Here is a 230,686-nt window from a genome sequence, read left to right as displayed (position 1 = left end):
AGTGAGGTACAAGAACCCCACCCCCAACCCCCTCCCCGCTCTTCGAGAGGGGGCTATGACGTACCTCATGTGATTAGGAAACGCTATATTCCATATCGTGATAGACAACTGATTTTCATGTGTCATCTGCAACTATACACAGCAGAAATAAATGTGGTAGTCTGAACTACTAAACAACGGTAAAGAGATAGAAATACCGTAGTTTAGTTTATGTCTCGTAGAAAAAGGCACAGGAAAAAAACTTATGCCACTTCAGTTTGGAATTTGGTCGCCGGTCTGTGGTGGATGGTTGCGGGTTGTCAACCATGAGGCTAATTTATCCACTCAAGATTTGGTAAAGCTGGCAGTTCAGGCAGACGAGTTAGATTATGACTTCTATTACATTCCTGAACATTACTTGAATGCAGTTCATGGGCCTAACTATAATGTCGCTGACGCTTGGATTACAGCAGCTTTAGCAAGTTTGAATACCAAGAATATCAAGATTGTTGCGGCTGTACAACCTGGTTTTAAACTACCTGCGGTCGTTGCCAAACTGAGTGCAAACATTCAAAATCAACTCAGTAACGGCAGATTTGCTCTGAGTGGTATTGCAGGTTGGTGGAAATTAGAAGTAGAAAGCTATGGAGATATCTGGCTACCCCACAGTGAGCGATACGCGCGATTAGAAGAGTATATTGATGTAATTAAGGGACTGTGGACAGTTGAAGACTTTAATTATGTTGGCAAATACTACAACATTACGGGTGGTATTCTCACAGATAAGCCTACACCAACACCACCTATTTTCATTGCTGGTGAATCAGACCGGGCGATTGACTTAGCGGCTCGTCAGGGAGATTATCTATTTATCAATGCTGATGATCCTGAAAAAACGGCAGTATTGGTGCAGAAAGTCAAAAGATTGGCTAGCGATCGCTACCAGCGTCAGATTAAAGTAGCAATGAGTGCGTTTGCGATCGTTCGTGAACATACCGCCCAAGCCGAAGCCAGATTAGAAGCGATTTATCGTTCTGCCGATGAGCAGCAAATCAAATACTTTCAAGAGCAAATCGATCCTAACGTAGTTGCCCACAACAAACTAGATATCAGTCAAACCATTGAAGCTAATCTCGGTTTGTCTGCTCAACTCGTTGGCGATCGCTATACTATCATTCAACGCCTGAAAGAATACGAAGCCGTTGGCGTTGACTTAATAGTACTCAAATTTGAATCTATGTTGGAAGACACTATTCGCTTCCACAAACTAGTTATTTCCGAATATACACAGCAGAATAGCTTAATTCCGTTGTAATTAAAAATTTCGCCTTACCTAGCATGAATAAGATTAAACTCGAAGATATTACCCTAAATCACATCAAAATTTTAAAAGCAGTAGATGACTGTGGTAGCTTCTCTAAAGCAGCCCAAAAACTAGGGTACAGTCAAGCATTAATTAGTAAAAAAGTCAAACAAATAGAGGATTATTTCGGAGTAATTCTCCTAAATCGCTCTCCTGGCTGTATATCCTTGACTAATAAAGGCAAGAAATTGATTTCCCAGACATTTAATGTAGTAGAAACTGTAGAAAATCTGCAAGAAGAATTTCAGGCAACATTTAGCGCTGAGGGCGAAGATTTAATATTGGGGGCTACTAATTTAATCTTAGAAGTGTGGCTCAAACAATATTTGCAGCGATTTCAGCTTTGTTTTCCAGGTAGAAATCTCAAAGAGATTGCAGTTAAAAATAGCAGATTTTTTTCAAATTCTCAACTCATAGAAATGGATATCCTGCTCAACAGTTGCGCTGGATATAAGGAAGAACACCACTGCACTAGATTAAAAACTCATAAAATGCTGTTGGTATCCTTTGGGGCAAGTAAATATCTCAATGAGCATAGCTTAATTAAAATAAATGATATTGATCTGGCTGACGTTGTGCTTTTAGATGAGGTTCATCAAGAACTATCCAAAAATGGATTTTTGATGAAGAAATTAAGTGGCGTACAGGTGCTACACAGTTATCAAGATGTACTCAACTATGCTTCAAAAAATCAAAAGCTAACGATTTTACCTGACTTTTGTCAAGCTGATCTAATATCTCAATATCAAGTCCTAACTTTGACTATTCAAGATGTTAATGAATATGGGATTTATCTTCATGTTCCTCGCTTTAGTGAGTTATTAATATCCGCAGAGGGTTTGGTGAGAAGTTTTAGACTCGATCAGGATAACTTGGAAAGTTTCCCTAATGTGAATCTGATTTTAGGTAGCTGTTCTCCCAAAGAGGAAAATGTTCTGAGGATAGGTATTCAGAGGGATTCCATAGGACAGTTTATTGCTGGGTATGGGACTAAGTATATTTCTGATTTACAGAGAGCATCCTCATCACTTGAACAACCTATTTTCAAAAACATTGAAATTAATCGAGATTTTGAGTTACAAATTATGCCGTTTGACTCTGGGGAACAAATGAATCGACAGATGAAACGGGGAGAGCTAGATATTTGTATTTTAGATGATATTTCTCTATTGAATAATGGTAGCCAATTCTTTGATGATTTAAGTTTTGGTTCTAAATTAATTGGGATTGCTTCGTATAATCTTTTGGGTCAAGATATAAATATTGTTCTGCATAAAGATTCTTCTATAAACACTGTCCAGGATCTGAAAGGTAAACGAATTTCCACCTTATTTGGTTCAAATGCTCATAGGTTCATCATTACTCTTTTTGACCTCTATGATATGGATGTCAGTAAAGATTGCAGATTAGTGAATGAAGATCCTCGTAAAGCAAGTAAGAGTTTGGCAAATAAAACTATAGATGCTTACGTGTGTTGTCACACTTTTACCTCAATATTAGAAGGATATACTTTTATCAGAAAGCTGCCTTTATCTCAAACAACTAGTTTAAGAATTCCATCAATCAGAGGAATTGTTTGTCGCTCACAGTTCATTAAAGAAAACCCTAAAATTGTAGTTGCTTATTTACATGATTTAGTAGTTGCTAACTATTGGTTTAATTCATCTCCAATCAAGGCAGCAGATTTACTAAATAAAGTGATTGATGTGAGAAAAACTCAAGTAAATCAGTTTTTTAATCCTGTATTTGGTAATCGCATCGATCCGACCCTCAAGCCTCAATGGTCTTGGTTACTGAAAACTTTAAATCGCAGGTTGGAAGGAAAATATGGTATTTCACTATTTGATGTAGATTTCTGGATAGATGATTATTTCTTAAGACTTGTCTACAATTTACTGAATCTAGATTATCACTTTCATCAGGTTTCTTTTGCAAGTGAATTTTCCGGCAGCTATTTTGTCGAGGAACAGTTTAGCAGACATATGAAAGTTCTCTATGATAAAGATAATCTACCGCTACAAGATGAGGATAGCAGTCACACAGCAATATCCAGTGTAGGATAAAAATCGCGCAGAAACTATCTAATTTTGAATTAAAAGAAAAATCTAAAATCGAATGACTCCTAATATTATGTCCGCTAAATCACCCATAATAAAAGAACTCCACAAGGGCCGAGAAGCGCTATATAACTTCTTAATCATAATTGAGGGGCAATCTCCCCATGCTTGCTTTCACGAATCAAAAGCAGTCACAAGGCTATTGCCCCTAAATATTTTGAGCGTTGTTCGCTCTTTCCCCAGAAACACCTATGAATTATCCTTCATCAGGCTGTCTGGACTTATGACTCCACACACCATACTCCGCAATCTCAACACAGTTACTCAGCGGTGACGAGTTCAGTACTACCGCGTGTACGACGCCGTGTGAGACTGTTGTAAAGCATTACACCGATTGCCTTGATCAAATTGCCTTCCAATTCTTGGAACATCTTCATGTTCGTGCCAAAGGCGGCGTTAGCTTCATTAACGATGCGATCGGTTGTAGCATCATCAAGGGGTAATTCATCCAAAGTTTGACGGTATTTCGCTTTGAATGCCTTCTCGTCAGGAATCTCTGGAAACTCATAAAAGGCTGTTCCTTGCCCATCAGACAAATTCATCGCTGTTACAGCAATATTTTTGAGAATTTGTCCCCCGGATAAGTCGCCCAGGTAACGAGTATAGGAATGAGCGATTAACAGTTCCGGTTCTGTTGCAGATATTTCTCGGATGCGCTTTACATAAGCTTCACCTGCGGGAGATAGTTTGATTTGCTCTCTCCAGTTAGCACCAAAGTAATAACCCAGGTCTTGCTCTAAGGTATACTTGCGGTTTAGCTGGGGAAAGTTAATTTTAGAAAGAATTGGGTGCTGACTATGCTTTTCCATTTCTTCTTCCATCGCTGAGTAGACGAAGTAGAAGTTAGCAACTAGTTTCCGGTAAGAGTTTTTCTCGACTACTCCTCTTAAAAAGCACTTGACAAAACCTACATTTTCTGCCATTGTGTGGGCTTTCTTAGTGCCTACACGTAATTTGGTTGCTAAATTGCTGCTCATGCTAAAATTCTCAACTTTAAAAAGTTAACTGCCGGAGTTTTAATTTCCGAACGGCTAAAAAAGCCATTAAAACGTTACCTTAAAACTATTTGATGAGAATTTATATTAAAATTTTTTAAGCCGCCATAGTTTTGTAGTTTTTTACACAGTAACCAGGCTAAGGGGATATAATTTTACATTCCGGTGTTTTGATTTTTTTGTTGTTATTAGCTAAGTTTCGCTTTCATTCTCAGCTTTCTTGAAAAACACTTGTGATGAAATAAAAGTAATATTTGTTACATATCTTTTTTCTTAGTAGCATTGCAAAGTGTAAACTAATACAGATAATCAAGACTAAAATTGATGGCATAAAAGGAATAATTAGCTAAAATGTGGAGACTTTACTGGTAATGTAAAACCAATATTGACTTTATGAAAGATTCACATTTAAAGAAGCATAGCTTAAGTATTATTACGTAAAGCTATCCTGACCTAAAATGAATTTCTAAAGAGAAAAAGCATGTCGAAATTGCTGAATAAAGTCTTAAGTGCTATTTTTCAGTGTGATTGTGTGGAGTGTTTAAACATATGGTTTCATCTATAACTCGGACACCGGGCATTCCTGGGGGTTCTGCTTCCGAAGCTGAGGGATTGGGCAAAGGGATTGAGAGCAGTTTTGGGCTGAATTTAATCCCACTACCAGCAAATCCCTTATTTGGCACAGATGGGATTCGCGGACGAGTGGGAGAATTGCTGAGTGCGCCGCTAGCATTACAAGTTGGTTTTTGGACAGGGATTGTTTTACGTAACCATGCCAATCAAATAGGGCCAGTCATTCTCGGACAGGACTCTAGAAACTCCAGCGATATGCTGGCAATGGCTTTGAGTGCAGGGTTAACAGCAGCAGGATTAGAAGTCTGGTATTTGGGATTATGTCCCACTCCTTGCGTTGCCTATCTCACCAGCATCAGTGATGCCATCGGCGGAGTGATGATTTCTGCCAGCCACAATCCCCCAGAAGACAATGGGATTAAGGTTTTTAGTGCCGATGGTGGGAAGTTACCGCAAAGATTGCAAGCAGAAATAGAAGCGGGACTACGTGGCAAGATATCACCTATTGCTAAAGTCAGTAATTGCGGACGGCATTACTCACGTTTCGAGTTAGTGGGGCATTATAGCTCGGCGTTGAAAAAACCCTTGAACAGTGCGCTAAATCTTCAGGGAATGAAGATTGTTTTAGACTTGGCGTGGGGAGCAGCAGTCGGGTTAGCACCATCAGTATTTACAGAAATGGGGGCAGAGGTAATCTGCTTGCATAACGAAGCAGATGGCGATCGCATTAATGTTAATTGCGGTTCCACTTATTTAGATATTCTTGCCGCCACAGTCCAAGAACACAACGCCGACATCGGCTTTGCCTTTGATGGCGATGCCGATCGCGTCTTAGCAGTAGATAATACTGGAAGGCAAGTTAACGGCGATTACATTCTCTACTTGTGGGGACGACAGTTACAAAAAAACCAACAACTGCCGGATAACCTGATTGTATCTACTGTCATGGCCAACTTAGGGTTTGAGAAAGCTTGGCAGCAAATTGGTGGTAACTTAATTCGCACCGCAGTCGGCGATCAATATGTGCAAGCCGAAATGCTGCGAACTGGGGCAATGTTAGGCGGCGAACAATCAGGTCATATTCTTTGCCGTCATTATGCTGTGACTGGAGATGGCTTATTAACAGCATTACACATAGCAGCTTTGGTGAAAGAGGCGGGTGTTCCCTTTAGCGAATTAGTAGATCAAAGCTTTCAAACCTATCCGCAATTGTTGCGGAACGTGCGAGTTATAGATCGCGATCGCCGTTTGGGATGGCAAGATTGCCAATCTCTGCAACAAGCGATCGCTCTTGCTGAAGCTGCAATGGGTGATTCCGGCAGAATTTTGGTTCGCGCCTCTGGTACAGAACCAGTCATCAGAGTAATGGTAGAAGCCGCCAATGTCGAACTCGTCAACTACTGGACAAATGAATTAGTTTCCCAAGTCCAGCAACATCTGATAGACTAAATTAGCTATTATCTCAGCTTTTAACAAGCGCCAATTTTCCGTCACAGCTTCTGCAAATTAACCAGCCTTGGTTATCTGTAGAAGCTGTGACATTTGTATTTGTATTGTTAGAGCATGTCCGGCTAACTACTTGTCAAAAAAATCACCACGTCACCATAATTATAGCGTTTCTCGTTTGTATGCAATAGACTTTGACCTCTCTCTTTTTAGGAGAGAGGTTTTGAATCTTACTCCTCTTCCCTTATAGAGAAGGGGTTGGGGGTTAGGTCTCTATTAGACTCAACTGAGAAACGCTATAGTCCTGGCATCAGTCGGAACGTGTTATTATTTACTTCGAGATTCTTAGCTATTTGCTCTCAGATAATATAATGCTTGTTTTTATTATCCCACTCAAAAGTGCAAAAGTTTCCAATTCCTGGGAGCGTGTTACCCAATTATTTGAAAGATGCATTAAATCAGTTTGCAATCAAACCTCACCTAACTTTCGCGTTATTGTAGTTTGTCACGAAAAGCCACAAATAGAATTCACTCATCCTCATATCACATACATTACAGTTGATTTTTCCCCTCCCAACGAGACTAACCCTGTAGCTCAAGGAGACACAGATAAAGGGCGTAAAATATTAAAAGGATTGATTTATGCTCGTCAATTTTCTCCCACTCACACTATGACAGTTGATGCTGACGATTGTGTAAGTCAAAAATTAGCCAAATTTATTCAACAACATCCAGATTCTAATGGCTGGTTTATAAATAAAGGTTATAAATATCAGGAAGGCAGTAATTACATATATATTAAAAGAAGCAATTTTTATAAAATGTGCGGTAGTTGTAACATCCTTCGATATGATTTGAATGATTTGCCCGAAACCGCAGAATACAATCGTGGCTACGGATACTATAGATATTATATAGACCATGCCAAAGTCAGAGATATTTTAAAGAACAAAGCAAAAGCCATTAAATCATTACCATTTCCAGGTGCGGTTTATATTTTGGAAACAGGAGAAAATCTTTTTGATAATTCAAAAAGATTAAGATTTAGCATTTTTAATCGCAAATTATTAAATCCATCAGTTAGAAATGAATTCGGATTGTCCGACTTACAGCAATCTAAAGAAATTTGTCAACTATAATAGATTCTCTGAGGCTGATAGGCTACAGCACCACTATGCCAAAATTCAAGTCAAAATCTCAGCAATCTAAAAACTCAAAAAAGCAGGCTAAAAAGGAAACTTCTACCCTTAGCCTCAAAGAACAGTTAGCCCAAAAGCGCAAAGCAGCCCAAGCACGTAAAGAACTCATTAGCTTACTCACCACCGCCACCTTTGGCGGTGTCTTTGTTGGCATTGTGCTTTTTTTCGTAGCTGGAATTAAAGCAGCAGTCCCTGGTGTTTTGGGGATAATCATCATGTCCCTTTCCTACAAATACCCGCGCCAAGCGCTATATGCCTTCATCATTTATGTACCTGTTGGGGGTACTATCACTTACTACTTGGGCAATAGTCCCATACTCCAATTAGCTAAAGATGCTTTTTACGTTCCAGCGCTAATTGGACTTTGGCAGACTTGCCGTAAACAGGGGCTACCCCTAATTATTCCCCAAGGCATTAAAATCCCACTTTATATTGTCTTGGCTTGCAGTGTACTAACACTATTATTTGTCAATGGTGGTCAGCAGTTTAACCCGCCTAGTGTGGGACTATTGGAAAAAGCACCCAACGAAATACCTTTAGGAATGGGAATTCTGGGACTAAAAGTATTTTTAGGCTATGTCCCCCTGATTGGTTGTGCCTACTATCTAATTCGCGATAAGCGGGATTTTCTATTTTTATCGCGCCTCCAGATTGTCCTCACACTGATTTGCTGTGTGCTGGGATTAATCCAATATATGTTATTACTAACTGGTGTATGTCAAGGCACTAGAGGTCTTGAAGGAGATGCCTTATTTAGAGCAACACTCGAAGCCAGGTGTTATTTTGGTGGAGCGCTAGTATATAGTCCCGATGAAGGGGTTATTCGCTTACCAGGGACATTTGTAGCTCCCTGGCAGTGGGCATGGTTCTTAATTGCCAGCACCTTTTTTACCTTTGCTACTGGTTTCACTGATCCCTCACCAATATGGCGGCTGGTCGGTTTAGGTTCTTTAGTGACAGTCTTTATCAATGCCGTAGTCTCTGGACAGAGAATCGCCTTAGCTTTAGTACCAACCTGCTTTGGGATTTTGCTATTGCTGACTGGACAAATTGGCAACCTTAAACGATTTATCCCCATAGGGATAGGACTTGCCCTAGTTTTGGGAATTGCGATGGTGACTAACCCTACTGTCGTGCAAGAGAGAACCGAGAGTTTTACCAGTCGCTGGGACGCTTCACCACCTCAAGATTTTATCGTCCAGCAATTTGAAGAGAATTGGAAAAACGTAGACGGGCCCTTGGGAAGTGGCTTAGGTCGAGCAACTAACTCTGCCCGCGCAATGGGTAAAACTAAGCTGGTGGAAACCTACTACCCCAAAGTACTTTATGAAGTTGGAATTATTGGAGTACTAGCTTTTCTAGGTTTGGTAACAAGTTTAACAATTATTGGCTTTAAAACCTATCGCTCCATAAAGAACCGTAATTTCCGCAGTTACGGAGCAGCTTTGTGGGTGTTTATATTGTTTATTAGCTACAACACCTACTACTATCCTCTGGATGTTGATCCTGTTGCTGTCTACTATTGGTTTTATGCAGGAGTTCTTTTTAAATTGCCAGAACTGGAGAAACAAGATAAGGAAGATGCTAATCCTCAGCAAAAAAACAAGAGAAAACGTCTAAAAACAATTTAAATGAAATAAAAATGGCAAAAGTTATCATCTGCGGTCAGAACCACATTAGAATTCCTAACCTACCACGTAATTCTAGGCATACACTAATCCACCTCAAGTCTTTTCCTACAGGCAGATATCCTATAGAAAAACTTTGGTATCCTTTGGGAAGCTTTTTGGCTTGGCAACCTTTATGGCAAAAATACCAGGCTGTTCATTCTTTCAACAGAATTTTATATACAAATAAACCTTGGTTTCTCACATTTGAAGATCATCGGGTTTTATATAGGAATCCTCAAAATAAACAAGAGGCAGTAATTTATGAATTATTAAACAATCGTTTAGCGCTAGACAATTGCCGAAAACTTATAGCCATATCAGATTATGCAAAGTTGAGATTTATTAATCGGATAAAAGGCTGGAAAATAGAAGAAAAATTAAGTAACAAATTGGATGTAATTCATCCAAATTTTATTCCCAGAGTTGACAAACCTAAAGCTTATCAACCCGACCAAAATTTACAGCTTGTTTTTGTCGGGCATCACATTGCTAGAAAAGGTGGAGTTGTTGCTTTAAGGCTAGCCAAGAAAGCTGAAAAACTAGGTTTACCTCTTACTATCCATATTATATCGGGACTGGGACATGGTTCAGGAGTACCTACAGATTTTCCTGATACCAGCAAATATCTAGAAGATTTAAAGTTACTCAATTTAAATAACGTTGTTTTTCACAAATATATCCCTAATGAAAAAGTTATTGAGTTGCTATCGCAAAGCCATTTTCAATTAATGGCTACGTTACACGATACCTATGGCTTTAGCATAATTGAAGGATTTTCAGTCGCCACACCAGCAATTACGACTAACGTATGTGCCTTACCAGAGTTTATTCATCATGGTGAAAATGGCTATATTTTAGAGTTACCAATTAACGAAATTAGGCACTGGAGTAATTGGCTACATGGAGAAAAAACTAAAACTGATGAATATTGGGAAATTGTCAATAGCACTTATGACTATTTAGCAGAGCAAGCATTGCAACAAATTATTCAATTTCTTGATAGAAGTGATAAACGCGAACATTACGAATTTTTAAGTGCAGGAGCATTAGCTCAAGTGCAAATTGTAAATAACTCCGAAAAGCAAAACGAGTTGTTTGATAATCTCTATGCAGCAGCGGCGGGAGTATAAAGAATTAAAAGCAATCTTAGAGGATGTTTTAAAAGTCTTTTTGTCGGGATAAAAATGTTCTACATTCCTCTAAATGCCCCGATAAATTGGGGAATTTTGAATCCCCCACAGATAGCGAGTCCGCGTAAGCAAGCTACGCGCAGCGTCTCGTAGAGAACATCTTGATTCCGAATTCTGCATTCTTCTTCAAAAGGCTATTATCAAAGTAGAAAAATTGCTTAATAAAAATCATGAATAATTATCCTTTAATTTCTGTAGTTATTCCGACCTATGGTCGAGAGGAAGCGCTACGCGATAGCATTGTGGATATCCTAAAACAGGACTATCCAAATTTTGAAGTTTTAGTTGTAGACCAAACCCCAAAACACCAACCAGAAATTCAAACCTACCTAGAGGAGATGGCAGAGGCAGGTAAAATAAAATGGTTGCGCTTAGATTGGGCGAGTTTACCAGGGGCGCGGAATTATGCTGTCCGGCGGTCATCTGGTGAAATAATATTGTTTATTGATGATGATGTTCAGTTAACCCCTGGATTGTTAGCAGCCCATGCGAAAAATTATTTACAAAACCCAGAGGTGGGGGCTGTAGCCGGACGGGTATTTGACAGAATGAAATTGGATGATTCTGGAGGAGATTTAGAGATTGAATATTTGCCTCCCCAAGCTATGGACCCAGGAATTGCTTGGTATCATATTGATTTAGTACATACGATCAAACCCCAGCAAGTACTGACAGCGAGGGGTTGCAATATGTCTTTTCGCCGCGAAATTTTTACTAAGTATGGGTTGAGGTTTGATGAGAGGTTTGGCGGTAGTGCAGTGCGCGAAGAGTCAGATTTTTGTTTGCGGCTGCGAAAGACGGGATATAAAATTTGGTACGACCCAGAGGCCCATTTGGTGCATTTAGGCGAAGAAACAGGGGGTTGTCATGATATTAGTATGCGATCGCTGAAATATCAACTCACCTTCTACCATAACCATTTCTTACTAGGGCTGAAAAACCTCACTGTTACTCAAGCTTTACGCTTATACGCCCGTTTATTTGACTGTCACGTCCTGGGACGCCCGCCTTGCCATAAAAGTGGTTCCCCTATCAAAATTGCCACTCGCGCTATTTTCTACATTTTGGGTTTTTTCAAAGCCTTGGGTACTGTCATCCAATCAATATGGAACGATGGTCAAATTTATAGTCGATTGGATGAACAAGTTTAGTTAGAAGTTAGGAGTTAGGAGTTAGGAGTTTAAAGTTAGAAGTTAGGAGTTAGAAGTTAGGAGTTAGGAGTTTGGAGTTAGTGAACAAGAAAGGACAACTGACAAAGAATAAATAACAATTAATAAATATCAATGAAAATCTTAGTTGCTAGTCACACTTATATCGTAGACCTCAACTGTGAAAAATTACGTGCTTTATCTCAACTAGAACCTGACATTGAAGTAACAGTTGTAGTCCCAAAGCGCTGGAAACCAGGTGGCGTGCAAAATAGAATTATTGAAACTGAATACCGCGATGAAGGGAGATTTAGAATAGTTCCCATTTCTAATTTTAGTCAAAATCATCAGGGACTCCTTACCTTTGGCGCTGATTTGATATCTTTGTTAAAACAATTTCGTCCCCAAATAATCCAGGTAGAACAAGGGTCTAGAGCATTGGCTTATACTCAAATGATTGCCCTAAATAAGCTATTAGGACTCAAGGCAAAAAATGTATTTTTTACTTGGTGGAATCTTCCATATGAACTGAAACTACCAGTTTCTTTGTTAGAAAAATATAACCTCAATCACAGCCACGGTATTATTTCTGGCAATCAGGATGGAGCAGAAGTTTTGCGACAACGAGGATATCAAGGGGCAATTAAAGTTATGCCACAATTAGGCGTAGATGAAAGTCTATTTACTCCCAAAATCCAACCAGAGTTAGCAGCTAATTTGGGCATTAAAAAAGGAGATTTTGTGGTAGGTTTTGTTGGGCGATTTGTGCAAGAAAAGGGTTTATTAACACTTTTAGAAGCCTTAATCAGTTTGAAAAATAAACCTTGGAAATTATTACTATTGGGACGGGGGGAGTTGCAAACTGAATTAATCAAAATAGCGGTAGAAAATAATGTTAAAGAACGGTTAATTTTGGTAGAAAGTGTCCCTCATGACGAGGTGACAAACTATATTAATTTAATGAGTACTTTAGTACTACCTTCGGAAACAACTCACAAGTTTAAAACCTTAACTTCTGTTGGTTGGAAAGAACAATTTGGTCATGTGCTAATTGAGGCAATGGCTTGCCAAGTACCTGTAATTGGTTCTGATTCTGGTGAAATTCCCTATGTAATTGGCGATGCTGGTTTAGTATTTCCTGAAGGTGATGCTCAAGCCCTTGCTAATTGCTTAGTTCAATTAATAGATAAACCATATTTTGCTCACAGTCTTGGTGAAATGGGTTATCAAAAAGCAATGATTAAATATACAAATAAAGCTTTAGCTAAACAGCAATTAGAGTTTTATAAAGAGTTAGTCATTAGCAAATAAAAAATGAAAATATTACAAATTGTTCCCTCAATTTCTTTGATTTACGGCGGCCCCAGTCAAATGGTACTAGGATTAGCTCCAGCATTGGTAAAAGAGGGAGTAGAAGTTACGATTCTCACAACTGATAGTAATGGCGATAATGGTCAAACACCTCTGAATGTTCCTTTAAATCGCCCAATTAAACAAGATGGCTATGAAATAATTTACTTTCGTTGTGCCCCATTTCGTCGCTACAAATTTTCCCTAGATTTATTAAACTGGCTAAAACGTCATGCTCACGAGTTTGACATAGCACATATTCATGCTCTATTCTCGCCAATTATTAGTGCTGCTGCTATTGTGTGTCGTCAGCAAAAGCTACCTTATATTTTCCGTCCTTTGGGTACTCTCGATCCGGCTGATTTACGGAAGAAAAAGCAATTAAAACAGCTTTATGTCGCAATTATAGAACGTCAAAATCTAGCGGGTGCGGCAGCTATTCATTTTACCAGCGATCAAGAAGCTAAAATATCAGAACGCTTTGGAGTATCTACGCCAGATTTGGTAATTCCCTTGGGTGTGATCCCCCTTCAATCCCCCCTTTTGAAGGGGGGAAGTGTTGTATCTGCTCATTTGCAAATACCAAAGGATGTGCCGTTGGTGCTATTTATGTCACGAATTGACCCGAAAAAAGGGTTGAATTTGTTGATTACAGCGCTAGAAAAGCTGTTAGCAGTTGGTTATAAGTTTCATTTTGTTTTAGCTGGAACAAATCCCCAAGATCCAGATTACGAACAAAAGATAATATCCCAAATTCAAAATTCACCACTGCGATCGCACACTACAATAACAGGCTTTGTCACTGGTGAACTCAAAGTTAGTTTACTACAAGCTGCTGATTTATTTGTTTTACCTTCTTACTACGAAAATTTTGGAATTGCTGTAGCTGAAGCGATGGTAGCAGGTGTACCCGTAGTCATTTCTGACCAAGTGCATATTTGTCAACAAATACGTGATAGCGAGTCTGGTTGGGTAGGTGCAACAGATGTCCAAGCACTGGTAGAATTGCTGCAAGAAGCTTTGCAAAATCCCGCAGAACGCCAACGACGGGGATTAAACGCCCAAAAATATGCATTGGAAAACTTTAGCTGGGATGCGATCGCTCGGCAAACAATCCAAGCCTACCAAGAAATTCTGATGAACAAATTAGTTTAACCAAAACTATTATCAACCCTGATGTGAGGAATTAAAAAATGGAAGAAATAAAAGCAAAAATTATCGAAGTTGCAAAAAAAATAATTCATGAGGAAATAGATTTATTAGATGGATGTCGTAAATTAGTATACCTTCAACGTGAATTAAAAGAGCCACAAAAGGCATTCTTTGTATTAAGAGGAATAGATTCTGAAACAGATATTTTCCCTATCTCTCAGGCAGAAAGAAAACTATGGAATGCAGACGCATTATCAAGATTAGACAAGGAAAAAAATGAATATATTTCTTTAGTAAAAGAGGAAATGATAAAAGCTTGTAGAAAAATAATAACTACCCTTAGCACTGATTCGTCAGATACATAGCTATTCCCTTAGAACAAGAATATTATTGGAAAATATATATGTTATCAATTTAGCAAAAGTGCCAGACAATGTTTTTGCTCTTGAGAATACCTACTAGACTCGTTTTAAATATTAATTTTGTAAAAGAAAAATGGGAAAAGATACTAATTTAGGGCATATATGTGTACTTTAGTCAATAAATTTTACCACCCTCTCGTCCCTTATCCGAGAGTGGTGACAACCTAAAATTTTGTTTCAAACCGCTAAAGCCCGATTGGGGAATAGGGGTTTTATGTCATGATGGCATAGTAGAACACGTATAATCTTCTAACTACAGGGAATCTCACATGGCTCTCCGTCTAGGTGACACAGTACCCAACTTTACGCAAGCCTCAACACACGGCGACATCGATTTTTACGAATGGGCAGGTGACAGCTGGGTTGTGCTGTTCTCTCACCCTGCTGATTTTACACCTGTTTGTACAACAGAACTCGGCACAGTTGCCAAGCTAAAACCAGAATTTGACAAGCGCAATGTCAAAGCGATCGCACTTAGCGTTGATAACGTTGAATCCCACAAAGGCTGGGTGGGAGACATCGAAGAAACTCAAAGCACCACCCTTAACTACCCAATTTTGGCGGATGCAGATCGCAAAGTTTCTGACCTTTACGACATGATCCACCCGAATGCTAATGCGGCTGTGACAGTGCGATCGGTTTTCGTGATTGACCCCAATAAGAAACTCCGTCTTACTTTCACATATCCCCCCAGCACGGGACGCAACTTTGATGAACTTTTGCGGGTGATTGATTCTCTGCAATTGACTGATAACTACAGCGTGGCGACACCAGCTGACTGGAAAGACGGCGAGGATGTCGTAATTGTCCCCTCACTCAAAGATCCAGAAGTACTCAAAGAGAAATTCCCTAAAGGCTACAAGGAAGTTAAACCCTATCTGCGGCTAACTCCTCAGCCTAATAAGTAAATCTGAAAATGATTTCGGATAAAAAAGCAAAGACGCCAAGATATAATTTTGCGTCTTTGTTTCTCTGCGTGAGAATAAAGTTAGTGGGCTAGGCATCTGAAGCTGGTTGATTGACCGTAAGCAGCATCAAGTCTATATTTATCGTCCTGGATTGTCAGAGAAATGTTTGGATAATCCTGCTGGTGTAGGCGGCGAGTCGGTATTGCCTGAGTTTATTCTGAATATGAGTAAAGTTTGGTAGAGAAAGTTTTAGTTAAATTTAGGCTTGGGGTAATATAGCAATTTAAATTGGTAAATTCGAGTGACATCGAAGGAGGATTGAATGGTTAAGTACTACCTTTACCTAATTCAATTTGCACGTTTAAACTACCTTGGTATGCCTGAATAATTACCTGAGCGATGTCTGAAGACAAGCCGCTTCTCTACGAGACGCTTTGCGAATGCGTCTACGCTAATCCTAATCCAAAGCCACCAGTTTTACGATAGCGATCGCTATCAAACATCATTGGCATCCATGCAGCTTCAGCCTGGGGAAGAAAACTGTTAGGCAGGATTCTCTCAAGATCCTAGTACCCTTGCAAAGTACATACGTAAGGCATTAGTAATGCACCACAGTACATACAAATTGCCGTATAATAACTAGTTAGACATCAAATGGAAATTTTTAGTTACTCTTTAAACTTCTAATTATCACAGCCAAACTGCAAAAATGATTACTATTGCTAAAAGAGTAAAATCAGCTATCGACCATTGGGCGAAAGGTGAGATTGAGCTAGCTTTGACTGATGCTTGTATTGCTGTTGATGCAACTTCTATCAAGTACTATAAACTTCCCAAATCTTCACGGGATGAGTATCAACGCTTTCTTAAGGAATTCATGTGGCTCATCACATATTCTGGTCTGCCTGGATTGATGAGCCAAAATGTAGAAATTCCCCGAGGGAAGCTATCTATTCCAGGCGTTACAGGTAATACTGTTTCTGTAGAACAACTGATTTATTACGTTCTCAGGTGTGATTTAGTTCATACAAACTCAATTGATCCAAATCTTGTCTTTAGTGATCATGTAACTTTGGGAAATGATGGTGATAAACTATTAATTTCCAGCAACATAGTTTGGGGAATTCTTCATTCTGTAATTTTCAATCCTGCTAATGCAAATGAAAAAATTGGTGAAGAATTTTATTGGACTTCAATAACAGACTTTAAAATGTTTATTGATGACTATTGGGGCAAAATAGATATTCCCAAAAAAGTAATTCAACTTTATACAGGTGTGGTTGTATAGCACAGGTATATCCATATCTAACAATTTGGTTGCATTCCATAAAGGAGAATTGTAGCTATGACTTCCATGCGACCAGATGAAATTTACCTAACTTCTCAAGGAATTAACGAAGCGCAGGCTGAGATTTTGCGATCGCATCTAGCAACCTTTGCAGATGACTGGGATAGCCCGGAAATGAGTATCTTTGACAACTATAACCCAGCTAAAACAAACCTTTCAGCGAGGTGATGTTGTTCTAGTGCTATTTCCAAATTTTAACCTGACTACTGCCAAAACACGACCTGCTCTGATTGGGTAAACTACGAATTACGAGTTAGTATCACTGCTTGTACCAAGTTTTTCGCCACTGCTGCATTTGCTTAATCTCTGTATTTTGTGCCTTGATAATTTCTTGGGCTAATTGCTTGATTTCAGGGCGCTTAGACTTACTTAAGACATCTTTTGCCATTTTTACAGCCCCTTCATGGTGAGGAATCATCGCATTGATAAAGCGTAGATCAAATTCAGCATCAGCTGCACCTAAATCCTGACTCATCATCATGGCTTTGGTTTGGTTAGATGACATCTCCATCATGTGACCCATTTGACTGTCATAAGCCATTGGTTTATCTCCTGCGCTGGGATACCAAGCTTGTCGCCACTGCTTCATCTGAGTGATTTCTTGGTTTTGCGATTTGATGATATTGTCTGCTAGCTTTTTGATTTCAGGACGTTTTGACTTCTGCTGCGCTTCTTTAGCCATTTCCACAGCCCCTTGATGGTGCGGTATCATAGCATCGATAAACCGTAAATCCAAATTAGCATCGGCTGGGCCTAAATCCATAGCCATGCTGTTATTCATCTGCTTGTCGCTAGTATTGGTAGCGGTTGCGGTTGGGGCTTGGCTTTGGTTCTGGGAAGCAGTATTGGTACAGGCTGTGATTAACCCACCGCCAGAAGCGATCGCAGTCAAGGTTAACGCCAAAAAGCCATTCCTCAAAGATAGCAGTTGCATAAATCTCACCTAACAGTTTCCTAATTCTATATTTACTTCTTAGCTTTGCAGCCAGAAATGAAATTAGGATGAAATCTAAAGATCCCCGGCTTTTTTAAGGAGTCGGGTATCTTGTTGTTCATTTTTCACTCAAAATTGTGTAAGCATCATTAAGTAAGTGCATTTTCTCTTGTGCTTGTTTTAGCAGTAGCGGCTGATTCACAAATAAATCTGGATGCCATTTTTTTACTAAAGTTCGATAAGCCAGCTTGACCTCAGCCAAAGAAGCATTTGCTTGCAATCCTAAAATGCCGTGGGCGCGAGTAATCTTATCTTTTTCCGTCTGAGTTTTTGGTTGGTTGGGTGCTTTGTTGCTTTGAGTTGTATTTTGCTGTTTGCCAGTTTTAAAACCAGGCGATGTCTGACGACAAGCCTTAGGGCTACGCATCTCTGCTTTCATTCGCGCTATTTCTTCATTGAGTTCCCAATCACGAAATTTCGCCTCCACCTCTTCTGGACGTGGAGAGGGAGAAGCTTTTGGCGGTGGTGGAGAAACAGATTTTACCCGTGTCCCAGTATTCTTCGCAGTATTTTCTTGTTGTTGCTTAACACCAGGATCTTTTTCAGGGGAAATTTTAACTCTCTCAGGCTGTGGCGAATATTTTCTATTGGTATTTGTGTATTTGGGTATTTCTTTATAAGGTTGATGATTTGAGAGTATTTTGACTTTTTCTAACTCTTGCAGCAACTGATTAAAACCGTTTTGCAACTGCTGCAAATTTTCCCGATTATTAGTAATTTCTAACGGTTCTTGACTGAATTCAAAGCAAATTACTTTTTCGGCTTTCTGTTCATACTCATTCAAAATTGATAACCCTTGACTGCTGAAACGAGAGAAATAATCTTCAATTGCAGTTATACAAAGTTTAGCAACTTCCTGATGATAAGATTCCTTTGCTAATTGTTCGTCTTGTTTTTGGATATTCTTGTTTAACAAATAAGAAATACTCCCGACGACAGCAGCACCCACCGGGCCGCCTAACAACCAACCAATACCACCACCAACAGCGATGGAACCAGGTTCACTCAAATCATCACTATTGCTTGGCTTTGAGGGTAGTATTACTTGTGGTTCGCTAGGAAAGGGCATTAATAAATCTTGTGGTCGTTCTTCTTGGAAAAATTCGTAAGCTTGATAAAGCCATTTAACCGCAGCAAATTGTAACTGAGTCAGGTCTTTTTTTAGAGTATTTATTTGCCAAGCTTTAAAGCTATTTTCTGCCAATGCAACTGCCGCATCAGCTTGATATTTTGTGAGTAGCTTGGGTAATGCTAGCCAATCGCGTAACTCTCCCACACTAGTAGCAAAACCTTTACAAATTAAGTTAGCAGCTTTTTTTTTAATTTCGATTTTAGTATTTTGTTTATCATCAAAGGATTTTATTTCAATAGCAATCGGGTCAATTTTAGCTTTTAATGAGAGTTGGATTTGAGAAGCGATCGCTTGCACTCTTGGCAAACGCACACTACCACGATTTGGTTGCAAAATCCCCACAATATTTTGCAAAGCTGTTTCAAAAGCTGCTAAACCGCTACTATTGGCAGCAGCAACATCGCCTTTTAATCTCGCTCTTAAGGCAGGTAAAGCATCAACACGATATAAATTACTAAAACCTGGAGGTAATTCGGCTCGAAAGCTTTCCGCAACAAACACCAGGCGATTTTGAACTTGTTTTTGCTCGTCGGGTTCGAGTAAGTTAAGAAAATTGGCAACAAATATAACTGTTTTAATACCGCGATCTAATAGCCAATCTCGTAAGTTTTCCCGCTCACCTAAAGTCATTAATTTCCGTGCATCTAATAATTGGATAACTAAATCTGCACTTAAAATTTGTTCTCGGACTAAATTATCTTGTTCATCTCTATCATTTGTTCCCGGTAAATCGAGAAATTCTACACCTGTTTCCAAAAATGGATGCGGACAAAAAACTTCCACAGATGCTACATTTTTTCGCATCTGCCTATTGCTATCAAGAATTGCAAATTGCTGTAAAACTTCTGTGCCACTACGATAGATTTCTGTACCATCTACCAACATGATGCGAGTTCGCACATCAGAGCCATACTTGACAGTAATTGCCGCGCCTGTGGTGGGAATTAAATCAATTGGTAAGGTGCGATTCCCCAGTATGGCATTCAATAGGGTAGACTTGCCATGATTAAAAGGCCCAAATACCGCAATGCGAAAACTAGGATTAACTAGATGATTGCAAATGGTAATTATATCTTGATGCAGTTGCGATTTGCATTCTAAATTCAGTAACGCAGATGCAGATTTGAGAGAATCTGCTAAATCCTTATAACTTTCATACTGTTGTTGCATAGTTCCTCGTTAGTTTCTCGTACCCAGCTAGAAGCTGGGAATGCAGATCATTGAGGCTCCGCCTCACCTTATTAAGTAGGTAGGCATAATTAACATACAATAAAATCCTAGTTCGTAGTAAAGTATTTATTGCTCATAGCAAAGTTTATCAGGACTAAAGTCCTTATACCAATTCTATGTGAGGCTGCGCTTTATTTACGTAGCGCCAATTCATGAATTGGCGCTACAGTCTGTAGTTTTGCATCAGTCATATAGGCGCATCTTCAAACAGAAATGGTATTACTACAAACTTTAATTTATTTGCGTTTAGCTACTTATGGTTATGAGAGGCAGAGCCTCCTAGTAGGCATTTCCAGTCGGAGACTGGGAACGAGAGCAATGAGATTTATCAGCTATAGTAAGCTAATAAATTGCTATATGCGGCCTCAATTTTTTGCAACTGAGCTATTACATCTTCCTGTAAATTTTTTAAACGCTTGAACTCACTTTCACGATTTATTTCACGGGTTTGTTTCTGTTTGACTAGATTATCTAATTCAGATTTGCGAGATACAATATCATCGTTAATCCGCTTACTCACTTCTCTTTCGTAAGAATCAAAACACTCTTTCACGGCATTGTATACAACCTGAGATTGCTCATGCGCGACTTGGGGTAGGTGTTTAACTAACTCTTTCTTCGCCGTTTTAACTAATTCTTTCCGCGCTTGATCTGCTTGCAAAAATCCTACTCCCAAACCTAGCAGTGCAAACCCGATGGGGCCAAGAAGAATACCTGTCACTGCCGTAATTATCCCGCCAATGCCAATTACAGTGAAGTAGTTTAACAAGATATTTTTCCAATCAAATCCGGCCCCGGCTAGTGCGAAACCAGCAAGATTTCCCTTAGACAGTGATAACAATCCCATTGCCCATTTTGCCCAGCCGGGAGAGTTATCTTCTTCAGCAGTAGTAGTGGTATTTACCTTTACGTCTTGTCCAGTGAGCTTTTCTGTAATTTGATCTGTGATTTGACTGTAAGACGCGCCATATTGTGCTGCACTGCGAGAAAGTTCTTTAAAAGCTGCATTGATATCTTTTTCAGCAGTTAATGTCCAAGCAGCAGATTTGTCGGTAATATATTGCTCAAAGGCTTTTTGCAGTGCGGTGTTAAATGCTTCTCGTTTACCGCTACTGAGAAAATCAAACAGATTTAATTCTGGCTGATAGCGTAAAAAGTCATTTTCAAAGGTATTACCTAAATTTAAAACGTAGCTGCGAAAAGATTCGGAAATCGTTCTTGCTTGAGTGTCTCTGGTATTGATAATTTCTTTTTGGAATTCATCTCGGATACCTGTGAGTTTGTTAAACTCTGGTTCCACTGAATCAATCCGTTTTTTCAATTCATTTACATCTTGGTCAAGTAATGGTATGCGTCTAGCAACTGCTTCGCGGATATGATTGCAGGCAAGTCTTGCTAAGGTTCTAACTTGACGGAGTTCTGCGATCGCCCGTTCTCTGGTAAGAAAAGTATTAAGCGAATCCATAAACTTTGGAAAGCCAGTCCCCTCTAAATCAGCTTGGGGATTTTTCAATCGCCGTCTGAGTGCTTGAATTGACGAAAGCTCAAACACACGTTCGTCATAAATATTCTGACCTTCTACAGAACAATATTCTGCTAAATTTGCGTTAAATACTTGCCGTAATCTATCCTCAGATCCTTTTAATTCTTCTACATCATCAGGATCAATCAATGATTCCCGCACCTGATCCCAAGCATTAATTAAGAAGAAAACCGTCAATCCTCGACCTTTGATATAATTTTCTAGGTAGCGACGCTCACCTAAGGTACAAGGTTGAGAAGCTCTCATCACAAACAAAATTGCATGGCAGTTATTTACATAACCCAAAGATAATTCGTTTCGCGCTTCTGTATCATTCAATCCTGGACTATCGACAATTTCAATTCCCTTTTCTAGTAGCGTTAAAGGATACTCAACTACTGCATAATCAACATCTGGAAATGCCTGTTTTTTCTCCTGCTCTAATTTTTTAGCTTCAGCCGGATCAATGGTATATTTATATTTAAAGTTCTGAAAATCTAGCTGTTGCGGACTTTTACCATCATTAAAATGAATGGTAACTTTCTTTTCGGGGCCATAGCGTAAAACTGTTAACACTGCGGTACAAGGGTTAACATCGCTCGGTAATAAGTTTTCCCCAATTAAAGCATTGAGAAACGTGCTTTTTCCCCGTTTCATATCGCCCAAAACCAAAAGGCGAAATACACCTTCGCGGAGGTTTTTACTAGCTATTGTAATATCTTCAATATCTCGCTCTAAACTGAGTTTTCCTGATGAAGAGTCTCCAGCTAACTCAGCTTGATTAATTGTTTCAGCAATTTTGTTCAAACACACAGAAATCTCGGAGCGCACTTGAGCAACGCGCTCTAAATCTTGGATAAATTTGTCAGTTACTACCTGCTCACTCATAATAGTTACACCTTTATTAAAGATTGGTTTTTTTAGATTCAAAAAATAATTTATAAGACATCCACCCTAGCGCAGCAACAATAATAAACCCAGCCAGCACTGAGGCTATCCTCACTGCAACCAGCGCTACCACACCAAGAGCAAACAGCTTCCCACCCAGAATCGCTTTTTTCATCCAAGGTTTCTGGGAATCTTCCGGCTGATGCTTCACAGTTTGATGAAAAGCTGCATCGGTAGCATGGATGTTAGTTTCCATTTCCCGGAGTCGCAATTCAACTTCTCGTTCTCGTAATATCCGTTCCCGGTGTTCAAGTTCTTTTTCGCTATGCCTACGGCGGGCTTTGTCTACGTTTTCAGATGTCATCTATGTCCATCCCATCTAAGAAAATGAAAAAATGTCAGCATTCAGTCATCAATTATGCTGTATATTAGCTTACTTAAATATTTAATAACCCCAGTAAATTTACTATTTTGCTTTTCATTACCTGCTAAACTTAAGCTGGAGTTAAGCACCATAAATTTGTGGTGAAAAGGAATATTACCATCTCACCAAAAGAATTACTTGCGTGAGAATAATAAATACAAGCCAGTCAGATAGACAGCAAAACCTAGAGGAAATCATCATGTTTTCATCCCCTTTAGTTGTGCAAATTCCTCCCTCAATGCAAATGACAGACGAACAGTTTTTTGACTTTTGTCAGGTTAATCGTGACTTACGCATTGAGCGGAATCAATTTGGAGAAATATCAATTATGCCGCCCACTGGTTCAGAGACAGGTAATCGTAATTTCAACGTAGCTGGTCAATTGTATGTTTGGGCAGAAAAAGACGGTACAGGTACTTGTTTTGACTCCAGCACAGGATTTAAGCTATCAACAGGTGCAGATAAATCACCTGATGCTTCCTGGATTAAACTGGAACGGTGGAATGCTCTCTCTCCAGAAAAACAGCAAAGATTTGCCCCCATCTGTCCAGATTTTGTACTTGAACTGAGGTCGTCTTCTGATAACCTCAAACCCTTGAAGGAGAAAATGGAGGAATATATATATGAGGGAGCCAGGAATACAGCTAGGCTTGCTAATTGACCGCAAGCATCGCCGAGTCTATATTTATCGTCCTGGTGTACCAGAGGAATGTCTAGAAAATCCCGCGACTGTTAGCGGTGAATCGGTATTGCCTGGGTTTGTTTTGAATATGAGTAAAGTTTGGTAGTGTACGCATCAGAGCATTTTAGGCAAAAAAGCTGTAAATCATGCCACCGCTATAAGTCAAAATTTTTATAAATACTCACACAGGTACAGTCAAAATGGATATTAAAAATGGCTTCGTCGGCGCTGTTGGCAACACACCTCTGATTCGCTTAAACAGCTTCAGTGAAGAAACAGGGTGCGAAATCTTAGGTAAAGCAGAATTCCTCAATCCTGGCGGTTCCGTCAAAGACCGCGCCGCACTTTACATCATCGAAGATGCGGAAAAGAGAGGTTTACTTAAACCTGGTGGTACCGTTGTAGAAGGAACCGCTGGTAATACTGGCATTGGACTGGCGCATATTTGCAACGCCAAAGGCTACAAATGCCTAATTATTATTCCCGATACTCAGTCACAAGAAAAAATAGACGCACTGACAGCACTGGGAGCAGAAGTCCGTCCCGTCCCCGCTGTACCCTACAAAGACTCGAACAACTACGTCAAGCTATCTGGGAGAGTGGCTGCTGAATTAGAAAATGCCATTTGGGCGAATCAGTTTGATAACTTAGCCAACCGCCGCGCTCACTACGAAACCACAGGGGCGGAAATTTGGACACAGACAGATGGTAAAATAGATGCATGGACAGCCGCAACTGGTACTGGTGGTACTTATGCTGGTGTCACGTTGTACTTGAAAGAACAAAATCCGGCGATTAAATGCGTTGTTGCCGATCCGCTGGGTAGTGGACTTTATAGCTATATCAAAACCGGCGAAATCAATATAGAAGGAAATTCCATCACCGAAGGCATCGGTAACGGTCGTGTCACAGCCAATATGGAAGGCGCACCTGCTGATGATGCTATCCAAATCGATGACAAAGAAGCTTTGCGGGTAGTTTACCAACTGCTGAGGAAAGATGGGCTGTTAATGGGCGGTTCAACTGGTATTAATGTTGGCGCAGCTGTTGCCCTAGCGAAGCAGTTGGGCCCAGGACATACTATTGTCACCATCTTGTGTGATAGTGGTTCCCGGTATCAGTCGCGGATATTCAACCCTGAATGGCTAGCCTCAAAAGGACTTTCAATAGATTAGTTATGGGGCATTGGGCATTGGGCATTGGTTATTTCTCCCCTGCTCCCCTGCTTTTCCCCTACTCCCCTGCTCCCCTCCCCCCTATCTCCTCTGCGCCTCTGTGGTTCGTTAAAAAATGACCAACATCACTCAACCATCAAACTTCCCGATAATAGACCAACCTTCTTCTCCTAGATGTGTGCGAGTTTGTCAAAATCGTACCTGCAAAAAGCAAGGTGCAGTGAAGGTTTTAGCAGCTTTTGCAGCTTTGCCAATCCCTGGTGTAACGGTAACGGCTAGCAGCTGTTTGGGACAATGTGGCAATGGGCCGATGCTGCTGATATTACCCGATATGGTCTGGTATAGCGGCGTTCAACCCGATGAAGTATCTCTACTGATAGAAAATCATTTGCTAGGTGGCCAAAGAGTCAAATAGATGCTCTATTATCGGTTTCATCCCCAGAAATGAAATTAATTAACAATATCAAGGTCTGTAATCTTGTTGACTGAAGCGAGGCATCCAATGAATATCCAGCAGCTGCGTCAATCCTTAAAACAAAAGTGGCTGATTTACTACGAGCAAAATATTTCCTGGCTGGTCAAAATGCGAATTTGGGGCACCTATAATGGTCTGCGGCGTCCTTTATCCGGTTTTATTTTGGCAACACTGTCTGTTTTGGAACCTCAGTTTGATGAAATACTTTCTTTTATGCTGGATCTGAATAATGATCCAGATAAAATAGTCGCCGCTTTAGGTCTTAACTTCAATCCTGATGAAGAGTTACGTTTAATAAAATCAGAACATTTTATGGCTACAAGCCAAGTTGAAAGCGAGTCGCCAGATGAGAAGCATTCTGAGGATAAACATCTGTCATCGGTTGTAACTGCCAGCGAGATTGCGCCTTATTCTCTTGCTAATACTCTAGATTCCAACTTGCCACGCGCCGATCAACTTGTGCCATCATTTACAGCTACCACTGAAGTTGTTCGCACAAGCAAACCGGAGTTGGTAGTTGCATTTGCTACTAAAATTGCTCCAGATACTCCGGTAAAAACGCCATCCTCCGGTTTCTTAAGCCAATATCAACCAATAGGATCGCACTCTGCGCTGACAATGACTGCTGAGGTTAACAGCAAAGCCAAAACTATGCCATCTGTGGCATTAGCTACCGAAGTTAAGAGCAACGCGCTATCTGGCCGAATCCCTGTAGGCGCATTGCTGGCAATTACCACTGAGATTAACAGTAATGGCAAACCAGTGCGATCGCTAGCAATTACTACTGAGGTTAAAAGCAATAGCAAACATGCGAATATTCAACCACAAAATGTTAAAAGCCAAGTGAATTTACCAACCACTAATGCCCGTAGTCTAACTTCTTGGGTAGATGAATTTTGTTATGGCGCTAGGGATAAAGAAAAAGATATTTTGACTTGAATTGCTTATGGGTACTCGTGAGAAACAAAGGGGATTTCTACTATTTCACCTTCAGTTTCTCCCACTTGGACTTTTAAGCCTACGCCACCAGCTTTGGTACGAATGTAACCTAATCCAAAGTAACCATCGGCGGTTTGGGTGTAACTGGTAAGTTTGCCGACCTTTTCATCTCCAACTGCGATCGCACTTCCAATTTCCGCAGGGGCACTGAGGCGCACACCAAATAGGTGTTGTTTTACACCTTTGTATGTATTTAATCGAGCGATAGTTTCTTGCCCAATATAGCAACCTTTATTAAAAGAAATTGTTTGCCACAAACCAACTTCCAGAGGATTATAATCATCTGTGAGTTCCGCATCTGGGGCGGGACGGCCTTGTAAGATTCGTAACGCATCCCAAGCGTGATCGCTCATCTCTACCGCCCCAGCCTCTAACAATTTGTTCCATACCGAAGATTTGTCAGTATAGGGGAAAGTTAAGGTGTATCCGGGAGCAGCTAACCCACTACCCACAGCAATCCGCACTCCTTCGGCGGGAGCAATGGTGTATACTTTGTGACTACCGTAAGGTTGCCCGATGAGTTCGCCAATACCCAACTTTTCTAAAACAGCGTCGCTTCCTGGGCCAATCAGGCTGAAAGTGTTGGTGTATTTTGTGATATCAGATAATTCCACCTTGTCGGCAAAGAAAATATATTTATCGAGCCATTCCATGAGATACTGGCGGCGGTTGGGTGAAACTAGCAAGATTACCGCATCTTCTCTAACGTAGGCGGTTACTAAATCAATTGTTCTGGCTGTAGAGGTGACGAAAACCGTATCACAACCTTGTCCTGGCTTGAGTATTTGGAAATTGTTAGTACTTTGGTTGTGTAAGAAATTGAGGCGATCGTCGCCAGAGACTTTGATACGTCCCCAGGTAGTGCGATCGCATACAGCAACTGTTTCTTTTGCGGCTTGGATAGCTGCTGCGTCTTTATCGTCAATTATAGATGTTGGCATGGTGATCAGAAGTAGGTATCGCTTTTTTTCCAGATTACATTATTTAATTATGAAATTAGCGATCGCTATAATGGTATTGTGCTTGAATAAACTCAACTCGGTCATCACTGAATTATCCGACATTGAATTTCTTTACTCTTCTTCGTAGAGCGAGAAATCTTTACGCACTTCGTCTATAGTTTGAGGCATATTAGTCTTAGCTTTAACACGTTGTAAAGCATCTAAAAGACCTGCTGCGTTCTCAGGTGATTGGAATAAGTATGCTGTTTCTATGATGCTATTAAGTTCCACAGTAGGAATTACGGCTACACTTTCAGCACCTTCACGATTAATAACTACAGGTTCACGGCTTTTAATTGCCTCTTCATAAATTTTGTCAAAATTGTTGCAAGCTTCGGTGTAGTTTGTCTGGTGAGGCATTTTTTTGTTCCTTAATTGGCAAGTAACTAAAGAGTTGCTTCAGCTTGAATTTCTTGAATAATGGTTAAAATTTCCTCTTCCGATTCGATGTGCCTTGCTAGAACTTCAGCAGTTGATTCAAGTACCCGCTCAGAAAATAATTTAGCTAAATCTTGCCGCAAACTCTGCCCAATGTAAAACTTGAGTAATGCTTCAAGTGTCATATCTCGATTATCTGCAACTTTTTTGAGCGATCGCAATGTATCTGTTGGTATTTTTATTGATACTGTTTCTGTAGTACGGGGTTTTAAGTGTAGTTCTAGTTCTTCATCATGCTTGTTCATATAACTTTCTTTCTGTGCGAGTAGCTGGACGGGCAGAAATAATGCGAGTTCGCCTAATATGTTGTATTAAAATACGTTTGATATATTAATGTTTATCCATTAAGATTTTTCCAAAATAAATAAGAAAGTCTTGCAGGGCTTCCTTTAAATTAATAGATACCTTCCACATATTCCACTTCTCATCAAAACGCTCATCGGAATTAACTACTAAGTAAGCGTTAGCATCACTCAAAGTTTCGGGGTTAAATTCCTCTAAGGTGATGCTGGAGACAGCAATGTATCTGCGCTCGTATTCTTTATAACCATTCATAGCGAAGGATATTATATCAATTGGAGGATCTTTCTTATAACGTCGTGTATTTATGCAACAATCGCCCACTGTTTTACCTTCAACTTGCAAGATTTGCCAATAATTAAGATGGAGTGATTCTAAAAAAATATCTTTTTTACTAGGTAATACCCAAAATCTTCCCTTTATAAAAAGGTCTATATCTTCTAAGACATCAGTGTATTCCCAATACTTCAGATTGAGTAAATGTGGTTCTAAAATCTCTAAGGGTATAGAAATAGATAAATTCTCTTTCTGTTTTGATAAAATCAGTTGATAAGGATTACTTCCATTTTCAAGATTTTTAAGTCGATAGCCTACATCTTGCGATGTCTTGCTCATCTTAAACGTCTGCTCAAAACCGAGCGCCTCAAGTATATTGATAGCCAAAAGCATCAATTCCTCCCCAGATTTTTCTAAAATTTCGTCACCTGACAAAACTAAAGAAGTCACGCCGCTATAGTTTATCTTTTGCGATTCCTTCCTAGCTTCATTTGTAATAGCAGGAGAGGAATTACTTACCCACTCAGGTTTGTGCTTGAGAAATAGAGCCTTTAACTTGTCTCTTAAAGCGCGATCGCCTGGAAATTCACTTTTGATACCAAATTCCTTATACAGATTTGAGATTTGCTTGCGTACTGTTCCTTCCGCACGGCCCCTAGACTGAGCAATCTCATCATTAGTCTGTCCAGCCAGCAACAACTTCAACACCTCTACCTTACGAGGTGCTTTTCTTAGCTTTTCCAGAGCTTCGTTAAACTGCGGACTATTCATAGTTTTTAGAATACCGCATTTACCTTAATTTGCGTACTTTGCGTATTACGCGTACTCATATTTGCTTTATGGGTGTCCATTGCTTTGCGTATCTGCGTAATGAGCATGATATACACAGCAGCGTTTGAGTAAACCAATGGAAAATGATTCTAGATTTGTTCAATTAGAAATACCAGGGATGGAACAATTTCTTGTCCAAAAGAAAACTGTCTCAGAAACAACCAAGATGACTCTACAAGCTATCACTGATATTTCGGCTAAGAGTCCAGACAATCAAATCACATTCCATCAATTAGAAATACCAGGCATGGAAGAATTTATCGCCAAATTGAAAACACAGTCAGAACCTACTAACTTACTTGACTACAGCCGCATTAGTGAAGATTTTGCTGCTTGAAGAAAAAGCGATCGCCTTACCTCGTAAGCCCACGCAGGTGAGCTTTCTTCGTATAGCCCCAGAATTCTATTCTGAGGGCATTTTATTTGTTACCCTTCTGGCAATTCAGCAAACGCCTGCTCAACTAACTCCTTTGCCTTAGCATCCAAACGCAACCAATCGACTTCACCCAATTCATCAATTAAACTAGTATCAATATCAGCAGCTTCCTTCTGTGGGGTGTATTTAATAAAACACACTTGATAACATAGTTCCCACAAATCGATACTCGCTTGTTGCTGTTGACGCTCTAAACGTAGATGATATCCTGGATGGGGCATCGGCAGACGAGCCAGAGTCTCTCTGATTTCATCTGCTTCTTGGGGCGTTGCAGTTTCCATTGCTTGCAACAGCTCAGTCACCAATGCTTTGATTTCATCAGTGGTGCTAGGCGGCCAAATCAGGACATCGTGGTAAGTTCCTGTCCAGGAAGATTCATCAAGCAACTTGCGGAGATTGTCGATAACGCGAATGAAAGCAGGTTGCATGAGGATTTCAGCCTGCTGCCATGCAACTGAGTTTGTTATTTTAGGTGGCATTGGTAGTAAACAGGGGCACTAAAAGAAAAATAAACAGTCTGCGTTTATTAAAAAGCTGCGTTTTTAATCTAAATCTTTTCTCAAGATAGCGGATTTCATTGAAGAAAATTTGGAGATATTTATTACCAGCTGGAAAATTAGGTAATAACTCTGGGGAGGGAATATGATAGGCAAGCTACTAGACCATCGTTACCAAGTAATTCGAGTCCTCGCAATGGGAGGATTTGGTCAAACCTATATTGCCCAAGATACTAGGCGGCCCGGCAATCCCATCTGCGTTGTCAAGCACCTCAAACCCGGAACTGACCCCAGAGTTTTTGATACTGCTAAACGCCTATTTAACAGCGAAGCCGAAACCTTAGAAAAACTGGGCAACCATGATCAAATACCCAGGCTGCTAGCGTACTTTGACGAAAACCAAGAATTCTATTTAGTCCAAGAATATATTGAAGGACATACCCTAGCTGAGGAACTTATACCTGGTAAACGCTGGAATGAAAGCCAAGTAATTCAACTCTTGCAGGAAGTTCTGGAAATTCTCGAATTCGTCCACCGCCAAGGCGTGATTCACCGCGACATCAAACCGGATAATATCATCCGTCGTGCCTCAGATAATAAGTTAGTTTTAGTGGACTTTGGGGCAGTGAAGCAACTGCGTACACAAATGGTAACAGTGGGCGGACAACCCTCTGCCACGGTAGTTATTGGTACTCCTGGCTATATGCCGACAGAACAAGGGCAAGGGAAACCCCGTCCCAACAGCGATATCTATTCCCTTGGCATCATCGCCATTCAAGCATTAACAGGATTACAGCCAACAGAATTGCAAGAAGACCCAGAAACGGGGGAAATTATCTGGCGTCATTCAGTAACCGTAAACTACCGACTGGCGGCAGTGTTGTCCCGGATGGTACGTTATCACTTCAAAGACCGCTACCAAAACGCCACGGAAGCGCTGCAAGCATGTAAAGACGCGATTAATCCTCTACCTGCACTTTCCACACCTCAAGAATCCACCAAAAATTCCAGTTACCAAGCAGCCAAATCCCAGCCTCAAGTATCTCGGCTGCAAACGGTTGCAGTTGCACCAGCAAATCCTGTAAAACCTGCCCGTAAAGACTCTAGTAAATCCGACCCATGGCCAATATTAATTGCCATATTATTGGCAGGTGGCGCGGCTGCCTTGGTAGTAAATCCAAATGTGAAAAATTTAGCTTCTAATCTTACAGGTAAGGATACCGCCTTAGCAAACAAATGCTCGGCTGTTGTTGTAGGAAATTCTAATATCCGTTCTGAACCTAGTTCGATAAATTCTGATAATGTTTTACAAACAGTTGCTGATAACACCAGTTTCGAGGTGACTGGCAAGCGCACAAAACGAGGTTGGATAGAAGTTAAACTTAAATCTGGTCATTTGGCTTGGGCACACTCGGATGTGATAACCAATAATCAAGAATGGGGTTCTTGCCTGCGCGAAAAAGGCATTGCAACTAAGATTGTAGATGATAGTACCCTAATTGCGACTCGACCGACTCCCAAGCCAAAACCAAAATCTAGGGATGTAGTAACCCCATTACCAGAAAAGCCGAAAGGGCCAACTGACGATGCGGGGAAATCAGAACGATCGCAGCCTAGTGACAACAGTGCCGATATTATAGAACAAGCAAGACAGAAGTATGATTCAGGGGATATAGTGGGAGCGATCGCACTTTTGAGATCAATTCCGGCAAATGCTGCTTCTGGTATCAAAGAGACGGGCAAAATGATTGCCCAATGGCAGCAAGATTGGGCCAAAGCAGAGGCGTTATCTAATGAGATAAATAAAGCAATAGATGATGGGAAATGGGATAAAGTTTTAGATTATAGAAACCATCCAGACAAATTGCCTAATACTCAATACTGGCGAAACAGAATAGAACCATTATTTAAACAAGCAGCCGAAAATCTAGCAAAACAGGCACTAACTAAACTAGAAAATCAAGGTAATCAGAAAAATACCCAACAGAAACTTCCCAATACTAACCAACCTGCCACTAAAGAGAGTCCCAATACCACAGAAACTCCTAAAAGCGGCTTTTAATAGTTATCAGTAAACACTGTTTACCTCGTTCCCAGTCTCTGGCTCTTAATGCCTAAAAGCAAGCTCTGCCTCCTGATTCGCGGCAACACTCCAATGAAAAATTGTTTCCAGGTAGAACCTGGAAACGAGATTTGAAATCGGTGTTTATCTGTGGTTTTATTTTGCCTATTAGTGCATTTCGTCGTATTCTGGGGCTTCAACTCGTCTTGCTTCCATCCGCGAAGCAGGCAGAAACTCAGCGCGACGGACTGGAACCAAGGGCGGCGTATTTCCTTGGTAGGGGTGAATTACTTGTACAGTACGGGCTGGACGCTGCCGTGGTGAGAACAAAGCCAATACTCCAGCGACGACAACACCACCACCAATAGTGAGAGTTGCGCCTCCCACAGCCCAAAGCATGGGTGAAGACCACCAAGAAGGATTTTGCGGCTGGAATGCTGCTGTTTTTTGTTGGTTACTCTGCTGGGCTGATAGCCACTGTTGCTGAGTATTGAAATTTTGGACTTGGCCTTGGAGTTGTTGATTTTGCAACTTTAACTGTTCATTGTCGTTTTTTAAACGCTCCAGCTGCATCTGCGTGTTCAATTTCTCCATCTCTAGGCGCTGGTCAGTATTGGGAGCGGTCGGTGGCTGAATCTGACCGGGATACGCTGGTGCCGGCGCATAAGGGTTGTAAGGAGAATACATTTGTGGCTGTACTCCCGGCGCTACTACAGTCCCTGGCATTTGCGGAGCAACAGCGAAGTTAGATTGTAGAGGGGTATTTGTTCCTTTGAGCAATACGAGAGCCGCCAGCCCAGCTACGGCAACCCCGCCGATAAATGCCATACTCTCACTCATCGCCTTTGCTCCTCAATTGCGACGTAACTATAACCATTTGTGACTGACTCACTCTCACACTCATAAATTATGCCTATTTAACTTCACATAATACTCAAACTATATGCGACCGTTTCAGCTAGTTTTTTTACATGATGATATCTGATGTTAATATTCAAGACCATAATGGTCAAATTGTCTACCAAACAAGGATAGAAAAACTACACTGTTATACTTTTTTAATCTACTTTCCTTGTCTAATCAAGAGGAGTATTTGTGCTGGTGTTAGTGGTCTTGATGGCTGCCTTGAGACTTTGGCAAAATTCGGCGATCGCATTTAGTCCCTGCTCTGGTGAACCTTGGGCTAACCGTTTCACAAAAGCGCTGCCCACAATCACTGCATCTGCGCCCCATTCCCTTACCTGATGGGCTTGGGCAGCTTCGGAGATGCCAAAGCCTACACCGATGGGTTTCTCAGTAACACTACGAATTTGTTTGAGTAAATCGGACACGCGGTTTTCCAGTTGCGATCGCACCCCTGTTACCCCGGTGACGCTGACTAAATAAATAAATCCTTGGGAAGAACGAGCGATCGCTTCTATCCGTTCAGCAGAACTGGTGGGAGCTACCAATAAGGTGACATCAATTCCCATCTCCTTCGCTGGTTGGAGCAAGCCTGCTGCTTCTTCCAAGGGCAAATCTGGTACTACCAATCCTGCTACCCCAGCCGTAGCAATTGAAGAGAGAAATTTTTCAATGCCACGGTGCAAAATTGGATTGTAGTAGGTAAATAAGACAATGGGCGATCGCAAATTGGGAGTAATCCCTTGTAACATTTCTAGCACATGCTCAAATTTCGTTCCCCTTTGCAGGGCGCGGGTAGCAGCAGCTTGAATTACCGGCCCATCCGCCAAAGGATCGGAATAGGGTATGCCCAGTTCAATAATATCGGCTCCACTCCGATCTAGAACCTGCAAAGCTTTTGCTGTTGTTTCTAAATCTGGATCGCCAGCAGTAATAAACGGAATCAGAGCGCACTCACGATTGCGCCCAAGAGTTTCAAAGCAATCAGAAATCGCAGTCATTTAGTCAAGTGTCAAGAGTCAAAGGTCAAGAGTCAAGGGTCAAGGCTCAAAATCTGGACTTTGGACTTTGGACTCTCAACTCTTGACTCATCAATGATAACTTTACACCTGGGATTGCTGTTCTTGTTCTATTTCAGCTTGAATTCGTGCTAGTTCTTCGGGAGTAAGCTCGTCTAGCCGCTTTTGCAGAAAGTCTTGCTCATACTGTTCCCGCTGTTGGTGGTAGGTCATTTTTTGTCCCACCGCCCGGAAAAAATAGGTCGCTAACCAGCCAATTAATCCACTGACTAGTAAGACTTGGCTCCATATACCAGCTTTCTGATTATCCAAACCGACTAGCTGTAATCCTACATAAGCCAAGCCGCCGGCAATAAAAACACCCAAGCCAATTCCAATAGCGTCAATCCGTCGCATGAGAGTTATGACCTACCAATCTCGTTAAACTTGAATTTGTCGCCGTTGGGGTCGAAAATTTACAAACGGCGATAGAACCAACAGACCCGGAAAGAAGAAGAACACCAAAAAGTACATAAAGGTACGCTCAATGGAGGTAGCTACATACCAACGCTGCTTCAGGTACAGCAAGATAGCAATCGGGATTACCAGAAGGTAAGCTCCAGCCAAAATCAGATAGAGCAGGGCGACAATCATAACTTTCAAGTCTTAAGCATCTGTTTTCCATCATAGGCTGAAGAGCCAGACTCAGAGAAGTATAGTCATAAATGCTTTCAACATAACTGCGCCAGAATTCCTCATTTATGTCCAGATTCACAGATAATATTATGTCTGCTCAATTAACCAGAATTCCTCGCAACCCTTCCCCCAGCACCAAAGCTACGCTTTTAGGTTAGCTCAAGCGCAACTTTGGCGGGGTACAGTACTTTTACTGTGGGCAATTCAACGGAGATCATAACAAAAGCTAAATATCATGCTACTATAGTAAACTCACTAACAAATTCTCTAGTCAGACAAAATCGAAAACTCATCCAGATCGATTACCAGAAAACAAAGAAGACTTCCAACTCTGGACAACAATCGCCCAATCTGGAAAAATATTTTCAATCTAGTTGGACAAAAGACACAATTGATGGTGGAATAGATGAGGAGGTATTTGCTGCCTCCAAAAAATAACTAGTTATACTAGTTGCCAAACACCTGTGGGGGTGTGGCGGAATGGTAGACGCTACGGACTTAGATAACTGAGCCTTGAAGGAGAAATCCCTCAAGTGGAAGCTCTCAAACTCAGGGAAACCTAAATCTGGTGACAGACATGGCAATCCTGAGCCAAGCCCAAAAATTTTAGATTTGCGATTTTAGATTTGCGATTAGTTTTCAATCCAAAATCCAAAATCCAAAATCCAAAATTCCGGGAAGGTGCAGAGACCCGACGGGAGCTACCCTAACGTTAAGTCGAGGGTAAAGGGAGAGTCCAATTCTTAAAACCTGAGCTGGCTATTGCCATCAGGTAGCAGTGAAAACTGCGGGAGAATGAAAATCCGTTGACCGTAAAAGGTCGTGTGGGTTCAAGTCCCTCCACCCCCATTAAAAATTTAAAATGCCAAAAGACTCCTATTTGTGACTTTACCCATAACTTTGCCGCAACGGTAAGCTTATGCTTCCAATAAAGGATGGCAAGGTTATGGTTCCAAACAAATTTCTTTTCGCGCTGCCCTTAAAGCAGCGCGAACTTGTTTGTCACGAAAACATCCTGGTTTAGCCAATAGCCTTGAAATAGATGCCTCACTAGGATAAATACCTTCAGTGTAAAGTTGCCTAACAGCTTGTTTTACCTCCGCGCAACAGTGTTCGATTCTTTTGATGCGAGATTCTTTTATGTATTTAACGTACTCGGCTGAAATCGCTCGGCATAGCTCTGGGAAATGTCTGTAAAGAACTCGCTTAGGATACCCAATGCGTTTTGCTACTACTGTCATAGGTAGCGGTTGTTCATTTGCTTGAAGCACATTTTCAAGTAACTGTTGAGTGCGATCGCTATCAAACTTTACTTCAAGCTTTTTTGTACTGCTATCTCTCACTTGGTTTTGAGGCGTAGCAGGAAATTTACTAGAATTCTCCTTAAGGGTCTCTTGAGTCAAAAAATCCAGCACAGAAACCTGAAGAGTAAAACAGATTTTCAAAATTACATTCAGTTCTGGCAAGACTTTTCCCATCTGCCACATCCAAACCTTGTTTTTGGGAATTTTGAGCATACGAGCAAAAGCAGCCGTGTTTCCTTCAGCAAATTGCTCTACATACCTACAGAAGGCTTGGGCAACTATTTCCCTTTGCAAAGGTTTTGATAAGCGAGGGGTAGTAGCGAGTAACTCTCCAATAGTCTTGATAACCCACGTTTGCCAAATAATCTCTTCCTTGCTCAGTGGGGTGTTATCAGAAAACGGGTAATTAGCAGTAATACCAAGCCATTCTAAGCAATACGGGCAATAACCTGGCCTCGAATAGGAAGCTAGTGGGGGAATATCTCGTTTGCAGTGAAGGCATTGCTGGCATAAAGGCTGATTATGGCAATGACAAACTGTAACTGCCTCAAAAAACCAAATTAAGGGTTCGTAAATTACTTGATCTTTCGAGGAATACCACTCCTCATAACAGTAGGGACACCAAGCTCGTCTAGAACGAAGTAACTTCCTTTGGGGAAAGATATTAGTCCATGTTAGTAGAGTGAGAAAGCGCAAATCACTACGTAGAGTCATCGACTCTAACACTGTGACTAAATCAAATGCCATCGTACCTAATCCATTGAGTGCCCCAGTCAAGCTTCGCATTTCAAAGAGATTTGTAGTTTTGTAAGTCTTGGGTATAAAGGACACAAGTTCTCTGGATATTAAAACTTTTGGGGTTACACAATGAGCTTCCGCTAGTCGAGATATATAACCAGTTAAGCTTTCTACCAATGAAGTACCAATACCAACAGGCTCTAATTGATACAACCGACTACGAGATGGAATAGAAACCTTTTTTAAATCCCAACATTCGTATGTTATTAATCCATTAGCTAACATCTTGATTCACTCCAATAGGATCTCTTTTGGGATTGCGTTTGCCAACTTTCCCTTGTGGAAGAGTCTTTTTTGGAGCTTCTTCTGGCTGTGCAATTGTCTTTGCTCCAAGTCCTAAAGCAGAGCGCAAGTGTTGCACATCTGTTTCTGTTTCAGATAATTGTCGTTCGCCCTCTTGAATTTCCTTGAACATTCTCTGACACTGAGCAACCGACCAAGCACGTTTTTGTAAGTCTTTTAGAGTGACGGTTGTTGCTTCTCGATCCAGAGCATCTTTAAGAGCGCGTGTTAGCCAATTTTTCAGTATGCCAACACATCCTAAAGTACGTTCATAAAAATATTCCCAATGAATAACTAAATCTGGAGGCTGTGCAAGTGGCATCTGCTGTTGGAAAGTCAACAATACGCTTTTAAAAGCCTGTACGTCTTCTGGAGTGTCAGCACAATAACGGCGGAAATGAATATCGACGCTACGGCGTGAGAGTTGACCACTTAAATTACGGAATGTTAGTAATTCGTATGTTCCTAATAGACAATGCAAGATGCCTGTCATATTTGCCACAGATTTGAGACAGTCTAGCTGATCTTGTAGCTTGTGTCCGCTTGCCATTTTCCCAAAATGTTGCGCTTCATCTATGAAAAATACATCTGGATGGCGATAGCTGAGAGCGTTTTCTAAAGCTCTGCGTAGAGCAGGTGCGACCACTTTAGACTCAACGTTAATTTTTCCGAAAATATCACGATAGATGCCCCGTACACCGTAATTAAACTTGTGATCGATGAGTGGTTCTTCTAAGGCTATTAAGGCGCGTGTATAGTAATCTTTCCAGTTAAAGTTTCTCGATTCTGGAGCTACAGCCTCAACTCCAACAACGGGAACGCAACCGCGATCGCTTTCCAACTTAGGTAATGCCAACTCTGTTAATTTTTGCTCAACCCGCAGTCGTAAAGTTGTTTTACCGATACCACTAGGGCCATAGACAAAAATAAATGATGCACCTGCTGGTTCAGCAATTGTCCGCACTAGAGTTTCATACACCTCTTTGAGCCGGGGATGTGCTACCGTGTAATTCTCGAAATAGGCAAGCTTTTCTGTGGCAGATTGCTCAAGGAGCTTGAGAGGAAATCCGGTAAGTATTGTCATAACTAAAACTCCTCGTAAACTACAAGTGTTTCTGGAGTGTTTGCTTCAACTTCAGTCACTTGATTGTCAGTATTACCAAAAGCAATTTGAATAACTTTTGGTTCTTCGTTGCGACTGAAAGTAGCTTTTCCGCCTTCAATTACCCTAAAGACTTCTTTAGCTTCTGTATCATAAGAACGCTGTTCTAATAAGGCTTCTTGGGCTTCTACCGAAGCTAAAAATTCCGCTAGATTCTTAGCTGAAACTCTTGATTGTCGTGCATGATTTGAGGAGCGTTTGCGTAACTCGGCACTAGCTAACTTCAGTTCTTTTTCTGAACGACCTTGAAATTCTGCATAATATTGAGAAATGCACTGTACCCATAGCCCTCGAACAAAGGCGTAAGCGATACCAATATCAAATGGGTCGTATCTTACCTGGACAGAGGTATTTTCAATTTGCGGGTCACGAAAACTATTAGACCAGTAGTAGATTGAGTTAATTTTTACGCCGCTTCCAGATTGAACTTTCGCCTTTCCCTCTGAGGTTGTAGGTAAAGTAAGAATTTGAAAGTTTTCATCGTAAGGAATCATGCGGTGAAGCCGACTACCGCCGATCGCTATACCAGCAGCAAAAGCATCCCTCGGACTCTGGAAAAGAGCAGGATGCTCGTCTATATCGTAAACTTCGTAAGCCCAAGCGCAAAGATATTCGTAAAGTAAACCCAGTGTCCAGATAGCTTGATTTTTAGGATTAACTGACTTGGTTACTTGGCGAACGTTACGAGTTATCTGTGTATTACCAAGTAAGTTATGGACAAATTGAGTGTTGGAAGTACCAAAAAGACGTTCGCATACAGAACCAAACCGCGCTTTGGCTGGAGGTCGATTTTTTTTCGTACATTCAAAAGTGGCTAATAGCGTTTCAAAATAAACGCTATGAAATTCTGCACCGTTGTCTACCACAATTATCTGCGGTAAACGGTTGTGGCGTTGAACGCACAATCGTAACACCATTAAGCAAGAGCGATAGGAAGGCGAGTCAAAAGTCAAATAAACAGCTAAAAATCTTCTGGAATAAGCATCTATCAAAAAAGTTACCCAAGGTCTACCCAATGAACGACCAGTACGGGAACACACTAATTCAACATCTAATTCTGTATGGTCAATGTGAGCAATTTCAAATGGGCGATCGCCATGCCTCGGCGAAGTCAGGTTCAGTTCCCAATAAAAAGTTTCTTGTTTGTATGCAGCCCTACGACCTTGGCGTTTTTTGATTTGTTCATAACTGGAGCGTTTCTTTATTTCTTTTGTAAACGCTTTATAGCTTGGAGCAATAGCACCTTGTTGTTCGCAAACCCTAACTAAAGCACTATGTACCTCCCACATCTTCTTTTGCTTGAGGGTTTCATAGTCATCAAGGATAAATTTTTCCATCAGCACTAAGGTTTCTTCTGGCAGTTTTCGCGTGCGGTTGCCTTTAGCACTGCGATAGGATAGAAGCCCGATATAACCACAACTGTGCTGCTGTTGGGCGGCTTTATACTTCAATTTCCAATGGCGAATAGTCCTCTCTGGGACTGTTTCGTTTTCAGGTGGATTTCCATTTAAATATGGTTCAATAACTTTGTAGCGGCGAAGGGCTTCTGCTTGGTCTTCAGGGCTTGCTTTATAAAATTGCTCCCAAGACTCTGCTTTTATATCTGGTGCTTCAGATTTTTGTAAGCTTTTTATTTTCGCTTGCTGAACCAGATTTAAAAATAAAGTCTTTTTCAGTTGAATTAACTGCTCAAGTTCGTCCTGTAAAGTAACTTCAGTATCTCCAACATGAATAATACTTAAGCCTTTGCCATCCCAAGATATTGATGTCCCAATAGAAAGGCTAATCGCAGAGAAACTAATCGGAGTTGATAAAGTTGTTGTTTTTAGCATCAAACCATAGGCAGTAGATGTCTGCTTGTCGGAAAAAACACAAACTCGTTCTGGTTCAGCTAACGGTGCAATACTTAAATCAACGTATAATCGCTCTGTGGCAATCAAAGCATAAATGTCATCTACACTAGCTTGTGTCCCATGATTTAGTAGTTCAGCCAAGGAAATCCCTGGTGAGTTTGATACTAACTGCTGAATTTCTACATTAATTGCAGTTTCTAACTGAAGAGACTCGGCTCGAAAATAATCTTCCAAAAAAATTACGTTGCGCTGGATAACCCAATTAATTTGAGTGTCTACACATAGGCGGTAGTAAAGCCCAAAGTGTTGTGCATAATTTTCTCCTGGTGGAGTGCGCCATCTACCTTCAGAATCGCAAAAATATCGGTTTGGACTTTTCTCGGCTAATTTTTTTAATTCCTCCTCAGTTTTGCACTCCTCCCAACCAGCAAAATTACTTCTAATTACAAAAAAGTCTGGTGTATGCAAAACTCCCAGATTTCGCCCATTTTTCCCTTGATAGTCCAACTTAATTGCAGGGGGTTGGTCGTAAAACTCTAAAACTTCCTCATCATGCTCAAATTCGTAGATAGTAGGAAGTTCAACGCGGTGAGATTCAAACTGAATAGTAGCTCCCATTTTTCTACTGGGATAACGCCCAGAAACATTTTTTCGTCCACCTCCTACGCGGCGGGATGGTTCTGATGAGCGTATTTTTTCAATTAAATTTTGCGTTTGTTGAGATAGATGAAGGCGACAACACAAGGCATCAAATTCTGTCTTTGATAACATGGATACTTCAAGCGCGATTTTTTATTATGTCTAGCTGATTTCATTAATAGGAACAAATAACCAAGAACGTCCTTTTTTCATGTCACTGCGCTGCCAAGCCATACCATCTGGGTCATGTTTTTTTGACCATTTAGGAAATTTATCTGGGTTTCTGTTAAAGATAGAGCGAAGCGTATCCAGCTTTACTTGCAAGCGTTCTGCTAATTTATCTGAGGTTAGTTCCATATTTGTATCTGAAGTTCGCAGATCCGTTGTTTCGCACTCTGTAACTTTATAAGTACCTGCAAACTCTAATGTGCGATTGTCAATAGGTGCTGGTTTCAGAAGAGGTATGTTTGTTTTGGCATTAAAATCGGAGTTTGGCAGCAATTGTGAGGCTGGCGCAGGCATTTCTCCTGACTTCACCCATTCGTCTAGTATTTCGGCTTGCTTGTCAGTCAGTTTTAATTTGTCTAAGGCAGATTGATCTTTGTGCGAAGTCGGTGAGGCAGAAGATTCTGATGCACATGCTTCGCTAGTATGCGCGGTATTTGTGCTTTCAAAATTGATTGGAAGGGCAGAACTCGAAGAAGACACTGGATCTGAAGAGTCCTGGCTATGTCTATGATGGGATTGCTCCGATTCTGGTTCTTGGTTATCAACATTCGCATTTAAACCCTGTCTTAAATGGGTAATAAGATCCTGAAGTTTATCTCCCTGATAAAACTGAAGTAGTTTCTCCGCAGCCTTTTTAGGATTATCCATTCGTATGGACTTGGAACGATCTTTAATGCCTAGTATGTCTCGGATATGGTTATTGAGTTCTCGGCTGTAAGCAGGTTCTTTGTCCTCATCTTCAGGAATTGGGTTAGTATATATGTACTGGTTAATTCTCAACCCAATCAAATCCCGTTTGTCTACATACTCTCGTTCTTCTGCTGTCAGATTTTCTGGGTTTTTTATGTCACGACCTAGTAATGCTGCTACATCTATGGCGATAAGTGAGCGGTCTAGTAACTCACCTATAACTGGAATGGCTTCAGCCGCACGGTTTGCAGCTCTTATACGTTCTTGTTGGCGATTTCCTATCTCATCATCCATCCCGCCTTCAAGTCGGGATGGATGATGTTTGTATTTTCCAAGTTCATCTCTTTCTTTTTCTTGAGCCTGGTAAATAATTGCCCGAAACTTCCTCTGTACTTCTGAATCTGCCTGCAAAACTCTATCTATTGTCTCAACGCTAGTTTCTAAACCATTAGGACGTTTAGCCGCAATAAATGCTCGAAAATTCTCAGCATCAGTACCTTTGGTATAACGGCAGTAATAAGGGGTCACAACTCCCTTTGCTACATAAAGACACTCCCACAACTTGTTATCAATGATTTCTTTGATAAAGTTAGGAATCTGGTCAACAAAAGCTAAATCCTTACCAATCCCAGAGGCTATACCATCTGAGACAAAAAAAGCTCTGACTGCTTGATCATGTTGTTCAGTTGGTAATTTGTCATTATCAGACAAAACTTTCTGAACAACAGCACTATCTGGTAAATGAGATTGGGTTGGATCAATAGTATGAAAATTGTTGTGATTCATAAATCTTCAATCCCTGTTACTCGTGTTGGTGCTTCGGCAATTCGGTCACATAGCCACTTATAAATCCTTTCCCAGCCTTCATGTCCGATAAAAGTATCGCTTTTAACGCAGTTTCTACGTTTGGCTATGGAGTGAATTTGTGCGACTCTTTCTTTCCTTTCTTCTTTGCTGGCATTGCCGTATAAAATATAGGCTAGGCGATTAACTTTTGTATCGGCTTCTCTACGGGCAAAAGCAGTTTTTTTAGTGGGCAAATAGCCCCCATACTCGGAAGGAAATCCATCAGGAATAACAGTAGATGAAGAGCCTTGATTAGTTAACATTTGATCTACCAACTTTTCATATTCCATGCGGTAGAGGTCAAATAAACCCTTGTCCTCCATTAGCATTTGCGCTAAATGGGCAGGAGTTTTATGCCAATATCGCCCAAAAGTTGTATTTGCTATCATCCATTCAGCAACATTTGCATATTCAGATTCAATTTCCTCACCATCTACAATGTGAGTTCCAATTTCCCCTGTAGAAGCAATGGGCATAAAATTAGAATTTACTTGCTGACTACTCTGAGAATCTCCTTCTCCGTCTGTTCCTCCTCTATTCTCCCTACCTTCGTTTTCTTCTTTTTCTCTTACAACGTGAGCAATTTCATTTAAGGCGCTGACAGCTAAATCTACCAATTGTGGATGGGCCGGAATTAGTGTTTCCACTGACTCAGGAGCATTTTCAGGGAAACAACGTAATAAACGCCCTAAATCTTGCATAAATGACAGAATGGCACGAATATTGGTGGCATGAATGCGATATTTCAGCCGTTTGATGGAAACGCCTTCACCTAACATTCCCACTCCAATAATCCAAGACCGCGCACTGTGTCCAGTTTCTGCTGCAAACTTTTCAATCTGTTCACTGGAGTCTTGCCCTAACCTAGAGTTAGAAGTTGAATTGGGATCATCGTCCCTAGACACGACTACTAGGGCATCTTCACCAGTAAGACTACGAATGCGTTCTTTCATTTGCCGTGCCGCCGCAATCGTTGGAACTCTTACATAAGTCGCACATTCAGGAAGTCCCTTAGCTCGGTCTAGTTTCATCCGTCCATGTGCCCACAAAATTGCTTCTTTAACCCAACCACCTTGAACATCAATCGCTGTATTTAAAGCATCAGTTAAATCTTGCTCGTTAGTTGCGTTAGTAAAAGTTCTGCCGTTGTAGACAGCACGACCTCGACGGTAAGAAAACTCTCCTTCCATCGTTACAAATGCAAAAGGAGGGATTATTTCGTCGCGCAGAGCATCAGCCAACCTATACTGGAAATCAGGAACACACTGGTAAGCGTTCTCTTCTACTGGGGTATAAGTCAACCAGTTACCCAAAATTCTTCTGTTATCGGAACGGAATGGTGTACCAGAAGTCATTAATCGGCGAGAAACAATCGTGTCTGGAAACCCCCTTTCGCAAGCTTGACCAAAAGCTAAGTCAGAACTAGTATGGTGAACTTCGTCAAGAATCAGAAATACTTTGCCAGCTACAGTTCGGGACAAATTATTCAGCAGCAAGCTAGAGTTGTTGGAGTAACTGAGCCATTGATAACTGACCACTAAACCGTGATAATGTTGTTGTAGTAACTCTTCTGGCGTGGGTAGCCTGCCTAAACTTCTAACAGTTCCTGAGTAAAAAAGATTAAGACCAAAGAGGTTGAATGCATCTTGAGCATATTGCCGCATTAGGTGTTCCGCTGGAACAACAACAACCAAGAAGCGCCAATCCAGAACGTTTTTGAGAGAGTCGAAAGCATGTAGCGCTCCAGCGGTTTTCCCTGCCGATGTACAGGTTTCAAGCAAAAAATTCTTTTTGAGATTTGTTTGATAGGCTCTTACAAATCTTTCTTGCCAATCTCTTGGCGCAAATCCTTCAGGCATAGTTTTACTTCACCCCTGTATTTGGCGTACTTTTATATGATTCCTGGCTTGACCGGATCTTTTCTAGCTCAATAGTATCACGGTCGTATCTCAAAAGTAATATGTCAAAAATCGGTAAAGATAAAACTATATCAATGAGATTGTCCCAAACTATGTTGGAAGCTCTGGATGCTCGTGCTGTTCTTGATGATAAAGACAGGACTCAAGTAATTAGGGAGGCAATTGCTCAGTATTTGGAGTTACCAGAAGATTCGGTTGAAGAGAGAGTAAACTTGTTGGAGCAGGGTATAGAGAAGTTGCACGAACAAGTTCAACTCACAGAAGAAAGAACAGATTTGCTAGAAATGCAGTTTAACGAGTTGAGTCGCCTAGTAACTGTGTTTATAGGGCGGCAAAAGAAATAAAATTTTATAATTACTCGCGGCAAGCTTATGCTTCTAATCCTGACTCGCGGCAAACTTATGCTTCTAAAGGTAGAGAAAAGTTATAATTTATTTGACGCAATATCAAGCTTCATAGACCCTTCTGCGGCAAGCTTATGCTTCTAGTCTTGGCAAATTTATGGGTAAAGTCACACCTATAGAAGGAGAAGGTATGGGCGGGTTGTATATAATGGTACAACTCGCCCATATAGTTTTGTATTGGCTCTGATTGTTAAAACTAAGTAATTTAACGGAAGTATTTGATGAAGTATTAAACAATTTGTGTTTAATACTTTATTTATAGTCCGAGTTTATCAAATTTGTGTAAAAAGATTACTGAATCTCTAAAGAATAGATTGATGCTACTGTTCACCAAGGTTAAGCTGGTAATAATATGAACAGGAAGCCTTTTTGTCCTGAGAACTGGAATGACCGCTAAAAGTTTACCAATTAGTCAGGAAGATCCGCGTTGTGTTGCATCTGACTCTAGACAGCTAAATGTGCAAATTGCACAAGAGGAGGTTTATAGCTTCTTTGTGGAAATTGTCAAGAAATTGCCGCCAGAGGATGTTTTACGGGAATTCAAAGGTTTATTTATAGACGGTCTTGATTCAGAGGATTCCGATTATGTACCTGGAATATACAGCATTTTTTTAAATGATAATGAACAGGAGTTATGTAATACACTTAAGCGGTGTTGCTACATCATAATTAATAATTGGAAAACCAATAGAAAAGACAAATATATCCAAGAGTTAGTTAATTTATTTGTTCAAGAAAATCTGAAGATAAAGACCAATAATCTGCCAGCAGTAAAGATTTGTAAAAGCTGGCTAGAGAATTTTGTCAACAGCAAAGACTACAAAGAACTGAAATTATTTGTTATTAAATATGACGAATCAGCTAAAGGTCATTGGGCTAATCGCTACACATCCTATTTATTAATTGATCAATCTGTTAATCAGAATAATCCCAGAGAGCAACAAGAGGCTGCTAGAAGGCTTTCTAAACAGATAAAAGACAAATTTAAGTTTGAACTAGCAATGTATATTGCTCGTTCTCAATCTGCCTGCTCAAGCACAACACGCTACACAAATCCCAGTATTTTGGGAAACCATGTTCTGCGTTTAATAAAAACAATTGTGTTAAAAAGAGGTGTGTTTAGCCATGAAAATATTGCCCATATATTTCTCAAGCAAACTCAAAATCAAAGTCTGAAAGAATTTAAAATAAATCTTGAAAAATATCTATTTTTTTCGGAAAAAAATCAAGAATTAGTCGATATTTGGCGGCAACAGTTTACAGATACTTTATTATTATGGAAGACGGATTATAATCAAGAAATTATCACTAAAGAATTGTTACTGAGAACCTGTAATCGAGTGATTGATTACTTGACAACAGAAAATGGGAAAGAACCTTCATCATTATTTATTTTATTGCTTAACCAAGGTAATTCTCTAACATTGGTAATTATACTGTTAAAGATTATTTTGATTTGTAAGAACTCCCGTAGGCATTTAGAAACTCGGATTGCTCATCTAATTCGTTTTTACGAAAAGTATCCAGAAGAGGAATGCAAGGGGATAATAAATTTTATCGAGATTTTTAATATCACGTTTGCAATTCATGCAGAAAACGTAGAATATAACTTGATTAAGATGGAAGAAGATCAAAGCAGTAATCCGCAGTTAAATTTGGATGGTTATCGTGTGTTTTCACAGATGAAGGTAGATAGACAAAAATGAGTGTCGCCTGATTCATGATTTAGCAAGGCGTTCGTCTAACCAAGCCAAAGCTGCACCCGCAGTTTCAGCTACAATACTAATGAGGCGATATAGAGCGATCGCACTAAATACTAGGGCGGCTGGAAAGTGGTGTCGTAAAAGTTCATATGCAGTCGCTTCAAACACACCTAACCCACCAGGCGCACCCGGAATGACAAACCCTAATAACCAAGCGCAACTAAAAGCCCCTAACAACAAAGGGATTTGATTCACATTCAATGAACCCAAAGCGAACATAGTTAATATAAACCCAGTTCCGCGTAGTCCCATAAAGCCCAATTCTCCTAACAAAGGTCGTACAGGGTAGCTTTTAAGACTGAAAGGAAGAGTTTGCTCAGTGCTAGTACCAGACTTTTTTGCTTTCAATCTGTACAAAAAGCGAATAACTGGGTTTAAAAACCAAGGATGAATCGCACAAAGAACTACAGCTAAACTCAGCAATTGTAGTATTTGCAGAACAAGAGTAGTATTAGCTGCTGCAAATTGGCTACTGCATAGGACAATGATAATTAAAGCAGCCGCTAGCATCAGTAGCGGTTCTAGCAAAACGCTTAAGGTGGCTGCACCAGTAGAAATATTGGCATTTTTGGCGGCGACAATTCGCCCGTAGTGATGCCAGATATTACCTGGCAAATACTTAGCGATGTTCGTTTTTAGGTAAACTTGGATAAATTGGGGAGATGATACAGGTTGATTTAACTCTTGCAGAATCCAAGTCCAGATCCAGCCAGCCCAAGTATGTGCTAGTAAAGTTAAGCCTGTAGCGATCGCCATAATTGCCCATCCTACCCCATCAATGCGGATAGCAGTCACTCCAATCCAATTATCTTTCAAGGCTTTTCCTAAAAAAAACAGCGTTCCGCCCAAAATTATCCAGCGTAAAAATTGCTTCATGAATTTAGTAATTTAACGGTTAGAGCAACAAGGGCTGAATGCCTCAACTATTACAGTACATCAGCTACCTATTCAAAGCTTTTGAAGCATCAAACAGGTTGATGTAGTTCTTTTTACGGAAACTATATTACTTTATTTTATATCTCTCTAGAGTTAGATAAAAATATTGTTTATGTACTAATAAAAATGTAGCCTGCGCTAGAGGTAAAGTTCATTTTATTATTCATATCCTTGATAGAGGTTATCGAAAGTGAGCAAACCAAAACAAGCACAATAACTTGCTGACCAATCCAATGATTCAGCAAAGTATTAGCTTATTAGTATTTTGGTAAGGAGGACTACGTGAACGCGGTGAGAGGATTCTTGAAAAAAATAAGATTGCGCCAGATATTAACTATCTTTTTAGCTGGACTATTGTTGATAGTTAGCACTGCTTGTAGTGGGGCAAATGCTCAAGGTGCAAATCCACAAAATCCTGCTGTACAAGCTGGCGGAGCAAACAATCCTTATAAGAATGGTGGAGACAAGTATACCAACTACAGAATGTCTCCCGATCCGAAAATAGCAAACCCAAAAGCCAATCAGGGACGCGACCAAGCTAGCTTACAACCAAGTTCGCAATTGTTGATTGCTACAAATAAAGAATCCGAAATACTTTATCCTGGTGATGAGACACCAGCAGATCGAGTCAACAAAGAAGCAGAACTGCCATTCATCACAGATAAAGACTTCCGACAACCTAAACCAGGTGGTTTGATTCAGAATGAACCAAATGTAGGAGATCGGGTTAAAGATCGTCTTGAGAGTGTAAAAGAGGCTGTTGAAGAAGCTTCCGGCTTTTTAAAAAACAAGGCAGATGAAGCAAGTGCCAGACCTGAATTACAAAAAAATCCAGCAGTAGGCAGATAGAACCCTTATTTTGTCTGATATGCTTGGAATGCAAAATTAATTCAAAATGCCATCTTGGTTGAAGTTTAACTTAGTCACAAAAACGCAAGGAGTTAGAAGTATGAAAAAAGCAATGAATTGGCTGAAAAACATTCGTCCATTGAAAGTCTTAACTGTTTTTTTAGCAGGAATATTCTTATTTCTGACACAAGCTTGTGGTGATCCAGGAATAGCAACACAGCCACCACAACCTGGCGCTCAAGCACCTAATATCGAACGATACGATCCCACAAAAGATTATCCTCTCTCTTCACCTGCTGGTGGGATAAATAACTTTAGTGATGTAGATCCTAGAGCGAAAGATGAAAAGGCAGCTAATGACAAAGCTGATGCGCTCGTAAAAAATGCTCAAAGGAATATTGATCAAAAGGGAATTGACAGTCGAGAGCAATATGGCCGGAATTTTCAGCAAGGGACACCCCTTGGTGAAAGAGTGAAGAACCTGGGTGAAGATATCGGCAGTTCAGCTGACGAAGTTCGGAAAGGTCTTGTTAAGGGAACTCAGCGAGGAATTGAAAATATTAAGGGTAATACCCAGGATGCTGCTGAAGACGTGACAAAAAATGTTCAGCGTGGGGCTGAGGATGCTGGTAAAAATGTTCAGCGCACAGCTGAGGATGCAGGCAACGCAATGAAGAGGACAGTCAAAGACGTTGATTGAAATTAGTTATTCAATCTCCTGCAAAAATATGAAAGCGCCCACAGACCTTTAGTCTGGGGCTACCTAAACAAAGCCTGCCTACGCAGGCTTTTTTGAGTTTTAGATAATCAGTTAAAAGGGCGATTATAAACCGATTTTTTATTGCTTGTGAGAAATCTGGGAAAATACCTCGAAATATCTACAGGATAAACAATGTAGCAATTTGTGGTAAAATAATTAAAGCTTTCAAGAGCAATAAGCTCGAAAAAAAGGTCTCTATTGGCTATCCTAAATTCAAAGGTGGTTTAGGAAGTTATGCACGTTACATTGCTATCTGTCCGCCAGACTGGAAATACGGTATTTCAGTAGGTCAAATACCGGAGTCTCCCCTGCAAAAAGCAGATAAACCCCTCCACTGGGATACAAAATTGGGTGTATGGGTACGGTGAGATGAAGCAATTCAGTTATTGCTTCCTTACTTAAATGACGAGCGATCGCTTTGGTGAGTCTTTGAACTCCGTAGGCAATTTTTTTGTGCTGTCGGTAATTGCCTGCAACTGCGCTGTAGTAAAGTGTAACTAATTGATAGCGCTGTGAATAAAATCTTAATTTGTTCAGCTAATCCTCAAAATAGGGAAAAACTGCCCTTGGGTGACGAGGCACAGAATTACCCAACTTCTGCATAAGATTGACTCGCAACTAGACAAGCCTCAAAGAGTTTGGCAATCCCATTGTCTTAGCGATGGATGAAGTTGAAAGAGTCTAGGACTTACGCACTGTACAAAATAACTATCTTGTGCATCGACGTAAATACGTTGTTTCAGGCTTTTGTCAAGCACCATTAATTGGATATGATCGCAAAAATATAATTGGAAAATCGAGCTATAAGCCTTGAAAACTATATCTGTTATTTTGGCTTTTCTGTCAATGCGTAAGTCCTAGAGTCTTTGATACTGATTTTCGCTCTGATTTCTTTGGAATGCTGCGAAGCTGGCACAATAGCCGCGCCACTACTCCTATCTGGAAGCAACTGGATTTAGCGCTGGTTACTTCCACCGAACCCAACCAGCTAATTGATAATCTCAACCAATCCCCTTTTAATGTTGGGCTAGTAATTGATTTAGAAGATTTTACAGCAGCACAGGTTGCTGATTTAAACCGCCGTCATGGTTCAACTTTCAACGCTAGTGAAGAAAAGCAATTAATGGCATTACTGGGTGGACATCCTTACTTAGTACGCCTTGCACTCTACTCAGTTGCTAGCGATCGCCTCCATCCTACCGAACTATTTGCCAATGCGATCGCAGATAATGGCCCCTTTGGCAATCATCTGCGTAATCACCTCTTCCGGCTGCATAACAAACAGGAGTTGGTTCAAGGTATATTCCAAATAATTCGCCAGAACACCTGTGAAAATGAGCGCATCTTTTTCCGTTTGCGGGGTGCAGGTTTAGTACGTCGGGAAGGGCGTGTAGTGTTTCCCCGTTGTCAACTTTACGCCGATTATTTCCGGGAGCATCTGCGTGGCTAATCCAAGCATTTACACTCTTAGCACGACTCTCACCTCGTTCCCAATCTCTGACTGGGAACGCTCTCACATAGGCTCTGCCTCTAATTATGAAGTCTGGAGGCGGAGCCTCCTTGTAGGCATTCCCTGCCAGAGTCAGGGAACGAGGGATGATGGGGGATGAGCATGGCTAATCCAAGCATTTACACTGTTGGGGGAACTGTACAGGCTGGCGGTGGTATTTATATTCCTCGTCAAGCTGATGAAGAATTGCTCGGTTTATGTCAGTTGGCAATATTCAAGATAGCCGGGGTTTGGCAAGGGCGCTAACTGGCAATACCAAGGGTGCAGTTGAAGATTTTGAAGCATACATTAAATCAACTGATAACGCTAATGAGAATAAAGCACAACGCCAAAGTTGGATTAATGCCCTAAATGCAGGCGAAAATCCGTTTACACCAGAGGAGTTGAACAAGTTGCGGGGCGAATAGTGGGGCGATGGGTTCCCTCCCCAATATATCGACGAGGATTAGGGAGGGGTAAGATTTAGTGCGTCACCGAATAGCCCGTCGTAGCGATCGCTCTTGCTGTAATCTCAGAAACTGCGATCGCCTCTATAATTTCAAATAATGGTGCGATCGCTCTTACTCTAATTTAATAAACTATTCTGACTCAGACAATTCCCCAATTCTGCTGTATTAACCTTGATTTTGCGTTAACCAAGCTTCTAAATCGGTTAAACCCGAAAAATCAAGTAAAGCCTCTGCCAAATCATCCAACTGTGTTGAGTCTAAAGCTTGAATTTTGAATAGCTGTGCAGGTGGAACAGTTCCAACTTTATGACGAAGTTGTCGGATAACAATCGACAAAGCTTTTTCCTGCTGGATATCCTGATAAATTACAGACTCGCGCATAGCATCATTAACCTTGAGTTTGCGCTAACCAAGCTTCTAAATCGGTTAAACCCGAAAAATCAAGTAAAGCCTCTGCTAAATCATCCAACTGTGTTGAATCTAAAGCTTGTATTTTCAATAACTGTGCAGGTGGAACAGTTCCAACCTTACGGCGAAGTTGTCGTGTAACAATCGATAAAGCTTTTTCCTGCTGGATATCCTGATAAATTATAGACTCGCGCATAGCATCACTCCGTAATAACCTTTTAATCAGCTCCTTGTTTAATACTAGCCCAGCTAAGACTGCTGTTGACGCAGCAATATTACTTTGTGTCCGGGTGACCAAAAAGATTAGAGCAAGAGCGATCGCTCTTGCTCTAATCTAAATACAGCATTTCATTAATTCCTAGCAAATTCAATTTGACAATCCCCTGCAATGCCAATGTATCAGCTTACAAAGCCAATGCGTCGAGTTACAATGTCAATGCGTCAGCTTACAATGCTAATGCGTTAGCTTACAAAGCCAATGCGTCAGCTTACAATACCAATGCGTTCCCCTGCATTAAAAACGCTACGCTTTTACACAGAACTGTATTAAGAAACTGCGTAAGCGTAGCCCGTCATCAACATCGCTCATTCATCACCAATACTACAAATACTTCTGCAACAATAACCCTAACTTTTCCTTTGTCGCTGCTGGTGCTTTATCCAACTGAGTCAAAATCGCATACTGCAACGCCGAATGCGCCTCACTCGGCGGTGGATTTTCACTCAAACGCCGCACAGTTTCTTGAATCACCTTTTGAGCATTCACAGCATTCCGCAGCAAATTGCCAATCACCAATTCCACCGTCACACTATCATGGTCTGGATGCCAACAATCGTAATCTGTCACCAGCGCTAAGGTTGCATAAGCAATTTCGGCTTCCCTAGCCAACTTCGCCTCTGGTAAATTCGTCATGCCAATGATTGTTGCACCCCAACTGCGGTACAGATTCGATTCTGCCTTGGTGGAAAAAGCTGGCCCTTCCATGCACACATAAGTACCGCCGCGATGGAGAGTAACTTCTGGTAAATTGAGAGATGCGATCGCATCTGCCAACACCACAGCCAAATTCTTACAAATCGGATCACCAAAGGCAATGTGAGCAACAATTCCCTCACCGAAAAACGTTGAAATCCGATTTTTCGTTCTGTCAATAAACTGATCTGGCACCACCATATCGAGTGGTTTCGCCTCTTCCTTCAAGGAACCGACAGCACTAGCTGAGATTAAATACTCCACGCCCAATTGCTTCATCGCATATATATTAGCGCGAAACGGTAATTCAGAGGGTAACAGCGTGTGATTGCGGCCATGACGCGCCAAAAAAACTACCCGTGTACCATCCAAAGTCCCCAGAATCAAAGCATCAGATGGTGAACCAAAGGGGGTTTGGATATGCACCTCTTCTACATCTTTGAGTGCGTCCATTTTATACAGACCACTGCCACCAATAATCCCAATACTAGCTTGAGCCATGTCCTGAACCTGTTCCTTGCTGATCTGCTAAGTTATTTTATCGAAAAGGGGAGTAGCAGGCAGTCAACAAAGCGATGTCTACGACGAGCTACGCTTACGCATTTCGTGCCGCTAACACTATTGAATTATTACCCATTAATTGTTGGTTTACGCTAATTGAAGTGCGGATAATTGTCACCATAGCGTGTAATCGTCGATGCTTGATGTATACAAATGTTAAGTAGACACACTCCTGAGCAGGGAGAGAAAGTAAGGGTTATACTTTTGGGAAAAGGCTTATTTTAACCCCTGCTTTTAACATTTTCATAAATCAATGGCTCTCAATTTTCGCTTTGCGGTAGTCAGCGACTTACACCTGGCACTTCCCCACACAATCTGGAATCATCCCAGCCGGTTTCATCTGGTAGAAGTCAGTATCTCGGCGTTTAAAAGTGTACTCGAACATTTAACACAACTCGATTTAGATTTCTTGTTGTTACCAGGAGATTTAACTCAGCACGGCGAACCAGAGAACCACGCCTGGTTACAACAATGTTTAGCCCAGCTACCTTTTCCCGTCTATGTTGTTCCTGGTAATCATGACGTTCCTGTGCTATTGGCTGATCAGCAATCAATCGCTTTTGCGGATTTTCCCTACTATTACACGAAGTTTGGCTATGAAGATCCACAGCAGATTTACTACATTCGTCAGTTGCTGCCTGGAGTTAAGCTGATTGGACTGAATTCTAACTCCTTTAATGACCAAGGTGAGCAGGTGGGGTGTTTGGATGCCAAACAGCTACGGTGGTTAGAAGAGGTGCTAGCGGCGTCTGGTGATGAATTAGTTCTGGTGATGGTGCATCATAATGTGTTGGAGCATTTACCCAATCAATCAAACCATCCACTGGCAAATCGCTATATGTTGGCGAATTCAACAGAACTATTAAAGTTGCTGAGACGCTACGGAATCAAACTAGTATTTACGGGGCATTTGCACGTTCAGGATATTGCTTACTCAGACGGAGTATATGATATTACCACTGGCTCTTTAGTTAGCTATCCTCACCCTTATCGGGTGCTAGAGTTTCATCGGGATAACCAAGGTAAAGAATCGTTGCAAATTGTATCTCATCGGGTAGAATCAGTGCCTGAGTTCCCCGACTTGCAACAGTCATCGCGGCAATGGATGGGCGATCGCTCTTTCCCCTTCCTAGTCAAGCTACTAACTCACTCTCCATTAAACTTACCATTATCACAGGCAAAAGAATTAGCTCCTAATTTGCGAGACTTCTGGTCAATTATTGCCGATGGAGATGCAGTATTAGATTATCCCAACTTTCCGCTAGAAGTGCAGCGTTACATTCAAACCTATAGTGCATTGGCACAGCCCAATCCAGGTATGGCTACTAGTGGAACTCTTACCCTGATTGATAATAACAGCACACTTTTGCTGGATTAGAAGTAATGAGTAGCCTTTTTCCATCAGCCCCCGTACTATTACGCTCAGTGAACTTTGTTTGACAAATCGTTCAAACATTGCACACAGTATTTACCTTGTTCTTTTGTGTTGCTTTTTAGATAGCGATCGCTCCTGCCATAATTCTCCGATCAAAAGTCACCTTGGCAGAGCTACTCCTAACTCCTGTACAGACGCGATTAATCGCGTCTCTAATTACCAATATCTTCATTCCAAAGTTCCGGGTTAGTTTGAATAAACTCACTCATCATTTGTTCGCATTCGTCAAGATTAAGATCAATTACTTCTACACCGTGAGATACCATAAATTCTTTAGCACCAGGAAAAGTTCTGGATTCTCCAGCGATGACTTTTTTAATGCCAAATTGTACCACTGCTCCAGCGCACAGGTAACACGGCATTAAAGTTGAATAGAGTGTTGTACCTCTGTAGCTGCCAACTCTCCCAGCATTGCGGAGACAATCGATTTCGGCGTGGGTGACAGGATCGGCGTCTTGCACACGTTTATTGTGTCCTCTGCCGAGAATTTTGCCATCCTTGACGAGAACCGAACCAATGGGAATTCCACCTTCTTGTCTGCCTTGTTTTGCTTCTTGAATAGCAGCCTGTATAAATTCATCCATATTAATTCTCCTTTTATGTCAAAACAACTCGTATTAATGGATCACGATGGCGGTGTTGATGATTATCTAGCAACAATGCTGCTGTTGACGATGGATCATATTGAACTCCTTGGTGTTGTCGTCACTCCAGCAGATTGTTACGTTCAACCAGCTGTTAGCGCCACACGTAAAATTCTAGATTTGATGGGATTTTCTCATATCCCGGTTGCAGAAAGCACAGTGCGCGGTATCAATCCATTTCCTACTTTATATCGCCGTGATTCGTTTATCGTTGACCATCTTCCCATTCTCAATCAAAGCGAAACCATCACTACGCCTCTGGTTGCCGAAACAGGTCAAGATTTTATCATACAGGTGTTACGTGACGCATCAAGCCCCGTAACATTGATGGTAACTGGGCCGTTAACGACGGTTGCAGTGGCTTTGGATAAAGCACCAGACATTGAAGCCAAGATTCACAAGATTGTGTGGATGGGGGGGGCATTAAATGTCGGTGGTAATGTGGAAAAAAGTCTGGAAGCTGGACAAGATGGTTCCGCCGAATGGAATGTTTATTGGGACGCAATTTCAGCCGCGCGGGTATGGCAAACTCAAATTGAAATTATTATGTGTCCTTTGGATTTAACTAACAATGTCCCAGTCACATCGGAGTTAGTATACAAAATGGGACGACAACGCCACTATCCCATCTCTGATTTAGCCGGACAATGTTATGCACTAGTTATCCCCCAAGATTATTATTTCTGGGATGTGCTGGCAACGGCTTATTTGGGACATCCAGAATTTTATCAACTGCGCGAATGGGAAACAGAAATTATCACCACAGGTCTGAGCCAGGGGCGGACTAAAGTAGTTCCTGGCGGTCGGAAAATTTATGCGATGGATAAGGTAGATAAAGAGGCTTTTTATGCTTACATTTTGCGGCAATGGGCAAGATAAAAACTGAAAATTAGAAATTAAACTTCAAAGTTAGCTGTGTTGAGAAATTACGACTATAGTTGCTTGCATTGTCTTTTCTTAACTCTGCTTTACTTCATGATGAAAAACTGCTATGGAATATGAACAAATTAAGCATGAATTAAAAAACTCTGCCACCCTGAAGCTTTTACGAAGCCATAACGATAACGCTGCTCTAATTCTGAGTTTTTTTTACAAACAGTTTAAGGTAACTCAGCGCATTTCTATCACTCAATCAGAGTTAGAAACTCAGCTGGATAACTATCTAGAGTTTCTGCAAGACATTGATCCAGATTTTAATCCTCGATCGCCTCAAGAGTATCTCAATGAATGGTGTGATGAACAGCTTTTGAGAAAAACGTTTAACAGCAGTGACGATCCAGTATTTACACTAACTCCGGCTGCGGAGAAAGCGATCGCGTGGTTAGAAGACCTGAAGCGGCGAGAAGAGTTTGTGGGAACTGAATCTCGCTTCTTGCAGATTTTCTCACTATTAAAGGAAATTCGCGATCGCAGTACAACGGACATCGAGACGCGAATTACTCAACTAGAACAGGATCGCGATCGCATTCAGCAAGAGATTGACCAAATTCGTCAGACAGGAGTGGTTGATCCCTACAACCCGACACAACTGCAAGAACGTTTTCGTCTGGCAAACCAAGTCACCACCCAGTTAATCGCAGATTTTAGAGCAGTTGAGCAAAACTTTCGCAGTTTAACTCGTACCGTACAAGAAGCTCAACTTCAGCAAGATACTCGCAAAGGAACAGTAATCAGTCGAGTGCTAGATGCAGATCAGCAATTGAAAGATTCTGACCAAGGGCGTAGTTTCTATGCATTCTGGAATTTCCTGATGTCAACTAGCAACCGCCAGGAACTAAAATCTCTGATTAAAAAGATTTATACCCTAGAAGAATTGCAGCCATTAACTCAGGAGTATGGGCTACTGCGTCGGATTGAGCGCATTTTGATTGATGCAGGAGATTATATCGTGCAATCCAATCACCGACTGGCAGAAAAACTACGTCAGATGTTGGATGAACGCAATCTCATGGAAAATCGACGTGTGGCTGAACTGATTACCGAAGTGCAACGCCTTGCCTTACAAGTTGCAACTCTTGCGCCATCAGAGCCAGACTTTTGGGTATTAGAAGGCGAACCAACCATAAATCTGGTGATGGCACGTCCTTTCCATCCATTGGAGGAGTCAGAAATGCCGACATTCTCAATGGATTTCAGTGATTTACCAGAAGTCATGCTGGATGAGGAAATTATTGCACTTTATCAGCAGTTTTATGTGGATGAGGAGACGTTGGTACAACGGATTAAACGAACACTCGAACAGCGAACAGAAGTATTGCTAACAGAACTGCTCCAACTCTATCCAGTCACGCAGGGATTACCAGAGATTGTTGCGTATCTAGCGATCGCCACTCAATGCGATCGTCATTCCATTAATACCAGTACAATTGAATTGATTGTAATTACCAGCTTGGAGCCAGAAAAGCAACTCCATCTGACCTTACCACAAGTTATCTTTTGCCGCTGAGTGCCCAAACAATGCAACCTCAAGCGCCTCTACCCTATGCACACGTCATTCTCAAACTTTTGCGGGGAGCTATTTACAGTGATGATTCACATTGGGATCGATTGCAAAGTTATTTAACTCCAATTAAAGAATATTTTGGCAAGATTGGTCTGCAAGTCCGACATTACGAAACTGAAGGATTTGCCTACCTAGAACAACCCGACCCCGACCCGGAAGACCAGACTGAACCCCTTCCCCGTCTAACCGCCCGCCATCCATTGGGCTTTAAAATCACCGTTTTATGCGTATTGCTGCGTGAGCAACTGCGACAGTTCGATGCTAGCGACGCTACAGGGAGATTGGTTCTTAGTATAGAAAAAATCCGAGATTTGTTGCAACCTTACCTACAGGAAGGGAATAATGAGGAAAGATTTCGGCGCGAGGTGGATGGACTGGTGAAGCAGGCGATGGAATTAGGATTCCTAAAACGCTTGTCTGGACAAGATGAAAATTACGAAGTGCGTCCCATCCTCAAAGCCAAAGTTGATGCTGATACCCTCGAACTCCTGATCGAACTCTTGAAACAAAAGTTAGCGGCTTATGCAAATCGTCCTGCCGATTGAACAAATGGGTGATTTCAATGACAAAGCGCTGGCAGGCTTTTGCCTCCAACGGTTTGAAGTGCTGAATTGGGGAACCTTTGACCAACGCCCCTGGGTACTGGATTTGCAGGGAAACATTGCCTTGCTGACTGGAGCAAACGGCTCAGGAAAATCGACGCTGGTGGATGGATTGTTGACATTACTTGTTGCAAATAAACGCCGGAATTATAACCAAGCTTCCAGCATGACTGGCAAAAAAGAGCGGGATGAGAAAAGCTATGTTCGGGGAGCTTACGGTCGGACTCGTGCGGAAGAATCCTATGGCTCAAAACCCAAATTACTGCGAGACAAAGGAAAGCCTTCGGTGTTACTTGCCTATTTTAGCGATCGCGTCAGCAAACAAGATGTGACACTGGCACAAGTGCTATGGATGCAAGATGGGGAGGTGCGAAAGTTCTTTGTTGTTGCGGATGCCGAGTTAACAATTGCCTCCCATTTCACCGAATTTACTCGGATTGCAGACTTAAAGAAACAACTCAAAATGCTCGGCGCAGAAACGTTTGAGAAATTTGTGGACTATAGTCAGCAGTTTCGCAAACGCTTTGGTCTAGAATCCGAAAAAGCATTAGATTTGTTCAATCAAACAGTCAGTATTAAAGAGATTGGTGGATTGAATGATTTTGTTCGCAATCACATGTTGGAGAAAACGGATGTGCAAACAAAAATCCGTGAGTTGGAAGAAAGTTATGAGAACTTAACTATTTCCCATACTGCAATTCAGAATGCACGAAAACAGTTAGAGGCACTTTTGCCACTAACGGCAGAAGCAGAAAAATATACAAAGCTGAAAAAGGAAGTTGCAAAGTATCAGGAATCTAAAGACGTTGCTCCTGCCTTCTTTGCTAGTAAGAAATTTGATTTGTTAACTCAAGAACTGCAAAAAATTGAACAAGATTTAACTCAGTTGCGATATCAACGAACCGAAAGCGATCGCCGCTTATCAGAACTGCGCGATCAAGAGAAACAGTTATACTCCGCCATCGATAAAGATAGCGATGGGCAACGTTTACAGGAACTAACGCGGGAAATAAAGCAATGCCAGGATCAGGTTAAGACCAAACGCGGTCAGGCACAGGAATACGATCGCCTCACCCAACTCCTGAACCTTACTCATTACACTGATAGCACCACTTTCTTCGCTAATAGAACCCAAGGAGAGGAACTTAAACGCGAAATTGATACAGCGTTACAAACATTAGAAGCACAACGAGATCAAGAAATTACGCTTCGCAGTGATTTGCAAAAACAGCAGGCTAAACTCAACGAAGAGCTAGAATCACTTCGCAGTCGCAAGAGCCAGATTCCTAAAAGAAATCTAGATATCCGCGATCGCCTTGCCCGTGACTTAAACTTAAATGATACCGATCTGCCATTTGTCGGAGAACTCTTGCAAATCCGCAAAGAAGCACAGGAATGGGAAGGTGCGATCGAGCGACTACTCCGAAAGTTTGGTTTATCTGTGCTTGTTTCTGAAGCAGACTATCAAACAGTCAATGCCTATGTAAATCAGACCGATTTGAAGGGACATTTATTTTACTATCGCGTTACTGCTTCAACTCCCAATCCCACACAACGCGCCCTCGAACCCCGTCAGGTTCCCCACAAGTTAGAAATCAAGGAAGATAATGGCAGATTCTCCCATTGGTTACGCGATGAGTTAGTACGCAAGTTGAATTATGTCTGTTGCGATGAAGAACAGTTTCAGCACGAAATCCGCGCCATTACTCGCACTGGGCTGATTAAACATAGCAAAGAACGCCATGAGAAAGACGACCGATTTCGGATTAGCGATGGCAGCCAGTACATTCTGGGTTGGAATAATGCCAGCAAAATCAACGCGCTAGAAACTGAATTGAGTCAGGTTAATAAACAACTTACTCAGATTGAGAAAGAAATTCAATCGCTAGATAGTCAGCTTAAAAAGCGCCGTCAGCAAACATCCTCGCTGGAAAATTTCATGAGATTTACTGACTTCAGCGAAATTGATTGGCGATCGGTTGAACTTGAGTGTCACAACCTACAAAAACAAAAGCAGCAGCTAGAAGCCAGTTCCGACTATCTTAAGCAGTTAAAAGCGCAACTTCAGTCAACCCAGGAAGAAATAGCCCAAGTCGAACAACGACGCGAAGCCTTGATTCGAGAAATTCAGACTTTTGAAAATCGGCAACACCAAGCTAAAACTGAGCAAAGCCACTGTCAAATTAAACTTCAATCTGTTGCTGCTTCAGACATTGATGAATTTGCGACGCGTATGGCGGTAAAACTTAGGCAGTACACGATGACACTCGAAGCGATCGCTCAAGATGAGTCAGACTTGCAAAAATATCTTGAGCAACAACTTCGCCAAAAAGAGCAACAACAGAATGACTCCCGTAGCACTTTGCAAATGCGAATGCTCAACTTTAAGAATGCTTTTCCTAATCTCTTCTGTAATATCTAGTTGTTGCTCTCCAACTTTGCTCACATTTTCTGCTAAAAATAAATGTATTTGATTAGTATCTTTACTTGGCTTATCGTATAAAGTTCCTATTTTTCTAAATTCTTGGGGAATATAACCAGTTTCTTCTCTAAGTTCTCTAATTGCTGCTACTTCGGCACTCTCTTTTGTGGGGTCGAAATTCCCTGCTGGTAGTTCTAAGAAAAATTCACCTACTGCATGTCTATATTGCCGGACAAAAATAATTTCTCTATTACTAGTGATAGGTAAAACCATCGCAACATCAGGCTTAATACTGACAAAATAATCATCTATAATTTTACCGTTAGGCAATTCTATTTCATCTTGCCTTACCTGACACCAGGGGTTATCTAAAACCATTTGTGATTTTAAAGTCTTCCATTTTTTTAAGTTGTTCATAAATTCAGTAACAAATAAAATTATGTATAAAAAATTTAGTCGTCAAGCGATGAATGTAAAAAAGTATAACAGATGCATCCGATCATCTAAACTTTGAACTTACACTGGCTTTTGCAATAGCATAATATGCAGAATAAATATGCAAATAAATGTAAATTTATTTACAGTAAACAAGAGATTTCCGTTGACCATTAGTCGGGGCACAACGGCACAGACAACGAATGTATGGGTGAAGATTTCACATGATGGGATCGAAGGCTGGGGGGAAGCGTCGCCATTCGGTGTGGGTAATCATCGGCAATCAACTGATACGATCAAAGACGCTTTAGAGCAAGTTGTGCCACTGTTGCAAGCATTTAGCCCCTTACAACGGCAGCAAATTGAGCAAGTTTTAATACAAAACCAGGTTCCTTCTGCTGCTAGAGCAGCCTTGGATATAGCAATGCACGACTGGTTGGGTAAGCGCGTAGGATTACCCTTGTGGCAAATTTGGGGACTCGATCGCAACACCATAGTCCCGACTTCTGTCACAATTGGGATTAATTCCCCTGAAGGTGCGAGGGCGAGAGCGCGAGACTGGTTACAATTTACTGATGTCCGGCTTTTCAAGGTCAAGCTAGGCAGTCCCGATGGCATAGATGCAGATAAAAAAATGCTATTAGCAGTGCGAGAAGAAGCACCATTACCAGAATTTTTTGTTGATGCCAACGGAGGTTGGAATTTAGAAGATGCGATCGCGATGTGCAATTGGCTAGGTGAATTAGGTATAAAATATGTAGAACAGCCATTGCCACGGGGGCAGGAAAAAAGTTTAGCAAAACTCAAAGAACACTCTCCTCTACCCATCTTTGTGGATGAAAGTTGTTTCACAAGCTCCGATATTCCCGATTTGGCAAACTACGTGGATGGCATTAATATCAAACTGATGAAATCAGGGGGACTAACCGAGGCGATGCGAATGGTACATACAGCGCGAGCCTATGGGTTGCAAGTAATGTTCGGTTGCTATTCTGACAGTTCGCTAGCTAATACAGCAGCATTACAGCTAGCGCCACTAGCTGATTATCTAGATTTAGACAGTCACCTCAACTTAATCGATGATCCCTTTACGGGTGCATTGGTAAAAGAAGGGAGAGTTTTGCCAAACGATTTACCAGGTTTGGGGGTACAACACAGTGCGTCTGCCACTTAATCAACGAGTAGCTATCTTACTACATGAGGGAACTACTGGGACTCACGGCAAAACAGGGCTTGCAATTTTACGTTATAGTGAAGCCCCAATCGTAGCCGTAATCGATCGCGAGTCTGCTGGCAAATCCCTACCAGAATTAACAGGTATTAAGCGTGATGTGCCAATTGTGGCATCGGTAGCCGCAGCCCTGGAGTACAAGCCGGAAGTTTTGGTAATAGGCATTGCCCCAGGTGGTGGTGCCATACCAGATGATTACTGGCATGAAATTAAAGACGCTCTAGAAGCTGGAATGTCGCTGGTGAATGGTTTACATACACCAATGGCAAACATACCAGAGTTAAATGCACTGCTCAAACCAGGGCAACTAATTTGGGATGTACGAAAAGAGCCGTCTAATATCAGTGTTGCTAGTGGAATGGCACGCACCCTCCCGTGTCGGCGGGTGTTGACGGTGGGAACCGACATGGCGATCGGTAAAATGTCAACTAGCCTAGAGTTGCATTGGGCATCAAAACTACGAGGCTGGCGTTCTAAATTTCTCGCCACAGGCCAAACTGGCGTGATGTTAGAAGGGGACGGCGTGGCTTTAGATGCCGTGCGCGTAGACTTTGCCGCTGGTGCTGTGGAACAGATAGTCATGCGCTATGGCAAAAACTACGACATCCTGCACATTGAAGGACAAGGTTCACTGCTACACCCTGGTTCAACGGCAACTCTACCCCTGATTCGTGGTTCCCAACCAACTCAACTGGTGTTAGTCCATCGGGCGGGACAAGTTCATGTGCGTAATCATCCCCATGTACTAATTCCACCTTTACCAGAGGTGATTCGGCTTTATGAAACTGTTGCTAGTGCTGGTGGTGCTTTTGGAAGTGTTCCTGTGGTGGGTATAGCGCTTAACACAGCCCATCTAGATGAGTCTGCGGCTCAAGAAGCGATCGCTCAAACAATAGCAGAAACTGGGCTACCTTGCACCGATGTAGTCCGCTTTGATGCCAATGTGCTTTTGGATGCGGTGATGAATAATTAGATGTAGATTTTACTTTATCCAAAAATGATTGCAACTGATGAGCGCTAAATACGATTACTAGTAGAGACGCGAAATCGCCGCGCTAACGTGTCTCTAATCTTTTATACCATTTTGGATTTTAGATTTTGCGATTTAAAAAATTGCGTCAGATATGGCGCTTTCGGCAGCTGGGGCAGCTTCGCCTAAATTCCCCATCCCTGATAAATGAATTTTATAGTTACCATCAGCCTTTTTTTGTCAAGTTATATTGACGCTTTGTAACAATATTGTTAAATTTAGTTACATAAGTAAACAAAAAAGAGAAAAAACTATGTACACCACCACTAATGAAGACGGCATTCTCAATAACTACGCAGCTGAACCCCAGATATACTACGCTGAATACCCGGCAATTTGGGAACAACGTAAATACGTTTTACAGGGTCTTTTTGGGAGTTTAATTATCACTACCTTAGTTTTGGTTGGTTTTAGCGTTAGCTAAGATTTTTTGATTTCGGTATCGCTGTATCTCATCGTCATTCGTACTTCTCTCTCTTGCCTCGGCTAGTTTCGCCGGGGTTTTTTGTGTTTTGAAGAGAAAAAAGCAAGAGAGGAAAAAAATAGCGTTTTTGATGAATCAAAAACCAGAATTATTCGTCACTTAAACTATCAATTCCCTACCTATTTCTAGTGGAGGATGATTTATGTCATCAAAACTGCTTCGATTGATATCTTTGGGCAGTATTGGTTTATCTTTGTGTCTGGGCAATTCCGCAGCAATGGCGCAATATGATTCTACTGGCGAGGGTGTAGTAGTACCAACAGTCCCATCAGGCGGTACATCAGCACCAGTACCAATAGACACATCGACAGGCATACCACCTTCACCTTCAGCTGACGGCACAACTCGGTTTACCTGTCAGACTTACAATGGTCAGTATACTGTCATGTATCAGCCACAAAGTCAATCTGGACAATTCTTTCCTTGGGCAGCACCTGCGGCTTTGGGTGGTGGTTGGGATGCACAAAGGCGTTGTGCAGCAATTGCCAGTCGTTTAGAACTTTATCGCCCAGATGGCTTACAAGAACTCCAGACAGCTGTAGAAAATAACGAAAATATTGTCTGCGTCACAACTGAAGCTAACCCAACCTGTAGAATTGTGTTGACAGTACCACGTGGGAAAGACCCTTCTGTTATCCGCAATAGCGTTTTCCAAAACTTGACTACTGCTGACAGTGGACAGCAGACTATAGCCGTTAACACTTATGGCGATCGCAGTAGTGGAGGAAACGAATTATATAATTTAGGACGCACACTTTTGGGTAGTGGCAATAATCGGATTAGTTCATCAAAAGGTGGGATTAATCTGAAACCTTTCCTTGCTCGCGAAGATGGCGGTACTGGAAACAATTTGCGGAGTGGAGTCGCAATTCGTCGTCAGTCTCAACCTAACGGTGCTCGTCTAAATCCTGGTAATTTCCGCTAATGTTTGAATTACTTAACAGGTAAGAGCAATTTCGCAAAACCCAGAAGATATAGTTTTTTCCTGTCACCAAAATACTGAAATCCAGATTTACATTAAGGTGGGTAACAGCCCACCTTAAATCATATCCGGTAAAAGACTTATTATTAATACCGGAGGGCAAAAAGAGCTTAAAAGTATTATTGTAGGGCTGAACTATTTAATGATAAAACTATCATTTATTGACGATGGGTAAGGCAATACGTACCTTTGTTTCCTGTTGATAGACACTGAAAATTGAGAACTGCCCACCACAACGTTCGGCGATTTTTTTGACAAGCTTTAAGCCCATGCCTATGCCCTGATGTTCATAAGTTTTGCGTTCAAACTGCATGAAAGCACCAATTTTAGATATCTGTTCTTCTGTCATGCCCCGTCCCAAATCATGGACATAGACATTTAGCATTCCTGCCACCACCTGACTACTGATTTTGATAGCTGTCCCAGTCTGGGAGAATTTGAGCGCATTATCGACTAATTCATGGAGGATAATCGCTAGATATCGATCCGATATTGAAACCTCAGCTTCTTCAACTGCAAACATGAGATCATCGCTGCGATTAACACTTTGAGCATGAGATTCTAAAGCTGCTGCGATCGCTGCCATTGAAAAATGAGTTGACTGAGGTTCGATGTTTTGCTGCTGGTGTGTTGATAGCTCTAGTTCTAAATAGATCAATAATTGTTTAGTTAATTTTTCTAGTCTACGGGCGGATTTATCTGCCAAGCCTAAAAGTTCATGGATTTCGGCAATATTCATGCCGTCAATATCTTCGATGAGTATGCTGATAATTCCCACGATGCCATTTAGTGGTGTATTGAGTTCATGGGGTAAAGTAGAAGCCAAGTTACCGCGCAATTCATCAAGTGTGCTTTCCAAGACTTTGATGCTACTTGCTTGGATATTTGATAAACTTTGGATCTTGTCGTACTGTTGCTTAATCCTGAGCATTGAATGAATGCGGGCCCGCAGTTCAACAGCATTGACAGGTTTACTAATAAAGTCTTCCGCACCTGATTTGAGGCAGCGAGCCAGGTCTTCTTTGGCGGTGAGAGCCGTCACCATGATGATGGGAACTGGCTGCCATTGCGGTATGGCTTTAATTCGCTGACACACTTCTATCCCATCCATTAAAGGCATCATCACATCTAGCAAAATCACATCTGGCTGAAATATGTTGAGGGATGCGATCGCTTCTTGACCACTAGCAGCGTAGTGCAGCAGATAATCTTGCTTACTTAAGAGTGTTTCAATGACATCAAAGTTATCGGGTTGATCGTCAATTACTAAAATAGAGGGCACATTCATTTGTGATCTTTTGTTGGAATTAAAAGCTGTTGGATGGTGATTGTCAGTTGCTTGAGCTTCACGGGTTTACTTAGGTAGTGGTTGGCTCCTGCTTCTAAACAGCGATCGCGATCGCCCGTCATCGCCAACGCCGTGAGCGCCACAATCGGAATATCAACCAAGTTAGGATCGAGGTGAATCTGTTTCATTGCCTCTAGACCGTCCATTCCTGGCATTTGAATATCCATCAAAATTAAGTCAGGGTGGTGAATTTTAGCAACGTCGATGGCTTCTTGACCATTGTGTGCTAACAGAATGCGATAGCCCTTAGCTTTGAGGTAGCTAGAAACTGTACTGATATTGGCTTGGTTATCTTCTGCTAGCAAGATCAGAGGGGCAAGGCTTGTGGCTTCATCGGTGGTTGGAAAGTCCAGTTTTAGAATAACATCTGGTTTATCATCTGCTGTCATTTCCGGTGAGAGGGCACAACTGGGAGTATAGGGAAGATTAATCGTGAAGCAACTGCCCACACCCAGTTCACTGGTTAGCCCCACCCTACCGCCGTGGAGTTCGACAATTCGCTTCACTAATGCCAGTCCCAAGCCTGTACCTGGATATTGACGATTTAAGGCGCTATCGATTTGCACGAAGGGCTGAAATAGATTCTTGATATTCTCTGGCGAGATGCCAATGCCTGTATCGCTGACGGCAAAGTGCAAAAAATGTTGCCCGATTGAATCGCTAGTTGAGATATCCGGGGAAAGTTGGGTAACTTCTAAGGTAATACGTCCCTTCTCTGGAGTGAATTTCACCGCATTGTTAAGCAGGTTAATTAACACTTGCCGAATGCGTAGTTCATCCACGAGCAGGTCAGGTAGATTCAGCTGAAGTTTGATTTCAACCTTAATCCCTTTTTGGAATGCCTGCTGTTTGATAAACGCCAGACTGGATTGACACAGATCAGCGACTGAAACTGAGGTGCAGTCCAGTTTAATCTGTCCGGCTTCAATTGTTGCCACATCGAGGATGTCGTTGATCAACTCCAGCAAATGAGAGCCACTGCCCTCAATGATTTGCAAGGCTTTGAGTTGTTGCTCGTTGACGATGCCAAAGACTTTCTCTTGTAGCCCTTCGGTCATGCCCAAAATGGCATTGAGGGGGGTGCGAAGTTCGTGGCTCATGTTTGCCAGGAATTCGTCCTTGAGGCGGGTGGCGCGGGCGATTTCTTGGTTAGAAACTGCCAGTTGTTGATTGCTCTCGGTTAGCTTTGCCTCTGCCTGCTGTCCTTTTGCGAGTTCTTGCTGTAATTGCTCAAAAAGACTCGCTTGCTGAATGGCGATCGCCAACTGGTTGGCAATTTGTTGCAGGAGTTGCGCTTCGGAGTCTTTCCACACTCGTTTTTCTCGGCAGGCATGGACAACCAAAACCCCCCAGAGCTTGTTAGTTTTCCAGGGGGCAACCCAGCGATGGGTTTCGCTGCCTCGCACGTCTTGTAAAATCGGTGCGATAATTTTGGACTGGATTTGACCAACGATTGAGTATTCCACCAGGCAATCCGTCCAAATATCGTTCATCACATCGGGGACAAGGCGCGGCTTGCCCTGCCAGTAGCAATCGAGGATTTCTGGAGACCAGATTTCGTCATCCCAGTGGCGGTCTTTGAGGGCGAGGAACTCACCAGATAAGGCTTCTTCGACAATTTGACTTCTGCCGTCAGCAAAGAGCTGGAACACGATGACGCGATCGCTGTGCATCACGTCTTTGACCTGCTGAGTCACCGTTGCCAGGATCTCGTTGATATCTAGCGACTGGCGAATTTTTTGGATAATCGCCCCCAAGGCGTGTTGTCGTCGCAGTTCCAGGGCAATTCTGGCTTCGGCTTGCTGCCGCACCAATAGTTCAGACTGGATTTGCTCGTAGAGATTCGCTTGTTGAATAGCGATCGCCAACTGGTTGGCAAGTTGTAGGGTAAAGTCAATTTCAGACTGCTGCCAATGGCGGGTTGTCGCACACTGATGGATGCACAGCAAGCCCCATAACTTATTACCGCAGAGGAACGGCATAATCAGATTGGCACGCACCTGAAACTGAGCCAGAATGTCAGTGTGGCAGGTTGTCATCCCACCGTTATAAATATCATCGACAACATAAGACCTACCCAAGGCATAGAGGGATGAATAGTTTTCGCCAAAGCAGTGGTCGTGTACCCGAATCGCCACCACTGAGGAAAACCCTTCTACAGCTGATTCAGCCACAAATTCGCCGTCATCAAAGTTGGATTCGGGATCAAATTTGAAAATGCACACCCGATCGGCCTGAATCACTGAGCGGATTTCCTGGCAAGCGATGTCGAAAATGGTCTGGAGGTCTAGGGATTGACGAATCCTCTGGGTGATTTCTCGCAGCAGTTCTGCTCGTTTGACCTGTTGGTGAATGATTTCCCCGGCTTGTTTGCGATCAGTAATGTCCCGAAAGATTCCCTGCGTGGCGATCAGGATGCCATCTTTTAACTGACAATTGAAATTCCCATCTACGATGATTTCTCTGCCATCTTTGGTCAGAAATCTGGTTTCGATGCCTAAACTGAAAGAGCCAGCAAATACGCTTTGCATCACTGTCTGGCAATGTACAAGTTCATCGGGATGGATAATCTGGAAAATGGACAACTGCTTTAGGTCGGTATCATTGTATCCCAAGGTCTCTTTCCATGCCCTATTCACAAATAAAATTTGACCATCGGGAGCAATGCTTTGAATCAGATCGGTGGCGTTGTCAAAGAGATCCCGCAGTTGAGCCTCTCTCGCTTGTAGTTCTTGAGTTCGCTGTTCCACCTTCTCTTCCAAGTCCTGGTTCAAGCGATGTAGCGCATTGTTTGCTGCTTGACGCTGTAATTCTGTTTCTAACGCCAACTTGTATGGCTCCAACGGATTGAGGGCTTGTAGCAAACTGGTCTGAGTCATAATTCCCAATAGTTCACCCTGTTTCCCCGTCACCGCCAACCTGCGGATCAAGCGTTGTTCCATGATCTGCTGCACCACCCACAGCGAATCGTCGGGTTTCACGGCAAAAATCGGCGTACTCATTACTGCCTCTGCTAGACAAGTTTTTAAGTTCAAGCCTAATGCCTGAAACTGCACAATATCGCGCTCGGTGAGAATTCCCATCGGAATTTGCAGAGGTTCAGTTTGGCTACTATCGGGTTGTACAATGATGATGGAACTAACGCAGTGTTTTGCCATAAGTTGGGCGATCGCTAGCATGGAACTATCTGGCGCACCACAAATCACCTCACTCGTCATCACCTCAAACACCAGTCGCAACCGCAACAGATCCACGCGACGCGAAGACCGCCGCAGACTTTCATTGGTAAGCAGTCCTACCACCCGCTCCTGCTCGTCTAGGATAGGTATGTGGCGAATGCGGTGCTGCTGGAGCAAATTAATCGCAAAAAATAAATCGGTCAAGTCAGACTCGTGCAAGCTGACGACTGGATGGATCATCACCTCCCGAATCGCCAAATTCTCTAGGGAAAGCTGCTGGGCAGACAGGTACACCACGTCCCGCACCGTGAAGATACCTAGCAACCTCCCGTCTTCTACTACTAATACGCAGCTTGGTCGTGCCTCCACATAAAGTTCATCCAGTTGCCCATCCACAGTTTTAGTTGTCTCACAAAAAGTCCGCACGCCGCTAATTTGGGCGATCGCGTCCATCACCGTCGTATCCGGTTTAACTATCAGGGGATGACGGATGATCGCAGACTTCAGTTCTGATGATGTGAGAGCTGTTGTGCGGTTAAACATTAATGTATTGGCAAAGGGATTTATTCTTTATTGTTCCCATTAGCAACTCACAAGTTATACCAATTCTCTAGAAATGCACTTCGATGTATCGAAAACTGAGACGAATGATCCCTTTTTGCAGCTTCATTCTTCGGGAGCATCCCAATTTGGCAAAAATAAATAGGACTTACGCAAAACTACACGTTGTAGGGGCAATTCATGAATTGCCCCTACCTAAAAATCTTTCTTTTCGGCTATTGTTTGCGTAAGTCCTGATAAAGAAAGAAACATTATTCGCCAGTTAAGATCGCTAATAATGTGGGAATTCAATCTTGTGGTTCTTCCTCTTCTTGCTCAGATCCAGAACTAATGTCTAGTAGACATCTCCAAAATAGTAAGGATATATAGGACGCATATTTGATTTTTGAAATATGGGTAGGGTGCGTTAGCAAAGCGTAACGCACCTCCCGAAGGTTTTGGTGCGTTACGCTTTGCGATAACACACCCTACATATACTTAAATTTTTTCAAAAATCAAATCCTATTGCTATATTACTGAGAAGAATCGCTGTGGACAAAACCGCCCCAAACCCCAAATATTTTTTGTCTTAACCTTTTGCTAGCTGCTTCTTAATCTAGCTGGGATATTTTGAGGGTGCCCAATTAATAACTAATACCAAAAAGTTATGTAGCTGTCTTCATGACAACCTCTAGGAACAGTGGTTTGGAAGACGTATTTTATCTTGTCCAAGTTGATATTGTGTTCAGTGTTTGCGTAACGGAGGCACCAGAAGGTGTTAGCCTAGTCATCGTTCAAACTGCGAGGTGCATCTTTGCAGTTAACAGTCTTTTATTGGCAATAAAAATGGCATTTACACTCCAAAATTTTCCCCACTTGGGAAGCGATGCGATGCCTACGGCGGGCTGCGCCAACGCAGATATCTACGTGCGCCTAGTACCTGTACTGCTAACAGTACCATTCTCCAGATTGACTGCGATCGCCGACTTGGTTCTGTGGTTTTCCGCAGATAACCACTAATTTTCGCAAAACTTGAATCTACCCCAAAATTAACTTATGGTAACTAATAATACAATCCGCTTTTCCCAATTCAATGCTTCCCTAAACCGCAACGCTCAAGGTCAATTAGTGACCGATTTGTCAAGCCCCGATAATGCTCAAGCAAAAGCTGTTGCGGAAATAATCCAGCGTAACAACCCGGATGTGCTGCTAATTAATGAGTTTGACTACTCCCAAAAGGCAGTTCAACTATTCCAGCAAAATTATTTAGCCATTAGCCAGAACGGTGCAACTCCCGTAGACTACCCCTACTTCTACATTGCCCCTTCCAACACCGGTATTGCCTCTGGGTTTGACTTGAACAACAACGGCGCAGTGGTTACAACCCCAGGTGCAACGGGATATGGCGATGATGCCTTCGGATTTGGTGATTTTCCTGGTCAATATGGGATGTTGCTGCTGTCCAAATATCCCATCGACACTGCCAACGTCCGCACCTTCCAAAACTTCCTCTGGAAGGATATGCCCAATGCTTTGCTTCCCGATGACCCCGCGACACCACAGCCAAATGATTGGTATTCTGAGCAGGAATTAGCAGTCCTACGCCTTTCCTCTAAAAGTCACTGGGATGTACCCATCGAAGTAAACGGCGAGACAATTCATGTCCTTGTTAGCCACCCCACACCCCCAACTTTTGATGGGGAAGAAGACCGCAACGGCAAGCGCAACCATGATGAAATCCGCTTCTGGGCAGATTACATAACCCCTGGTAATGGTGATTACATCTATGATGATGCAGGCAAAACGGGCGGTATCGCTGCTGGTTCTCACTTTGTAATTATGGGCGACCAAAATGCTGATCCATTAGATGGTGATAGTTATGACAACGCTATCCGCCAATTATTGCAAAATCCCAACATTAATACTAATGTCATCCCTACCAGTCTTGGTGGCCCCCAACAAGCAAACTTACAAGCTGGTGCAAACGCTAGCCAAAAAGGCAATCCTAGCTTTGACACCGCAGATTTTGCCGATACTACTCCGGGAAACCTGCGAACAGACTACGTGTTGCCCTCTGCTGACCTAAAAATTGCCGACTCAGGAGTATTTTGGCCGCTGAATACTGACCCGACATTCTCCCCAGTCGGTACTTTTCCGTTCCCCAGTTCTGACCATCGTCTAATATTTGCAGATGTGCAAACTGGGGCAACGGAACCAGGTAAAACCATTCCTAATGTTGGATATGTGACGCAGAGTATTTTTCCCACAGGCTTTATTCCTGCTGGTGTGGCGGGAACTGTGAATGGGCTACAGATTCCAGTGGGTGGACTTTCTGGTGTCACCTACGATGCAGTTAACAACCGCTATTACGCAATCTCAGACGATCGCTCTCAAGTTGCCCCTGCCCGTTTTTATACCTTCACTGCCGCCGATTCTGGGGTGACTTTTACTAATGTCACCACCCTAAAAGATACCAATGGCAACTTTTTTGCTCTTAACAGCCTTGACCCAGAAGGTATCGCTTTAACTAACAATGGGACTGTTTTCATCTCTTCTGAAGGCGAAGTCAATCCTGGTGCAGGTCGCGTTAGCAATCCCTTTATTAAGGAGTTTTCACTAACTACAGGGCAAGAAGTGCGATCGCTACCTGTCCCCAGCAAATTCCTGCCAGTAGTTCAAGATACCAACGGCGATGGTATTGTCGATGCAGGTGATACGCAGACATCAGGTGTTTACAATAACTTAGCATTTGAAAGCCTCACCATCACACCCGACCAGAAAACCCTATTCACCGCTACTGAAAACGCGCTGTCCCAAGATGGATTAATCGCTTCACTCACCAGTGGCAGCCGTTCCCGGATTCTGCAATCCAATCTGGTGACTGGACAGCCAGAAAAGGAATATCTCTATATTACTGATGCGATCGCCCAAGCACCCAAGCCTAACACAGGCTCCAGTAACAATGGTTTGGCAGATTTACTCGCGATCGACAACCGGGGAACTTTCTTAGCGTTGGAACGCTCTTTTGCTCAAGGTGTAGGCGACACCATCAAAATCTACGAAGTTTCTCTACAAGGTGCAACGGACATTAGTTTCTACGATTCTCTCAATAATTTGAGTGCTGAACAACTAGCAGCGATCAAACCTGCTCAAAAACGTCTACTGTTGAATTTAAATGACCTAAATCTGCCTACTGACACCAATCACCCCACAGGAGTAGATAACATTGAGGGTATTACCTTCGGCCCCAAACTAGCAGATGGTCGTCAGTCCATTGTGCTGGTGAGTGACAACAACTTTGGCAATACCCAGTATACCCAAATCCTCACCTTGGGTGCAGACTTGGTTCCCACTGCTGCACCCACATTAGAAACCCGTCCCGATTTCTTTGATGATCCGGCACTCTCCACATCTCAACGTGCCGATGCTGATGATCCTGCCATCTATGTTAATGCCACAAATGCTGCTGATAGTTTAGTATTAACCTCAGTCAAAAATGCCGGACTGCGGGTTTATGACCTGTCTGGTAATTTGTTGCAAACAGTTAATCCGGGTGGTATTCGCTACAACAATATTGACCTGCAATACGGTTTTAAATTAGGCAATCAATCGATAGATATTGCCGTAGCTAGCGATCGCAACAATGATAAACTAGCAATCTTCAAAATTAACCCCAATCCCACCACCCCCGGACAATATTTGGAAAATATCACCGATAGCAATATTGGTACTATCTTCCAAGCATCACCTTTTGAACCCCCCTATTCCACATCAACTCGCAGTTCTTACGGAGTTACCTTATACCGTAGCCCCGTAACTAACGATTACTATGTCTTTACCAGTCGCCGAGAAACTGGGGATATAGCTCAGTTCAAATTGATTGACAAAGGTAATGGCAAAATTGGAGCTGAACTGGTGCGGGAGTTCACCATCCCCTCACCCACCACAGAAGGGCGTTCTCCCCAAACAGAGGGTATGGTGGTTGACCAAGAAACCGGCTTTCTCTACATAGCCCAAGAAGATGTGGGCATCTGGAAATTCCAGGCAGAACCGGACGGTGGGACAACAGGCAAGCTGATTGATCGCGTCCGTTTTGAGGGTGGTTCTCACCTTACCGATGACGCAGAAGGGTTGACCATTTATTACGGCAAAAACGGCACAGGTTATCTGCTAGCATCCAGCCAAGGCGATAGCACCTTTGTTGCCTACACTCGTGAAGGTAACAACAAATACGTGGGTAACTTTGCCATTGGTAACAATGGGTCAATTGACAGCGTGCAAGAGTCAGACGGTGCAGATGTAATTAATCTGCCACTGGGGCCTAACTTCCCATTTGGTTTATTTGTTACCCAAGATGGCTCCAATGAACCTGCCAAGACAATTGATGGCGAAAACGTCAACTCTAACTTTAAGCTCGTGCCTTGGGAGAATATAGCCAATGCCTTGCCCAATTCTCTAAATATTGACACCACTAGTTACGATCCCCGTAATCCTGTTGACCGGATCAACCTAACTAATTTTGGTTCTAGCAACAGCGATACTGTGAATATTCAGCCAGGACAATTCTTTTCCGCAGGTGACGGGGCAGACTTTGTAGAAGCTACTAAAGGTAACACAATCTTGGCTGGAAACGGTGATGACACAGTGCTTGCAGGCAGTGACTCCTCAGTATCTGGGAATGACGGTAACGATCAGATATTTATTGGTCAAAATGGCCCGGCTCAAAATACCACTGCCGATGGTGGCAATGGTGACGATGTTATTACCGTAGTCGAAGCTAATGGTAGTAATAATTTGTTTGGGGCGGCAGGTAATGATGCTCTCACAGTAATTGAAGGTTCTCGTCAATCATTATTCGGTGGCTCAGGCAATGATACCCTCACTAGTGGCGGTAGCAATAACCGTCTCTACGGTGGTTCTGGAGATGACAAACTCTTCTCTAATGTCAATGATTCGCTATTTGGTGGCGATGGTGATGATGTGCTATTTGCCGGTCAACAAGGTAGTAATCGCCTGAGTGGTGGTGCTGGTGCTGACCAATTCTGGATTGCTAACGCCAGTCTGGCAACTAGCAAGAACATCGTCACTGATTTTACAATCGGGATTGACGTGATTGGAATTGCTGGTATTGGCGTAACTCAATTTAGTGGGCTAACACTGTTGCAACAGGGTAGTACCACTATCGTGAAAACCGGAAATACAGAGTTGGTTTCATTGCTGGGAATTACCTCAACTAGCCTGACTGCAAATGATTTTGTTTTCTCCGCTAGTGTAGTGGCTTAATTTGTTTACCTAGTTTCTCATAGAGAAGATCCAGCCGTTTGTAATTGCGTACAAAAAAGGTTTTTGGTAGGGGCGTATAGCTGTACAGTGGTGTCAACTTAACGTAAAAGCCTGTCTAGATAGGCCCTTCACAGATTGCCTCGTTACCAGTCTCAGACTGGGAATGCCTATTTTGAGGCTCCGCCTCCCTCTCCTGGCGGCAGATCTGCCAGGGTATGCATTTCCAGCCAGAGACTGGAAACGAGATTTTACGAGGATTATAGCTTAAGTTGACACGGATGATACCTGTACGCCCCTATAGTCGATTCATTTGTTGTAAAGATTTTTGCAAATGGCATCCGCCCTTACCAGTGATATCATGTCCGCTTGATTGCTTATTAAACCCGAAGAACCCCACCCCGCCAAAGCTATGCTTTGTCTCCCCTCCCGAAGAGCGGGGAGGGGATTAAGGGGAGCCAGTTTGGGGTCTCCCCAAGTGGAGCATCTGGCGTGTGGGGTGCAATAACTATGGGAATCACAACGAATTACCCGGACATGATATGAGAATAAATTTGATGCGATCGCTAGCAAAATCCAACTGAAAAAATCAAGTTTTCTCTCTTCATAATTATCAAAAATAGTTTGGTAGCAAAACTAGAGATATTTAACTTATTGGTTTTTTATTTAATTTTTCTAAACTTTAATAAATATTGTTTTTTGGCTTAAGTGTATTTTAATCATTTCTTTTGCTTCACTTATTCTTCTCTTAATCTTTTCATGAAAACATCTTTAGTGCCAGCTAAGTTATCTCATAACTCCTATCGACAGATTTAAATTCGTAATCTAAGTGTTCTCCACTCATTACTCACTAACACAGATTCATTTCTCAAGCTTTCGATAACTCTGAAAAAATACGTTTTTTATAAATGTATTCTCAGTGTTAATGCCGGAATCGGACTTAACGAACTTGCCCAAACTACATTTTGTAATTCTGAAATTTCCCCTTAATTCCGTTTTCTAGTGTGAGAAGATGATTTATTTTTCCCATAATGAATGTGATGAGAGAACTTGAATAACTTGTGATGCAATTAAATCCAAATACCCAACAAACATTCTAATTATGGCTATTAAGTTAGTAGGCTTTACCTCCTTACCTGCTGATACCTGGTGGTGGTGCTGACCGGTTCTGGATTGCTAACGCCAGTCTGCCAGCTAGCAAGAATATTATTACTGACTTTACAATCGGGATTGATAAAATTGGGCTGGGCGGTATTGGTGTGACTCAATTTAGTGCTTTAACACTGTTGCAACAGGGTAGTGACACCATCGTGAAAACCGGAAATAGAGAGTTAGTTTCATTGCTGGGAATAACATCAATTAGCCTCACAGCAAATGATTTCGTTTTTTCTGCTAGTGTCGTTTAGCCGAAAGATGATTACAGCTTAGATTCAACATTCAAAATTAGTTAAGCTGTAGCGATTTTGCTAATACGGGGGAGGGATACTCCCTCATTTTTTATATCTATGAGTAATTTGGTTTTTAAAGAGCCTTCTACTTTTTGTCCCAAATCTTAACTTGTTTATAACTTTCCTTAAACATTGAGCAACTATCTTTTGAGACAGTGACCAAAGTTACATTCATTTAATTGTCTGCACTAATTTGTGTGGACACTAAGCATTTTGTCGCCAAATACTACTTACTTAGGTTTCTGTAGCCAACAATTTTTGCTTAGGTGTAAGTGTAATTAATCCCTCAGTCTATATACATACAATTGCTGCGATTAATCGTAGCTCACAATACTTAAGGAGTAGTCGGTATGGCTGATACAAACGGTAACGGTAGAAATGTCATTATTTTTGTTGCGGATGGATTGCGTAACGGTTCTGTAAACCCCATCGATACCCCAACTTTATATAGCATCCGTCAGCAGGGAGTTAGTTTTGCCAATAGTCATTCGCTGTTTCCGACATTTACCACCCCGAATGCTTCTGCGATCGCAACGGGGCATTATCTTGGTGATACAGGTGACTTTAGTAACACTATCTACACTGGTTTTCCTAGTCCTAATGCCAATGGGACTGTGACACCATTCATTGAAAATGATGCTGTTCTGGGGGATATCGATGAAAAGTTTCCCGGTAACAACTTTTTAGATGAGGAGTCACTCCTAGCTTATGCGCGATCGCAGGGTTTCAACACAGCAGCAGTTGGTAAATTAGGGCCCGTTGCCATCCAAGATGTTACACAAGTTAACCGAGAAGGTGGTACTACGGGTACTATTCCTACTCCCGATACAATAATTATTGATGACAGTACGAATGGTGCAACACCGCCGACTACAGCCGCTGGTTCACCTTCTGCTGTTCCACTTGATCCAGATATTGTCAATCGCTTACAAGCCGCTGGTTTAGATGTAAAACCGACACTGCGAGTCCAGCCAGCTGGTAACAATACAACTCCTGGCACGCTGAATGCTAATGTGGCTCAACAACAATACTTTGCAGATGCCACAACCAAAGTCATTTTACCCAAGTTTCAGGAAGAAGGTAAACCATTCGCATTGGTTTACTGGTCAAGAGATCCCGATGGTAGTCAACACAATCAGGGTGATAGCTTAAACACCTTGACACCAGGTATCAATGGTACTACTTCAAAAGCTGGGGTCAAAGATGCTGATGATAATTTAAAGCAACTTCTTGGCTATCTCAAGAGTACAGGCTTAGACAAGACTACTGATGTCTTTATTACTTCCGACCACGGTTTTTCTACCATCAGCAAACAAGTTATTGATAGCCAAGGCACAAAAACTACAAGTTATGCTGCCACCCAAACATACGCGGGCGTAAATCCGGGATTTCTACCAGCAGGCTTTGTGGCGATTGATTTGGCTCATGATCTAGGTCTACCCCTATACGATCCTAACCCTACGACTCTCCCCCCAGACCTCAACCACATCCAGTATGCGACTGTTGATGCCACACAAGGTCAACGTCCTATTTCTGGCAATGGTGTAATTGGTGGTACAGGTCAGGTAATTAATGGCCAAATCGACCCAGCTACAAAGGTAGTTGTAGCTGCGAATGGTGGTTCTGACCTGATTTATCTACCTAATGGCAATGCTGACCTAGCTAAACAGGTAGTGAATTTGCTCTCGCAAAAGGACTACATCAGTGGTATTTTCGTAGACGACGCTTATGGAACCATTCCAGGTGCTTTACCACTGAGTGCGATCGGGCTAAAAGGTGATGCTCAAACACCTGTTCCATCTATTGTGATCAACTTTAAAACCTTTAGCACAGACCCAAATAACCCAAACAACCCTCAAGCTCAGGTAGAGATTGCTGACACAACTTTGCAGCAAGGGCAGGGAATGCATGGCAGCTTTGGTCGAGGTGATACCTTCAATAATATGGAGGCTGTTGGCCCTGACTTTAAACAAGGCTATGTGGACTATGCACCCGTCAGCAATGCTGATGTAACGCCTACACTTGCTCATATTCTGGGTTTGGACATTCCCAGTAATGGCGATTTGAAAGGTCGTGCCATCACAGAAGCATTGGTGGGAGGGCCTGATTCAGTCTCCTTCACAAAAGGGACTTTGACCTCAGAAAAAGCTGCTAATGGTCAAACAACAATTCTAAATGCTCAGAGTGTAGGCAATACTCAGTACTTTACAGCAGCAGGGTTTCCTGGTCGCACCGATGGACTAACAACATTAGATGTCAAATTTGGTTCTACAGATAGTGATGATGTCACCCTTAAGTCAAACCAAACCTTATTCACAGGTGACGGAGCAGATTTTGTAGAAGCTACTAAAGGTAACACCATCGTGACTGGGAAAGGTGATGACACTGTACTCGTAGGCAGTGACTCTTCAGTATCCGGGGGAGACGGTAACGATCAGATATTTATTGGTCAAAACGGCCCGGCTCAAAACACCAGCGCCAATGGTGGAAATGGTGATGATGCTATTACCGTGGTGGAAGCTAGTGGTAGTAATAATCTATTTGGGGCAGCAGGCGCTGATAACCTCACAGTAATTGAAGGTTCTCGTCAATTATCCTTCGGTGGCTCCGGCAATGACACTCTCACCAGTAACGGTAGCAATAACCGTCTCTACGGTGGTTCTGGTGATGACAAACTCTTCTCCAGTGTGAATGACTCCTTGTTTGGAGGCGATGGTGATGATGTGTTATTTGCTGGTCAACAGGGTGGTAATCGTCTGAGTGGTGGTGCTGGTGCTGACCAATTCTGGATTGCTAACGCCAGTCTGCCAGCTAGCAAGAATATTATTACTGATTTTACAATCGGCATTGATAAAATCGGGCTGGGCGGTATTGGTGTGACTCAGTTTAGTGCTTTAACACTATTGCAACAGGGTAGTGACACTATCGTCAAAACCGGAAATACAGAGTTAGTTTCATTACTGCAAATTACCTCAACTAGCCTGACTGCAAATGACTTTGTTTTCTCTGCTAGCGTCGTGGCTTAGTCTATTCGCCTAGTGCAGCGTGGTCTAAATAACTATCGAAATAGCGGTTTTCACTTACGTAGACTACATACAGTAAATAGTTCGTTATTGTGGGGTGGGCATTGTAATGCCCACCCTACTGTAGTTTCGCTGGAGTTCAAGCTACCTGCGAAGGGATTCCATTACTTATTTATCTACTGGTAAAATCGCTGTCTTCCTTGCCCCTCAAGGTATTAATTCTTCTTGTCCTCTCAAACGAACGCACAGTTAATATGTATCCCTTCAATACTTCGGGGTAGCCCATTATTTTGGTTGCCACGACCTTCCGGTTGTGATTAAGAAAAGATTTCTAGCAAACAATAGTCGCAAGAGAGGGAATTTTCCCAGCATCAGAAATGCGGTCACACACATACTCAAAAAAACTAATTCTCAACTTACGAGTAGTGGCAACAACAGACATAAAAGTACATAAAAGTATTTAAAATTCAAAATTCATGCATTCAAAATTAAAGACATTTTGCCTACGGCACGCTACGCGAACAGCCGGGGATTTAAACCCCGACTAAAACCGAGCAGAGTCGGAGCCACTTCGCCTCCGATCTGCGTTTAGATGTAGGGGTACTAAACCCTTTAATTTCCGATAAAAGTATCCCAAGCCTTAGAACATCAGTAGTTTTAGTAGCATAACTAATATTGCGTCGCTGCACTATAGTCCTGGTAGCTAACTCAGCCGGATTATTGTGCTTTCGTCTATTCAGGATGCTTCAATACCAACAGCAACTCCGATCTTTTTGCAGCAGTTAATCGTTTTTGTTTATCCAGCTGCTGATAACTCCTGTCGGTGTCGAAAAGTTTCCAAAACTCAGACCCCCCGGATTATCGAGGGGATAGGTTAATACTCCCATTGCAAACCATCTCTAAAGTTTTAATTTTCAATGAAGATGTATTGAAAATAACTACAATTTTGAGGAAATAGGTCAGAATGAGAGGACTAAATCTTAGGGTCAGTGCCCTTTCATACAAACATTGTAAGATAGCGGCGTAATTTGTTGTGAAATCAGTCTTTTAATTTATATTAGAAGCTAACAACGTCACTATAAATTGCAAGTAAAAATCCTAATGGTTAAACATATAAAAGCTTTAACATTCTTGCATAGTGTTGCAGCTAGATTAATTGTCATACATCCAGAAATGTTGGTCACTTTATACCTAATTTAGGCAAGAGTATAACTTCATATACTAAATTTTTATTTAATGGATATTTATGTGTTGACTGTTTCTTTATTTTAAGCGGTTTTATTTTAACTCATGTTTATGCTAACAATTTTACAACAAAAGTCAGCAACCATAATCATCGAGTATTTTTATATTCAAGATTTACTAGAATTTATCCTTAATATACAAAAGTATCTTTAATGTGAATTTTGGAACAAACTTTAATATTTATCAGCAATTACTCATTCTTGCTTTGTATATGTTAGTAGTGATATTAACTGCATCGCTAACCCATAAATTGGTTTATTTAAAAATGCAGCACTACTTAAAAACCACAAGTTTTGCAAAAATATATATTTTTTTCGGTCATTAAATATGAAAACTATAACTGATTCATTAGCTCAAAATAAAAAAACATTGCTGACAAATGATTGGCAATTATTATTATCAAATAATAATTTAGAACGAGACAATTTAACAATATTGAAAGAATCCGAAAAACAGCTATTATTCGAGTGGAATCATACTCAAACTGATAATCCCCAGCAAGCATGTATTCATCAATTGTTTGAAGCACAAGTAGAGAAAACACCTGATGCTGTAGCATTAATCTTTAATAATCAGCATCTCACCTATAGAGATTTGAATAGTCGTGCCAATCAACTAGCACAACATCTGCAATCACAAGGGGTAGGAACAGAAATTCTTGTAGGAATCTGCATAGAGCGCTCCTTAGAAATGGTTGTAGCACTTTTAGCTATCCTCAAAGCAGGTGGAGCTTATGTACCCCTAGATCTAGGGTATCCACAAGAACGTTTAGCTTTCATGCTATCAGATACTCAGGTATCAGTATTATTAACTCAAAAAGAACTAGTTGCCAAATTACCTACTCATACAGCATTTGTAATTTGCCTAGATGCAGATTGGAATGCGTTACCAAACCCCACCGGAGGTATCGCCCAAAATAAAAAAGAGAACCTAAGCACTAGCGTCACTGCTGATAACTTAGCTTATGTCATGTATACTTCAGGTTCTACAGGTATACCCAAAGGTGTTAGCGTTATTCATCGTGGTGTAGTTAGGTTAGTCAAAGAAACTAATTATGCCCACCTCACAGATGAAGAAGTAATTCTGCAACTTGCTCCTATTTCCTTCGACGCTTCAACTTTTGAAATTTGGGGTTGTTTACTTAACGGTGGGCGACTAATAATCTACCCTCCTCATACACCATCTTTAGAAGAATTAGGACAGATTATTCAGCAATACCAAGTTACTACTCTTTGGCTAACAGCCGGTTTATTCCACCTCATCGTGGATGAAAAAATTGATGTTTTAAAATCCTTGCGTCAACTTTTAGCGGGTGGCGATGTCTTATCTGTTCCCCATGTGCAGAAGTTTCTCCAAAGAATAGAGAATTGTCAGCTAATTAATGGTTATGGGCCAACTGAGAATACAACTTTTACCTGTTGCTATACTATAACAGCGCCACTGCAACCAGGTGTCTCTATTCCTATTGGTCGTCCAATTGCTAATACCCAAGTTTATATATTAGATAACAACCTCCAAGCAGTATCAATTGGAGAAGTTGGCGAATTATACATTGGTGGTGATGGATTAGCTAGAGGCTATTTAAACCGTCCCGATTTGACTGCCGAAAAATTTATTTCTCACTCCTTTGATAGTAATTTAGCAACGCGTCTTTACAAGACTGGAGATTTAGCTCGTTATCTTCCAGATGGCAACATCGAGTTCTTAGGTAGGATTGACAATCAGGTAAAAATTCGCGGCTTCCGAATTGAACTAGGGGAAATTGAGCGGGAGATTGCACAACATCCTGACGTTCGGGAAATTGTCGTTGTAGCCCGTCAGGATGAAACAGGTGAAAAACAGTTGACAGCTTATATTGTTCCTCACTATAACAGTAGATATACGCACAATAAATTACGTAGTTCTTTACAGCAGCAACTACCTAATTACATGATGCCCTCAGCATTTGTGATGTTAGAATCACTGCCTTTAACTGCAAATGGCAAAGTAGATAGACATAAATTGCCAGCACCAAGCAGAGAACGTCCGCAACTGGAACAAGCATATATTGCTCCCCAAACCGATTTAGAGCATCTGCTTGCAGGTATTTTGTCTGAACTGCTCAAAATCGATCGTGTTGGGATTAATGATAATTTCTTTGATTTAGGAGGAACTTCAATCTCAATTCTGCAAATTGCTGTGCGGGTGCGACAGGAACTTGGGATTGAGCTACCTGCTGTGAAGCTGTTTCAGTATTCAACCATTGGCTGTTTAGCAAACTATTTGCATTCAAACCAGAACACCCAACCGTCTTCTGACAAGCTGCAAAATCGCGCCCAACGCCAACAAGCAGCTTGGACTCGTCGCCGTAATCATCAACAAGGTGTTTAAACAATGGTAAATATGCAAGCATCTGATAACCAAGATCCTATTGATGGTGTTGCCATTATTGGCATGGTAGGAAGATTTCCTGGCGCTGGAAATGTCGATGAGTTTTGGCGCAATCTGTGTGAGGGATTAGAATCAACGACTTTCTTTCAAGATGAGGAATTAGATCCTAGTATTGACCCGAACCTTTGCAAAGATCCTAGCTACGTAAAAGCTAGAGGAATCATTGCTGGGGGAGAAACCTTTGATGCTGCCTTCTTTGGCATTAATCCACTGGAAGCTGTGGTTATGGACCCGCAGGCCAGAGTTTTCCTAGAGTTGGTTTATGAAGCCCTGGAAAATGCTGGTTATGAATCAGAGTCTTTCGATGGTTTGATTGGTTTGTACGCGGGTTGTGGTCAAAATACTTATTTTGCTAACCACATTTCTGGACGTATGGAAATTGTCGATCGCATCGGCGAGTTCCAGACAATGCTAGCAAATGAAAAAGACTTTTTGACGACCCGTGCTGCTTACAAGCTCAATCTCAAAGGCCCGGCTGTCAGTGTTAATACGGCTTGCTCTACTTCTTTGGTAGCAGTCATTCAGGCTTGCCAAGCCTTAAGCAGCTATCAGTGCGATATGGCTTTAGCTGGTGGTGTATCTATGACTACACCCCAAAATAGCGGTTATATGGCTCAAGAAGGCAGTATGCTGTCTGGAGATGGGCATTGTCGTCCCTTTGATGCCAGCGCTCAGGGCACAATGTTCAACAATGGTGCAGGAGTGGTTGTCCTCAAGCGTTTAGAAGATGCACTCAATGATGGCGATCGCATCTATGCTGTAATTCGGGGTTCTGGTATCAATAATGACGGCGCTGACAAGGTGAGCTTTACGGCTCCCAGTGTCGATGGACAAGCACAGGCCATTGCAATGGCGCAAGCTTATGCCAATTTTCACCCGGAAACCATCTCTTATATTGAAGCTCACGGTACAGCTACACCTTTAGGCGACCCGATTGAAATTGAAGCGCTAACGCAAGCATTTCGTGTGCATACAGATGCTAAACAATTTTGTGCGATGGGCTCTCTTAAAGGCAATGTCGGACATTTAGTTGCGGCGGCTGGGGTCGCAGGGTTAATTAAAACCGCTCTCGCCCTACATTATAAAAAGATTCCACCTAGTTTAAATTTTGAGGCTCCGAACCCCAAGATTGACTTTGCCAATAGCCCATTCTATGTAAATACCAAATTAGCTGAATGGTCAGAAAGTGAAACTCCGCGACGAGCCGGCGTGAGTTCTTTTGGTGTCGGCGGGACTAATGCTCATATTGTGCTAGAAGAAGCGCCACAAATCCAAAGTTCCGGTGCTTCTCGCCCACAGCAGCTATTATTACTCTCAGCAAAAACGAGTAAAGCCTTAGAGGCTGCAACAGAGAATTTACAGCAACATTTACAATACAACGCCGAAATTAACTTAGCTGATGTAGCTTATACTTTACAGCGAGGGCGCAAAGCCTTCAACTATCGACGCAGCATAGTTTGTCACGACATCACAGATGCGATCGCAGCCCTACAATCTTTAGATCCCAATCAAGTAAGTACCCAACATACAGAAATCCGTAATCCAGCCGTTGTCTTCATGTTCCCCGGACAAGGGTCGCAATATGTGAACATGGGGCTGAATCTCTACAACCGCGAACCTGTGTTTCAGGAGGTAGTAGATCGATGTGCTGAAATCCTTAAACCCCTACTGGGCAGGGATTTACGAGAAATCATGTATCCAGCAGGAGGCGATGCCTACGGCGGGCTACGCCTACGCGAAACTGCGGCTATCTCTCTGCGGCAAACCTGTTTTACCCAACCAGCATTGTTTGTCATTGAATATGCTTTAGCACAACTGTGGCAAAGTTGGGGAGTCAAGCCCCAAGGCATGATTGGTCACAGTATTGGTGAATTTGTCGCCGCCTGTATTGCGGGTGTATTTACCTTAGAAGATGCGCTGATATTGGTTGCAAATCGCGGTCGCTTCATGTGGGAGTTACCGGAAGGCGCTATGCTCTCAGTGCGCCTACCAGCCAAAGAGGTAGAGCCGCGATTGAGTGCAGAACTAGCGATCGCAGCAATTAATGGCCCATCCTTGTGTGTAGTTTCTGGGCCAACAGAAGCGATCGCGGCTCTGCAAAAACAACTAGAAAGCGAGGAAGTTGTCTGTCGCTATTTACACACTTCCCACGCTTTCCACTCTCCAATGATGGATAGCATCATTGCCCCCTTTGCTGAGGTAGTTGGGAAAGTTAAATTATTACCTCCCCAAATTCCCTTCGTTTCCACAGTTACCGCCGACTGGATTACAGCCCAGCAAGCAACTGATCCGATGTATTGGGCTACACATCTGCGTCAGACTGTGCGATTTGCGGAGGGTGTACAAACCCTATGGCAGCAGCCAGAACGCCTACTGCTAGAGGTGGGGCCGCGAATCACAACTACGACCCTAGCCCGCCAACAAGCAAAAGATATTAAACAACAGATAGCGATGCCTACGGCGGGCAGAGCCTACGCTTCTCTGGGTGATAACGCTGAGAACGAAGCCGAATGGACGGCATTACTCAAGGCAGTAGGACAACTGTGGCTAGCAGGAGTATCTATTGACTGGAGCAAGTTCTATCAAAGGGAAACGCGACAACGAATTCCTCTACCTACTTATCCCTTTGAACGCCAACGCTTCTGGATTGATCCTCCACCTCATCCCAATCGCACAGCAACTCCCAAACTTTTAAATTCCCAGTTATTAGAAAAGACCCAAACTATGACAACATCCCCTCAGCAAAAACTAATTTATCTGCTAAAAGAAATTATCGAAGAAACCTCAGGATTAGAAATTGCTAGTGTTGACGACTCGACAACATTTTTAGAAATGGGATTAGATTCTTTATCTCTAACTCAAGTCGGGTTAGCTTTGAAGAAAAAATTTAAAGTCAAGGTAACACTTAGGCAGTTACTAGAAATTTGCCCGAATCTAGTAATGCTGGCTGACTTGATCAATCAAGCCTTGTCTCCCGAAACTTTATCCGCATTAGGATTAATAGAAACCGTTGCAGAATCCATTCCAGAAGCACCATTACCAGCACCTGCAATCACATCACCCACTTTGGTAGTGCATGAAGTTCATCCAAATGGATCTGCACCTCAGATTTCTCCCCAACCTGCTGCATCTAGTTTCCTAGAAAATGTGATTAATCAGCAGCTACAAATCATGACTCAGCAATTGGCGCTTTTGGGTAACAACAGTCAATCTGTAACAATTCCAGTTGTACCTGCGGCGACATCTCAAAATAATGGTGTTAAACCACAAAACGCTGTATCTATCCCAGCTACCCAAACGAGCAAAGAATCACAAGCATCGGTAGACACGGAGTCAAATGGCGCTAAAAAGTCATTTGGTGCAGCAGCTCGAATTGAAAAAACCCAGACTAAAACTCTGACAGCGCAACAACGGACTCATCTAGACAAAATTATCCAAAGATATACACAACGGACTAAAAAATCCAAAGAATTTACTCAATCTCATCGCCCTTATCTGGCAGATCCAAGAACTGTTTCTGGGTTTAACCCGACGATGAAAGAGATGGTTTACCCCATCGTGGTGTCTCGTTCATCAGGTTCTAAACTTTGGGATGTTGATGGCAATGAATATGTCGATTTAAGCAATGGGTTTGGCTTAAATTTGTTTGGTTGGTCGCCACCTTTCATTACCGAAGCAATTGAAGCACAACTAAAACTCGGCATGGAAATTGGGCCGCAAACTCCCTTAGTTGGAGAAGTGGCAAAGCTAATGTGTGAGTTGACCAACTTTGACCGAGCAGCTTTTTGTAACACAGGTTCAGAAGCAGTTCTGGGAGCGATGCGGATGGCACGCACCATCACAGGGCGTAACTTAATCGCCATCTTTTCTGGAGCTTATCACGGTATTTTAGATGAAGTAATTGTTCGGGGTACAAAAAAACTCCGGTCAATTCCTGCTGCTCCTGGTATTCCACCCGAAATGGTAGAGAACATTTTGGTATTAGACTATGATTCGCCTGAGTCTCTAGAAATCCTCAAAAATCGGGCTGATGAGTTAGCAGCAGTGATGGTTGAATCTGTGCAAAGCCGTCGCCCTGAATACCAGCCCAAGGAATTCCTCCAGCAATTGCGTGATTTTACGGAGGAAGCTGGTATTGCCCTGATTTTTGATGAAATCGTTACCGGATTCAGAATTCATCCAGGTGGCGCTCAAGCGCATTTTGGTATCAAAGCTGATATAGCAACCTACGGCAAGATTGTGGGCGGTGGACTACCGATTGGAGTCATTGCTGGCAAATCGCAATATATGGATGCTTTAGATGGTGGATTTTGGCAGTTTGGGGATGACTCCGTTCCAGAGGTTGGTGTGACTTACTTTGCCGGCACCTTCGTCCGCCATCCCTTAGCGCTAGCAGCCGCGAAAGCAGTACTTCAGCATTTGCTCGATTGTGGCCCCAGCTTGCAGCAAAATCTCAATGCAAGAACTGATAAGTTTGTCGCGGAACTTATGGGCTATTTCCAGCAAGTTCAGGCTCCGTTTACAGCTTATAATTTTGGCTCCCTGTTCATGGTGAAATCTGCACCAGAGTTTCCCTATGGAGATTTGCTATTTTACTTGCTGCGGGATAAGGGAGTGCATACTTGGGATCATCGTCCTTGCTTCTTGACGACAGCACATTCCGAAGCCGATTTGGCTTTCGTAATGGCAGCTTTTAAGGAGACTATTGCCGAAATGCAGTCTGCTGGCTTCTTATCTGCACCGTCTATAGAAGTAACAAACAGCGATCGCAATGGAGCAGAAATTACCAATAACAGCCTACGTAATCGTCCTCCACAACCTGATGCCAGATTAGGACGAGATCCTCAAGGGAATCCCGCCTGGTATATTCCCGATACCGAGCGACCCGGCAAATATCTACAAGTTGCCAGTGTTTACTGAAGTGTTTTAAAAAAGCAATTGCACAGAAAGTATAGTGTGCATCAATAATTTTTGCAAATAGTAAATACTCATCGATCAAGGTTTTGTATGTCAATTGATAATCTACTTGAACCTAGTTCTATTAAGTCCGATCTGAAGCTTCCTGAACAAATCATTCAAACCGATCCTTCAAACTTCCAGGAAAACTTCAACTCTTCTCACTTCATGTTTTCGCATAACCTTGCGGGACACCCTTTGTTTGAGATCCCTCGCTTAGTTGAGCTTGCAAATACTATTTTGAGTCAAGGAAGAACGAACAAAATCCAGTCTTATATCAGCAAAGTCCCTGTTCAGCAAAAGTGGGATCATCGACCTAAAATCAATCAAATCACGGAAGCGATCGCACATATTGGAGAATCCGATTCTTGGGTGATGCTTGAAGATGTTCAAGTAGACCCAGAATACGCTGCATTGCTCAAGCAGATCATAACTGAACTCGAAATTCTTACAGGCAGACCCCTTCGCAAGGAAATGACCTGGCTAGGTGCTTATATCTTTATTGGTTCTCCAAATTCTATTACACCTTACCACATCGATAGTGAGTTGAATTTCCTGTTTCAAATTCAGGGCGAAAAAGATATGAGCCTCTTCAATCAAAATGATCGTTCTGTACTGAGCGAGGAGGAGATTGAAAAATTTTACATCGGCGACCTGAATGTAGCAAATTATAGAAAAGAGAATCAGAGTAAAGCGAGCATTTACCATTTGCAACCAGGTAAGGGACTCCATCATCCAATACTGGCACCCCATTGGGCTAAAAATGATAATAATGTCTCTGTAGCTTTGAGTATCCTCTTTTATCTGCGACCTTACGATCTAAAAGCCAGAATATATCAAGTCAACAGCTATTTACGCAGACTGAGATTGGAACCCACTCCACCAGGCAAATCTGCCCTGCGAGACCGCATCAAAATCTTTGCTCTAGGTCTTTTCTCTGATCGACAGCCGAAAAGTAAATTTACAATCCTGCGCTCTGGTGTATTAAGAATCAAATCCATTGAGAGAAAGCTAAAGCAATTTAAACAGAAAGTGAGGTCACTAAAGCGATAATTGTCTGTCGTAATTATTAAAAACAAAGCATACACCAGATTAAGATTAAATTTTTCGATATGTCACTAACTAAATCATCCACGAATAAGCAGAATTCGATCAAGTCATTAGCCGATAAACCTTCTAATCGCACCACTGATGCTGACGATTTGCACTTCTACTCCAGTTTTAAAAAGCTCATTGATCCGATTAAATTTACCCAAGGGATGGCAGATAAAATACAGAAGTTTGTTACGAAGATAGTGAGAAACATCCCTATTGTTTCAGATTACTATTACTACTACTGGTATTTTTTCCGTCATCTATCATATCGTGGGGTTTTCAATACCTATTCTGAAGCCTTGAAAGCCCTTCCTTCGGGTTCTCGCATCAGCCACAACCAGCCGGAAATTCACAATCATCCCTCAGTAGCACAGTTAACTACTAGACGCGAGTTAGGTAAGCTTGATCTTATTGACTATCCAATGGTCTTTTGGCTCAAGTCAGCCTTCAATGATAGTTCAACCGTTTTTGACCTTGGCGGTAATGTAGGTGTCAGCTATTATGCTTGCCGTAAGTATCTCCAATACCCTAGTAATCTTCGCTGGTTGGTGTGCGAACTCCCAGAGCTAATTATCGCGGGAGAGAAGTTGGCCAGAGAGATTGACAGTCCAGGTTTGTCCTTTGCAGGGGATTTTGCTAAGGCGGAGGGGATGGATATTCTTCTGACGGTTGGCACTTTGCAATATCTAGAAGCATCACTAGCTGATATTTTAGGAGAACTTAAAGTAAAGCCAAGGCATATCTTAATCAATCATACACCGTTTTATGAAGGCGAATCTTTTATAACATTGCAAAATATTGGCTATGCTTTCAGTCCATATAAAATTCAGAACCGAATTCAGTTTCTCGCTTCTCTTACTTCAATTGGCTATGAATTAATAGATAGTTGGAAATTAAATCGTACCTGTTATATTCCATTTCATCCTGAGCGATCTGTACATAACTATTACGGTTTTTATTTACGGCTCAGTGAGTAAAAGTTGATGATACCAATTCTCTAGCAAAATAATTTTTATGGTTTTGGTGGGCATTGCCCACCAAAACCATAATCTGGTGAAAAATGTATTGAAGGTCAGTAGTTTTTCAAGAGAGATTTAAATTTAACCACATTGAATAAACTAAGAAAATAATAGAGTTTTATGACCTTATCACCTGTAGATTTCCAATCCAGATTAACTGCGGTTGATTTTGATCCATTTGCAGATGGAGAATTACTTTTAACCGCCCCTGCCACAGAATCACAAAAAGAAATTTGGGCTTCTGTGCAAATGGGGGATGCTGCCAATTGTGCTTATAACGAGTCTCAATCTCTGCGACTAAAAGGCAAACTTGATGTCAAAGTTTTCCAGTCTGCGGTGGAAAAGTTAGTACAACGTCATGAAGCACTACGGACAACTTTTAGTACGGATGGTAATACACTCTGCATTGTTGCTTCTCGGCAAATTGAAATCCCTATTATTGATATTTCTAGCCTGGAACCAGAGGAACAACAGGAAAAATTAGCTAGGATCTTGCGACAAGAAGTAGAGCAACCTTCTGATTTGGAACATGGCCCCCTATTTCGGGCAAAAATTGTCAAATTGCAGCCGCAGGAGCATCTAGTTCTTTTGACAGCCCATCATATTATTTGTGATGGTTGGTCTTGGGCAGTGCTAATGCCAGATTTGGGTAAACTTTATTCTGGCTTGCAACAGGGAATTGTTCCTGAACTGGAAGAACCAGACAATTTAAGTGAATATGCGACTTTGCAGGAAGAAGAGGCGGATAGTCCAGAAGCGATCGCCACAGAACAATACTGGTTGCAACAATTCGCTGATTCCGTACCTGTGGTGGATTTCCCCAGCGATCGCCCTCGTCCCCCACTCAGAACCTTTAACGCTGCTCGTGAAGATTGGCATTTAAGTCCCGAACTAGTTGCCAACCTCAAACAACTAGGGACAAAACTCGGTTGTAGCTTTATGACTACTATCCTGGGAGGATTTGAGGTTTGGCTGCACCGTCTGACAGGACAAAACGACTTGGTTGTTGGTATTCCAGCCGCCGGACAAGCTGCTTTAGGCCAATATAATCTCGTAGGTCACTGTGTAAATTTACTACCATTGCGTAGCCAGATTAATGGCGAAAAATCTTTCAGCGACTACTTGCGATCGCGGCGATCGGCTGTGTTAGATGCTTACGACCATCAACAATTTACCTTTGGTAGTCTGGTCAAAAAATTAGTATTACCACGGGATTCTAGCCGCATTCCCTTAGTACCAATTATATTTAATGTCGATCAAGCCTTAGATAGCAATCAACTTCCATTTCTGGAGTTAGAGGGAGAATTTTTCTCCAATCCACGCGCATTCGAGAATTTTGAACTGTTTATCAATGCTACGGAATTGCATGGTAAACTGACCCTGGAATGTCAGTACAACACTAATTTATTTGACGCTGACACTATCCGCCGCCGGATGGCAGAGTTTGAAACTTTGTTATTGGGCATAGTTGCTAACCCCAATCAAAGTATTGCTAAATTGCCAATTTTGCCAGCAGTTGAGCAACAGTTATTAGCAAAATGGAACAATACACAAACAGCTTATCCCCAAGATATCTGCATTCACCAGCTGTTTGAAACTCAAGTGGAGAAAACTCCAGATGCGATCGCTGTTGTGTTTCAAAATCAACAACTAACTTATCTGGAACTTGACCAGCGTGCCAATCAGCTTGCTCATTATCTCCAAACCTTGGGAGTGAAGCCTGGAGTCCTAGTTGGCATCTCCTTGGAACGGTCAACAGAAATAGCGATCGCTCTGCTAGGTGTACTCAAGGCAGGTGGTGCTTATGTCCCCTTAGACCCCACCTATCCGAAAGAACGCTTGACTTTCATGCTTGATGATGCTGAAGTGTCCGTGTTACTTACCCAAGGCAATCTACTTGATTTGTTACCAGACAATCGGGTGCAGATGGTTTGTTTGGACACAGATGCAGAAAAAATTGCCCATTATCCAACTCACAAACTTACTTACCTAGCAACTGCTGAGAATCTAGCTTACGTCATCTACACTTCCGGCTCCACAGGAACACCCAAGGGAGTAAAAGTTTCTCACCAAAATGTTGTCAATCTCTTGGGAAGTATGCGTGACAAACCAAGGTTGACTCAGCAAGATATTCTGCTATCTGTCACCACTCTCTCCTTTGATATTGCTGTTCTGGAAATATTCTTGCCCTTAATCGTCGGCGCAACTACTCTGATAGTCAGCCGTGAGGTGGCTATGGATGGGGAGAAACTACTCAAAACTCTCAACCATTCAGGAGCAACAGTCATGCAGTCCACTCCCGCAACCTGGCGATTGCTGCTGGCGGCTGGCTGGCAAGGTTCAAAACAACTCAAGATTCTGTGCGGTGGAGAAGCATTATCACCGACTTTAGCTAAAGAATTGGTGAATCGTGTCCACAGTGTTTGGAATATGTACGGCCCAACCGAAACAACAATCTGGTCTACCTGTTATCAGATTCAAGCAGACGGAATCCCTCTGATTGGTCAGCCCATTGCTAATACTGAAATTTACCTATTGGATGATTATCAGCAGCCCGTACCTGTGGGAGTTCCTGGTGAACTTTATATCGGTGGTGCAGGTGTAGCGCTGGGTTATTTGAATCGACCTGAGTTAACTACAGAAAGGTTTATCTGTAACTCATTCAGCCAAGAACCTAATGCTCGACTCTATAGAACAGGTGACTTAGTTCGTTATCGCGCCGATGGCAACCTTGAGTATCTGCAACGAATTGACAATCAGTTAAAAATTCGCGGTTTTCGGATTGAATTGGGTGAGATTGAAACGGTCATGGCTCAACATCCTGCTGTGAAAGAAGCCGTCGTTCTCGTGCGAGAAGATATCCCAGATGAGAAAACTTTAGTCGCTTATCTAGTTCCAAAAACATCATCTAAAATTGAGTCGCCAGTGGAGTCTGTTAGCAGTAATCAACATATTCAAGGCTGGAATAAAAGGTCGGACTTCCTAGATGAATCAGGTTTCAAAAATACCTCATCAGAATCTTTACAAGACAAAAATTTAGGCGATGCCGACATTATCAAGCAGTTAAATAATCAAGTTGTAATTGATTCAGAAACAGCTAATCAAGTAAGACCTCAGTCGTGGAGTGATTATGCCAATATCCCCATGCATAAACAGGCAGAGAATAATCAGCTAATTCCACAATTACGCAAGTTCTTGAAGGAAAAGCTACCAAAATATATGGTGCCTGCTACCTTTGTGACATTGGATGCTATACCCCTTACTCCTAATGGCAAAGTCGATCGCAAGGCTCTACCAATACCCGACTTTGCTCGTCCAGAACTGATGGAGGATTATGTAGCGCCTCGCACTCCCATTGAGCAGCAGATTGCAGATATCTGGACGCAGGTTTTGAATGTCAAGCGGGTTGGGATTTACGACAACTTTTTTGAATTGGGCGGATATTCTCTACTAGGAATTCAAGTGGTTTCTCGACTGCGCCAAGCCTTACAAGTAGAAATCCTGATGTCCAATTTATTTGAATTACCAACTGTAGCAGATTTGGCTGAACGAGTGGAGACTCTGCGTTGGGCAACCCAAGGTGTTCAGGCGGCTGAGAGTGAAACAGCTGATGATTACGAGGAAGGTGAGCTATGAAAACATTAGATGAACTACTATCTGAGCTACGTCACCGTGATGTCAAACTTTGGCTAGAGGGCGAAAGCTTACGCTATCGGGCGGCAAAAGATAGTCTCACGCCGGAATTGCTAACCGAGTTAAAAACTCAAAAAGCCGAAATCATCAACTTTCTTCGACAAATTACTACAGCCGCCAATTCACAGATTCCCCCAATTGTCGCTTGTGAACGGAATGGCAACTTGCCGCTTTCCTTTGGCCAGCAACGGATATGGTTCCTCCATCAGTTTGAACCTGATAGTTCCTCAAATAATATGCCGGTTGTGGTGCGTTTTACGGGGAATCTCAATGTTGCTGTCTTAGAGGAAAGTTTGAGAGAAGTCGTCCGCCGTCATGAAGTTCTGCGGACAACTTTTCCCGCAGTGAATGGCAAGCCCACTCAAGTCATCGCCACCGATGTTTTCTTGACGCTGCCAATAATTGACTTGCAGCAAGTACCAAATGAAAAACGAGAAGCGGAAGCTCACTCACTGGCAACTAAAGAAGCTCATCAACCCTTTGATTTAGGTAAGGGGCCGATTTTGCGGGTGCTACTGCTGCGGTTGAGCGATCGCGAGCATCTGCTAATCTGGAATATGCACTGTATAGTTTGTGATGGCGCTTCTTCTGATCTTTTCTATCAAGACTTCACTACCATCTATAAAGCATTGTCGGTGGGCAAGGCTTCTCCTTTACCTCCCTTAACTGTGCAGTATGCTGATTTTACCAATTGGCAATATCAGTGGCTCCAGGGAGAGGTTTTAGAGTCACAGGTAAACTACTGGAAGCAAAAGCTAGAAGGCAATTTACCCATCATTGAGTTACCTTACGATCGTCCCCGTCCTCATGGTGTGCAGACATATCGAGGCGATCGCGCTGCCCTGCTGCTATCAAAAGCGCTGAACCATGCTCTGACAGACCTGAGTCAAAAATGGGGTGTCACCCTCTTCATGACTCTACTGACAGTGTTTGAGCTATTGCTCTACCGTTATTCTGGACAAGAAGACTTACTTATTAGCTTTGCAAGTGCAAGTCGAGGACAAGTTGAAACCGAGGGGTTGATTGGATTTTTCTCTAATACTCTTGTACTGCGGAGTAACTTTGCAGGGAACCCAACTTTCCGAGAATTGTTAGACCGAGTGCGTAAGGATTGCTTACAAGCTTATACCCATCAAGATTTACCCTTTGAGAAGCTAATTGAAGAACTTAGACCAGAACAACGAAGTCGCAATACTTCGCCCCTGTTTCAGGTAAAATTCTCCCTCAATCCTCCTTGGTCTAATGGTCGTGGTATGGGAGCAGTGCAACTACCTGATTTGACTATCACTTCTCTATTTGGCTACATCTATCATGGTAAAACCAAATACGATCTGACATTAGTCTTGCGGGAACAGGATAATGGTCTGGGCATGGTATTTGATTATAATGCCGAAATGTTTGATGCCAGTACCATAGAGCGGATGTTGGGACACTTCAAAACTTTACTCGAAGGTATTGTTGCTAATCCCGATCAGGTGATTGCCGAATTACCCCTGTTGACAGCACCTGAACAAGATCAATTGTTGATTGACTGGAATGGCAAACAGGCTGATTATCCCCAAAATACTTGTATCCATCAGTGGTTTGAGGCTCAAGTCAAGCGAACTCCAAATAATATTGCAGTAAGTTTTGAAAATCAGCAACTAACCTATCAGGAACTCAACCAGAGGGCAAATCAACTAGCCCAATATTTGCAAACTCTAGGGGTAAAATCGGGGGTACTCGTCGGTCTTTATGTAAAGCCTTCCCTAGAGATGATTGTGGGGCTGTTGGGTATTTTGAAAGCAGGAGGAACTTACGTACCGATCGCTCCGACATCTGGGCAAGATGGTCTGGCTTTGATTTTAGAAGATGCCCAAATATCTTTAGTGTTAACCCAAAGCTCATTGGCTGAGAAATTCTCTGAGCATCAGGCACAAGTTATCTGTTTAGATAGTGATTGGGAAGCGATCGCCGTACACGCGACTGAAAATCTAGGTTATCATACCACAGATCAGACTCTCGCCTGTGTGATGTATGTGTCCGATTCCAATGGAAAACCCAACGGTATAGCCATTACCCACCGTAATCTTGTCATCCACAGCCTAGCAATCAGCGACACCTGGGAGTTGACCGAGAGCGATCGCCTACTACTCATACCTAACATCAGTTGCGATTCTTTCATTGAATCACTTTTCCCCACTTGGATTACTGGTGCTACCGCAATTCTCCAGTCTCAAGAGCTACAAAACTCGACGGCGCAGTTTTTCCCATTCATTGCTCAACAAGAGATTAGCGTTGTTAATCTACCTACTTCTTTTTGGTATGAGTTAGTTAAAGAGCCATCTGTGTCTTTACAAACTTTGCCAGCGATTTTGCGGTTAGTCATGGTTGGTGGTGAAAAAGTCTCACGCAATGCTTATTTAACTTGGGTAGAAAAAGTTGGCAAGCAAGTACGCTGGCTTAATGCCTATGGATCACTAGAAACAACTTTAACCGCCACGGTTTACGATCCGGAAACTGCCACTGAAGCCAGTAACACGCGGTCAGAAATTCCTATAGGAAAAGCGATCGCCAATACCCAAATCTACATTCTCGATCAGCGATCGCAACCCCTACCAATTGGCGTTACTGGCGAAATCTACATCAGCAGTATCGCTGTTGCACCAGGCTACTTTAACCGTCCTAACTTAACATCTGAGAAATTTATCCCCAATCCCTTTAGTAGCGAATCTGGGGCATACCTTTACAGAAGTGGCGACTTAGGACGCTACTTAAGTGATGGTAATATTGAGTTTCTTGGTCGTCTAGACAATCAGGTAAAAATTCGCGGCTTTCGCATTGAGTTGGCTGAAATTGAAAGAATTTTGGGTCAATATCCAGGCGTGCAAAAAACTGTGGTGATTACCAAAGAAGATGTTCTGGGGGATAAAAGTTTAGTTGCTTATCTTGTCCCCAAACAAGGGGAGACTTTTGGAAGTGAGCAACTGCGGAGTTTTATCCAGCAAAAGCTGCCTGAGCATTTGTTGCCTTCTGCATTTGTCATAGTAGATTCTCTGCCATTAAATGCTAATGGTCAAGTTGATCGCAAAGCCTTACTTGCTCTTAATCCAACAAATACTAAAATAGAAAAAACATTTGCTACAGCAGAAAATCCATTACAACTTCAATTAACAGAAATCTGGGAAAATGTTTTAGGAATTCATCCGATTGGAATAACAGACAACTTTTTTGATTTGGGTGGACACTCACTGCTGGCAGTCCGTCTGTTTTCTCAGATTGAAAAGATAGCGGGCAAAAATCTACCTCTATCTATCCTCTTGCAAGCCCCAACTATTGAGCAATTAGCTAATATTCTTGAGCGAGAAAGATCCTCAAAACCTGGGGTTGCGGCCATGCCAACAGCTGATGTCAAGTCTGAAACATCAATTCCTTGGTCATCTTTGGTAGCTATTCAACCCAACGGTTCTAAGCCTCCTTTTTTCTGTGTACATGCTTTGGGTGGAGAAGTTCTAGGTTTCCGTAAATTGGCATTGCATTTAGGATCAGATCAACCATTTTATGGACTAGAAGCACAAGGGTTAGATGGAAAACAGCTTCCTTGTACCCGGATTGAAGATATGGCAACGCACTACATTCAACAAATCCAGACTATTCAGCCCCATGAGCCTTATTTGATTGGCGGATACTCCTCTGGGGGTATAATTGCTTACGAGATGGCTCGGCAATTGGTCATGCAAGGTAAGAAAGTAGCTTTGCTAGTTTTATTTGATACCTACGGTTCAATAAAAAGCGAATCTTTGCCATTGCAAAAACTAACCTCTCGCCATTGGAAGAGTCTTTTAGCAATTGCATCTAACTATGTTATTGAGCAGGTAAAAAGAAATATAGAGCGGCTTAAGTGTCATATCAAAGAGATACTCTGCCTGATTTTAGGACGCCCCTTATCTTACTCCAAGCGGAAATTCATGGTGGAAGAGGCCACCAGACTAGCGCTCAGAAAATATGTTCTACAAGTTTACTCAGGTCGAGCAACCGTATTCCGAACAGAAGATAATCTTGTAGTTGGACAACGGGAGGCTGATCCCAAAATGGGTTGGGGTGAATTGGCATTAGGGGGAGTGGATATCCATGATATTTCTGGAATTCATAATTCCATTTTTAAAGAACCCTATGTACGATCTGTATCCGAAAAAATGAAAGCTTGCATAGATCAAACTTAGTGCAAAAACCTAAATCTTTCTAGACTTATAGGAAATGTAATTCAGGCACAAAGATTATAACGTTTTGCTTCTCACCTCTGAATCCTGAATTATGCTGTAGTTACAGCTTTGCAACCTCATCTTGCTTGCGGGATGGGGTTGTTTTATTCGCAAGTAATAATTTCCACTGGCACCTTGATATATGTGTAAATGCGATCGCCAATAAAGCCTTTGCATAAGTCTTAAAGCTGTGCGTGGGCGTGTTGCAGGCATTTACTTGACGGTGAATAACCAAGGTACAGCAAATTACACCGAGATTTTCAAAGCTGATTCTCTGTTTGCGCCATTTATTATTGATGGTAGACTTGATGCTATTCTCGATGGCAATGCTAATAATGCTCCGAAGGTTTACTTCGCATTCTTGGGTGCTAACTCAGATAAGATAGATCACATTCTGCTGTTGGGGAATAACATCTTTGGTTTTAAGGATTTACCAAATGGTGGTAATAAAGATTACAACGATGTCATTGAGCGTGTGAATTTGAGTATCGCCTAGCAAGATAATATCAAAACTTGATAATTACTTAGCAAAACCAAATGGACTCACCCGGCTTCTGGGGTGGGTTTGTTTGATTTTGGGCAATCAAATCGACTCAATATCAATTAAAGCAGTAAATTTACTGAAGGCAGTTATTGTCTTTACTTCATAAATTTAGTAGTTGATTCCTCTACGGTGACAAAAAATCTTCACGTTTACTTTTCCAGTTAAATTTTATTAAAATAAGCTAGCAAAAAAAGTGATGGAGAATTCTTTCATAATCGGGCATGGCGATGTTTACCAAGGAAAGCTCACTGTCTTTCGCCATCAGTGATAGTCTCAATCCCTATATTCAAGAATTTGTAAAAAATCATTCAGAAATTTAAAGTTTTTTTTATTACACAATTCTTAATTATGCTATTTACTTAGGAAAGCATTTGTGATACTTTCATGTTGATTATCATAAATTAAAATACGCAACGTTAAGTTTAAGAACTGCGTTTCTGTGTCTTGGTTTGATGATGAGTATCCATCTTGCATACTTGCAATGCTAAATATTGATTTTAATGTTGTATAAATTATGTAGCGTGAAGTAAGTGATAACTTGTCCTCGATCTATTTACACTATCTTTGTTTTGAACCACGCATAACAGTTTTAACTCTGTGATCTGAATGCAGGTCTGCAATTAGACGAACCTACCCTCTGTGCTTCTACATATTTAAGCACACTGAATACCAGAGAAGTATTGCCGCTGCTGGCATAAAACCAAACACTAGCACTGTTAGTAAAAGAGATAGTCCCTAATATTTTCGACTTTATTCCTCACTTTTACCTTCGACTTGTTTTATATGACTTATATTAAGAACACTTTTCCCGAATTTATCACCACCCTAGAAGGGTTTGATCAGTTACCAGATGCGGCGATCGCCAATCTATCAGAACAGCTGCAAGCTTGGCGCTATCGCATCGGTCAGAAAATCATCGGTAAAGAAAGTCTCCCGGAACGCATCACTATAATTTATGAGGGACAAGTGCGCCTGTTGGGATATGATCCCCAGACGCAAATGCCAATCACCCTAAAATTACTGCAACCGGGAGAAATTATCGGCGAAATTGGTTTGTTGCGCGATATCGCCTGTGAAACAGCGATCGCCTCCACCGAAGTAGTATGTTTAACCTTGAATGCATCGGCATATTTTAGTTTTCTGGCTTTATACCCAGCTTTTGCCAATGCTCGCAAGAACCGCAGTTATTTGGTGGAAGTTTTCGATATTCTCAGTTCCTATTGGCAAAAGCAAGCGATCGCTACTTTAAATCTCAGAGAACTGGCAGAAAATGCCTTACCACAGGCGAAAATCCATTACCTCCCTCCAGGCAAAACTCCATTCAACCAATTAGATCGCGAAAGCGTCTGGTTTATCAGTGGCGGGGGGACAGTCACGAATTTATCACCTAGCGATCGCCTAGAATCAGACGATGACAGAGACAATATCCAGGTCATAGGTCAAAACCCCGCACGGTTGATTGGGATACATCCGTCAGATTTGATCTTGGAAGATAGTCATCAGATAGAACTTGTGGTTAGTGACACCAAATCAGATAGCGCAGAGGAATTAGATATCCCCTATGCATCAGACGAAATAGTTCCACAGACAGCCCCCCAGACCTCAAACAGTTCGTCAAAACAGAAATATCCGTTTTTTAGTGGTAAGGGAGAATTAAATACAGCCTTCGCCTGCTTCCAAATGGTCGCGAAGCAACTAGAAATGCCCTTTCGTCGAGAGGTGGTTCGCCGCATCTTAACTGAGCAAGTCAAACGTCAGGGGACTATATCGTTTCAAGTTACTGCTTACCTGGCAGAGTTAATCGGACTTAAGGCGCAGTTGATAGAGCTACCAATCGCTTCAGTGACGCGCATTCCTACACCGGCATTGATTCGCTATGATGATAGTTTTGCCGTTTTATATGCAGTGGATGCAAACACTGTGGTTGTGGGTGTTCCATCCCAAGGAATTGTGCGCTGCAAACCTGCTCAATTGGTTGAACAATTAGATGTTGATCCAACCAACTTTCCGCCCCAAGTTAGGGTATTACTACTCACTGCTACCAAAGAAACACCGCAAGAGCGCTTTGGTTTACGGTGGTTTCTGCCCTATTTGTCACGCTACCGTCGAGTCCTGATAGAGGTCTTTGTCGCTTCCTTTTTCGTGCAGTTGGCGGCGTTGGCAAATCCTCTGGTCGTCCAGGTAATTATTGACAAAGTTATCACTCAAAATAGTATTGGTACTCTACATATTTTGGGGGTTTTGCTATTAGTAGTCGGGATATTTGAAGCGGTGTTGACTACCTTACGAACCTACTTATTTGTTGATACCACTAACCGGATCGATATGAGTTTAGGGTCGGAAATCATCGATCACTTACTACGTTTACCTCTGCGCTATTTTGAACGCCGACCAGTGGGGGAACTTTCCACTCGGATCAACGAACTAGAAAATATCCGCCAATTCCTCACGGGTACTGCTTTAACAGTGGGGTTAGATGCTCTATTCTCACTGGTTTATATCGGTGTGATGCTGATTTACAGTTGGCAACTTACCTTAGTCGGCTTAAGCACAATTCCGGTGTTTATTATTGTCATCTTAATTGCTTCTCCCACCATTAGCAGACAATTACGTGGCAAAGCCGAACGCAACGCTGAAACTCAATCTTATTTAGTGGAGGTGATGTCAGGAATTCAAACAGTAAAAGCGCAAAATATTGAATTGCGAACGCGCTTTTCCTGGCAAGAGCGTTACGCTCGATTTGTCGCCGCCGGTTTTAAAACAGTTGTGACTTCTACCCTCGCCAATTCTACCAGCAGTTTCCTCAACAAACTCAGCAGCTTACTAGTTTTATGGGTAGGAGCTTATTTAGTACTTAAAGGAGAATTAACTTTAGGCGAATTAATTGCCTTTAGGATTATATCGGGTTACGTCACCAGTCCAATATTGCGCTTGGCTCAACTCTGGCAAAGCTTCCAAGAAACTGCCTTGTCTATAGAACGTTTAGGCGATATTGTCGATACACCACAAGAAGGAGAAACAGACCGCTACAATATACCCTTACCCACGATCAAGGGAGCAGTCAAATACGAAAATGTTTCCTTCCGGTTTGGCACAAGTGGCCCTCTGCAACTTTCTAACGTCAACCTCGAATTTGCTCCAGGTAAATTTGTTGGCATTGTCGGACAAAGTGGATCTGGTAAAAGTACGATGATGAAATTACTACTCAGACTTTACGAAACTGAGTCCGGCAGAATTTTGATTGATGGTTATGATATTGCCAAAGTAGAACTTTATTCACTGCGACGGCAGATAGGCGTAGTTCCTCAAGAGACATTATTGTTTGACGGCAGCGTTCAGGAAAATATTGCCCTAACGAATCCCGATGCCACAACCGAAGAAATTATCGAAGCGGCTCAGGTGGCGTGCGCCCACGAGTTTGTAATGAACTTGCCCAACGGTTACAATACGCGGGTGGGAGAACGGGGTTCTGCACTTTCAGGTGGACAACGACAAAGAATTGCGATCGCCCGCTCTGTTTTACAACGACCAAAATTATTAGTTTTAGATGAAGCAACTAGCGCATTAGATTATCCCACAGAACGGCAAATATGTCTCAATTTAGCTAAAGCATTCAAGGGTGAGACAGTATTTTTTATTACCCACCGACTGAACACCGTCAGTAATGCAGATAAGATCGTTGTGATGGATAATAGCAGGGTTATAGAACAAGGCAGCCATCAAGAACTAATGGCTATTAAAGGTCATTATTCTTACCTGTATCAGCAACAAGATGTGAACTTGTAATTAGTCATTGCTGGGGGCATGGCATTAAAGGATTTTCAGTTTGACCAAATATTCCATAGATACAGCAATCAGCGGAGAGGAGGCAATGTCACAAATATCAAAATCTAGGTTTTCGGCAAACATTGCCCACCCTACAAAAAATCCAAAATCGTTCGACTGAACGCTCACGACAAGTCTAAAATCCAAAATCGTTATGACTCAACTTAATGGGAATCACCTCAACGGCAATCACAAAAACGGCAATCACAAAAACGGAGTCAAGCAAGATTCACAGGTACTTACAAAACAACAGAAAGCTGCTCAAAAGTCTTTAACTAACTCAAACAATCAGGAATTTGAGCAATCCATTGTCTTACGCCAATCTCCAATTTGGTCGCGGACAATCATGGTTACTCTAATCCTGCTAGCCTGTTTTGGAATTGGTTGGGCTTATTTTGCAAAAATTGAGCAAGTAGTGCCAGCAACAGGGCAATTAAAACCGCAAGGAACAGTCAAAGAAGTTCAGGCTCCTGTTAGTGGAGTGGTGAAAACGGTTAATGTTAAAGATGGACAAGAAGTCAAGCCAGGAGATTTGTTGCTGACTTTTGATTCCATCGCTTCTGTTGCTGAATTAAATTCTTTGAAAAAAATTCGCGTTGCATTAATTAAAGAAAACGACATTTATCGGCGATTGATGGGTGCAAGTACCGCCACGGGTTCGGAACTGTTATATTTGCGCGGTAATTTGCCACCAGAAACTGCTTTTCTGCTCAAAAATCGGGCAGGGTTAGTAGGAGAAAATGAATTATTACGGACTCAATTAAAAAAATCCGGTCAAGATTATACTCTAGGAATTGATGAACAACAACTTCTACAAGTTGCCAAAAAAGAATTAGACTCTCGTTCCTCAGCCGCACGATTGGAAGTAGAAAAAACCAAAAAACAACTTACTCAAAATCAAATTAAGCGGGAAGATAGTAAAGTAAGTTTAGCTATTCAACAGGGAATTTTAAATAAGCTGAAGATATTAGCAGAAGAAGGTGGCATTTCTCAACTTCAGTATCTCAACCAACAACAAGAAGTACAAAACCGCACGGCAGAAGTAGCACAACTAGGTGAGGAAAACAAACGCCTCCAGTTTGATATAGAAAAAGGACAACAAGAGTTAAGCAATACGGTGGCTGTTTCTGATAAAAACATTTTGGATAAGATAGGTGATAACAAACAGCGTATTGCCGAAATCGATAGCCAATTCATGAAAGTTGTGCTGGATAATGAGCAGCGTTTGGCAGATGTCAATAGTAAAATATCTCAATCACAGTTAAATGTTAAATATGAAGAACTCCGTGCGCCTGTAGCCGGAACAGTTTTCGATTTACAAGCAAAAAACCCTGGATTTGTAGCGACTCCGACTACCAAACTGCTGCAAATTGTCCCAAATGAAAACTATATAGCTGAAGTTTTCATCACTAACAAAGATATTGGTTTTGTGCGGAAAGGGATGAAGGTAGATGTCAGAATTGACTCCTTTCCTTACAGCGAGTTTGGCGATATCAAGGGAGAAGTGATTGACATCGGCTCAGACGCATTACCGCCAGACCAAACACATCAGTTTTATAGATTTCCGGCAAAACTTTCATTGGATAAACAATCCTTAGTGATTAAAGGTAAAAACGTCACCTTGCAATCAGGTATGTCTATCAGTGCCAATATAAAAGTGCGTGAAGAACGGACTGTGCTGAGTTTATTCACTGAGTTGTTTACCAAGCAAATTGATACTCTTAAAGAGGTACGTTAATTTGTTAATTTGTAAAAGTGATGTCTACAACGGGCTGTGACGCTCTCTACGAGACGCTGCGGGTAGCTTGCTTCGCCGTAGGGGTACGCTATCAGTGACGCAAATTCATCGCTACTTACACCTCTTGATGTGATCAAAGCGCAGCTACGCCCGTCGTGGACATCGCTTGATCATAAAGCTTGAGAGAAAATTGTTAAAAGCCTATTACATCAAGATTTGACGATGGTTAATTCTCAACGCATCGAACCCGCTCCCGGACAAGAATCAGTTTGGGATTACCCCCGTCCTCCTCGTCTGGAGGACACAGGTAAACATATCCAAATAATCTTTAACGGAGTAATAATTGCAGATACCCACAACGCCAAACGTGTTTTAGAAACTAGTCATCCTCCTTCTTACTACATTCCCCCTGCGGATATCAAAATGGAATATTTGCAGCTGACACCACAGTCTAGCTTTTGCGAGTGGAAAGGAAGTGCTGGTTACTACATAATCAGAGTTGGTGAAAAAGAAGTCCATAATGCTGCGTGGTTCTACCCCAACCCTACACCAGCTTTTGGATCTATGAAGGACTATGTAGCTTTTTACGCTCATTTAATGGATAAATGCTACGTGAATGGCGAAGAGGTGCAACCACAACCAGGTAACTTCTACGGTGGTTGGATCACCAGTGATATTGTTGGGCCTTTCAAAGGCGCTCCTGGTACTTGGGGATGGTGAGCCAATTTGAGATTTTGTGGAAAGTCGGAGCGCCGGTTTTCCAAGACAGATTTTGGATTAACCAGATGCGATAGACCTCTTGCACGAATGCAAAACTACCCTCAACCCCTAACCCCTTCTCCCAAAATTGTGAGAAGGGAAGGTAATTTCAAAGTCCCTCTCCCAAGGATGGGAGAGGGATTTACGGTGAGGGCTTTTGATTCATGCAAGAGGTCTAATATTAACCGAAGTTGCTAGTTATGCATTCGAGCGATCGCCATCTGTAGAAAAATCTTAATTTATCTTTCAGACAGCGATCGCTCTTTAGCCCAACGCTCTAGGCTAATGCCGCTACCTTCTCTAACAATCCCTGAAACAACCTCAAGCCATCGCTACCCCCTAGCATTGCGTCTGACGCCCTTTCAGGGTGCGGCATCATCCCCAACACATTGCCCTGACGATCGCAAATCCCGGCAATATTGTTCAGTGAACCGTTGGGATTTTCCCCTTCATAGCGAAACACGACTTGCCCGTTATCTTCAATTTCTGCAAGAGTGGCTTCATCAGCGTAGAATCGCCCCTCTCCGTGGGCAATGGGCAAAGTGATAACTTCACTATTGGTATAAGCTTGCGTCCATAAGAGATTAGTCCGCTCAACTTTCAAGGGAACGCGATCGCAGATAAAATGCAAATCCCGATTTCTGGTTAACACCCCTGGCAAAAGTCCAGCTTCAGTTAATACCTGAAAACCGTTGCAAATACCAATGACAAACTTACCTTTTTGGGCGTGTTCGACAACCTGTTGCATCACGGGTGAAAACCGGGCGATCGCACCGCAGCGTAAATAGTCCCCGTAACTAAAGCCACCAGGGATGATAACGACATCCAAATCAGCAATGTCGGTTTCTTGATGCCAAACCATGCGAGTCGGTTGTAAGAGCAAATCTCTGGTTACATAAGCAACATCGCGATCGCAATTAGAACCTGGAAAAACAACAATGCCGAATTTCATGATTAGTCAAGGGGAGTGGGGAGTGGGGAGTGGGGAGTGGGGAGTGGGGGAGTTAGGAGTTATAAGAATTCTTCCCCAATGCCCAATTCCCAATGCCCAATCCCTAAAATACCCCAGTTTGAGTTTCGACCTCAATCAAATCAAAGCGGTAATTTTCAATTACGGGATTTGCTAGCATTTGGTCACAAATGCGATCGAGGTCTTGACGCGCTTTTTTCTCATCAGTCGAGGTGATGGTGAGTTCGATGTACTTGCCAATCCGCACCTGGTCAACGTTATCGTATCCCAGTTGCTGAAGACCGGATTGTACAGCCACACCAGCAGGGTCTAAGACTGAAGGACGAAGCGTCACGAAAATTTTGGCTAAATACTTGGTTTGCACGGGCTTTTGCTGAATGCTGCGATCGCTATACTATAACTTTCTGTTCCAACTGAGTGAAAATAAGATTACGAAGCGGTTAAAGTTAATTGATCAATTAGCCCATCTAACAGCTTCAACTACAGTGGCATATTTAAATAATTGTCTATGAGAGCCATACGCACCCGCAGTCAAGAGCGTATTTTCAACCTACTGAAAACCATCAAAAAAGGCATTTCCGCCCAGGATATTTACGTAGAATTACGTAACACTAATCAGAGCATGGGTTTAGCCACAGTTTACCGTTCCCTAGAAGCCTTAAAACTCGAAGGCATGGTACAAGTGCGGAATTTGGCTAACGGTGAAGCCCTCTACAGCCTAGCGCAGCAAGACAAACACCATCTTACTTGCTTGCAATGCGGTGTCTCAATTCCGATTAATCAATGCCCCGTCCATGACTTAGAAGACCAGTTAGAATCCAGCCATAAATTTAAAGTTTTTTACCACACCCTAGAGTTTTTTGGGTTGTGCAGTCAATGCCAGGTAAATCAAGCTACTGAAATTGATCAATAGTCATACTAATTTTATGTGAGGAATAAAGCGGGTTTTACTTCTGAATTCACCAATTATGACCCCTGAATTCTGGTGTCATAAATGCTTTATTCAAATAAAACTCAACCAACTAAATACATCTGCAACTCTTAATTGCCAATTTTCCAAAACACTTAAAACGGGTAAAATATCTTGATTCTCTTTTAATTCTGGTAATTTATTGGGTTCAAAAATCATGATTGACTCATCAGCCGAATCGAGCAACCAACCTAGCTTTGCTCCATTTTGAATAGAAAATGTAATTTTGCGGATAACTCGGTTGGGTGATTGTTCTGGTGAGAGAATTTCAATTATCCAATCTGGAGGAATTTCAAATTTATTCGCAATTGTACCTTTTGCATCAAGGGGAATTTTTTGCCATTCAAACACAGCAATATCTGGTACTATCGAAAGTCCGCTAAACGTGCAGCGTAGTTCAGTAAAGGCATAAGCTAATTTTTGTGGTTTTGCAACTTGATTTATGGCAGAAGCTAATTCAATTTGTAAAGTGCTATGTTTTCCTTGTGGCATAGGTTTTTGGGAGATTTGCCCGTTAAAATACTCGCTTGCTGGCTTTGTCTCCGGTAGTTTTAAGAACTTTTCTACACTTAGTACTGTGGTTGGCTGAATAGATAACGTCATAATTTACAACTTATTAGAACTTGATTATTCCATCACAGAAGAATGCGACAAGTAGCGCGACGCCGCATAGCCCGTCGTAGACATCGCATTCTCCTGACTAGCCATTGTAATTTTATCAAATGGGTCAGATAGAATATGAGGCGTAGCCCGTCGTAGACATCGCGCTAGCTTACCGTCAGGTATTGCCTAAAATTTATAGTGTTGTAGAAAGGAATCGATTTACGCGAATAACTTTTCCTATTAATGTCGATTCCGTAGAAATCACCGCATCAATATTTGTTGCTAATCGATTCCAGTCTAAATCATCTTTGCACGCGATTATCCCCGTATGGTCGGGTTTAATCTTATGTAATTTAAAAAAATCACGCCGATTAATAGTTAATACAGCCCGATTTTCTAATATCGCCAAATCTAACACCATATCATCCGAAATTCCGGCTTTACCTGCTTCTTGTATGGTGATAACATCATGTCCAAAAGTACGTAATAATTCTACCAATTTACGGGGGAACTGCTCATCTGCTAACAACCTTGCCATACATCAACAAGATATTTTAAGAAGCATCTAAAATAGCATCAGCTTGTTCTTGTTCGTCAATAGCAGTATCAATTTCGTAAGGGAATGCTTCAGCATAAAGCCATGCTGTTACCAAGTCAGCTGCGCTAAGTTGAGGATATTGATCTAGAATATCAGCATCTTTAGCACCTTGTCGTTGATAACTTACCAACAACCAAACAGGAATACGCCTTCCAGCAATACAAGCGTCAGCACCCATTACACCAGGGGTTTTGTTAATTCCACGATTGTTGCTACTAATACCTTGGGTTAGGATGCGAATTGCTTCTACCTTTTGGGCTGGTGTTAGGGATAGTAACTGTGTTTCTAACTCTTGGGCTGTCATTGGAAACTATCTAAGATTAACTATATTTTTATCGGGCTTGAGAATTTACTTTATCGTCGTGTATTTGACGCAAGCAAGAACTGCTACTACTAGCCAGAGTGTTACTATTTGGACTGAAGGCTACTAAAAGTACCCAGCTAGTATGTCCGCAGATAATCTTCAAACATTCATCTGTATTGTTGTCTCATCATCTTATGGTTTGGTTAATACTACCACTAGCTATAGTGCTACCGTCTGAACCAAAGCGAGTAATGGTGTTGAAAAATGAACGTCAAAAGACAAAGTATTACTGTTGAAGAATTGTTAAGACGTTACGCTGCTGGGGAGAAAAATTTTGTTGGTATTGAGTTCAGTTACAGTGACAAAGGATTGAGAGGCTGCAACCTCAGTGGAATTAACTTGAGTGATTCCAAGATTGCGGTTTACATGGCTGATGTTAACTTGAGTGGGGCTGACCTGAGTAGAGTTTATATGCCCCAAACCAACTTGGATCGAGCCAATCTCAGTAGTGCCAATCTCAGTGGTGCTATCTTGTGTCTCGTTCCCAGTCTCAGACTGGGAATGCCTATGGGAGGCTCCGCCTCCCTTGCTGGCGGCTCTGCCGCAATGAGTAGCATTTCCAGCCAGAGGCTGGAAACGAGGTTTGAAAAGGGTTTTAACTTAAGTTGACACCAATGCCCCTCCCCACTCCCCACTCCTAACTAGGGCGGTTATTTTCTAACCCTGGTATTTGCTTAGAAAACAACTCGTTAGAATCAACCTGACCATTTGAGATAACTGAGCGCATACCCTCAAAAGCAGCAGGGATAGTGCGCGGATCTATAAATAAGACCTTGCTGCTATCGCTTTTACCAATTATCGCGCCCATATCCAGATAGCCCAAAGCAAACAGAACTTCTACTGCTTTATTGGCATTGGGATTAGTCTGGAGCTTTTGGGCGATAATTTCTGTAGATTCTGCGATCGCCTGGGCTTTTAGAACTTGCTGCTGACGTTCAGCTTGAGCTTTCAGAACGATCGCCTTTTGTTCAGCTTCCGCTTGCAGAATTGTCGATTTTTGACGAGCTTCCGCATCCAATATTTGCGCCTCAGCTTTACCTCTAGCGCTATTCACAGCAGCTTCGCGTTCACCCTCAGAAGTTAAAATTGCTGCGCGTTTGCGTCGTTCTGCCGACATTTGCAATTCCATCGATTCTCGCACTGCTTGAGACGGAATAATATCTCGCAGTTCTACCCGTGTCACTTTCACACCCCAAGGATCGGTAGCAACGTCCAAATCCTGTAATAAAAGTTCACTGATATGGGAACGAGCAGTAAAGGTTTGATCCAACTCCAGTTGCCCCATTTCGGCGCGAATTTGAGTCAGCACCATGTTTACCATTGCCGACTGGAGATTTTCTACCTTATACCAGGCTTTTTCCATATCCACAATGCGCCAGTAAAACACTGCATCCACCTCAATACCAACGTTGTCACGGGTGATGCATTGTTGGGGAGGAATATCTAAGACTTTTTCGCGGATAGTTTCTCGGTAGACAACTCTATCTAGGAAAGGAATAACAAAGTTTAGTCCTGGTTCTAGTTTTTTGTTATAACTACCCAATCTTTCCACCAAAGCTTGATTACCTTGATTGACAACTTTCACAGATCCCGCTACGGCAGAACCACCAAGCGCTAAAAAGACAAGCAAAAAGAATTGTTCCATTGTGAATCTCCTAATTTTTAAAAAAGGGAAGGGGATGAGGGAGATGAGGGGGATGAGGGAGATGAGGGAGATGGATAACTTTTAACTCTTAACTCCTAACTCCCCACTCCCCACTCCCCACTCCCCATTAACTAAGAATTCAACAAATTTTCTGGTATCACAATCAAAGTAGTACCTTCTCTTCTAACCACATAAACTCTTTGATGGGGTGGTACCGTAAATTTGTCATCGTCACATCTTGCTTGCCAAGAATTTCCCTCATACAGCACCCGCCCTGTTTTTCCAGGCGGAATTTCTGTTAAGGTTTCAGCTATAACTGCATCCCGAATTTTAGATTTACGTTGTCGTGGTTGCAAAAACCGACGGGAAAGCAAAACTAGTGTGGTGGAAAGTAATAGCCAAGCTACAACTTGCAACCATACACTTCCCAAACCCACTCCAGACAGCAGCGCCACCATAAAAGCGCTAATTCCCATCATGAAGGCGACAAACGCCGATGGTAAGAACAGTTCCATTAGACACAGAACTGCTCCTGCCAGAAGCCAGATTAAGGTAAGACTTGGCATAGCGCCATCCTAAACTCTACATTGACGTAAATGCATTTCTACGATTAGATACAGCCAGACTTAAGTTATTTACGGAAAGCAAAACTTGGTCTTTTTACCAATAATTTTGATTAATTTCAGTAACAAGGTGTAGCTAGCGGTACACCAATCCAGTCTATTCCAGCCTTCAAGTCATTGCCACCTAAAGTTAATCGAAGTTCATGAGTTGATTGGTTTTTTAAATTTATAAAAGTGCAGGATGAAAACCCCCAAGTGAAAGATTCAAATCCAAGAATTTTTGAGTCTTGAACGTTCTTTAGATGGGGGATGAAAGCCGCTCTTGCGGCTCTAACTCTCAGTGACACTTGATGCTATGCTACTTTCAACAAGAAGGGTAATCAACCTGTCTAAAAACCCAGTCACTTAGCAGGTAACGCTGAACGTTCTCTACCAGACGCTGCGCCAAGAGGAGAGAACCACCTCTGGTTTAGTCAACGCAAGGAAGCTAAACTAAGTGGACTCGTTGAACCATGAATCTCCACGTCTTTAGACTGGAGAATGTCAAACCTTTATGATTTCTACTCAACTGATAATTTATTGTATAAATCCAGGCTGTAATAGCCCCATTAATCCTATGGGAGATCGTGTTTGTGCCAGTTGCCAAACTCCTTTAGTTCACCGCTATCTTTGGGCTACTGGCTCATCGTCTGCTCAAATCGCACCAGGTACAAAGGTAACAGACAGGTATGAGGTAATTAAGCACCAAATTTGGCTAGATACTCAACCGGGACTGCCGCCAGATGTACCTGAAGAATTGCCAAAGGAAGTAATTGCTTATCTACAGTTATATCAACGGTTGCATTTGCCCCAGGCTTATGGGTTTGCTAGTAACCTTGAGGGAGATACAACAGATATCCTTTTATTGGAAAATGTGCCGATAGATGAGACAGGAAATATCTATCCAACTATTGTTGAGGCATGGGAGCAAGCAACGGCGGTACGACAAGTTTATTGGCTGTGGCAAATTCTCCAACTTTGGACACCTCTATCAGAATTGGGACTTAGCCGCAGTTTACTCGTAATAGACAACTTGAGAGTCCAAGGTTGGTGTGTGCGATTGTTGGAACTCTACCAAACACCAGCAGATGAGAACCTGAGTTTACAAAATCTAGGGGAGTGTTGGCAGTTTTGGGTAGCGTCTGCAAAGGCATCGGTAGCCAAAGGGTTACAGAACATAGTGCAGCAGATGTGTGAAACTGAGGTTGAGTTAGAGGCTATTAATATTCAACTCAATAATTTACTATTAGCATCTGCGGCAGAATTGCCATTAGTCTTGAAGGTGGCAGGCTCTACAGATATTGGCCCAGTTATGGCGCAAAATGAAGACGCTTGCTACCCCAATTCTTTGAGTAATTTAGATGAACCTTTATTGTCTCACTTGTCGATTGTTTGCGATGGCATTGGCGGACATGAAGGCGGCGAGGTTGCCAGTCAGTTAGCAGTGCAGTCTCTAAAGTTGCAAATTCGCGCTTTACTAACAGAGGTAACACAACAAGCTGTACTTGTACCACCGGAGTTGTTGCAGGAACAACTAGAAGCAAGCTTGCGGGTGGTAAATAATGTGATTTGTGCCCGCAATAACGAACAAAACCGCCAAGGCAGAGAACGCATGGCTACAACTATTGTAATGGCGGTGCAAGTTCCACAACGAGTGCAGACGAGTACTGGGTGGCAATCAAATAATACTCATGAACTTTACTTGGCTAATGTTGGCGATAGCCGTGCCTATTGGATTACTCGCAATTATTGTCAGCTACTGACAGTAGATGATGATGTGGCAACGCGGGAAGTACGCTTTGCTAAAAGCTTGTATCGAAAGGCACTTTTGAGAGTCGATGCTAGTGCCCTAACTCAAGCATTAGGGACAAGAGATGCAGAATCTTTGCGTCTCAAGGTTCAGCGATTTATTGTGGAAGAAGATGGCATCTTGCTACTGTGTTCTGATGGTTTAAGTGATAATAACTGGGTGGAACAATCTTGGCAGGATTATGCAATACCAGTGTTAACAGGTGAATTGACAGTTGAAGATGCTGTCCGCAACTGGATTAACTTGGCAAACGAAAAAAATGGGCGTGATAATACCTCTGTTGTTCTCACTTATTACCGTGTCTCCCCAGAATACTTAGTACCTGTGACTCCGGCGTTGCCAGAAGAGATTATAGAAGCAGAAATACAAGAGGAACAAGAGGAACAGGAGGAACAGGAGGAACAAGAGGAACAAGAGGAACCAACTTCTTTCACAGAAAGTTCGCGATCGCTGCTAGATTTGGATCTAGATTTGGATATGTCAGAGGAACCATTTACAAGCCCAGAAATCCCACCAACCTTAATTACAAAACCTAATCGGGATAAACGTTTGGTAATGCTAGGGGGAGTATTAGCGTTGCTTGTGGGGGGTACAAGTCTGGGATTATTTGCTTGGTGGCAATTTAATCCTCAAGGATTCCAGCAGATGTGTCGGCAACTTCCCCAAAGAATACAGCAATTATGTTCGCCTGGAAAGTAGGGATTGGGGATTGGGGAATAGCCTACAGTAAAAATTACCGTAGGTTTCTCAGCTATTGTTAGTGACCCATGTTTTAACGGGAGCGGTCTGACTCGCGACGGGAGTGGTCTGACTCGCGACGGGAGTGGTCTGACTCGTGACGGGAGTGGTCTGACTCGTGACGGGAGTGGTCTGACTCGTGACGGGAGTGGTCTGACTCGTGACGGGAGTGGTGTAACTCGTGACGGGAGCGGTGTAACTCGTGACGGGAGTGGTGTAACTCGTGACGGGAGCGGTGTAACTCGTGACGGGAGCGGTGTAACTCGTGACGGGAGCGGTGTAACTCGTGACGGGAGCGGTGTAAACAGTTTTTGTATTCACAGTGACGATTTAAGTGGTGAACTGATACTGTGAAGCGATCGCACCAGAGATAACTTTACATCACAATGGCAAAGGCGATCGCTAGCTATTTATGGAATACTGTGTTGATATATTATGGCGATCGCACCCATTTTATTGCTGCGCTGTTGCAGCAGATGGGATGACAATTGTGGCAGGGGAGTCGTCAGGGAGAGTGCATTTTTTGCAGTTGGAGAATGTCGAATAAAATATGAACACTTCACCTCGACCCCCAACGCCAATCAATACTCCTTCCTACCCAAGAGAATTTCAACAAGTCATTCTCGAAAAAAGCCAAAACTTTGTTAATCGCGCCTTGGTCTTCACCGCCATATCCAACTTTCTCCAGCGTTACAACCGGGGTTACTTTACCATAATTGGCGCACCCGGTAGCGGCAAAAGTGCCATCCTCGCCAAATACGTGATAGAAAATCCCCACGTTCTCTATTACAACGCCCAACTTCCAGGCAAAAATCGCGCTGAGGAATTTATTGCTACTATCTGCACGCAAATTGCCCAGACATCTCAAGAAACCTCTCTACATGACCTCCTCCAGCAAGTCAGCGATAAGCTAGAACCTCAGCAAAAGTTAATCATTGCTATTGATGCCTTGGATGCTGTTGACTCCACCAACCAAACCCCAGGATCAAATCTCTTTTATCTTCCCAGATATCTCCCGCGTGGCGTTTATTTTCTTCTTACCCGCCGTCCCTATGTGCGAAAACAATCCGGTTTGTTGATAGAAGCACCTTCCCAAATTCTCGACTTAGCAGAATACCCACAACAAAACCACGAGGATATCCAAGCATATATTCGCCGATACGTCAACAATGACGAAGAACTCACAGCACAGCTAATAGCCAAAAGCGAAAACAATTTTCTTTACCTCAGCCAGATTTTACCTGCTATCTCTAAGGAGTTTGATGGACTTCCCCCTGGTTTAGAGGCGTATTATCAACAGCATTTGCACAAGATGATTCCCCCTAACTCCCCAAGCCAAGAGAGGAAATTAAAATCATTTGTGCTGAGTGTATTAGTGCAAGTTTCATCACCCTTATCAGCAGAAGTCATTGCTAGTGCAATAGATGCTGATGAATACGATGTCGAAGAAGTTCTGGAAAATTGGCGTGAGTTTTTAACACTCCAGGAAATTGATGGAGAAATCCGCTATAGTCTTTACCATTCCAGCTTCCGCGATTTCTTAAGCAAGCAAGTAAATTTTGGTTAGACTCTATGGCACTTCTGGGTTGAGTCCAATAAAGACCTAACCCCCAACCCCTTCCCTACTAGCGTTGGGGAGTCAGATTCAAAGCCTATCTTCTTTTAGGAGAGAGGAATGGAAGTGAGGTCAGAGTGCATTCAATAATAACAGCGCGTCTGCTATGCACGAAAATTGGTGAGAGAGTTGACCTGGGGAACATCCGAGAGTGAAGATAAAAGGGTTATATCTCTTGCCAAAGTACTAAGCACATTTGATATCGCTTCATTTTCTTTCGTTTCCCTGGTTTTGGAGTAAAACGGAGGGTGAGGGCGATACGTATTAACGCGGCAAAAACTTGCAAAAGTATGCACGGATAGCTAAAACGTGCCTGGACGCAGAGGGTTAAATGCACCGTCGCACCCCGATGAAGCGTCAAGAAATAGCTGATTAAATCAAATTTAAAACGATTTAATCATATATTTTGTAGCAGATACTTGTGGAAAAGCAAATGCTAGGTGTAAATGTTGTTATGAAAGTTGGCGATCGCGTCCGCGTTAAAGATTCGGTAGTAGTGTATCATCATCCTGAACATCGGAATCAGGCTTTTGACATCAAAGGCACAGAAGGCGATGTAGTAGGTATTGCCACCCAATGGCGAGACAGACCCGTAAGCGCTAATCTGCCGATTGTAGTCCAGTTTAGTAAAAAGTTTAAAGCCCATTTACGTGAAAATGAGTTAGAAGTCATCTAAATCACTTATCGCCGGCGAAACCACTGAAAAATGTTCAGTTCGCCGCGCATTCTTTTAAGCTCTTGGCGGTGCTGTTCTGCTGTCGTATAATACCATGCACAATAACGCTGAAACTCTGACCGTGACCGAACTTCGTCGTAGAACTGGTGGGTTGTTTGGTAAGCGGCAAAAGCTTCCTCAACTTGGGGTTGAGGGGATGGCATAATATAAGGTAAGTTTTTAGACATAATGTTAATAAAGTTAGGAGTTAGGAGTTAGGAGTTAGGAGTTAGGAGTTAGGAGTTTGGAGTTTGGAGTTTGGAGTTTGGAGTTTGGAGTTTGGAGTTTGGAGTTAAAAGTTTAAAATTTAGGGAATTACTACATTTCATAATTAATAACTCATAACTCATAATTCCTAACTCCTAACTTTATTAAAGCCAACCGCGTAAGCGATAAACTAAAGAACCAATGTACTCTTTTAAAGCGGTGGTAAATCGGTGTAAGTTGTCGGTATCAGGTAATAAATTCAGTATAGCGGCTTTGGGAGTGCTGCCTAGTTCTTGCAACTCACCCTCACTCACAAGAAAGTCAGTGGTGCAGCAATGGCATTGATTCCTTGACGCTGGAAAATGTGAAGCGATCGCGGCATCTGCATAGCTTAAGTAATTAATAATACTTGGCGAATGCTACGAGACTCCAAAATTTTTCTGACATTCACTGCATTTTGATAAGTATTTAGAGATTCAGGTTCCTGAACAATCGCCTCAGATGCAATACCAATAGATGTGAGTATTGTTGCCATATCTGCCGACTCTGGTGAACCACCTCCACGCCAATCAATGCAGCCTCCGCTCAGAATGATTATAGGCGCTCTTTTCTGGCGATACAGTTGTGCAGCATAAATTACGCGTAGGCGTAGCCCGCCTTCGGCATCGCCTGCTTCACTCAAATCAACGGTAGGTCTTGGAGGAAAAGCTGATTTGGTTGCGCCCCCCAAAACCACAATCGCTTCTGCAACTGGTATTTGGGCGGGTGGAAGATTTTGCCATTCTAGCGATCGCACTAATGATTTAGCAATCCAAGCATTACTGCAAAATAGCAATAAAGTTTGGGCAAAGTACAGATAGGTCAAAGTTCGTAGATCCGCAATAAAAAGCGATGTCTACGACGGTGACTGAGCTTTGTCGTACCCTTCGGGAAGCAAGCTACGCGCAGCGTCTCGTAGAGAAGTGCGGGCTACGCGCCTACGCTCCTGCCTCTTCATAGTAAAACAAGCGATCGCTGGACTAAAATTTGTGAGTGTGATGTCTGGCGACAAGCCCGGAGTTTGAGAATCTCCGGCTTTGCGCTTTGCGTCTACGCCTTATCTGAAATTTAGTGGTGGAATAAATAATTAGATTAGCAAGCATGAGAACAAAGATATATTCTGTGTAATAAGATACTTATTGTTGAACTTTGGGTATTCTTTGTAGAGTAGTTCAACTTTGTTTTCATGCCCTGTATTCAAGTCGATGTTAAAATTCCACCTCATCTTCACAAAAAGCTAGCTATTCACGCTGCTAAGGCTGAGGCGTCTAAATCTGAGGTAATTATTAACGCTTTTGCTCATTACCGAGAGTGGACTGAGGATATGCCAAATCTTGACTGGAATCCTCCCATCGAAGTTATCAGAGGCAGAACAAGCCATCATCTCTGGCATCAAATGAGCCAAACTATTTATATTTCTACGCTGCAACGGTAATCGCCTGTTTGGGGAAGAGTTTTTACCAGAACTGATAACAGTTGTCAATAGTTTTCTCCTTTACCTAGATTCGTAGGTAAACAAACCAGGCTGTGATTGGTTTATTATTCTCAGCTTAATTTAGTTCTAATCATGATCAAAAACACTATTTTAGAGCCTCTAGTTACAGATATTCGGTGTGAAGAAATTTGTCAGATTTTGGGAGAGACTTACAACCAGGAACGCTGGAACGATTGGCGCTGGCAAATGCGGCATCGGTTGACTAAGCTGGAACATTTTCAGAGGTTATTAAGGCTTAGTGCTAGCGAAGAACAGGGACTTTTAATTGCACCAGAGAAGTTTGCTGTAGCCGTAACCCCATACTTTGCATCACTGCTTGATCCAGAAGATCCGCTTTGCCCACTACGGTTACAAGTGATACCACGGGAAGAAGAACTAGTAGTCAGTACCGCAGACATGGTAGATCCATGCGGTGAAGATAACGACACTCCAGTGCCAGGACTGGTACACCGCTACCCTGACCGGGTATTGCTGCTTGCCCTAGACACTTGCGCTGCTTATTGCCGTTATTGCACTCGCTCTCGTTTGGTGAGCCAAGGTGAGATGTACCCAGTAACACGGCGGTTGGATGCGATCGTCGCTTATCTGGAGGAACACACCGAGATCCGTGATGTACTAATTTCTGGTGGTGATCCTCTATTGATGTCTGATGAACCTTTAAACAATTTGCTTGGGCGCCTGCGTGCTATTAGGCATATTGAATTTATCCGAATTGGTTCCCGCGTGCCGAGTTTCTTACCGCAGCGAATTACACCGGAACTGGTTGCCTTGCTTCGTAAACATCGTGTGTGGCTGTCCTTGCACTTTTGTCATGTGCGGGAACTTACCCCGGAAGTGGCACAAGCTTGCGATCGCCTAGCTGATGGTGGTATTCCTCTAGGTAGTCAAACCGTGCTGTTAAAAGGTGTGAATGATTCTGAAAAAGCGCTGAAGAACTTGTTTCACGGTCTTCTCAAGCTGCGTGTGCGACCCTATTACCTTTACCAATGCGATCCAGTTGTCGGTACTGCACATCTGCGAACAAGTGTTCAAACTGGTCTTGATCTGATCTCTAAATTGCGTGGTCATACTACTGGCTACGCTGTACCAACCTATGTAATTGATGCCCCTGGCGGTGGTGGTAAAGTCCCAATTCAAGCCGAGACTCTAGTTGGTTATGAGAATGGCACAGCTACAGTGCGAAATTGGGCAGGTAAGACGTATACCTATATAGATCCAGTGGAGTAAGACTGACACTATATATATGTGAGTTGATCGCCATCATCTAAAAGAGCCAGTTGGGATGGTTATTTTGGCTTCTACCAAAAAACTAAATAATCGTAGGAGAGTAGTTGGAATGTTGATTGTGGGTAATACAAACCTAAAAGGTCGAGGTGTCTTCGCACAGAAGCGCTTTTTGAGAGGAGAGATCGTTGAGAGAGTGCCAGTTGTAGTTATACCCGCAGAACAGGTTGAATTCCTTGATCAAACAATTTTGGGTAACTATTACTACGATTGGGAAGATAAAGCTGCGGCGATCGCTCTAGGTTTATCTTCCTTGATCAACCATTCTTACCATCCCAATACTTATTATGTGAAAAAATTCGCCGACCGAGAGTTGGATCTGATTGCCTACCGAGATATAGAAGAGGGAGAAGAAATTACTGCCAACTATAATGGTTCTCCTGACAATCAATCTCCTATATGGTTTGATGTTGTTGATGAGATATCTTCACTTCATTGAGGATTTAGTAATCAAAATTCCTTAATGAAGACACCTGATTTGTATATTACAGCTAACAGCGAAAGCTTTCTCACTACGAATTATAGGACTATGGGGTTATTAATTGGTCTGTGTTATGACCTTAAGGTCGATTACCTTAAGGCTGGTTTTAGTGCTTCTGAGGTGATGGAGTTTGACGATGAAGAAACTATTATCGGACTGGAAGATGCACTATTTCAGTTAGGTCATCAGGTTAAACGTGTCGGCAATGGTAGAGAACTCGCTCTGCACCTTGCCAATGGCGATCGCTGGGATCTGGTTTTCAATATTGCTGAGGGTTTGAAGGGTCGCTCTCGTGAAGCCCAAGTCCCAGCAGTTTGTGAGTTATTCGCTCAACCCTATACATTTTCCGATCCGCTCACCTGTGCCTTAACGTTAGACAAGGCGCTTGCTAAAAGGGTGGTGCGCGATCGCGGTTTACCGACAGCCCCCTTTGAAGTTGTGAGTACTACCGCAGAAGCAACAGCCGTATCGCTGCCAATGCCAGTTTTCCTCAAGCCTGTGGCGGAGGGCAGTTCTAAAGGGGTAACTGGGCGTTCTCTTGTCAAAGAACGTGAGGAGCTAGTAAATACTTATCAATTATTACACGAACTTTTTCAGCAGTCCGTACTCGTAGAAACCTTTCTTCCCGGCCGAGAAGTAACAGTGGGCATTATTGGCAACGGCAGTAACTCACGGGTAGTAGGTGTGATGGAAGTAATTTTTACAGGAAAAGCGGAAGCTTTCGCCTATACCACCCTCAACAAGGATGAGTATCTGGAACGGATATCTTATCGTTTACTCATAGATCCCGAACCACTGGCAGCACAGGCAAGGCAGCTGGCGCTGGATGTCTACCATACTCTTGGTTGCCGAGACGCTGCCCGCGTGGATCTGCGTTGCGATGCTAGCGGTGGGTTGCAGTTTATGGAGGTTAACCCACTGCCAGGGCTACATTATATCCGCTCAGACCTGGTAATTATGGCACGTTTGGGTGGTGTGACATACACAGAAATCATTGCTGAAATAGTTGAGTCTGCATGGCAAAGGTACAAATGTTGAAGTTTTTAGGGCTGTTCAACCAGACTCAATCTCATACCGGGACTTAAACAAAAGTGAAGAACAAAAAAGGGTAGAATGATTATCTAGAATAGCTTTCACCTTGAAAAAGCCTGATGAAAGAAACCACTCCCGCCGTCATGCCTCCTTGCTTTGAAAAATGGTGTCAAAGGTTTGATGATGTGTTCACGCATAAAGCGCAAAAAAGGGAATTTAGGCATTATGTAGGGGGATTATTAGGAGAAAGCGAAAGAAAAAACCTGTTTCAAATGGCAGAGAACGCTGTAGGTGTTTACTGGTGGCTTAAGACGCAGAGGGGACTTCAGAACAGCTATATCTATTCCGATTTTTCGATTGGTTGACCCTCCATCGTGACCTGTTTGCTTCTTATAAAGCGAGTTTGGGTTACATTTGGTCTTAATTTTTGTCTAAGTCCCGTTAAGAATAATTCTCAACTCACTACCCCCTTATTGAGAATAAGTGATTTTTACAACTGCCCTTGGTACGCCCTACTGCGATCGCACTCAACCACCATAAATAAACCCCATCGCCACAAGAGAGGCTACGGGGCAATACAGTTCAGTTAAGCATTTTAGATAGTGATTTTAAACTGGTTTAAACAGCAAGCAACTATCAATCTATTAAACCCCGTTTAAATGGCACTAAGATAAGCCCAAAGCCTTGTGTTGCCTTGTTCCCAGCCTGAAGGCTGGGAATGTATTCCGAGAGGGCTGCTGCCTCTGGCCAAGAAAGAGGAGGCGGCAGCCCTCCCAGGATGGGTTCCCAGCCTTCAGGCTAGGAACCAGTCAGGGCAAGGGTTATATCTTAACTTAGTGCCATTCCGTTATCGGCTGCTGTGGATCACAGGGTTTACAGTCTGGCAATGAAAATTGCCCGTCGCCGCGATCGCACCTCTCCACAAACCAAAAAAACCCTCGCTGCTTGAGGGAACATAAGGGTTTTAGACCCTCAAAACCATAAAACCCCACAGATGTAGATGTACTCTGTAGGGCTTTATCGTACCTTGTAGGGCATTAAGAGCGATTTTAGGATACCAGTCTTTTTTTTAGCTCTACCTCTAGCTGTTCATCAGTACTGACCACTACTCGCCCTGGCTTGGCTCTCATAATACTGAGGAAATGTTGAAATGCTTCTTCATCCTGGGGGTTGGCTTTGACGTATTCCCGCAGTTCTTTTTCTGACAAATTTAAATAGTTACTCATCCGATAATCTCCTCTCCATTGCTAAGAATCTCTACCTGAATTGTTTCACCGATCAAAACTTCAATTCTGTTTGTTCTTTCATCAAATCTAACCAATTCTATATTCTGTAGTAGATTACTGGTGCGAACGCTTAAACGGAAAAGGCTTTGAGTTGCTCTATGGTCGGTTCCATTTGCTATTGTCTACGGTGTTTTTTGTCTAAGTCCCAATACCAATTCTCCATGAAGATGCACTTAATCTTAATTAAACGTAGACGCGGAGCGGCTTGCCGCAGGCTACCGCCAAGTACGCATTCACATAGCGTCTCCAAGAGTTGGACACAAAGGAACAGATGAGTTATCTAATAGCGGCAAAGGAGTAATTATTAAGTGCGAGTTTACAGAGAATCGGTATCAGAAGTCAAAAGATAAAAACGCCAAGTTAAAAGCACTGCACCCATGAGTAGCCCTAGTACTAAACCCAACCATAAACCTATAGCACCCCAGCCGAAAGTAAATGTCATCAGATAGCCACCACCCAGACCAACGCCCCAGTAAGCGAACATAGTGATTAACACTGGCACTTTAGTGTCCTTCAACCCGATTAATGCACCAGCAGCAATAGTCTGAATACTATAAAATATCTGGACTAATGCCCCCACGGCTAGGAAAGAAGTTGCCGTTTTAACTATCTCGATATTATCCAGATTACTGGTGTCCAAATACATTGCCACAATATAGTTGGGAAACAGCCAAAAAATTAGTGCCACAATGCTCACAATGGGAGTAACAAGCGCAATGCAGACAAATCCCGCTCTGCTTGCACCATTGAGATCATTTTGTCCCCTCAGCTGTCCTACTCTCATGGTGATGGCATAGGAAATACCTATAGATACCGTTTCGACAAAACTTTCTGTCTCAACGGTGATTTCATGGGCTGCTAACGTCTCTGTCCCAAACCACCCCATCAGTAAAGCAGTGGCAGTGAATACTCCAATTTCTGCTCCATACTGCAACCCCAAGAACCATCCAGTTTGGAAGATATCTATAAACATATCTTTATCGAAGTGATGCAGAGCGCTATCAAGCTGGTAGTCTTTAAAGTAGTCATCGAAGCAAATCCAACTGGCGGCGGCGATAAAATTCAGCCAAAAAATGAGTGTACTTGCCCAACCAATACCAGCTAAACCAAGGGCTGGTAAACCAAATTTGCCGAACATTAGCACGTAATTAGCAGCTGCATTCAATAATAGTCCAGCCACCGTAATTACTGTTAAGAATTGGGGGCGATTGAGGGCAGAGCTAACTTCTTTTAAGATACAAAAACCGAGCGCAGCCGGAAAACCCCAAACAATAGAACGCAAATATGTTTGAGCTAATAATACATTGCTTGCTTCTTGACCGGTAAGCAATAGGATAGAGTCAAAGTGCCAAATGACAAACATCACAGGTAAGCACATCGTCACAGCTAACCAAATTCCTTGACCGGTAGCACGGCTAACTTGGTCTATTTTTCCTGCACCAAAGGCATTTGCGACGCTTGCACCTGCTGCTGAAAGAATAGAACGACAAACGGAAGCTAGGGTAGAAAAAGTTACTGCACCTAACGCACCCGCAGCTAAAGCTTGGCTGTTAAGTAAGCCCATCATCACCCCATCCAATAAAGGAATGCCCGCTTCTAATATTTGAGTAATTACCAGAGGAACTGCCAATTGCAGACAGGCTTGGACTTCTAATATCAGTTCTGACTTAAATTCTTTTGAAGTTAACTCCATTGGGGCACAAAATTAAGGAGGGTGCGAAAAAAGTAACATTTAATATATTAAGATATGTTAACATTTGCAGATGCGATTAACTCAAGCTATTAGCGATCGCCTGACCCTCTCAATAGAAAAAAGAGCGAAAATGCCAACCAGTGAAATAATTTTCTTGAGCAGCGTTAGCATAGCTGCCTTCAACTTATCACTATGAGTTGTGAACGTTTGAATTAAAAAATTGCTTTAACTCAACACTCACAACTCATAATTTTCTAACATTATCGCACCGGTAGTTGTGGGTGTTGAACAGAATATTTTGCCACTATGCCAGAAATCTCAGGGTTGTAAAGTCTCAAATAATTCCAGTAGTTGCCAAATACTTGCCGCACATAATTTTTGGTTTCATCAAAAGGAATTTCTTCAACAAACTCATCTGGATCTTTTGTAGTTAGACTTTGCAGCCATTTGGAGACATTGCCGGGGCCAGCATTATAACTGGCGATCGCGAGCAAGGAGTTATTGTTATATTGCTGATGGGTATGATCCAAATACCATGTACCCAGCATGATGTTATCGTTGGGATTTTCTAAGTTTATGGTTTTGATATCCAACTTGATTTGTGGGGCAATCCATTGAGCGGTACTCGGCAACAGCTGCATTAAACCAGTAGCGTTAGCAACGGATTTGATTTTTGGCTCAAACCGTGACTCCTGACGGATTAAGGCAGTGACTAACAGAGGATTGAGTTTACGCTCAATAGACCATTTTTCAATCTCTCGAAGATAGGGAAATGGATAACGGGCTTGCCAGTAGGTGATTTGTTTGCTCAGAGTCTGATATTGGGCAAGTTCAGCTGGTATTTCCCGATCTTCCAATTTAGAAATTTTGTCAATTCCGATGAGATTTTCTCCCTTAGCCTGCCGCATCAACCCTTCAGTAAATTGCTCTGCTACCGTTGGCTGAATTTTGTCCTGAAATTCTGTTTGCCATTGTAACCAGGCATCGCGGTCTTGACCGAGCAGATACAATTCTTTGAAAGTTTCAGAACCAGCAGGCGGTAATGGACGCTGGGGTGCGATTACTTCTGGATTCATGACACGCACGTTGTCAAAGTTGCCAACATTTAGCCCCAGCATCGTCGCTGCTCGCCATGCATAGTAAGAGTAGGGAAACTGGCTAATCACATACTCATAAGCAGTTTTAGATTGCTGCTGTTTCCCTAGTAAAGCTGCCCATTTCCCTACCCAAAAGCCTGCTCTGGGAGCCAAAATACTATTGGGGTTGTTGGTGACAATTGGTTCTGCCCATTGCCAAGCACCGACGTAATCTTTGGTTTTGGCTTTATCTTGGGCGATTTTCCAGCGGTACTCGGCAGCTTCGTCAGAATTGCCGTATTTGGCTATGAGTAATTGCCACGCCGAGCTAGCTGACTTTTGATCCTTGAGGGCTTCGAGAGTTTTGGCTTTTTGTACCAGCGCAGTCCCAGCTTGTTTAGGAAATTTACTAATTACCTGCTCAAGATAGGGTAAGCCGTCTTTAGCTGTTTTTGCGGTTTCTGCTAACCGCAGTAGAGCATTCCCAGCTTCTTCAGTGTTTGGAAATTGCTGCACCAATTGTTTATAGGTGGCGTAGGCGTAGCCCGCCGCAGGCATCGCTTTTTCTTTATCTTTGCCCCCTACCTGTAACCCCCGTGCAGTGCGGTAGAGGTTACGGGATGTTTTGGGTGCTTTGGCATAAGCATTCGCCGCTTTTAGAAATTGACTATTTTCCCAATAGCTTGTACCAATGAGTTCCCAATCTTCGGGTTTCAGGGTAGGCTGTTTTACTAACTCATCCAAAACGCCCACTATGCCTGGTTGGTCATAGGCATATTTAGCCAAAATCAATTGTAATTTTGGCTGATTGGGATTTTCTTGCAAGCGTTTGCGGATAATTTCCCAAGTCAGAGGATTGGAAGGAAATTGAGCGATCGCTATTTCTTGTTGCTGCGGTTGGGCAATCAAATATAGTGCTTTCACCGAGGCCGCTTCTTTGGGATACAGTTTTAGCACCCTTTGCCTGAGATCCGAGGCTTTGCCGTCCTCGCCCAAGATATCCTCTGCCTGCGCCTGTTTCAGCAAAATGTAGGGCGCAAAGATGGCATAGTCTTTATCTAATCCGTCCAGTAAAACCAGCGCTTTTTTCGCTTGGGTTCTTTCAATGTAATCACTCGCTAAAAGATAACGAGCGCGATTTCGGTCTGGTGAACGGGATTGCCCGGCGATCGCTGCTAGTTTTGCCGCCCGTTCTGGCAGCGATTGTGAGATCAGTGGAAAGACCGCTGATTGGGCAATGCTACCCTCTGATGTTTGCTCTGCTCGATTCTGACTCAGTTTGAGCCATTTCCCCAGAGATTTGCCAATCTCAGGTGCTGATACCATTGCCCCAGCTAAAAAGGCAAACAGGGCTGCACCCGCAATTATCGTAATTTGCTTTTTCTGTAGTTTCTTCAGCATGAATACCCGCTGAAAAGTTCCGGTGAGTTTCTTGAAACTCTAGCACTCCTAACCATCAGTGTTACCAATTTTTAATTTTAGATTTTTAATTTTATGTAGAAAAATCCTAAATTTCAATCCTACGGTTGGCAGTACTGAGTGAGTAGCACATATTAGATATTATTACATCTATCTTTGATCTACTATAAACTGCAATATCTTCAGAACAGCTATGTATGAGTCTATTTTTCGATTGGTTAACCATTCATCGTGACCTATTTGCTGCGAATATCGCTAGTTTGGGTTACATTTGGGCTTAATTTGTGTTTAAGTCTCGTTAGCTTTTACAGGAATCTCAATCACAAACTTTGTGCCTTGCCCCGGTGTGGAGTCACACCAAAGATTACCGCCATGCTTCTGGGTCACAATTTGATAGCTCATAAACAAACCCAAGCCAGCGCCTTTGCCAACGGGCTTAGTGGTGAAAAAAGGATCAAATAGTTTAGAGCAAATCTCTTCTGGAATGCCTATTCCATTGTCAGAAATCATAATCATCACTTGGTTTGTATCGATTTGACAAGTCTGAATCCAGATGGTATTGAGATTGGCTAAAATATCTTGGAACGAACGCCCCTGATTAGATTCTTCTAATGCATCAACAGCATTGCTCAAAAGATTCATAAACACTTGATTAAGGGAGCCAGCATCACATTCAATCAGTGGTAACTGACCATACTCTTTAATAACCAGGATCTGGGGGCGATCGACTGTCGATTGCAATCGATGTTGCAAAATCACCAAGGTACTATCAATCCCTTGATGAATGTCTACCGCTTTCAATCCTTCTTCATCCAAGCGCGAGAAGTTCCGCAGCGATAACACAATAGTAGAGATGCGCTCGGTACCGATTTTCATGGACTGAAGAATCTTGGTAACATCTTCCCGTAAAAAGTCTAGTTCAAGTTTATCCAATTCTGCGTGCAGGGCAAGAGGTGGATTTGGATAGTGCTGTTGGTAAGCTTGCAATGCTTCCAGCAGACCTTGGATATACTCAGAAAGATAAATTAAGTTGCCATCAATGAAATTAACCGGGTTATTGATTTCATGGGCAACCCCTGCCACCATCTGTCCCAATGCAGACATTTTTTCACTGTGAAGCATCTGTAATTGAGTCTGTTTAAGCGTTTGTAGGGTTTGCTTCAGAGTCGTATTCTTTTCATTCAATTCTTCAGTTCTCTGCTGAACTCGAACTTCCAGAGTTTCATTGGTTCTGGCTAATTCGGCAAAAGCTAAACGCAGCTTGCTTTCTGCTTGTGTTCGTTCTGCGATCGTCGCTGTCAGCACAAGAATGGTGAGTGTAATCACGCCAATAAACGATTGCAGTTGGATCAAAGATTGGTCGAGATCCTTAGTCACAAAACCACCTTTGCCATTAACGGTTCCGATCACAGCGATCGCAGCGACAATAAAAGTTAACACTGTTGCACCCGGTTGCCCCAGTCGAAAGGCAGACCAGATCAATATCGGAATCAACATATACTCCAGGTGATATCCCTGACCAAAAGCAACTTTGCCGATGAAAATGACCAACCCCATCAGGATAACTGGCTCTACTACGATTAAGCAGAATCTTAAAGGGCGTGAATTTGCTCTTGAGTGTCGAAGATGAGAGAGATTTTCAGAATCCTCTGACGTTGAACTGAGGGATAACCATTGCCAGATTGAATGTCGGTTTTTTTGAATGAATTGCCCCCAACTAAGCAGAATCGGGGTGACGATAAAAATTCCTGAAACATTAGAAATCCACCAGGTTAACCAAACAGTCCCATACGCTGTCCAGGGAACTTTACCACTCAACGCCAAGCAAGCCACTCCAACAGTTGCATTGATGATCGGCCCCACCATGCCGGTTAAAATCAAAAATTTGAATACGTTGGTGACACGTTCTAAAGGATAGTGAAGGTTGGTAGTTTTCCGCAGCAGGAAGGCACCCAACATAGTCCCCAGAGTTGTTCCGATCGCAATTCCCAGCACTGGCAGCGTTGAAATCGCCAAGGATAAGAAACTTGTTGGATCTCGGAACGCCCAAAAGTTGGCAAGAAATGAACCCAGCAAAACACCGTACCCGATCCAGTTACCAAACAACAGAACAGCCCCAGCAGCAATTCCATCCGGGGGCCAAACTGGAGTCACATTGTTCGGTGTGGAGGCCAGATGACGTGAAATTTCAGCCATTTCATAGTAGGTGCTCGCCAAAACAACGCTGCCTCCGATTTGCCTTAGCCCATGAGGGAATATAGGGGATTTTTGTTGAATCATCTGTTTAGTGGCTGCTTGATATCAACGTTAGACCTCTTGCATAAATTTAAATTGTCATGTTGAGCAAAGCGAAACATCTGGTGAGATTCTTCTCTCGACTGAGTTCTGCTCAGAATAACATTCCTAATTTTTTGACTTTTGCAAGAGGTCTGTTGCTTTCTAAACATAGAATGCCCTTTTCCCTTAAGGTCGGAACATAAAGCAGCTATGAAAGTAGAAGACAAAAAGCATCAAAACAAAACAAGCAGTTCGTCAAGCTGGTATTCAAAAAAAGGTGGGTTGTTATCCGTTTCGCCACAGTTTCGCTACCTATTTACTGCAAAATGCCTATGACATCCGCACTGTACATAAATTACTCGGACACAAAGATATGAAAACTACAATGATTTATACCCACGTTCTTAACCGTGGTGGAAAAGCTGTCCGAAGTCCCCTAGATTAGAGATAATATTGTCCAAAGCAGTAATTCTCTATCATCTATGACTCAAGCCATACCCAAGCTAGTAACCTTTGAGGAATTCGTCGATTGGCTACCCGAAAACTCAGGGGTACGCTACGAACTGCATAACGGAGACATTGTTGAAATGGCGCAACCAGTAGGGGAACACGAGGAAGTTAAAGGATTTCTAGGTATCGAAATTCCTGTTGAAATTAAACGTCTAGGATTGCCCTACTTCATGCCCAACCAAGTTATAGTTAGACCTGCTGAAAAAGATTCTGGTTACTTTCCAGATGTGTTGGTGCTAAACCGTGCAAATCTGGCAAACGAAAAATTATGGAAAAAAGCATCTACCGTTAGTTTGGGTGCATCGATACCTTTGGCGATTGAGGTTGTATCAACCAACTGGCGAGACGATTATTACTTGAAGTATGCTGACTATGAAGAGATGGGTATCCCAGAATACTGGATTGTCGATTATGCTGCTTTGGGTGGACGTAATTTTATCGGCAACCCGAAACAACCGACAATCTCTGTTTGTAACTTAGTTGATGGGGAATATCAGATAAGTAAGTTTCGAGATAGCGATCGCATTGTTTCCCAAACTTTTCCCGAATTGAATCTCACCCCAAATCAGATTTTTCAAGCTGGTGTAGTGTAGCGTTTATCGTTTTGCTAATTCTGGAGTCCGCCCCTTCAAGCCAATCATCAACTTCAGCATAAACACTTTTAATACAGGTACTCGCTGCAAAAACCATAAACCGAGGCGACGAACCACTACCACAGGTAAGAAGTTATTAGAAAACATCCGATCTAACAAATCGGTGAAACCTAAAATTGTCAGGTTTTCTAGCTTGCGCCAACGTTCATAACCTTTAAGAATTTGAATGTCGCCAATATCTTTACCCGCTTGGTGCGCTGCTTGGATTACTTGCGCCAAAGCTGCTGCATCCCGAATACCCAGATTTAAACCTTGTCCACCGACGGGATGGCAATTGTGCGCCGCATCACCAATTAATGCTAGTCGGGGGAGAACATAGCGATCGCTTTGCATGAGTTGTACCTGAAATACAAAGCGATCGCCAAGTAATTCTAATTTCCCCATCTGATTACCGTAGCGGCGGGTTAGTTCTGCCAAAAATTGCTGATCATCTAAAGCACATAAAGTTTTTGCTTCTTCGTGGGGGGCTGTCCACACAATCCGGCAACGGTTCCCCGGTAAAGGTAAAATCGCAAAGGGCCCGCTAGACCAAAATCTTTCGTAAGCGGTGTTATTGTGCGGTTTTTCTGGTTTGACAAATGCAACTATGCAAGACTGCCAATATTTCCAGCCAGAGGTTTTGATCCCAGCGGCTTGACGAATTGGCGATCGCGCCCCATCTGCTGCTATAAGTAATTTGCTGCGAACTGTCTGTAACTGATCGGCAACTTTAATATCTATGGCTACTATATCCTTCTGGTACTGCGTATTTACCACTTCAGCCGGACACAGATAAGTTACATTTGGACAATTTTGGACAAACTCCTGCAATGGTTGCAACAGCGCTTGGTGTTCCGCCACATAACCCAACTCTGTTGTACCTATATCATCTGTGGCAAATTCCACCACATTGGGATAATCGGCATCAGAAAGACGAACTCGGCAATATTTGGCGATTTGAGGCAACATTTTGTCCCAAACTCCAATTCCTTGATAAATTAGCGCCGAAAGCATGTGAACTGCATAGGCTTGTCCCTTAGCTACAGCCGCTGATGCCACTTTCGCCTCAATCAGCAAGACACTCAAGCCAGAATCTTTTAAAGCAGAGGCTAGAGTTAACCCAATAATCCCACCGCCGACAATTACCAAATCATATTCATATCCCCGCAAGTCTTGCGGTGTTGGTTGAGGGGAAATTTGCTCAAGCTGCGTTAGGGTCATTGTTAAGTTAGGTTACAGCGTCTTAACTCTTATTTTGACGCGATCGCGCTCTCATCAGCAAGTTAATAAGAAGCAAACATTGAAAAACCCCGCTGATGACTGAGGACAACAGCGAGGTTACACATCTTTACTTATTTTGCAGACAAATAAAGTATAAATTTGTTGCACACCTACTACCAACTATTACTATAGGACTCATATTTGATTTTTGAAAAAACTCAGTACAACTCAAAGAGGCTTCTTCCCTACTCCCCACTCCCTACTCCCTACTCCCAGCCTACGCAAATAATTTCAGAAATCAAATCGGATTGCTATAGTAAGAGTAACTTGTTATTAAATGTCCTGTGTTTGACAGCAGGAAATTAGTTATTATGTTTACGAACGTGATGTACGTAACCAGCTTTATGTATTCTTTTGTGATGATATTTATGATGCGTAACAGCAGCTGAAGCCGGTGAAGCTTGAAAAATTGGTGCAGCAATGGCTACAGGGGTAGCAAGTACTAGAGCTAGAACTAAACCTTTAGCAAACTTGTTCATGTGATTTCCTTGATTCTATTTGTTCAGTGAATCTATAAATATAAATATGACGAAGACATATGTAGATATCTTGTTATTTATATGAAGTTTTTGTGGATATTTTTGCCGAAATTATAATCTATATACACCGCAAGATTTATTATTCTACAGAGAAAAATTTACGGAGGTTTTTTGGCAATTAGCCAGAATTAATTCTTGGACTAAGTAAGCGTAATTCTATTGTTTTAAAGAAATTTACCAACTTCAAAAAAAACCTGCTGTGATCCACAGCAGGTCTAAACGGCATAGTATGTAGTTAGAGAGTAGTAGAAAATAAACTTGTTATATAACTACTACAAAATCTGAAAGTTAACAGCAACTATAAAAGTCATATATGAGCAGTAAGGCACTCATGAATAACCGTCTATAGTCTACATTCGCTCCAGCTTAACAATTATTAAGCAGATATCAAGGAAACGTCTGGCGGCTTTGCAAAAGATGAGTGGAGAAACAGCTATCTACTTTCATCAATAATTAGTTATTTGGGGTGGTTGGTGTAGCTGCGGGTGGCGTAGTTACACCTGTTGGAGTAACGTCTTTTTTAACTGCGGATTGTTTAACTACAGATTTACTTCTAACAGCTTTGCTGGAGTGGTGGTGTTTATGTTTATGATGCTTCCGTTTTGCAGTCTTGGATTTGGCAACTTTAGCAGTTGCGTAAGTTGCAGTCGGGGTAGAAGTAGTTTTGGCTTGAACAGTAGATGCAGAAACGGCTACAGGGGTAGCAAACATCAGAGCCAAAAGTAAGGCTTTAGCAAACTTATTCATTTGAAACTCCTCATCAAATAAGCAATTGCCTAACTATCTATTAGCCGTATGTCATTAGTTTGTAATTTGTGTGAATCTTAGGTGTGATTTTTTAATTATCTCTATTCAAAGATAGATGACTTTAAGTGAATACCTTGGTATATGATACTCATTGCCACCAATTCTTCTGTAATTTCCAAATTAGATGTAATATTTTGCACAACACCTAAGTATTCTCCGGTGTCGATTAACTTGAGGAGCGATGTCTACGATGGTCACTGAGCTTCTGGCCTTGAGCGTTCGCGCAGCGTCTCGTAGAGAAGCCGAAAGGTGTCGAAGTGCGGGCTACGCCTACGCGCCTGAGTAGCTTCATAGGGCTAGAATGCCTGTGTTAATTTTGATTAAGAAATACTGAGAGCCATCAATTCTTCTGCTATGTCAAAGTTAGCTGTGACATTTTGCACATCATCCAAGCCTTCTAGAGTATCAATTAACTTGAAAAGCGATCGCGCCTGATCGGGATCAGTAACTTCTACACTATTACTAGGAATCCAGCGCAATTCGGCATCAGTCACCTTAAAGCCTTGATCTTTGAGTGTCTGGCTAAGGGTTTCTAAATTGCCAATGTCAGTAAATACCTCAGCCATCTCATCTTCAGTCATCTCATAAGACTCAGCACCGCCTTCAAGGGATGCTTCTAAAAGCTGTTCTTCGTCAACTACACCCTGCATTACACAAACGCCTTTTTGATCAAACATCCAGCTAACACAACCTGTTTCACCAAGATTGCCACCATTTTTACTCAAAGCTACACGCAAATCAGCAGCAGTGCGATTGCGATTATCTGTGAGGGCTTCGATTAAAATCGCTACACCACCAGGGCCGTAACCTTCGTAGCGAATCGCTTCAAAGGTAGCATTATCCCCGCCAAAAGTGCCTGCACCTTTAGCGATCGCTCGTTCAATATTATCATTGGGGATACTCGCTGCCTTTGCCTTGTCAATTGCTGTGCGAAGTTGAAAATTCAGCGCCGGATCTGGTACGCCGTTTCTAGCAGCAACGATAATCGCCCTGGATAACTGAGTGAAGGTTTTCCCCTTTTTTGCATCTACTACCGCTTTTTGGCGCTTAATATTTGCCCATTTACTGTGTCCTGCCATAATCTGAAATTATCAAAACTCTATTCCAGATTAGGATATATTTGCTGGCAAAAACCATAACTTCAGATAATTGTGCAAGGCTAGATCAGAGTGGCAAAGTTGTTGTGAGAGAACTAAGAGAATTGACCAATCATTTTAATCAACATTATGATGCACGATTTTTTTCTCTTCCTCGCCATGCCAAGCGAAAAAGAAAGAAAGTGTCACACTACTTTCGGAGCTTGCTGCTTGGATTATTGGTGGGCATACTAGCTTTAGTTGGATGTCAAAGTATCCTACCTGGTGTTAGAGAAGATAAAGTAATTCATTTAACCCTGTGGCAAGGTGTAAATCCGCCACCAAATCGGGATGTGCTGCAAAAGCTGGTAGACAAATTCAATCAATCCCATCCAGGTATTCAAGTAGAGTCGCTTTATATTGGGCAACAAGATCAGCAAACACCTAAGATTTTAGCGGCGGTGGTAGGAAATGCACCCCCAGATTTGTTATGGTATAACCCGACGATCGCAGGTCAATTGGTAGAACTCAACGCGCTTTTACCTTTGGATGACATGCTCGAAAAATCTCCCATAAAAGCCGAAATTGACCCCGCTTTGTATGCATCAATGAAATACAACGGTAAGATTTGGTCTGTGCCCTTTGCTACAAATAATGTTGGCATTTTTTACCGTCCGAGTTTGTTTAAGGCGGCGGGAATTACTGAATTACCCCGCACTTGGCAGGAGTTTGGCCAAGTTGCGAGGAAATTAACTCGTGATACCAATGGCGATGGACGAACAGATCAATATGGGATGTTTCTGCCTTTGGGGAAGGGAGAATTTACAGTGTTTGCCTGGTTGCCGTTTATGTGGAGTGGTGGCGGCGAGTTGGTGAATGATGGTTCACAGAATGCGGCAGCAGTAGATTTGCAAGATAATCAAGGTGCGATCGCCGCTTTGCAATTCTGGCGCGATTTAATTACGGACGGTTCCGCTATTTTATCTAGCCCAGAACGGGGTTATGAGACAGATGACTTGCTGGCTGGTAAAGTCGCAATGCAATTAAATGGCCCTTGGAATCTGGGGCAATTTCAAGAGACTGGTGTCGATTTTGATGTTTTTCCAATTCCTGTTGGGCAAAAACCTGCTACTGTTATTGGTGGTGAGAATCTCTTCTTTTTCAAAACCACACCGGAACGCGAAAGAGCAACCTTTAAGTTTGTCGAATATGCTTTGAGTGAAGAATTTCAGACAGAATTAGCATTAGGAACTGGCTATTTACCGGTGAATTTGAAGTCTCGTGAAAGTCCAAAATATCAGGATTTTGTGAAAAAAATACCACAGGTGAAGGTATTTTTAGATCAAGCTAAATATGGGCGATCGCGTCCGATATTTCCTGGTTACAATCGGATTTCTGACAGTGTAGGTCGGGCGATTGAATCTGTATTGTTGGGTAAAAGTTCGCCAGCAGAATCACTCAAAGCAACCCAGCAACGCCTTGATTTGATTTTCAAGTGATCCGATTACCCGAAATCCCTGGAAAACCTCACCCTGTCAAGAAAGAACATCCCTCTCCTTACTAAGGCTACAGTGTCGTATCACCCCCCTTAATCCCCCCTTATAAAGGGGGGAAATGAGATTTCCGGTTCCCTCCCCTTTACAAGGGGAGGGTTAGGGTGGGGTAAAACCTGTCTTCTTCAGCTATTTTCAGACTTATGTGTACACCCTAGCCTTAGTAAGGAGAGGGACAGGTTTTGCGTAGCATAACCAGGGTGAGGTTTTTTGTTTAAATCACAAATGGTTCAAGTTCGCGGTTATACCACTCATCTTCAATACGTTCAGTAACCAGCGGTCTAATGATAAACTTGGGCGGGCTACCATCCAAAACATCAATCCGCACACATGAGTAAGGCAGGCGATTCTGGAGATTGTAATCATGACGACCCACAAAAAGCATTGAATCGGCAACTTTTCGAGTGGGTTTACCTGCAATTTCCGTAAAAGTCTCCATCAATTCAGTCCCCCTTCGCCGTTGATATCGGGGACGATGACCACTACCACCAGAGATAATGCAGTTAATGTGGGAGTCCGCAAATCCGGTATCAGTTGTGCGAAGATGCTCCAAACAGTGAGCGTGACCATTTAAAATTAAATCGACTATGGGACGTTCTTTAGTTAGAGAACCAAGAGTTTGTGCCACTTGTTCAAACACCCAGCGCAATCGGTGGCGAACCGCCAAGGTTTGCGCCTGATCCCACTTAGTAGCTTCTGTGACGTAGGGAGGATGGTGGAAAAATATTACACGTCCGCGCACTTCGGAGGTGTTCCAAGATTCGATTAGTCTGCTTCGCAACCATTCAAGTTGTTCAAAGTCGATCGCAGGCATTTTCTCAGATGCCAATTGTTTTTCAATATCGATTTTGATCTCGTCTATTTGGTCTAGTTTGGCGCTAAGTTCATCGAGTTGTTCCGCTTCGGTGGGTTTATCTGGGTTGAGGCGATCGCATATTCCCAAAATCTGCAATTCTTCTTGATCTATTTCTTGGCGACGCTTTTGCAATTGGCGGCGGTAAATTTCCCCCTCTTGAGTTGCAGGTAAAGGTGATGGTGTATTAAAAGTATTAGAATCCAGTGCGAAAAAGTCAATCCCGCCGTAACGAAAGGTATAATAGCGATTAGGTAAGCGCGTAAAATTCCCAGGTTCGTAACGCAAACAGCGCCCTGTGTCAGTCTTAGCAGTGTAGTGCCGATCTAAATGACGTTCCAACTCTTGTGGGGAAGCGATCGCCTGGGTATAGTCCATAAATGCCCGTGCATAGGCGTTACCTTGATATGATCCATGCCAGCCAATCTCGATATCTTTGTAGCGGAACAGGCGACGTAATGAAGATGTTGTTCCAGTAAATAAACGGTACATCAACGGCACATCGTAGTAATCATGATTACCAGGTACTGGCAAGAATGGCAGATTAAACACCATGCGGTCGTAGGGAATGCCTTTCGGGTTGTCGCCACCGACAAGAAATTCTCGGTAAGGCTCAATAAAGTTTGTTGAATAATACTCTTGGGAACCCACCACATAGATTACATCGCCTGTGTGCAACACAAAACTGCAATCATCGTGGTGAGTCAGCATCAGTTCGGCAACTTTTCGTTGGGGATGGTGTCGAGAATGGGATTTAGTGCCGGAATCACCGATAACCATAAAGGAAAATTCTGGACTATCCTGCCTGCGATCGTCAATAACCATGCTGGTTTGGTCAATTCCCCGTTGCACAAAACTTGGATGCATCCACCGCACCCGTTCCTTCATCTTTTGAATTTTTACAGGAATCGGTGGATCGGAAATCAATTTCATGGCTGATAACTCTTGAATGCCTAACGCACATGCCGATTGTAACGAAATATTTAATTGTCATTAGTCATTAGTCATTAGTCATTTGTGAATAACCAATGCCCCATGCCCCATGCCCCATGCCCAATCCCCAATGCCCAATCCTTAAGGCAAATTTTCTCGCAGTAATGCTCGAAAGCCTGCTTGTTGAAAATGCTCATCAGCAGTTAGTGCTTCAGTGATTCCGCTATATTCCATCACAATAAAAGATACGCAATCCACAAATCCCCATTCTTTCTCGGTTCGTTCCCGATATAGCTCGAAAGCACGTTCGTAGAGTTCCTGAGAGAGGGGGACAATTTCTACTTTAGAGTCTGCTACTAGAGAATTTAATAATATGATTGCCGCCTGACGATAAGGTAGTTGGGATAAGGCATTGCCAATTTCCAACATCACCGCCTGTGTTGTCACCAAACGAGTTTCTGCTACTTGTAACATTTTAGCCAGATGTAAGGCTCGGTCATGCAAGCGATCGCTCGGTGCAGATAAGGCAATGGCAAATGATGTATCAAGAAAGACTTCAGAATGCATGGAAAGTTTACTTACCGTACAAATATTTATCTATATTAGTAGACCAGTCAGGTGGCCCATCTAGGTTGAGCGATCGCGCCGTTTGCAGAAATGATACCGTTTCATGTTCACTTGGCGGTAAAATTTCGATACTGATTCGCACGCGGGTATTGATTGGCAGTGCGATCGGTTCAGCCGGATAGAACACTTTACCATTAAAGACAGCTGTGATTTTTTCTACCATTTTTCGCAAAAATTGCTTTTAGTCTATCCTAAGCTGGTTGTGACAATACGGATAGAGTAGACGACGCAATAACTAGTGAAGATACTTATAGCTGTCTTACGAATTATATCGATTTTTTAGAATTGCCCAAGCCAGCAACTGAACTAATGTTACGTGAGTGCGACGAACCTCTCCCTATCTTAAATTAAAGTTCAAGTCTCTCCCTCTCAGACTCGGCTACCGTGTACACACAAGTCATCAAATTACCCAAAACAAAAGAAAAACCTCACCCTGTCCTATCTTTAATCCCTCTCCTTAAATAAGGAGAGGGACAGGTTTTGCGTAGCATAACCAGGGTGAGGTATCTCAGGGGCTGCGCGATAAATCTTAAATGACCTCACCAAAGACTTGTATGTATACCGTAGCTCCGACTCAGAGAGGGACAGGTTTTGAGTAGTAAAACCTCTTAGAGGTCTTTTACGGACAAAAAGGGAAAAATTTGTGGCTTTTTCCAACTCTTAGCAATAAATTATTGTAGTAATTCTATACAAAAATAATGTATGTAGGCTGTAAATAAATCAGCTTTTTGGAGTTGGGCAGAGCGCAGAGTTTAGACCCTACTTTTGCTACTTGTAAAAAAAAATTAAAACCAGATGATAAATATTATTCTATATACCTTATAATCTTTTTAATTACGGTATCCGTCTAGAAATACCGTAGATTTAGGGGTGAATTCTGATGAGCGAGTTGCAACAACCGATACATTTAAGTAAATTGCTAACTGAGGGAATGCAGACTTATGTCATGAAAGCATTGCAGATCATACAACTATCATACCAAGACACAATTAGAAATTGGCTGAATGGACGCACTGTGCAAAGCTTTGTGAGTCTGTTTCTAATAGGTACTTTTTTGAGTATAGCAGTTGTCTCCTGCTCTGGAAGCAGTTCAGCTAGCAAAAATGATGTCAAGCTGAAACTTGTTTCTTTCTCTGTCACCAAAGCAGCTCACGACCAGATAATTCCCAAATTTGTGCAAAAGTGGAAGCAAGAACATAATCAAAACGTCACATTTGAGCAAAGCTATGGGGGTTCTGGCGCTCAAGCTGCTGCTGTTATTGCAGGTTCGCAAGAAGCAGATATAGTACATTTGGCACTTCCCCTAGATGTCAAAAAAATTGCTCTTGCAGGTTTGATTAAATCAGGTTGGGAAACCAAAGCTCCAAGAAATGGTATTGTTAGTAAATCGGTTGCTGCGATCGTTACCCGCGAAGGCAATCCCAAAGGCATCAATACTTGGGCAGACTTGGCAAAAGATGGCGTGAAAGTGATTGCGGCTAACCCGAAAACTTCTGGTATTGCTATCTGGGAATTTTTGGCTTTTTGGGGTTCTGTGAGTTTAACCGGAGGTAACGAAGCCACAGCATTAGATTATGTCACTAAAGTTTATAAAAATACTCCGATTCTAACGAAAGATGCCCGTGAAGCTAGCAATTTATTTTTCCAAAAAAATCAGGGAGATGTCTTAATCAACTACGAAAATGAGGTGATTTTGGCTGGGGAAAATGGGACTAAACTACCTTATGTTGTACCCCAAGTCAATATTTCCATTGATAATCCTGTAGCCGTAGTTGATAAAAATGTTGATAAACACGGTACAAGAGAAATTGCACAAGCATTTGTTGATTTTCTTTACTCGACAGAAGCTCAACGGGAATTTGCTAAATTACAATATCGTCCTGTTAACCCCACTGTCAGCCAAGAAGTAGCATCACAACATCCGCCAATTAAAACTTTATTCACATCTCAAGATTTAGGTGGCTGGGATATTATTCAGAAAAAGTTTTTTGGAGATGGGGCAATTTTTGACAAAGTTCAAGCTGCCAGCAAAGCATGATACAGCGCTTCCGGCTGTTATGCAATACAGTTTTCCTTTTGCCCCTGTTTTATCATAGCTTTCAGCTTTGAGGATGTACCTCATAGCCGCCGGAAGTGCTGTATCTATATTTTTCGTGCAAGATTATCTACTTGCTAATAGCCAAGCATAAGGAATTCTCAGTCACTTTACTCAATTGATAATTTATGAGCTTTTGTAGCAAATTTAAGCATAGCTTTATCCTCACATTTTTAATGATTATTGCTAGTAGTATCACTGCTTGTAGCAGCAGCGATGAAAAGAAAAGTCAGGTGAGTATTGATGGTGCAGCTGTAGGTTTCCCTATTTCTTTAGCAGTTGCAGAAGAATACGGTAAAGTCAAACCAGAAGCTAAAGTAAGCGTTGCCTCAAGTGGTACTGGTGGTGGTTTCAGTAAATTTTGTAATGGTGATATTGATATAGCTGGTGCTTCTCGTACCATTAGAGATGAAGAAATCAAAAAATGTAAAAGTAAGAATATTAAGTTTGTCGAGTTGCCTGTAGCTTTAGATGGCATCGCTGTGATTGCTAACCGTCAAAATAACTTCGCCAAATGTCTAACTATTAAGGAACTGGGCAAGATTTGGGGCGGCAAATCAGACGGTAAAATATTGACATGGAATCAAGTTAATCCAAAATTCCCTAATGAAAAGCTGAAGTTGTATGCTCCATCTTCGGATACGGGAACATTCGATTATATGACTCAAGCTGTGACTGGCAAAGCCAAGAATGGCCGTACAGATTACACTGCCACTCAGAATCAAAACCTTCTCGTACAAGGAGTGTCAGGTGATGCAACAGCTTTGGGTTATGTAGGGATATCTTACTATATTCAAAATCAAGATAAACTCAATCTAGTTGCTGTAGAAAGTCCTACAGGAAAGTGCGAAAAACCAGTTCCAGTAGATAATGTGATCAAAAACATTTATACACCTTTGTCTCGTCCTCTGTTCATCTATGTCAGTAAAAAATCCTTAGATACTAAGCCAGCAGTAAAAGAATTTGTAGATTTTTATCTAGAAAATTCTTGGAAGTGGGTAGATAGTGTTGGTTATGTGGCACTACCTGATGAAGCTTATATCAAGGTAAAACAAAAGTTTGCTACTGGTGAAACTGGGACAAAGTTTAAAAAAGCCAAACCCGGTGAACCAATCACAAACTTTATTTAAATAAAGTCCGAGTCATTGTAGTCAAAAATTAACTGTTTATGCAGAATACTAATTATCAAGATGATCCTTATCTAGTATCCAGACAGTCACTGGATAAAAATGCATCTGAAGATATCTCAGAAAAGATTGTTGCGGCAATTTTATTTGCTTGTGCGTTAGTTTCGGTTTTGACTACCTTTGGGATTGTCCTAATTATCTTTCAGGAGACATTCAGTTTTTTCCAAGAAGTCTCTTTTGCCGAATTCTTTCTTGATACTAAATGGACACCTCTATTTGCCGATAAACATTTTGGTGTTTGGCCATTGATTAATGGCACTTTCTTGACTACAGCTATTGCTATGGGAGTTGCTATTCCTTTGGGTTTATCTTCTGCAATTTACTTGAGTGAATATGCTCAACCCAAAGTTGCGGCAATTTTACGTCCAGCAGTAGAACTTTTAGCAGGAATACCCACGGTAGTATATGGTTACTTTGCCCTGTTGTTCCTTACACCATTGCTGCGGAATTTTATCCCTCTGGAAATATTCAACGCTTTGAGTGCGGGGTTAATGATGGGGGTAATGATTACACCTACTGTTGGTTCTATCAGCTTAGATGCTATTAAAGCAGTTCCACGTTCTTTGCGAGAAGGAGCTTATGCTTTAGGTATCACTAAACTGGAAACCATTTTTAAAGTAGTTCTACCAGCCGCACTTTCTGGAATCATCGCCTCGATTATTTTGGGTATTTCTCGCGCTGTGGGTGAAACAATGACTGTCCTCATCGCCGCCGGACAACAACCAAGATTAACTGTTAATTTTATGGAATCAGTAGAAACCATGACAGCTTACATGGCGCAAATTTCTGGTGGAGATAGTCCGCGTGGTAGTCTTAATTTCAAGACATTATATGCTGTAGGCGCTGTTCTATTTATACTTACCCTAGCTTTGAATATTGTTAGTTACTGGGTTGCTAATCGTTTTAAAGAAAAATACGACTAAATAGATATGGCTACAAGTTATCAACAAGATGATTCTCTAGATTCGGCGGCAGAATTTACCGATAATGTTGAGAGTAGGGAGACATTAGGGAAAGTATTTGAAGTGCTTTTTTTGTTAGGATTGCTGATTGGTTTATTTGTCCTAGCATTGCTACTTTTTGATATTTTTCGAGACGGATTAGGCAGATTTTTATCACCTGGCTTTCTCACGGAAACTCCTTCTCGTTTTCCTGACCAAGGTGGTATTCGTCCTGCGATTATCAGCAGCGTTCTTTTAGGAATTGTTGTGATTTTTGTGACTGTCCCTATTGGTGTTGGAGCAGCTTTATATCTAGAAGAGTATGCACCTAAGGCTTGGTGGACAGCGATTATTGAGATTAATATCAGTAATCTCGCGGGTGTACCTTCTATTGTCTATGGATTGCTGGGTTTAGGGGTTTTCAATTATTTGCTTGGGTTTGGCCCCGCTTTGATTTCTGGTGCATTGACTTTATCTTTGTTGTCTTTACCAGTAATTATTGTGACAGCTAGAGAAGCAATTCGCGCTGTCCCAGATTCCCTGAGAAATGCTTCTTACGGATTAGGTGTCACAAAATGGCGAACTATCAGCAGTCACGTATTACCCTATGCTATTCCCGGTATTTTGACAGGGGTGATTATCTCTGTATCCCGCGCTATTGGTGATGCAGCTTCTCTAATTGTTGTAGGTGCTGTGGGTTTTCTCACCTTTAACCCTGGTTTGTTTCAGAGATTTATGGCATTACCCATTCAAATTTACAGTTACATCACTCGTCCTGAACCGGGTTTTGCTAGTGCAGCAGCAGCCACAATTATTGCGTTGTTACTCTTGATTTTAGTCTTAAATGGTGTAGCAATTTATATTCGACAACGCTTCTCAATAAATTAGGTAATTAAATATCTAATCAAATACATTCATGAATATTAGGAGAACAGCCAAATGACTTATAGCAATAGTAGAAGTCAATCAGATAGTGCCACAATCGACCAAGACAAGGGCGTATTTAATGTTGAAGGTGTGAAGGTCTATTATGGGGGATTTCTGGCACTTTTAGATGTTTATCTAAAGATTCCTGAAAAACAAATTGTTGCTTTTATTGGGCCTTCAGGATGTGGTAAAAGTACCTTATTGCGTTGCTTCAACCGGATGAATGATTTAATCCCTGGTGCTAAGGTTGAGGGTAGACTGAATTATCGCGATCGCAATATTTATGATCCTAAGATAAATTCTGTCAAATTACGCCGCCAAGTCGGAATGGTTTTTCAAAGACCGAATCCTTTCCCCAAATCAATATACGAAAATATTTCCTTTGGGCCCCGTGCTAACGGTTATAAAGGTAACATTGATGAATTGGTGGAAGATTCCCTCAGACGCGCTGCTATTTGGGATGAAGTCAAGGATAAACTCAAAGAGAAGGGGACTGCATTATCTGGCGGACAACAGCAACGGCTTTGCATTGCTCGTGCGATCGCCATGAAGCCAGATGTATTATTAATGGATGAACCATGTTCTGCTCTCGACCCAATTTCTAGCCGCCAAGTAGAAGAACTCTGCTTAGAACTCAAGGAGCAATACACCATCATTATGGTGACACACAATATGCAGCAAGCTTCCAGAGTGGCAGATTTCACGGCTTTCTTCAATACAGAAATTGACGAGCATGGCAAACGTCGCGGAAAATTAGTTGAGTTTAATCCTACAGCTCAAATGTTCAGTTCTCCTCAAACCAAAGAAGCTGAAGATTATATCAGTGGACGGTTCGGGTAAATTAATTCGTAATTCGTAATTCGTAATTCGTAATTCGTAATTCGTAATTCGTAATGACGGTGGGGAATGCGTTATATCATGTCCGCTTGATTACTTATTAAACTTCAAGAACCCCACCCCGCCAAAGCTACGCTTTGTCTCCCCTCCCCGCAAGCGAGGAGGGGATTTAAGGGCAGATAATTGACAAGGAAATGAGGGGGCTGCTATCGGCAACAATGACAGAGTTAATCATCACGCAATTCATCAGCGATTTGGTCATCATCTAGGTTGATAACTGGGATTTGCAAACGTCCTAGTTCGTACATGAATTGGGGTTTGTTCATACTGCAAAAGGCGGCGGCTTTACCAAGAGATAGTCGGCGTAGCTCGAATAGTTTGACTGCGAGCAAAAATGTAAGTTCTGCTTCTAATGCTTGGGGTGATTTGCCGGAGGTAATGAGTAAGTCATCGGGATAGTGAAGGGATAGAATGTGCATAGTTCGCTTCTATGTTCCTGATTCCTAATTCTTTTTTGATTATGCCTTACACCAGTCCAAGCAGTATAGCGATGTCTACGACGGGCTACGCCTACGCAAATATGCTCAGTATCATCTGCCACTGTCAAGATAATCTCCTCAGCTTACAGCAGAATTCAAGTATTTGAACCACATCTGTCGTAAGGGCACAGCATTGCTCATTGGTGTCAACTTAGCGTAAGAACCTGCCTAGAACCAGCTTTTAGATTGTCTCGTTCCCAGTCTCCGACTGGGAATGCCGTTCTAGAGGCGGAGCCTCTTGAAAAGCGGCAGAGCCGCCAAGAGCAGCATTTCCAGCCAGAGGCTGGAAACGAGGTTTTAAAGGGGTTTGCGCTTAAGTTGACACCAATGAGCATTGCTGTGCCCCTACCGCGTGGTCTATTTACCTGAAAATAGCTGTAATTCGGGAAAATATGCTGAGGCTTGATAGTACTAAATTGAAGTAATATTTCAGTTTAGTACTTATACTGTGTATTATGTTTAAGTCTCTGTCATTTGCTTTAGTTGCAGCCACCATTCTCATTGGATCAATCAATAATCCCAGTGCTACTTTAGCTCGAACTTGTGCCTCTAAGTGTGGGTCGCACCCAATTCAATTTACACCTGGGCAACACATCCGGGTTGAAGTCGTCAATAGCACACCTAACCTGATAAAAATCCAAAAACCCTCCGGGACTGATGCAATATCCTTGAGTCCAGGACAGAAATTAAATTTAGAACAAATAGAGGGTACCGAGCCAAATACATCTCTGATATTTTGGAGCGAAAAGGGTTTATCACTACAAGCAATTGTCTCGAAACCGAACTTTGGTACATTGCGGCTTGAACTCCGTCCGACTTTGCGCTCTCCGGGCGATCGCTCATTGTATATTATGGATGATGGTAGGATAAACGTGTTTTAGATAGCAAATTAATGTTATTAGTTATGAGTTAAGAAATAACTTTAAATTCAACACTCATAACAGACGCGATGAATCGCGTCTCTACTCCTAACTCCTAACTTTATACTGTGCTAGACCGACCTGTATCTGAGATCTCAAAACCTAGTAGGCGCTTACCTAATCAGCGCTGGCAAATTTATCCGCAGAAACCAGAATTTGCCCAAAAGCTGGCAGTTTTGACCAATCTTTCACCCATTATCAGCCAGTTGTTGATTAATCGGGGTATGGAAACACCAGAACAGGTACAAGCATTTTTAGATCCAGAGTCTTTAGTCTTACCTTCGCCGTTAGAGGAATTCCCAGATTTGGCGATTAGTTTGGAGTTGTTGCAAAATGCGATCGCTTCTCAAACTAAAATTGCTATTTGTGGTGACTACGATGCTGATGGTATGACCAGCACTGCTCTACTTTTACGTAGTCTCCGCACTTTAGGCGCACAAGTAGATTATGCTATCCCCAGCCGGATGCACGAAGGCTACGGTATTAATAAACGCATAGTTGAAGAATTTCACAGCGAAGGTGTAGGGCTAATTCTGACTGTAGATAATGGTATCTCTGCGTTTGAACCAGTTGCTAGAGCTAGAGAACTTGGTCTAGCAGTTATTATCACCGATCACCATGATATCCCCCAAAAATTACCGCCAGCTAACGCTATCCTGAACCCTAAACTAATAGCTGAATCGTCACCTTATCGGGGTGTTGCTGGTGTTGGTGTTGCCTACATTTTGGCAGTGTCTCTGGCACAACAGTTAGGGGCGACTAAGGGCTTGATCCAGCCGATGTTAGCACTATTTACACTGGGAACGATCGCAGATTTAGCTCCCTTAACTGGTGTGAATCGCCGTTGGGTAAAACGTGGTTTACAGCATTTACCCAAATCTAACTTAGCTGGGGTACGGGCATTAATTCAGGTAGGCGGCGTGCAGGCGAGGGGAGAAGAGGGAGCAGGGGAAGCAGGGGAGAAAATCCCCAATCCAAAATCCAAAATCCAAAATCCAAAATCGCTCAAGCCTGAAGATATCGGCTTTCGCCTGGGGCCGCGAATTAATGCTATTGGTCGGATTGGTAATCCCCAGACTGTGATTGAATTGCTGACTACAGATGATATGGGGGTGGCGCTGGAAAGAGCAATGCAGTGCGAACAAATCAACGCCTCTCGTCAGGAGATGTGTGAGCAAATTGAACAAGAAGCGATCGCTTATGTAGAGACAGAATTTGTTGCATCTCTACAAAAAGACCGTGTATTAGTTGTTGTTCAACCCAATTGGCATCACGGCGTTATTGGGATTGTCGCCTCCCGTTTGGTGGAACGTTATGGCGTTCCCGTGTTTATCGGTACTTATGAGGATGAGCAACATATACGCGGTTCAGCACGCTCAATTCCAGAGTTTCATGTATTTGAAGCTTTGGAATATTGTCACGATTTATTAGGGAAATTTGGCGGACACAAAGCAGCCGGGGGCTTCTCTTTCCCAGCAGAGAATTTACAGGTGTTGCGATCGCGTTTGATTGAGTTTGCGAACCAGTGTCTTGAACCCCAGCATCTCAAGCCTCTGCTCAAAATTGATGCCGAAGTCAACCTCAATCACATCAATCAGCAGCTTTACCAACAGCTTAATGCTCTCCACCCCTGCGGTATGGACAACCCCGATCCAGTTTTCTGGACACCTAATGTCCAAGTGGTTGAGCAAAAAATCGTTGGTAAGGGTCACATTAAACTGACAATTGCCCAAACTGTTGATAATCAAGAGTATAAAATCAAAGCGATCGCTTGGCGTTGGGGCGACTACTTCCGCTTACCACCGCGAGTGGATGTCGCTTACAAACTGCGAGAAAATTACTTTAACGGTAACACCACCATCGAGCTAGAGTTAATAGGAGCTAGACTGCCAATTCAGCTTCAACAATTTTTTGCTTCGCCACCTACCCAGTCAAGCACCACCTTTGAGTACAACCAGCGAGATTATACTTGTGGTTTCTATAAAAACGGTATTGAAGTAGAATTAAGAATTAAAAATTCTGAAGGCAAAGTCTTAGTCATGCAGCCAGGACATATAATCGGTTTACTGGGCACTAATCGTCAAAACGCCAAAGAAGTTGATATTTCTCAGCCACAGTATGACAGTATTATTCAAGCTGCCCTTCAGGCGTTATTAGTTAAGAGTTAGGAGTTAGAAGTTTGGAGTTCTTAATTAACTTATCACTTGTGACTGTGACACTGCGAGTACTGATTTCCGAGTTATGAGTTGAGAATAAAATTTAATTCCTCACTCTTAACTCCTGACTCCTAACTCTCAATCAGTACTCAGCACTGTTAAAGGTTGCCGTTGCGAAATGCCAGCACAAATATTACTGCTGGGCCAGCAATCACAATTAGCGCCACAGACAGCAATTGGAAAATAACTTCCCAATTGATACTGGTAAAAGCGTTAAACAAGTCAGATACAGCGTCAAACATTTTCCTTTTCTCCTCCCAATTGCCTTAAAAAATTCAATAACTTAATTACAAAACCCGCAACTTATCATATCTGGCTATGGTCTGTTAGATTTAATTTACTTAACAAAATTATAACAAAAGATATAAAAACGTAAAATAGGGGGATCGGGCATTGGGCATTGGAAATTAATTTCTCCCTTGTCCCCCCAGTCCCCACTCCCTACTCCCCACTCCCCACTCCCTAATTAAAAATGTCAACTTGGCAATGTGTAAAGCAATGTGGAGCCTGCTGTAATCTTGATCCAGCAGAGCGTCCAGATTTGGAAGAGTATCTCTCACCACCAGAACTAGAACTCTACCTCAGCATGGTAGGCGAAGGAGGATGGTGCGTTAATTTCGACCATACCACACGAGAATGTCGCATCTACTCAAATCGTCCTCGCTTCTGCCGTGTGGAATCAGAAGTGTTTCAAGATATGTATGGGGTTGAGCCAGAAGAAGTTAACGATTTTGCCATTGACTGCTGTCGTCAACAGATAGAAGGAGTATACGGCGATCGCAGTCTGGAAATACTACGCTTCAATAAAGCTGTTGGGCTTTAACACTCACTCCAGCACTTCTTTTTTTCTATAGGGTTGCAATATATTAACAATCTGAGAATATGATAGAAATATGAAAACAACCTAGCAACAAAACTATTGCTTGTGAAACTTGACTCTGCTCCTTTGGACATATCTAGCATATCTCAGACTGAGATCGAGCTAGAACTGAAAGACAGCACTGATTTGAGCTTAACTCCTGCGATCGTTCCGTCAGTTCAGCCTGTAGTTGTCGATAGTCCTCAAAAGCAGCAATCAGTGCTAGTAGTTTTTGGTACAACTTTTGTAACCATTTTTCTAGCAGAAATTGGAGATAAAACTCAGCTATCCACGCTATTAATGAGTGCAGAATCTCACTCGCCGTGGGTGGTATTTATCGGATCTGCGGCGGCGCTGATAACTACCAGCTTATTAGGTGTACTTTTAGGTAGTTGGATAGCCAACCGACTCAGCCCAAAAACTGTAGAAAAATCAGCAGGCGTGATGTTGTTGGTGATTTCCCTAATGCTGTTTTGGGATATATTTACTAGTCATTAGTCATTTGTCATTTGTCATTTGTCATTGGTTCTTCTTCCCTACTCCTAACTCCTAACTCCTAACTCCCCACTCCCCACTCCCCACTCCCCACTCCCCACTCCCCTTTAATCATATGGATTGGCATCTTTTAGGACTGAGCTTTATTACAGTTTTTTTATCAGAATTGGGTGACAAAAGTCAGCTAGCAGCGATCGCACTTTCAGGGCGTTGTAATTCTCCGCGTGCAGTATTTTTTGGTGCAGCAGGCGCATTGCTTTTAACAAGCCTGTTGGGGGCATTAGCGGGGGGAGCAGTAGCCGAATTATTACCCACACGCGTGTTAAAAGCGATCGCTGCTGTTGGATTTGCCATCCTCGCCGCACGCCTGCTGTTATTTAACAATGAACCATCGGCAGATTCTGAACAAACCCCGTAACCAAATCATCTAGTTTGGACATCCAGCTAAATTACAAAGGTTCCCAACCAGTTCCTTTATAGCCGTATTGAAAAATTTCTGGATGCAAAATCTCTGCCAAAATTTCTAGAGAATCTACTAGTCGCGGCCCTGGACGATTAAAGTAAGAATTGCCATCAGTAATAAAAACCCTACCAGCTTCGGTAGCGTGCAGCTTTTCCCACTCAGGACGTTGAGTTAACAAATTGGCTTCTTGGCGAGTGCGACTTAAATCAAAGCCACAAGGCATAAAAACAATTACATCTGGATTAGTTATTAATAGTGTTTCCCACGGCAAGATAGGAGAAGGCTGACCTGTAACACAAAATAGAGAATGTCCTCCTGTTAAGTTAACTAATTCAGGAATCCAATTCGCAGCAACCATCAAAGGATCAGTCCACTCGATACAGGCGACAGTAGGCACTTCATGTAAAGAAAGTCCTTGGATTTTTTGCTGACAAATTTTGACGCGAGCTTGTAAATTTTCTAAGATTTTTACTGAGTCTACGCCAAAAGTTTTGCCGACTCGTTCAATATCAGCCCAAACATCTTGGAGAATATTCGGTTGTAAAGAAATAATCTGGGGTTTACTGTCAATGAGTGTGGCAACTGCCTTTTCAACTTCGTCTAAGCTGACAGCACAAACATCGCACTGGTCTTGAGTGAGAATGTGGGTAGGCTGCAACTGCTCTAAAACATCTGTCTTGATTTCATAAATACTGAGAGCCGATTGCAATAAATTGTTCACCTCATCATGAATTTGCCTGCTGGAGGCATTAGAGTTTAAGCGTGCTTGGGTACAAATAGGGCGATTGAGGATTTCTGGAGGGTAATCGCATTCGTGCGATCGCCCCACAATAGCATCAACCAACCCTAGTGTCGCTAAAATCTCTGTTCCACCAGGAATCAGGGAAACAATTCTCACATTACTATCCATCATCGCTCCACCTCCACAAAAGCTGCAATTGCCTTAATTCTTACAAAATTTAAGTCTTTAGGCATCTTTCTCTAGGAGAATCAAGTGTATTATCGCCGAGAATACGGTACTAAAGCCTTCGGGTGGTGCCGTACTTTCGTCTAACATACCCTACGTATATTTCAAAAATAAAATATGATTTCTATACTGCGTACACCTGGAAAACTGTAGTTCTTTCCGTATGAACAGAAAAAACCCTCATCCCCCAGCCCCTTCTCCCAACTTTGGCAGAAGGGGAGCCGGAAAGAAGTCACTCTTCCCTTGTAGGGAGAGGGATTTAGGGTGAGGGCAAAAACTACGGTTCTCAAGATAGATGAGATTTATAGCAATCCTAAATAAGTCGTGAAAATCTCCAATTCCTCTCTCTGCGCTCTCTGCGTTTAATTTATTTTTACAAATGATTTAGGACTGCTATATATACTACTTGATAGTGAAATTCTTAGGACTTACGCAAAAAAGTTCTGAATTAGCGGTAATTCATGAATTACCGCTACGAAAAATCAGGTTTTTGAGACAATTTTGCGTAAGTCCTAACTCTTTGAAATGCTAATTATCCCCTGGCAAAAATCACTGGTATGAAGTAATAGAATTGATGAGCAAAATGTAACTTGGAACTGGTTATCTAGAATGATAAGATTTGATGAAGAAAAATATATTTTCCGGTTATGAAAAACCCTATCAAGTAATTGTAGTTATACAAAGACGGTTTTACTTTTTCCGTAGAACTGTAAGGCAAAATTATTTCTTCTTGAGGGCAACTAATGCAGGTCGTGTCGGCTAGAGATATTACAGAGCACAACCAGGCCCAAGAGGCTTTACAAATCAAAGAAAATACTCTGCGAAAACAAAGCCAGACGCTGGTGCAACTGGCAAGAAGCAAGACATTTCAGCAAGATAATCTCAATGGGGCCTTAAGGGAAATCACAGAAACTGCTGCTCGGACGCTTTTAGTAGAACGAGTTGGGGTATGGTTATATAATGAAGAACGTTCAAAAATTGAATGCATCGATTTATATGATCTGAGCACTAAGGAGCATACCTTTGGTAACTCGCTTTTAAAAACATATTATCCGGCTTATTTCCAGGCTTTAGAAGAGGAACATAGCATTGCCGCACATGATGCCAGAAACGATACAAGAACCCAAGAATTATCCGAGTCTTATCTTTCAGTTTTGGGCATCACATCCCTGCTGGATGCACCGATTTGGCTAGAGGGTCGTTTGGTAGGCGTAGTGTGTCACGAACACATAGGCGAAATTCGCCAATGGACTTTGGAAGAAGAGACTTTTGCTGGCTCGATTGCAGATTTTGTGACGCTGGCGATAGAAGCCAGTGAGCGAAACGTCGTACAAGAAGCACTCCGACAGAGTGAGGCGCAATTCCGGGCGATTTTTGAGCGTTCCTCTATCGGCATTGGACTTATAGATATGAAAGCGCAGATAGTCGATACTAATCTGGCACTGTGCGAGATTTTAGGATATGACCGAGAAGAACTATACGGCAAGCCCTTTACAGATTACATTTCTACACAAAGGGAGGATTTAAAACTTTACAAACAACTGATTTCAGGAATTCGCACAGACTTAAAAAGAACTTTGAGGGTCGGCTTCCAACCCTCCGAACATCAGGAACAGCTTGTCGAAAGACATCGCATTGAGATGGAAAGACGCTGCCTGCATCAAAATGGTAGCTTAGTTTGGACTCATATCTCTGTTTCTGTTATACCTGGCAGCAATGGTGAACCTGAGTTTTTTCTAGCGATGATTGAGGATATTACTGAACGCAAGCAAACAGAGTTGAAACTTCGTGCCTCTCAAAAAGCAGCAGAAGTTGCCAGTCGGGCAAAAAGTGAATTTTTAGCAACCATGAGCCATGAGTTGCGGACGCCTCTTAATGCGATTATGGGTTTGTCGCAGTTGCTACAACAAGAAATAGTTGGCTCACTCAATGAAAAGCAGAACGAATATGTAAATTCTATATATAGTAGTGGTGAACATCTGCTGGCACTGATTAACGATATCCTTGATTTATCTAAGGTAGAAGCAGGCAAAGAGGAACTGTTACTCTCACCTTTGACAGTGTCAGATTTATGTAATTATGCCATATGGACAGTGCGCGATCGCGCCTCAGAAAAGGGATTGCAACTCACACATGAAATTGACCTAGAAGCGGATATTTGTGTTGGTGATGAGCGGCGCATCAAGCAAATGCTACTTAATCTGCTCACCAATGCCATTAAATTCACCCCAGCCGGTCACGTATCGCTGGTAGTCAAAAAAGTACCGCAAGGGATAACGTTTACAGTTTCAGATACTGGAATTGGTATAGACTCAAGTCAGTTTCAATTTCTATTTGAACCGTTTAAACAGCTTGACAGTAGGTTAAATCGGCAGTATGAAGGCACTGGTTTGGGTTTAGCCTTGACACGCAAATTAGCGCGTTTGCATGGTGGAGATGTTACCGTGACATCGACTTTGGGAAAGGGTAGTCAGTTCACTCTGTTTCTACCAAATCCAGTGCATCCAGGAGATGGGGGAGATGAGGCAGATGAGACAGATGAGGGAGCAACTTTTTCCTTGTCCTCCTTGTTCTCCTCTTCCGCAGTCATTCCCACAAATAAAACTATTTTGCTTCTGGAAGAAGAGGAAAATACTGCCAAACTGTTGAAAGATTATCTCCACACAATTGGCTACCAAGTCAAGTGGATAGATAATGGGAACGACTTTTTGAAACAGGTGCAAAACCTCCAACCGGATTTAGTTTTTTTGGATTTGCAGTTAATTAGGGATGTTCGCATCTTAAATTTGCTGAATATCCTTAGACAAGAGCCTTATTGGGAAGATTTGCCGATTGTAATGATGACCTCTAGCGAACCTTTAGAAGAGGAAATTACCATGCTGCCAGGTAGTGCTAATGACTACCTAATTAAGCCAATTCGGATAGTCCAACTAGAGTCAATACTGATGCGATATTTGAGTTAATTGGTCATGAAAATACATTTTTTCATGACCAATTATGGAAAAAATATATAGGATGTTTTTACTTTGACTGGGATAATTTTTTTATCATTTTCACATGGGGAATACTGGCTTCTTCAAATATTTCTCCTTCTTCTACAAAATTCAATTTTTTGTATAAATCTTTCACATAAACTTGGGCAGAAATAACTACTTCTGGAATATTTTTGTTAGCTATCTGTTAGCTATCACTTGTAGGGCATTTTCCATAATTTTCTTACCAATCCCCTTCCCTCTAGCTGTAGACAAAACAGCAAGCCTTTCTATTTTGGCAGTTTGATCATCCAAATATCTAATTCTGGCAGTACCTACAACTTCCCCATTCAAATAAGCAATTAGATGATCAGATATTTCATCTTTACCATCAAATTCTAAAGCGGGATCTACCCCTTGTTCTTCTTGAAAAACTGATTTTCTAATTGCTTTTATTGCCGGAAATTCTTGAGGTAATTCAGCAACTTTTATAACTAAATTACTCATTAAAGTCTCTCTACGATTTCTATATCCAATAGGTAGGACACCTGCCAATACGGTTAAGTTAACGTTTTAATATTTTGAAGATCCCCCCAACCCCCCTTAAAAAGGCTTGCTCATAACTTTCTTTTACCCCCTTTTTAAGGGGGTCGCCGCAGGCGGGGGGATCTTAACCGAACCGTTTTGGGGCATATGCCCTACCTACTCTTGTAGTTTAATCTGCACCTTCAATTGGTGCAAAACCTTGGCGCTGAATATTTTCTGTAACCGCGCGTGGTTCCAGGAATTGCAGGAGGTAATCAGGGCCGCCTGCTTTAGAACCTACTCCAGAAAGTTTGAATCCACCAAAGGGTTGCCGTCCAACGATCGCTCCTGTAATATTGCGGTTAATGTACAAATTCCCAACTTCAAACTCTGTCTGCGCCTGCTGAATGTGCGAAGGCGTTCTAGAGTAAAGTCCGCCAGTCAAGGCGTAGTTTGTACCGTTAGCGACTGTTAACGCTTCCTGGAAATCTTTCACCCGAATTACCGCCAGTACAGGGCCAAAAATTTCTTGCTGGGAAATTACCGCATTTGGCGATACTTCACTAAAGATCACAGGCCCGATAAAATATCCTTGTTGGGGTGCTGGTAACTCCAACGCCACTTCTGCTTCTGCCTTACCTTTCTCAATATACTCGCGGATGCGATCGCGGGCATTAGCATCAATTACCGGCCCAACTTGTGTACTCGGTAACTCTGCTTCTCCAATGTTCAAGGATTTTGTCGCTTCCACCAAGCGTTGCACAAAGGTATCATAAATTGGTTGCAGCACGATCACCCTTGAGGCAGCAGAACATTTTTGGCCGCTGTAACCAAATGCCGATTGCACCACCCCCACAACAGCTTGGTCTAAATCAGCACTTTCATCGACAATAATGGCATTCTTGCCCCCCATTTCAGCAATCACCCGCTTCATATGCTTTTGTCCAGGTTTCAAAGTTGCCGCTTCTGCGTAAATTCGACAGCCGACTTCCTGGGAACCCGTAAAAGCAATTACATGAGTATCTGGATGATTTACTAAATAAGCGCCGACTTGCGAACCCCTCCCAGGTACGTATTGAAATACACCTTGGGGAAAACCAGCATCTACCAAGATTTCTGTGAGTTTCGCTGCAATCACAGAAGATGTTTCCGCAGGTTTGAGGAGAGTACAATTGCCTGAAACCAAAGCGGCAACGGTCATTCCACAAGCGATCGCTAGCGGGAAATTCCAGGGAGAAATTACTACTGCAATGCCTCGTGGCTGGTAAATATAACGATTAGTTTCACCAGCAATGTCGTAATTAACACCTTCATCTAATCGTTCTATTTCATCAGCGTAGTACCGACAAAAGTCTATCGCTTCAGAAACCTCTCCATCAGCTTCCTTAACTGGTTTCCCAACTTCCAAAACTATCCAAACTGAAAGTTCGGCGCGGCGTTCTTCCATCAAATCACCCGCTTTCCGCAAAATATCAGCGCGTTGTTTAGCTGGTGTTTTCTTCCAACCAGGAAAGGCCGCTTTGGCTGCTTGCATCGCCTGTTCCGCCTGTTCAACGCTGATTAATCCGACTTTACCAACTACCTCACTGAAATTGGAAGGATTCAGAGAATCAACAAATTCCGGCGTATTAACATACTCGCCATTAATCAGCGGTAAATAAGTTTTACCCAACTGTTGGCGAACGCTTTGGAAAGCTTGCGCCGTCTTCGTTCTCACCTCTTCCTCAGCGTAATCGGTATCAGCAGCACCAAGGAAATGAGAGTTGGGAGACGCGATTAATCGCGTCTGTACGTTCTCTTCTTTGACAATCGGCGGCGCTAATAATTCTTCAATGGGTCGATTTTCGAGATTTTGCCGTAAAAAAGAACTATTAGCGGTATTTTCCAACAACCGCCGAATTAAATACGCCATCCCAGGCAATAATTCTCCGTAAGGACAGTAAACTCTGACTCGATAACCCCTGTCAACTAACGCCTTTGCAACTTTATCCCCCATACCGTAGAGCACTTGTAATTCAAAGCGACGGCGAGGGACATTTAAACTTTCAGCGATGGCAATGGCGCGAGAGTGCGATCGCACATTATGGCTACCAATGGCAGAATACACATATTGATGATTTTCTAGTAATAACTGAGTGATGGTTTCAAAGTTAGCATCACTTGCCGCTTTCTCGTTGTAAACTGGCTGTGGCCAATGCTTCTGCGCTGCTTTGATAGTTTCCTGATCCCAATATGCGCCTTTCACCAAGCGGATTGTCAGGGGATAACCGCGCTGTTTCAACCAAGAAATTAGGTTTTTGGTATCTTGCTCACTATCACGCAGATATGCTTGAATTGTCATGCCAATATCTGTGCGTTGCCGAAACTCTTCTTCCAGTAATAGTTTTTTCAGGATGCTGAGAGTTATGTCCTTATAGGCATACTGTTCCATATCAAAATGCACAGCTGCGCCTAATTCTTTAGCACGACGTAAGAGAATCCGAATGCGATCGCTAACTCGCTCCTCACTACCTTTAGCATCTAAAGGGTCAAATTGAGAATAAAACGCCGTTAACTTCACAGAAACCTGAACTTTTGGGATGAGTTCGCCATCAGCCTCATCAATCGCCGGGATAGCTGTCCAATTCTTCGATGCTTCCACCAATTGTTGCATTAATTCTAGATAGCGTTCTAGATAAGACTGCGCTTCAGCTTCGGTAATCACCGCTTCACCAAGTAAGTCGATGGTGAAAGCCATTTTTTCTTTTCGCAGTCGTTCAACTGTTTTGATGACTTGTTTAATATTTTCCCCAGAAATATATTTATGAGCAAGAGTCTCAACCGCTGTGCCAACAGTTGTAGCAGCAACTTGTCCTGGCACAGAGTCAGGGTTAGCAAAATTTAGCATTCCCTTCAAAGCTGCCGGTAATTCTACAGACTCCTCTCCGAGATATTCTTGTAAATGTGAGGCAATTTCTGATTTACTGTGTAATGCAGGTAACGTATCTATAAAGCGAAATAGTTGCACCCGCAACCCAGGATTACTCATCGCCCAAGCTAGTAATTTATCATCCCAGCGCATTTGATCCCGCAGGGAAGAAAAAAACGAACGATTTTCCTGCGTTGCTGCTAGAAGTTGTTTAGCAATTTCTTGGGTTTTAGCTTCGTAGGTGCTTGTTTGTACTTGTAATACCACTGATAATAAACTCCGTTAATCAAGGCAAGGCTTTTTTTACAAAGCCTGTCTCTTCTATTTTGACGCTTTCATTTAGCTGTCACCATATCTAATGGTTTCCGAAGTTGAAATTGAAGCTGTGGCTTTTGACCATCAGAATTTTGGGGGACATGAATAATTCTGACTTTTCATGGTATCTAGAAAACCTCACTTCTATTTCTCTCTCCTTTTAGGAGCTACGGTGTACACACAAGTCGAAAAAAGCTCGATTTCTCATTTCTCCTTGTTCTCTCGTTCCCATGCAGAGCTAGGAATGGTTGATTAGAGGCTGCTGCCTCCAGTCAGATATTGAGTCAGAGACTCAATGAATGCATTCCTCATGCAGAGCATGGGAACGAGTCAAGCCTAATTCAAGCTAGGTTTTTAGGACTTGTGTATACACCGTAGCCTTTTAGGAGAGAGACTTTGAATTTTCCCCCTTCCCGACATGGGAAGGGGATTAGGTTTTTCGTGGGCTTTTGCACATAACCTGAATTGTCAGATGAATAATTGGGCACAAGAGAAGCATTTTCCCTTACCCCTTCTATGATTGCGTCTTCCGCCTGTCGTTTTAAGAGGATGTACTTATTTTTTCCAATACTAAGAATGGGTATACTGCCTCTATGCCTACAGAAAACTTTATGGATATTTTATTTTCTAACTGGCAACATACACTCCAACCCTTTGGCGTTGACCAGGTAGCGGCTGAGAAAGCCTTTAATCGCTTGGTTGCAGCTTACTCTACCCCTGGTCGCTACTACCATACACTAAAACACATTGATCACGTTCTGGGCACAATTGAGATTCTGCAAGGCTACACCAACAACCTAGCTGCTGTTCAACTAGCTGCCTGGTTTCACGATGTAGTGTATGACACTGAAGCTCAAGATAATGAAGAACGAAGCGCAGACTATGCTTTTGAGTTGCTGAGTAATTTGGGTATTCCAGAAAGTACTATAACCACTATTACGCATCTGATTCTGAACACTAAAGACCACCAAGCTGGGGTGGATGACTATGATAGCCAAGTTCTACTTGATGCAGATTTAGCGATTTTGGCTACTAACCTAGTCGAATATCCAGAATACGCCCATGCCATTCGCCAGGAGTATGGCTGGGTGGCAGAGGCAGATTATATCACAGGTCGTCGGCAGGTTTTAGAAAGATTTTTACAGCGATCGCGTATCTACTCTACGCCTTTAATGTTAGAGTTCGCCGAACCATCTGCCCGTGGCAATATCCAAAGAGAAATTCAATCTTTATTGTCTGGTTAGTTTGACTGTGGAGTGGGCATCTCGCCCGCCCATGATTACGGGCAGGCGAGACGCCCACCCCACAAGATGGGATAATTTATTTCTTGGAAATCCCTAAAGTTCAAGTCTGTTCCTCTTCGACTCGGAGAGGGACGGTTTTGCGTAGTAAAACCAGGGGACACTATATGAGCCGTCGAACTCAGTACCGCAGCTACCATCGGCTAGAAATTTTGAATTGCTTAACGTCTGCCACCGCCACGATGAGGCACTTCAGGCACTTCAGTATCTTCTAGCTTTCTTTTCGGTGCAAACACTTCCTGATGTTGTTGCTGCTGAATTTTTTCCTGTGCAAATCTTACACGGGTACGAACTCCCAAATCGGTATCTGTATCAAGCATTTGCTGAAGTTGATTTGTAATCCGCGACGCTTGATCAGGTAAAGTGACTGCTATTGCAATGGCTAGTGTTTCTAAACTCGTCACTGCCGCATAGCGCACTACCCACTCTGGATCTTGAGAAATTAATAATAGCGCCTCTAATACCTGAGTCTGAACAGATTCCACTTTCTCAGGCGGTACTTGATGCCAGCGCAAAGTGCCTAATCCCCTGGCAGCTGCCCGCCGCACACTTAAGGAAAAATCGGTTTTTGCTGCCTCGAACAAAGTATCGAGCGCCCGGACATCGCCAATTCCCGCTAAGGCACGAATAGCCCAGGCTCTAGCACCATAGTTGTAGTCATCAATTAGTTCCAATAGTGGCGGTACTGCGACTTCCCCGATCGCAATCAGTCCATCTACCGCCGCCACCGCCGCCCCTGGATTGTTGTAGCCCAAAGCTGCAATCAGAGTAGGAACAGATTCCTCTATACCAGCTGCTGCTAACTCTTGAACTGCGTCTGATAAGCGCTCTGACGAGTCTGCTTCTTCTACAGCCCGGATCAATATTTGGGCAAGCTCACTGTTATTCATAATAATTTTTCATGGGTCATTAGCTGTCAGCCAATTGTAGCTGAAGTTATCCGTAATTAACATCATACATAAACCCCCTAGCCCTGATTTTGTAGTTGGGCTGGGGGTTTATGTGTAGTAAACATTTTGTTGTAACGTATTAATGACAACTTATTATCTAGAATTTATGACTACAACAGCGAGTCCATCAAATTCATCACTTTAATCGCACCTGCTGAAAAAGTGATTGCTGCTGTGTGGTTAACTTGATATTCTAGTAATCCTTTAAGAGAAATTAACTTTAGGCTATTTTCGGCAAGAGTCTGGGCGATCGCATCTGCTGCCGGTAGATATCCAATCGCTCCTAAATCTGCTAACACGGCTCGACGCAATTGCAATTTCTCACCTGCCAAAGCTTTTACCAACCGTTCTCCATAAACTGGTTTTTGGGTTAATTGATACATAGCTCGTGCGGCAGCATATTGCACCAATTCGATTGGATGCTCTAAGAATGGCTTTACCAAAGGGATGAACTCAGTCGCCCTCAAACTTCCCAAGGCTTCTAAAATGGCTTCGTAGGGTTGAGATAAATCAGGCTGCTTTGATGTAAGCTGCTCTCCCTGCAAACCTACTGCTAATAGCTTGATTAGGGCGGGAATACAAACCGGATCACCCAGCATTTCTAAGGATTGTGCCGCCGCTTCCCGCACATAAAAATCTGAGCAGTCTAAACACCCAATTAAAGGTGATATTGCCTGGCGATCGCCTAGTTTTCCTAAGGCTCTAGCTGCATTCCGTCGCAGAGGATATCCGCCTTCTGGTGTCCTGTCGGCTTCATCCTCTAAAGCTTTGATCAGTCCTGTAACCGCAGCTGTTTCACCTATCCGAAATCTACCCAACCACCAGGCAGCATAAAATCGCAAGCCTAAATCTCTACTTTCAAGATTAGCGATCGCTTGCTCTACTGTTAAAGATTCACCGTCGGTAAAGTCAACTGTCGGTGATAAATCTTCAAATTTCTGCGGACTGGAATTCATTAGGAAGAAGGAGGAGCGCTTTGTTCGCTATCTGTTTTAGCCTCAGCGTTCAATGGCTGAATACTAACTATTTTGCCACCTAAGCGAGTAATCCTCTGCATTTCTTGATTCATCCGGTTCTCAGGTACTGTGAAAAACACGGTGGCACTTGAACGGATCGGATAGTTAGTTTTTTCGGTTTCTTCACTTTGGCGTAGACCGACTACTTCATACCGGAAGTAACGACTACTAGTTCTACTACTAATTTGTCCAAGCATAAATCACTTCCAAATTTAAAATTTTCAATAGTCATTAATAATGACTATTGACTATTGACTATTGACTATTGACCATTGACACTAAAGTGGCTTCACACTGGCTATTTTACCACCTTGTTTTACCACTCTCTGGAAGTAACTAGATAGTTCTTCATAAGGTATAATCACCGCTTGATTAACACGGCGAGTGCTAGGATATCCAGCGCCAAAAACGCCTGCCACTTCAATGCGGTAGAGTCTGCCTTCTTTACCAAATGTTCCTGCACCACCGAAAGTACTGTTGGGGGTAACGCCTTTTTCGGAAGCAACGTATGAAAAGCCGGAGGGGCCACCAGATGGAGGAACAACGATAGATGCACTATTGCGACCTAGTTCGCTAGCAAGGCGGGAGGACTTGCCTTTGAGTTGGGAAGTATCGCTACTAGCATAACCGCGATAAAGTTGGAATATCCGGCTAAATCCTACAGTTTTCTGTCCTGTTTGGGTTTTAAAGCCGCGATAGTAAGGCACAATATTTTCACCAAAGCTAGATTGATACTCTGGCGAATCAATATAAGAATCAATGTCGGCTTCATATCCCTTGCTTTGATACAAGTCTAAGTGATAGACGACATCAGACTCATCATAGGGGGCACGACCCAACAAGTGTTTATAGTTAAGTTCGATGACGCGAGTTTGGAAATTGTCGTAGAAAAACTTGGATTTGTACAGTTCTGATTTAGCTACTTGACGCACAAACTCTTGCACCGTATTTTTTCCATCGCGCAAGATGGATTCAGCACTTATCAGGCGATCAGATGCCAATATGTAGTTGTTGCCCAACACCTGACGATAGACGGCAGCAATTACTCTCTCTATGTCTTCTTTGCTTGCATTTGGACGCAATTCTACAGGAGCCTGATCACTAAAAGGCTCTGTCCCCAGACGGGACGCTGCTGTTGTAATAGCCATTGATAATTTTCCTTTTGTAATTGGTAGTTGGGAAAAGTTAGGAGTTAGGAGTTAAAAGTTAGGAGTTAAGAGTAGGCGTAGAGTTAGGAATTCAAAACTCCTCACTCTTCACTCCTCACTCCTCACCCCTCACTCACAACTTCTAACTCCTCACTTAATTCCCGATTCCCTATTTATACGGACGTAATGCTAAGAACCTTACTGCCCTTGCGATTCAACTGCTGCAATTTACTAGAAAGTTGCTCGTAGGGTACGATCAATTCCGCAGTACCCCGCCGCACTACGGTTGAATTCGGAGAAGCTGCTTGTAGCACTCTGATGCGATATGTTTCCCCGCGACCACCTGTAGAGAGTCCGGTTAAGGCTCCGGCGGAGACTGGATAAATGGGTGAAGCTAGATTCTTAGCCACTTCCCAGGTTAGCCGTCCTTGTTTTTGTCCTTGAGCGCGATCGCTATTGGCATAACCCCGATATAGTTGGAACAGTCGGCTATATCCAACATTTTTCTGTCCTACTTGACTTTTAAAGCCTCGATAGGAGGGCACAATATTTTCGCCAAAACTCTCTTGATATTCTAATGAGTCAATGTAGGAGTTAATTTCAGCTTCGTAACCTTGTGAGTTGTAAAGCTCAACATGGTACGAAATTTCTGACTCATCTTCCGGGGCACGCCCCAATAAATGCTTATAATTCAACTCGATAAACCGAGTTTGCGAATTGGAGGAAAAAAACTTATCCCGATAGAGTTCCGATTGAGCAATGGCTTGCACAAATCCCCGAACTGAGATTGCACCTTGCTGCAAAAGTGATTCTGCACTCTCCAGACCCTCTCCTTCTAGGAGGTATGCATTACCCAAAACCTGACGGTAAGCCGCCCGGATAATCACTGCCACGTCCGCTTCTGTTCTATCGGGACGTAGTTCTACCGGTGTTGAGTTTTCAAATGCTCCAATTCCTAATCTTGCTGCTTGTCCCAAAGCTGCCATCTTTAAAACCTCCTCAGTTTTAACTGCAAAACTGAAAACTTTTTAGAAAAATTTTTTCTCGTCTTTTAACAGTCTTTTGAAAATAAAACTGCCCGGAGAGGTAAACAACTCATAGAACTTACTTGTCATAAGAGCTGATTTCCTCTCCGGGCTAAAGAAACACTCTAGCTTAGAGTATTGATTACATAGTCGATGTAGGAATTTGCTTCAACAGCTGGATCACCGCTTAGACCGTGGTTAGCTTTGATGTACTTGAGGGCTTCAATGTACCAGCTAGGAGATAGATCAAAAGTCCGGTTGATTTCAGCCAAGCCAGAAATCAAGAAGTCATCCAAGGGGCCTGTGCCACCAACAACTAAAGCGTATGTGATAATCCGCAAGTAGTAGCCGACATCACGAACACACTTGCCTTTGCCGCGTGCATCAGCCGCGAAGTTGGGGCCTTGTTGTTGAGTGGTGTAAGGGAACTTGTTATACACCGCTTGAGCAGCACCTTCGGTCAAGCGTTGAGCATTAGCGCTCAATGCTTTTGCTGCTTGTAAGCTAGCTGGCGCTTGGCGGAAGCGACCAAAAGCAACTTGAATTTCGGTGCTGCTGAGGTAGCGACCTTGAGAGTCAGCTGATGCAATTGCTTCAGTTAGAGGTGTTTTTGTCATTTTGGTATTTCCCTTTTACAAACTTTTGGTTGAAATTTTGTTTTGTCCTATGGACAATATCTCAGTCAATAGCAGAAATATCTGCCTTAAGCTACTGCTGAAGCAGCACGATCAAAATAGCTAGCTATTTCAGATGCTAAAGCGCTGCAATCGCCTCTGGTGATGTTATTTGTGTCGTTGACAATGGCCAGGGAAGCTTGTTTCAGCTTTTGAATACCAACAGCAACTGAAGCTCCTGGAGTTCCCAATGCCAAGTAGGTTTCCCGCAAACCATTGAGGGCACGGTCATCTAGCACGCTGGAATCGCCAGCAAAGATTGCATAGGTGATGTAGCGAAGAATGATGTCCAAGTCTCTGATGCAAGCAGCAGCACGACGGCTGGTGTAAGCATTACCACCGGGAGTGATCAATTGGGGTTGTTCTGCCCACAAATCACGAGCCGCAGCAGCAACAAGAGCTGACGCATTGCTGGTAATCCGGTTAACAGCATCTGCACGCTTGTTACCATCTTTGACTAGTTCGCTCAATGCATCCAATTGTGCATCGGAGAGGTATTCCCCACGTGTATCAGCTTGGGAAACTACTTTTGCAAATGCATCTAAAACCATTACCTTAAATCTCCTAGATTTGCTTGGTTAAGAATAATTGGACTCAAAACTGAACGATTCAGTTTTTTTGATGTCAGCACTGCCTGACGAGTTACGAAAGGTTTAAAACAGACATCCAAGGAATAAGTTTACGATCTCCAGGCTTTCAGATTAAAACTTTTGTTAGAAAACTTCAAACTTCTGTGAATGACTGGAAAACCTGATTAAGATGTTGTTTTTTACTTCCAAGTTCTCTTTATACAATGCTGCCGCATCATTATTTATTACAAATTATTGTTATGTTTGTTAATTTCGTTTACATAACTTAATACTCTGATTTCTTAGTTTATTTGAGAAGTTAGTACAGCACGGCGGAAATAACTATTCAGTTGAAAAAGGCTAAAAAACCGATGAAACAAGCAGTATTTTTTATGCTTTTTGGCACTAAGTATCTACGCTGATACGGGGATCTTCGAGTGCTCAACACGCTAACCGAACCGGAGTGAATTCTCTCCACCCCAAAAGATGGGATAGTTTCTGGGAAATCCCTTAAAGATGCGACGCCGAACAGCCCGCCGCAGGCATCGCATCATTAATTTGTGTAGTATTGGCTACTTCCTCGCTTCTGCCAAACACACTGCCAAGGGCACGCGCCATGTTTTGCGGGGGTTAACGGGATTAGGGTTTCAGACTTCGGTGCGTAACACTCTTTTATTACTCTGAAAAAATAAAATATTTGTAGGTTGGGTTGAACATTCGTGAAACCCCAACAAAATCGAGAATTTTTGACTTGGGTTTCGTTCCTCAACCCAACCTAACCCTAGATTTATAGAAACTAGTGACAACAAAGGTTTCTGATTTTTATCTGGTGAGAGTCATAGAAGAGGGGTAAGTCTTAATTTGAATTTTGGCTGAGTAGTACTGAAATATGTAGTGCATCTATGTTGATTTTGTAGCATCTACTCCATCTCAGTATTTCTGTGAGTTTTCCTAGATTGAAATACAAAGCTGTCTAAAACGCTCTCAATTGTAAAATTGCAGGATTCACGAACCAAAGAAAAAAGACTTGATTTTGGAGGAATTTCCATGATATAGGACTCCGATTTGATTTCTGAAAACATACTGAGACTGAAAAGCCCGTTTGATCAGGGTTTTATCTGAAATCTTGTTCAAAAATCAGATATGAGTCCTATAGTCTGCGTTCAATCATTAAATACGGTTAATCGATAAATTTATCATAGTATAGAATTACCCAGTGTGTTTGTCACTTTGCTTTCCTCATAGTTAATGGAAACGGAAATCACCTCTTATGGTAAAAGACTGGTTTGAATGGCACGATCTCTACAAGAACGAACCGAAATTGCAACAACGCCTGCAAATTGTGCAGGAATACATTTCCTATAGCTTGAATTTGTCCCAACCAGGGTTAATCCGTGTAGTAAGTGTTTGCGCCGGCGATGGACGAGATTTGCTAGGAACGCTATCAAATCACCCACGAGCAAAAGATGTTTATGCCCGACTCGTAGAGCTAAATCCCCAACTAGTTGAACGTGGACAACAAACAATAGAATCGTTGGGTTTGACAAAACAAATTGAGTTTATCAATGGTGATGCAACTATTTCCTCTAACTATGTAGGAGCAGTACCAGCAGACATTGTGATTGTATGCGGTGTATTCGGCAATCTCGCAGACGAACCTGAACTCAATCGCTTGCTGGCAAACCTGAGTTTTCTCAGCAAACAAGGTGCTTTTGTGATTTGGACTCGTGGACACTCTCAGGGTATTCCCCACTCAGAGACTGTTCGGAAATTTTTCCGTGAATATGGATTTGAAGAAGTGAACTTCAAACTGACTGCAACAGGAGACATGGGAGTAGGTATTCATCGTTACCTTGGTGAAAGTTTAGCTGCACCTAAAGAGCAACAGTTGTTCGCGTTTACTGGTGTTCCAAGTAAAGCCAGGTAAATAATGCCTCTAAAACTTTCCTGACAAAAAACTTATGGTCGCTACAGTTAAATCTCAGTATATAAACATCTTTCGCCGTTGCACGGGGCTTTTACCACCTGGGCTGTTAACCTTGGCAACTTCGTTAACATTAGTTAGTTGCACAGCCGAAAGGCAAAAAGCTCAAACCCTATCTTCTGCTATAAATGTATCTGATACCAATTCATCTGGAATCAAGACCAAAGTACTTCGCATGGGGTATCAATCAGCAGGCGATTTGGTCAGAATAACTAAAGTATTAGAAAAGCGTCTGGAACCTCTGGGAGTAAAGGTCGAGTGGGCACAATTTGTCCAAGGGCCACAACTGATGGAAGCGATGAATGTCGGCAAAATCGATTTGGGTTCTGTTGGGGAAACCCCACCCATTTTTGCCCAAGCTGCTGGCGCTCAAATCGTTTACGTTGTTGGTTCCCGACGCACTGAAAAAACGGGCATATCAAGTGTGATAGCTGTCCCACCAAATTCTCCCATTAAGACCGTCAAGGATCTCAAGGGACAAAAAATAGTCTTTCAAAAAGCTTCTGCGTCTCATTATTTCGTCTTCAGAACATTGGAAGATGCAGGTTTGAAACCTAGCGATATTAAAATTTTGAGTATACCCACCGTAGAAGCTAGTAGTGCTTTTCTAGAAGGAAAAATTCCCGTTTGGCTGGCTAGCGATCCCTATTTGGCTCTGGCTGAAAAAGCAGGTAAGATCCGAGTGATCAAAACTGCCCAAGGACTTGATACCCCTGGTGCATACTATATTGGTGCGAGGCAATTTGCGAGTGACAATCTAGGAGTGCTACGGATAGTGATTGAGGAGATTGATAAAATCCAGCGCTGGGCTGAGGCACATCCCCAAGAAACAGCAAACCTAATCGCACCATACCAAAAACTACCTCCAGACATTATGCAAACGGTAGTTAGCCGCCGTACATACGGATTAAGAGCTATTTCCCCAGAGTTAATTAAAGACCAACAACGAGTTGCAGATTACTTCTATAAATATGGAGTCCTTCCTAAAAAAATCAATATTCAGGAGGCTGTGTTGACACCTGAACAATATGCTGCAATTACTCCAGAATCAATTAGCCAAAAGTAGCTTGAAGGGGCAAAAGCCAAATGCAATCTTTTGCAATGCTAATGCGTTGGCTTGCATTGTTAATGCAATTCTCTAATCAAATTTATCTTGTAAAACAATACGCTTGGGTTAAGAAGAAAAGTAGGTTGAGGTTGAGCAACAGCGAAACCCAACATCCTTAGGACTTTGTTGGGTTTCGTTCCTCAACCCAACCTACATCAGTTTTAGTTTTTAGCCTTAACCCAAGCGTATTGTCTTGTAAAAACTCTATAATCCGCTTAAATGCTTGCGGGTCTTGGTAGAGAAAGCGATGACCACCCTTGAAGAACTCTAAATAAGCACCTGGTATCTGTTTGTGTATTGCCTCAAGATTGGCAGGAGGAGATATGCCATCGTAAAGACCGCCGCAGATATAAACGGGAATATCCAGCTGAGAAAGTCGATTATAGGTATCATGAGCAGCACGAGCCTCAAGCTGCCGAAGACGCCCAACTTGACGACTTGGTTCGTCTGCACCCTCTTTAGAAGCCGCTAGTGTCAGCTTCACTAGTTCCTCAAATTGTGTAGTTTGGCTAGAGAGCCAAGCCTCTTCTTGCCAACGGGTATCAGTAACTGTTATCTGCCGACGAGCCACTTCTTCACTAGGGAGGTTCACGAGTTCGTGCAGTGGATATGACGACCCACCAGCACCGCCACTGCTACTACACGCCAAAACAAGACGTTTAACGCGGTGCGGATAGCGTAGGGCCAACTCTTGAGCTACCATACCCCCAAAGGAAATCCCTATGACATGGCACTTCTCCCACCCGACTGCATTTAGCAAAGAGTCCGCATCAGCGGCGTAATCTGCTACGGTGTAGGGAAAATTGGGTTTCGAGGTTTGGCCAAGACCGCGCTGATCGTAAGCCAGGATTTCAAAGTGTGGGGCTAGCGGTGAGTCAAAAATAGTAGGCAAGCGGCGCAAGTCACCTCCAGTACCACTGATACTAAGCAGGCGTTGACCTGTGCCACGAATCTCATAATACATTTGCAAATCACGAACAGATACAAATGGCATGAGTATTTTTCCTGATGAATTTCGCAGAAGTTAGCTGAGGGAACTGTCGCGATATCTCTGAAGAAGTATCTTTTTTTAGCTCTTACCGGATCTTCTTGGGTCTATTCCAGGGCAATCATAATTAGGACTTACGCAAAACTACACGCTGTAGGGGCAATTCATGAATTGCCCCTACGGGAAATCAGGGCTTTCACTGCCTTTTTGCGTAAGTCCTGATAATGATTAGAGCGGGCGTAGGCGTAGCTCGGCGCAGGCATCGCCCGCTCTAAATATGTAGCATTTACTACCTACTAATTCCTACCAAACACACTGCCAAGGGCACGCGCCATATTTTGCGGTTGCATTGCGTCCATTGCGGCGGTGGGTTCGTAGCCGCAGTGAACCATACAATCAGCACACTTGGGATTACCACTCTTCTGGCCATATTGACTCCAGTCAGTTTGTGCGAGTAATTCCTTGAAGGTAGAGTAATAACCTTCGTTCAGCAGATAGCAAGGTTTTTGCCAACCGAGAACGCTATAACTAGGGCTACCCCAAGGCGTGCATTCATAGTCCTTCTCACCAGTGAGAAAATCTAGGAACAGCGGATTGTGATTGAAGTTCCAGTTTTTTTCACCAGCTTTCAAGGGAGCCAGAATTTCGCGGAAGAGGGCGCGTGTTTGTTCTCGGTGGAGAAAATGATCTTGATCTGGTGCCCACTCGTAACTGTAGCCGGGAGAAATCATCATCCCGTCAGTATTTAGTGTTTCTACAAAGTCGAAGAACTCTTGCATATCTTTGGGTTGGGTACCCTCAAAGATAGTCGTGTTAGTGGTGACACGAAAGCCTTTAGCTTTAGCGGCGCGAATAGCTTTGACAGCAATATCAAAAACACCTTTGCGATCGACACACTGATCGTGCAATTCCCGCATCCCATCTAAATGCACGCTAAAAGTCAGGTAAGGGGAAGGTTGAAATTTATCCAGGCTCTTTTCTAACAACAAACCATTAGTACACAAGTAAATATATTTCTTGCGCTCAATTAATCCCTGAACAATCTCATCAATCTGAGGATGCAGCAGAGGTTCTCCCCCAGGAATTGAGACAACCGGTGCGCCGCACTCTTCCACTGCGGTAAAGCATTGTTCTGGGGTGAGATTTTGCTTTAAAATTTCCTTGGGATGTTGGATTTTACCACAACCAGTACAGGCTAGATTACACCGAAAAAGAGGCTCCAACATTAATACTAAGGGGAAGCGTTTACGTCCTTTTAAACGCTGAGTAACAAGATACTTCCCAATATCCATAGCTTGTTGTAGATTAACTGCCATTGTTGCGATCGCTCCTCTTTTAGATATAAAAACACCACAGTCATTGTCGGTCTACCCAGATGTGCGCTCCTAGTGCGTATTGCATCGACTTCTCATTTGATTGCAATACAATGCACCCCACCCCGCATTTGCTGAAGCAAACGCTCCCCTCCCCGCAGGCGAGGAGGGATTGGGGGTGTGGCCATGTGAATGAATCGCTAAATTTCTCATTTGACGTAACCCTGAGCAACAAACCAATCCACAGCATCTTTGAGTGCTGCCTTCAGCGAAGATTGGGGTAGACCCAACTCTTGTACAGCCTTTCCAGCATCATAATACATAGGTTGTTTTGCCATCCGAACGCCATCCAATGGCACTGAGGGCGATTTACCCAAGGGTGCGAGAATCTTTTCATCAATCCAGGCAACACTAAGGGGCAACCAAGCGGGTACTGTTCGTTGAGGTGCTATCAAACCAGTGATATCGGCGAGTTGTTCGAGTAGTTCCTTGAGACTTAGGTTTTGATGACCTAAGATATAGCGATCGCCTGATTTACCTCGCTGTAAAGCTAGTAAATGCCCCCATGCCACATCCCGCACATCGATAAAATTTAGACCAGTATCTAAGTAAAAGGGCATTTGCCGTCGCAAAAACCGTAAGATTATATCACCCGTGGGGGTAGGTTTGATATCCAATGAGCCAATGGGGCTGCTGGGATTGACAATAACTACCTCCTGACCTGTAGCAACGGCTTGCATAGCTTCTTGTTCAGCCATAAACTTAGACTTTTTATAGTCACCCACCAACTTTTCTAAGGGACTCTGATGTGTTTCATCGACGACTTGACCAGATGATCCTACCCCAATTGCTGCCACTGAACTCGTGTAGACGGTGCGCTCAATGTTAGCTTTGCGAGCTGCTGCTAACACATTGCGCGTACCCAGGACATTATGACGATGCAGTAATTCTCGGTCTGATTGCCACAAAGAATAATGGGCTGCCACATGAAATAGGTATTGACAACCAAGCATCTGTTGCCAGAGATTTGGTGAATTTAAATCACCTTTGACAATTTCCACCTCCAAACCGCGTAAATTCTCCAAATTGCTGCTTGAGCGTACCAGTGCTTTGACTGTGTAACCCTGTTGCAGCAACAACCGTACCAAATGGGCACCAATAAAACCCGTACCCCCCGTGACAAATACTTGCATCAAGCTGTCCCCCTCTTCTGAAATCGGGGAAACCAATCATCCAAAATGGTGTAAACTACTGGCACAACAATCAAGCTGAGGATAGTAGAAGTTACTAGTCCACCAGCGATCGCTACGGCCATAGGCGATCGCAATTCCGAACCCGCACCAAAACCTAAGGCGATCGGTAGCATCCCTAAGATAGTGGAGGCAGTGGTCATCATAATTGGTCTGAGGCGCACTATTCCAGTATTGAGAATCGCCTCAGTACGGTCTAAGCCAGCATTGCGTAACTGATTGATGAAATCCACAAGTAAAATAGCATTTTTATTTGCCAGCCCTAGCAAAAAGACGAAACCGATCAATGAGATCATGCCAAAGTCGCTCTTGGTGACTAGTAGCGCCAACATTGCCCCCACTAGTGCCAAAGGCAAAGAGACACCAATAACCAGAGGGTCTACCCAGCTTTTGAACAGCAAAATTAGTACTATGACAATACACAAGGCAGATAGAGCTAGAGTAGTGCCGAAACTACCAAAAACTTCATCTTGACGGGCAGAGTCTCCTCCTAAATTTAAGGAAACATTAGAGGGTAACACGGCGTTTGCTTCAGCTACCACTTTGTCAGTGGCATCACCCAAGGACAGATTTTTGCCAAGATTAGCACTGATGTAGGCTACGCGCTGATTATTCAGACGCTCGATTTGAAAAACTGTGCCCTGTGGATTCGTTTCACCTGTAACTGTGACATCAGCGAATCCCGGTAGCCTCTGAATCCTTTCTTTAATCGCTTTGACTGCTTTGCTCAGAGCTTGGAGATTATCACCTTGCAATGCTATTTGCAGGGGTTTTTGACCGCCGGAATCGACAAATTGAATATCTTCAACACTAGTAGTTACCCCAGAAAGGACAGGTAAGTTGGAGCGCAATTGGTCTTGTAGTTCTCCAGTTGTGATTGTCCGGTTTTCCTTTAACTTTACATATAGTGTGCCTTTGTTCGGCTCACCCTCACGAGAACCAACAGTGGTAAAGACCGTTTCAACTGCCGGTGATTTTCTGACTACATCTTCTAGTTTTTTAGCAACCTCAAGAGAATCGTTTAAAGGATTGGGGATTGGGGATTGGGGATTGGGGATTGGGGACTGGGGACTGGGAATATTGCTCCCTTGTTCTTCTTGTCCCCCTCTGCCTAAATCGGGCATACTCGGCAAAGGAGCCGTATAAGCAATATTAAATTCGCCGCGATCGAGTTTGGGAATAAACCCTTTGGGAATTAGTGGAATCAGTGCTATACCTGCGATGAAGCTGAGGACAGCTAACCCGATAACTATCTTGCGGTGATTCAAAGACCAACTCAGCAAGTTTCTGTAAGATTGAGCAAATGCTACCCAGCTTTTTGCTTCCCGACGCGGGGAGAGCGAGGATTTAGGCTTCAGCCAATAGATAGCCAGAACTGGAGATAAAGTCCGAGCAACTAGCATCGAAGCAAGCATCGCCGCTGAAACAGTGATGCCGAAAGGCTTGAAGAACTGACCGATTACACCACCCATCAAACCGATGGGCAGAAAAACTGCTACTGCTGTCAAAGTGGCGGCGGTGACTGTCAACCCAATCTCATTTGTCGCTAAAAGCGCCGCTTGGCGAGGAGTTTCCCCATCTTCAACGTGTCGCATGATGTTTTCCACATCCACGATCGCATCATCAACAATACTACCAATCACCAAAGCTAAAGCCAGCAGGGTGATTGTCTCCAGGTTAAAGCCGAAAATTGCCATGACGATAAACGTCGCCAAAATAGACGTAGGAATCGCCAAGGCAGAGATGAGAGTTGCCCGCCAATTCCACAAAAAAGGAAAAATTACCACTATCGACAAGACGACTGCTTCCAGCAAAGCATCGATTGTTGACTGGGTGGCTTGGCGGATATATTCTGCTTGGGTGGCAGCTAAGGTGAGTTTGACATCCTTGAGGGTAGAGCGTAGCCTTTGAACTTCTTTCTCAACCTGACTCACTACTTCCAAGGTGTTAGCGTTACCGCGTTTGATTACCTGAAATGCGAGTGCATCTTGACCGTTAAACCGCACTAATGTTGCCCCACTTTGCGGGACTGCTGCACTAGTATTCGCTGGATTTAAAGGAGGAGTTGCAGTAGCAGCGCCTAGTAGTGAGACTTTCAGGACTCCTGGTAGTTTAGCGATCGCACTCACAATCTCATCTTGCGCCAACTTCGTCAAATCTTTGAGATTCCGCGTCGGACTCTCTATGGCATAGCTAATGGCGGCTGACTCGTTTAGATTCAGGGGAATAATTTTGTCAGTTGCTCCCTGAGGCAAAGTCAACTGCTTGAGGGCAGTTTCAACCTTTTTGGTCGATGTTTCTAAATTCGTCCCAACAGCAAAAGAAAGGCTAACAGCAGTTTGACCAGGATAGGTGGATGAGCGGATATCTTCCAGTCCTTCTAGAGAGCGGAGGCGTTCTTCCAAGGGTTTGGTGAGCTTCGCCTCTGTATCCAGAGCAGTTGTCAGGGGAGCTGTAGCATTCACAACCACCACTGGAAAGGTAATATCTGGAAACAAGGCATACTTAAGGGAACTGAAAGCGAGAACACCAGCTACCGTTACGGCAATCCAAAAACTCACCGTCAGCCACGAAAATTGAATCGCCAATTTGGAAATATTGAAGATTTCTCGTGCGGATTTGGAGTTATGAAGCTTTACCATCTTGGAAAATTATCGTGTGGGTGACACAATTATTTAGTTATGCTACTGCAATCACCTTCGGTTTGCGAGTTTTGGTCACCACCATACGGCAATATTACTTATTGTCACTCAGATGTGGCAAAATTTTTAATCCAGAATGGAACTTTAGAAATGAAAGTTGGTTCTGTCGAGCATAAGGAATTTTTCTGTCGGAGTTTTACAAACTGCGACGCCGTTAGCGAGTATTCGAGCGTCATAGCACGTCGTAGACATCGCTCTCCAAGGTAGAGAAGAATTACGCCACGCTCACCTATTTATACCCAAACGTAAACTTGAAACTGTCGAGAGGGCTAGTGCCTAATTTTTTGCCCATCAACACAATTCTGGTACCTCAGGGAGCAGAATATAAAGCTGTCTGTCGCGGATTAAGCGGCGTTACTGGTTCCATCCCAACGGTAGTAGCCATACCTGTAGGAATGAAGCCTTTACTTAAATATCTGCAACAATCCCCAGAAAATGGACAATTTCTAGCTTCAAAATCCAGGGTGTTGATTATGGGTATATGTGGCAGCTTGAGCGATCGCCACACAGTTGGTGATATTGTGCTGTATCAAGATTGTGTCTATCAGGGTAAGCAGCAAGAATGCGATCGCAATTTTACAGAACAATTGCACTCTTTTTTATCACAAAAAGGGTCATTAGTCAAGGCATTGACAAGCGATCGCCTCATTTGGTCTGCTGCTGAAAAACGCCGTTTAGGTGAGACTTTGGCGGCTGATGTTGTTGATATGGAAGGATTTACCGCCCTAGAGTTTTTCAATGCAGCTGGGGTGGCCGTGGCAATGCTGCGAGTAGTCAGCGACGATTGTCAGCATAATATCCCTGATCTCACATCAGCAATTAACTCTGATGGCTCCCTAAACCCTTTTCCTTTAGCGATGGGAATGCTTCGACAACCCCTTGCTGCGACTCGGCTGATTCGAGGTTCATTAACAGCATTAAAGGTGTTAGAGCAAGTTACAAATCTCCTCTTTTCTGGCAATAAGCTAGAATAATTTGTTGCAGAATTAACGTGAGTTTAACAAACCTCTGCCTGCCTTGAACGAAAGTTCAAGTCTGTCACTCTCCGACTGGCGAGAGGGACGGTTTTGCGTAGTAAAACCAGGGAGAGGTTTCTTCAGTCGAAATTTGTGAAAAGGAACCACAGATAAATATCAATATATATCAATACGGTTGGGTTAAAGCCAAAAACCAAAACCAGCGTAGGTTGGGTTTCACTTCCCTACGGGACGCTGTTCGCGAACGTTCAACCCAACCTACAACTATCCTTAACCCAAGCGTATTGCAATATATATCTGTAGTTACTTTTGCTTTTATATCACGTAAAAAGAAACTAATAACTAAGATTAATGTAATAATTAATACAAATAAGTTTTAGTGTGAAATTATTTGTGAAATAAGTTTTACAGAAACTTTATCGTTATAGATATTAAGTAGAAACCTATATTGGGAAGGATAATATATAACCTTATCAGGGTTGGGTTCCATGAGAGCTAATTCTACTGGATTGTGAATGAAAAATACTCTTTTGTGAGGATAGCTCGGAACTAATTTGCCAACTACCGAACAGAATTTATGAAGCTCGATCACAAGCTCTACCTGTACTCGTTCTTAGCTCATTTCGGATGGCTTAAGAAAAGTTACACAGCTAAAATCATGTTGGTGGCATTTTTAGGCACTCACGTACCACTTCTGACTTTACTCTTAAGTTTCATCATCTCAAACTCCTATTCCTTGGAGATGGCGGCGCGAGTTATGATCGTTGCTTTGTTGGCTACGTTAGCGGGTACGGCCGCTACCCTCTACGCGCTACATCACCTCCTCAAACCGGTTATTTTGACATCTGCTGCATTGCAAAACTATCTGAACACCAAAACCCTACCTGAATTGCCCACAGAATTTGCTGATGAAGCGGGTACATTGATGGCGGATACTTCACAAACTCTTCACAAATTAGATCAGTTAATTCACTACATCACTAATTATGATGATCTAACTGGATTGCCCAATCGTGATTTATTCTGCGATCGCCTCCAGCAGACTCTATCCCAACCTGAAAACAACCAGCGCCTTGTTGCTGTTTTTTTGCTGAGTATTGATGATTTCACTGGTATAAGTCATGGGTTGAAGCATCAGACAACAAATTTGTTGTTAAGAGCAGTTGCTCAGAGGTTATCAACCTGCATAGCGCAAACAGATATTCTTGCCCATTTGAGGGGAGATGAATTTGCCATTGCCCGCATGGACATTGTTTCTTTTGAAAGTGTGATTAAGCTATCTCAGCTGCTATCGAGTACCCTGAGCAAACCCTTTTCTGTAGAGGGTAACTTGATTCATATCACCGCCAGCATCGGCATCACAATTAATGGACTAAATGATCGTAATAGCGTAGATCAACTCTTGCAACAGGCTCACATGGCACTGTACCAGGCGAAGCAGAAAGGGCGTAGCCAATACCAATTTTATTCGCCGGAAATTAATGCTCAGTTGCAAGAGCGACTGACCTTAGAAAATGAATTACATGGAGCGCTTGAGCGCCGCGAAATGCTGGTTTATTATCAACCTCTGATTGATTTACACAGCGGACAAATTACAGCTATGGAAGCGTTGATTCGCTGGCAACATCCTACATTAGGTTTCGTTTCTCCAGCAAAGTTTATTCCCATTGCAGAAGCCAATGGTTTGATCGTACCAATTGGTGAATGGGTTTTGCGAACTGCTTGCGCCCAAAACCGTGCTTGGCAGCTTGCTGGATTTACCCCAATTCGGATATCTGTGAATCTGTCAGCTCGACAGTTTGAACAAGCAAATCTGGTTGAAATCGTCAGCCAAATTCTTGAGGAGACTGGACTCAAAGTATCTTACCTGGAATTAGAAGTGACAGAAAGCTTCTTGATGGCTGACATGGAGCGATCAGTTAAAACTTTAAAACAATTACGAGAACTGGGTATATGGTTGGCTCTAGACGACTTCGGCACCGGTTATTCCTCCCTCAACTACTTGAAGCGTTTTCCTGTGAACATGCTCAAGATTGATCAGTCATTTGTACAGGATGTCATGTCTAATCCTGATAGCGCCGCCGTCACTGATGCCATCATTGCCCTGGCAAAGAGCCTCCGGTTAAACATCACGGCAGAGGGTGTGGAAACCCAAGAACAGCTTGACTACCTGAAAATGCAGGGATGTCATGAAGGTCAGGGTTTCTACTTCAGTTGTCCTGTTCCCGCTGATGTAATTGCCCCGATGTTGCAGAAAAGTTCTCAGCAGATGGAGAAAATTGCAGCATAGGTGGATGCCTAAGCCAGAAAGTCATTAAGACACTGTTGCTGAATGTCTTTCTAATAGCAACTCCTCTGTTTGTAGCTGTGCAAAAGTACTCTTTACGAACTCTGCGATCTCTATACGATTCCCACCGGGATCGCGGAGGAAAAACCGCACGCATCCTGGAAGTGGTCGTTGATCGGGAATAATATCTACCCCATGCCCTTTTAGGTGTTCCTCAAAACCGTTCAAGTTATCGACTTGGAAACAATAATGTCGTCTAGATGCTTGGTTATTGGCGTTTTTCTCTGTACTAATGTGCAGTTCAATGTCTCCCAACTTGTACCACGCTCCTGAATCGTTTTTCATTACCCCAGGTCTGGGAATTTCAGTCAATCCCAAAACTTTGCTGTAGAAAGACAGCATTGCATCCTCCACCTCAAGAGGATAGGTTACTTGAATATGATGAACTGCATCAAGCTTCATAAATTTTTCTCCTAGTTTGGATTAAATTTGGCAACGCTACAATCACCTTTTGCAGTAATACTGGCGTATTTCTAAAGTTTTTTTGTTCCAACTCACCAAAAACCTATGCGACAAGCTTTCCCATACTGATGCGTTCTTCAACGAGATAGCCAAGTTTTCTATAAAACTCAACTACTTCTGCGTTGGAGACACGAACTTGGAGATTAATTTTGAGGCATCCCATTGCGATTAATACCCTCTCTGCGTGCCGCACTAGCTTGCTACCAACACCCCGCCGTTGATATTGAGGACTGACCGCAATTGTGTATAACCAACCGCGATGCCCGTCATATCCTGCCATTATAGTGCCTAAAATTACAGAGGTAATCTCAGTAACAAAAAATAACTCAGGCTGTACAGCAAGCTTCTGACTGATTACCAATTTTGGGCTGCTATGCGACGGGTTATTAGGAAACACATCATCCCACAAAGCACTGACTGATTCAGCATCAGATTCTTAGTATGGTCTTATATTCATCTACATCTCTAAATCAAAGGACTTGCCTTTGCCCATTGTTTGTGAAATACTACTCTTCAAACTACGGTAAATTGATATATCTTAAGTAGTATTATACAAAACTTACCATAAAACATTTCCTCCTAAAAGCAATTGGAAGCTAATCCCTAAGATGACAAACACAGAAATTCGCACTACTCAAGTTAAACTTAACGTGAAAACCTTCCTAGAACCAGCTTTTAGATTGTCTCGTTCCCAGTCTCCGACTGGGAATGCCCTTCTAGAGGCTCCGCCTCGCTTGCTGGCGACAGAGCCGCAATTGAGCTGCATTTCCAGCCAGAGGCTGGAAACGAGATTTGAAAAAACTTTTAGCTTAAGTTGACACCAATGCACAGATGTGTGCCTCTAGTGAATGTCGGCAAATATTAGCCAAATAGTCAAAAGCAAAAAAAAATAAAGTATTATTTCCATGATTACGGCCTTCAAACAACCACGAATTAATATTTTTCAGCGTTTTTCACTATTTATATTACCTGGATTATTAACAATCTCAACTACCTTAATCAGTTGCTCAGTCCAAACCCCAAACTCAGAAAATAAAACTGCTGGTTTTAAAGCCAAAGTTGTCCGTATCGGATATCAAAGTTCTGGGGATATTTTCAGACTTAAAGGATTGACAGAAAAGCGTCTAAAACCTTTAGGTGTTTCCGTTGAATGGGCGCAGTTGGCCACAGAAAATCCGAAATTAGTGCGATTAGTTCTTGAGGAGATAGATAACACAGGCGAATGGGGTGATAAAAACCGCTCAGAAGTTGTAAAACTTACTATTCCTCACCTCAAAATTGATGAAGATATTTTAACAACAATGGTTGAAAGGCGAACTTACGGCTTAAGACCAATTACGCCAGAAATCATGGAAAATCAACAGCAGATTGCAGATTTGTTAGCTAAAAAAAAAGTAATTACTGAGCATATTAATATTAAGGAAGCGATGCTGACTAGCGAACAATATGCAGCCATTACACCGGAAAACATCAGTCAGAAATAGTGCCAGGAGATAGGAACATGGAAGTTTTTTGGTATTTACCTACACAGGGAGATGAGCGTTATTTAGGTACTACAATTGGCAGGCGACCAGCCACTTATCCCTATATGCAGCAAATCGCCCAAGCTGTTGATAAATTGGGTTATGGCGGGATGTTGATTGGTACTGGACAAAAACAGGATACCTGGATTGTAGCTACTTCGTTAATTTCAGTTACGGAACGCTTGCGGTTTCTTGTCGCCTTTCGTCCGGCAATTATGTCGCCTTCCTTGGCAGTCAGAATGGCTGCTACTTTTGACCAGATTTCTAACGGTCGAATTATTCTGAATGTTGTCACTGGTGGCGACACAAAAGAACTTGCTAAAGATGGAATTTTCTTAGATCATGATCAGCGTTATGAACTCACAGATGAGTTTTTGACAATTTGGCGATCGCTCATGCAAGGTGAAGAAGTAACCTTCAATGGTCATCACTTGAAAGTTAAAGGCGCAAAACTCGAATTTCCTCCTGTACAAAAGCCTTATCCCACTTTATATTTTGGTGGTTCTTCAGATGCTGCTCTCCAAGTTGCTGCCAAACACATTGATGTGTATTTAACTTGGGGTGAACCACCAGATCAAGTTGCCCAAAAGATTGCCAAGGTACGCCAATTAGCAGCAGAACAAGGTAGAACAGTCCGCTTTGGGATTCGGATGCACGTTATAGTGCGCGAAACTACCCAAAAAGCTTGGGATGCAGCTAATGAACTGATTCAATATGTGGATGATGAGACGATCGCTGCTGCACATCGGCGGTTTGCTCAATCTGAATCAGAAGGACAACGCCGTATGGCCCAACTACATAACGGTAATCGCAAAAATTTAGAAATTAGTCCCAACTTATGGGCAGGTGTTGGCTTAGTGCGTGGAGGTGCTGGTACTGCCTTAGTCGGAGATCCAGAGACAGTTGCAGCGCGAATGCTGGAATATGCCGATTTGGGAATTGATACCTTCGTTTTCTCAGGTTATCCGCATCTCGAAGAAGCCTATCGAGTCGCCGAATCATTGTTTCCTCTGTTACCAGTGCAAACTCCTGCGATCGCATTACCGCAGCAGGTTGCAAGTACATTTAGTGAATTTGTTACCAAAACAGATTTACTCAAACCACAACCAGTGTAAGCAATTCAAAATCACCAAACTTCTGTGCGCCCTTAGCTGGTAGTCAAAACAACACCTTGGCGCACAGTACGCTTGCGATCGCTTTTACGATTACCCCCAGCCATCTGCGTCAAGGCGGAAGTTCCTACAGTGAAGGCGGAAGTTGTTACAGACTGCACGAAACACCGAAACGTCAACCCTGGAGCCATATTTTTTGATGTATTAGGGACTTCCAACAAATAAACTATGCAATCTTGCTGGGATTGACCAAGATTTTGCACAAACCGATCACTTTGTGAGTCTATCCATTTCAGCAATAATGAAAACTTTCTTAATAATTTCACGCCCTCTTCTACCTCCCTTGAAAGGGAGGTAGAAGAGGGCGTGAAAGGATTGTTGTGTTTGAGATTGGTTTCATCGAAGGCATCGAGTTTAGAAAAAAACCTCTAACGTGATCGAAGAATTCCGAAATTGACTAATTGAGGAGTGGAGAAGGAAATAACAGTGTTTTTACCAATAGCGCGAGGGTAAGTAAAAATGTTCAAAAGAAAATCTTTCATCAATATCGTTCTTCCGATTGCTGTTTTGTTAGGAAGTTGCGGAGCTAATTTTCAATCTGTAGAAAACTTTAGCAAGAGCAAAGAGATTGTTCAACGAGCTTCTAATGATTTTGCTGAAGATATTTATCAATCTTGTTTACGACGTACTAGATATGTCAAACTAGTTATCAATGATGGAATCTCTCAGCGCAATAATCAGCGAGAAGGTTGTGAGATAACTGAACGAGTTGATTCTGATAATTTCAAAACCGTAGTCAGTATTTTAATTGACTATATGGATGCTCTAGGTGCTATAGCAAGCGGAAAAAATTTATCTTTAGATAACTCAATAGATAACTTAGGTGAAAGTATTAAAGATTTATCTATTAGCGGGAAAAGATTAGATGCAGATGCAGTGGATGGAGGAAGGGAAATCCTCAAAGTATTATTTGATTTAGTGACTCAAAAAAATCGAGAGGATGCTCTTCAAAAAGCGATTGTTTGTACTAATGAACCTATCCATAAATATGTCACTGGTAATTCTGTTCCAGCAACTGATAAAAATGGTGTTGATCTTTATCAACCTGCTACAGGAGGCTTAATATTTATTGTCAAAAACAACTATCTTAGTAAGGGAGGAACTTTAGGCATAGAAGCAAACGCAATTGATACTTACTATGAATCTTACTTTGCTACTTTATATAAGCTAGGTAATGATAGAGAAATCAATCCAAGTAATTATCAACAAGCTATCGATCGAATTACAGTAGGTGAAAGCTTAACAACAGATTACAACAAATCTATGGAAATAGTAGCTGAAAAAGAACAAGCAGCTAGGGCTTATAATCAAATTCTTTTTAGTACAGTTAAAACCCATAATCAACTAAGCAAAGAATTTGCAGAAGGGCTAAAATCAAAAGATGTTAATCGATTGTGTCAGTTTAATGCTAAGGTTTCATTCAAAAAGATTGATGAGAAAAAAATGAAACGTATTCAAAAAATTCTTAATGAATATGTCATCTCAGTTAAACCTTTAGTAGAAGAAGTTGATCGCGCTTTTTAACTAAGTGTTATTTAATCTTTTTCAATCGCTAATTGATCGTTTAAAAAAAGAGAATCATTGTTTATGTCCTTAACTAAAAATGCAATTACTAGACAGGACTGGGAAAATCCTTCTTCTTTGAGAGATAAAATACTAGAGCTACAGGTTGCTTTTCGGGAAAGAGCAAAAGACCTTTTCAAGAATCAAAAAATTAGTCCTAATGAATTTGATGAAATTGGTAATAAATGTCAAAAAGTTTTGGACTTTGTTGCGGAGATTAATAGTAGACAATTTAATCAAGTTTTAACCGATATGGATGAAGCAGTCAAAAAAATAATTGAGGCTACTAATTCTCTTGATAAAGCGGCTGCAAAAATTCAAGAAACTCAAAATTTTATTGATATTTTAAGTAGTGTAATCACATTAGGAGAAACTCTTTCAAAGGCCATTGTAAACACCAGTGTAGCTACAATCGGCACTTTAGTTAGGGAACTTAGAGATATTGGCGATCAGCTTAATACCTAATACCATTTCTTTATGAAGCAGCGCCAAATTTTCTTTATTTGTGTCCTTTGCGCCGTTAGCGGTTCGTTTCTAACATGTTTTGGCGCATCTTCATACAGAATTGATACAAGTAGTCAGACAGTGCGATCGCCTGTCTAATTAGTTCAATCCTTAGCTTAATAACTAGCCTTATTGCCATGATTGAAATTCATCAATGGCGCTACGAATTAAGGAAGTTATTTGAGCGCGACGGGTTTCAAAGTTGGCGGCGATATAAATCAGTAAAATGCCAACTAGCAAGCCAACAACCCATTTTAAAAAGGAGTACTGGAAGCTGAAAATTACTGATTGATAGATTGTAGTGATTAAAAAAGTGGCTGTACCAATGTAGAGAAAAGCCCGCACTCGCAAAGCTAATCCAGCAAAAATGGCAATGAGGCTGAAAATTCCAGGTATCCAGGCTGTATCTTGATCAAATAAAATTGCCCATCCACAAATTAAACCACTACCTAGCACTCTCAGAATATGGCGAGCGGCTTTATACTCTGGTAGTTTTAGTTGGGTATCTACTTGAGCAATATAAAGCAGTGATAAGCCAATTGGTGTCACGTACCACAAAGCATCAGTCAGGCGTAAGGAATCAAACCAGCGATAAAGTGCCCAATTAATCAACGCCACACTAATATAGGTAAAACGGATATTTTCACCCACTTTTGCGAGGAAAATGTAGAATCCAGCTGCGAGTAGCAAGGTAATAGGGTAAGTTTGCAGTCTGGTTTCCCATAAAATTATCAGTGGTATAACGTAGGCCGCTTGTTGCCAAGGTCTTTTAGACCAACCCCAACTTTCCCAAGGTAAAATGTATAGAAAATAAGCTATCACACAAGCGATCGCACCATTCCAAGGAACTAACGGCCCAGCCCAAAATCGCCCTACTGCTGTCTCGCGCCAATAAATCCTCATGCCGGCTACCTCTAATAAGCCAAGGTAAACCCACATTTCGGCTATTGTGATTCCTGCGAAGATGCTGGGGGAAGTGCGCGAATTTCGTCCCTGAAAGATGGCATAGCGAATCAAAAATACCCCCGTTCCCAATCCCACCAAACGGTTAACTCCAATGGGAAGAGGAATGGCAGCCATTAATAAACAGCTACTCCAAGCCCAATGAATATGGGCAATTCCTTTTAGTTCTTGGGGAGTCAGGCGTAAGTAGCTAACAAGCCAAGGCGAGAAGATGCGGTAAGCATACATGATACTGGCACCAAGGGCAGACATGGCAATCAATGCATCACCAAATGCTCCTCCTGAAGCTTGTAACATTTGATAGAACAAAAGTTCATAGGCAGAAATTGATCCGCCAATGATTCCTAAGTAAAGTAGGGGTTTAAAACTCTCACGCCGTCGTCCCACGCCAATGATAATTAAAGCTACACCCAAGGAATACAAACCTGTCCACTCGGTAAAGGTGTTCAAACGCAGCAATACACTAAATGCAGCATAAATTAATGGCAAAATGTGAAAACTGCTAGGAAGCCTTTCTAATTGATGTCGTCGTCGCCACCACTCTCCGACAAGTTGAGCAATTAAACCCAAGGCTATGTTAGCGATCGCAATTCTAACAATTGAGCGTTCCCCAAATCCCAGCACCTGGGCAGTCAACAATTCCAAAGACCAACCGATGCCATAAAATGCCCAATTTGTCGGTTCTCGCCAACTGCGATAAACAATGGCTGCCAAGGTGATAAAAGTGGCAATTAAGTATAAAAATCCCGAAGTAGTAAACCCTCGGAAAATCAGCACTGAGTACAGCGTCAAACCCAACAACTCAAAACCACACAATGCGATCGCCCACTTATCGCTGGCGGCTGCATATATAACTGCTAATTCGTTACCGCGTCGGCTCAAAACTGTCCGCGCAAACCATAGACTTAGAGTTGCGATCGCTGCTGCGACAAACCAACCTGCTAGTGCGAGGCGAGGTAAACCAGGCACACCCGTCCATAGCAGCGCCCCAATGAAACTCAGAACAAATCCTTCTGTAATTACCGCAGATATTTGGTTTCGCAAATAGCGCGTATTTGCAAACATCAGTCCCGCAGCCACAGCCAAACCGATTAATCTGGTTCCTGGTAGCTGTAAAGTAAGTAGCTGGGCAACTACCACAGCCAAGACACTCAAGTAACGACTAGTAGTCCGCCGCTCTATAATTGTGATATTGGCTACACTCGTGAGAGCTATCGGCGTAATTAGCCAAATGACTCCCCAATAAGCTCTGCTATCAGCTATGCCATACCAAGATGATTCTGCATTCATCCACAATAGGAAAAAACTAGCGGCGGCTAGTCCTAAACCGATGTCCCATGCACTACGTCGCCATAGTCCTTCACTAATACTAAATCCCCATTCTGCAACCATCAGAGCTAATAAAATACTTGCCCAGGCTTGTTGACTTAGGGTTGGTAACAGCCAATTAATGGTAGAGCAAAACGTCAGCACCCCCATGATGTGAGTTAGATATACCAAGGGAAGAGAGGAGGGGGAGCGGCGTTGAGTGACGAATGCGAGAGTGGTGGTGGAGAATAGCAGATTTAGCGATCGCAATGTGGGATTTACTAAAGCGATCGTTGTTAAAAAAGCTCCAAATAAGAGGGTGAGCAGTTCGCCAAACTTAGCTAATTCTCGCTTTTCGGTGCGATACAGGCTATCTGTGAGCGCCACCATCAAAACTACGTAGGGAAATAAAGCTATGCCCAGTAACGCCCCAGGTTCATTTTGAGAATTGGTGAGTTGGGTGCCAGTTGCGATCGCCCATTTTTGTACGCTATCAGGTACTAACCGCCAACCTAACCAAATCGTCTGTAAGCCGATGACAAAAACCGCAGCGAAGTCAACTTTTAAACTGTATCGCCGCAAGTGATTTCCCACATACCATAAACTCAAACCACTGACAGCGATCGCTTGCCAGGGATAACTGACTACCGAAACCAGCCAACCCAGGAAAAGTAAAATGCCACCGAGTTTTTCCCAGAGTAAGAGGGATGAGGGAGACGCGGGGGATGAGGAGAATATTACTGTTGCTCCCCCTGCTCCCCCTGCCTCCCCTGCCTCCCCTGCCTCCCCTGCTCCCCCTGCCCCCTGCCCCCTGCCCCCTGCCCTCTTCCCTCCCTGCTGTGCTAACCAAGTCACCAACCAGCCGCAAATACCAATAGCTAACCCCAATTGCGTCACATCTACCCCAGTAACAAAAATCGCCCGCACTAGCAGCACTATCAAAGCATAAATAATTACAGCAGCAGGTAAACTAATACTTGTCCTACGGCGATCGCGCCGATCTTCCTCGCTGATCGGATTAGGCTGTTGGTAATTGTGATAAACAGTAATGATAGTTGTGCCGATCATTGCCACATAAACAGCAATTAAGGGAAATCCTCTTAATTGCCAACCCCAATGCAGATAACTCAACCCCAGAATATTTGCTAGAGGTAATTTACCAGTATGTAAATTGGCAAAAATAGTCCGATTTTTGGAGAGTAAAACAGTAATAGCGGTGAGAGTGGGACAGGCGATCGCAACTACAATCCAATCCACAGGATTTTGCCACAACCGAAAGCTATCTATTGCCCAAAAGTTCACTGGGACTAACAAAAGTGTGACAATCAGCAATGTCTGAGCTGTCAATCTCAGGTTGCTTTGTCTAGTCGCCCAGAAGCTTAATCCCCAGAAACTCAAAGTATAAGCAAATAAAACTCCATACTGTCCAGAGGCGGGAAATCTCTCCCACTGACTCGCAGCCAGTACCCCAGAAGACACCACTACCAGGAATACCCCTAGAAAAAGCAGCCAACGGACACTCAGTTCTGCCCCCAAGGACTGCAACATTGTGCTGATAAAGTTGGGTTTAGCTGGTTTTTGTTGCGGTTGTCTACGGCTACTAGATTGTAAAGCTGTTACGGGCAACTGCTGCACGGAGTCAGAAGTTACAAACGCCACCTTTGTTTCGGCTTCAGCCTGGGGTTGCAACACCACCGCACAGACGAGAAACTCTTGACATAGCTGCCTAACTTGGGTATCGGATATCAAACCTAAGCGCAGCCATATATCTAGTCCTTCTAATAACTGAGGATGGGAAGATGGCAGTCTGATTTCAAATTTTAGCGGGTGGTCAAGAGGCAATGACATAAGCCGCAGCCATATGAGTATATACTTAAATCATGGGTTTAATTAAAGTATATTTTGAATCTGATTGTGCCACTTATTAGGCTAATTGATATTAATTTTTAACCTCCGAGCGATATTCAAATGCCAACTATCTGCTTTTAGGTTCCGCATTGCAGTCTCCCAACCGTTGGACTCATATTTGATTTTTGAAATATACGTAGTGGCATGGCAAGGCTAACGCACCACCTGAAGGTTTCGGTGCCATACTCTCGGCGATAATACAACGCCAGTTGCTACAACGGAGGGAACCTCCGCAACGCACTGGCTCCCCTACACATACTTAGATTTTTTCACGCCATCAAATCGGATTGCTATAGATCCGCCTGGATCTTTAGTTGAAGGAGATTTTGTTATCGGAAATTAAAGGGTTTAAGACCCTCTACGTCTAAATGTAGCCGACGCTCGTAGACTTGCGAACGCTCCGCTATTGGTTTCAGTTGGGGTTTAAATTCCCGTCTGAAAATATCTTTAATGCGTGAATGCGTGAATGCGTGAATTTTGAATTGTTATTCCCCTCACTTTGTCTCTTCCAGTAATAGAATTAATAACGAAGCCTTTGTAAAGCCTTCAACTATCAAAAGATAGAAGCTCTAGGAGCAGATTTGAGAAAATGTAGAAAAACGAAAATCTGTATTCAAAGTACGCTTGTAGCATCTAAACGCTTGTAAGATTTTTATGACTTCCCGTATTCGCTTTTTAATGTGTCCCCCTGACCACTACGATGTAGACTATGTGATTAATCCCTGGATGGAAGGGAATATTCACAAATCATCGCGCGATCGCGCCGTGGAACAGTGGCAGGGATTACACCAGATCCTCAAACAACACGCCATTGTAGACTTAGTACCACCTGAAAAAGGCTGGCCTGATTTGGTTTTTACCGCCAACGCTGGCTTAGTACTGGGGGATAACGTTGTCCTCAGTCGCTTTTTGCACAAAGAACGTCAGGGAGAGGAGCCTTTCTTCAAACAATGGTTTGAGGCAAATGGTTATACAGTCAACGAACTTCCCAAAGATTTGCCCTTTGAGGGAGCAGGAGATGCACTGCTGGATCGGGAAGGACGCTGGTTATGGGCGGGATACGGTTTCCGCTCGGAATTAGATTCTCACCCTTATCTAGCTAAATGGCTGGATATTGAGGTGCTATCCCTGCGACTCATAGACGAACGTTTCTATCACCTGGATACCTGTTTTTGTCCCCTAGCAAATGGCTATTTGCTGTACTATCCAGGCGCTTTTGATTCTTACTCCAACCGCTTAATTGAAATACGAGTCGCACCAGAAAAGCTGATCGCAATTGAAGAAGCCGATGCAGTCAATTTCGCTTGTAATGCGGTGAATGTGGATAGCATCCTGATCATGAACAAGGCGAGTGATGTTTTGAAAACCCGCCTTGCGGATGCAGGTTTCCAAGTGCTGGAAACGCCACTTACCGAATTTCTCAAAGCTGGTGGTGCAGCTAAATGCTTAACTCTGCGGGTAACAGAACCAGTTAGGGATGAAGTCCATGCCAATGTCTCGGTAGAAAGCCGCGTCATTCGGATGGAAGGACACTTGCTGGATGCTGGCTTAATTAACCGCGCTTTGGATTTGATTATAGATGCCGGGGGAAGTTTCCAAGTCCTAAATTTCAACTTGGGAGAACAGCGCCAAAGTACCTCAGCCGCTGAGGTGAGAGTATCAGCACCGTCTCATGAGGTGATGGAAGAAATCATCTCTTTATTGATTGATTTGGGTGCAGTAGATTTACCACATGATGAGCGAGACGCTATCTTGGAGCCTGTAATCCAAGATGGTGTAGCGCCCGATGATTTCTACGTCAGTACAATTTATCCCACAGAAGTCCGAATTAATGGTAAGTGGGTGAAGGTGGAAAATCAGCGGATGGATGGCGCGATCGCAATTACCCAAACTGCCAATAGCTTAGTTGCTCGGTGTAAAATACTCCGCGATTTAAAAGTTGGCGAACAAGTAATTGTAGACGTGTTAGGTATCCGTACCATCCGCAAAACTGAATCGCGCGAACAACGCAGCACCCAAGAATTCAGCTTTATGTCGGCGGGGGTTTCTAGCGAACGGCGCGTGGAATTAGTGGTTGAGCAAGTGGCTTGGGAATTGCGGAAAATCCGCGATGCTGGTGGTAAAGTTGTGGTCACGGCTGGGCCGGTGGTGATTCACACTGGTGGCGGTGAACACCTGGCGCAACTGGTTCGGGAAGGATATGTACAGGCGTTGCTAGGTGGTAATGCGATCGCAGTTCACGACATTGAGCAAAATATCATGGGCACTTCCTTGGGTGTAGACATGAAGCGGGGTGTTGCCGTTCGTGGTGGACACCGCCATCACCTCAAGGTAATTAATAGTATCCGTCGTTATGGCAGCATTCCCAAAGCTGTGGAGGCGGGGGCAATTAAGAGTGGCGTGATGTATGAGTGTGTCCACAATAATGTACCTTTTGTGCTTGCTGGTTCCATTCGGGATGACGGGCCTTTGCCTGATACCGAAATGGATTTGATTAAAGCACAGGAGGAATATGCCAAACACCTAGAAGGTACGGAGATGATTTTGATGCTGTCATCGATGCTGCACTCGATTGGGGTGGGAAATATGACTCCGGCTGGTGTGAAAATGGTGTGTGTGGATATTAATCCAGCTGTGGTGACTAAGTTAAGCGATCGCGGTTCTGTAGAATCGGTGGGTGTGGTGACAGATGTGGGATTGTTCCTCAGTCTGTTGATTCAGCAGTTGGATAAGTTGACAAGTCCCTATGTTAATAAGGTACGTTAGGAAAACGTAGACCTGAAAGGGCTTCCCGCAGGGTACCGCAAAGACGCAGAGGACGCAGAGAAAGGGAATGACAAGAGTAGCTTTCAGTGAAGAGTTGCAAGTTAATTGGGTGAGTTTGATTGCTGATTTTATGCTGGCGGGGATGGTTTTTGGCCCGCCAGTGGCTCCCTTTCTGGCTGCGTCTGGGGTGTGGTTGCTTCCTGGGATTGCGGACATCATTTATTTCATGGGTAATCATGTATGTCCGCAACCAGCTATGGGGTTAGATTTAGCACCACCGTTTATTATGGCTGTGTGTATGCGCTGCTACGGCACTGTCACGGGTTTGCTGATTACTCGTCTGCTGTATGGAGTAACTGGTGGTAAGGGATTTTACTGGTTGAGTCAGTATGGCTTACGTGGTGCGGCTTTAGCTAGCGTGCTGATGATGGCTTATCCTTTGGAATTGGCAGGACAGGTTTTAGGTTTTTGGAGTTTTAATAACTATCTGGTTACGCCTTTTGGGTTGATTACGGGTTTGGCGTGGGGATTGTTTACTATGCCTATTTTGCACGGGTGGCATGGTGCTAAAACCAGCTTGGACGAATTGTAGATTTTATCTCACAACTTGTAGAGTGGATTAATTTTTGTAAGTCCAAACAATCGCATTGTCAGTCAAAACAATCGCATTGTCAGTCAAAACAATCGCATTGTCAGTTAAAACAATCGCATTGCAGCAGGTTGCATTTAGATAGCACAGCGATGCAAATACAAAAATGCAAGACGATAATAAAAGCACCGCACATCGCTTTTAGAAAGGTTTGAGAGCAAGCGAATTTAAACGCGAGAATAATTCTATTATCTAAAATCCTTGCATTACTTGACAGAGCTAATGACTTGATTGCTGGGGTCAATCTAAAATCTAAAATCCAAAATCCAAAATTACTTCACCTTCTGTGATCCTTCAACGATTTGGTAGAGTTTGTCTTCTAATTTTTGCATACATGCCGACCAATCAAAGTCAAGTATGGAAGGGCGAGCTTGCCGAGTCAAATCTGCTTTGAGGTTGGGATTTTCCAAAATCGCAATCACCTTACGGGCAAAATCTGTTGGGTTGTTGGGTTCAGCTAAAAAACCGTTGATCGCATGAAAAACCTGTTCGGGATTTCCTCCAGCGTTGGCTGCTACAACAGGGGTTCCAGATGCTAAAGCTTCCATATTGGTCGTACAGAAGTTTTCGGTAACAGATGGGTTGACAAATACATCTGCTCGTGCATATAAACCTAGAAGTTCTGTTCCGTGGGACTCACCCCAGATAGTAATACCGGACTCAAACTTTTGGGCACGCCGACGCATCTCCTCATCCAAGGGGCCACTACCAACGATGACCAAATGGACATCAGGAATTTTGGCAGCAATGATTGGAAATGCATCAATAAGTTGGGTAACATTTTTTTCTGGGGTAATGCGTCCGACAAAAAGGATAGTTGGTCGATGGTCGTTAACAATGGGGTTGTAGTCGATGTTTTGGGGGTGAAATTTTTCGCAATCAATCCCTTGATATGGCACGTATTCACTGCGTTGGCATTTCAGTCGGTTGTACTTAGCAAGCAGTTCTTGAGACGGAAATAAGTTGAGATCATAAGCATCACTGAACTGCTTGACTAAAAGGGGAACAATCGGACGTAACAAGCTGAAGAACAGATTTCCTAAGTAATATCGAATATAGGCAACGATATCGGTATGGAAAATTGAGATGATTGGGGTATGAGTTTGTTTAGCATACTCAACTCCTATAGGGCGACCATAACCTTGTAAGAAAAGTGAGTATAATCCTCTCATTTGCGCCGCTTCTTCAACCAGTATAATATCGGGTTGGAAGTTCTCAAGTAACTTAGTATCGCTCCAATAGCGATAGTTTAATGGTTGGGGAAGAGATTTGTAGAAGATTAGCGGTTTGGTGGGGAATGCATAAGCAGAAAAGTTGGGGAAGGGCTGTAGTTCATCCAATCCTGACATTGGGCGATTTCCAACCTTTCTGGGGTACTGGCTATTAATTTCTGGGTAGATAAGAAAGACCTCATGTCCTTGTTGCAGTAACCATTGAACCCGTTGGTGTACTGCAACGGAAACTCCAGTCAAGAAAGGAGCGTACAATGCTGTAAACAGTGCAATGCGAAGTGGTTGTTTAGTCATAAAAAAGGGGAATATTACACTAAAATGCTGGTTTTGAATTTAGGACTTATGCAGCACATGTTTCATGAAGATCCTGATTATTTGGCTCAGAAATTACCACTAATACAGTTAGGCTAAGGATTTACGCATTTACAAATGATCTAAACTATCGATTCTGAAGAGGATGTTTCTAAACCTTGCTTAAAAACTATTAAAACATCCAAAATTCCCCTTGATAGATTTGCCTAATCCTTGTCAAAAATGTAAATAAATTTTGCTAATCAACAAACAAAAGCGGGGATTTTGACAAGGGTTATAGCTAATATAGTTTTACTAAATATAAGATAATATAATTTTCAGACTAGGGAATGTTTAGTGTAATAACTTTCATGCCCTAGTTTATATCTAGCAATTCACTTCAAAGAGAAACCTTGTTATCAATAGGCTGATCCAACCATTGATAAGGGCGATATTCGACTAGCCGGATATTCCACGGCCCTTGAACCCGATAGGAAACACCGCGCCAAGTAACTGTTGAAATCCACAATGACGATAGCATCGCTAACCCATAAACCCACTGTGTTAGCGGAATCGCAATCAACATCTTGATGATTGTAGCAGCTGATAATTTGGCGTAGACGTGCAACGGCTTGCCGATAGGCATCGCCTGGTCATTAGAGCGAACCACTCGCTGTATCTCTAATTCCAATACGAGCATTATCAAGAGTAATCCGACAGTATAGACTCCATAGCAGCCTAACAAGAGAGCCGCAGCTTCCCATTTTGCCTCTAACAACGACTCTAGAACTAAGATGATGACTAAAGTAGGAAACAAAATGCTAGAAACAGCTTCACTAACTAAAGCTAACCAACGCGGGTGATACAGTCGAGAATAAAGTATCAGGCGCTTGAGATAGTCTATTAACTTGGATAAATCAGTCTCTTCACGATTTACTATTAGTAGCGAAGGCACAAACTTTACCTGGAACCCATGTTTTTTGAGGATGTCGTGCATCATAAAATCTTCGCCTAAAGCTTGTCCCCACTTATCTAGCAGTTCTGTTTGGCGAAGCACTTCTGTTTTCACAGCCAAACTCCCACCCCAAGGAATCTGGAAGATAAACATTTGCACTACTGTGGATACATTGCCGACGTAGCGCACTAAAGATCCCCAATATTTACCTGTAGGTACATACCAACGATTACCTGTTGTCGCCCCTACTTTAGCATCCCCTAAAGGACTGACTAATTCTCGCAGCCAATTCACATGGACTATAGTATCAGCATCTACTAGGGCAACCACCTTGTAAGAATCATCCAACTCACGGACAGCTTGCACTAAGGAACTGCATTTGAGACTACAATTGTTGCGTACTATTCTCAAAGGGCTGATTTGAACATTGGTCGCTTCTTGCTCTGTGATGGTTTCACTGGCAATTTTCCAAGCGGGATCTTCGTGACTATCAACGATCAACTTTAAATCATACTGTGGATAATTCTGATTTAGGAGCGATCGCAAACATCTAGGCAAAAACGGATCGGCTCCGCGTAGGCAAAGAATCACTGCTGTTTTGGGCAACTGGTCATCTGGTAATAAGTTTTTTTTAGATGAGCGCAGATACCATATAAAAACAAGCGTTAAACACACCTGAATAACCAGCCAACCCATCAAAGACTTAGACAGAAATATAGCTAAATCTTCCATTAAATTTTTAATCTCCGATAGGATTAGGGATTGGGGATTGGGGATTGGGGATTGGGGATTAGGGATTGGAAATCAGAAGTATCTTCTAGAGAAGCAGTACCCAGTACCCACTCCCCAGTCCCTTTATGAATCAAGCGAATATTTCATGGTGATGTTGACTGTTGTATTTTTGTTTACAACAAAACTGGCATCACGAAACTTTGGCGTACCTGTTTGTATGGACACAGTTGGATTTTTGGAAATCCCAAAACCTTCTTTGGGAATACCGAAAAAGTCTTTATTGAGTTTGCGATCGCCATTCTGATCATCAACCACGGCGACAGCATAAGTTCCAGGCTTCAAACCGGAAAATTCTTTTTTTACAGAACTTCCAGTAATCTTAACGCAGCCACTTTGATCTCCATTAGAATTACTCATCGGAAATCCTCGTTCACTTGCGTAAACTCTGAGGCAAATCTCACCTTTTTGGTGATGTATTCCATTTACTACAACAGTTAGTGTTTCAGCTGGCTCTGCATTCACTGTTTTAGCAAAGCTGATGCTCACTAAAGTAGCAAGCAAAACATGACAAATTTGAGAGAGTTTCAGCATAATTTTGTAGTCAGAATAGGTGATTTTGGGGCTGATAAAAAGCTGCGTTCGCCAGCTTTTATTTCTGAACTGATTCGTTCAAAGCGTGATTTGCTGTTTTTTCATTGATGCTCTATGCCAACCTTTCCAAAGTACTTGCAGCACTTTTAGCAAATCTTTCAGCAAAAGATATTGTGTCCCTTTTAACTGCTGATATAGACTTATATGACAACACAGCCGCTCATACAAACTCAGGGGACTATGCCATATGGAGAGTACATACTCCCAGAATATTCTCCAATGTGGCAATAAAATTTTTCCTTTCTTTGCTGAATCAAACCATACTGCATATGCATAAAAATCAGGCAGCATACTCAATGAGGGTTTTTTACTGTTGTTAGTAAACAACAAATAATTAGGGAAATACATACTCATTGATTGTTGCGGATGGCTTCTAGCAAAAAACAGGTATTCAGGGATTTCATAAAACCTACCAAGAATACCAAGTCTTAACAAGATAATTCCATCTGCATTACCGTAACCACCCATAGGCGGTATCTTTCTCAAGGCACTGGCGCGAATTACCCCGTAACATTGATAACATAAATGCTTGGTCAGCAATTCGTTGAAACGCTGCTGTGGTTTTAGTGCATCTGCCTTGAGTTTTATATCGTAGTTTTGGAGAAAATTTCCCTGTTCATCAATGAAATATGTCTGGGAGTGACACAAGATGATGGTAGGGTCTTGGTCAAGCACCTTAATACACTTTTTGATAAAATCTGGAGCATGTAGATCATCATAAGCTGCCCACTTAAAGTACTCACTCGAAGACAATTTAAAGACGCGATCGAAGTTACGGGCGCAACCAATATTCTTCTCATTGCGGTAGTAACAGATACGTTGGTCTTGCTCGGCGTATGCTCTACAAATTTCTTCAGTTTTATCTGTAGATGCATTATCTGAAATAATTATCTCAAAATCTTCAAACGTCTGAGCCAAGAGTGAATCTATGGCTTCTTTGATAAATTTTTCACCATTATATACAGGTAATCCGATGCTCAATCGTGGCTGATTGCTACTCATAGAAAACAAGTTTTTGGAAAATAGGTGGATTATTTTATGCTTAATTGCAGCTAATTTTAGGCAGATGCAACGTAATAATTCATAAATTAGAATCCAGAAGTTAGAATTTAGTAGGTTGGGTTGAGGAACGAAACCCAACATTATCAATGCTTTGTTGGGTTTCGTTATCGCTCAACCCAACCTACTATTCTAATTCTTCTATTTCCCCACTCCCCACTCCCCACTCCCCACTCCCCACTCCCCACTCCCCACTCCCCACTCCCAAAAGATTATTTGATCAAGCTTTGAATATCTGTCTTTTGCAGCCATTCATGTGTTCGTTGTATACCTTCTTCTAGGTCAATTGTTGGTTTATAATTTAACAGGCTTTGTGCTTTGGCAATGGAACAAGCATAGGGACGAGTCATAAAATCTATAGACTCTGGTAAAATATCAACTTTTTGACGAAAAAGTTTTTGTCCTTGAACACGTAGCTTTAAAAACAACTTGATTTCATCTTTCGGTAATGAAAGGGGTGCTGATAAACCTTCCATTGCTGCTAAACGCAAAAAATACTCTTTCCAGGAAGTTTCTTGTCCATCGGTGATATTAAATATTTCGCCGTAGGTTTCTTTTTCTATCGCTAGAAAGATGCCATCAATCAGGTTATCTATATATACATGATTGATCACTCCTTTACCATCATTGGCATAGGCAAATAATTTTTGACGCATCATCAGAATTGGTCTGACTATCCAAGGAATACTTCCTGGGCCATAAACATCTCCGGCTCGAATAACGATGATGCCAAAATCTGGGGGATTATTCAGTTCTAAGAGTGCTGTTTCGGCTTCTATTTTCGTTTGACAGTATGAATTATTTTCGCCAGAGAGTGGCCCGGATTCTGTAACACCATTAGGATAGTTGAAACCGTAAACCATCACACTGGATAAATGCACGAATGTTTTGACACCAGCCTGTTTAGCGGCTTTAGCTATGTTGACAGTACCGCCAACATTGACATCACGAAAATGGTTAATTGCGCCAGCTTCTTGGGCAATTTGATATGTATGTAAAACGATGTCTACTCCCTGACAAGCCTTTTGGGCAGTGGTAGGATCGGTGATACTACCAATAATTACCTCAACACCTAAATTCTGTAATTGTTTGTTCTGTTCTGTAGAACTTTGCAGTCCACGAACCTTCATTCCTTGCGCTATGGCTAACTCGGCTGTACGCAAACCGACAAGTTCATCAATCCCAGTAATTAGGAGAGTTTTGTTTTTGAGGTTCATAAAGTCGAAGCTATTGTTAAATAGGTGAATTTGAGTTGTTAGATAAAAGACTTCAAAGTTCTATAAAATTGGAATTTTTATAAAGACTTTTAAGTCTTTTATCTAAAATTGGTATAAGGAGCAAATTTTCTGTGGAGAGGCTGTACTGATACTTAGTTTGGAGTCTAGATCAAGGCAAAATAATTTGATTATTTCGCTGTTAAGAATCAGTTAGAAAATATCTCCTGGATCTGCGGATCGGAGTTTGTTGATAGCAAGTGCACCTGATGTTATACACATTAATACTGTTGAAGTTAAGATTATCAATGCATTATTAATGGTCATAACTATTGGTAATTTAGTTGCTTCTGCTGCAAAACTATATAACAACACAGAACCAATCAATCCGGGAATATAACCTAAAATTGCCAGAATTAAAGCTTGCTGAAATACCACATTTAATAAATATCTATTGGCATAACCTATGGCTTTTAAAGTGGCGTAAGCAACGAACTGTGTAGCAATATTGCTGTAAAGAATTTGATAAACAATAACTACACCAACAACCGCAGCCATTGTCAACATCAAGTTAAGTATAAAACCAATTGGTGTTCTGACTGCCCAATATTTTTTTTCAAAATCAATAAAGCCTTGGCGTGTAAAAACTTGGACATCATTAGGCAAACTTGCTTGCAAATTCTTCAGTACTGTTTCTGCATTAGTACCAGGTTTGAGGGAAATCAAACCGATATCGATCATATCTGCCGGACGACTATTGGGATTTATCCTCAAGAAAGTTGAGTCACTAACAATTAAGTTGCCATCTACACCAAAGGAAGGTCCCAAGCTGAATAAACCACCAACTCTCACTCTATAGCCAATTAATGAATTAAAGGGAAATATTTCAACTGTCTGTGTAGTATCTCCCGCATTAAATTTTTCAGCTATTGGGCCAAATTCTGGACGAGAACCCCGGTCAAAAAGCACAACATCGGGAATTTTCAGTTTATCTAAATTTTTCTCAACTTCTGGGATGTTCATCACAGGTCTGCCTGGATCGAAACCAATCACATATATTGAATATTTCTCACTAGTTGCTGGATTTTTTAGTTTGGCAAATTGCAAATACATCGGGCTAACTGACTCTACGCCATCAAATCCTAGAGATTGGTATAAACGAGTCCGAGAAAAGCTTTGATTTGAGGTCAAAGATTTATATTGCGAACTAACTAAAAACAAATCTCCTTTGAGATTCTGATGGACTGCGGTTGCACTGGAATAGAGAGCATCTTGAAAACCAAGTTGCACAAACATTAGCAGCACAATAAAACCAATCCCGGCTACAGCTACTAGTAAACGAACTTTTTGCTGGGCTAGCTGTAGCCATGCTAAAGGAATTTTGAAAATCATGGATTTATTTGTTATTTGTCATTTGTCATTTATCAGTTGTCATTTGTTATTTGTTATTTGTAAATGACCAATGCCCAATGCCCAATGCCCTATGACTAAATATGAATGGCGACATCCACTTGTAAGTTAGTTAAACGAGCTACCCGCTTACTATCTGCGGGATTATTGATAGAGATTTTCACTTCAACTATTCTGCGGTCTGTATCTGAACCAGGGTTGAGGCTGAAGATGCCTTGCTTGTCAACTTGCCAACCAATCTCTTTCACAGTTCCCTGTAATGTTCCAGTAAATGCAGTGCTGGTAATTGTGGCTTTTTGTCCTAGACGCACTTTTTGAACATCGGTTTGATACACCTCTGCAATCACATACATTTGAGATGTCTTACCTATGTCAGCAAATCCTTTGTTGGTGCTGATGACTTCTCCGGTTTTGGCGTGAATTTTTAATATTTTGCCATCTATGGGAGATTTGATGTAACTTAAATCCAAGTCGGCTTTTGCTTGTTGAACAGAAGTTGTTGCACTGTTGACTTCGGTTTGTGCCACCTGAACATCTACACTACGCACTTCGCTAATACTCGTGAGTTGTGCTTGTGCTTGCTTGCGTTGTTCTTGGAATGTGTCTTGAGTCCGCTTGAGAGTGGCTTGAGCTTCTGTTAGCTGCTGTTGTGTAGTCTTGAGTTGCAAAGCTTTGGTATCTGCTATGGAAGCCGCGATCGCACCTTGTTTATATAATTGCTGATAGCGATCGTTCTCGGCTTGAGCATTGTCTACTTCCGCCTGGATACGGGCGATTGTCGCCTGTTGTGTGGCAACGTCTCCTTTATATTGTGGCTCTAAACGCGCGATCGCAGCCTTTTGAGCATCGACATCTCCGGTTTTAGCTCCAGATTTCACCTGCGCTAATTTAGCTTTAGCAACTTGCAGTTGGTCTAAAGCCTGTTGTAATGCGGTTCTAGAACGACCATAATTTTCTAGATAGGCCAATAATTGCCCTGCCTTAATCGCATCTCCTTCTTTCACCAACAGTCTTTCTACTCGCACCCCATTATTAGAAGTGGGAGCAGTCAAAGTAGTAACTTCGCCTTCTGGCTCCAAACGTCCCAAAGCAGTCACAGCAAGTTTCGTAGGCGTGGCAGCTTTTGGAGGATTCGCTGGCGCTGTCTGAACTTTAGCTTTAGACCAAAACGGTGCCAAACTATAGAAAGCGATTAATCCGGCTGCTAAAGTCAGAGAAGCTGCTAAAATTACTTGCGATCGCCCTACGGGTTTTGTGAATAATCGGCTTTCTTTATTTACTGCCATATTTTCATTCCAATTATGTTTTCTAGGGGATAGCCTGGTTATATTTAGTCGATTAGATATAGACTCATCCGCAAATTACCGAGAGGGCTTTTCCTCTAGGATTTCTACCTTAATAAAGTGGATGGGTCTAAATTGGTTTTATATGAATTGTTGTACGCTTTTGCCGCCCAAACTCACTATTGTGGCGTGAAAATTAATGGCGTGTTACTTCAAAGCTTCCTAAGTTATATCCTAATTTCACATCTAATCCAGTAGCGTAAAATACAATAGTGCTAACCAGAAAACTTAACTCTCAAGAACAACGAAGCGCTAATAAAAAGGAACTAAAAACTTGGATAAACTTGTCATTAAGTATGGCGTAAAAATGGATTTTTGTCAACTAATTGACTTTGCCTAAGTCCTGATTCTCTCACTATAATATTTCATCACAGTCAGATTAGAGACTGAAGAAATTTATTCATTACTAATCCCTGATCTGCCAATTGAATACCAATAGATGGTTAATTGTTAAGCAGATTTGATATTACTAACAGATTATTATTAGCAAGGTTGTGTAGTATAAGACATTATTATTGGTTTTGATACTACTAATTAAAGGCATGAAGCGATACCTTTGGTGGGTTACGACAACGCACATCTAAAAATACACGAGTCCACTGTGGCGGAAGTTTGTTTACCTTTAACAAGGGATTTTGCCCACTAACATCCTTATAAATCTTCTGCTTCGTTGCCATCCCGCCTTGGAATAAATTCCAAGGCTAATAGCTAAAGTCCTCTCAAGAGGACTAAATACAAAATTTGAAGCGATGTACATGGCTATCCTTGATGAAAGAGAAAATTTCAGTCCACTTGAGTGGATGGTAGCTCTGAGCCGCAGAACTTAAGTTCTGGGCGGGATGTTAGTCAGCGCGACACTTTGACTGTTACAAAAATGTGGGTAACGACAAGGGGCAAAATCCCCTTATTTATCCCATATCGGTGGCTTTTACCTGTGTAGCTGCGGTTTGTAACCGCCCTTTTAACTGATGCAATCATGATTATGTTTATCAAGCAACATACTAAAAATTAACATTTGCTTTATAAATAACCGCTTTGCTTCTTAACTTGAATTATATTGAAAAATAACCAAAAACTTTGACTTAATTATCATGTTTATCTGAGAAAACATACTTATGGTTATTCAATCTATCTATGTATTAGCTGAATTGTTACTTACTAGACAACAGATTTGCATTGTTACTTAATCCAGCGCAAATTTCTGGCTAACCCGTAGATAACATAATATCTCATACATTTATATAGTTATAAATTATACATTTATGCTGAGTTTTATTCAAAATTCACATCAGTAATAGTGGAGAGTTATTTATAAAATAAGTTTAAAGGAATGATTTAGTTTCTGTAAAGTATGTTAGTGTTTTTATTAATTCCATGCTTTAAAGTGGTTATAGAAACTAGTTATTTAATTGAAATTTTGAAATTAAAAATAACTAAACATAACTGCTTTACCATCACCTACTGATCGTTTAATTACTTTTTCAACTTGCATAAATTCGGATTAAAGGTGGTGTCTTTTGTGTAACGAACTTGTCAACTTTCGTGGTTCAAATAGCATAAAATATATTATCCCGGACGTTGAAACTGGCTATGACATTGCTCAAGATACAGAACGTTGTCATTAACAACAGCTATGTTGCTGTGGTTAGGCTAGATCATCAAACAGTTTCGGGTGAAAAAAACATTTCTGTTCCCTTAGCTACTCCTAAGTTTCCATCGCTCCAGTAGGATACTATTGCTCAAAATCTCTACCATTGCAAATGGATTAAATTCACTGGTCAAGCAGCTATTACACTCCAAGACTATTTTACCAGTTTTAACAACGTTATTGACCGTGCCAATTTTGGATTTTGGATTTTTTGCTTCATGCTCCACTCATTGTGAGTGGAACAAATCTAAAAGACGCTTGATTACTCACTAATGCAAATCTAAAATTGCAAATCTAAAATCCAAAATTGGTTGACCTATTGCCACAATTTAAAGAGTCTAGCGTTGGATAACATTTTTTCGCGATCGCAGTGTGCCAAAGTCACCTGGAAACATAAGGTTTTACCCTGGCAGTATGTATCGTGTGGTGTCGATTTGGAGACAAGCATTTAGCGCAGATAGGATAGCTAGGTGCTGACAAAAAGAGAGTTTTTCATTAATTAGTCGGCAACAGAAATTACTGTAGCTACAGAATCCACAGTACTAACTATGCTCTATGTCTGCTTATTCAATTGATACTGCCTTAGCGGAGTTAGAAAGCCTTGTCAATAACTGTGAAAAGGCTGTGATGAGGTCTATAGAGGAAAAAAACATGAGGTCAGATAAATCAGTGTCAATCCACAGAATTAATAGACAATTACAACACAATCCTATCGCCATTGTTGGGATGGCTTCTCTATTGCCAAAAGCTAGAAACTTGCGGGAATACTGGCAAAATATAGTAAACAAAATTGACTGTATTACTGATGTTCCCTCCACTCACTGGAGTGTGGAAGATTATTACGATCCTAATCCGAGAACTACTGAAGATAAAACCTACTGTAAAAGAGGTGGATTTCTTCCAGAGGTAGATTTTAACCCGATGGAATTCGGTATCCCACCCAGCATTTTGGAAGTCACAGATGTATCGCAACTATTAAGTTTAGTGGTTGCGAAAGAGGCGATGGAAGATGCAGGTTATGGCGAAAAACGTGAGTTTAGCCGCGAGACTGTTGGCGTAATCTTAGGCGTGGCGATGGCCAAGCAATTAGGAATGCCACTTTCTGCGAGGTTGGAATATCCGATTTGGGAAAAAGTACTCAAAAGCAGTGGTTTATCTGATGAGGATACCAAAAAAATCGTTGATAAAATCAAAAGTGCTTATGTGAAATGGGATGAGAACGCTTTCCCTGGAATGTTAGCTAACGTAGTCGCGGGTAGAATTGCCAATCGTCTAAATTTTGGCGGGATGAATTGCGTAGTTGATGCTGCTTGCGCTAGTTCTTTCGGTGCTTTAAAAATGGCAATTAGTGAGCTAGTTGAGCATCGTTCTGACATGATGCTAACTGGTGGTGTTGATACCGATAACACCATCATGGCTTACATATCCTTTAGCAAAACACCGGCGGTTTCTCCTAGTGAAAATGTCAAACCTTTCGATGCTAAATCTGATGGGATGATGTTGGGTGAAGGTATCGGGATGATTGTCCTCAAACGGCTAGAAGATGCTGAACGTGACAAGGATAAAATATATGCTGTAATCAAAGGAATTGGCACCTCCAGCGATGGGCGTTACAAGAGCATTTATGCTCCTCGTAAAGAAGGTCAAGTTAAAGCCTTAGAACGTGCTTATGAAGATGCTGGCTTCTCTCCCGCTACTGTTGGTTTGATGGAAGCACATGGCACCGGCACAATGGCTGGAGATCCCACAGAATTCGGCTCTTTAAAAGACTTCTTTGATGTGCATGATTCTAAAAAGCAGCACATCGCTTTGGGTAGTGTAAAATCACAAATTGGACACACAAAAGCGGCTGCGGGTGCGGCAAGTTTGATTAAAACTGCTTTGGCTTTACATCACAAAGTATTACCGGCGACAATTAATATCACCGAGCCAAACCCTAAACTCAACATTAAAAATTCATCCTTTTATTTGAATACCGAAACCAGACCTTGGATTCGGGCAGAAGGGGAAGCACCAAGACGTGCGGGTGTGAGTTCTTTTGGCTTTGGCGGCACCAACTATCACGTCGTTTTGGAAGAATATGAAGCTGATCAAAACCACGCCTACCGCTTACATAGTGATGCTAGTGAAGTGCTGTTATTTGCTCCCACAGTAGACCAATTGTTGAGCAAATCTGAACAGATTTTAGGTAAGTTGCGATCGCCTGAAGGAAAAACACACTATGCAGAATTAGTCAAGGAATGCAAATCGCCACAGATTCCCCTCTCTGCTGCCAGATTTGGGTTTGTAGCTGAGAATCTCGAAGACGCTTGCAAGTTGTTGCAAACTAGCATTGACTGGCTGAAAAACAAAGGAACAGCAGCATCTTGGGAGCATCCCCAAGGGATTTATTACCGCGCCTCTGGTATGGAGTTGGGTGGAAAAGTTGTTGCTCTATTTTCTGGTCAAGGTTCGCAATACTTGGAGATGGGGCGCGAACTGGTGATGAATTTTCCTTTGATGCGGCGTCTTCATGGCTATATGGATAGTCTGTTAATTAAAGATAATTTACAGCCGTTGTCAGAGATTGTTTTTCCTCATCCGGTGTTTGAGGAAGCAGAAAAAAATGTTCAAATTGCTGCCTTACAACGCACAGAATACGCTCAACCAGCCATCGGGGTGTTGAGTGCAGGGATGTACAGCATACTCCAACAAGCTGGGTTCAAGTCAGATTTTGTTGCCGGTCACAGCTTTGGTGAACTAACAGCGCTATGGGCTGCGGGGGTTTTGAGTACGGAAGATTACTTGTTCTTAGTGAAAGCTAGGGGTCAAGCAATGGCTGCACCCGAAGACCCGGATCATGATGCGGGTAGTATGCTGGCTGTCAAAGAAGACATCAGCAAAGTGGAAGCAGTGCTGAAGCATTTTCCCCAAGTTGCGATCGCTAATCAAAATTCTCCGACTCAATTTGTCTTGGCTGGCCCCACCGCAGAAATCGCCAGAGTTAGAGAGGCTTTACACGAGAAAGGATATACAGCTGTATTGTTACCTGTTTCAGCAGCGTTCCATACACCGCTAATCGCCTTTGCTCAAAAATCCTTTGCGATCGCTACTAAGTCAGTCAAGTTCCAAAGTCCCAAAATCCCTGTTTACAGCAACGTCACCAGTAAGCAGTATCCCAATGAACCCCAAGGGATTCAAAAAATCCTGGAAACGCACCTTTCCAACTCAGTGCTGTTTAAACAGGAAATTGAAAATATCTATGCAGCCGGTGGTACTTGCTTCGTGGAATTTGGCCCAAGGAGAATTCTCACCAATTTGGTAAAAGATATCCTTGGCGATCGCCCCCATATTACCGTATCTTTGAACCCCAGCACTCAAAAGAATAGCGATCGCTCTTTGCGGGAAGCAGTTGTGCAGTTGCGGGTAATTGGTCTGGCCTTGACTAACCTCGATCCTTACCAACTTCCCCAAACTATACCGCCAATTGAGACGAAGAAGACATTAAATGTCCGTTTAAACGGCATCAACTACAGATCCGAAAAAACGAAAAATGCCTTTGCTTTAGCTTTGCAGGATGGGCATAAAGTCACATTACCCAGCCCCGAATCTTCTGAAGCGGCTCCTTTATTTAGCAGCCCAGGTGTAACTCCACCTCTGGCGGTGATCGAGACTAACGGACATAAAAAAACACCTGCGATCGCTAACAGTGTGACTGCTAATATCATCACCCAAACAGAGCAACAAATGAATCCTGTGACCTTTTCACAACCAGCCCAGGAATCTAAGATGCAACCAACGCCAGAAAAGCTGACAAATTACGAACAACTTTTAGCAAGTTTAGAATATCTGTTGACACAGTTTCAGGAAAATCAAGCCGAGAATTTACAAGTTCACGGTACTTATCTCAACCATCAAATGGAATACGCCAAAGCGTTTTTCCAACTGATGCAACAGCAGAATTCTTTGTTGAGTGAAAGTAAATCAACAGCCGAAACTGCCAAAATGAAGCTAGTTGTGATGGAAAGCTTAGAGCGCAGCATGATGCAGTTTCATTCCCAACAAGGTGAAACCCTACGCATCCATGAGCAATATCTCCAAGAGCAGCTGGAATATACCAAAAACTTTTTCCAACTCATACAGCAAGAGTATTCTCAAATCATCTCAGGTGAGGGAGCAACCCAACTAACAGAGAAACTAAGCAATTTCACTCCGTTCACCACAGAAACAACTGTTACTGATGCACCCGTAGCTCCTACTACCAAGCTAGTAGAAAGCCAGCCTTTGCCTGTAACTGAGCCTGTAGCTAAAAATGGCTTAAATGTTACTCAAGCACCTCTCCCGCCCGCTCCCCACGTGGTAGAGCCTGTAATTGAAACTCCTGTATCCTCAGAGACGCGATCAATCGCGTCTCTACTTCCCACTCCGCACTTCGCCACTGTCGAGACAGTAGAGCCTGTAGTCGCGCCACCTGTCCCAGTTGTAGAACCCCAAGCTGAGGTTGTAGTCAAAATTAGCTCACCTCCAGTCAACGAAGTTGTTGCATTCACCCCAGAAGCAGCACCCACAACTGCTGCACCTGTATCTGGCGCAACCATCGATATTGTTGACTTGGATAAAAACCTGTTAGCCATCACCAGCGACAAGACGGGCTACCCAGTCGAGATGCTGGAAATGGACATGGACATGGAGGCGGATTTAGGAATTGACTCTATCAAACGGGTGGAAATCTTAGGGGCGCTACAGGAAATGTACCCCAACCTACCGAAGCCCAATTTAGAAGAACTCGCAGAAAAACGCACCATCGGTCAAGTTGTAGAGTATCTGCAATCCCACGCTTCCAAAAGTGTTTCTGTAGAAATTGCAATTCACGAAGTACAACAACCAACCGAGATTCTAGTAGAGACTGCACCCGTAGTTGAGGTAGTCATTGCACCGGAAGTAAGCGTAGTTGTTGCATTCACCCCAGAACCAGAACCCGCTACAAGTGATGAATTTGCAAACTTAGGTGAAACCCTGTTAGCCATTACCAGCGATAAGACGGGCTACCCAGTCGAGATGCTGGAACTGGACATGGATATGGAAGCCGACTTGGGGATTGACTCGATTAAACGGGTAGAAATCTTAGGGGCGATGCAAGAAATGTACCCCAACTTACCCAAGCCAAACATTGAAGAACTCGGCGATCTCCGCACCATCGGTCAAATAGTCGATTACCTACAGCAGTTGGCTGGAGGTGAAAAAAAAAAGTCTGAGCCTGAGTTTGTCCAACAGCGATCGCCTGAATTAGAGCATAATATCCAGCGCCATCCCGTCAAACTCAGAAGCCTACCACAGCCCGATTACTTGGATTTCACGTTACCAGAGGGACACATCGGTTTAATCACTGATGATGGTTCCCTCACCACTTATAAATTAGCTGAATCCCTAATCGAGAAAGGCTGGAAAGTAGTAGTTATCAGCTTCCCCCAATCGCTGATCGCCCAACAAGCGCCATTACCTACAGGAGTAACCCGCGTCACCTTAGCAAACTTGAGTGAAGAACATCTTCAACAACAATTGCAAGCGATCGCATCTCACTGCGGAGCGATTGGGGCTTTCATCCATCTCCATCCGATGTTTGTAGGAAATCATACCGGAAGTATTGCCTATAACGAATCAGAAAAGGCGATCGTCAAGCACGTATTTTTGATGGCGAAACACCTCAAACCCTCTCTAAATGAAGCCGCACGTCATGGACGTAGTTGTTTCTGCACAGTTGCTCACCTTGATGGAGCCTTCGGTTTAGAGTACAAAGTCAACTTCGGTGCGATCGGCGCTGGCTTGTTCGGATTAACTAAGACTCTGAGATGGGAATGGCCAAAGGTGTTTACTCGTGCGATCGACCTAAGTCCCAGACTTGATGCAAAACAGTCAGTACAAAACATCATTGCCGAGCTTCACGACCCCAACCTTCATATTAGTGAAGTTGGCTACGGCTCACAAAGACGAGTCACCATTATCGCTGATTAAAAAGTAGATTAACGCTGTGTGCAACTTTCTCTCAAACCTAACCCCCAACCCCTTCCCTACTAGCGTTCGGGAGTAAGAATCAAAGCCTCGGTGTACACACAAGTCGAATTACCCCCCTCAATCCCCCCTTACCAAGGGGGGGAAACAGGAAATCTAGTTCCCTCCCCTTTACAAGGGGAGGGTTAGGGTGGGGTAAAACCCTGGTTAATCAGCTACTTCAGACTTGTGTGTACACCGTAGCCCTGTTGGAGAGAGGAATGGAAGCGGGGTTTCAAGAATAAGTTGCACATCAAAACCCAAATAATGCAAGTATTCACAAGGATTTATGACACAAACAGCCCAGCTTAGTCCATCATCAGTCTTTGTCGTGAGCGGCGGTGCAAAAGGGATTACGGCTGAGTGTACTATCAGATTAGCCCAACAGCAACCCTGCAAATTCATCCTCCTCGGTCGCTCGGAAATTTTAGAAACTGAGCCAGATTTTGCTCAAAATTCTGATGACTCCGCATTGAAAAAAGGCATCATGGAAAATCTTCTTTCTCAAGGAGAGAAGCCCACACCCATGAATGTGCAAAAGATATATAACAAAATTACCTCCAGCCGCGAAATTAAAAAGACTCTAGCCGCAATTGAAAAAACCGGAGCTAAAGCCGAATATATCAGCGTCGATGTCACTGATACGCCAGCTTTACAAGAAAAACTTGCCAATGCTGTGCAACATCTCGGCCCAATTACCGGAATCATCCACGGCGCGGGAAACTTGGCTGATAAGTTAATTGAAAAGAAAACAGAACAAGATTTTGAAAAAGTTTACACCGCCAAAGTTCAAGGTTTAGAAAACCTGTTGGCTTGCGTTAATCCTAATCAACTTCAGCATTTAGTTTTGTTTTCTTCAGTAACAGGATTTTACGGAAATGCCGGACAATCTGATTATGCGATCGCAAATGAAATTCTAAACAAATCAGCCCATATTTTCAAGCAACAATATCCCTCATGTCATGTAGTCGCTATCAACTGGGGCGCTTGGGATAGTGGGATGGTAACAGCAGAATTAAAGAAAGTTTTTCTAGAGCGAAAAATTGAAATAATTCCCATTGCAGTCGGCGCACAAATGCTCGTTAAAGAAATGGATAATGCCAATCATGCAACTGCACAAGTTGTTATTGGTAGTCCACTAGTTCCAATGGCGGCGGAGTTAGATTCAGAACTACGAACCTATCGTATCCGTCGCCAAATGACATTGGAGGCTAATCCATTTTTACACGATCATACTATTGCTGGTTCTCCAGTTTTACCAGCAACTTGTGCAATGAACTGGATTATCAATGCCTGTGAACAATTATATCCAGGTTACAGATTGTTTAATTACAAAGATTTCAAAGTTTTAAAAGGGATTACTTTCAATGAAACATTAGCTAAGGAACATATTTTAGAAATAGAAGAAGTTTCCAAAGTTAACTTTGAAAGAATCGAACTTAAAGCCAAAATTTCGAGTAAAAACCCAGAAGGGAGAATCCATTTTCATTTTAGCGCTCAACTCAATTTCCAGCGAGAAATCCCATCTGCGCCCATCTATGAATCTCTCAATCTTGAACAAGATAACATCATCACCGCTACCGGAAAAGCTTTTTACCAAAATGGTGCGGCTACATTATTTCATGGCCCGGGATTTCAAGAAATTAAGAGAGTTTTAAACGTCAGTCCCGAAAAAATCACCACAGAATGTCTTTGGCCAGAACTCAGCGCAGAACAACAAGGACAATTCCCAGTCCAATGGGTAAATCCTTATACAACAGACTTGAGTATGCACGGGTTATGGATTTGGACACAACACTTTCATCAAGAAGGTTGTTTACCTGGAAAAGTAGAAAAGTTTGAACAATTTGAAGCAATACCGCATAACGAAACATTTTACGTTTCTTGTGAAGTACTAGCTAAGACACCAAGTAGTGCGATCGCTAACTTCATCATACACGATCGCCAAGGAAAAATATACTCACGAATGCTCGGTGCCCACGCCATTATTTGGTCAATGAAAATGCTCAGAAGCTAGTAATCAGTCAACTTGAAAGTTCGTAGTAAGGACTTTAGTCCTTCTTATATAAGCACTAAAGTCCTTACTACAAACTATCAAAGCTAGCTTAATCTTAGGATTGCTATAACTTGCCTCTTTAAAGTTTGGGGAACAGCGTAAATCCTGCCTTTTAATTATCTCTTGCTAAATACCCAAACTCGGAGCATATCAGCAGTGGAAAAAATAGCCATCATCGCATTATCATGCCTATTCCCCGATGCTAAAAACCCTGAAGAATACTGGCAAAATATTATTGCTCAAAAAGATTCGACATCCTCTGCAACCGTCGAAGAAATCGGAGTAGAACCGACAATCTTTCACAATCCAGTCAAAGGTACACCAGACAAAACTTATTCCCTCAAAGGCGGTTACATCCGCAACTTCCAATTTAATCCATCTGAATACAATCTACCATCAGAATTTGTTGCTGGTTTAGATAACACCTTCAAATGGTCATTGTATGCCGCCAAACAAGCAATTGTACAAAGTGGTTATTGGGGTAATCAAAGTGTTCTTGCAAAATGCGGCTTAATTTTAGGTAATTTGTCATTACCGACAAAATTATCTAATCAACTATTCTCTCCAATTTACCAGCAAGCGATCGCACCTGCTGTTAGAGAACTTTTGCAATATGAAGACTTTGATTTAGCTGCTCTCCCAACTGCAACTAAAGCGTCTTTATACAATGCGATGATATCTGGCTTACCAGCATCTATCATTGCTCAAGCCTTCTCCCTTTCCCAGATTAATTTATGTCTGGATGCTGCTTGTTCGTCATCATTTTATGCTATTAAACTAGCATCTCATTACTTATGGTCACACAAAGCTGATGTCATGTTAGCTGGAGCCATCAGTTGTGCAGATTCCCTGTTCGTGCGGATGTTATTTTCCGGTGTTCAAGGGTATGCAGAAAACGGCATCAGCCGCCCCTTAGATAAATCCTCTAGAGGGCTAATTCCCGCCGATGGTGTTGGAATGGTGATGTTGAAGAGATATTCTGATGCCGTTAGAGATAGTGATAATATTCTCGCCACTATCTGCGGTAATGGACTCTCTAATGATGGCAAAGGTAAACATTTATTAAGTCCTAATACTAAAGGACAAGTTTTAGCTTTTGAACGAGCCTATAATGAGGCAAACTTTAGCCCCAAAAGCATCGATTATCTAGAGTGTCACGCTACCGGCACATTCCTAGGAGATACAACCGAATTCAACTCCATAGAAACATTCTTTGGTCAAAACCAAGCTGCGCCTCTGGTAGGTTCTGCTAAGGCAAATACTGGTCACTTGCTAACTGCTGCTGGCATGGTTGGCTTGACTAAGGTTATTTTGAGTATGTCGCATGGTGTAATTCCACCAACCATGAATGTTTCGGAACCTTTAACATCAGAAAAAGGTACAATTTCCGCCGATAAAATTGTTAGAACAGCTACAGCATGGCCGAATAATAATGCACCAATTAAACGGGCAGCTATTAGCGCTTTTGGTTTTGGTGGTACTAATTCTCATCTGATTTTAGAACAAGGAAATACAACACAACCAGTTGAATCAAGTTCACCTGTTCCACCTGTAAAAGTCGCCATTGTCGGCATGGATGCCTTTTTTGGTAACTGCAATGGTTTGGATGCTTTTGAACGCAGCATTTATGATGGCACACAACATTTTACTTCCCTACCGCCTCAAAGATGGCATGGGATAGAAAATCAAGAAAATGTCCTGAAAGAGTACGGTTTAGCAGATGGAAAAGCGCCAGTTGGGGCATATATCAAAGATTTTGAAATCGATACTTTATCGTGCAAAATCCCACCGAATGAAATCGAAAAGTTAAACCCACAACAATTATTACTGCTAAAGGTTAGCGATCGCGCCGTCAAAGATGCGAAACTACAGGAGGGCGGCAATGTCGCAGTGATTGTCGCTGCTGAGACAGAATTTTCTGTGCATCAGCTACAACAAAGATGGAATTTATCTTGGCAAGTTAAGGACGGCTTACTCAACCAAGGAATTTCTCTACCTGCTGAACACCTTTCCCAACTGGAAACCATTGTTAAAGATAGCATTCACCAACCAGTAGAAATCGGCGAATATGTCAGTCACATCGCCAATATCATGGCGAGTCGAATTTCTGCTTTATGGAATTTCAGTGGACCGGCATTCACCATCAGTGCTGGCGAAAATTCTGCCCTCAAAGCGTTGGAAGTTGCACAAATGCTACTCGCTACGGGAGAAGTTGATGCAGTCGTTGTCGGTGCAGTAGATTTGGCAGGTGGTGTGGAAAATGTCTTGTTCCGCAGCCAATTTGCACCAATTAACACGGGTGTCAATACGTTGGGTTATGACCAACAAGCTAATGGCTGGACGGTTGGTGAAGGTGCTGGTGCTGTTGTCCTCAAGCGCTACGAAGCTGCTAAGGAAGACAATGAACGCATCTATGCAGTAATTGATGCCATGAGTTTCGCACAAGGTAATTCTACTTTGAGTAATGCTCTGGTAAAACCTGATGCTTCAGCTATCAGTGATGTCTGCAAACAAGCTTTCCAGATGGCAGATATTCAACCCACAGATGTAAACTATGTGGAAGTCTTTGGTAGTGGCATTTCCCAGCAGGATGAAGCCGAAATCACAGGTTTACTGCAAGCTTATCCGAAAGTGGGCAATGGTCTGCATTGTGCATTGGGCAGCGTCAAAGCCAATATCGGCCACACCTATACAGCATCGGGAATTGCTAGCTTAATCAAAACCGCTCTCTGTCTTTATTACAGGTATATTCCCGCCACACCCAAATGGTCTGGTGTCAAAACACCGCAAGTATGGTCAGGTAGCCCCTTCTATGTGGCAATGGAATCAAGACCTTGGTTTGTCGATAAAGGCGGCACACGCAGAGTAGCAGCAATTAATAGCATGGGTATAGATGGCAGTTACGCCCATTTAATCTTATCGGAAGAACCCAGCCAAGAGGAGCGCGACAACAGATATTTGCAACAAATGCCTTTTCATCTGTTCCCAATTGCAGTTAGCGATCGCTCCACCATACCAGATTTACTTAACCATCTCCAAAAATCCATTGAAGCTAGTTCTTGTTTATCAGCTACAGCCAGCGAGACATTCGCTACCTTTGAACAGCATTCTAATGCAAAATACGTCTTATCAATCACAGGACGTAACACAAAAGATTTACTAAAAGAAATTGAATCTGCTCGCAAAGGTGTAAATAATGCTTTTGAAAACGGCACAGATTGGCAAACACCACTAGGTAGTTATTTCACCGCAAAACCATTGGGTAAAACTGGAGCAGTTGCTTATGTTTATCCCGCCGCAGTCAATTCTTATATTGGCATTGGTCGCAGTGTCTTCCGTTTATTTCCGAAAGTCTTCGAGGACTTAAAAAGTAACAATCTCTACAACCGGGCTGCCGATGTTGAAAAGTTAGTTTATCCCAGAAGTTTACCTAAATTGACAACCAGGCAACTAGAAACACTCGAAAAGCAATTGTTAGATGATTCGCTGGCAATGTTTGAAAGTGAAATCGCCTTTGCTAGATACATGACGGCAATTTTCCGAGATGATTTTCAAGTCAAGCCACAATCAGTTTTTGGGTATAGTTTGGGTGAAACTAGCATGATGGTTGCCCAAGGAGTTTGGAGTGATTTTGAGGGCGGAAGTAATACCTTAAACTCATCACCTTTATTTGGCGATAAGTTATCTGGCCCTAAAAATGCTGTGCGTGAATATTGGGGATTAACAGATTCACCAAACAACAATTTTTGGAATACTTATGTTCTCATGGCTACTCCATCTCAAGTTAGAGAATGCCTGAAACAAGAGAATCACGTCTACTTAACTCAAATTAACACACCAGAAGAAGTATTAATTGCTGGTGAGGATGCAGCCTGTAAGCGAGTGATTACAACTTTAGGTTGCAACGCTTTCCCCGCTCCCTTCGACCATGTGATCCATTGTGAAGCGATGCGATCGCAGTACGAGGAAATCAAGAAGGTAAACACATTACCATCCCAAAATCTTCCCGGTATTGTGTTTTATTCTGCCGCCGATTATCAGCCAGTCGCACTTGAAAGTGAAGCGATCGCGCACAATATCGCCAAAGGATTGTGCCAAGAACTTGATTTTCCGCAACTAGTTAACCGTGTCTACGGCGATGGTGTGCGAATATTTTTAGAAGCAGGCGCTGGTAGTGTTTGTTCACGATGGATTGATAAAATTCTCGGCAACAAAGAACATCTCACAGTTTCTCTGAATCGTAGAGGGATGGATGATCACGCTTCAATGGTCAAAGCATTAGCAAAATTACTCAGTCATCAGGTGAACGTGGATTTATCACCGTTGTACAGCAAAGCCCAAGAAACCGCTAATCAAAATAAAGCAACATTGAGAACAGTTACCTTGGGTGGGAAAGCGATCGCTGCTACAATTTTGAGCGACGAAAATCGCAAACTTGTTGAAAATTTGATTGGGGATATTAGAAGCGAACGCTTCAAAAAACAGCATCCAAATATACCTAATATCCAGCAATCTGAAATCACAGATTCTCTTAATACTTTCAACCAAACAACCCAACAAGATAATTACTCTCCTAACATCTTGCCATCCCTTACTCAGCCAGAAGAAGTCAAAGCGAAAAATATCATTGATAACGTTTTTGAACCGAGAGAACAATTACAATCTTCTGAGTCAAGAGCAATTAAACAGCCAATTCCTGTTTCTTCCCCACTCGTCAGAACTAAAAAAATTAGTAGCATCATCAGCATGTTCGATTTAAATAAGACACAGTATCAAAAGCTCAATGCTAATAATTCAAAGATAACTAAAGCGCACACAGCTTTTTTACAAGCTAGACAAGATTACAGTCAACAAATGAGCGAAATCATTCAATTGCAACTAACTTGCGCCCAAAATTTGCTTAACGACGAATCTTGATATAAGTCTACAGACTTCAACCATCAATGACCTTGGGTAAGGGGAAAGGTGAACTGGTAAAAGGAAAATATTTCTTCCCCACTCCCTATTCCCCACTCCCCACTCCCCTTATTTAATAATTGTAATCCGAGGGATAACTACCGTGACAACCGTAGATACGGTACTAAGTAAACACGATAATGGTCTTAACTTCTGTGCCTGGTCTTATAACAAAAACCAGGTTTGGAAAGGTTCTTTAGAAACTGTATCTTTTGAGCAACAAACCATCAAAGATAAATTGATGGTGTTAGATAACCCCTGCTACATCGTGAAGGTTGCCGGAAAAATCGGTGTCACCAATGAGGGGTATTTATCCCCTGGTGATAATGGCACAACAGCACAAGTAGAACTCTTAACATTTGCAGCCCCAATCCGCATTCAACAATTCGGAGATCCCAATTTTCTCTCCTTTCATGGAGTCAAATATGCCTATGTTACTGGCGCAATGGCTGGCGGAATCGCTTCCGAAGAAATGGTCATTGCACTCGGAAAAGAGCAAATTTTGAGTTCCTTTGGTGCAGGTGGTTTAACTCCAGAACGTTTGGAAGCAGCCATTAATCGCATTCAACAAGCTTTACCTCAAGGGCCTTATGCTTTTAATTTAATTCACAGTCCCAATGAACCTGCGATTGAACGTCGGGCTGTGGATTTATATCTCAAATATCAAGTAAGAACAGTAGAAGCATCTGCATTTCTCGACTTGACCCCCAACATTGTTTATTACCGTGTTGCTGGATTGGGGTTGAATAACGCCAATCAAATTGAAATCAAAAATAAAGTCATTGCCAAAATTTCTCGCCGAGAAGTTGCGACTAAATTTCTGCAACCAGCACCAGCGAGAATTCTCAAAGAACTTCTTGACCAAGGACTAATTACTGAGTTACAAGCAACCCTTGCAGCCAAAGTTCCGATGGCTGATGATATTACCGTCGAGGCTGATTCTGGTGGTCATACAGATAACCGTCCCTTAGTTTGTTTGTTGCCTTCTATTATTGCCTTGCGAGATGAAATTCAAGCACAATATCATTACCAAATACCCATTAGAATTGGAGTAGCAGGGGGAATTGGTACACCACAATCAGCATTAGCAGCCTTTATGATGGGTGCTGCTTATGTAATGACCGGCTCAATTAATCAGTCATGCGTTGAATCTGGGGCTTGTGAACATACCAAAAAGTTATTAGCTCAAGCAGAAATGGCTGATATGATGATGGCTCCAGCCGCAGATATGTTTGAAATGGGAGTAAAATTACAAGTTCTCAAACGGGGTACGATGTTCCCCATGCGATCGCAGAAATTATTTGAGCTATATCGCGCTTATAATTCGATTGAAGAGATTCCGTTGGCAGAAAGAGAGAAATTAGAAAAACAAGTTTTTCGCAAAACTATTGCTGAAGTATGGGAAGGAACTGCGGCTTATTTGTCCCAAAAGAATCCTGAGAAACTTGGGAAAGCAGTCAATAATCCTAAACTGAAAATGGCGTTGATTTTCCGCTGGTATCTAGGATTATCTTCTCGGTGGTCTAGTTCTGGTGAAAAAGGTAGAGAAGTCGATTATCAAATTTGGTGTGGCCCGGCAATGGGCGGTTTCAATGACTGGGTACGCGGTTCTTATCTTTCTGAACCAAATAATCGTGGTGTAGTTGATGTTGCTAATCAAATTATGACTGGTGCAGCCTTTTTGTATCGTGTCCAAAATTTGAAAATTCAAGGGCTGCAAGCTTCCGATTATTACAGTCAGTATCACCCTGTTCGTTCTACATCATTGTTGGAGATTTAAAAATGACTATAAAACAGTCTTTCACAGCAGACGATATTCAAGTATTTTTGGTATCTAACTTAGCTAAGTTGCTCGGAGTAGCAACTGATGAAATAGATGTCAAAGAACATTTAGAAAACTATGGTTTGGATTCAGCCCAAGCAATGATTCTAGTAAGTAACTTAGAAAAGTTGTTAGGATTCCAACCATCTCCATTGCTGCTGTGGCATTACCCAAATATTGAAGCCCTTTCACAGCGTTTAGCTGAAGAAGTGCAAGAAGGTTCACCAGTTCAAGATACGACATCCTCTAATGCCAAAGCTGCACCCTCTGTTCTAAATTTAGGTGCTGAGGCTGTTCTTGACCCCACCATCCATCCCGGTGCTGCATCTAATGTGCTTGTGGGTGAACCCAAGAATATCTTTTTGACCGGAGGAACAGGCTTTTTAGGAGCTTTTGTCATCCGGGAATTGCTACAAGAAACCAAGGCGGATATCTATTGTTTAGTGCGGGCTGCTAATGCCAAAGAAGGCAAAAGTAAACTCCAAAAAAATCTGCAACAGTATGCAATTTGGCAGGAAGAATTTAATTCCAGAATTATTCCGATTGTCGGCGATTTATCTCAGCCATTGTTAGGTGTTGGCTCTGAAAAATTTCAAATTTTAGCTACCAATATTGATACTATCTATCATAGTGGTGCTTTGTTGAATTATGTTTTTCCATACTCAGCACTGAAAGCAGCCAATGTTTTAGGAACACAGGAAGTTTTGAGATTGGCTTGTCAAATTAAAGTCAAGCCTGTACATTACGTTTCTAGTGTGGCTGTTTTTGAATCGACTGCTTATGCTGGTAAGGTTGTTAAAGAACAGGATGAATTCAATCATTGGGAAGGTATTTATCTTGGTTACTCCCAAACTAAATGGGTAGCTGAAAAGTTAGTCAAGATTGCTCGTGACCGTGGGCTTCCTGTAACTATCCACAGACCACCACTGATTTCTGGTGATAGCAAAACAGGCATTTGTAATACGCATGACTTTATCAATCTGATGACCAAGGGCTGTCTACAAATGGGATATTTCCCTGATGTAGATTATATGTTGGATATGTCTCCTGTGGACTATGTAAGTAAAGCAATTGTTTATCTATCACGCCAAAAAGAATCCATAGGTAAAGCTTTCAATTTACAACATCCCCAACCTGCTTCTTTGAAAATGCTAGTTGAGTGGATTCGCTCATTTGGTTATTCAGTTGAGATGATTCCCTATGAAAAATGGCAATCAGAGTTAATTAATAATGTGTCTTCTGTGGAGAATCCTTTGTACACTTTGCGACCATTTTTACTAGAACGCTGGTCTGATGAACAACTGACTATTCCTGATTTGTACTTACAAGCTAGAAGACCCCATATTAGCTGCCAAGATACTCTTCATGCATTAGCCAGCAGTTCTATTGTTTGTCCTCCAATTGACTCTCAATTGTTTATGACTTATACTGCCTATTTGATTCAAAGTGGTTTCTTGAATATCGCTTAGTAATTCACAACTTGCGTAGGATGTGTTAGTAAGGTAACGCCCCATGCCGAATACTTTCGGTGCGTTATGGAAGCCGTAACACACCCTACGAAACAATTTTGTTTAGTCCATTTTTTTTAGAACTCAGTACTACTGAATAGCCAATATTTCAGATGCCAGCAACAACTCATACACCAACAGCGGCAAAATATAATTGCCCTGTTTTTTTATACTCAATAATGTAAATTTTTAGGATTCACCTCTTGACAGAAGCAATTGAAGATAGAATGATTAGTGTCGGGCATGAAAGTTTGATTTTACCTGCTGGCTTTTGTGAGTAATCAAAGGCTAGCGGTAGCAGTTGGAAATAACCGAACTTTTTTAATGCCCAATTTCTTCGATGTATAAGTCCTAAATTTACGTTTGGACTGCTACATTTATCCAATGCATCATATCAAGCAATTGAAAGGGTAATAACTCAAGACATTTCTCGTCGGTTCAGATATTACGCGCACTTAATTGTAGAGCGAGAACCACTGTAAATGCAATGTAGCCTCATCAAGTTGAATTCACCAACCTTTTTACATGAACACAACACACCAAAGACAGAGCAAACAAACTGCTCTCATTACTGGGGCAGCCGGTGGAATTGGCTACGAATTAGCATGTATTTTTGCTGCTCATGATTACGATCTTGTCTTAGTAGACAGAAACGGGCTAAAGCTAGTAGAAATTGCAGTTAAATTCCAGGAAGAATTTGGAAATCTTGTCAAAACTATTGTTAAGGATCTATCTATATCAACAGCTCCTGAAGAAATTTTCACAGAGTTGCAACTCGCCAATATTAAGGTTGATGTACTGGTAAATAATGCTGGATTTGGTATCTATGGATTATTTCACGAAACAGACCTAGCTACTGAACTGGAAATGCTACAGGTCAATTTGGTGTGTCTCACCCATTTAACCAAGCTATTCGTGAAGGGCATGGTAAAGCAAGGTGAAGGAAAAATATTAAACGTCGCCTCGGCTGCTGCTTTTCAACCTGGGCCTTTGATGGCCGTTTATTTTGCTACTAAAGCCTATATCTTATCTTTTTCAGAAGCGATCGCTAATGAATTAGAAGGTACAGGTGTCACTGTGACAGTTCTTTGCCCAGGCTCAACCGCATCTGCCTTTCATGAAAGAACCGGGATGGCTGACTCTAAGTTGCTCAAGGGCAAGAAGATGATGGATGCAAAAACAGTAGCCGAAATTGGTTTTCGCGCCTTAATGAAAGGCCAAACCATTGTTATTCCTGGTTTTATTAATAAACTACTGACGAAAATCGTCAGATTTGTACCCAGAAACCTGGTGACAAAATTTGTGAGAAATATGCAGGAAGATAAGTAGGGGGCATTGGGCATTGGGCATTGGGCATTAGGGAAGAATAACTAATGACTAATGACTAGGATTAATATTGCCAACACTTTAAATCCCAGCCAAAATTTGCCACAGCAACAGCAGCAACATAATTGTTAGTCGGCACTAGTTCAAAAAGACTCCAGTCTTCAGATATCTGTAACTTAGCTGGTTCTGTAGGAGTCAGCGACACTTCAACTTGCTCTAGCTGGGATAGTCCATCTCCGGTTGCTTTTAAATAAGCTTCCTTACAAGTCCAGTAACGGAAAAATACCTCTTGCTGTTGGTTGGGAGATAGCGATCGCAACATTTCATATTCTCTCGGTAAAAAGAACCGTTTGGCAAGAGCTTCCAGATCAGACATCGGGCGAATACATTCTAGATCTACACCAATTGGGCGGGTACAATTCACCGCACACAAACCCAACCCTTGGGAATGAGACAAGTTAAACGCCAGTCCACTATCGGCAAATGCATCTGCTAATACTGGTTTACCGCGCTGTTGATAATTAAACTGCACTTGTAGGGGCTGAATACCTAAATAGCGACTTAATATAGTTCGGAGAATACCACGACCAGCGATGAAACGCTGCCGATGTTCCTGAAAATAGAACCGTTTAGCACGAGCCATTTCGTCACTGGAAAGAGTTGCTGCTAAATTTTGCAGCTGTAGTTCTGGTTGGTCAAGGTCTATGCGCCAGACATGAATCTCATCCGGTAACAAAGTTAAATCCGTCGGTGCAGGTAGCCAGAGATTCATGATAATTCGTAATTCGTAATTCGTAATTGTTATTGTACGGATAAATCCGCTTGTTCTGAATAAATGTAAGTTCGATTAATTCAAAAAATGCCAGTAGCTAGAGCAGATAATTTTTAGTGCGATCGCTTATCTTTGCCACTGATTAACTAAGAGGATGTTTCAAAAGTAGTATATTGTGCTTTTAATCACATTCTTACCCCCCTTAATCCCCCCGATATATTGGGGGGAAACAAGAAAATCCAGTTCCCTCCCCTTTATAAGGGGAGGGTTAGGGTGGGGTAAAAAAATATTTGATACATCAATCATGACTTTTCAAACATCCTCTAAAGCTTTAATTGATGTATTAGCATCCAAATGTAACAGAGCCTTAGACATTGTGAGCTGATTCGAGAGCTACTTCTGATGCGATCGCCTCATCTATTTCTTGCTGATGAGCAGCATAGAAAGCTAAGGCTGCATTTACCTGAGCCTCACTCAAGTCATACTCAGCAGCAATTTGCCCCGCAGATAATCCCCATTGTTGAGATGCCATGCCGCAGCTACGCCCGTCGTAGACATCGCCAAAGTCTGCACCCGTAAGCCAGTTCCATGCAGTATGGGCACTGCTAAACCACTAGCACGCCGACGGGAAGTAAGTTCAGGAAATACAGGATTGTCAAGATGCTCAGTTAAAATCCCGACTTTTTCAGCTACAGCCGAGAGTAAAGGCTCATCTCACTACTGCCCGATGTTAAGCAATTTCGCCATAGCCAACCGTTGCAGTTTCCCGGTAGCACCACGAGGTAGTTGATCCAAAATGTGAACTTGCTTAGGAACTTTGAAATCTGCCAGCATGGTTGAACAGTAAGCTAAAAGTTCTTTTTCGCCAGCTTCTGCCTTGAGGACAACAGCGGCGTGGATATCTTCTCCTAAAGATTTGTGAGGGACAGCAAAAGCTAAGGCTTCGGCGACGGCGGGATGGCGCAGCAAGACATCATCTACTTCTAAGGGAGAAATTTTTTCCCCGCCCCGATTAATCAATTCTTTAATACGTCCAGTCAAGCGGAGATAGCCGTCTGTATCCAGTGTGCCCTGATCCCCTGTACGGAACCAACCGTTTACAAAAGCTGTGGCGTTGGCTTGGGGGTTATTTTCGTAGCCATCGATGACATTGGGTGCTTTTACCACTACCTCGCCCAAGCTTAAGGGAGATAATAGGTTGCCTTCGGAGTCCATAATGCCCACTTCCACACCGAAGCCATAACCTACAGTACCTGGTTTCCTGACTTTTGGCGGTAGGGGGTTAGTGGTCATTAAGTGAGATGCTTCAGTCATGCTGTAAGATTCCACCACAGGAGCATTGAGAGTTATTTCTAGCTGTTCAATGATAATCGGGGGCAAGGAAGCGCTACTAGAGCGAATAAAACGAAAGCGATTAGCTTTGACAATTTCTGTGTTGCGGCTAGCGCGAGCCAAAATTGTCTGGTGCATGGTTGGCGCTGCGGAGTACCAGGTAGGTTTGTAGGTATCTACCAGTTTCCAAAACTCTAGGGCATTAAAACCATTGGGACAAATTAGTGTGCCGCCCGATGCTAGGGTTGACAGCAAACAGCCCACTAATCCGTGAATGTGGAACAGGGGCATTAGGCAAAGTGTAGTGTCAGCTGCTGTGAGTGAGTAAGCACCAATGATGTTGTTGGCTGAGGCGATTAAGTTGCGATGACGAATCGGCACACGTTTCGGACGGCTGGTGGTGCCGCTAGTGTGGAGAATCATCGCCATATCATCAGCGTTGGGGGCTGCGGGATTCGAGGATTCTACTGGTTCTGAGCCTGTTTTGACTAATTCAAAGCTTAATGTACCGTCAGTGTTTACCTTGGCATTAATCAGCATCATGTCGGATGTGACGGCGGCAATGGCTGCTTCTGGTCCCTCGGACAAAGTAATCAGTGCTTTTGCTTGGGTATCTTCGTAGTAGAAGGCAAATTCCTCTTGTTTGTATTTGGGATTCAAGGGTGCAGCAGTGCCACACAGGGCGGCAGCCAAAAAGGTAATAGCCATTGGTGAACCGTTACTCATGGCAATGGCAATGCGATCGCCCCGTTTCAATCCAAAGCTGTTGAGTTGGGATACCAGTCCCACAACATTTTCGCGTAATTGCTTATAGGTTAGCGATCGCCCCCCAGGTGTTACTAAGGCTGAATGATTGTCTTCCCCTACTAAAAGCTCAAATAAGTTCATTAAAAACCTCCAGTAAACCGCATCCCCTTGTGGGAGTTGTTAGTAAAAGGGATTGGGCATTGAGAAAGAAACTCTTTCCTTGTCCCCCTTATCTTCCTTATCCACATTCTCCATGCCCAATGCCCCGTCCCCAATTCAACCATTATTTGCTTTCTTTTATAAGTAAGTTTACGGCAAAAAACAAGAGCTAAAATTAAGTCAATAGTGTGTTTGTCGCTACTAGAAATCAGAAAAATCTTTTTCAGCAACTAAACCCCATCGATAAAATATGGATCGTCGGAATTTTCTAAAGTGTGTCACTTTAGCAGGATCTAGCTTTGCCTTAACTAATTGTGTTCAAGGCAAAAATTCCAAATCGCAGGGTGAGGTGTCTCCCTCAGCGTCGCCTGTGGCGGTAAATGAACCTCTCAAGGTGGGATTTGTTTATGTAGATTCTGTGGGTGATTTTGGCTGGACTTATGCCCATGATTTAGGCCGCAGAGACATGGAAGCCAATCTTCAAGATAAGGTAAAAACTACCTTTGTCGAAAATGTTAACGAAGGTGCTGACGCCCAAAGGGTAATTCGCCAACTAGCATTAGATGGTAACAAGTTGATTTTTACAACTTCCTTCGGCTACATGAACCCAACAATTAAAGTTGCCAAGGACTTTAGTGATGTTGTCTTTGAACACTGTGCGGGATACAAACGTGCTGCCAATGTCGGTACTTATTTGGGACGCTTTGAAGAACCGCGTTACTTAACCGGCATGATTGCTGGCAAGATGACAAAATCGAATGTAGTTGGTTTTATTGGTGCATACCCAATTCCAGAAGTAATTCGAGGAATCAGTGCGTTCACTCAAGGAGTGCGGGTAACAAATCCTCAAGCAAAAGTTAAGGTACTTTGGATACAAAGTTGGTACGATCCAGCTAAAGAAAGAGAAGCGGCTCAAGCTTTGATCAATTTAGGTGCGGATGTACTAACGCAGCATACCGACTCTGGTGCCGTTGTCCAATTGGCTGAGGAAAAAGGCATTTATGCTTTTGGCTATAACACTGATATGAGTAAGTTTGGTCAGAAAGCCCACCTGACATCAGCTATTAACAAATGGGGCAAATTCTATACAGATAAAGCCTTAGCTGTAATGAGTAATACTTGGAAGTCTCAAGAGGTTTGGGATGGAATTGGTCAAGGAATGGTGGATATTTCCCCGATGAATCAGGCGATTCCGGCTGATGTGCAACAATTGGTGAATGCGAAGCGCGATGAGTTTATTCAGGGTACTGCACATCCTTTTGATGGCCCGGTGAAAGACCAAAAAGGGGTGGTGCGAGTGCCAACGGGTAAGGTTTTGGATGATCAAAGACAACTAGCGATGGATTGGTATGTTGAGGGAATTGAAGGGTCAATTCCTAAGGGAAAATCATAGTAAGCAATTCAAAATTTACGCATTTAAAATTAAGAAACAGAATTACAGTAAGCTTTCTGGCTGGTGACAGTGTGCAGACTGAAAGCGTAACAGCTTATTGTTAAGCAGTACTATGATTTCTCTTTTTAGCAGCGAAAAATGTTCAGGCGCAAATGAATGACCTGATGAAAGACTTTCCGCCCGGATTAAAAGGCTAGATCGTTTACGATACCGTTGGGTTTGTGTAAGCATCACTCGAAGAAGTGGTGAAAACGCTCGTCGAAGCGATCGCCCTCGTCTTATGGGTGATTTTTCTGTTTCTGCAAAACTGGCGAGGGTTACTCGTGGCAATAATCTTAAGTCTGCTTTTTGTTCCAGTGCTGTACGTAATTCCCCCACTCTGCCTTCTATTACAAGAGGTAAAGATTAAGTCACAACTTTGGTAAATGCTGACACAATGTAGAGTATCTTCTAGTAATTTAGTAAAGTTATAAGCTTTGGAGCAAAGCAAATGAATGCTCGATTGATCGCTTTCTCTGGCTTTGTGACAGCATTTATAGGTGCAGGAATTGGTTTTATTGCTGCTAACTTATTTCCTTGCCCTTACACGAGTCAAATGTATAAACATTTGGAGCAAAAATACGCGATTGTGGGTGCAGTCGCTGGTTTGCTGATTGGTTCTAGTCAAGAAATGATTCGAGAACTCAAGCAAGAGCGGGATGCGGAAGAAGAATTGCTGCGGGATTTTAACAAAGCTATTCACTCAAGTACAGATAAAGAGAATTACTGATCTGTTAGTGCAAGACATCGTTCTTTCATAAAGACTTCCCTACACCTAAACAAAGCGGAAGCATGGTAGCCCCGAAAGTTAAGAGTCAATTCCTTTAATTCCTTGACTCTTAACTGGTATTCATATCGGGGTAAAAATGCGACAGGGGCAGTTTTAACTACCGTGACATTAAGCGTTTGTTATTTGTAATGGTGTGGGTCATTAATATATTACTCAATAATCACAGATGAGACTTTACCTGTCGAATCATAGTAATAGGCATGAGTCCACAGCGTAGGCAGCTTTAATAAATGTGGAAACTCTTGTCTTAGATATCGTGATGACCGACCCTTGAAAGCTTTAAGAATAGAATTAATTGGCGTACTTGGGCCATATTCAACCAAAACATGAACATGGTCAGGTGCAATTTCTAGACATTTAATTATCCATCCTTTTTCATTTGCAACCTCAGTTAAAATTTTGCTAAATCTTAACTTTACTTCACCTACTAAAACAGGTTTTCTTCTTTTTGGTATCCATATTACCCCTCTTCTGTCATTTTCCGGGAGGGCGATCGCTAGAAGCGTCATGAGGCAATCAATACAAGCTATACTATTAGAAAAAAATGGTCTTGTATTTGTTATTAGAAAATAATCGCGCAATCGCTTGCTATACAAAAGCTCTAGAATTCAGAAATGGCAAATATTTTCGGAGAGTGACAGAAGAGGGGTAATCGTCATCACCCAAAAATTCATCCCACACCGCCCTACGGGTCGGATGTGGGGATTCTTTTTGTTTAAGCTAAATTTGTGGTTTCATTTGAAGGATATCAAATTTTGCAAGATATCTACTTATGATGATGAACGTTGCACCCGCCATTGTAGTACTAGGTCAAAATAGCGTGACAGTAGCACGCAAAATAATCACTGTTCTACCAGGGGCGACGCTATACGGTCTAGCAGGTCGGACATCGGGAGTTGATGTTAGCTTTACTAATTTTGGTGAGACGTTGCGTGAGTTATTTGCTCAGGGAACGCCGTTGATTGGCATTTGTGCCGCCGGCATTCTAATCAGGACGCTAGCTCCTGTACTCTCGGATAAACAACAGGAACCACCAGTGCTAGCTGTCGCTGAGGATGGTAGCGCTGTTGTCCCCCTCTTGGGCGGACTTGGTGGGGTAAACGATTTGGCACGCCGCATTGCCGAAGCGCTTGATGTCAAGCCTGCAATTACGACCACAGGCGACCTCCGTTTGGGTACAACGCTGTTGTCTCCTCCCCCCGGATATCATTTAGCAAACCCAGACGATGCTAAGAAATTTATCTCAGATTTGCTAGCCGGGGCGCAAGTCAAACTAGAAGGTATAGCACCTTGGTTGAGCGATAGTAAACTGCCCATAGATCCAAAGGGAGATTTGACCATCCAAGTTACCGAACGTTTGGTGACTCCTACCGCCAACTGCCTTGTCTACCACCCAGCAACTATAGCGATCGCAATTAGTGGCATCATTGATGATCCAGTAGCTTTAGTAAAGCAGCTACTAGCTGATGCCAGACTAGAAAGAGCATCAGTCGCCGGGATATTTGCACCCATCACCGCCGCTGCCGATCCAGCAATCCACGCCGTAGCTAGCGCCTTGGAAGTGCCTGCCCGCTTTTTTACCCCAAATCAGCTAGAAAGTCTGTTATCACAAGGTTATAGCCCCGCTCAAGCCGCAGCGATCGCCGCCACAGGCACATCTCCCATTACTCTGGCATCTCCCCAGATTGCGATCGCCATTGCCCCTCAGCTAATTGACCCCAACACCATCGGTCAGCCACGCGGACGGTTAGCAATTATTGGCACGGGCCCTGGTGGATCGCAGTGGATGTCTCCAGAAGTGAAGGAGATACTCAAGTCGGCAACTGACCTAGTGGGTTACAAAACTTATTTAGATTTAGTCGGTTCTCTGGTTGATGGCAAGCAACGGCATGAGTCCGACAACCGCGAAGAAGAAGCACGGGCAAAAATGGCCCTTGATTTGGCAGCATCTGGACGATATGTAGCTGTAGTTTCATCTGGTGATCCCGGTATTTATGCAATGGCAACAGCGGTTTTTGAAGTATGCGATCGCTATGCCAAACCCGAATGGGACAGTATCGATATTCATGTAGCACCAGGCATCTCAGCCATGCAGGCAGCAGCAGCAGCGATTGGTGCGCCCCTTGGGCATGACTTCTGTGCTATTTCCCTTTCTGACATCTTGAAGCCTTGGTCTGCGATCGCACAACGAATTGCGGCTGCTGCCGAGGCTGATTTCGTAATTGCTTTCTACAATCCTGTTTCTAAAGAGCGTACCTGGCAACTGGCAGAAGCGAGAAATATTTTGCTGCTACATAGAACACCAGATACACCAGTAGTCTTGGCGCGGAATCTCGGTAGACCAGGACAGACGGTGAAAGCGATCGCACTTGATGAGTTAGCACCAGCAAGCGCTGATATGCGGACAATTATTCTCGTTGGTTCCACAAAAACCCGAACCATCAAACGCAGCGATGGCAATATCTGGGTTTATACGCCGCGTCGCTATACCGAACTGTAGGCATATTAAATTTTGGACAATGAGGAAAAGTGGGGAAACTAATGATAGCTTGAGAGCATAGAAAACAGATAACAAGCCATTATGAATACTTCAGTATTAATTGCACTTCCCTTATTAGCGTGTATAATCCTGTCGCCAGTTAGCAAAGCTGATATTGTCCAAGGTTCAACGAATCATGCCATCAAAATGTCTTCATTTAAGCTCAGTTCCCAAAAATGGAAAAACCGCGTGCTACTAGTTTTTGCACCGTCTGTTGATAACCATACCTATCAGCAGCAAATGCAACTATTGCAAGAGCATAATAACGATTTTGCAGATCGGGATTTAGTTCTCGTCCAGGTTTTGGCAACAGATGAAAGCTATGCCAACAGACAGCCAATAGATGAGTCTTCTGCTGCCAAGTTGCGCGGTCGCTTTGGGGTTGACAAAGAAAATTTTCGCGTGATTTTGGTGGGCAAAGATGGTGGTGTTAAGCGCAGTGATGCGACACCAGTCCAGGCGACAGCAATTTTTGAGGAAATTGACGCTATGCCCATGCGTCAGCAAGAAATGCAAGAGCGAGGCAGAAAGTAACTAGAATTGCTGTAGTTAAGACTCTCTAAAGTTTTCTTTAGTTGAATGACTAGCTTTGAAAAACTTTTGTCAAGTTTTGTATAGCAAAATAATCTGATGATCACTGTCCACCACTTGAACAACTCCCGTTCCCAGCGTGTGCTTTGGCTACTGGAGGAACTCGGCGTAGAGTACGAAGTCAAGCGCTACGATCGCGACCCGAAAACTATGTTAGCACCAGCGTCGCTGCGCGAGGTACATCCACTCGGCAAGTCGCCAGTGATTACCGACGGCGCTCTGACCTTGGCCGAATCCGGTGCGATCATTGAGTATCTGGTCGAACGCTACGGTAACGGACGGCTGATTCCGGCTCTGGGTACGCCGGAGCGGCTGCGCTACACCTACTGGCTGCATTACGCAGAAGGCTCGGCTATGCCTCCGCTGCTGCTGAAGCTTGTCTTCGACCAAATCGATAAGGGGCCAATACCGTTTTTCGTGCGGCCGATTGCTGGGGCGATCGTTGGTCGCGTCAAGAAGTCGTTTATTGAACCTCAGATCGCGCAGCACCTAGATTACCAGGAGGCGGAGATCGGAAAAAGTCCGTGGTTTGCTGGTAACGAATTCACCGCAGCTGATATCCAGATGAGCTTCCCTCTGGAAGCGGCTGCCGCACGAGCAGGACTGGATGCGAGCCGTCCGAAGCTTATGGCTTTCCTGGATCGCATTCACACGCGTCCAGCCTACCAGCGTGCGCTGGAGCGCGGCGGTACTTACGAGCTTCTGAGTTAAGCGGAAGGTTTTGATAGCCGTAACTCGCGCTCTTTTATTACTCTGAAAAAATAAAATATTTGTAAGTTGGGTTGAACATTCGTGAAACCCCAACAAAATCAAGGATTCTTGGTGTTGGGTTGAGGAACGAAACCCAACCTACTCCTAGATTTATAAAAACTAATGACAACAAAGGTTTCTGATTTTTATCTCGTGAGAGTCATACAAGAACGCTAGCTATAGGATTGACCAAGAAGCAGGGAGAAGATACCGGATGGTACAACTCGTGATATTCCTTATAGGCTTTACTTGCACTGTAAGATTTAATTGGATAATCAGAGCGATCGCAATTGTTTTCTAAGATTTTATCCCTTTTTTTACCTGAACCTGAATTAATGCGTTCTGACAAACACAACAGCAATCCTATAATTACACTGCATTTAATGTGACTTGCGATTCATGGTAAAAAGCATGACAATTTATGTAACCGTGTAATAAATAATTCATGACCCCAGAAGAACAAGCCAGAGTCAAAATTGACCAACTAATCACCGATGCAGGTTGGATTATTCAAGATTACAAACAAATTAATCTCGGTGCTTCTTTGGGGATTGCTGTGCGAGAATATCCCCTCAAGTCTGGTTTTGTTGACTACCTACTCATTATTAACCGCAAGGCTGCGGGTGTAATTGAAGCTAAAAAAGTAGGCACAACCCTCAGTGGCGTAGAAACTCAATCTGATAAATATTCATTCCAGCTGCCGCCAAAATTAAACTGTCACCGCAAGCCTTTACCCTTCCTCTACGAAAGCACGGGGGTAGAAACCTATTTTACAGATAACCGTGACCCTGATTTTTGCTCTCGGAAGGTGTTTAGTTTCCACAAGCCAGAAACATTACTGGAATGGTTAGGACAGTCTGACACCCTGAGAGTCCGTTTGCAACTGTTACCGGAAATTGACACAGAAGATTTACGGGAATGTCAAAAAGAAGCCATTGCTGGGTTATTTAATTCCCTAAAACACAATCGCCCTAGAGCATTAATTCAGATGGCGACGGGGGTTGGTAAAACCTACACATCTGTGAGTTTTATTTACTGGTTGATTAAATTAGCTGGAGCGAAACGAGTTTTATTTTTGGTAGATAGAAAGAACTTAGGAGAACAAACCCAAAAAGAATTTCAGCAATATGTCACCCCCGACGATGGGAGGAAGTTCACAGAGCTTTATAATGTGCAGTTGTTGACTTCCAACACCATAGACCCAGTGAATAAAGTCTGTATCACCACAATTCAGCGGCTTTATTCCATGTTGCGGGGGGAAGCTGAATTTGAAGCAGAAAATGAGGAAGCATCTTTGTTTGATGGGGAACAGTTAAATCAGCAACCCAAGGATGTAGTTTATAACTCAAAAATTACCCTAGAAACTTTTGATTTTATTGTTATTGATGAATGTCACCGTTCAATTTACAATGTGTGGCGACAAGTATTAGAATATTTTGATGCTTTTATTATTGGTTTGACTGCTACCCCATCTCTGCAAACCTTTGGTTTTTTTAATCAAAACTTGGTGATGGAATATCCCCACGAACGGGCGGTAGTTGATGGGGTAAATGTGGGGTATGAAGTTTATCGCATCCGCACTCAAATTACTGAACAGGGTAGCACTATCCAATCAGGGTTTTATGTGGATACGCGAAATCGTCAAACCCGTGCAATGCGCTGGCAGCAGTTGGATGAAGAATTAAGTTATGGTGGGAGACAATTAGATAAGTCAGTTGTGGCAATTGACCAAATCCGCACGGTGATTCGTACTTTTAAACAGCGATTATTTAGTGAGATATTTCCAGATAGAACGGAAGTTCCGAAAACTTTGATTTTTGCTAAAGATGATTCCCATGCCGAAGATATTGTGCGAATTGTGCGAGCAGAATTTGGCAAGGGGAATGAGTTTTGTAAAAAGATTACATACCGCACCACTGGCGAGAAAACAGAAGATTTAATCGCCAGTTTCCGCAATTCTTTTAACCCGCGCATTGTGGTGACAGTGGATATGATTTCTACGGGGACGGATATTAAACCATTGGAATGTTTGATATTTCTGCGGGATGTGAAATCACGGATTTATTTTGAGCAGATGAAGGGAAGGGGAACCCGCACGATTAACCCGACAGATTTTCAAGCGGTGACACCGGGGAATCATCTCAAAGAACAATTTGTAATTATCGATGCGGTGGGGGTGTGTGAATCCGATAAAACTGATTCTCGTCCGTTGGAGAGAAAACGCAGTGTCCCGTTTAATAAATTATTGCAAGATGTCGCCGCAGATGTGCGGGATGAGGATACGCTGATGTCTTTGGCAATCAGGTTGGTAAAGTTAGAGAAGCAATTAAATGATGATGAACGCCAGGAATTACAAACTGTTGCTGGAGGTAAGTCTATACAACAGATTACTAGAGATTTACTCAATGCCCTTGATCCTGATAGACAGATTAATCAAGCACAGCAGCAGTTTAATACTTCATCCCCAACGGCAGAACAACAGCAGCAAGTAGCAGAAATTTTAATTAATCAAGCTTGTCAACCTTTTGATAATTATCAATTTCGGGATTTGCTCAAAGAATTGAAAACTAAGAATGAGCAGATTATTGATAACGTCAGTCAAGATGTAGTGTTACAGGCTGGTTTTGATACCACTGCTAGGGATAAGGCAATGGGGACGGTGGAGAGTTTTCGGCAGTTTATTCAGGATAATAAAGATGAAATTACGGCGCTGTCTATCCTTTATAATCAACCCTACGGACAGCGACAATTTACTTATGAGCAGATTAAGCAGTTAGCAAATGCGCTCTCACGTCCCCCCCATAATTTGACGCCCCAGAGGTTATGGGATGCTTACGCGCAACTGGAAGCGGATAAGGTGCGGGGTGCGGGGGTACAAAAGTTGTTGACTGATATCATTTCTCTGGTACGCTTTGCGATGGGGGAAACGGAGGTTTTAGAACCTTTTTCGGTATCGGTTGAGGAGAAGTTTCAGCAGTGGGTAGGGGGTAAGGGGTTTAGTTCTCAGCAGGTGGTGTGGTTGGAGAAGATTAAGGCATATATTATTACCAGCGTGAGGATTGAGGCGGAAGATTTACAGGAAATGCCTCAAGAAGCGTTTCAGGGTAATCAGTTGTTTGGGAATGATTTGATGGGTATTTTGGATGAGTTGAATGGGGTGTTAGCTGCGTAATGGGTGAAGAATTGTATGAGTTGCCTAATGGTTGGGTGTGGGCAACAGTGGGAGAAATTAGTAAAATTAATCCAAGGTTGCCTGAGTTAAATTATTCAGATGATTTAGAAGTTTCTTTTCTGCCAATGAAATCTGTAGAAGCAAAAACAGGCAGACTTGATTTATCTGAAATTAAACAATATTGTCAAGTCAAGAAAGGATATACCCCCTTTATTGATGGAGATATTATCTTAGCTAAGATAACACCATGCTTTGAGAATGGGAAAGTTGCTATTGTACAAAATCTCAAAAATGGGATAGGTTTTGGCTCTACTGAATTCCATGTTTTTAGATTAGAGTTAGGAATTTATAATAAATATCTACTTTTTTATTTTTGCAACCAAAATTTTATTAAAGATGCCCAAAGTAATATGGCTGGAACTGCTGGGCAGTTAAGAGTTCCAGCAGACTACATTAGAAATACTGTAATTCCCTTTCCCCCACTCCCCGAACAATATCGCATCGTTGCCAAAGTTGAGGAATTATTCACCCAACTTGATGCAGGGGTAGGGTTACTTAAAAAGGTAAAAGCCAAATTAAAACGCTACCGTCAGGCGGTGCTAAAAGCCGCAGTCGAAGGAAATTTAACCGCATATTGGCGCACAGCACATCAAGGGGAATTAGAACCCGCCTCAGTTTTACTTGACCGCATCCTCAAACAACGCCGGGAGAAGTGGGAAGCTGAACAACTGGCTAAGATGAAGGCACAGGGCAAAACTCCCAAGGATGATAGTTGGAAGCTGAAATATAAGGAACCTGTTGCACCTGATACCTCTGATTTACCTGATTTACCTGATGGGTGGTGTTGGGCTAGTCTACAAATGATTGCAGACGTAATTGACCCAAATCCATCTCACAGAATGCCAAAATATGTTGAGGCGGGAATACCATTCATTTCAACAGAAAATTTTAGCCCTCCAGATAGTTTTGATTTTTCGATAGGTAAGAAAGTTTTACAGGAAACACTTTACCAACAACGTAGGATTTTAAAAATTGAAGAAGGTGATTTTGTTTTGTCTCGAATTGGAACAATAGGAAAAACAAGATTTTTACCAATATCTCAAGACTACTGTATTTCACATGCCCTAGTAGTAATTAAAACATTAGATAATTCAATAAATAAACGTTTTTTAAGGTATGTTATATCTTCTAATACTGTTTTAAATCAGGCAAAAAAAGGAGTTCAAAGTGTTGGTGTTCCAGATTTAGGAATGGCTAAGATTCGTTGTTTTGCAATTCCCTTAATTCCCTTTGATGAACAAAATAAAATTTTAGAAGAGATAGAAGACGCTTTTTCAATCATCGACCAACTCGAAAAAACCATAGACACCAACCTCAAACGCGCTGAAAGACTCCGCCAAAGCATATTAAAACAAGCCTTTGAAGGTCAACTTGTCCCCCAAGACCCCAAGGACGAACCCGCCGAAAAACTCCTAGAACGCATCCAAGCCGAAAAAGCCAAACAGGTAACAACCAAAACCAAGAAAAAAACCAAATCTCAGATTAAATCACCCACACAATTAGCATTACCATTAGAATAATGCCCAACCTATACATTATCGGCGGTGCAAACGGTTCTGGTAAAACTACCGCCGCCCTGCAAATCCTCCCCTACTTCCTAGAAGTATTTGAATACGTCAACGCCGATGAAATAGCAGCCGGACTTTCTCCTTTTAACCCGGAATCCGTAGCCATTCAAGCCGGACGCTTAATGTTAGAAAGACTAGAAACTCTGGTGAATGCTGAAGCTGATTTTGCCTTTGAAACAACTTTAGCGGCTCGT

General features: G+C 42.5%; 174 protein-coding genes and 10 pseudogenes (1 of these 184 running past the window's edge). 103 read left to right on the top strand and 81 right to left on the bottom strand.

The genetic code is table 11. From position 1 onward, the window contains the following. The first annotated feature begins 244 nt into the window (after positions 1 to 244). Together V7K30_RS02700 and V7K30_RS02695 are read left to right on the top strand one after the other, a co-directional pair. Positions 245 to 1,294: an LLM class flavin-dependent oxidoreductase gene (locus V7K30_RS02700; protein WP_334996850.1), complete on the top strand. Its 1,050-nt coding sequence runs from the start codon at positions 245 to 247 to the stop codon at positions 1,292 to 1,294. A gap of 23 nt (positions 1,295 to 1,317) precedes the next feature. Further along, a complete protein-coding gene (locus V7K30_RS02695) occupies positions 1,318 to 3,405 on the top strand; it encodes a LysR family transcriptional regulator (protein ID WP_334996848.1) in 2,088 nt (695 codons plus the stop codon). Between the two features lie 314 nt (positions 3,406 to 3,719). Here the strand turns inward: V7K30_RS02695 and V7K30_RS02690 are convergent, their stop codons facing one another. Beyond that, a complete protein-coding gene (locus V7K30_RS02690) occupies positions 3,720 to 4,436 on the bottom strand; it encodes a biliverdin-producing heme oxygenase (RefSeq protein WP_334996846.1) in 717 nt (238 codons plus the stop codon). A gap of 567 nt (positions 4,437 to 5,003) precedes the next feature. On the opposite strand from V7K30_RS02690, the gene glmM reads away from it, so the two are divergent. From glmM to V7K30_RS02630, 12 genes are all read left to right on the top strand, one after another. After that, positions 5,004 to 6,476: a phosphoglucosamine mutase gene (glmM, locus tag V7K30_RS02685; protein WP_334996844.1), complete on the top strand. Its 1,473-nt coding sequence runs from the start codon at positions 5,004 to 5,006 to the stop codon at positions 6,474 to 6,476. Positions 6,477 to 6,844: 368 nt separating this feature from the next. Then, on the top strand, positions 6,845 to 7,612 hold the full coding sequence (locus V7K30_RS02680; protein WP_334996842.1) for a glycosyltransferase family A protein: 768 nt from the start codon (positions 6,845 to 6,847) through the stop codon (positions 7,610 to 7,612). A gap of 35 nt (positions 7,613 to 7,647) precedes the next feature. Continuing rightward, positions 7,648 to 9,303 (top strand): hormogonium polysaccharide biosynthesis protein HpsL, encoded by a 1,656-nt coding sequence (hpsL, locus tag V7K30_RS02675; RefSeq protein WP_334996897.1) that lies wholly within the window; start codon positions 7,648 to 7,650, stop codon positions 9,301 to 9,303. Positions 9,304 to 9,314: 11 nt separating this feature from the next. Then, positions 9,315 to 10,472: a glycosyltransferase family 4 protein gene (locus tag V7K30_RS02670; RefSeq protein WP_334996840.1), complete on the top strand. Its 1,158-nt coding sequence runs from the start codon at positions 9,315 to 9,317 to the stop codon at positions 10,470 to 10,472. A gap of 230 nt (positions 10,473 to 10,702) precedes the next feature. Then, positions 10,703 to 11,683, top strand: a complete 981-nt coding sequence (gene hpsN, locus V7K30_RS02665) for a hormogonium polysaccharide biosynthesis glycosyltransferase HpsN (RefSeq protein WP_334996838.1) — start codon at positions 10,703 to 10,705, stop codon at positions 11,681 to 11,683. A gap of 132 nt (positions 11,684 to 11,815) precedes the next feature. Then, the gene (hpsO, locus tag V7K30_RS02660) at positions 11,816 to 12,991 is read left to right on the top strand and encodes a hormogonium polysaccharide biosynthesis glycosyltransferase HpsO (RefSeq protein WP_334996836.1); all 1,176 of its coding nucleotides are present in this window, start codon (positions 11,816 to 11,818) and stop codon (positions 12,989 to 12,991) included. 3 nt (positions 12,992 to 12,994) lie between these two features. Continuing rightward, positions 12,995 to 14,185, top strand: coding sequence for a hormogonium polysaccharide biosynthesis glycosyltransferase HpsP (gene hpsP, locus V7K30_RS02655; RefSeq protein WP_334996834.1), 1,191 nt, complete (start codon positions 12,995 to 12,997; stop codon positions 14,183 to 14,185). Positions 14,186 to 14,223: 38 nt separating this feature from the next. Next, entirely contained in the window at positions 14,224 to 14,547 is a 324-nt protein-coding gene (locus V7K30_RS02650) for a hypothetical protein (protein ID WP_334996832.1), read from the top strand. Positions 14,548 to 14,873: 326 nt separating this feature from the next. Further along, a complete protein-coding gene (locus V7K30_RS02645) occupies positions 14,874 to 15,512 on the top strand; it encodes a peroxiredoxin (RefSeq protein ID WP_292771694.1) in 639 nt (212 codons plus the stop codon). A 106-nt stretch (positions 15,513 to 15,618) separates the two neighbouring features. After that, positions 15,619 to 15,753, top strand: coding sequence for a hypothetical protein (locus V7K30_RS02640; protein ID WP_442941039.1), 135 nt, complete (start codon positions 15,619 to 15,621; stop codon positions 15,751 to 15,753). A 468-nt stretch (positions 15,754 to 16,221) separates the two neighbouring features. Beyond that, positions 16,222 to 16,800, top strand: coding sequence for a hypothetical protein (locus V7K30_RS02635; RefSeq protein WP_334996831.1), 579 nt, complete (start codon positions 16,222 to 16,224; stop codon positions 16,798 to 16,800). Positions 16,801 to 16,857: 57 nt separating this feature from the next. Then, positions 16,858 to 17,028 carry a hypothetical protein gene (locus V7K30_RS02630; RefSeq protein WP_334996829.1) on the top strand — a complete coding sequence of 57 codons (171 nt, stop codon included), beginning with the start codon at positions 16,858 to 16,860 and terminating at the stop codon, positions 17,026 to 17,028. Positions 17,029 to 17,119: 91 nt separating this feature from the next. On the opposite strand, the gene V7K30_RS02625 is transcribed toward V7K30_RS02630, so the two are convergent. The 4 genes from V7K30_RS02625 to V7K30_RS02610 all read right to left on the bottom strand — a co-directional run bounded on the left by V7K30_RS02625 (position 17,120) and on the right by V7K30_RS02610 (position 22,990). Further along, a complete protein-coding gene (locus tag V7K30_RS02625; RefSeq protein ID WP_334996827.1) occupies positions 17,120 to 17,794 on the bottom strand; it encodes a DUF305 domain-containing protein in 675 nt (224 codons plus the stop codon). A 118-nt stretch (positions 17,795 to 17,912) separates the two neighbouring features. Continuing rightward, positions 17,913 to 20,156: a dynamin family protein gene (locus V7K30_RS02620; protein WP_334996825.1), complete on the bottom strand. Its 2,244-nt coding sequence runs from the start codon at positions 20,154 to 20,156 to the stop codon at positions 17,913 to 17,915. Positions 20,157 to 20,544: 388 nt separating this feature from the next. Next, positions 20,545 to 22,626, bottom strand: coding sequence for a dynamin family protein (locus V7K30_RS02615; RefSeq protein ID WP_334996823.1), 2,082 nt, complete (start codon positions 22,624 to 22,626; stop codon positions 20,545 to 20,547). A gap of 16 nt (positions 22,627 to 22,642) precedes the next feature. Continuing rightward, entirely contained in the window at positions 22,643 to 22,990 is a 348-nt protein-coding gene (locus tag V7K30_RS02610) for a DUF3040 domain-containing protein (protein WP_334996821.1), read from the bottom strand. Between the two features lie 259 nt (positions 22,991 to 23,249). On the opposite strand from V7K30_RS02610, the pseudogene V7K30_RS02605 reads away from it, so the two are divergent. The 4 genes and pseudogenes from V7K30_RS02605 to V7K30_RS02590 all read left to right on the top strand — a co-directional run bounded on the left by V7K30_RS02605 (position 23,250) and on the right by V7K30_RS02590 (position 26,321). Next, positions 23,250 to 23,838, top strand: a pseudogene (locus V7K30_RS02605) (Uma2 family endonuclease). A 94-nt stretch (positions 23,839 to 23,932) separates the two neighbouring features. Continuing rightward, entirely contained in the window at positions 23,933 to 24,907 is a 975-nt protein-coding gene (locus tag V7K30_RS02600) for a cysteine synthase A (RefSeq protein ID WP_334996819.1), read from the top strand. 115 nt (positions 24,908 to 25,022) lie between these two features. Beyond that, positions 25,023 to 25,322 carry a (2Fe-2S) ferredoxin domain-containing protein gene (locus V7K30_RS02595; protein WP_334996818.1) on the top strand — a complete coding sequence of 100 codons (300 nt, stop codon included), beginning with the start codon at positions 25,023 to 25,025 and terminating at the stop codon, positions 25,320 to 25,322. Between the two features lie 87 nt (positions 25,323 to 25,409). Beyond that, positions 25,410 to 26,321 (top strand): DUF5331 domain-containing protein, encoded by a 912-nt coding sequence (locus V7K30_RS02590; protein ID WP_334996817.1) that lies wholly within the window; start codon positions 25,410 to 25,412, stop codon positions 26,319 to 26,321. A gap of 5 nt (positions 26,322 to 26,326) precedes the next feature. Here V7K30_RS02590 and ygfZ read toward each other — a convergent pair whose 3' ends face one another. The 4 genes from ygfZ to V7K30_RS02570 all read right to left on the bottom strand — a co-directional run bounded on the left by ygfZ (position 26,327) and on the right by V7K30_RS02570 (position 29,167). Further along, positions 26,327 to 27,322, bottom strand: coding sequence for a CAF17-like 4Fe-4S cluster assembly/insertion protein YgfZ (gene ygfZ, locus V7K30_RS02585; RefSeq protein ID WP_334996815.1), 996 nt, complete (start codon positions 27,320 to 27,322; stop codon positions 26,327 to 26,329). A 132-nt stretch (positions 27,323 to 27,454) separates the two neighbouring features. Further along, entirely contained in the window at positions 27,455 to 27,742 is a 288-nt protein-coding gene (locus V7K30_RS02580; protein WP_334996813.1) for a type II toxin-antitoxin system Phd/YefM family antitoxin, read from the bottom strand. Positions 27,743 to 27,768: 26 nt separating this feature from the next. Beyond that, positions 27,769 to 28,065 (bottom strand): hypothetical protein, encoded by a 297-nt coding sequence (locus tag V7K30_RS02575; protein ID WP_334996811.1) that lies wholly within the window; start codon positions 28,063 to 28,065, stop codon positions 27,769 to 27,771. A gap of 85 nt (positions 28,066 to 28,150) precedes the next feature. Beyond that, positions 28,151 to 29,167: a helix-turn-helix domain-containing protein gene (locus V7K30_RS02570; protein WP_334996809.1), complete on the bottom strand. Its 1,017-nt coding sequence runs from the start codon at positions 29,165 to 29,167 to the stop codon at positions 28,151 to 28,153. A 136-nt stretch (positions 29,168 to 29,303) separates the two neighbouring features. Between V7K30_RS02570 and V7K30_RS02565 the strand changes: the two genes are divergently transcribed. Further along, on the top strand, positions 29,304 to 29,564 hold the full coding sequence (locus tag V7K30_RS02565) for a hypothetical protein (protein WP_334996807.1): 261 nt from the start codon (positions 29,304 to 29,306) through the stop codon (positions 29,562 to 29,564). An 89-nt stretch (positions 29,565 to 29,653) separates the two neighbouring features. On the opposite strand, the gene V7K30_RS02560 is transcribed toward V7K30_RS02565, so the two are convergent. Next, positions 29,654 to 30,142 (bottom strand): hypothetical protein, encoded by a 489-nt coding sequence (locus tag V7K30_RS02560; RefSeq protein ID WP_334996805.1) that lies wholly within the window; start codon positions 30,140 to 30,142, stop codon positions 29,654 to 29,656. Positions 30,143 to 30,305: 163 nt separating this feature from the next. On the opposite strand from V7K30_RS02560, the gene V7K30_RS02555 reads away from it, so the two are divergent. Beyond that, a complete protein-coding gene (locus V7K30_RS02555) occupies positions 30,306 to 32,222 on the top strand; it encodes a serine/threonine protein kinase (protein ID WP_334996803.1) in 1,917 nt (638 codons plus the stop codon). A 168-nt stretch (positions 32,223 to 32,390) separates the two neighbouring features. Here the strand turns inward: V7K30_RS02555 and V7K30_RS02550 are convergent, their stop codons facing one another. The 9 genes from V7K30_RS02550 to V7K30_RS02510 all read right to left on the bottom strand — a co-directional run bounded on the left by V7K30_RS02550 (position 32,391) and on the right by V7K30_RS02510 (position 44,480). Beyond that, a complete protein-coding gene (locus tag V7K30_RS02550) occupies positions 32,391 to 33,062 on the bottom strand; it encodes a heterocyst differentiation related protein (RefSeq protein WP_334996801.1) in 672 nt (223 codons plus the stop codon). A gap of 236 nt (positions 33,063 to 33,298) precedes the next feature. Then, a complete protein-coding gene (trpA, locus tag V7K30_RS02545) occupies positions 33,299 to 34,126 on the bottom strand; it encodes a tryptophan synthase subunit alpha (RefSeq protein ID WP_334996797.1) in 828 nt (275 codons plus the stop codon). Positions 34,127 to 34,228: 102 nt separating this feature from the next. Beyond that, positions 34,229 to 34,540 carry a DUF3007 family protein gene (locus tag V7K30_RS02540; RefSeq protein ID WP_334996795.1) on the bottom strand — a complete coding sequence of 104 codons (312 nt, stop codon included), beginning with the start codon at positions 34,538 to 34,540 and terminating at the stop codon, positions 34,229 to 34,231. A 24-nt stretch (positions 34,541 to 34,564) separates the two neighbouring features. After that, complete coding sequence (gene ndhL / locus V7K30_RS02535) at positions 34,565 to 34,777, bottom strand: NAD(P)H-quinone oxidoreductase subunit L (protein WP_334996793.1); 213 nt, start codon at positions 34,775 to 34,777, stop codon at positions 34,565 to 34,567. 986 nt (positions 34,778 to 35,763) lie between these two features. Then, entirely contained in the window at positions 35,764 to 37,146 is a 1,383-nt protein-coding gene (locus V7K30_RS02530) for a TniQ family protein (protein ID WP_334996791.1), read from the bottom strand. Beyond that, positions 37,136 to 38,287 (bottom strand): AAA family ATPase, encoded by a 1,152-nt coding sequence (locus V7K30_RS02525; RefSeq protein WP_334996789.1) that lies wholly within the window; start codon positions 38,285 to 38,287, stop codon positions 37,136 to 37,138. Before V7K30_RS02525 ends, V7K30_RS02530 begins: the two co-directional genes overlap by 11 nt. Before the next feature lie 2 nt (positions 38,288 to 38,289). After that, complete coding sequence (locus V7K30_RS02520; protein WP_334996787.1) at positions 38,290 to 40,989, bottom strand: Mu transposase C-terminal domain-containing protein; 2,700 nt, start codon at positions 40,987 to 40,989, stop codon at positions 38,290 to 38,292. A 30-nt stretch (positions 40,990 to 41,019) separates the two neighbouring features. Further along, positions 41,020 to 42,561, bottom strand: coding sequence for a hypothetical protein (locus V7K30_RS02515; RefSeq protein ID WP_334996785.1), 1,542 nt, complete (start codon positions 42,559 to 42,561; stop codon positions 41,020 to 41,022). Further along, positions 42,558 to 44,480 carry a DEAD/DEAH box helicase gene (locus V7K30_RS02510; protein WP_334996783.1) on the bottom strand — a complete coding sequence of 641 codons (1,923 nt, stop codon included), beginning with the start codon at positions 44,478 to 44,480 and terminating at the stop codon, positions 42,558 to 42,560. The genes V7K30_RS02515 and V7K30_RS02510 overlap by 4 nt, the downstream gene beginning before the upstream one ends. A 101-nt stretch (positions 44,481 to 44,581) precedes the next feature. Between V7K30_RS02510 and V7K30_RS02505 the strand changes: the two genes are divergently transcribed. Together V7K30_RS02505 and V7K30_RS02500 are read left to right on the top strand one after the other, a co-directional pair. Further along, positions 44,582 to 44,884, top strand: a complete 303-nt coding sequence (locus V7K30_RS02505) for a CopG family ribbon-helix-helix protein (protein ID WP_334996781.1) — start codon at positions 44,582 to 44,584, stop codon at positions 44,882 to 44,884. Between the two features lie 446 nt (positions 44,885 to 45,330). Beyond that, positions 45,331 to 46,650 carry a hypothetical protein gene (locus V7K30_RS02500; protein ID WP_334996779.1) on the top strand — a complete coding sequence of 440 codons (1,320 nt, stop codon included), beginning with the start codon at positions 45,331 to 45,333 and terminating at the stop codon, positions 46,648 to 46,650. Positions 46,651 to 46,662: 12 nt separating this feature from the next. Here V7K30_RS02500 and V7K30_RS02495 read toward each other — a convergent pair whose 3' ends face one another. Further along, positions 46,663 to 47,583, bottom strand: a complete 921-nt coding sequence (locus tag V7K30_RS02495; RefSeq protein WP_334996777.1) for a lysylphosphatidylglycerol synthase domain-containing protein — start codon at positions 47,581 to 47,583, stop codon at positions 46,663 to 46,665. A 342-nt stretch (positions 47,584 to 47,925) separates the two neighbouring features. On the opposite strand from V7K30_RS02495, the gene V7K30_RS02490 reads away from it, so the two are divergent. From V7K30_RS02490 to V7K30_RS02470, 5 genes are all read left to right on the top strand, one after another. Beyond that, on the top strand, positions 47,926 to 48,492 hold the full coding sequence (locus tag V7K30_RS02490) for a DUF6658 family protein (protein ID WP_334996775.1): 567 nt from the start codon (positions 47,926 to 47,928) through the stop codon (positions 48,490 to 48,492). A 100-nt stretch (positions 48,493 to 48,592) separates the two neighbouring features. After that, a complete protein-coding gene (locus tag V7K30_RS02485; protein WP_334996773.1) occupies positions 48,593 to 49,192 on the top strand; it encodes a hypothetical protein in 600 nt (199 codons plus the stop codon). An 883-nt stretch (positions 49,193 to 50,075) separates the two neighbouring features. Continuing rightward, positions 50,076 to 50,702, top strand: coding sequence for an AAA-like domain-containing protein (locus V7K30_RS02480; RefSeq protein ID WP_334996895.1), 627 nt, complete (start codon positions 50,076 to 50,078; stop codon positions 50,700 to 50,702). 162 nt (positions 50,703 to 50,864) lie between these two features. Then, the gene (locus tag V7K30_RS02475) at positions 50,865 to 51,008 is read left to right on the top strand and encodes a hypothetical protein (protein ID WP_334996772.1); all 144 of its coding nucleotides are present in this window, start codon (positions 50,865 to 50,867) and stop codon (positions 51,006 to 51,008) included. Continuing rightward, the gene (locus V7K30_RS02470) at positions 50,960 to 51,169 is read left to right on the top strand and encodes a tetratricopeptide repeat protein (protein ID WP_334996771.1); all 210 of its coding nucleotides are present in this window, start codon (positions 50,960 to 50,962) and stop codon (positions 51,167 to 51,169) included. Before V7K30_RS02475 ends, V7K30_RS02470 begins: the two co-directional genes overlap by 49 nt. Before the next feature lie 207 nt (positions 51,170 to 51,376). Here V7K30_RS02470 and V7K30_RS02465 read toward each other — a convergent pair whose 3' ends face one another. The 3 genes from V7K30_RS02465 to V7K30_RS02455 all read right to left on the bottom strand — a co-directional run bounded on the left by V7K30_RS02465 (position 51,377) and on the right by V7K30_RS02455 (position 53,093). Further along, on the bottom strand, positions 51,377 to 51,592 hold the full coding sequence (locus V7K30_RS02465; protein WP_334996769.1) for a DUF4351 domain-containing protein: 216 nt from the start codon (positions 51,590 to 51,592) through the stop codon (positions 51,377 to 51,379). A gap of 7 nt (positions 51,593 to 51,599) precedes the next feature. Further along, positions 51,600 to 51,815: a DUF4351 domain-containing protein gene (locus V7K30_RS02460; protein WP_334996767.1), complete on the bottom strand. Its 216-nt coding sequence runs from the start codon at positions 51,813 to 51,815 to the stop codon at positions 51,600 to 51,602. 405 nt (positions 51,816 to 52,220) lie between these two features. After that, positions 52,221 to 53,093, bottom strand: a complete 873-nt coding sequence (locus V7K30_RS02455; RefSeq protein WP_334996765.1) for an S-methyl-5'-thioadenosine phosphorylase — start codon at positions 53,091 to 53,093, stop codon at positions 52,221 to 52,223. Positions 53,094 to 53,406: 313 nt separating this feature from the next. On the opposite strand from V7K30_RS02455, the gene V7K30_RS02450 reads away from it, so the two are divergent. Continuing rightward, positions 53,407 to 54,531, top strand: a complete 1,125-nt coding sequence (locus V7K30_RS02450; RefSeq protein WP_334996763.1) for a metallophosphoesterase family protein — start codon at positions 53,407 to 53,409, stop codon at positions 54,529 to 54,531. 209 nt (positions 54,532 to 54,740) lie between these two features. Here V7K30_RS02450 and V7K30_RS02445 read toward each other — a convergent pair whose 3' ends face one another. Beyond that, positions 54,741 to 55,172: a nucleoside deaminase gene (locus tag V7K30_RS02445; RefSeq protein WP_334996761.1), complete on the bottom strand. Its 432-nt coding sequence runs from the start codon at positions 55,170 to 55,172 to the stop codon at positions 54,741 to 54,743. 15 nt (positions 55,173 to 55,187) lie between these two features. On the opposite strand from V7K30_RS02445, the gene V7K30_RS02440 reads away from it, so the two are divergent. The 4 genes and pseudogenes from V7K30_RS02440 to V7K30_RS34170 form a co-directional block, all read left to right on the top strand. Then, a complete protein-coding gene (locus V7K30_RS02440) occupies positions 55,188 to 56,111 on the top strand; it encodes a nucleoside hydrolase (protein WP_334996759.1) in 924 nt (307 codons plus the stop codon). Positions 56,112 to 56,223: 112 nt separating this feature from the next. Then, positions 56,224 to 57,678: a DUF3375 domain-containing protein gene (locus tag V7K30_RS02435; RefSeq protein WP_334996757.1), complete on the top strand. Its 1,455-nt coding sequence runs from the start codon at positions 56,224 to 56,226 to the stop codon at positions 57,676 to 57,678. Positions 57,679 to 57,689: 11 nt separating this feature from the next. Further along, on the top strand, positions 57,690 to 58,280 hold the full coding sequence (locus V7K30_RS02430) for a DUF4194 domain-containing protein (RefSeq protein ID WP_334996755.1): 591 nt from the start codon (positions 57,690 to 57,692) through the stop codon (positions 58,278 to 58,280). Next, positions 58,258 to 58,833 (top strand): annotated as a pseudogene (locus V7K30_RS34170) (ATP-binding protein); the annotation flags it as partial. The gene V7K30_RS02430 and the pseudogene V7K30_RS34170, both read left to right, overlap by 23 nt. A 1,794-nt stretch (positions 58,834 to 60,627) precedes the next feature. Here the strand turns inward: V7K30_RS34170 and V7K30_RS02420 are convergent. Further along, a complete protein-coding gene (locus V7K30_RS02420; protein ID WP_334996753.1) occupies positions 60,628 to 61,176 on the bottom strand; it encodes an NUDIX hydrolase in 549 nt (182 codons plus the stop codon). A gap of 139 nt (positions 61,177 to 61,315) precedes the next feature. Between V7K30_RS02420 and V7K30_RS02415 the strand changes: the two genes are divergently transcribed. The 4 genes from V7K30_RS02415 (at position 61,316) to V7K30_RS02400 (ending at position 64,864) form a co-directional block, all read left to right on the top strand. Next, complete coding sequence (locus V7K30_RS02415) at positions 61,316 to 62,368, top strand: dipeptide epimerase (RefSeq protein ID WP_334996751.1); 1,053 nt, start codon at positions 61,316 to 61,318, stop codon at positions 62,366 to 62,368. Continuing rightward, the gene (locus V7K30_RS02410; protein ID WP_334996749.1) at positions 62,352 to 63,398 is read left to right on the top strand and encodes a DUF1611 domain-containing protein; all 1,047 of its coding nucleotides are present in this window, start codon (positions 62,352 to 62,354) and stop codon (positions 63,396 to 63,398) included. Before V7K30_RS02415 ends, V7K30_RS02410 begins: the two co-directional genes overlap by 17 nt. 310 nt (positions 63,399 to 63,708) lie before the next feature. Continuing rightward, a complete protein-coding gene (gene psb34 / locus V7K30_RS02405; protein WP_334996747.1) occupies positions 63,709 to 63,879 on the top strand; it encodes a photosystem II assembly protein Psb34 in 171 nt (56 codons plus the stop codon). A gap of 202 nt (positions 63,880 to 64,081) precedes the next feature. Next, positions 64,082 to 64,864 carry a COP23 domain-containing protein gene (locus V7K30_RS02400; protein ID WP_334996745.1) on the top strand — a complete coding sequence of 261 codons (783 nt, stop codon included), beginning with the start codon at positions 64,082 to 64,084 and terminating at the stop codon, positions 64,862 to 64,864. Positions 64,865 to 65,075: 211 nt separating this feature from the next. Here V7K30_RS02400 and V7K30_RS02395 read toward each other — a convergent pair whose 3' ends face one another. Together V7K30_RS02395 and V7K30_RS02390 are read right to left on the bottom strand one after the other, a co-directional pair. Next, positions 65,076 to 66,209: a hybrid sensor histidine kinase/response regulator gene (locus tag V7K30_RS02395; RefSeq protein WP_334996743.1), complete on the bottom strand. Its 1,134-nt coding sequence runs from the start codon at positions 66,207 to 66,209 to the stop codon at positions 65,076 to 65,078. Further along, the gene (locus tag V7K30_RS02390; RefSeq protein WP_334996741.1) at positions 66,206 to 69,991 is read right to left on the bottom strand and encodes a GAF domain-containing protein; all 3,786 of its coding nucleotides are present in this window, start codon (positions 69,989 to 69,991) and stop codon (positions 66,206 to 66,208) included. Before V7K30_RS02390 ends, V7K30_RS02395 begins: the two co-directional genes overlap by 4 nt. A gap of 678 nt (positions 69,992 to 70,669) precedes the next feature. On the opposite strand from V7K30_RS02390, the gene V7K30_RS02385 reads away from it, so the two are divergent. The 14 genes and pseudogenes from V7K30_RS02385 (at position 70,670) to V7K30_RS02320 (ending at position 105,245) form a co-directional block, all read left to right on the top strand. Then, a complete protein-coding gene (locus tag V7K30_RS02385) occupies positions 70,670 to 71,008 on the top strand; it encodes a hypothetical protein (protein ID WP_334996739.1) in 339 nt (112 codons plus the stop codon). A 36-nt stretch (positions 71,009 to 71,044) separates the two neighbouring features. After that, positions 71,045 to 75,271 (top strand): phytase, encoded by a 4,227-nt coding sequence (locus tag V7K30_RS02380; protein WP_334996737.1) that lies wholly within the window; start codon positions 71,045 to 71,047, stop codon positions 75,269 to 75,271. Positions 75,272 to 76,407: 1,136 nt separating this feature from the next. Next, positions 76,408 to 76,674, top strand: a pseudogene (locus V7K30_RS34165) (hypothetical protein); the annotation flags it as partial. A 392-nt stretch (positions 76,675 to 77,066) separates the two neighbouring features. Further along, a complete protein-coding gene (locus tag V7K30_RS02370; protein ID WP_334996733.1) occupies positions 77,067 to 79,742 on the top strand; it encodes an alkaline phosphatase family protein in 2,676 nt (891 codons plus the stop codon). A 1,569-nt stretch (positions 79,743 to 81,311) separates the two neighbouring features. Beyond that, positions 81,312 to 83,354 carry a non-ribosomal peptide synthetase gene (locus V7K30_RS02365; protein ID WP_334996731.1) on the top strand — a complete coding sequence of 681 codons (2,043 nt, stop codon included), beginning with the start codon at positions 81,312 to 81,314 and terminating at the stop codon, positions 83,352 to 83,354. A 3-nt stretch (positions 83,355 to 83,357) separates the two neighbouring features. Continuing rightward, entirely contained in the window at positions 83,358 to 88,334 is a 4,977-nt protein-coding gene (locus V7K30_RS02360; RefSeq protein ID WP_334996729.1) for an aminotransferase class III-fold pyridoxal phosphate-dependent enzyme, read from the top strand. 87 nt (positions 88,335 to 88,421) lie between these two features. Continuing rightward, a complete protein-coding gene (locus tag V7K30_RS02355; protein ID WP_334996727.1) occupies positions 88,422 to 89,423 on the top strand; it encodes a cupin-like domain-containing protein in 1,002 nt (333 codons plus the stop codon). A 59-nt stretch (positions 89,424 to 89,482) separates the two neighbouring features. Then, on the top strand, positions 89,483 to 90,442 hold the full coding sequence (locus V7K30_RS02350) for a TIGR04325 family methyltransferase (RefSeq protein WP_334996726.1): 960 nt from the start codon (positions 89,483 to 89,485) through the stop codon (positions 90,440 to 90,442). Positions 90,443 to 90,604: 162 nt separating this feature from the next. Further along, complete coding sequence (locus V7K30_RS02345) at positions 90,605 to 94,120, top strand: non-ribosomal peptide synthetase (RefSeq protein ID WP_334996724.1); 3,516 nt, start codon at positions 90,605 to 90,607, stop codon at positions 94,118 to 94,120. Further along, on the top strand, positions 94,117 to 98,379 hold the full coding sequence (locus tag V7K30_RS02340; RefSeq protein WP_334996722.1) for a non-ribosomal peptide synthetase: 4,263 nt from the start codon (positions 94,117 to 94,119) through the stop codon (positions 98,377 to 98,379). Before V7K30_RS02345 ends, V7K30_RS02340 begins: the two co-directional genes overlap by 4 nt. Before the next feature lie 226 nt (positions 98,380 to 98,605). Next, positions 98,606 to 98,914: pseudogene (locus V7K30_RS02335) on the top strand (DUF4114 domain-containing protein); the annotation flags it as partial. A gap of 831 nt (positions 98,915 to 99,745) precedes the next feature. After that, positions 99,746 to 102,748 (top strand): peptidase domain-containing ABC transporter, encoded by a 3,003-nt coding sequence (locus V7K30_RS02330; RefSeq protein ID WP_334996720.1) that lies wholly within the window; start codon positions 99,746 to 99,748, stop codon positions 102,746 to 102,748. 193 nt (positions 102,749 to 102,941) lie between these two features. After that, positions 102,942 to 104,525: an HlyD family efflux transporter periplasmic adaptor subunit gene (locus V7K30_RS02325; protein ID WP_334996719.1), complete on the top strand. Its 1,584-nt coding sequence runs from the start codon at positions 102,942 to 102,944 to the stop codon at positions 104,523 to 104,525. A gap of 222 nt (positions 104,526 to 104,747) precedes the next feature. Next, a complete protein-coding gene (locus V7K30_RS02320) occupies positions 104,748 to 105,245 on the top strand; it encodes a DUF427 domain-containing protein (RefSeq protein ID WP_334996717.1) in 498 nt (165 codons plus the stop codon). Positions 105,246 to 105,561: 316 nt separating this feature from the next. Here V7K30_RS02320 and purQ read toward each other — a convergent pair whose 3' ends face one another. Together purQ and purS are read right to left on the bottom strand one after the other, a co-directional pair. Continuing rightward, positions 105,562 to 106,236, bottom strand: coding sequence for a phosphoribosylformylglycinamidine synthase subunit PurQ (gene purQ / locus V7K30_RS02315; protein WP_334996715.1), 675 nt, complete (start codon positions 106,234 to 106,236; stop codon positions 105,562 to 105,564). Positions 106,237 to 106,339: 103 nt separating this feature from the next. Then, positions 106,340 to 106,618 (bottom strand): phosphoribosylformylglycinamidine synthase subunit PurS, encoded by a 279-nt coding sequence (purS, locus tag V7K30_RS02310; RefSeq protein ID WP_334996713.1) that lies wholly within the window; start codon positions 106,616 to 106,618, stop codon positions 106,340 to 106,342. Positions 106,619 to 106,762: 144 nt separating this feature from the next. Here purS and V7K30_RS02305 point away from each other — a divergent pair, with 144 nt between their 5' ends. Then, entirely contained in the window at positions 106,763 to 107,167 is a 405-nt protein-coding gene (locus V7K30_RS02305) for a Fur family transcriptional regulator (protein WP_334996711.1), read from the top strand. Positions 107,168 to 107,257: 90 nt separating this feature from the next. Here V7K30_RS02305 and V7K30_RS02300 read toward each other — a convergent pair whose 3' ends face one another. The 4 genes from V7K30_RS02300 to V7K30_RS34160 all read right to left on the bottom strand — a co-directional run bounded on the left by V7K30_RS02300 (position 107,258) and on the right by V7K30_RS34160 (position 108,892). After that, positions 107,258 to 107,827 (bottom strand): Uma2 family endonuclease, encoded by a 570-nt coding sequence (locus tag V7K30_RS02300; RefSeq protein ID WP_334996709.1) that lies wholly within the window; start codon positions 107,825 to 107,827, stop codon positions 107,258 to 107,260. Positions 107,828 to 108,020: 193 nt separating this feature from the next. Then, complete coding sequence (locus V7K30_RS02295; RefSeq protein ID WP_334996707.1) at positions 108,021 to 108,365, bottom strand: DUF5615 family PIN-like protein; 345 nt, start codon at positions 108,363 to 108,365, stop codon at positions 108,021 to 108,023. A gap of 16 nt (positions 108,366 to 108,381) precedes the next feature. Further along, the gene (locus V7K30_RS02290) at positions 108,382 to 108,729 is read right to left on the bottom strand and encodes a DUF433 domain-containing protein (RefSeq protein ID WP_334996705.1); all 348 of its coding nucleotides are present in this window, start codon (positions 108,727 to 108,729) and stop codon (positions 108,382 to 108,384) included. A gap of 28 nt (positions 108,730 to 108,757) precedes the next feature. Next, positions 108,758 to 108,892: a hypothetical protein gene (locus V7K30_RS34160; RefSeq protein ID WP_442941038.1), complete on the bottom strand. Its 135-nt coding sequence runs from the start codon at positions 108,890 to 108,892 to the stop codon at positions 108,758 to 108,760. Between the two features lie 101 nt (positions 108,893 to 108,993). On the opposite strand from V7K30_RS34160, the gene V7K30_RS02285 reads away from it, so the two are divergent. Next, positions 108,994 to 109,398: a pentapeptide repeat-containing protein gene (locus tag V7K30_RS02285; RefSeq protein WP_334996703.1), complete on the top strand. Its 405-nt coding sequence runs from the start codon at positions 108,994 to 108,996 to the stop codon at positions 109,396 to 109,398. 28 nt (positions 109,399 to 109,426) lie between these two features. Here the strand turns inward: V7K30_RS02285 and V7K30_RS02280 are convergent, their stop codons facing one another. Beyond that, a complete protein-coding gene (locus V7K30_RS02280; RefSeq protein WP_334996702.1) occupies positions 109,427 to 110,434 on the bottom strand; it encodes an SPFH domain-containing protein in 1,008 nt (335 codons plus the stop codon). Between the two features lie 131 nt (positions 110,435 to 110,565). Further along, entirely contained in the window at positions 110,566 to 111,000 is a 435-nt protein-coding gene (locus V7K30_RS02275; RefSeq protein WP_334996700.1) for an NfeD family protein, read from the bottom strand. Positions 111,001 to 111,550: 550 nt separating this feature from the next. On the opposite strand from V7K30_RS02275, the gene V7K30_RS02270 reads away from it, so the two are divergent. The 3 genes from V7K30_RS02270 to V7K30_RS02260 all read left to right on the top strand — a co-directional run bounded on the left by V7K30_RS02270 (position 111,551) and on the right by V7K30_RS02260 (position 115,875). After that, complete coding sequence (locus V7K30_RS02270; protein WP_334996698.1) at positions 111,551 to 113,545, top strand: protein phosphatase 2C domain-containing protein; 1,995 nt, start codon at positions 111,551 to 111,553, stop codon at positions 113,543 to 113,545. A gap of 589 nt (positions 113,546 to 114,134) precedes the next feature. Beyond that, positions 114,135 to 115,151, top strand: a complete 1,017-nt coding sequence (locus V7K30_RS02265; protein WP_334996696.1) for an ATP-binding protein — start codon at positions 114,135 to 114,137, stop codon at positions 115,149 to 115,151. Positions 115,152 to 115,653: 502 nt separating this feature from the next. Then, positions 115,654 to 115,875 carry a ferredoxin-thioredoxin reductase variable chain gene (locus V7K30_RS02260; protein WP_193946031.1) on the top strand — a complete coding sequence of 74 codons (222 nt, stop codon included), beginning with the start codon at positions 115,654 to 115,656 and terminating at the stop codon, positions 115,873 to 115,875. A 5-nt stretch (positions 115,876 to 115,880) separates the two neighbouring features. Here the strand turns inward: V7K30_RS02260 and V7K30_RS02255 are convergent, their stop codons facing one another. Together V7K30_RS02255 and V7K30_RS02250 are read right to left on the bottom strand one after the other, a co-directional pair. After that, a complete protein-coding gene (locus tag V7K30_RS02255) occupies positions 115,881 to 116,102 on the bottom strand; it encodes a hypothetical protein (RefSeq protein ID WP_334996694.1) in 222 nt (73 codons plus the stop codon). A gap of 183 nt (positions 116,103 to 116,285) precedes the next feature. Beyond that, positions 116,286 to 117,004, bottom strand: a pseudogene (locus V7K30_RS02250) (YdcF family protein). Between the two features lie 31 nt (positions 117,005 to 117,035). Here V7K30_RS02250 and V7K30_RS02245 point away from each other — a divergent pair. The 6 genes and pseudogenes from V7K30_RS02245 to V7K30_RS02220 all read left to right on the top strand — a co-directional run. Further along, the gene (locus tag V7K30_RS02245; RefSeq protein WP_334996692.1) at positions 117,036 to 117,185 is read left to right on the top strand and encodes a hypothetical protein; all 150 of its coding nucleotides are present in this window, start codon (positions 117,036 to 117,038) and stop codon (positions 117,183 to 117,185) included. A gap of 161 nt (positions 117,186 to 117,346) precedes the next feature. Next, complete coding sequence (locus V7K30_RS02240) at positions 117,347 to 117,595, top strand: hypothetical protein (RefSeq protein ID WP_334996690.1); 249 nt, start codon at positions 117,347 to 117,349, stop codon at positions 117,593 to 117,595. Positions 117,596 to 117,727: 132 nt separating this feature from the next. After that, positions 117,728 to 118,882 carry a KamA family radical SAM protein gene (locus V7K30_RS02235; RefSeq protein WP_334996688.1) on the top strand — a complete coding sequence of 385 codons (1,155 nt, stop codon included), beginning with the start codon at positions 117,728 to 117,730 and terminating at the stop codon, positions 118,880 to 118,882. Between the two features lie 109 nt (positions 118,883 to 118,991). Further along, a complete protein-coding gene (locus V7K30_RS02230) occupies positions 118,992 to 119,378 on the top strand; it encodes an SET domain-containing protein (protein ID WP_334996686.1) in 387 nt (128 codons plus the stop codon). 24 nt (positions 119,379 to 119,402) lie between these two features. Then, entirely contained in the window at positions 119,403 to 120,458 is a 1,056-nt protein-coding gene (locus V7K30_RS02225) for a D-alanine--D-alanine ligase family protein (RefSeq protein ID WP_334996684.1), read from the top strand. Positions 120,459 to 120,571: 113 nt separating this feature from the next. Continuing rightward, a pseudogene (locus tag V7K30_RS02220) lies at positions 120,572 to 120,757 on the top strand (IS701 family transposase); the annotation flags it as partial. Positions 120,758 to 121,501: 744 nt separating this feature from the next. Here V7K30_RS02220 and V7K30_RS02215 read toward each other — a convergent pair. The 5 genes from V7K30_RS02215 to V7K30_RS02200 all read right to left on the bottom strand — a co-directional run bounded on the left by V7K30_RS02215 (position 121,502) and on the right by V7K30_RS02200 (position 128,143). Further along, positions 121,502 to 121,678 (bottom strand): DUF6887 family protein, encoded by a 177-nt coding sequence (locus V7K30_RS02215; RefSeq protein WP_334996682.1) that lies wholly within the window; start codon positions 121,676 to 121,678, stop codon positions 121,502 to 121,504. Beyond that, on the bottom strand, positions 121,675 to 121,773 hold the full coding sequence (locus V7K30_RS34155; RefSeq protein WP_442941037.1) for a DUF6888 family protein: 99 nt from the start codon (positions 121,771 to 121,773) through the stop codon (positions 121,675 to 121,677). Before V7K30_RS34155 ends, V7K30_RS02215 begins: the two co-directional genes overlap by 4 nt. A gap of 281 nt (positions 121,774 to 122,054) precedes the next feature. Continuing rightward, positions 122,055 to 123,431: an MATE family efflux transporter gene (locus V7K30_RS02210; RefSeq protein WP_334996680.1), complete on the bottom strand. Its 1,377-nt coding sequence runs from the start codon at positions 123,429 to 123,431 to the stop codon at positions 122,055 to 122,057. A gap of 260 nt (positions 123,432 to 123,691) precedes the next feature. Then, entirely contained in the window at positions 123,692 to 125,908 is a 2,217-nt protein-coding gene (locus V7K30_RS02205) for a lytic transglycosylase domain-containing protein (protein ID WP_334996678.1), read from the bottom strand. A 306-nt stretch (positions 125,909 to 126,214) separates the two neighbouring features. Then, positions 126,215 to 128,143 (bottom strand): MASE1 domain-containing protein, encoded by a 1,929-nt coding sequence (locus tag V7K30_RS02200; RefSeq protein WP_334996676.1) that lies wholly within the window; start codon positions 128,141 to 128,143, stop codon positions 126,215 to 126,217. Between the two features lie 292 nt (positions 128,144 to 128,435). Between V7K30_RS02200 and V7K30_RS02195 the strand changes: the two genes are divergently transcribed. Both V7K30_RS02195 and V7K30_RS02190 read left to right on the top strand, forming a co-directional pair. After that, a complete protein-coding gene (locus tag V7K30_RS02195) occupies positions 128,436 to 128,648 on the top strand; it encodes a tyrosine-type recombinase/integrase (RefSeq protein ID WP_442941041.1) in 213 nt (70 codons plus the stop codon). Positions 128,649 to 128,685: 37 nt separating this feature from the next. Then, positions 128,686 to 129,306, top strand: a complete 621-nt coding sequence (locus V7K30_RS02190) for a Uma2 family endonuclease (RefSeq protein WP_334996674.1) — start codon at positions 128,686 to 128,688, stop codon at positions 129,304 to 129,306. 3 nt (positions 129,307 to 129,309) lie between these two features. Here V7K30_RS02190 and V7K30_RS02185 read toward each other — a convergent pair whose 3' ends face one another. The 4 genes from V7K30_RS02185 to V7K30_RS02170 form a co-directional block, all read right to left on the bottom strand. Continuing rightward, entirely contained in the window at positions 129,310 to 130,566 is a 1,257-nt protein-coding gene (locus V7K30_RS02185; protein ID WP_334996672.1) for an FAD-dependent hydroxylase, read from the bottom strand. Between the two features lie 362 nt (positions 130,567 to 130,928). Further along, on the bottom strand, positions 130,929 to 131,105 hold the full coding sequence (locus V7K30_RS02180) for a hypothetical protein (RefSeq protein WP_334996670.1): 177 nt from the start codon (positions 131,103 to 131,105) through the stop codon (positions 130,929 to 130,931). Positions 131,106 to 131,618: 513 nt separating this feature from the next. Next, entirely contained in the window at positions 131,619 to 131,912 is a 294-nt protein-coding gene (locus V7K30_RS02175) for a hypothetical protein (RefSeq protein ID WP_334996668.1), read from the bottom strand. A 380-nt stretch (positions 131,913 to 132,292) separates the two neighbouring features. Beyond that, positions 132,293 to 133,051 carry a YebC/PmpR family DNA-binding transcriptional regulator gene (locus V7K30_RS02170; RefSeq protein ID WP_334996666.1) on the bottom strand — a complete coding sequence of 253 codons (759 nt, stop codon included), beginning with the start codon at positions 133,049 to 133,051 and terminating at the stop codon, positions 132,293 to 132,295. A 200-nt stretch (positions 133,052 to 133,251) separates the two neighbouring features. Between V7K30_RS02170 and V7K30_RS02165 the strand changes: the two genes are divergently transcribed. Further along, positions 133,252 to 134,547, top strand: a complete 1,296-nt coding sequence (locus V7K30_RS02165) for an ABC transporter substrate-binding protein (protein ID WP_334996664.1) — start codon at positions 133,252 to 133,254, stop codon at positions 134,545 to 134,547. Positions 134,548 to 134,815: 268 nt separating this feature from the next. Here V7K30_RS02165 and V7K30_RS02160 read toward each other — a convergent pair whose 3' ends face one another. The 3 genes from V7K30_RS02160 to V7K30_RS02150 all read right to left on the bottom strand — a co-directional run bounded on the left by V7K30_RS02160 (position 134,816) and on the right by V7K30_RS02150 (position 137,177). Further along, entirely contained in the window at positions 134,816 to 136,387 is a 1,572-nt protein-coding gene (locus V7K30_RS02160) for a metallophosphoesterase family protein (protein ID WP_334996662.1), read from the bottom strand. Between the two features lie 141 nt (positions 136,388 to 136,528). Further along, positions 136,529 to 136,954, bottom strand: coding sequence for a type II toxin-antitoxin system VapC family toxin (locus V7K30_RS02155; protein WP_334996660.1), 426 nt, complete (start codon positions 136,952 to 136,954; stop codon positions 136,529 to 136,531). Positions 136,955 to 136,961: 7 nt separating this feature from the next. Continuing rightward, a complete protein-coding gene (locus V7K30_RS02150; protein WP_334996658.1) occupies positions 136,962 to 137,177 on the bottom strand; it encodes a hypothetical protein in 216 nt (71 codons plus the stop codon). A 717-nt stretch (positions 137,178 to 137,894) separates the two neighbouring features. Here V7K30_RS02150 and V7K30_RS02145 point away from each other — a divergent pair. From V7K30_RS02145 to pstB, 5 genes are all read left to right on the top strand, one after another. Further along, on the top strand, positions 137,895 to 139,052 hold the full coding sequence (locus V7K30_RS02145; RefSeq protein ID WP_334996656.1) for a sulfate ABC transporter substrate-binding protein: 1,158 nt from the start codon (positions 137,895 to 137,897) through the stop codon (positions 139,050 to 139,052). Positions 139,053 to 139,237: 185 nt separating this feature from the next. Further along, the gene (locus V7K30_RS02140; protein WP_334996654.1) at positions 139,238 to 140,239 is read left to right on the top strand and encodes a PstS family phosphate ABC transporter substrate-binding protein; all 1,002 of its coding nucleotides are present in this window, start codon (positions 139,238 to 139,240) and stop codon (positions 140,237 to 140,239) included. A 38-nt stretch (positions 140,240 to 140,277) separates the two neighbouring features. Continuing rightward, positions 140,278 to 141,219: a phosphate ABC transporter permease subunit PstC gene (gene pstC / locus V7K30_RS02135; RefSeq protein WP_334996652.1), complete on the top strand. Its 942-nt coding sequence runs from the start codon at positions 140,278 to 140,280 to the stop codon at positions 141,217 to 141,219. A gap of 6 nt (positions 141,220 to 141,225) precedes the next feature. Continuing rightward, positions 141,226 to 142,125: a phosphate ABC transporter permease PstA gene (gene pstA, locus V7K30_RS02130; protein ID WP_334996650.1), complete on the top strand. Its 900-nt coding sequence runs from the start codon at positions 141,226 to 141,228 to the stop codon at positions 142,123 to 142,125. Positions 142,126 to 142,176: 51 nt separating this feature from the next. Further along, entirely contained in the window at positions 142,177 to 143,004 is an 828-nt protein-coding gene (gene pstB, locus V7K30_RS02125) for a phosphate ABC transporter ATP-binding protein PstB (RefSeq protein ID WP_334996648.1), read from the top strand. A gap of 224 nt (positions 143,005 to 143,228) precedes the next feature. Here the strand turns inward: pstB and V7K30_RS02120 are convergent, their stop codons facing one another. Continuing rightward, positions 143,229 to 143,480, bottom strand: a complete 252-nt coding sequence (locus V7K30_RS02120; RefSeq protein ID WP_073645131.1) for a UPF0175 family protein — start codon at positions 143,478 to 143,480, stop codon at positions 143,229 to 143,231. A gap of 515 nt (positions 143,481 to 143,995) precedes the next feature. Between V7K30_RS02120 and V7K30_RS02115 the strand changes: the two genes are divergently transcribed. Then, positions 143,996 to 144,421: a hypothetical protein gene (locus tag V7K30_RS02115; RefSeq protein ID WP_334996646.1), complete on the top strand. Its 426-nt coding sequence runs from the start codon at positions 143,996 to 143,998 to the stop codon at positions 144,419 to 144,421. Between the two features lie 107 nt (positions 144,422 to 144,528). Then, complete coding sequence (locus V7K30_RS02110; protein WP_334996644.1) at positions 144,529 to 146,628, top strand: single-stranded-DNA-specific exonuclease RecJ; 2,100 nt, start codon at positions 144,529 to 144,531, stop codon at positions 146,626 to 146,628. 146 nt (positions 146,629 to 146,774) lie between these two features. On the opposite strand, the gene psb30 is transcribed toward V7K30_RS02110, so the two are convergent. After that, complete coding sequence (gene psb30, locus V7K30_RS02105; protein WP_069068686.1) at positions 146,775 to 146,918, bottom strand: photosystem II reaction center protein Ycf12/Psb30; 144 nt, start codon at positions 146,916 to 146,918, stop codon at positions 146,775 to 146,777. Positions 146,919 to 147,148: 230 nt separating this feature from the next. On the opposite strand from psb30, the gene V7K30_RS02100 reads away from it, so the two are divergent. From V7K30_RS02100 to V7K30_RS02090, 3 genes are all read left to right on the top strand, one after another. Beyond that, entirely contained in the window at positions 147,149 to 147,499 is a 351-nt protein-coding gene (locus V7K30_RS02100; protein ID WP_334996642.1) for a YkgJ family cysteine cluster protein, read from the top strand. 102 nt (positions 147,500 to 147,601) lie between these two features. Next, positions 147,602 to 148,033 (top strand): TMEM165/GDT1 family protein, encoded by a 432-nt coding sequence (locus V7K30_RS02095; RefSeq protein WP_334996640.1) that lies wholly within the window; start codon positions 147,602 to 147,604, stop codon positions 148,031 to 148,033. A 112-nt stretch (positions 148,034 to 148,145) separates the two neighbouring features. Then, positions 148,146 to 148,448, top strand: coding sequence for a TMEM165/GDT1 family protein (locus tag V7K30_RS02090; protein WP_334996638.1), 303 nt, complete (start codon positions 148,146 to 148,148; stop codon positions 148,446 to 148,448). Positions 148,449 to 148,479: 31 nt separating this feature from the next. Here V7K30_RS02090 and V7K30_RS02085 read toward each other — a convergent pair whose 3' ends face one another. Beyond that, positions 148,480 to 149,406, bottom strand: a complete 927-nt coding sequence (locus tag V7K30_RS02085; RefSeq protein WP_334996636.1) for a cobalamin-binding protein — start codon at positions 149,404 to 149,406, stop codon at positions 148,480 to 148,482. A 797-nt stretch (positions 149,407 to 150,203) separates the two neighbouring features. Between V7K30_RS02085 and V7K30_RS02080 the strand changes: the two genes are divergently transcribed. Continuing rightward, a complete protein-coding gene (locus V7K30_RS02080) occupies positions 150,204 to 152,423 on the top strand; it encodes a hybrid sensor histidine kinase/response regulator (protein ID WP_334996634.1) in 2,220 nt (739 codons plus the stop codon). Between the two features lie 58 nt (positions 152,424 to 152,481). On the opposite strand, the pseudogene V7K30_RS02075 reads toward V7K30_RS02080, so the two are convergent. Together V7K30_RS02075 and pruA are read right to left on the bottom strand one after the other, a co-directional pair. Further along, positions 152,482 to 152,939: pseudogene (locus tag V7K30_RS02075) on the bottom strand (GNAT family N-acetyltransferase). Between the two features lie 208 nt (positions 152,940 to 153,147). Further along, positions 153,148 to 156,132 (bottom strand): L-glutamate gamma-semialdehyde dehydrogenase, encoded by a 2,985-nt coding sequence (pruA, locus tag V7K30_RS02070; protein WP_334996631.1) that lies wholly within the window; start codon positions 156,130 to 156,132, stop codon positions 153,148 to 153,150. A 641-nt stretch (positions 156,133 to 156,773) separates the two neighbouring features. Here pruA and V7K30_RS02065 point away from each other — a divergent pair. Continuing rightward, positions 156,774 to 157,424, top strand: a complete 651-nt coding sequence (locus tag V7K30_RS02065) for an HD domain-containing protein (RefSeq protein ID WP_334996629.1) — start codon at positions 156,774 to 156,776, stop codon at positions 157,422 to 157,424. A 218-nt stretch (positions 157,425 to 157,642) separates the two neighbouring features. Here V7K30_RS02065 and V7K30_RS02060 read toward each other — a convergent pair whose 3' ends face one another. The 7 genes from V7K30_RS02060 to V7K30_RS02030 all read right to left on the bottom strand — a co-directional run bounded on the left by V7K30_RS02060 (position 157,643) and on the right by V7K30_RS02030 (position 162,845). Further along, on the bottom strand, positions 157,643 to 158,371 hold the full coding sequence (locus V7K30_RS02060; protein WP_334996627.1) for a HEAT repeat domain-containing protein: 729 nt from the start codon (positions 158,369 to 158,371) through the stop codon (positions 157,643 to 157,645). A gap of 170 nt (positions 158,372 to 158,541) precedes the next feature. Then, entirely contained in the window at positions 158,542 to 159,387 is an 846-nt protein-coding gene (locus tag V7K30_RS02055; RefSeq protein ID WP_334996625.1) for a HEAT repeat domain-containing protein, read from the bottom strand. Then, entirely contained in the window at positions 159,387 to 159,644 is a 258-nt protein-coding gene (locus V7K30_RS02050) for a phycobilisome linker polypeptide (protein WP_334996623.1), read from the bottom strand. The genes V7K30_RS02055 and V7K30_RS02050 overlap by 1 nt, the downstream gene beginning before the upstream one ends. 81 nt (positions 159,645 to 159,725) lie before the next feature. Continuing rightward, positions 159,726 to 160,595 carry a phycobilisome linker polypeptide gene (locus tag V7K30_RS02045; RefSeq protein ID WP_334996621.1) on the bottom strand — a complete coding sequence of 290 codons (870 nt, stop codon included), beginning with the start codon at positions 160,593 to 160,595 and terminating at the stop codon, positions 159,726 to 159,728. A gap of 173 nt (positions 160,596 to 160,768) precedes the next feature. Beyond that, positions 160,769 to 161,581, bottom strand: a complete 813-nt coding sequence (locus V7K30_RS02040; RefSeq protein WP_334996619.1) for a phycobilisome linker polypeptide — start codon at positions 161,579 to 161,581, stop codon at positions 160,769 to 160,771. A gap of 164 nt (positions 161,582 to 161,745) precedes the next feature. Next, positions 161,746 to 162,237 (bottom strand): phycocyanin subunit alpha, encoded by a 492-nt coding sequence (cpcA, locus tag V7K30_RS02035; RefSeq protein WP_334996617.1) that lies wholly within the window; start codon positions 162,235 to 162,237, stop codon positions 161,746 to 161,748. An 86-nt stretch (positions 162,238 to 162,323) separates the two neighbouring features. Next, a complete protein-coding gene (locus V7K30_RS02030) occupies positions 162,324 to 162,845 on the bottom strand; it encodes a phycocyanin subunit beta (RefSeq protein ID WP_334996615.1) in 522 nt (173 codons plus the stop codon). 1,288 nt (positions 162,846 to 164,133) lie between these two features. On the opposite strand from V7K30_RS02030, the gene V7K30_RS02025 reads away from it, so the two are divergent. Further along, positions 164,134 to 164,790: a class I SAM-dependent methyltransferase family protein gene (locus V7K30_RS02025; RefSeq protein ID WP_334996613.1), complete on the top strand. Its 657-nt coding sequence runs from the start codon at positions 164,134 to 164,136 to the stop codon at positions 164,788 to 164,790. A gap of 34 nt (positions 164,791 to 164,824) precedes the next feature. Beyond that, positions 164,825 to 165,913, top strand: coding sequence for an aliphatic sulfonate ABC transporter substrate-binding protein (locus V7K30_RS02020; protein ID WP_334996611.1), 1,089 nt, complete (start codon positions 164,825 to 164,827; stop codon positions 165,911 to 165,913). A 157-nt stretch (positions 165,914 to 166,070) separates the two neighbouring features. Here V7K30_RS02020 and V7K30_RS02015 read toward each other — a convergent pair whose 3' ends face one another. The 4 genes from V7K30_RS02015 to V7K30_RS02000 all read right to left on the bottom strand — a co-directional run bounded on the left by V7K30_RS02015 (position 166,071) and on the right by V7K30_RS02000 (position 172,148). After that, positions 166,071 to 166,949: an alpha/beta fold hydrolase gene (locus V7K30_RS02015; protein WP_334996609.1), complete on the bottom strand. Its 879-nt coding sequence runs from the start codon at positions 166,947 to 166,949 to the stop codon at positions 166,071 to 166,073. Between the two features lie 290 nt (positions 166,950 to 167,239). Beyond that, a complete protein-coding gene (hpnH, locus tag V7K30_RS02010) occupies positions 167,240 to 168,259 on the bottom strand; it encodes an adenosyl-hopene transferase HpnH (RefSeq protein ID WP_334996607.1) in 1,020 nt (339 codons plus the stop codon). A 206-nt stretch (positions 168,260 to 168,465) separates the two neighbouring features. Further along, positions 168,466 to 169,449, bottom strand: a complete 984-nt coding sequence (gene hpnA, locus V7K30_RS02005; RefSeq protein ID WP_334996605.1) for a hopanoid-associated sugar epimerase — start codon at positions 169,447 to 169,449, stop codon at positions 168,466 to 168,468. Beyond that, complete coding sequence (locus V7K30_RS02000) at positions 169,449 to 172,148, bottom strand: efflux RND transporter permease subunit (protein WP_334996603.1); 2,700 nt, start codon at positions 172,146 to 172,148, stop codon at positions 169,449 to 169,451. The genes hpnA and V7K30_RS02000 overlap by 1 nt, the downstream gene beginning before the upstream one ends. Before the next feature lie 332 nt (positions 172,149 to 172,480). Between V7K30_RS02000 and V7K30_RS01995 the strand changes: the two genes are divergently transcribed. Both V7K30_RS01995 and V7K30_RS01990 read left to right on the top strand, forming a co-directional pair. Continuing rightward, positions 172,481 to 173,182 (top strand): 5'-methylthioadenosine/S-adenosylhomocysteine nucleosidase family protein, encoded by a 702-nt coding sequence (locus V7K30_RS01995; protein WP_334996601.1) that lies wholly within the window; start codon positions 172,481 to 172,483, stop codon positions 173,180 to 173,182. Positions 173,183 to 173,762: 580 nt separating this feature from the next. Beyond that, positions 173,763 to 175,475, top strand: a complete 1,713-nt coding sequence (locus V7K30_RS01990; protein ID WP_334996599.1) for a putative bifunctional diguanylate cyclase/phosphodiesterase — start codon at positions 173,763 to 173,765, stop codon at positions 175,473 to 175,475. Positions 175,476 to 175,499: 24 nt separating this feature from the next. Here V7K30_RS01990 and V7K30_RS01985 read toward each other — a convergent pair whose 3' ends face one another. Both V7K30_RS01985 and V7K30_RS01980 read right to left on the bottom strand, forming a co-directional pair. Continuing rightward, the gene (locus V7K30_RS01985; RefSeq protein WP_334996597.1) at positions 175,500 to 175,934 is read right to left on the bottom strand and encodes a VOC family protein; all 435 of its coding nucleotides are present in this window, start codon (positions 175,932 to 175,934) and stop codon (positions 175,500 to 175,502) included. A 103-nt stretch (positions 175,935 to 176,037) separates the two neighbouring features. Continuing rightward, a pseudogene (locus tag V7K30_RS01980) lies at positions 176,038 to 176,415 on the bottom strand (GNAT family acetyltransferase); the annotation flags it as partial. 187 nt (positions 176,416 to 176,602) lie between these two features. Between V7K30_RS01980 and V7K30_RS01975 the strand changes: the two are divergent. The 3 genes from V7K30_RS01975 to ssuD all read left to right on the top strand — a co-directional run bounded on the left by V7K30_RS01975 (position 176,603) and on the right by ssuD (position 178,632). Beyond that, entirely contained in the window at positions 176,603 to 176,812 is a 210-nt protein-coding gene (locus V7K30_RS01975; RefSeq protein WP_334996595.1) for a hypothetical protein, read from the top strand. An 87-nt stretch (positions 176,813 to 176,899) separates the two neighbouring features. After that, complete coding sequence (locus V7K30_RS01970) at positions 176,900 to 177,478, top strand: hypothetical protein (protein WP_334996593.1); 579 nt, start codon at positions 176,900 to 176,902, stop codon at positions 177,476 to 177,478. A gap of 17 nt (positions 177,479 to 177,495) precedes the next feature. Then, positions 177,496 to 178,632, top strand: coding sequence for an FMNH2-dependent alkanesulfonate monooxygenase (gene ssuD / locus V7K30_RS01965; protein WP_334996591.1), 1,137 nt, complete (start codon positions 177,496 to 177,498; stop codon positions 178,630 to 178,632). A 32-nt stretch (positions 178,633 to 178,664) separates the two neighbouring features. Here ssuD and V7K30_RS01960 read toward each other — a convergent pair whose 3' ends face one another. Further along, a complete protein-coding gene (locus tag V7K30_RS01960; RefSeq protein ID WP_334996589.1) occupies positions 178,665 to 178,955 on the bottom strand; it encodes a hypothetical protein in 291 nt (96 codons plus the stop codon). 193 nt (positions 178,956 to 179,148) lie between these two features. Between V7K30_RS01960 and V7K30_RS01955 the strand changes: the two genes are divergently transcribed. Beyond that, entirely contained in the window at positions 179,149 to 180,213 is a 1,065-nt protein-coding gene (locus V7K30_RS01955) for a hypothetical protein (protein WP_334996587.1), read from the top strand. Between the two features lie 63 nt (positions 180,214 to 180,276). Continuing rightward, on the top strand, positions 180,277 to 180,717 hold the full coding sequence (locus V7K30_RS01950) for a hypothetical protein (RefSeq protein WP_334996585.1): 441 nt from the start codon (positions 180,277 to 180,279) through the stop codon (positions 180,715 to 180,717). Between the two features lie 168 nt (positions 180,718 to 180,885). Here V7K30_RS01950 and V7K30_RS01945 read toward each other — a convergent pair whose 3' ends face one another. Beyond that, positions 180,886 to 184,875, bottom strand: a complete 3,990-nt coding sequence (locus V7K30_RS01945) for a DUF2157 domain-containing protein (protein ID WP_334996583.1) — start codon at positions 184,873 to 184,875, stop codon at positions 180,886 to 180,888. A gap of 714 nt (positions 184,876 to 185,589) precedes the next feature. Here V7K30_RS01945 and argZ point away from each other — a divergent pair. Further along, entirely contained in the window at positions 185,590 to 187,701 is a 2,112-nt protein-coding gene (gene argZ, locus V7K30_RS01940) for a bifunctional arginine dihydrolase/ornithine cyclodeaminase (protein ID WP_334996581.1), read from the top strand. 67 nt (positions 187,702 to 187,768) lie between these two features. Continuing rightward, positions 187,769 to 188,293, top strand: coding sequence for a DUF2085 domain-containing protein (locus V7K30_RS01935; RefSeq protein ID WP_334996579.1), 525 nt, complete (start codon positions 187,769 to 187,771; stop codon positions 188,291 to 188,293). Between the two features lie 329 nt (positions 188,294 to 188,622). On the opposite strand, the gene V7K30_RS01930 is transcribed toward V7K30_RS01935, so the two are convergent. The 8 genes from V7K30_RS01930 to V7K30_RS01895 form a co-directional block, all read right to left on the bottom strand. After that, positions 188,623 to 189,876 carry a glycosyltransferase gene (locus V7K30_RS01930; RefSeq protein WP_334996577.1) on the bottom strand — a complete coding sequence of 418 codons (1,254 nt, stop codon included), beginning with the start codon at positions 189,874 to 189,876 and terminating at the stop codon, positions 188,623 to 188,625. Positions 189,877 to 190,273: 397 nt separating this feature from the next. After that, positions 190,274 to 191,560: a glycosyltransferase gene (locus V7K30_RS01925; RefSeq protein ID WP_334996575.1), complete on the bottom strand. Its 1,287-nt coding sequence runs from the start codon at positions 191,558 to 191,560 to the stop codon at positions 190,274 to 190,276. Between the two features lie 123 nt (positions 191,561 to 191,683). Further along, positions 191,684 to 192,151: a DUF2141 domain-containing protein gene (locus V7K30_RS01920; RefSeq protein WP_334996573.1), complete on the bottom strand. Its 468-nt coding sequence runs from the start codon at positions 192,149 to 192,151 to the stop codon at positions 191,684 to 191,686. A 78-nt stretch (positions 192,152 to 192,229) separates the two neighbouring features. Then, complete coding sequence (locus V7K30_RS01915; protein WP_334996571.1) at positions 192,230 to 193,213, bottom strand: glycosyltransferase family 2 protein; 984 nt, start codon at positions 193,211 to 193,213, stop codon at positions 192,230 to 192,232. A 269-nt stretch (positions 193,214 to 193,482) separates the two neighbouring features. Beyond that, entirely contained in the window at positions 193,483 to 194,487 is a 1,005-nt protein-coding gene (locus tag V7K30_RS01910) for an NAD-dependent epimerase/dehydratase family protein (protein ID WP_334996569.1), read from the bottom strand. Positions 194,488 to 194,697: 210 nt separating this feature from the next. Beyond that, complete coding sequence (gene devC / locus V7K30_RS01905) at positions 194,698 to 195,876, bottom strand: ABC transporter permease DevC (protein WP_334996566.1); 1,179 nt, start codon at positions 195,874 to 195,876, stop codon at positions 194,698 to 194,700. A 95-nt stretch (positions 195,877 to 195,971) separates the two neighbouring features. Then, positions 195,972 to 197,180 carry an ABC exporter membrane fusion protein gene (locus V7K30_RS01900; RefSeq protein ID WP_334996564.1) on the bottom strand — a complete coding sequence of 403 codons (1,209 nt, stop codon included), beginning with the start codon at positions 197,178 to 197,180 and terminating at the stop codon, positions 195,972 to 195,974. A 587-nt stretch (positions 197,181 to 197,767) separates the two neighbouring features. Then, positions 197,768 to 197,914 carry a hypothetical protein gene (locus V7K30_RS01895; protein ID WP_334996562.1) on the bottom strand — a complete coding sequence of 49 codons (147 nt, stop codon included), beginning with the start codon at positions 197,912 to 197,914 and terminating at the stop codon, positions 197,768 to 197,770. 913 nt (positions 197,915 to 198,827) lie between these two features. Between V7K30_RS01895 and V7K30_RS01890 the strand changes: the two are divergent. From V7K30_RS01890 to V7K30_RS01860, 7 genes and pseudogenes are all read left to right on the top strand, one after another. After that, positions 198,828 to 199,121: pseudogene (locus V7K30_RS01890) on the top strand (hypothetical protein). Positions 199,122 to 199,440: 319 nt separating this feature from the next. Further along, positions 199,441 to 204,876 carry a beta-ketoacyl synthase N-terminal-like domain-containing protein gene (locus V7K30_RS01885; RefSeq protein ID WP_334996560.1) on the top strand — a complete coding sequence of 1,812 codons (5,436 nt, stop codon included), beginning with the start codon at positions 199,441 to 199,443 and terminating at the stop codon, positions 204,874 to 204,876. A gap of 325 nt (positions 204,877 to 205,201) precedes the next feature. Beyond that, positions 205,202 to 206,929 (top strand): SDR family NAD(P)-dependent oxidoreductase, encoded by a 1,728-nt coding sequence (locus V7K30_RS01880; protein WP_334996558.1) that lies wholly within the window; start codon positions 205,202 to 205,204, stop codon positions 206,927 to 206,929. A 195-nt stretch (positions 206,930 to 207,124) separates the two neighbouring features. After that, entirely contained in the window at positions 207,125 to 211,885 is a 4,761-nt protein-coding gene (locus tag V7K30_RS01875) for a PfaB family protein (protein WP_334996556.1), read from the top strand. Between the two features lie 142 nt (positions 211,886 to 212,027). Beyond that, positions 212,028 to 213,704 (top strand): PfaD family polyunsaturated fatty acid/polyketide biosynthesis protein, encoded by a 1,677-nt coding sequence (locus V7K30_RS01870; RefSeq protein ID WP_334996554.1) that lies wholly within the window; start codon positions 212,028 to 212,030, stop codon positions 213,702 to 213,704. Between the two features lie 2 nt (positions 213,705 to 213,706). Then, positions 213,707 to 215,215, top strand: a complete 1,509-nt coding sequence (locus V7K30_RS01865) for a thioester reductase domain-containing protein (RefSeq protein ID WP_334996552.1) — start codon at positions 213,707 to 213,709, stop codon at positions 215,213 to 215,215. A 564-nt stretch (positions 215,216 to 215,779) separates the two neighbouring features. Then, positions 215,780 to 216,583 carry an SDR family NAD(P)-dependent oxidoreductase gene (locus tag V7K30_RS01860; RefSeq protein ID WP_334996550.1) on the top strand — a complete coding sequence of 268 codons (804 nt, stop codon included), beginning with the start codon at positions 215,780 to 215,782 and terminating at the stop codon, positions 216,581 to 216,583. 61 nt (positions 216,584 to 216,644) lie between these two features. Here the strand turns inward: V7K30_RS01860 and hetI are convergent, their stop codons facing one another. From hetI to V7K30_RS01845, 3 genes are all read right to left on the bottom strand, one after another. Beyond that, a complete protein-coding gene (gene hetI / locus V7K30_RS01855; protein WP_334996548.1) occupies positions 216,645 to 217,352 on the bottom strand; it encodes a 4'-phosphopantetheinyl transferase HetI in 708 nt (235 codons plus the stop codon). 367 nt (positions 217,353 to 217,719) lie between these two features. Continuing rightward, complete coding sequence (locus tag V7K30_RS01850) at positions 217,720 to 217,884, bottom strand: DUF433 domain-containing protein (protein WP_334996546.1); 165 nt, start codon at positions 217,882 to 217,884, stop codon at positions 217,720 to 217,722. A gap of 185 nt (positions 217,885 to 218,069) precedes the next feature. After that, positions 218,070 to 219,572, bottom strand: coding sequence for an acyl--CoA ligase (locus tag V7K30_RS01845; RefSeq protein ID WP_334996544.1), 1,503 nt, complete (start codon positions 219,570 to 219,572; stop codon positions 218,070 to 218,072). A gap of 268 nt (positions 219,573 to 219,840) precedes the next feature. On the opposite strand from V7K30_RS01845, the gene V7K30_RS01840 reads away from it, so the two are divergent. From V7K30_RS01840 to V7K30_RS01830, 3 genes and pseudogenes are all read left to right on the top strand, one after another. Then, positions 219,841 to 220,983 carry a BMP family ABC transporter substrate-binding protein gene (locus V7K30_RS01840; RefSeq protein WP_334996542.1) on the top strand — a complete coding sequence of 381 codons (1,143 nt, stop codon included), beginning with the start codon at positions 219,841 to 219,843 and terminating at the stop codon, positions 220,981 to 220,983. A 239-nt stretch (positions 220,984 to 221,222) separates the two neighbouring features. Continuing rightward, a pseudogene (locus tag V7K30_RS01835) lies at positions 221,223 to 221,408 on the top strand (hypothetical protein); the annotation flags it as partial. 65 nt (positions 221,409 to 221,473) lie between these two features. Then, positions 221,474 to 221,752, top strand: a complete 279-nt coding sequence (locus V7K30_RS01830) for a hypothetical protein (protein WP_334996540.1) — start codon at positions 221,474 to 221,476, stop codon at positions 221,750 to 221,752. A gap of 209 nt (positions 221,753 to 221,961) precedes the next feature. Here V7K30_RS01830 and tnpA read toward each other — a convergent pair whose 3' ends face one another. Continuing rightward, positions 221,962 to 222,321 carry an IS200/IS605 family transposase gene (gene tnpA, locus V7K30_RS01825; protein WP_334996538.1) on the bottom strand — a complete coding sequence of 120 codons (360 nt, stop codon included), beginning with the start codon at positions 222,319 to 222,321 and terminating at the stop codon, positions 221,962 to 221,964. Positions 222,322 to 222,587: 266 nt separating this feature from the next. On the opposite strand from tnpA, the gene cobJ reads away from it, so the two are divergent. The 6 genes from cobJ to V7K30_RS01795 all read left to right on the top strand — a co-directional run. Further along, positions 222,588 to 224,312 (top strand): precorrin-3B C(17)-methyltransferase, encoded by a 1,725-nt coding sequence (gene cobJ, locus V7K30_RS01820; protein WP_442941040.1) that lies wholly within the window; start codon positions 222,588 to 222,590, stop codon positions 224,310 to 224,312. A gap of 81 nt (positions 224,313 to 224,393) precedes the next feature. Continuing rightward, on the top strand, positions 224,394 to 224,885 hold the full coding sequence (locus tag V7K30_RS01815; protein ID WP_334996534.1) for a DUF4174 domain-containing protein: 492 nt from the start codon (positions 224,394 to 224,396) through the stop codon (positions 224,883 to 224,885). 96 nt (positions 224,886 to 224,981) lie between these two features. Then, positions 224,982 to 225,653 carry a glutathione S-transferase family protein gene (locus V7K30_RS01810; protein WP_334996532.1) on the top strand — a complete coding sequence of 224 codons (672 nt, stop codon included), beginning with the start codon at positions 224,982 to 224,984 and terminating at the stop codon, positions 225,651 to 225,653. 484 nt (positions 225,654 to 226,137) lie between these two features. After that, the gene (locus V7K30_RS01805) at positions 226,138 to 228,864 is read left to right on the top strand and encodes a type I restriction endonuclease subunit R (RefSeq protein WP_334996530.1); all 2,727 of its coding nucleotides are present in this window, start codon (positions 226,138 to 226,140) and stop codon (positions 228,862 to 228,864) included. Further along, positions 228,864 to 230,444 carry a restriction endonuclease subunit S gene (locus tag V7K30_RS01800; protein ID WP_334996528.1) on the top strand — a complete coding sequence of 527 codons (1,581 nt, stop codon included), beginning with the start codon at positions 228,864 to 228,866 and terminating at the stop codon, positions 230,442 to 230,444. Before V7K30_RS01805 ends, V7K30_RS01800 begins: the two co-directional genes overlap by 1 nt. Beyond that, on the top strand, positions 230,444 to 230,686 hold the start of the coding sequence (locus V7K30_RS01795; RefSeq protein ID WP_334996526.1) for a zeta toxin family protein. Its footprint extends 276 nt past the window's final position; only the first 243 of its 519 coding nucleotides appear in the window; the start codon lies at positions 230,444 to 230,446; the stop codon falls past the right edge of the window. Before V7K30_RS01800 ends, V7K30_RS01795 begins: the two co-directional genes overlap by 1 nt.

The sequence above is a fragment of the Nostoc sp. genome (genome assembly GCF_036917655.1).
Lineage (GTDB): Bacteria > Cyanobacteriota > Cyanobacteriia > Cyanobacteriales > Nostocaceae > Nostoc.
This window is presented reverse-complemented; position numbering and strand designations above follow the sequence as displayed.

What these genes read in the sequence shown, in the direction of transcription:
- V7K30_RS02700 (WP_334996850.1), top strand. Translation starts at nt 245, where the DNA reads ATGCCACTTCAGTTTGGAATTTGGTCGCCGGTCTGTGGTGGATGGTTG.
- V7K30_RS02695 (WP_334996848.1), top strand. Translation starts at nt 1,318, where the DNA reads ATGAATAAGATTAAACTCGAAGATATTACCCTAAATCACATCAAAATT.
- V7K30_RS02690 (WP_334996846.1), bottom strand. Translation starts at nt 4,436, where the DNA reads ATGAGCAGCAATTTAGCAACCAAATTACGTGTAGGCACTAAGAAAGCC.
- glmM (WP_334996844.1), top strand. Translation starts at nt 5,004, where the DNA reads ATGGTTTCATCTATAACTCGGACACCGGGCATTCCTGGGGGTTCTGCT.
- V7K30_RS02680 (WP_334996842.1), top strand. Translation starts at nt 6,845, where the DNA reads ATGCTTGTTTTTATTATCCCACTCAAAAGTGCAAAAGTTTCCAATTCC.
- hpsL (WP_334996897.1), top strand. Translation starts at nt 7,648, where the DNA reads ATGCCAAAATTCAAGTCAAAATCTCAGCAATCTAAAAACTCAAAAAAG.
- V7K30_RS02670 (WP_334996840.1), top strand. Translation starts at nt 9,315, where the DNA reads ATGGCAAAAGTTATCATCTGCGGTCAGAACCACATTAGAATTCCTAAC.
- hpsN (WP_334996838.1), top strand. Translation starts at nt 10,703, where the DNA reads ATGAATAATTATCCTTTAATTTCTGTAGTTATTCCGACCTATGGTCGA.
- hpsO (WP_334996836.1), top strand. Translation starts at nt 11,816, where the DNA reads ATGAAAATCTTAGTTGCTAGTCACACTTATATCGTAGACCTCAACTGT.
- hpsP (WP_334996834.1), top strand. Translation starts at nt 12,995, where the DNA reads ATGAAAATATTACAAATTGTTCCCTCAATTTCTTTGATTTACGGCGGC.
- V7K30_RS02650 (WP_334996832.1), top strand. Translation starts at nt 14,224, where the DNA reads ATGGAAGAAATAAAAGCAAAAATTATCGAAGTTGCAAAAAAAATAATT.
- V7K30_RS02645 (WP_292771694.1), top strand. Translation starts at nt 14,874, where the DNA reads ATGGCTCTCCGTCTAGGTGACACAGTACCCAACTTTACGCAAGCCTCA.
- V7K30_RS02635 (WP_334996831.1), top strand. Translation starts at nt 16,222, where the DNA reads ATGATTACTATTGCTAAAAGAGTAAAATCAGCTATCGACCATTGGGCG.
- V7K30_RS02630 (WP_334996829.1), top strand. Translation starts at nt 16,858, where the DNA reads ATGACTTCCATGCGACCAGATGAAATTTACCTAACTTCTCAAGGAATT.
- V7K30_RS02625 (WP_334996827.1), bottom strand. Translation starts at nt 17,794, where the DNA reads ATGCAACTGCTATCTTTGAGGAATGGCTTTTTGGCGTTAACCTTGACT.
- V7K30_RS02620 (WP_334996825.1), bottom strand. Translation starts at nt 20,156, where the DNA reads ATGCAACAACAGTATGAAAGTTATAAGGATTTAGCAGATTCTCTCAAA.
- V7K30_RS02615 (WP_334996823.1), bottom strand. Translation starts at nt 22,626, where the DNA reads ATGAGTGAGCAGGTAGTAACTGACAAATTTATCCAAGATTTAGAGCGC.
- V7K30_RS02610 (WP_334996821.1), bottom strand. Translation starts at nt 22,990, where the DNA reads ATGACATCTGAAAACGTAGACAAAGCCCGCCGTAGGCATAGCGAAAAA.
- V7K30_RS02600 (WP_334996819.1), top strand. Translation starts at nt 23,933, where the DNA reads ATGGATATTAAAAATGGCTTCGTCGGCGCTGTTGGCAACACACCTCTG.
- V7K30_RS02595 (WP_334996818.1), top strand. Translation starts at nt 25,023, where the DNA reads ATGACCAACATCACTCAACCATCAAACTTCCCGATAATAGACCAACCT.
- V7K30_RS02590 (WP_334996817.1), top strand. Translation starts at nt 25,410, where the DNA reads ATGAATATCCAGCAGCTGCGTCAATCCTTAAAACAAAAGTGGCTGATT.
- ygfZ (WP_334996815.1), bottom strand. Translation starts at nt 27,322, where the DNA reads ATGCCAACATCTATAATTGACGATAAAGACGCAGCAGCTATCCAAGCC.
- V7K30_RS02580 (WP_334996813.1), bottom strand. Translation starts at nt 27,742, where the DNA reads ATGCCTCACCAGACAAACTACACCGAAGCTTGCAACAATTTTGACAAA.
- V7K30_RS02575 (WP_334996811.1), bottom strand. Translation starts at nt 28,065, where the DNA reads ATGAACAAGCATGATGAAGAACTAGAACTACACTTAAAACCCCGTACT.
- V7K30_RS02570 (WP_334996809.1), bottom strand. Translation starts at nt 29,167, where the DNA reads ATGAATAGTCCGCAGTTTAACGAAGCTCTGGAAAAGCTAAGAAAAGCA.
- V7K30_RS02565 (WP_334996807.1), top strand. Translation starts at nt 29,304, where the DNA reads ATGGAAAATGATTCTAGATTTGTTCAATTAGAAATACCAGGGATGGAA.
- V7K30_RS02560 (WP_334996805.1), bottom strand. Translation starts at nt 30,142, where the DNA reads ATGCCACCTAAAATAACAAACTCAGTTGCATGGCAGCAGGCTGAAATC.
- V7K30_RS02555 (WP_334996803.1), top strand. Translation starts at nt 30,306, where the DNA reads ATGATAGGCAAGCTACTAGACCATCGTTACCAAGTAATTCGAGTCCTC.
- V7K30_RS02550 (WP_334996801.1), bottom strand. Translation starts at nt 33,062, where the DNA reads ATGAGTGAGAGTATGGCATTTATCGGCGGGGTTGCCGTAGCTGGGCTG.
- trpA (WP_334996797.1), bottom strand. Translation starts at nt 34,126, where the DNA reads ATGACTGCGATTTCTGATTGCTTTGAAACTCTTGGGCGCAATCGTGAG.
- V7K30_RS02540 (WP_334996795.1), bottom strand. Translation starts at nt 34,540, where the DNA reads ATGCGACGGATTGACGCTATTGGAATTGGCTTGGGTGTTTTTATTGCC.
- ndhL (WP_334996793.1), bottom strand. Translation starts at nt 34,777, where the DNA reads ATGATTGTCGCCCTGCTCTATCTGATTTTGGCTGGAGCTTACCTTCTG.
- V7K30_RS02530 (WP_334996791.1), bottom strand. Translation starts at nt 37,146, where the DNA reads ATGTTAGCTAATGGATTAATAACATACGAATGTTGGGATTTAAAAAAG.
- V7K30_RS02525 (WP_334996789.1), bottom strand. Translation starts at nt 38,287, where the DNA reads ATGACAATACTTACCGGATTTCCTCTCAAGCTCCTTGAGCAATCTGCC.
- V7K30_RS02520 (WP_334996787.1), bottom strand. Translation starts at nt 40,989, where the DNA reads ATGTTATCAAAGACAGAATTTGATGCCTTGTGTTGTCGCCTTCATCTA.
- V7K30_RS02515 (WP_334996785.1), bottom strand. Translation starts at nt 42,561, where the DNA reads ATGAATCACAACAATTTTCATACTATTGATCCAACCCAATCTCATTTA.
- V7K30_RS02510 (WP_334996783.1), bottom strand. Translation starts at nt 44,480, where the DNA reads ATGCCTGAAGGATTTGCGCCAAGAGATTGGCAAGAAAGATTTGTAAGA.
- V7K30_RS02505 (WP_334996781.1), top strand. Translation starts at nt 44,582, where the DNA reads ATGTCAAAAATCGGTAAAGATAAAACTATATCAATGAGATTGTCCCAA.
- V7K30_RS02500 (WP_334996779.1), top strand. Translation starts at nt 45,331, where the DNA reads ATGACCGCTAAAAGTTTACCAATTAGTCAGGAAGATCCGCGTTGTGTT.
- V7K30_RS02495 (WP_334996777.1), bottom strand. Translation starts at nt 47,583, where the DNA reads ATGAAGCAATTTTTACGCTGGATAATTTTGGGCGGAACGCTGTTTTTT.
- V7K30_RS02485 (WP_334996773.1), top strand. Translation starts at nt 48,593, where the DNA reads ATGAAAAAAGCAATGAATTGGCTGAAAAACATTCGTCCATTGAAAGTC.
- V7K30_RS02475 (WP_334996772.1), top strand. Translation starts at nt 50,865, where the DNA reads ATGGCTAATCCAAGCATTTACACTGTTGGGGGAACTGTACAGGCTGGC.
- V7K30_RS02470 (WP_334996771.1), top strand. Translation starts at nt 50,960, where the DNA reads ATGTCAGTTGGCAATATTCAAGATAGCCGGGGTTTGGCAAGGGCGCTA.
- V7K30_RS02465 (WP_334996769.1), bottom strand. Translation starts at nt 51,592, where the DNA reads ATGCGCGAGTCTGTAATTTATCAGGATATCCAGCAGGAAAAAGCTTTG.
- V7K30_RS02460 (WP_334996767.1), bottom strand. Translation starts at nt 51,815, where the DNA reads ATGCGCGAGTCTATAATTTATCAGGATATCCAGCAGGAAAAAGCTTTA.
- V7K30_RS02455 (WP_334996765.1), bottom strand. Translation starts at nt 53,093, where the DNA reads ATGGCTCAAGCTAGTATTGGGATTATTGGTGGCAGTGGTCTGTATAAA.
- V7K30_RS02450 (WP_334996763.1), top strand. Translation starts at nt 53,407, where the DNA reads ATGGCTCTCAATTTTCGCTTTGCGGTAGTCAGCGACTTACACCTGGCA.
- V7K30_RS02445 (WP_334996761.1), bottom strand. Translation starts at nt 55,172, where the DNA reads ATGGATGAATTTATACAGGCTGCTATTCAAGAAGCAAAACAAGGCAGA.
- V7K30_RS02440 (WP_334996759.1), top strand. Translation starts at nt 55,188, where the DNA reads ATGTCAAAACAACTCGTATTAATGGATCACGATGGCGGTGTTGATGAT.
- V7K30_RS02435 (WP_334996757.1), top strand. Translation starts at nt 56,224, where the DNA reads ATGGAATATGAACAAATTAAGCATGAATTAAAAAACTCTGCCACCCTG.
- V7K30_RS02430 (WP_334996755.1), top strand. Translation starts at nt 57,690, where the DNA reads ATGCAACCTCAAGCGCCTCTACCCTATGCACACGTCATTCTCAAACTT.
- V7K30_RS02420 (WP_334996753.1), bottom strand. Translation starts at nt 61,176, where the DNA reads ATGAACAACTTAAAAAAATGGAAGACTTTAAAATCACAAATGGTTTTA.
- V7K30_RS02415 (WP_334996751.1), top strand. Translation starts at nt 61,316, where the DNA reads ATGCAAATAAATGTAAATTTATTTACAGTAAACAAGAGATTTCCGTTG.
- psb34 (WP_334996747.1), top strand. Translation starts at nt 63,709, where the DNA reads ATGTACACCACCACTAATGAAGACGGCATTCTCAATAACTACGCAGCT.
- V7K30_RS02400 (WP_334996745.1), top strand. Translation starts at nt 64,082, where the DNA reads ATGTCATCAAAACTGCTTCGATTGATATCTTTGGGCAGTATTGGTTTA.
- V7K30_RS02395 (WP_334996743.1), bottom strand. Translation starts at nt 66,209, where the DNA reads ATGAATGTGCCCTCTATTTTAGTAATTGACGATCAACCCGATAACTTT.
- V7K30_RS02390 (WP_334996741.1), bottom strand. Translation starts at nt 69,991, where the DNA reads ATGTTTAACCGCACAACAGCTCTCACATCATCAGAACTGAAGTCTGCG.
- V7K30_RS02385 (WP_334996739.1), top strand. Translation starts at nt 70,670, where the DNA reads ATGACAACCTCTAGGAACAGTGGTTTGGAAGACGTATTTTATCTTGTC.
- V7K30_RS02380 (WP_334996737.1), top strand. Translation starts at nt 71,045, where the DNA reads ATGGTAACTAATAATACAATCCGCTTTTCCCAATTCAATGCTTCCCTA.
- V7K30_RS02370 (WP_334996733.1), top strand. Translation starts at nt 77,067, where the DNA reads ATGGCTGATACAAACGGTAACGGTAGAAATGTCATTATTTTTGTTGCG.
- V7K30_RS02365 (WP_334996731.1), top strand. Translation starts at nt 81,312, where the DNA reads ATGAAAACTATAACTGATTCATTAGCTCAAAATAAAAAAACATTGCTG.
- V7K30_RS02360 (WP_334996729.1), top strand. Translation starts at nt 83,358, where the DNA reads ATGGTAAATATGCAAGCATCTGATAACCAAGATCCTATTGATGGTGTT.
- V7K30_RS02355 (WP_334996727.1), top strand. Translation starts at nt 88,422, where the DNA reads ATGTCAATTGATAATCTACTTGAACCTAGTTCTATTAAGTCCGATCTG.
- V7K30_RS02350 (WP_334996726.1), top strand. Translation starts at nt 89,483, where the DNA reads ATGTCACTAACTAAATCATCCACGAATAAGCAGAATTCGATCAAGTCA.
- V7K30_RS02345 (WP_334996724.1), top strand. Translation starts at nt 90,605, where the DNA reads ATGACCTTATCACCTGTAGATTTCCAATCCAGATTAACTGCGGTTGAT.
- V7K30_RS02340 (WP_334996722.1), top strand. Translation starts at nt 94,117, where the DNA reads ATGAAAACATTAGATGAACTACTATCTGAGCTACGTCACCGTGATGTC.
- V7K30_RS02330 (WP_334996720.1), top strand. Translation starts at nt 99,746, where the DNA reads ATGACTTATATTAAGAACACTTTTCCCGAATTTATCACCACCCTAGAA.
- V7K30_RS02325 (WP_334996719.1), top strand. Translation starts at nt 102,942, where the DNA reads ATGACTCAACTTAATGGGAATCACCTCAACGGCAATCACAAAAACGGC.
- V7K30_RS02320 (WP_334996717.1), top strand. Translation starts at nt 104,748, where the DNA reads ATGGTTAATTCTCAACGCATCGAACCCGCTCCCGGACAAGAATCAGTT.
- purQ (WP_334996715.1), bottom strand. Translation starts at nt 106,236, where the DNA reads ATGAAATTCGGCATTGTTGTTTTTCCAGGTTCTAATTGCGATCGCGAT.
- V7K30_RS02305 (WP_334996711.1), top strand. Translation starts at nt 106,763, where the DNA reads ATGAGAGCCATACGCACCCGCAGTCAAGAGCGTATTTTCAACCTACTG.
- V7K30_RS02300 (WP_334996709.1), bottom strand. Translation starts at nt 107,827, where the DNA reads ATGACGTTATCTATTCAGCCAACCACAGTACTAAGTGTAGAAAAGTTC.
- V7K30_RS02295 (WP_334996707.1), bottom strand. Translation starts at nt 108,365, where the DNA reads ATGGCAAGGTTGTTAGCAGATGAGCAGTTCCCCCGTAAATTGGTAGAA.
- V7K30_RS02290 (WP_334996705.1), bottom strand. Translation starts at nt 108,729, where the DNA reads ATGACAGCCCAAGAGTTAGAAACACAGTTACTATCCCTAACACCAGCC.
- V7K30_RS02285 (WP_334996703.1), top strand. Translation starts at nt 108,994, where the DNA reads ATGAACGTCAAAAGACAAAGTATTACTGTTGAAGAATTGTTAAGACGT.
- V7K30_RS02280 (WP_334996702.1), bottom strand. Translation starts at nt 110,434, where the DNA reads ATGGAACAATTCTTTTTGCTTGTCTTTTTAGCGCTTGGTGGTTCTGCC.
- V7K30_RS02275 (WP_334996700.1), bottom strand. Translation starts at nt 111,000, where the DNA reads ATGCCAAGTCTTACCTTAATCTGGCTTCTGGCAGGAGCAGTTCTGTGT.
- V7K30_RS02270 (WP_334996698.1), top strand. Translation starts at nt 111,551, where the DNA reads ATGATTTCTACTCAACTGATAATTTATTGTATAAATCCAGGCTGTAAT.
- V7K30_RS02265 (WP_334996696.1), top strand. Translation starts at nt 114,135, where the DNA reads ATGAACACTTCACCTCGACCCCCAACGCCAATCAATACTCCTTCCTAC.
- V7K30_RS02260 (WP_193946031.1), top strand. Translation starts at nt 115,654, where the DNA reads ATGAAAGTTGGCGATCGCGTCCGCGTTAAAGATTCGGTAGTAGTGTAT.
- V7K30_RS02255 (WP_334996694.1), bottom strand. Translation starts at nt 116,102, where the DNA reads ATGTCTAAAAACTTACCTTATATTATGCCATCCCCTCAACCCCAAGTT.
- V7K30_RS02240 (WP_334996690.1), top strand. Translation starts at nt 117,347, where the DNA reads ATGCCCTGTATTCAAGTCGATGTTAAAATTCCACCTCATCTTCACAAA.
- V7K30_RS02235 (WP_334996688.1), top strand. Translation starts at nt 117,728, where the DNA reads ATGATCAAAAACACTATTTTAGAGCCTCTAGTTACAGATATTCGGTGT.
- V7K30_RS02230 (WP_334996686.1), top strand. Translation starts at nt 118,992, where the DNA reads ATGTTGATTGTGGGTAATACAAACCTAAAAGGTCGAGGTGTCTTCGCA.
- V7K30_RS02225 (WP_334996684.1), top strand. Translation starts at nt 119,403, where the DNA reads ATGAAGACACCTGATTTGTATATTACAGCTAACAGCGAAAGCTTTCTC.
- V7K30_RS02215 (WP_334996682.1), bottom strand. Translation starts at nt 121,678, where the DNA reads ATGAGTAACTATTTAAATTTGTCAGAAAAAGAACTGCGGGAATACGTC.
- V7K30_RS02210 (WP_334996680.1), bottom strand. Translation starts at nt 123,431, where the DNA reads ATGGAGTTAACTTCAAAAGAATTTAAGTCAGAACTGATATTAGAAGTC.
- V7K30_RS02205 (WP_334996678.1), bottom strand. Translation starts at nt 125,908, where the DNA reads ATGCTGAAGAAACTACAGAAAAAGCAAATTACGATAATTGCGGGTGCA.
- V7K30_RS02190 (WP_334996674.1), top strand. Translation starts at nt 128,686, where the DNA reads ATGACTCAAGCCATACCCAAGCTAGTAACCTTTGAGGAATTCGTCGAT.
- V7K30_RS02185 (WP_334996672.1), bottom strand. Translation starts at nt 130,566, where the DNA reads ATGACCCTAACGCAGCTTGAGCAAATTTCCCCTCAACCAACACCGCAA.
- V7K30_RS02180 (WP_334996670.1), bottom strand. Translation starts at nt 131,105, where the DNA reads ATGAACAAGTTTGCTAAAGGTTTAGTTCTAGCTCTAGTACTTGCTACC.
- V7K30_RS02175 (WP_334996668.1), bottom strand. Translation starts at nt 131,912, where the DNA reads ATGAATAAGTTTGCTAAAGCCTTACTTTTGGCTCTGATGTTTGCTACC.
- V7K30_RS02170 (WP_334996666.1), bottom strand. Translation starts at nt 133,051, where the DNA reads ATGGCAGGACACAGTAAATGGGCAAATATTAAGCGCCAAAAAGCGGTA.
- V7K30_RS02160 (WP_334996662.1), bottom strand. Translation starts at nt 136,387, where the DNA reads ATGAAATTGATTTCCGATCCACCGATTCCTGTAAAAATTCAAAAGATG.
- V7K30_RS02155 (WP_334996660.1), bottom strand. Translation starts at nt 136,954, where the DNA reads ATGCATTCTGAAGTCTTTCTTGATACATCATTTGCCATTGCCTTATCT.
- V7K30_RS02150 (WP_334996658.1), bottom strand. Translation starts at nt 137,177, where the DNA reads ATGGTAGAAAAAATCACAGCTGTCTTTAATGGTAAAGTGTTCTATCCG.
- V7K30_RS02145 (WP_334996656.1), top strand. Translation starts at nt 137,895, where the DNA reads ATGAGCGAGTTGCAACAACCGATACATTTAAGTAAATTGCTAACTGAG.
- V7K30_RS02140 (WP_334996654.1), top strand. Translation starts at nt 139,238, where the DNA reads ATGAGCTTTTGTAGCAAATTTAAGCATAGCTTTATCCTCACATTTTTA.
- pstC (WP_334996652.1), top strand. Translation starts at nt 140,278, where the DNA reads ATGCAGAATACTAATTATCAAGATGATCCTTATCTAGTATCCAGACAG.
- pstA (WP_334996650.1), top strand. Translation starts at nt 141,226, where the DNA reads ATGGCTACAAGTTATCAACAAGATGATTCTCTAGATTCGGCGGCAGAA.
- pstB (WP_334996648.1), top strand. Translation starts at nt 142,177, where the DNA reads ATGACTTATAGCAATAGTAGAAGTCAATCAGATAGTGCCACAATCGAC.
- V7K30_RS02120 (WP_073645131.1), bottom strand. Translation starts at nt 143,480, where the DNA reads ATGCACATTCTATCCCTTCACTATCCCGATGACTTACTCATTACCTCC.
- V7K30_RS02115 (WP_334996646.1), top strand. Translation starts at nt 143,996, where the DNA reads ATGTTTAAGTCTCTGTCATTTGCTTTAGTTGCAGCCACCATTCTCATT.
- psb30 (WP_069068686.1), bottom strand. Translation starts at nt 146,918, where the DNA reads ATGTTTGACGCTGTATCTGACTTGTTTAACGCTTTTACCAGTATCAAT.
- V7K30_RS02100 (WP_334996642.1), top strand. Translation starts at nt 147,149, where the DNA reads ATGTCAACTTGGCAATGTGTAAAGCAATGTGGAGCCTGCTGTAATCTT.
- V7K30_RS02090 (WP_334996638.1), top strand. Translation starts at nt 148,146, where the DNA reads ATGGATTGGCATCTTTTAGGACTGAGCTTTATTACAGTTTTTTTATCA.
- V7K30_RS02085 (WP_334996636.1), bottom strand. Translation starts at nt 149,406, where the DNA reads ATGATGGATAGTAATGTGAGAATTGTTTCCCTGATTCCTGGTGGAACA.
- V7K30_RS02080 (WP_334996634.1), top strand. Translation starts at nt 150,204, where the DNA reads ATGCAGGTCGTGTCGGCTAGAGATATTACAGAGCACAACCAGGCCCAA.
- V7K30_RS02065 (WP_334996629.1), top strand. Translation starts at nt 156,774, where the DNA reads ATGCCTACAGAAAACTTTATGGATATTTTATTTTCTAACTGGCAACAT.
- V7K30_RS02060 (WP_334996627.1), bottom strand. Translation starts at nt 158,371, where the DNA reads ATGAATAACAGTGAGCTTGCCCAAATATTGATCCGGGCTGTAGAAGAA.
- V7K30_RS02055 (WP_334996625.1), bottom strand. Translation starts at nt 159,387, where the DNA reads ATGAATTCCAGTCCGCAGAAATTTGAAGATTTATCACCGACAGTTGAC.
- V7K30_RS02050 (WP_334996623.1), bottom strand. Translation starts at nt 159,644, where the DNA reads ATGCTTGGACAAATTAGTAGTAGAACTAGTAGTCGTTACTTCCGGTAT.
- V7K30_RS02045 (WP_334996621.1), bottom strand. Translation starts at nt 160,595, where the DNA reads ATGGCTATTACAACAGCAGCGTCCCGTCTGGGGACAGAGCCTTTTAGT.
- V7K30_RS02040 (WP_334996619.1), bottom strand. Translation starts at nt 161,581, where the DNA reads ATGGCAGCTTTGGGACAAGCAGCAAGATTAGGAATTGGAGCATTTGAA.
- cpcA (WP_334996617.1), bottom strand. Translation starts at nt 162,237, where the DNA reads ATGACAAAAACACCTCTAACTGAAGCAATTGCATCAGCTGACTCTCAA.
- V7K30_RS02030 (WP_334996615.1), bottom strand. Translation starts at nt 162,845, where the DNA reads ATGGTTTTAGATGCATTTGCAAAAGTAGTTTCCCAAGCTGATACACGT.
- V7K30_RS02025 (WP_334996613.1), top strand. Translation starts at nt 164,134, where the DNA reads ATGGTAAAAGACTGGTTTGAATGGCACGATCTCTACAAGAACGAACCG.
- V7K30_RS02020 (WP_334996611.1), top strand. Translation starts at nt 164,825, where the DNA reads ATGGTCGCTACAGTTAAATCTCAGTATATAAACATCTTTCGCCGTTGC.
- V7K30_RS02015 (WP_334996609.1), bottom strand. Translation starts at nt 166,949, where the DNA reads ATGCCATTTGTATCTGTTCGTGATTTGCAAATGTATTATGAGATTCGT.
- hpnH (WP_334996607.1), bottom strand. Translation starts at nt 168,259, where the DNA reads ATGGCAGTTAATCTACAACAAGCTATGGATATTGGGAAGTATCTTGTT.
- hpnA (WP_334996605.1), bottom strand. Translation starts at nt 169,449, where the DNA reads ATGCAAGTATTTGTCACGGGGGGTACGGGTTTTATTGGTGCCCATTTG.
- V7K30_RS02000 (WP_334996603.1), bottom strand. Translation starts at nt 172,148, where the DNA reads ATGGTAAAGCTTCATAACTCCAAATCCGCACGAGAAATCTTCAATATT.
- V7K30_RS01990 (WP_334996599.1), top strand. Translation starts at nt 173,763, where the DNA reads ATGAAGCTCGATCACAAGCTCTACCTGTACTCGTTCTTAGCTCATTTC.
- V7K30_RS01985 (WP_334996597.1), bottom strand. Translation starts at nt 175,934, where the DNA reads ATGAAGCTTGATGCAGTTCATCATATTCAAGTAACCTATCCTCTTGAG.
- V7K30_RS01975 (WP_334996595.1), top strand. Translation starts at nt 176,603, where the DNA reads ATGACAAACACAGAAATTCGCACTACTCAAGTTAAACTTAACGTGAAA.
- V7K30_RS01970 (WP_334996593.1), top strand. Translation starts at nt 176,900, where the DNA reads ATGATTACGGCCTTCAAACAACCACGAATTAATATTTTTCAGCGTTTT.
- ssuD (WP_334996591.1), top strand. Translation starts at nt 177,496, where the DNA reads ATGGAAGTTTTTTGGTATTTACCTACACAGGGAGATGAGCGTTATTTA.
- V7K30_RS01955 (WP_334996587.1), top strand. Translation starts at nt 179,149, where the DNA reads ATGTTCAAAAGAAAATCTTTCATCAATATCGTTCTTCCGATTGCTGTT.
- V7K30_RS01950 (WP_334996585.1), top strand. Translation starts at nt 180,277, where the DNA reads ATGTCCTTAACTAAAAATGCAATTACTAGACAGGACTGGGAAAATCCT.
- V7K30_RS01945 (WP_334996583.1), bottom strand. Translation starts at nt 184,875, where the DNA reads ATGTCATTGCCTCTTGACCACCCGCTAAAATTTGAAATCAGACTGCCA.
- argZ (WP_334996581.1), top strand. Translation starts at nt 185,590, where the DNA reads ATGACTTCCCGTATTCGCTTTTTAATGTGTCCCCCTGACCACTACGAT.
- V7K30_RS01935 (WP_334996579.1), top strand. Translation starts at nt 187,769, where the DNA reads ATGACAAGAGTAGCTTTCAGTGAAGAGTTGCAAGTTAATTGGGTGAGT.
- V7K30_RS01930 (WP_334996577.1), bottom strand. Translation starts at nt 189,876, where the DNA reads ATGACTAAACAACCACTTCGCATTGCACTGTTTACAGCATTGTACGCT.
- V7K30_RS01925 (WP_334996575.1), bottom strand. Translation starts at nt 191,560, where the DNA reads ATGGAAGATTTAGCTATATTTCTGTCTAAGTCTTTGATGGGTTGGCTG.
- V7K30_RS01920 (WP_334996573.1), bottom strand. Translation starts at nt 192,151, where the DNA reads ATGCTGAAACTCTCTCAAATTTGTCATGTTTTGCTTGCTACTTTAGTG.
- V7K30_RS01915 (WP_334996571.1), bottom strand. Translation starts at nt 193,213, where the DNA reads ATGAGTAGCAATCAGCCACGATTGAGCATCGGATTACCTGTATATAAT.
- V7K30_RS01910 (WP_334996569.1), bottom strand. Translation starts at nt 194,487, where the DNA reads ATGAACCTCAAAAACAAAACTCTCCTAATTACTGGGATTGATGAACTT.
- devC (WP_334996566.1), bottom strand. Translation starts at nt 195,876, where the DNA reads ATGATTTTCAAAATTCCTTTAGCATGGCTACAGCTAGCCCAGCAAAAA.
- V7K30_RS01900 (WP_334996564.1), bottom strand. Translation starts at nt 197,180, where the DNA reads ATGGCAGTAAATAAAGAAAGCCGATTATTCACAAAACCCGTAGGGCGA.
- V7K30_RS01895 (WP_334996562.1), bottom strand. Translation starts at nt 197,914, where the DNA reads ATGGCAACGAAGCAGAAGATTTATAAGGATGTTAGTGGGCAAAATCCC.
- V7K30_RS01885 (WP_334996560.1), top strand. Translation starts at nt 199,441, where the DNA reads ATGTCTGCTTATTCAATTGATACTGCCTTAGCGGAGTTAGAAAGCCTT.
- V7K30_RS01880 (WP_334996558.1), top strand. Translation starts at nt 205,202, where the DNA reads ATGACACAAACAGCCCAGCTTAGTCCATCATCAGTCTTTGTCGTGAGC.
- V7K30_RS01865 (WP_334996552.1), top strand. Translation starts at nt 213,707, where the DNA reads ATGACTATAAAACAGTCTTTCACAGCAGACGATATTCAAGTATTTTTG.
- V7K30_RS01860 (WP_334996550.1), top strand. Translation starts at nt 215,780, where the DNA reads ATGAACACAACACACCAAAGACAGAGCAAACAAACTGCTCTCATTACT.
- hetI (WP_334996548.1), bottom strand. Translation starts at nt 217,352, where the DNA reads ATGAATCTCTGGCTACCTGCACCGACGGATTTAACTTTGTTACCGGAT.
- V7K30_RS01850 (WP_334996546.1), bottom strand. Translation starts at nt 217,884, where the DNA reads ATGGCATCTCAACAATGGGGATTATCTGCGGGGCAAATTGCTGCTGAG.
- V7K30_RS01845 (WP_334996544.1), bottom strand. Translation starts at nt 219,572, where the DNA reads ATGAACTTATTTGAGCTTTTAGTAGGGGAAGACAATCATTCAGCCTTA.
- V7K30_RS01840 (WP_334996542.1), top strand. Translation starts at nt 219,841, where the DNA reads ATGGATCGTCGGAATTTTCTAAAGTGTGTCACTTTAGCAGGATCTAGC.
- V7K30_RS01830 (WP_334996540.1), top strand. Translation starts at nt 221,474, where the DNA reads ATGAATGCTCGATTGATCGCTTTCTCTGGCTTTGTGACAGCATTTATA.
- tnpA (WP_334996538.1), bottom strand. Translation starts at nt 222,321, where the DNA reads ATGACGCTTCTAGCGATCGCCCTCCCGGAAAATGACAGAAGAGGGGTA.
- cobJ (WP_442941040.1), top strand. Translation starts at nt 222,588, where the DNA reads ATGATGAACGTTGCACCCGCCATTGTAGTACTAGGTCAAAATAGCGTG.
- V7K30_RS01815 (WP_334996534.1), top strand. Translation starts at nt 224,394, where the DNA reads ATGAATACTTCAGTATTAATTGCACTTCCCTTATTAGCGTGTATAATC.
- V7K30_RS01810 (WP_334996532.1), top strand. Translation starts at nt 224,982, where the DNA reads ATGATCACTGTCCACCACTTGAACAACTCCCGTTCCCAGCGTGTGCTT.
- V7K30_RS01805 (WP_334996530.1), top strand. Translation starts at nt 226,138, where the DNA reads ATGACCCCAGAAGAACAAGCCAGAGTCAAAATTGACCAACTAATCACC.
- V7K30_RS01800 (WP_334996528.1), top strand. Translation starts at nt 228,864, where the DNA reads ATGGGTGAAGAATTGTATGAGTTGCCTAATGGTTGGGTGTGGGCAACA.